Raw genomic sequence first — 229,998 nt, 5'->3', positions numbered from 1 at the left:
GCGGTACGTCCACTTCGTCGGCGACCTGCTCCACGGCGACCTCGGCACCAGCGCCCTCACCCGCGCGCCCGTGGTCGACCAGGTCACCACCGCGCTGCCGCTCACCCTCCAGCTGACCTTCCTCGGTCTCGCGCTCGCGGTCGTGCTGGCGCTGGCGGGCGGGGTGACGGCGGCGGTGTACCGGGACCGGCTGCCGGACCAGGTCATCCGGGTGGTCTCACTGGTCGGGGTGGCCGCGCCCGGCTTCTGGCTGGCGCTGCTGATGATCCAGTACCTGGCCGTGGACCGGGGCTGGTTCCCGACCGGCGGCTACGTCAACCCCGCCGACTCCCTCACCGGCTGGCTGAGGACCATGGCCCTGCCCGCGTTCGCGCTGTCCCTGCCGGTCGCCGCCCAGCTCACCCGGATCGTGCGGACCTCCGTGGTGGAGGAGCTGGACAAGGACTACGTCCGGACGGCGATCGGGAGCGGGCTGCCGCCCCGGGTCGTCGTCGGCCGGAACGTGCTGCGCAACGCGCTCGTCAATCCCCTCACCGTGCTCGGGCTGCGGGTCGGCTACCTCCTCGGCGGTGCCGTCGTCATCGAGACGATCTTCTCGCTGCCCGGCATGGGGAAGCTGATGATCGACGCCGTGCAGAACGGTGATCCGGCCGTCGTGCAGGGGGTCGTGCTGACCACCGCCACCGGGTTCGTCGTCGTCAACCTCGTCATCGACATCCTGTATCTGCTGGTCAACCCACGCTTGAGGGCGGCCTGATGGTCACGCGCGCGAACCTCGGCAAGCGGCTCTCCCGGCCCGGGGGCGTCCGGCTGCGCGGCTGGCGCCGGCTGCCGCCGCTGTCCAGGACGGCCGTCTGCTTCCTGGCCGTCGTCATCGTCGTCGCCGTCCTCGCCCCCGTCCTCGCCCCGCACGACCCGCTCGACCAGCAGGACCCGGTCGGCGGGACCGGGGCGCCGTCGGCCGCGCACTGGCTGGGGCAGGACAGCCTCGGCCGGGACGTCCTCAGCCGGCTGATGTACGGCGCCCGCTGGTCCCTCGCCATCGGGCTGGGCGCCACCGCGCTCGCGCTCGCCGTCGGTGCCCTCGTCGGGGCGCTGGCCGCCACCTCCCGCAAGGCGGTGGACGAGACGCTGATGCGCTGCCTGGACGTGGTGATGGCGTTCCCGGGCATCGCGCTCGCGGCCGTGCTGGTGGCCGTGTTCGGCGGCGGGATCGGCGTGCTGATCTGTGCCATCGCGTTCCTGTTCACCCCGCCCGTGGCGCGGGTCGTACGGGCCAACGTGCTGGACCAGTACGGCGAGGACTACGTCACCGCGGAGCGGGTCATCGGCGCCCGCACCCCGCACATCGTGCTGCGGCACGTGGCCGTCAACTGCGCCGCGCCGGTGCTGGTGTTCTGCACGGTCCAGGTCGCCGAGGCCATCGTCTTCGAGGCGTCGCTGTCCTTCATCGGCGCGGGCGTGCGGCCCCCGGACCCGTCCTGGGGCAGTGTCATCGCCGACGGCAAGAACATGGTGCTGACCGGCGGCTGGTGGGCGACCGTCTTCCCCGGGCTGCTGATCCTGCTCACCGTGCTGGCGCTGAACATCCTCTCCGAGGGCGTCTCGGACGCGTGGGCGGCGCCCGCGCCCCGCGAGGTGGAGGCTCCCGCGCAGGGGGCGCGCCCGGCGGACCGGCCGGAGACCCCGGAGCCCGGCACCGGCGAGGTGCTGCCGCTGCCCGGTCTCACCCAGGCCGCCCGGCGGCTGCGTTCCCGGGCCCGGCCGCTGCCGGACCGGAGCGGGCAGCCGGTGCTCGCCGTGGAGCGCCTCGCCATCGGCTTCCCGGACCGGCACCGGGGCGTGGACATCGTGGCCGGGGTCGGCTTCGCGGTGTACCCCGGCGAAGTGCTGGGGCTGGTGGGCGAGTCGGGCTGCGGGAAGTCGCTGACCGCGCTGACCGTCATGGGGCTCCAGCCCAAGGGCGCCCGGGTCGGTGGCCGGGTCCGGTTCGGGCAGCGGGACCTGCTGGCCGAGCCGACGCGGGTGCGGCGGCGGCTCCTCGGCCACGAGATGGCCATGGTGTACCAGGACGCCCTGTCCTCCCTGAACCCGGCCATGACCGTCCGGGCCCAGCTCAAGCAGCTCGTCCGGCGCGGGGGCAGGCGCGGTCCGCGCGAGCTCATGGAGCTGGTCGGCCTGGACCCCGACCGCACCCTGCGCAGCTATCCGCATGAGCTGTCCGGCGGGCAGCGCCAGCGCGTGCTCATCGCCATGGCCCTCTCCCGCGACCCGCGGCTGATCGTCGCCGACGAGCCGACCACCGCCCTGGACGTCACCGTGCAGGCCCAGGTCATGGAGCTGCTGCTCCGGCTGCGGGCCGAGCTGGGCTTCGCGCTGATCCTGGTCTCGCACGATCTGGCGCTGGTCGCCGACATCACCGACCGGGTGGCGGTGATGTACGGCGGGCAGATCGTGGAGACCGGGGTGACCGCCGACGTGGTGGCGGCACCGGCCCACCACTACACGCGCGGGCTGCTCGGCAGCGTCCTCTCGCTGGAGTCGGCCGAGGAGCGGATGACCCAGATCAAGGGGGTCGTACCCGCCCCGGCCGACTTCCCGGCGGGCTGCCGGTTCGCCGACCGGTGCCCGCTCGCCACCGAGGTGTGCCACACCACCGTCCCGGTCCTCGCGGGCACCCCCGCCCACACGGCCGCCTGCCACCACCCGGCGGTGGAACTGGCGTCGGCACAGAGCGAGGAGGCCCTTCAGTGACCGCGGTCGTGGAGGTGCGGGACGCGCACGTCGTCCACCGGGCGCGCAGCGGCGGCTTGTTCCGGCGCGACCGGGTGTACGCCCTGACCGGCGCCGGTCTCTCGGTCGCGCCCGGTGAGACGGTCGGGGTGGTCGGCGAGTCGGGGTGCGGGAAGTCGACGCTGGCGAAGGTGCTGGTGGGCATCGAGCGGCCGGTGTCCGGGACGGTGGCGTTCCGGGGCCGGGACCTGTGGGCGATGCCGGCCGCCGAGCGCAGGACCCTGGTCGGCGCGGGCACCGGCATGGTCTTCCAGGACCCGTCGACCGCGCTGAACCGCCGGCTGACGGTCCGCCGGATCCTGCGCGACCCGCTGGACGTCCACCGGCGCGGCACGCGGGCCGAACGGGAGGACAGGGTGCGCGAGCTGATGGCCCTCGTCGGCCTCCCCCGGCCGCTCGCCGACGCCCTGCCCGGGCAGCTCTCCGGCGGGCAGCGGCAGCGCGTCGCCATCGCCCGCGCGCTCGCCCTGGACCCGGACCTGGTCGTCGCCGACGAGCCGACCAGCGCCCTGGACGTCTCGATCCGCGCGCAGATCCTCAACCTGCTGCTCGACCTGAAGGAGCGCCTCGGTCTCGCCCTGGTGTTCGTCTCGCACGACATCCAGACGGTACGGCGCATGAGCGACCGGGTGATCACCATGTACCTCGGCCGGATCGTGGAGGAGACCCCGGCGGGCCGGGTCACCGACGCGGCCCGGCACCCGTACACCCGCGCCCTGTTCTCGGCCACGCCGGGGCTGCTGGACCCCGTCGACCCGATCCCGCTCGGCGGGCCGGTCCCCTCGGCGACCCGCCCGCCGAGCGGCTGCCCGTTCCGCACCCGCTGCTGGAAGGCCGACGAGGTCTGCGCCGCGTCGATGCCGGACTTCTCGGCCGCGTCACGGCCCGGACACCGCTACCGGTGCCACCATCCTGTCCAGGAGGACCAACCGACCCGTGACCCAGCACGCCAGGAGCCGTGAATGACCCTTCCGACCCCGCTCACCGGTGTCGTCCCGCCCGTCTGCACGCCCCTGACGCCGGAACGCGAGGTGGACGTGCCCTCACTGCTGCGCCTGGTGGACTTCCTGGTGGAGGCCGGGGTGCACGGACTGTTCCTGCTGGGCTCGACCTCGGAGGCGGCCTTCCTGACGGACGCGCAGCGCGCGCGGGTGGTGGCGGCCGTGACCGCGCACCTGGGCGGTCAGCTGCCCGTGCTCGCCGGGGCCATCGACATGACCACCCCGCGCGTCCTGGAGCACGTCGCGGCGGTCGCCTCGGCGGGCGCGCGGGCCGTCGTCGTCACCGCGCCCTTCTACGCCCGCACCCACCCGTCCGAGATCGTCCACCACTACCGCCGGATCGCCGCCGCCAGTCCGGTCCCGGTGATCGCCTACGACATCCCCGTCGCCGTGCACACCAAGCTCCCCGCCGACCTGCTGCTGGGGCTCGCCGGGGACGGCGTCCTGGCCGGGGTCAAGGACTCCAGCGGGGACCTGGCGGCCTTCCGGGAGGTGGTCGCCGGCGCCCGCGCCCACCCCGGGTTCAGCGTGCTGACCGGCTCGGAGCTGATCGCGGACGCCGCGCTGGCGCTGGGCGCCGACGGGGCCGTGCCGGGCCTGGCCAATGTCGACCCGCACGGCTATGTGCGCCTCTACCGCCAGTGCCGGGCGGGCGACGCGGAGGGGGCGCGCACCGAACAGGAGCGGCTGTGCGCGCTGTTCGGGATCACCGCGGTCGGGGACCCCGCGCGGATGGGCGGCAGCTCGGCGGCGCTGGGCGCGTTCAAGGCGGCGCTGCACCTGCGCGGGATCATCGACTGTCCGGCGACCGCGGAGCCGCAGGTGCCGCTGTCCGGCGCGGAGGTCGAACAGATCGGCAAGCTGCTGGCGGCGGCGGGCTTGCTCGGCCTCGACCGCTAGACCCTGCTAGGTCCTCTCTCGGACCCCGCCGCCCGGCCCCGGAGCGTCCAGGCGGAGTCTGCGGAACTCCAGGGACTCGTACGGGCCCCGGACGCCGGTCTCGTACAGGACGCCGATCGTGCCGGGGGCGAGCTGGACCAGGTCGGAGTAGGCGGCCGGCTGGTCGGAGAGGGTGAGCAGCCTGCGGAAGGTGCGGCCGGCGTCCGTGCTCGCCCAGAGGGCCGGGGCGCGCCGTGCGGTCGGCACGGAGGGCGCGGAGAACAGCAGGGGCGCGCCCGGGCCGCGCGGCTGGAGGACGCTGCCCTGGACCACCGGGACGGCGTTCAGGGCGGGCTGGACGGCGTAGGGGCGGTCCAGGGTCCGGCCGCCGTCGCCGGAGTAGGTGTCGAGGCGGTTTCCGGGGGCGGTGCCGTTCTGGTCGCGTGAGCTGAAGTAGACGCGCCCGTCGGGCAGTTGGGCGGCACTGGTCTCGTTGGCGTTGGTCACGCCGTCGTGGTCCGCGTCCACGAACCCCAGGTGCCAGGTGCGGCCGGAGTCGTCGCTGTAGAGGGCGTGTCCGCCGTAGTACCTGGCCTCCTGGCCGGTGTCCGGGGAGCCGGCGGGCGGGGCCGCGGAGTGGTCGGCGGGGATCAGCAGGCGGCCGGCGTGGGGGCCGCGGGTGAGGGCCACGGCGTGACCGGGGCCGGTGGCGTACCAGCGCCAGCCGGGCCGGGTCACCCGGGCCGTGATGTCCCGGGGGGCGGTGAAACTGCGGCCGTCGTCCCGGCTGCGCTGCACGAAGACGCGGCGGCCCTGTTCCGGGGCGACCTCGCCGCGCATGATCCGCGCCTCCGTCACGGTCCCCGCGTTGGCGCAGGTGACCAGGACCACCGCGCCGGTGCGCGGGTCGACCACGGGCGCCGGGTTGCCCCGGGTGTGGCCCCGCCCGGCGGCCACCACGGTCAGCGGGCCCCAGGTGCAGCCGCCGTCGGCGGAGCGACGCAGGACGACGTCGATGTCACCGGTGTCTCCCGCGCCGTCGCGCCGGCCCTCGGCGAAGGCCAGGACGGTACCGTGCCGGGTCCCCACCACGGCCGGGATGCGGTAGACGGCGTACCCGCCCCGCCCGGACACGTACGGCACCGAGGAGGCGCAGTCGGCGGACGCCGCGTGGGCGGGCAGCCCGGCGGTGAGCGGGGCGAGGAGCGCCAGGCTGGTGAGGAGGGAACGGCTGCGCGGGGTCACGCCCTGATGCTCCCCACAATCACCGGGACGGCCTTACTCCGTCCGGGTGATCAGGACGGGTGGCCGGGACCGGTGGCCGGGACCGGGGGTCGTCGGGACGCGTGGCCGGGACGGGTGGTCAGGACGGGGTCCGGGCCGCGGCCAGCAGCCGGGTCACGTCGTCGGAGCAGATGGTGAGGGCCGCTCCGACGGTGGCGAGGGCGTCGCGTTCGGCGGGCGTGTAGGGGCCGTCGGCGAGGGCGATGCGGGCGGCCTGGAGCAGCAGGGACTCGCGTCCGGCCGGGGCCAGGTGCGGGGCGAGCGGGTCCAGGGACTCGTGCAGCTCTATGGTCAGCCCGGCCCCGCAGGGCTGCTCGAAGTACCGGCCGGTGTCGGCGGCGAGGGCGTCGACCAGGGCGGCCAGCTGGTCCTCGGTGCACTCGGCGAAGCCGGCCGCGCGGACCGTCGCGGCGGCCGTCTCCAGGGCCGTACGGGAAGAGGTGCCGCCCGCGGCGAGCACGGCGAGGGCGACGGTGTGCACGGCGTCACGGAGCATCACGGAGAACCGGCGGGTGGTGGGGTGGTCCAGCACCTCGGTGCCGAAGTGGTGCCCGCAGGCCGCGCACTCCACGACCGGTCCGGCCGTCCCGCGCGGCAGCACGGGCACGCCGAGCAGGGTGAGCCGGCGTCGTCCGGTGAGCCGCTGGTAGTTGCGGTCGCCGCCGCAGCCCGGGCAGAAGAACTCGCCGTCCCCCACGGGTGTCCATGCGGTGCGGGTGCCCAGGATGCGCGCAGCCCTGGCGGCACGGCCGTCTCGTCCCCGTACTGGCAGCACGTCGCACCTCCGTAACCGCACGGCAACATCGCCGCGCTGGCGTGATGTTAGCCACATCACCGAGGCGGAGTCAGTACCCCGTAAGAGACCTTTCTGTGACCTGGGGGGCGCGTTGGCCGGAAACAGGCGGTCCCCGCCCACCGGTGCACGGTGGGCGGGGACCTGTGGACGCCGGGCGGGGCAGCGTCCCGAAGGGGCGCGGGGAACGGCGCGACCAGCCACGACGGCGCCGCACCCGCCCGCCGGCCGACGCCCCCGGTCCGCTGCCGGCGAAGGGCTAGCGCGTAGCGCGGTTCACCGCGGAGACGACCGCCTTCAGCGACGCACGCGTCGTGTTGGCGTCGATGCCGATGCCCCACAGGACCTTGTCGCCGATCGCGCACTCGATGTACGAGGCGGCCTGCGCGGAGGCGCCCTCGCTCATCGTGTGCTCCTGGTAGTCCAGCAGGCGTACGTCGATGCCGATGGACTGGAGGGCGTCGAAGAAGGCCGAGATCGGACCGTTGCCGGAGCCGGTCAGGACCCGGTCCTCGCCGTCGACGGTGGCCTCGACGGTGAGGGTGTCCACACCGTCGGTGTCGGTGGTCGACTGGCCGGTCCTGACCTGGATGCGGCCCCACGGGTTCTCGGGGTTCGGCAGGTACTCGTCCTGGAAGACCGCCCAGATCTCCTTCGGCGTGATCTCTCCGCCCTCGGCGTCGGTCTTCGCCTGGATGATCTTCGAGAACTCGATCTGCATCCGGCGCGGCAGGTCGAGCTTGTGGTCGTTCTTCAGGACGTAGGAGATACCGCCCTTGCCGGACTGCGAGTTGACGCGGATGACGGCCTCGTAGGAGCGGCCGACGTCCTTCGGGTCGATCGGCAGGTACGGCACCGCCCATTCGAGGTCGTCCACGGTGACCCCGCGAGCCGCCGCGTCGGCCTCCATGGCGTCGAAGCCCTTCTTGATGGCGTCCTGGTGGGAGCCGGAGAAGGACGTGTAGACCAGGTCGCCCACGTACGGGTGGCGCGGGTGGACCTCCATCTGGTTGCAGTACTCCCACGTACGACGGATCTCGTCGATGTCGGAGAAGTCGATCTGCGGGTCGACGCCCTGGGAGAACAGGTTCATGCCCAGGGTGACCAGGTCGACGTTGCCGGTGCGCTCGCCCTGGCCGAACAGGCAGCCCTCGACGCGGTCGGCGCCGGCCATCAGGGCCAGCTCGGCGGCGGCCACGGCGGTGCCGCGGTCGTTGTGCGGGTGGACGGACAGGCAGACGTACTCGCGGCGGGAGAGGTTGCGGTGCATCCACTCGAAGCGGTCCGCGTGCGTGGACGGCGTCGAACGCTCAACGGTGGCGGGCAGGTTGAGGATGATCTCGCGGCCCGGACCCGGCTGGTAGACGTCCATCACCGCCTCGCAGACCTCCAGCGCGAAGTCCAGCTCGGTGTCGGTGAAGATCTCCGGGGAGTACTGGTAGCCGAACTCGGTCTCCGGGCCCAGCAGCTTCTCCGCGTACTCCATCACCAGGCGGGTGCCGTCGACGGCGATCTGCTTGATGTCGTCCTTGGAGCCGCGGAAGACGACCCGGCGGAAGACCGGGGCGGTGGCGTTGTACAGGTGGACGGTGGCCCGGCGCGCGCCCTTCAGGGACTCCACGGTCCGCTCGATCAGGTCCTCGCGGGCCTGGGTGAGGACGGAGATCGTCACGTCCTCGGGGATCGCGCCCTCCTCCTCGATGATCGAGCGCACGAAGTCGAAGTCGGTCTGGCCGGAGGCGGGGAAGCCGACCTCGATCTCCTTGTAGCCCATCGCGACCAGCTGGTCGAACATGCGCCGCTTGCGCTCGGGCGACATGGGGTCGATCAGGGCCTGGTTGCCGTCGCGCAGGTCGGTGGAGAGCCAGCGGGGGGCGGCGGTGATCCGCTTGTTCGGCCAGGTGCGGTCCGGGATGTCGACCTGCTCGTAGCGGCCGTACTTGTGGATCGGCATGGGGCTGGGCTGCTGGCGGTTGGCCATGATGGCGTGGGCTCCTCAGGATGTCCGGATATCCGAGTGGACGGCCGACGACGCAACGCCAAGCTCCGCGGGGAGGGAGTCGGCCTCGACTACAGGCCCTCGCCGCGGCAGCTAAGAAGAAGCAGCCAGAAACGCATGATGCTCCGCAGCCTAGCCGAGCCGTTCCGGGTGCGCGGGCCTGTCCCAGTATGCGGGACCGCGCGGCAAAAGGGGACAAAAGGTGCGCCGTACCACATCGCTCTACCACACCGTCACGATCTGTTGCGTGCAGTGTCCTGGTATTTCACCAATCATGGTGGCAGGTAGTGACAGTAACGTCACACAGTGCAATGGTGCGGACATGACGACCAACGGGGGCTTCCAGCCCGTCTTCTGCACGATCGTGCCGCCGCACGTCCTCGACCGGCTCGCCCGCAACGAGGACCCCGCGCTCTCCGGCCCGGCCCGCCGGTCCCTGGAGCACGACGCCTACCAGCGCACCAAGCGCCGCCTGACCACGGTGATCGGTGCCGCCATCGCCGCCCCGCCCGCGGGCGCCGCCGCCGACAAGCCGCACCGCACCGTCTACGACGCCGACCACACCCAGGACCTGCCCGGCGCCAAGGTCCGCGAGGAGGGCTCCGAGCCCGGCTCCGACGCCACGGTCAACCGCGCCTACGCGGGCCTCGGCGCCACCTTCGAGCTCTACCTCAAGGTCTACGGCCGGCACTCCATCGACGACGGCGGGATGCCGCTCGACGCCACCGTGCACTTCGGCGAGAACTACGACAACGCCTTCTGGAACGGCGAGCAGATGGTGTTCGGCGACGGCGACAACGAGATCTTCCTCGACTTCACCATCCCGGTCGACGTCATCGGGCACGAACTGACCCACGGCGTCACCCAGCACACCGCGAACCTGGAGTACTACGGCCAGTCGGGCGCCCTGAACGAGTCGGTCTCGGACGTCTTCGGCTCGCTGATCAAGCAGTACACCCTCGGCCAGACCGCCGCCGAGGCCGACTGGCTGATCGGCGCGGGGCTCCTCGCGCCGCGCGTCACCGGCACCGCCCTGCGCTCGATGAAGGCCCCGGGCACCGCGTACGACGACGACGTCCTCGGCAAGGACCCGCAGCCGGCGAAGATGGAGGACTACGTCCGCACCGGCCGCGACAACGGCGGCGTGCACATCAACTCCGGCATCCCCAACCACGCCTTCTACCTGGCCGCCACCGCCCTCGGCGGCTACGCCTGGGAGAAGGCCGGGCAGATCTGGTACGACGTGCTGACCGGCGGCGAGCTGAAGGACGACGCCCTCTTCGCCGACTTCGCCACGCTGACGGTGAAGGCGGCCCGGGAGCGGTACGGCGCCGGGGACGAACTCCAGGCCGTGCAGAAGGCGTGGGAACAGGTCGGGGTGCGGACGCTGTAGTTCCGTACTACACAGAGACCCATGCGTATTCGAGTGCGGCGCACGGGCGGTTTCGCGGGCATCGAGCGCCGGGCCGAGGTGGACACCTCGGGCCGGCCCGACGCCGACGAGTGGCGGTCCCTGGCCGAACGCGCCCTCGCGTCCGGCCGGGACACCCCTCCGGCGGGCGTCCCGGACGGCTTCAGGTACGAGATCACGGTGGACGGCCGCACGGTGTACGCGGCGGACCCCCGGCTGACCGAGGCACAGCGGGAGCTGGTCTCCCGGGTGCTGAAGGAGGGCGCGTAACGGCCGCTCTGCGCACGGGCGTTGACTTCCGTTACCGCCGGTACGGATGATCCGGCCATGGCGACTGACGCAGGCACGGCGATGCCCCGGTTCCCGCCCGGCTTCCTGTGGGGCGTGTCGACCTCCGCCCACCAGATCGAGGGCGCGGCCGAGGAGCGGGAGCCGTCCGTCTGGGACGTGTTCACGGCCGGGCCGGGGCGGGTGAAGGACGGCTCGACGGCGGCGGTGGCCTGCGACCACTACCACCGCTACCGCCAGGACGTGGCCCTCCTCGCCGGTCTCGGCGTGAACGCCTACCGCTTCTCGGTCTCCTGGCCCCGGGTGAACTCCCCCGGCGGCGCGGACTTCTACGACCGCCTGGTGGACGAGCTGTGCGCGGCCGGCGTGCGGCCGGTCCCGACCCTCTTCCACTGGGACCTGCCGGCGGACCTGGACTGGCTGGACCGGGACACGGCGGCCCGGTTCGCCGACCACGTGTCGGTGGTGGCGGACCGGCTCGGCGACCGGGTGCGGACGTGGATCACCCTCAACGAGCCCGCCGAACACACCCTCCTGGGGCACGCGATCGGCGCCCATGCCCCCGGCCGGCGACTGCTCTTCGACGCCCTCCCGGTCGCCCACCACCAACTCCTCGCCCACGGCCTCGCGGTACGGGCCCTGCGCGCGGCCGGCGCCGCGGACATCGGCATCGCCAACTCCCACGGCCCGACCTGGCCCGCCTCCCGGGAACCGGCGGACCTGGAGGCGGCCGGCTTCTACGACCTGCTGCTCAACCGGCTGTTCGCCGAGCCGGTCATCCTGGGCGCCTACCCCGAGGGCATGGGCGAGCTGATGCCGGGGGACGTCGAGGCCGACCTCAAGGTGATCGCCGAGCCGGTCGACTGGTACGGCGTCAACTACTACGCCCCGACGCGGGTGGGCGCCCCGCAGGGCACCGACACCGAGTTCGGCGGGCTGACGGTGCCGGCCGGACTCCCCTTCTCCGTGCGGGAGATCGAGGGCCGGCCGGTGACCGACTTCGGCTGGCCGGTCGTACCGGAAGGGCTGACGGAACTGCTCACCGGGTTCCGTGAGCGCTACGGCGACCGGCTCCCGCCCGTCGTCATCACCGAGAACGGCTGCTCCTACGAGGGCGTCGACGACCAGGACCGCATCGCCTACCTGGACGCCCACGTCCGGGCCCTGCACCGGGCGATCGAGGCCGGCGTCGACGTGCGCGGCTATTTCGTGTGGTCCCTCATGGACAACTTCGAGTGGGCCGAGGGCTACGCCCGCCGGTTCGGCCTGGTGCACGTGGACTTCGAGACGCTGGAGCGCACGCCCAAGGCCTCCTACCACTGGTTCCGGGAGCTGCTGCGGGCCCAGCGCCCGTCCTCATAGGGCTCCGGCGTCCCGCGCGGCCCACAGGGTCGGGAAGTAGGGCCGGTAGCCCAGCTCGCGACGGATGCGGTCGGTGGAGGCGATGCCGTACCAGGGGTCGGGGTCGGGTCCGTCCGCCGGCGGTTCCGCGCCGAGGAGCTGGTGGATCTCCAGCACGGTGACCGGGGCGTCGTCGGCGATGTTGTAGACGCGGCCGTCGGCGCCGGGGGCGTGCAGCAGGCGCAGCAGGCCCTGGGCGGTGTCGGCGACGTGCACCAGGTGCTGCCGCTTGGTGGCCGGCTGGGTCGCGGTCCAGCGGGTGATGCCCGGCAGGTGCGGGTCGCCCTCGCCGTAGACGAAGCCGAGGCGGCCGATCCGGACGTCCAGCCCGTCCAGCGCCAGCAGCCCCCGCTCGGCCTCCAGCTTGGACTCCGGGTACGTCATCCACATCGGGCCGCCGGGCACGGTGGGGTCGTCCTCGACGTGCGGCCGGCCGCGGCCGGTGCCGTACACCAGGATGGTGCTGGCCTGGACGAACCGCCGTACCCCACAGGCGACGGCCGCCCGGCCCAGCTCGATCGCGGCGTCCCGGTTGACGGCCCGTATCTCCTCGTCCGGCACGCCCCGGAAGGAGGCCGCGATGTTCACGACGGCGTCCGCTCCGGTGAGCGCCTTGCCGAGGACGTCGGTGTCGCGCAGGTCGCCGACGACGACCTCGGCGCCGCGCTCGGCGAGGGCGGCGGCGCGGGTCTCGTCGCGGACGATCACCCGCACCCGTTCGCCGGGCCGGGCCTGGGCGAGCAGGCGGGGGACGAAGCCGCGGCCCACCTGTCCGGTGGCGCCGGTGACCAGGGTCAGCATGGCGGTACTCCTTCTCGATCGTGTCTCGTTCGGTGCGCCCAGCCTCGGCGGCGGGCGGCGCCGACGAAAGAGACCTCCTGATCGGGGGATCGACAGTCCCTGGATAAGCCGGCCGGTCTGCCGCAGCCTGGAGGGGTGAACCGAGCCGAACTCGCCGACTTCCTGCGCCGTGGCCGCGCCCGACTGGAACCGTCCGACGTGGGCCTGGCGCCCGGCGCCCGCCGCCGCACGCCCGGGCTGCGCCGGGAGGAGGTGGCGGCGCTGGCCGGGATGTCGGTCGACTACTACACGCGTCTGGAGCAGTCCCGGGGCCCGCGTCCGTCCCGGCAGATGCTCACGGCGCTGGCGCGGGCGCTGCGGCTGACCGACGACGCACGCGACCACCTCTTCCACCTGGTGGGCGAGGAGCCGCCGCGCCGGGACGTGGCCTCGGCCCATGTCCGGCCGGGGCTGCTGCTGGTCCTGGACCGGCTGTACGACTCACCGGCGCAGGTGGTCACGGACCTCGGCACGGTGCTGGCGCAGAACGCGCTGGCCAAGGCGCTGGTCGGGGACATGCTCGCCGGCCCGCCGCCCGAGCGGAATCTCACCCGCCGCTTCTTCCTCGACCCCACGGCTCGCGCGCTCTTCCCGCCGGAGGACCTCCCGGCACACGCCCGGGACCACGTGGCCGCCCTCCGGGCGGTGGCCGCGGCCCGCCCCGACGACCCGGAAGCGACGGCCCTGGTGGCCGAACTGCGCGCGCGGAGCGAGGAGTTCGCCCAACTCTGGGAGGAGCACGAGGTGTCCCTGCGCCGCCCGGGCACGAAGCGCTTCCTGCACCCGGTGGTGGGCCTGCTGGAACTGGACTGCGAGGTCCTGCTGAGCCACCACAGCCACCATCACCTCATCATCCACACGGCCCGCCCCGGCACCGAGTCCCGCGAGAGGCTGGAGCTGCTGCGGGTGGTGGGCACGCAGGACATGACCCCGACGGAGGCCGTCGGCTAGAAACCCAGCCTGCGCAGCTGCTTGGGGTCCCGCTGCCAGTCCTTGGCCACCTTGACGTGCAGGTCCAGGAAGACGGGCGTTCCCAGCAGCGCCTCGATGTGCTTGCGGGACTTGATGCCGACCTCCTTCAGGCGCTTGCCCTTGGGGCCGATGATGATGCCCTTCTGACTGGGGCGCTCGATGTAGACGTTGGCGTGGATGTCCAGCAGCGGACGGTCGGCGGGCCGGTCCTCGCGCGGCAGCATCTCCTCGACGACGACCGCGATGGAGTGCGGCAGCTCGTCCCGGACGCCCTCCAGCGCGGCCTCCCGGATCAGCTCGGCCACCATCACCTGCTCGGGCTCGTCCGTCAGGTCGCCCTCGGGGTACAGGGCGGGCCCCTCCGGCAGCAGCGGGACCAGGAGGTCGGCCAGGAGGTCCACCTGCTTGGACCCGACCGCCGACACCGGCACGATCTCCGCCCACTCGATGCCGAGCTCCTTGCCGAGCTGGTCGATGGCGATGAGCTGCTCGGCGAGGGCCTTGGAGTCGACGAGGTCGGTCTTCGTCACGATGGCGACCTTCGGGGTCTTCCTGATCCCCGCCAGTTCCTTCGCGATGAACCGGTCGCCCGGACCGATCTTCTGGTCGGCCGGCAGGCAGAAGCCGATCACGTCGACCTCGGCCCAGGTGGTGCGGACCACGTCGTTGAGGCGTTCGCCGAGCAGCGTGCGCGGCTTGTGCAGGCCGGGGGTGTCGACCAGGATGAGCTGGGCGTCGGGCCGGTGCACGATGCCGCGGACCGTGTGCCGGGTGGTCTGGGGCCGGTTGGAGGTGATCGCCACCTTCTGCCCGACCAGAGCGTTCGTGAGGGTGGACTTGCCCGCGTTGGGGCGGCCCACGAAGCAGGCGAAGCCGGCGCGGTGGACGGTCTCGGCCGGCTGCTCGGAAGTCTGGGTACGCACGCTCATGCCGCCCATTCTCCCTGATCCACAGAGCGGCGCCGCACCACGGCCGCCGCGCACCCCGGACGGTGAGCTCCCGGAAACCCGCACGCAACGAAACGTCACGGAAACACACCCGTACGCGACCGGAAACGCACACCGGTGACCCTCTGACGCAGCCCCCACCCGTTGGAGACGCCCGTGACCTTCGCCGCAGCCCGTGTGAGCACCGGGGACACCGCCTGGCTGCTCGCCGCGACCGCCCTCGTCCTGCTCATGACGCCCGGCCTGGCCCTGTTCTACGGCGGCATGGTCCGCACGAAGAGCGTCCTCAACATGCTGATGATGAGCTTCGTGTCGATCGCCCTGGTCACGGTGGTGTGGCTGGCGGCCGGCTACTCCCTCGCCTTCGGGGACGACGTCGGCGGCGGACTGATCGGCGGTCTGCACCAGGCCGGGATGCGCGGGCTCGGTCCGGACAGCGTGCACGGCACGGTCCCGGCCGTCCTGTTCGCCACCTTCCAGCTCACCTTCGCGATCGTCACGGCCGCCCTGATCAGCGGCGCGGTCGCCGACCGCACGAAGTTCTCGGCGTGGCTGGTCTTCGTACCGCTGTGGACGCTGCTGGTATACGTTCCGGTCACCCACTGGGTGTGGGGCCCCGGTGGCTGGATCCTCGACAAGCTGGGCGCCCTGGACTTCGCGGGCGGTCTGCCCGTCGAGATCACCTCCGGCGCCTCCGGACTGGCGCTGTGCCTCGTCCTCGGCCCCCGGCTGGGCTTCAAGAAGGACGCCATGCGCCCGCACAACCTGCCCATGGTCGTCCTCGGCGCCGGTCTGCTCTGGTTCGGCTGGTTCGGCTTCAACGCCGGCTCCGCGCTCGGCGCGAACGGCCTGGCCGCCGCCGCGTTCCTCAACACACTCTCCGCAGGCTGCACCGGCCTGCTCGGCTGGCTCTTCGTCGAGCAGCGGCGCGACGGCCACCCGACCACCCTGGGCGCCGCCTCCGGCGCGGTGGCCGGCCTAGTCGCCATCACCCCGTCCTGCGGCACGGTGTCCCTGCTCGGCGCCCTGGTCGTGGGCCTCGCCGCCGGTGTGGTCTGCTCCTACGCGGTGAGCTGGAAGTTCAGGCTGAACTACGACGACTCCCTGGACGTCGTCGGCGTCCACCTGGTCGGCGGCGTCATCGGCACCCTGATGATCGGCCTGTTCGCCGAGAAGGCGATGACCGGCGGGGCGGAGGGCCTGTTCCACGGCGGGGGGCTCGCCCCGCTCGGCAAGCAGTTCCTCGCCGTGGTCGTCGTCGCGGTGTACGCCTTCTCGGTGACGTACGGCCTGGGCAAGCTGCTCGACAAGACGCTGGGCCTGCGGGCGAGCGAGGAGCAGGAGCACACCGGCCTCGACCTCACGGTGCACGCCGAGACCGCATACGATCACGGCGTCCTGGGCCACGGCGCCCCGGTCAGCTCGTCCGTCCTCTCCTCCTCCTCCCAGAAGGTCAAGCCCCAGGCATGAAGCTCATCACCGCGATCGTCAAGCCGTACCGGCTGGACGAGGTCAAGACCGCCTTGCAGGAGCTGGGGGTGCACGGGCTGACCGTGACCGAGGCGAGCGGCTACGGCCGCCAGCGCGGCCACACCGAGGTGTACCGGGGGGCCGAGTACCGCGTCGACCTGGTACCGAAGGTGCGCATCGAGGTCGTGGTGGAGGACGCCGCCGCCGACGACGTCATCGACGCGATCGTCAGGGCCGCGCGGACGGGGAAGATCGGGGACGGGAAGGTGTGGGCCGTTCCCGTGGAGACGGTCGTCCGGGTGCGGACCGGCGAGCGCGGGCCCGACGCGCTCTGACCAGCAGCGCCCCGGTCAGCACACCCGGCAGCAGCTCGGCGGGCACCCGGGCCGACCGCCGGTCGAGCAGCGTACGGCCGAACATCCCGCGCGCCTTCAGCTCCACCCTGGGGCCGAGGGTGACGTTCCCGAGAGGCCTCGGCAGGCGGGTGCGGGCACGCTGCGCGGGGGTGCGGATCTGACGGCCCGTCGGATGGTACGGGCCCGGAGGGGGTCAGCCGGCGGAGACGGTGACCCGCACGGTGCCGTCGGGGGAGGCCAGCAGCACCGGCGTCCCGGCCCCGCCCAGGTCGGCGACCGCGGCCAGGTCCTCCGCCGGCACGGCCTCCGCCTCGCTCACCACGGCCGCCGCCTCCAGGGACGCGGCCCCCGACGCCACGGCCATGGCGACCGCCGTCCGCAGGGCGCTCAGCTTCAGCGAGGGCAGCCCCACCGACCCGGCGACGTACGTCCGCCCGGTGTCGTCCCGCACGGCCGCCCCCTCGGGCACACCGTTGCGGGCCCGCGCGGAACGGGCCAGGGTGACGATCTTGCGGTCCTCGGGATCAAGCGCGTTGCTCTCGGTCATGCCCCGAGCATACGAAGCCCGGACGGCCCGCCCGGCACGGGTGCGCTCACGGGCGGTCGAGCCGCAGCCGCTCGGCCCGGGGCAGACCGGCCACCACCAGGTCGTACGAGTCCTCGACCAGCTCCCGGACCAGCCGGTCCGGGAGCCCCGCGTCGACCGTCACGGTGTTCCAGTGCCGTTTGTTCATGTGCCAGCCGGGGACGATCAGCCCCTCGTGCTCGCCGCGCAGCCGGATCGCGTCCTCCGGGTCGCACTTGAGGTTGACCGTGAGGGGCCGCGCGTCCAGGTGGGTCAGGGCGAACATCCGGCCCAGCACCTTGAAGACCGAGATCTCCGGGCTGAACGGGAAGTCCTCCACCGCCGCGTTGAAGGACAGGCAGAAGGCGCGCAGCTCCCCGGGCGTCACTCGGCCGCCTCCTCCTCGACGACGGGCACGGGCACGGGCTCCACCAGCACCGTCACGATCTTGTTCCGGCGGCCGGCCGCGGCCTCCGCCGTCAGCCGCAGGCTGCGCCCGTCGGGCAGTTCGACCCCGGCGGAGGCCCCGGCGATGGGCACCCGGCCGAGCGCCTTGGCGAGCAGCCCGCCGACGGTCTCCACGTCCTCGTCGTCGTACTCCTCCAGGCCGTACAGCTCGCCGAGGTCGGTGATGTCCAGGCGGGCGGTGACCCGGAAGCGGTCGTCGCCGAGGTCCTCCACGGGCGGGATTTCCCGGTCGTACTCGTCGGTGATCTCGCCGACGATCTCCTCCAGGATGTCCTCGATGGTGACGATCCCGGCGGTGCCGCCGTACTCGTCGATGACGACGGCGACGTGGTTGCGTTCCTTCTGCATCTCGCGCAGCAGGTCGCCGGCGTTCTTGGTGTCGGGCACGAACACGGCCGGGCGCATCGCCGTGGACACCAGGTCGCCCTCCGCGTCCCGGCTGATGTGCGTCTTGCGGACCAGGTCCTTCAGGTACACGATCCCGACGATGTCGTCCTCGCTCTCGCCGGTGACCGGGATGCGGGAGAAACCGGAGCGCAGCGCGAGGGTGAGGGCCTGCCGGATGGTCTTGAAGCGCTCGATGGTGACCAGGTCGGTCCGCGGCACCATGACCTCGCGCACCAGCGTGTCGCCCAGTTCGAAGACCGAGTGCACCATCCGGCGCTCGTCGTCCTCGATCAGCGACTCCTTCTCGGCGAGGTCGACCAGCGCGCGCAGCTCCGCCTCGGAGGCGAAGGGCCCGCGCCGAAAGCCCTTGCCGGGCGTGAGCGCGTTGCCGATGAGGATCAGCAGGGAGGGGATGGGGCCCATGATCCGGGCCAGCGGCAGCAGCACGTAGGCCGCCGCGGTCGCCGTGTTGACCGGGTGCTGGCGGCCGATCGTGCGCGGGGACACCCCCACGGCGACGTACGACACGAGGACCATCACCCCGATGGCGACCAGCAGCGCCTGCCAGGTGGCGGCGAACTCCTGGAGGCAGGCGTACGTCACCAGGGCTGCGGCGGCCATCTCGCAGGCCACGCGGACCAGCAGGGCCACGTTCAGATAGCGGGTGGGGTCGGCGGCGACCTGGGCGAGCCGGGCGCTGCCCCGCCGGCCGGACTTCACGGCCTCCTCGGCGCGGAAGCTGGAGACGCGGGCGAGGCCCGCCTCCGCGCAGGCGGCGAGCCAGGCGACGACGACCAGCGCGACCGCGCCGATCACGATCTGCGGAGACATACGGCCCGCTTACGAGACGGTCGGCGCCGGGGACGGCCCGGTCAGACCGCGCTCGGCCCGCCATCCGTCCACGATGGCGGCCTGGAGCCCGAACATCTCCGCCTTCTCGTCGGGCTCCTCGTGGTCGTACCCGAGCAGGTGCAGCACACCATGGACGGTGAGCAACTGGAGCTCCTCGTCCATGGAGTGCCGCGTCGGGGCTTCCGCCCCCTGCTTCGCGGCGACCTCCGGGCACAGCACGATGTCGCCGAGCAGCCCCTGCGGCGGCTCGTCGTCGTCCTTGGACGGCGGGCGCAGCTCGTCCATCGGGAACGACATGACATCGGTGGGGCCCGGCAGGTCCATCCACTGGATGTGCAGCTGCTCCATGGCGTCGGCGTCCACGACGATCACCGAGAGCTCGGAGAGCGGGTGGATGCGCATCCGCGCGAGCGCGTAGCGGGCGACGTCGAGGATCGCCTGCTCGTCTACCTCGGTGCCGGACTCGTTGTTGACGTCGATCGACATGGTCGTGCTGGTCTACTTCCCCTTGGTGCCCTTGGCGCCGGACTTGCCACGGACGCCCTTGGGGGCGCCGTTCTCGGTGCCGTACTTGCTGTCGTACTTCTCGTACGCGTCGACGATACGGCCCACCAGCTTGTGCCGTACGACATCGTGCGAGGACAGCCGGGAGAAGTGGACGTCCTCGACGCCCTCCAGGATCTCCTGCACCTGCCTGAGGCCCGACTTCTGCCCGTTCGGCAGGTCGACCTGCGTCACGTCACCCGTGATCACGATCTTCGAGTCGAAGCCGAGGCGGGTGAGGAACATCTTCATCTGCTCGGGGCTCGTGTTCTGGGCCTCGTCCAGGATGATGAAGGCGTCGTTGAGCGTGCGACCGCGCATGTAGGCGAGCGGCGCGACCTCGATCGTCCCGGCCGCCATCAGCCGCGGGATCGAGTCCGGGTCGATCATGTCGTGCAGCGCGTCGTACAGCGGGCGCAGGTACGGGTCGATCTTCTCGTAGAGCGTGCCGGGCAGGAAGCCGAGCCGCTCGCCCGCCTCCACCGCCGGACGGGTCAGGATGATCCGGTTGACCTGCTTGGACTGGAGGGCCTGCACGGCCTTGGCCATGGCCAGGTAGGTCTTGCCGGTACCGGCGGGGCCGATGCCGAAGACGATCGTGTGCTTGTCGATCGCGTCGACGTACCGCTTCTGGTTGAGGGTCTTCGGGCGGATCGTACGGCCGCGCGAGGACAGGATGTTCTGCGTCAGTACCTCGGCCGGGGTCTCCAGGCCGTCGCTCGTCCCTGCCTCGCTCGCCTTCAGCATGGCGATCGAGCGTTCCACTGCGTCCTCCGTCATCGGCTGCCCGGTGCGGAGCACCAGCATCATCTCTTCGAACACGCGCGAGATGAGGGCGACGTCGACCGGGTCGCCGACCGCGCTGATCTCATTGCCCCGGACGTGGATGTCGGCCGCCGGGAAGGCCTTCTCGATCACGCGCAGGAGGGAGTCGCCGGAACCCAGCACGGTCACCATGGGGTGCTGGGCGGGGACGGTGAACTGCGCTCTCGCCTGCTCCTGCGCGGGGGTGTGAGCTGTGGGTGTCTGTGTCATGGGCCGGCTCTTAAGGCCTGCGCTTCCTCCTCGTCACGGCCGCGTAGCTGAGGGCGGCCTCGCACTGTCCAGGGTACGACGGGGGGCTGACAACACCGTAGGGCTTTTCATACGACCGTTCCCGACGGGGTCCGGAAGGCGGAGCCCCTGGTGCGTCAGCCGGACCGGCGGAACCCGATGGTCGGCACGGCCCGCCGCAGCGGCCACGGCCGGTCCAGTTCCTCCGGCACCAGGCCCTCAAGGAACTCGTAGCGCCGAAGCGCCGCGGGCGACTGCCCCGGCAGGGACTGCACGCGCCGCCACCACGCCCCGATCTCCGACCATCCCGGCGCCGACAGCGACCCCCCGAACTCCTGCACCGACAGCGCGGCCGTGAGCCCGGCGAAGGCCAGCCGGTCGGCCAGCGGCCACCCCGCCAGGGACCCGGTCACGAACCCGGCGACGAACACGTCCCCCGCCCCGGTCGGATCCAGCGCCTCCACCTCGATCGCCGGCACCTCCGCCGTCTCCCCGGTCCGCCGGTCCACCGCGTAGGCGCCGTCGGAGCCCAGCGTGACCACGGCGACCGGCACGTACTCGGTCAGGGCGTGCGCGGCGAGCCGCGGACAGTCGGTGCCGGTGTACCGCTTGGCCTCCTCCGCGTTGGGCAGGAAGGCCTCGCAGTGCTCCAGGTCGGCCAGCCCGGACAGGTCCCACGCGCCCGTCTCGTCCCAGCCGACGTCGGCGAAGATGCGGGTGCCCGCGCGGGCGGCCTGCGCGATCCAGGGCGCGCTGCGGCCGGGCGTGAGGGAGGCGACGGCGGCCCGCGCCCGGGGCGGCGGGGCGGTGGCGCCCTCCTGGAGGAGCAGGGCCTGCGCCGGCGGCTCGTGCCCGTGCGAGACCATGGTCCGCTCGCCCTCGTAGGCCATGGAGACGGTCACCGGCGAGTGCCAGCCGGGCACGGTCCGCGAGGCGGACAGGTCGATGCCCTCGCCCCGCTCCAGCGCGTCCCAGCAGTACTCGCCGTAGTGGTCGTCGCCGAAGGCCGCCGCGAGGGAGGTCCGCAGGCCGAGCCGGGCCAGGGCGGCGGCCATGTTGGCGACCCCGCCGGGGCTGGAGCCCATGCCCCGGGCCCAGGACTCGGTGCCGCGCACCGGCGCCGACTCCAGGCCGGTGAAGACGATGTCGAGGAAGACCGTGCCGGTGAGGTGGACGTCCCAGGGCGGGTCACCGGGGGCGCGCAGCGCGGCCAGCGGATCGACCTGGATCTGGCAGCGCGCTGCCTGGGTGAGGTGTTCCGGTTCCTCTCCGGTGAAGGTGTGCGACGGCGTCACGGTGCGCTCCCTGGCGTGGTGCGGTTCTGGCCAGTGTGCACCACGTCACGCACCGGGATGCCGTGCGGCACCGGGTCACCAGCGGGGCATCGCCGGTGTCCGCCAGTCCGGTTCGGCCGTGCGCATCGCCGCCGCGTCGTCGCGGTCGCGCAGCGAGCCGTCGTCCTCGGCCCACCGCCGGTGCAGCCGGGCCAGTTCGTCCCGGTCCAGTTCGACACCGAGGCCCGGCGCGTCGGACACCGCGACCCGGCCGCCGTCGAAGGCGATCCGTTCGGTGAGGACGTCCTCGGACTGCCACGGGTAGTGGGAGTCGCAGGCGTGGTGCAGGTTGGGGACCGTGGCCGCCACCTGGGTCATCGCGGCGAGGCTGATGCCGAGATGGGTGTTGGAGTGCATGGACACCCCGACCCCGAAGGCCGCGCAGATCGCGGCGAGGTGCTGGGTGTTGCGCAGCCCGCCCCAGTAGTGGTGGTCGGAGAGGACGACCTGCACGGCACCCTTCGTGAACGCCTCCTCGATCTCGCCGAAGGTGGTGACGCACATGTTGGTGGCGAGCGGAACCTCCGTGCCGGCGGCCACCCGCGCCATGGCGGGTGTGCCGAGCGTCGGGTCCTCCAGGTACTCCAGCACGTCGCCGAGTTCCTGCGCGACCTTCAGCGAAGTCTCCACCGACCAGGCGCCGTTGGGGTCGAGCCGCAGCGGGTGTCCGGGGAAGGCCGCGGCCAGGGCGCGGACGGCGGCGATCTCCTCGTCGGGCGGGAACACCCCGCCCTTGAGCTTGAACGAGCCGAAGCCGTACCGCTCCCGGAGCCGGCGCGCCTGTTCCACCACACCGGCCGGGTCGAGCGCGGCACCCCACGCGTCCGGCTCGGCGGGGACCCCCGCGGGGTGCCGGTCCCACTTGTAGAAGAGGTAGGCGCTGTACTCGACCGCGTCCCGCACCTTGCCGCCGAGCAGCGCGTGCACGGGCAGGCCGAGCGCCTTGCCCTGGGCGTCGAGGCAGGCGACCTCGAAGGCGGACAGCACGGACAGCCGCAGTTTGTCGGCGGTCTGCACCCCGCGCAGCCCGCCCGCGTCCGCCTGGCCCTCGATCCGGGAGGCGTCCACGGCGAGATCGATCCCGAACAGGCCGTTCACGTCCATGACCGACCGTCCGGGGAGCCGGTCGGCCAGCGGCCGGGCCAGCTCCAGGTACTTGGTGTCGCCGTAGGTCTCGCCGAGCCCGGTGGTCCCGTCGGCGGTGACGATCTCCACGATCAGCCGGGGGGTGTACGGCTGGTGCACGCCCTGGGTGTTGAGCAGCGGCGGGTCGGCGACCAGGATCGGCGTCAGCCGCACCTCGGCGATGGTCAGGTCACGGGTCACGGGCGGGCTCCTACGGGGTCGGATCCGGCGGCGAGGGGGTCTTCAGGCCGGCGAGGCCGGTGGGCGAGTAGTCGACCATCTCCTCTTGTGAATGACATCCACATATGAGAACAGAGGCTAGATTCTCCTACCCTCGTGCACCACCCCCAAACGCAACCGTGGTCCGGATCACACCCACCGGGCTTCTTCCGGAAACCGCGTGCTTGATACAACTTGCTCGCGCGTTCCTGTCCGTCGACGGCCGCAGCCCATCCCCCTTCTTCCGAGCCGCACTTCTCGCCTGCCCTGGGAACGCCCGTGTCCGCCCCCCGCACCCTGCCCTGGCCCCTCGTCGCCCTGTTCGCGGCCGGGTACCTCGCCCCCTACCTGCTGCCCACCACCGTCGGCAGACTCGACAGCGGACTCCCGCTCACCGCGACCCAGGCGGGGGCCATCGGCAGTGCCCTGCTGCTGAGTTCGGCGACCGCCGGCTTCCTGCTGGCCTCCCGGGTCGACCGGACCGGCCCCCGCGTCCTCGCCCGCGCCGGCCTCGCGCTCGCCGCCCTCGGCTACGGCGGCGCCGCCCTCACCGGCGCCGTACCGGCCGTCGTCGCGGGCGCGGTCGTCGGCGGCCTCGGCTCCGGCACGGTCACGGCGGTGGCCGCGAGCGGCATCGCCGGGCAGCGCGACCCGCACCGGGTCAGCACCCTCGGCCTGCTCGGCGTCTCCGCCCTCGCGGGCGCCCTGTACCTGACGATCCCTCACCTCGGCCCCGGCCACGGCCTCCCGCTCGCCGCCCTCGCGCTGACCGCGCTCGCCGTCTGGCCGCTCACCGGCCGCCTGTCCGGTCGTACCGCCCCGGCCCGCACGGCCGTCGGGTACGACCGCCTCCCCCACCCGCGCGCCGGCCTGCTGCTGGCCGCCGCGATGCCCTGCTGGTCCCTCGCCCAGAACGCCCTGTGGGGCGTCAGCGGCCGGATCGGACTCGACCAGGCCCACCTCACCGAGGTCACCGTCGGCGCGGTCTTCGCGGTCGCGCTCGGCGCCGGGCTCCTCGGCGTGGTGGGCGCGGGCGCGCTCGGCCCACGGCTGGGCCGGGCCCTGCCCATCGGCGCCGGCAGCGCCCTCATCGCGGGGTGCGTCGCGCTCAGCGCGGCGGCCACGGACCTGCCCGCGTTCGCGGCGGGCGAGATCGCCTGGAACCTGCTCTACCCGGTCGTGCTGTCCTACGTCATCGCCCTGGCCGCGTCCCTGGACCCGCGGGGCCGCTGGACGGTCCTGGTCGGCTCGGCGTCCTCGCTGGGCACGGCGGCGGGGCCGCTCGTGGGCAGTGTGCTGGCGGCCGGGGCGGGCTTCCCGGCGATGGGGCGGGTGCTCGGTGCCGGACTGCTGCTGATCGCCGTGCCGATGACGGCGGTGGCGCTGCGGACGGGCAGGCGCCCCCTGCCGGTCACCGAAATCCCGGTCGTCGAAGTCCCGGTCACCGGAGTCCCGGTCACCGAGATCCCGGTCGTCGAAGTCCCGGTGGAGACGCCCGCTGTGCCCGCTCAGGGTGCCTACGAGACGGCGTCCCCGAACTCGTACGCGTCGACCTCGGCCAGATAGCGGGCCCTGCGCTCCTCGTCGTCCTCCAGGAAGGAGGCGAGGAACGAGTTGCGGGCCAGCTCGCGCAGCCGGTCCCGCGACAGCCCCAGGGCCTCGTGCACGGCCGCGACGTTGTCGCCCGCGTACCCGCCGAAGTACGCGGGGTCGTCGGAGTTGACCGTGCACAGCAGGCCCGCGTCGAGCATGGCGGGCAGGGGATGGTCGGCGAGGGTGTCGACGGTCCGGAGCCGGACGTTGGACAGCGGGCACAGCGTGAGCGGGATCCGCTCCCGCACCAGCCGCTCGACCAGCGCGGGGTCCTCCATGCAGCGCAGGCCGTGGTCGACGCGCTCCACGCCGAGCACGTCCAGCGCCTCGGTGATGTACTCCGGCGGCCCCTCCTCGCCGGCGTGCGCGACCCGGCGCAGCCCGAGCACGGCGGCGGCCTCGTACACCTCCCGGAACTTCACCGGAGGGTGCCCGACCTCGGCGGAGTCCAGGCCGACCCCGGTGATCCGGTCCAGGTACGGCTTCGCGGCCTCCAAGGTGGCCAGCGCCGACTCGGCGGACTCGTCCCGCAGGAAGCACATGATCAGCTTGGTGGAGACGCCGTGGTCCGCCTCGCTGCTGCCGAGCGCCCGCCACAGCCCCTCCACGACCGTGCCCATGGCCACGCCCCGGGCCAGGTGGGCCTGCGGGTCGAAGAAGATCTCCGCGTGCCGGACGCCCTGCGCGGCGGCCCGCGCGAGGTAGGCGTTCGCCAGGTCGGCGAAGTCCTGCTCGGTGCGCAGGACGGCCATCAGCTCGTAGTAGAGGTCCAGGAACGACTGGAGGTCCTCGAACCGGTAGGCCTCGCGGAGGGCGTCGGTGTCCGTGTACGGGAGGGTCACGCCGTTGCGGGCGGCCAGCTCGAAGGCCAGCTCGGGCTCCAGCGTGCCTTCGATGTGGAGGTGCAGTTCTGCTTTCGGGAGGGGCATCAAAGCATCGTACGGGTGTTTTACCGCCGTTTCGGAACCGGCACCCGCAGCAGGTCGTAGGCCACGGTCAGCTCCCCCGCGAACCCGGCCGCCCGCGCCTGCCGCTCGAACTCCCCCGGGTCGGTGTAGCGCTGGCTGAAGTGGGTGAGCACGAGGTGGCGCACCCCGGCGTCCCGGGCCACGGCGGCGGCCTGCCCGGCCGTCAGGTGCCCGTGCTCGACGGCGAGTTCGACGTCCTCGTCGAGGAAGGTGGACTCGATGACGAGCAGGTCGCAGCCCTCCGCGAGCGCGTGCACACCGTCGCAGAGCCGGGTGTCCATGACGAACGCGAACCGCTGCCCGCGCCGCACCTCGCTGACGTCCTCCAGCGTCACGTCCCCGAGCCGCCCCTCGCGCTGGAGACGGCCCACGTCGGGCCCCCTGAGGCCGTGCGCGGCGAGCCGGTCGGGCAGCATGCGGCGGCCGTCGGGCTCGATCAGGCGGTAGCCGTAGGACTCGACCGGGTGCGAGAGCCTGCGGGCCTCCAGGGTGTACGACCGGGTCACCGCGAGGATGCCGTCGGCGGCGACCGGGGCCTCGGTGATGCCGACGGTCTCGCGGTAGGCGGTCGCGTAGCGCAGCCGGTCGAAGAAGCGCTGCCCCGAGCGCGGGTAGTGCGCGGTGACCTCGTGCGGCACCTGGTCGAGGTTGATCCGCTGGATGACCCCGGCGAGGCCGAGGGAGTGGTCGCCGTGGAAGTGCGTGACGCAGATCCGGTTCAGGTCGTGGGCGGCGACCCCGGCGCGCAGCATCTGCCGCTGCGTGCCCTCGCCGGGGTCGAACAGCAGGCCCTCGCCGTCCCACCGCAGCAGGTAGCCGTTGTGGTTGCGGTGCCGGGTCGGGACCTGGCTGGCGGTGCCGAGGACCACCAGTTCACGGACGGACACGGCTGCCTATCCGGGCGGCCACTGGAGGCCACGGCCGCCGAGGACGTGGGCGTGGGCGTGCCAGACGGTCTGGCCGGCGCCGCTGCCCGTGTTGAAGACGAGGCGGTAGCTGTCGAGCTTCTCCTCGTCGGCGACGGCCTTGGTCTCGGCGAGCACGTCGGCCGCGATGCGCGGGGCGCCCGCGGCGAGCTCGGCCGCGTTCTCGTAGTGGGCCTTGGGGATCACCAGGATGTGGGTCGGAGCCTGGGGGTTTATGTCCCGGAAGGCTACGGTCGTCTCGGTCTCGCGGACGATCGTCGCCGGGATCTCGCCCGCGACGATCTTGCAGAACAGGCAGTCGTTCTGCGGCTCTCCGGCCATGGGTGTGCCTCCTGTGATCAATACGGTGGGCATCGTAGTCGGTCAGGTGGGCATGCCCGGCGGTGTTTTCGCGGGACTGCTCTCCAGCGCCTCCAGCGCCAGCCTGATCGCCTCGTCCAGTTGGGCATCGCGGCCCGCCGCCCAGTCCTGGGGCCTCTGGACGACCTCCACGTCGGGGTCCACCCCGTGGTTCTCCACGTCCCAGCCCACGCCCTCCAGCCACATCGCGTACTTCGGCTGGGTGACCAGGGTGCCGTCGAGCAGGTGGTAGCGGCTGTCGATGCCGATGACGCCGCCCCAGGTGCGGGTGCCGACGACCGGCCCGATGCCCAGGGCCCTGATCGCCGCGTTGACGATGTCGCCGTCGGAGCCGGAGAACTCGTTGGCGACGGCGACGACCGGGCCGCGCGGGGCGTCCAGCGGATAGCTGGTGGGGCGCATGCCGCGCGGGAGGTCCCAGCCGATGATCCGGCGGGCCAGCTTCTCGACCACGAGCTGGGAGGTGTGGCCGCCCCGGTTCTCGCGGACGTCGACCACGAGGCCTTCGCGGGCCACCTCGACGCGCAGGTCGCGGTGGATCTGGGCCCAGCCGGGGGCCTGCATGTCCGGGACGTGGAGGTAGCCGAGCCGGCCGGCGGAGGCCGCGTGGACATGGGCGCGGCGATCGGCGACCCAGGCGTGGTAGCGCAGGGGCTCCTCGTCGGCGATGGGGACGACGACCGTGTGCCGGGGCTCCCCGCCGCCGGCCGGGGAGACGGTCAGCTCCACCGGGTGACCGGCCGTGCCGACGAGCAGCGGGCCCGGGCCCGTCACCGGGTCGACCTGGTGGCCGGCGACCGCGATGATCGCGTCGCCCGGACGGACCGCGGCGCCGGGCGCGGCGAGCGGGGAGCGGGCCTCCGGGTCGGAGGTCTCCGACGGCAGGATGCGGTCGATGCGCCAGCTGCCGTCCTCGTGGCGGGAGATGTCGGCGCCCAGCAGGCCGTGCCGGGCGCGGCGGCCGGAACCGCCGCGCGGGATGACGTAGGCGTGCGAGGTGCCCAGTTCGCCGTGCACCTCCCAGAGCAGGTCGACCAGGTCGCTGTGGGTGGCGAGGCGGGCCAGGAGCGGGCGGTAGCGGGCGAGGACGCCGTTCCAGTCGGTGCCGCCGAGGTCGGGGCGCCAGAAGTGGTCGCGCATGAGGCGGCCGGTCTCGTCGTACATCTGCCGCCACTCGGCGGCCGGGTCGACAGTCTGCCGGACCCGGGCGAGGTCGACGGTGACGCTGGTGTCGCCGTCGTCGTCGGTGCCGGTACGGCGGTCGCTCGGTACGACCCGGAGCCGGCCGTCGGCCCACAGCAGGACGCGTTTGCCGTCGCCGCTGACCTCGAAGTGGTCGGCGTCGGAGGCGAGGTGCTCCAGGCGGCGCTGGGCGAGGTCGTAGCGCTCCAGCTCGGTGTGCGGGTCGGGGTCCTCGGGGTGGGCGCGGGAGGCGCCGAGGACGCCCTGCACGGGGTGGCGCAGCCAGAGGACGCCGTCCTTGGCGGCCCGGAGCGTGGAGTAGCGGCCGGCCTCGACCGGGAAGGGGACGATGCGGTCGGCCAGGCCCTCCAGGTCGATGCGGGTGGTCGGTGTGCCCTCGCCGTCGGGGGTCTCGTCCTTGTCCGAGGTCTCGAAGGGGCGGCCGTGGCGCTGCGGACCGAACGGCGAGGGGGTGGTGGCGGCCAGCGTGATCAGGTGCGGGCGGGCGCCGACCACGAACGCGAGGTCGAAGACGTGCTCGTCGTAGACCGGGTCGAAGGCGCGGTTGGAGAGGAACGCGAGGTGTTTGCCGTCCAGGGTGAAGGCGGGCGCGTAGTCCTGGAAGCGCAGCGGGGTCGCCTCGGTCACCGACAGGTCGGTGGTGTGGGCGACGCGCAGCTGGGACAGCGGCCGGGGGCCGGGGTGGGACCAGGCGAGCCAGGCGGAGTCGGGGGAGAAGGCGAGGCCGGAGACCTCGCCGTCGTCGCTGCGGTCGACCTCGCGGACCTCTCCGGTCTCCCGTTCGACCATCAGCAGCCTGCCGTCGTGCGCGGCCACGGCGGCCCGGCTGCCGTCGGGTGCCATGGCCAGCTCCAGGACCCGGCCGAGCTGTCCGGCGGCGAGCCGGCGCGGCGGGGCGCCGGGCACGGTGCCGGTCGCGGGCGCGAACTCCAGGGCGTCGTCGCCCTCGGCGTCCGTCACCCACACCACCCACTCCTCGCCCTCGGCGCGGAAGACGCGCGGCGTCCGGGCGCGCACGCCGGGGGTGGCGGCCAGGGCGCGGGCGGGGCCGGAGCGGTGGGTGACCCAGTGGATGCCGCCGCGCACGCAGACGGCGCTGCCGCGCGCGGTGTGGTCGGGGGCCGCCTCGCCGAACCAGCGGGAGGCGTTGACGGGGTACGGCCGCAGGTCGACGCGGGGTCCGCCGAGCCGTACGTCCAGCCGGCGCGGCTCGGCGCCCTCCAGGTCGTCCAGCAGCCAGAGTTCGCCGGCCGAGCTGTAGACGACGCGGGTGCCGTCACCGGCCGCGTGGCGGGCGTAGAAGCCCCCGAGCGGTGTGTGCCGGCGCAGGTCGGAGCCGTCGGCGAGGGAGGAGTAGAGCGCGCCGGTGCCCTCGTGGTCGGAGAGGAAGGCGATGCGGTCCCCGGCCCACACCGGGCACTCGATGTTCCCGTCGAGGTCCTCGTGCAGCCGGACGAACTCGCCGGCGCCTTCTCCGTCTCCGGCGGCACGGTCGATCCACAACTTGCCCGCCGTGCCGCCCCGGTAGCGCTTCCAGTGCGCGGCCTCACGGCCCATCGGCGCGGACAGCAGCACGGTGGCCGGGCCGAGGGCCACATCGCCGACCGGGCCGTACGGCAGGGTCTCGGCGGGTCCGCCGTCCAGCGGGACGGCGTGCGCCCAGGTGTGCCGGAAGCTGTGCCGGCCCTGCGCGCCGAGCGCGAGCACCCGCCCGTCCGGTGTCCAGCCGCGCACCTCGGTACGGCCGTTGCCCCAGTACGTCAGCCGCTCGGCGGGACCCCCGTCGACCGGGGCGACATGCACCTCGGGGGCGCCGTCCCGGGTGGAGGTCCAGGCGAGGTGCCGGCCGTCCGGCGATATCCGGGGCCGGGTCACCGGCACGTTGTCGGCGCTGACCCGCCAGGCCCGGCCGCCGTCGACCGGCGCGAGCCAGACGTCGTCCTCGGCGACGAAGGTCACCAAGTCGCCGTGCGGATGGGGGAATCGGAGATAGGCGGAGTCTGCCGTGGTTCCCGTCGAAGCACCCTGAGTCACGCCGTCACTCTACGCAGCGACGGCTGCGCCCGCTCCCGGTTTCGGATCACTTGCCCGGCACGGGCCAGACGGTACGGGTGACGGTGACGGTCACGGTCGGCCGTCCGCCGGTCGGCGGCCGGTACGTCGGCATGGGCGGGGCGGAGCAGTTGCCGAGACCGTTGACGCGGAACACCTGTCTGCCGTCGACCTTGGCGGTCAGGTCCCCGCGCACACAGGCACCGTCGACGGCCCTGGTCACCAGGCCGGTGACGACGATCTTCCGCCGGTCGTCCGTCTCGCCCTGGCAGTCGACGGAGACGACGGTGGTCTCGCTCGGCGCGGGCGAGCCGCCGCGCGCGCCGCCGCCGTCGCGGTAACCGCCGGTGCACGTGAGCCAGCTGACGTTCACGTGCCGGTGCTCCAGCGCGGCGGTCGCGGTCTGGTCGGTGGTGTAGGCGACGGTCGCCGACCCGAGCCCTCCACCGGGCTGACAGGCCACGACAGCCCCGCCGCCCACCACGACGAGTCCCGCCACGGCCACCACTCGCGCCCGACGCCGTATCCGCCTCGAATCCCCCATACAGGGCAGCGTGCCACCGGCCCCCACCGTGGGGAAGCCCGGATACGGCCACTCACCCGTTCGGGGGGAAGGGCCCGAAGGGGCGCGGGGAACCCCGGCCACAAGCGAGCGGCGGACGGCAGCGCGGCGCCCCGGCGGAGCGGACGTCAGCCGCGCAGCAGCAGCCACTCCTGGAGTTCGACCAGGTTGCCCTCCGGGTCCTTGAGGTGGGCCACGCGCATCCGGTCGGTCAGGGGGGCCGGCCCGTGCAGCAGGGCCGCGCCCCGGGCGGTGATCTGCGCGCAGTAGGCATCGAGGTCGTCGACGCGCAGGACGACCAGGGACCGGTGGCCGGTGGCGGTGTCGCCCAGCTCGGCCAGGAGCTCGGCCATCATCGCGCGGTCCTGGAGCGCGATCCCGGCGGAACCGGCGTGCGGGCTGAACTTCTCGTACGGCCCCTGCGCCGCGCCGGACTGCGGCTTGAGGCCGAGCACCTCGGCGTAGAAGCGGTAACAGGCGGCGAAGTCGGTGACCAGGAGCCGGACTTGGGCGAGTTCCACGGTGTCCCCAGGGGTCAGGACCAGCGGCCGGTGCGGCCCAGCAGCAGGGCCGCGGCGGCGGTGCCGGCGGTGGAGGTGCGCAGGACGGTGGGGCCGAGGACACAGGTCTTCGCGCCCGCCTCCTCGAAGAGCGCCAACTCGTCCCGTGACACACCGCCTTCGGGACCCACGACTAGGACGATCTCGCCCTCGGTGGGGAGTTCGGCGGTGGCCAGGGGTTCGCTGACGTGGTCGAAGTCGGAGTGGAGCACGGCGGCGAAGTCCGCCGCGCCGAGCAGCGCGGCGACCTGCTTGGTGGCCGCCAGGTCCGCGACCTCCGGGAAGCGCAGCCGGCGGGACTGCTTGCCGGCCTCCCGCGCGGTGGCACGCCACTTGGCGAGCGCCTTCGCCCCCCGCTCGCCCTTCCACTGGGTGATGCAGCGCGCGGCCTGCCAGGGCACGATCGCGTCGACGCCGGTCTCCGTCATCGTCTCCACGGCCAGCTCGCCGCGGTCGCCCTTGGGCAGGGCCTGGACGACGGTGATACGGGGGCTGGGCTCGGGCTCCACCGGGAACTCGAACGGCTCGACCACCAGGTGGTCCTTGCCCGACACGCTGACGACGACCCCGGCCGCGCCCCGGCCCCTGCCGTCGGTGAGCACCACGTTCTCGCCCGGCTGCAACCGCCGCACGGAGACCGCGTGCCGTCCCTCCGGGCCCTGGACGTCGACGACCGAGCCGGGGCCCACGCCCTCCAGCGAGTCGACGACGAACACCGGCGCGGTCATCGGGGACCACCCCCGGCCGACAACGCTGTCCGGGCCTCGGCGAGTTCGGCCGCCAGCACCTCCACCAGCCGGCCCGCGGGCAGTTCCCGGGCCATCCGGTGGCCCTGCCCGGCCCACATCGCCATGCCCTGCGCGTCCTCGGCCTTGGCGGCGGCCTTGCGCAGCGGCGCGGTGAGGTGGTTGACCTCGGGGTAGGCGGCGGGGGCGTACCGGCCGTGCTCGCGCAGGAAGCGGTTGACCAGCGCGCGGGCCGGGCGGCCGGTGAAGGCGCGGGTCAGCTCGGTGCGCGGGAACAGCGGGTCGGTCAGCGCCCGCTTGTGCAGGGGGTGCGCGCCGGACTCGTGGGCGGCGACGAACGCGGTGCCCAGCTGGGCCGCGCAAGCGCCCGCCGCGAGGGCCGCGGCGATCTGGCCGCCGCGCATGATGCCGCCGGCGGCGACGACCGGGATGCGCACGGTCTCCCGGATCTGCGCGACCAGCGACAGCAGGCCGATGCCGGCGCCGTCGTTCTCCGGGAGGTCCCGGTGGGTGCCCTGGTGTCCGCCGGCCTCCACGCCCTGCGCGATCACCGCGTCGGCCCCGGCCCGCTCGACCGCGCGGGCCTCCTCGGCGGTGGTGGCGGTGACCAGGGTGAAGGTGCCGACGCGGTGGAGCTTGTCGAACACCTCGCGGGGCGGCACGCCGAAGTGGAAGGAGACCACCGGCACCGGGTCGTCGAGCAGGACGGCGAGCTTGGCGTCGTAGCCGTCGTCCCGGCCGCTGTCCGGGTCGCCCAGCTCGGTCTCGTACCAGGCGGCCTCGCCGGCCAGCTGGTGCGCGTAGAGGTCGACGGCCCCGGACTCCGCGTGCTCGGGCTGCGGCATGAAGAGGTTCACGCCGAAGGGGCGGCCCGTCAGCCCGCGCAGCTGCTTGATCTCCTGGTACATGCCGTCGGCGGTCTTGTACCCGGCGGCGAGGAACCCGAGGCCGCCGGCCTCGCAGACGGCGGCGGCGAGCTGCGGGACGGAGACACCGCCCGCCATGGGGGCCTGCACGATCGGGTGGGGGAAGAGATCGGTCAGCGCGGAGGACATGACCGCATGTTGTCACGTCCTTCGGACAAGTCCGAATCCGGGCATCCCCCGGCACACGCCCACGGCGTACGGGGTGCCGGAGCACCCCGTACGTCACCGATCAGCGCCCGTTGAACGCGTCCTTCAGGCGCGAGAACAGCCCTTGCTGCCCCGGCTGACCGTGCCTGCCCGGGGGGCAACCCCCGGACCCCCGGCCACCCCCGCAGCCCACGTCAGCGACCGTTGAACGCGTCCTTCAACCGCGAGAACAGTCCCTGCTGCCCCGGCTGGAACTGGCCCTGCGGCCGTTCCTCGCCGCGCAGCTTGGCCAGCTCGCGCAGCAGCCGCTCCTGCTCCGGGTCCAGCTTGGTCGGCGTGGTCACCTCGACGTGCACGACCAGGTCGCCCCGGCCGCCGCCGCGCAGGTGCGTGACGCCCCGGCCGTGCAGCGGGATCGACTGGCCGGACTGGGTGCCGGGCCGGATGTCGACCTCCTCCAGGCCGTCCAGCGTCTCCAGCGGCACCTTCGTGCCGAGGGACGCCGCCGTCATCGGGATCGTGACCGTGCAGTGCAGGTCGTCGCCGCGCCGCTGGAACGTCGGGTGCGGCAGCTCGTGGATCTCGACGTACAGGTCGCCGGCCGGGCCGCCGCCGGGGCCGACCTCGCCCTCACCGGCGAGCTGGATCCGCGTGCCGTTGTCGACGCCGGCCGGGATCTTCACGGTCAGCGTCCGGCGCGAGCGCACCCGGCCGTCGCCGGCGCACTCCGGGCACGGGGTGGGGACGACCGTGCCGAAGCCCTGGCACTGCGGGCACGGCCGCGAGGTCATGACCTGGCCCAGGAAGGACCGGGTGACCTGGGAGACCTCGCCCCGGCCGCGGCACATGTCACACGTCTGGGCGGACGTGCCGGGCGCCGCGCCCTCGCCGTTGCAGGTGTTGCAGACGACGGCCGTGTCGACCTGGATGTCCTTGGTCGTCCCGAAGGCCGCCTCGTCCAGCTCGACCTCGATCCGGATCATCGCGTCCTGGCCGCGCCGGGTGCGCGAGCGCGGCCCGCGCTGCGACGCCGTACCGAAGAACGCGTCCATGATGTCGGAGAAGTTGCCGAAGCCGCCGGCCCCGAAGCCGCCCGCGCCCGCGCCGCCCGACTGGGAGAGCGGGTCGCCGCCGAGGTCGTAGACCTGCTTCTTCTGCGGGTCCGACAGCACCTCGTAAGCGGCGTTGATCTCCTTGAACCGCTCCTGGGTCTTCGGATCCGGGTTGACGTCCGGGTGCAGCTCGCGCGCGAGCCGGCGGAACGCCTTCTTGATCTCATCCTGCGACGCGTCGCGGCGCACGCCGAGAACGGCGTAGTAGTCCGTGGCCACTTACGACTCCGCCAGGATCTGTCCGACGTACCGTGCCACTGCGCGTACCGCTCCCATCGTTCCCGGGTAGTCCATGCGGGTCGGTCCGACCACGCCGAGCTTGGCAACCGCCTCGCCGCCCGAACCGTAGCCGACCGACACGACGGAGGTGGAGTTGAGTCCCTCGTGGGCGTTCTCGTGGCCGATGCGCACGGTCACGCCCGGATCCTTCGCCTCGCCGAGGAGCTTGAGGAGCACGACCTGCTCCTCCAGGGCCTCCAGGACGGGCCGGATCGTGAGGGGGAAGTCATGTCCGAAGCGGGTCAGATTGGCGGTACCGCCGATCATCAGCCGCTCCTCGTTCTCCTCCACGAGTGTCTCCAGAAGAGTGGAGAGCACCGTGGAGACCGTACCGCGGTCCTCCGGATCGAAGGCGTCCGGGAGGTCCTCGACCAGCTTCGGCACGTCCGTGAACCGGCGGCCGGCGACCCGGCTGTTGAGCCGCGCCCGCAGATCCGCCAGCGACGCCTCGCCGAACGGCGCCGGGCAGTCGACCATCCGCTGCTCGACCCGGCCGGTGTCCGTGATCAGCACGAGCATCACGCGCGCGGGAGCCAGCGACAGCAGCTCCACGTGCCGGACCGTGGACCGGGTCAGGGACGGGTACTGCACGACGGCGACCTGCCGGGTGAGCTGCGCGAGCAGCCGCACGGTCCGCGCCACGACGTCGTCGAGGTCGACGGCGCCCTCCAGGAAGTTCTGGATCGCCCGCCGCTCCGGCGCGGTCATCGGCTTCACGCCCGCGAGCTTGTCCACGAACAGCCGGTAGCCCTTGTCGGTGGGGATCCGCCCCGCGCTGGTGTGCGGCTGGGCGATGTACCCCTCGTCCTCCAGGGCCGCCATGTCGTTGCGGACGGTCGCCGGGGAGACGCCGAGGTTGTGCCGCTCGGTGAGCGCCTTGGAACCGACCGGCTCCTCGGTGCCCACGTAGTCCTGGACGATGGCGCGCAGTACCTGAAGCCTGCGTTCACTCAGCATTCGCGCGCACCTCCAGCACGTCGTCCCCTCGTCCGTTCGGGTTCGCCCCTTTGGCACTCTTCCCGTGCGAGTGCCAGCGTTCCCGGGCCCAGTGTACGGCTGCCGGGTACACCCCGGGCAAGGTCGGGCCGCCGTACCGGCTCGTACCGCTAGCGTCGCGGGTATGACCGTGACTTGGGAAGAGCTGGGGTGGGAGCGGCTGGCCGCGGGGGTGGGCCGGTGCCGGCTGCCGGGCTGGGACTGCACGGCGGGGCTGGTCCTCGGGGAGGGTACGGCACTGCTCGTGGACGCCGGTTCGAGCCTCGCGGAGGGGGTCAGGCTGCGCGGCCAGGCCGAGGAGCTCGCGGGCGGCCGTGTGACCCATCTCGCGCTCACCCATCCCCACTTCGACCACGTCTTCGGCGCCGCCGTGTTCGCCGGGGCGGAGGTGTACGGGGCGGTGGGCCTGGACGCGGTGTTCGCGTACGAGCGCGCGGACCTGCGGCTGGACGCGGTCCGCAACGGGCTGCCGGTGGCCGACGCCGACGAGGCGGTGGACGCGCTGGCCCCGCCCCGCCACGCGGTCTCCGGCGAGTGGACGCTGGACCTCGGCGACGGCCGGCAGGCGCTGCTGGCCAACGTGGGCCCCGGCCACACGGCGCACGACCTGGCCGTGCTGGTGCCGGGCGACCCCGAGGTGGTGTTCTGCGGCGACCTGGTGGAGGAGTCCGGCGAACCCCAGGCGGGCCCCGACGCGGTCCCGTCCCGCTGGCCGGACGCGCTGGACCGGCTGCTGGCGCTCGGCGGCGAGGACGCGCTGTACGTGCCCGGTCACGGCGCGGTGGTGGACGCGGGCTTCGTCCGCCGCCAACGGGACGCCCTGGCAACACGGTTCGGCGTGATCTGAGCGGCTCTTCCCGCCCGGCCCCGGCGTGTCGTACGCCTCACCGCACGGCTTCTCCTATCGTCATCCGAATGCGCCCACCCGTCTCCCGCCACCGCCCTTCCCATGAGGGCCCTTCGGGCCCGCGCCCTCGTGTCTACTCCTCCGACCTGACCCCACCGTGGAAGAAGCCCAAGCCCGTGCCGGAGGTCCCGGCCGAGCCCGGTCTGGTGGTGGAGGAGCCCGGCACCGGGTTCTGCGGGGCGGTGATCCGCTGCGAGGCGGGCACGGTGACCCTGGAGGACCGCTTCGGCAAGCACCGGGTGTTCCCGCTGGAGCCGCGCGGCTTCCTGCTGGAGGGCCGCGTGGTGACGCTCGTCCGCCCCGCCCCCTCGGCCCCGCTACGTCCCGCCCGTACGGCGTCCGGCTCGGTCGCCGTCCCCCAGGCACGCGCGCGCGTGGCCCGCGCCGGGCGCATCTACGTGGAGGGCCGGCACGACGCCGAGCTCGTCGAGAAGGTGTGGGGCGACGACCTGCGGATCGAGGGCGTGGTCGTGGAGTACCTGGAGGGTGTGGACGACCTCCCGTCGATCGTGGAGTCCTTCGCCCCGGGCCCGGACGCGCGGCTGGGCGTCCTGGTGGACCATCTGGTGCCGGGGACGAAGGAGTGGCGCATCGCGCAGTCGGTGACCAGCGAGCACGCGCTGGTCGTCGGCCACCCGTTCATCGACGTCTGGCAGGCGGTGAAGCCGTCGTCGCTGGGCATCGAGGCGTGGCCGGCGGTGCCGAAGGGGCAGGACTGGAAGACGGGTGTGTGCCGGGCGCTGGGCTGGCCGGCGGAGAACACCGGCGCGGTGTGGCAGGCGATCCTGAAGCGGGTGGGGTCCTACAAGGATCTGGAGCCGGAGCTGCTGGGGCGCGTGGAGGAGCTGATCGACTTCGTCACGGGTAGCGGTGGGGCCTGACGTCGGGCAACGTTCCGAACTCGCTGGTGTCGAGTTCGAGCCCGAGAGCGTCCAATGGGACCGGGTCCCCGAACTTGATGATCTCCTGGCTGAGATAGTCGGCGTCCTCTCCCTGACCCGCCGGCTTCGTCAGCAGAACGCAGTGGGCCATGATCGGGTCGACGATGAGGTACGCCGGGATCCTCCCCGCCGCATAGATCGAGCGCTTGACCACGTAATCCTGGTGGACGCTGTACTTGGTGACGACCTCCAGCACCATGGTGACCAGTTGGCTGGGCAACAGCCGCCCGGAGCTGGGCAGCACTTCGGGCGAGAGAACCACCAGGTCCGGCACCGGCTCGCTGGATTCGCCGGCGATGTCGACGTCCTGTGTCTGGAGGGGATACCACCGCTCAAGGGGCATCTGCCGCTGCGTGTGCAGCACGATCAGGTTGTGCACCAGATCAGGGCCGGCCATCATCACGATGACTCCTCGGAGAAGCTCAGCCTTGACACCCTCGGGAGGCTCGAACTCGTCGAGGTACTTGGCCATTCCACGCTCGTCCACAGCGGTCATCTCCGTGGCCTCCACATCCGCCGCGTCCTGTCGACGGCAGCCCAGGAACCAGGTTAAGGACCGAACCGGCGTTCCGGGGGGATTCACCCGCCGGGGTGATCAGTCCACCAGGTCCCGCACCACCGCGTCCGCCAGCAGCCGCCCCCGCAGGGTCAGCGCGGCCCGCCCCTCCTGGTACGGGCCCTCCTGGAGGAGCCCGTCCGCCAGGGCGCGCCGGGACGCGGCGAGCCCCTCCTCCTTCAGCAGGGACAGCGGCACCCCGTCCCGCAGCCGCAGCTCCAGGAGGACGCGCTCCACGCGCCGGTCCTCGTCGGACAGCAGTTCCCGGCCCGCGCCCGGCGACTTCCCCGACGCCAGCGCCGCCGCATAGGCACCCGGGTGCTTGACGTTCCACCAGCGGACCCCGCCCACGTGCGAGTGCGCGCCCGGCCCGGCGCCCCACCAGTCCGCACCCCGCCAGTACAGCTCGTTGTGCAGGCAGCGGCCCGCCTCGGAGGTAGCCCAGTTGGAGACCTCGTACCAGTCGAAGCCCGCCGCGCTCAGCGTCTCCTCGGCGATCAGGTACCGGTCGGCGTGGACGTCGTCGTCGGTCATCGGGATCTCGCCCCGGCGGATGCGGCGGGCGAGCTGGGTGCCCTCCTCCACGATGAGCGCGTAGGCGCTGATGTGGTCGGGTCCGGCGCCCAGGGCGGCCTCCAGGGACGCCCGCCAGTCCTCGTCGCTCTCCCCCGGCGTGCCGTAGATCAGGTCGAGGTTCACGTGCTCGAAGCCCGCCGCCCTGGCCTCCGCCACGCAACGCTCGGGGCGGCCGGGGGTGTGGGTGCGGTCGAGGACCTTCAGCACGTGCTGCTTGGCGCTCTGCATGCCGAAGGAGATCCGGTTGAAGCCGCCCTCGCGGAGGGTGGCGAGGTACGCGGGGTCGACGGACTCCGGGTTCGCCTCCGTCGTGATCTCCGCGTCCGGTGCCAGCCCGAACTCGTCCCGGATCGCCCCCAGCATCCGTACGAGATCGTCGGCGGCCAGCAGCGTCGGCGTGCCGCCGCCGACGAAGACCGTGCGGACCTCGCGCGGGTCGTCGCCCAGCACCTTCCGGGCCAGCCGGATCTCGTCGGTCAGCGTGTCCGCGTAGTTGTCGCGGGAGGCCAGCACCCCGCCCGTGCCGCGCAGCTCGGTCGCGGTGTAGGTGTTGAAGTCGCAGTAGCCGCAGCGGGTCGCGCAGTACGGGACGTGCAGGTAGAAACCGAGCGGGCGGCCGGCGGCCCCGGCGAGCGCGTGCGCGGGCAGCGCGCCGTCTGCGGGGACGGGCTCGCCGTCGGGGAGTGCGGAAGGCATGCCTTCCATTGTCCAGCACCGTGGGCGTTACTCCGCCTGGAGCACCAGCAGGGCCAGGTCGTCCTCGGGCAGGCCGCCGCCGAAGTCGTGGACCAGGCGGCGGATCCTTTCAGCGATCAGCTCGGCGCCGAGCCCGGCGCAGCCGGACAGGGCGCGGGCGAGGCCGTCGCCGTCGTCGAACTGGCGGGTGCCGGAGCGCCGCTCGGTCACGCCGTCGGTGACGCAGAGCAGGCTGTCGCCGGGGCGCAGGTCCAGGGTCTCGCTGGTGTAGGTCTCGTCCTCGACCACGCCGAGCAGGGTCTGCGGGCGGGCGGCGGTGCGCACGGTGCCGTCGGGGCTGAGGACGAGCGGCAGCGGGTGGCCGGCGGAGGCGAGGGTGCAGCGGACCCCGCCGTCGTACGGCGTCAGCTCGCCGTAGAGGAGGGAGAGGAAGCGGGTCTGCGGGCCCTCCCCGGTGGCCAGCGGGCGTCCGCCGACGGCGACCAGGGCGCGGGCGGCGGCGTCGGCGGCCTCGGTGGCGTCGTCCAGGAGGAGCTGGTTGAGGCGGTCCAGGACGTCCGCGACCCGGTAGCCCTCACGCGCCAGCAGGCGCAGCCAGGGGCGGGCGAGGCCGATCACCACGGCGGCCTCCGGGCCCTTGCCCTGGACGTCGCCGACCGCGAAGCACCAGCGGCCGTCGCCCGCCGGGAACAGGTCGTAGAAGTCGCCGCTGGGGCCGCCCTTGTCGCAGGGCTCGTAGACCAGCGCGCTGCGCACGCCGGGGATCTCGGCGACGGCGCCGGGCAGCAGGCCGCGCTGGAGGACGGCGCTGATGGTGGCCTGGCGGGCGTACTGGCGGGCCGCGCCGATGGCCAGGGCCACCCTGCGGCTGAGGTCCTCCGCCAGCCCGGTGATCTCGTCCGGGAAGCCCGCCGGCCCGCACCGGCCGATGACCAGCGTGCCGAGCGGCCGGCCGCCCGCGATGAGCCGGTACGACAGCGCCGTCCCGTCGGCGCCCTGCGGGCCGAGCGCGTGGCCCGGCCAGGGGTAGGGGTCGGGGCCGGAGCGCAGCCCGCCCGGCGGACACGGCGGCTCCTTCTCCAGGGCGCACCGCAGCTCCTCGATGCGGGCCTCGCTGGCGTGCCAGACCCGGGCGGGTCCGCCGCCGGCGCCGCCGCGGACGGTCGCCTCGTCCTCCAGCCAGACCGCGCACCAGTCGGCGAGCCGGGGCACGATCAGCTGGCCGGTGAGCGCGGCGACCAGGTTCTCGTCCAGTTGTCCGGCGAGCAGGTCGGAGGCCTCGGCGAGGAAGGACAGGGCGCCCCGGCCGAGCCAGTCCCGGTCGCCGTCGGCGCGGTGCGGCTGCGGGGCGAGGTCCTCGGCGACCTCCAGGGCGGGGTCGGGGACGGGTCCGTCCAGGGCCTCGCTGCCGCCCGGTGGCAGGCGCGCCCAGACGGTCTTGGCGCCGGTGCGGTAGGTGACGCCCCAGGACTCGGCGAGCGTCGCGACGAGGCGCAGGCCGCGCCCGTACTCGGGGGTGTCGTACGGCGCCTCGCCGCTCGTGGCGTCCCGCGGGGCGCGGGACGGGTGCTGGTCGCGCACCTCGACGACGAGCGCGCCGGTGTCCTCCAGCTGCCACTCGACCTGCACCTCGGTGCCGGCGTGCACGACGGCGTTGGTGACCAGCTCGCTGACGACGGCCATGGCGTCGTCGGCGAGCCGTGCGCAGACCCCGGGCATCCCGTCCAGCGCGGCCCGCACGAGCGCGCGGGCCGAGCCCGGAGCGAGGGGGCTCCCGGGCAGCGTGGCCCGCCCCCGCGTCTCACCGGGCTGGACGCCGCTCTCCCGTTGCGTGGGTATGGCCGCCATATCCATGCGGTCAGGGTGACAGACGGGGGGCGCCCATAAGCGCTGAGTCACGGAAGTGACCAGAAGACGGAACGTTTCGGGCGCGGGTGAGCATGAAAAGCAGCGCGGGACCGCGTCACCGTGCGGCTCCGCCGCGTGGGCACGAACCACCGCGCCCCACGCCAGCCGCCGGCGGTCCCGAGCCGCCCCCTCCCAGAGCGCGCTACGCCTCCTTGGCCCCCGCGTACATCTCCTCGATGAGGTGCTTGTACTCCCGCTCCACCACCGGCCGCTTCAGCTTCAGGCTCGGCGTGATCTCGCCGTGCTCCACGTCGAGGTCCCGCGGCAGCAGGCGGAACTTCTTGATGGTCTGCCAGCGCTGGAGCCCGGCGTTGAGCTCCCGCACGTACCCGTCGACCATCTCCACCGTCTGCGGCGCGGCGACGATCTCGGCGTACGACTTCCCCTCCAGCCCGTTCTCCTTCGCCCACTCCTCGATCGCGATCTCGTCCAGGGCGATGAGGGCGGTGCAGTAGTTCCGGTCGGCGCCGTGCACGAGGATGTTGGAGACGTACGGGCACACCGCCTTGAACTGCCCCTCCACCTCGGCCGGGGCGACGTACTTGCCGCCGGACGTCTTGATGAGGTCCTTCTTGCGGTCGGTGATGCGCAGGTAGCCGTCGGGCGACAGCTCGCCGATGTCGCCGGTGTGGAACCAGCCGTCGGACTCCAGCACCTCGGCGGTCTTCTCGGGCAGCTTGTGGTAGCCCTCCATGACGCCGGGGCCGCGCAGCAGGATCTCGCCGTCGTCGGCGATGCGGACCTCGGTGCCGGGCAGCGGCTTGCCGACCGTGCCGGTGCGGTAGGCCTCGCCGGGGTTGACGAAGGAGGCCGCGGAGGTCTCGGTGAGGCCGTAGCCCTCCAGGATGTGGATGCCGGCGCCGGCGAAGAAGTAGCCGATCTCCGGGGAGAGCGCGGAGGCGCCGGAGACGCAGGCCCGCAGCCGGCCGCCGAAGGCCTCGCGGAGCTTGCCGTAGACCAGGCCGTCGGCGACCTTGTGCTTGGCGGCGAGCCCGAACGGCACGGAGGCGGTGCCGGTGCGCCGGAAGTTGTCCTGGCTGGCCTTGGCGTACTCGCGGGCGACCTCGGCCGCCCACTGGAAGATCTTGTACTTGGCCGCGCCGCCCTCGCGGGCCTTGGCCGCGACGCCGTTGTAGACCTTCTCGAAGATGCGCGGCACGGCCGCCATGTACGTCGGCCGCACCACCGGCAGGTTCTCGATGATCTTGTCGACCCGGCCGTCCACGGCGGTGACGTGCCCGACCTCGATCTGTCCGGAGGTGAGCACCTTGCCGAAGACGTGCGCGAGCGGCAGCCACAGGTACTGCACGTCGTCCATGGTCACCAGGCCGGTCGCGGCGATGGCCTTCGCCATGTAGGCCCAGTTGTCGTGCGGCAGCCGCACGCCCTTGGGGCGGCCGGTGGTGCCCGAGGTGTAGATGAGGGTGGCGAGCTGGTCCTTGGTGATCGCGCCGACCCGCTCCTTGATCAACTGCGGGTGCTGCTCCAGATAGGCGGCGCCGCGCTGCTCCAGATCGGCGAGGGTGATCACCCAGTCGTCCGTCTCCACGCCGGCCGGGTCGATGACGACGACCTTCGTCAGGTCCGGCAGCTCGGCGCGCTTCTCGGCGGCCTTGGCGAGCTGGGCCGCGTCCTCGGCGATCAGCACCCGGCTCTCGGAGTCGGAGAGGATGAACGCGGACTCGTCGGCGTTGGTCTGCGGGTAGACGGTGGTGGTGGCACCGCCGGCGCACATGATGCCGAGGTCGGCGAGGATCCACTCGACGCGGGTGGAGGAGGCGAGCGCCACCCGCTGCTCGGGCTCGACGCCCAAGTCGATGAGCCCGGCCGCGATCGCGTACACCCGGTCGGCCGCCTGCGCCCAGCTGAGCGACCGCCAGTCGTCCGGGCCCTGCCCGGCGGACGGCGGGACGGGGTAGCGGTAGGCCTCGGCGTCGGGTGTCGCCGCCACGCGCTCCAGGAAGAGGGCCGCCACGGACGGCGGACGGTTCTCGATCAGGGTCTGTGTGTCGCTCACGACATCCTCCGGGGGCCCGCGACGGTGCGGCTGGCTCGGTGCGGCTGGGTTAACTCACGTGACTCGGTGCGTGCTGGGTCAACTCACGGCGGGGGTTTCGGGCTGTTGTTTAACTCACCAGTAACTATCGAGCAGGGATCAGGGTAAGGGGCGACCGCCCGCTGCGTAAGGGGCCTCGGCCTGTCACTTTCCACTCAGAGCGACGTTACGCACGCGTAGGGGCCCGCCGCACTTTCGCACGACGGGCCCCACATGCCCGGTTTGCGGGCGTCACCGGTTGTTCCCTCCGGTTACTTCTTGCCCTTGGCCGACCCCGCGCTGTCATCGCTGGACAGCACGGCGATGAAGGCTTCCTGCGGAACTTCCACGGAACCCACCATCTTCATCCGCTTCTTGCCTTCCTTCTGCTTCTCCAGCAGCTTCCGCTTACGGGAGATGTCACCGCCGTAGCACTTGGCGAGGACGTCCTTGCGGATGGCGCGGATGGTCTCGCGGGCGATCACCCGGGAGCCGATGGCGGCCTGCACCGGCACCTCGAAGTTCTGCCGCGGGATCAGCTCCTTGAGCTTGGCGACGAGCCGCACGCCGTACGCGTACGCCTGGTCCTTGTGGGTGATCGCCGAGAACGCGTCCACCTTGTCGCCGTGCAGCAGGATGTCGACCTTGACGAGGCTGCTCGACTGCTCGCCCGTGGGCTCGTAGTCCAGCGAGGCGTACCCGCGCGTCTTGGACTTCAGCTGGTCGAAGAAGTCGAAGACGATCTCCGCGAGCGGGAGCGTGTAGCGGATCTCGACCCGGTCCTCGGAGAGGTAGTCCATGCCGAGCAGCGTGCCGCGCCGGGTCTGGCACAGCTCCATGATCGCGCCGATGAACTCGGTGGGCGCCAGGATCGTCGCCCGCACGACCGGCTCGTACACCTCGGCGATCTTCCCCTCGGGGAACTCGCTCGGGTTGGTGACGGTGGCCTCGGTGCCGTCCTCCATGATCACGCGGTAGACCACGTTGGGGGCGGTGGCGATCAGGTCGAGGCCGAACTCCCGCTCCAGCCGCTCCCGGATCACGTCCAGGTGCAGCAGGCCGAGGAAGCCGACGCGGAAACCGAAGCCGAGGGCGGCGGAGGTCTCCGGCTCGTAGACCAGCGCCGCGTCGTTGAGCTGGAGCTTGTCCAGCGCCTCGCGCAGCTCCGGGTAGTCGGAGCCGTCCAGCGGGTACAGACCCGAGAAGACCATCGGCTTCGGGTCCTTGTAACCGCCGAGGGCCTCCGTCGCGCCCTTGTTCTGGCTGGTGACGGTGTCACCGACCTTCGACTGCCGGACGTCCTTCACACCGGTGATGAGGTAACCCACCTCACCCACGCCCAGGCCGTCGGCCGGCAGCATCTCCGGCGAGTTGACGCCGATCTCCAGCAGCTCGTGCGTGGCGCCGGTCGACATCATCCTGATGCGCTCGCGCTTGTTGAGCTGGCCGTCGATGACACGGACGTAGGTCACGACACCCCGGTAGGAGTCGTAGACCGAGTCGAAGATCATCGCGCGGGCGGGGGCGTCGGCGACCCCGACCGGCGCCGGGATCTCCTTGACGACCTTGTTCAGCAGCGCGTCCACGCCGAGCCCGGTCTTCGCGGAGACCTTGAGCACGTCCTCCGGGTCACAGCCGACCAGGTTCGCCAGCTCCTCGGCGAACTTCTCCGGCTGGGCGGCCGGCAGGTCGATCTTGTTCAGCACCGGGATGATCGTGAGGTCGTTCTCCATCGCCAGGTAGAGGTTGGCGAGGGTCTGCGCCTCGATGCCCTGGGCGGCGTCGACGAGGAGGATGGTCCCCTCGCAGGCGGCGAGCGACCGCGAGACCTCGTAGGTGAAGTCGACGTGCCCGGGGGTGTCGATCATGTTGAGGATGTGGGTCGTTCCCTGGTCGGGGCCCTCGGTCGGGGCCCAGGGCAGACGCACCGCCTGGGACTTGATCGTGATGCCGCGCTCGCGCTCGATGTCCATCCGGTCGAGGTACTGAGCACGCATCTGCCGCTGCTCGACCACACCGGTCAGCTGGAGCATCCGGTCGGCGAGGGTGGACTTGCCGTGGTCGATGTGCGCGATGATGCAGAAATTGCGGATCAGAGCCGGGGCGGTACGGCTCGGCTCGGGCACATGGTTAGGGGTCGCGGGCACGCAGGGTCCTGTCTCTTGAGGCGCCTTATGCCTCGGGTCGGATCGTTACGTAGTCTCCATGGTCCCACGCGCAGGGACCGGGGGCCGTTTTGGGCCGTCCGGAGGGCCACTGGTACTGTAGATGGCTGTGCCTCATGCCCTCTCAGCGCGAGGCACGACAGGTAATTTTGGATCACCGGTACGGGACCCCCGCGGCCCCGCGCCTGAACCTGAAAAGGCTCCTTCGTGGCGAACATCAAGTCCCAGATCAAGCGGATCAAGACCAACGAGAAGGCTCGGCTGCGCAACAAGGCCGTCAAGTCCTCCCTGAAGACCGCGATCCGCAAGGCCCGTGAGGCCGCTGCCGCGGGTGACGTCGAGAAGGCCACCGAGCTGCAGCGCGCTGCCGCGCGTGCGCTCGACAAGGCCGTCTCGAAGGGCGTCATCCACAAGAACCAGGCTGCCAACAAGAAGTCGGCGCTTGCTTCCAAGGTCGCGTCCCTCAAGGGCTGAACCCCTTTCTGATCTGACCGCCGGAAGGACCCAGAGCGGGCCCTCTCTCATCCGCTCCCGCCCGGCACCCCGAGCCTGTTCGCGGCCTGCGTTCGCCACGCGGGAACGGGCTCACCAGCTTGAACCGAGGACCCCGGTCCCTCGCCCTTCCCCAGGGCGGGGGCCGGGGTTTTTCGGTTGCCTGGGAGTCGGCTTCTTGTGCGGGGGGAGGTCGGCTCGGGAGGGGCGGGGCGGGGCGGTCGGGTGTTCAGGGCGTTCGGGGCTCCTGGGGCGTTCGGGGCGCCTGGGGCTCCTGGGGATTCAGGGTGCAGCCCAAGGGTTGGCTGCCCCGCCCCGGGCCCCTCTTCCCGTGCCCCTCTTCGCTCGCCCCTCTTCGCTCGCCCCTCTTCCCTCGCCCCTCTTCCCGGGCTCGGTCCCGGCGGTGTCTATCCGCGTCCGCGGGAGCGGGCGGCGCGGGCGATCGTCACGACCGCCTTCTCCAACGCGTACTCGGGATCGTCCCCGCCTCCCTTCACCCCGGCGTCCGCCTCGGCGACCGCCCTGAGCGCCACCGCGACCCCGTCCGGCGTCCAGCCCCGCATCTGCTGCCGTACCCGGTCGATCTTCCACGGCGGCATGCCCAGCTCACGCGCCAGATCGGCCGGCCGGCCGCCCCGGGCCGAGGACAGCTTCCCGATCGCCCGCACGCCCTGCGCCAGCGCACTGGTGATCATCACCGGCGCCACGCCCGTCGCCAGCGACCATCTGAGCGCCTCCAGCGCCTCCGCCGTCCGGCCCTCCACGGCCCGGTCGGCGACCGTGAAGCTGGAGGCCTCGGCACGCCCGGTGTAGTACCGCCTGACGACCGCCTCGTCGATCGTCCCTTCCACGTCGGCGACCAACTGCGAGACCGCCGAGGCCAGCTCCCGCAGATCGCTCCCGATGGCGTCGCAGAGCGTCTGGCACGCCTCGGGCGTGGCCGACCGCCCGGAGGAACGGAACTCCCCCCGCACGAAGGCCAGCCGGTCCGCGGGCTTGGTCATCTTCGGGCAGGCCACCTCCCGCGCCCCCGCCTTGCGCGCGGCGTCCAGCAGCCCTTTGCCCTTGGCGCCGCCGGCGTGCAGCAGCACCAGCGTGATCTCCTCGGCGGGCGAACCGAGGTACGCCTTCACGTCCTTGACCGTGTCGGCGGACAGGTCCTGCGCGTTGCGTACGACCACGACCTTGCGCTCGGCGAAGAGCGACGGGCTGGTCAGCTCGGCGAGTGTACCGGGCTGTAGCTGGTCCGGGGTCAGGTCACGTACGTCCGTGTCGGCGTCGGCGGCCTTGGCGGCGGCCACCACCTCCTGCACGGCACGGTCGAGCAGGAGGTCCTCCTGGCCCACGGCGAGGGTCACCGGGGCGAGAGGGTCGTCATTCGCAGTCTTCCTGGCCATCGCTTACAGCATCCCACGCGGCACTGACACCGAAGCGCTCCCGGCACCCCGACCGGTCCCGGAGCGGACCCCGAGTGCGGCTCGGGGACCGGCCCCGACGCGAGGGCCGCGCCGGGCCCGGGGTCACGGCTCCTCGCGCCAGCCGTCCCACTCCCCCGCGAACGCGTCCAGCTCGGCGGGGTCGAGCCGGTCGTCCGCGTCCCGCAGCACCACCAGCCACTGGGCGTCCTCGGCGTCGTCCTCGCCGGCCAGGGCGTCCCGGACCAGCCGGGGCTCCTCGTCGATCCCGAACCGCTCCCCGAGCGCCTCGGCCGCCTCCTCGGCGGCGTCGCGATCGGGCAGCACCAGCACATGTCTCACATCACTCACGGGGCCATTCTCCGGCACCGGGGACGACGCGAAGGGGCAGGTCAGTCCCGGGGGAGCGAGACGTACGACGAGGCTTCGGCAGCACGTTCCACGCCTCGGCCACTCGGCCCGCTCCGAGCCTCGGCCCGGTCCGCATCTCAGCCACTCGGCCCGCTCCGCGCCTCAGCCCTTCGGGACGATCTGCACGTCGAGGTCGACCCGGATGCTCGGTCCGACCACCGCGATGCCCCTGGCCAGCATGGACTGCCAGCTGACCGTGAAGTCGTCCCGGTGCAGCTCGGTGGTGGCCCGGCAGGCGGCCCGCACCTCGCCCTCCATGCCGTTGCCGACCCCGAGGTACTCGGTGTCGAGCGTGACCGTGCGGGTCACACCGTGCAGCGACAGCGCCCCCGTGACCGCCCACCGGTTGCCGCCCTTGTGCACGAACCGGTCACCGTAGAACTCCAGCGTGGGGAACCGCCGCACGTCCAGGAAGTCCCCCGACCGCAGATGGTCGTCGCGCATCCGGACCCCCGTGTCGATGGACGCCGCGTCGATCACGACGTGCATCGCCGACCGCTCCACCCGCTCGGCGATCCGCACCACCCCGGCGAACGAGTCGAACCGCCCGTGGATCCGGGCCAGCCCGATGTGCCGGGCGGTGAAGCCGATCGAGGAGTGCATGGGCTCGATCTCCCAGTCACCCGGCGCCGGCGGCTCCGGCGGATGGGCCACCTGCAAGGTCACATCGCCCAGCGAGGCGAGGGAGTTCTCGCCGACCAGCGCGATGGCCCGGTACGGCGCGTAGCCCTCCGCCGACACCGCCAGCCGGTACTCCCCCGCCGGCACCGTGGCCAGGAACGAGCCGTAGGGGTCCGTACCACCGGTCACCACCCTGCGGCCCATGGGATCGCTGACCACCAACTCGGCGCCTCCGACCGGCTCGTTGACCGGGTCGACCACCCGGCAGCTGAGCACTCCGGCGTCCGGCGGTGTCCGGACCGCCGCCAGGGGACTCATCCGTTGTATCCGGTTCGTCCGGTTACCCAGCCAGCGGCCGAACATCTACGACACCCCTGTACGCCTCGACATCATCTGTTGCCGAAGATCCATTCGATCACCGATGCGGCTTTCGAGGCAACACGGGCATACATCAAGGGAATCCAGCGCATGCGCCGGAACTGAGCGGAATCAGCCCTTCAGGCCGAAGTCGCGCACCGTCGGCACACAGCTCAACTCGATGCCGAAGCGCTCCCGGTAGACCGTCAACGCCTCCTCGTCCGTCTCCAGCTCCCGCGTCTCCTGCCTGCCGTCCACGGTGGTCGTCCTCAGCCTGCGCCCGCTGAGCGTGATCCTCCCTCCGTCCTCCGTGAGCCGCGAACAGACCAGCGACCGCGTGAAGTGCGACCGCGGCGACGTGTTGTGCCACCAGGCGCCGGCCGCGAAGTCCCCGAGCACCCTGGGGCGGGTCTCCAGCCGGTACTGCGGCCTGCCGTCCCGCACGACGTCCAGGTCCCCGGTGTCCGGCGCGGCACCACCGCGCACCCCGGCCGGGTCCCGCCCCGCCTCCACCACCCGGAACCTGCCACCGGGGTCGTCCTGCTCCCCGCGTTCCGCATAGGCGAGCGGACAGTGGCTGTGCGCCCCGAACCCGACGTCGGCGAGCCAGGTGTCCCCGTCCGCCGTCCGCACCCGCAGTGCCAGGTGGTCGTACGGGATCCCGAGCCGCCCCTCGTCGTCGTACACGCGTCCCGCGAGCAGTTCGACCTCGTAACCGAGGGAGGTGAGCAACGTCCCGAACGCGCCGTTCAGTTCGTAGCAGAAGCCGCCCCGCCGGGCCGTGGTCACCTTGTCCAGCAGCCGCTTCTCCTCCAGGGTGATCTCCTCTCCGAGGTGGACCGACAGGTTCTCGAAGGGAACGGTCCGCAGATGGCGCAGGTGCAACTCGCGCAGCGCCTCGCTGGTGGGCCGCGGTGGGCGCGCGAGGCCGAGCCGGCGGAGATAGGCGTCGATCTGTACCGGGGTCATGAGCCCAGTCTGCTCCAGCATTTGCCCACCCTCGCCGGGCCGGGCTTCAGTCCTCTCTCACCACCCCCATCCGTCCGCCCCTGCCTCCGGTCCCCGTGACGGCGAGCGCCCCGTCCCGGTCGGTGCGCAGGACCACCGCGCCGCCGGCCCGCAGCGCGGCCGTGGTCGCCGGGGCCGGATGACCATAGGGGTTGCCGGCACCGGCGGATACCAGCGCCACCCTGGGTGCCGCGAGACGCAACAGCTCCGGCTCCTGATAGGCCGAGCCGTGATGGGCCACCTTCAGGATGTCCACTCCCGCCAGGTCCGCCGCCGCCGGGGACCGCACCAGCGCCTGCTGGGCCGGGGGTTCGAGATCCCCGAGCAACAGCAGCCGCAGTCCGCCCGTGCGCACGAGCAGTGCGACGCTGGCGTCGTTCGGCCCCTCCGGCTCCCAGCCGGCACCCGCGCCCTGCCATGGCGGGGGTACGCGCGGGCTCTGCGATGGCGAGGGCGGTGGCGAGGGCTGTGCCGGTGGCGAGGGCGGTGGCCACAGCACCCGCCAGGTGAGCGGTCCGGTGCGCCGCTCCTCTCCCGCGACGGCGGTCGTGACCGGGATGTGCCGCTCGGCCGCCTCTCTTCGGACGAACTCCGCCTGGTCCGCGGGCTCCGCGAACGCCGTGGTCTCGATCGCGGCCACCGCGCGGCCCCGCAGGACTCCGGGCAGGCCCGCCACATGGTCGGCGTGGAAGTGGGTGAGGACGAGAAGGGGAACACGAGTGACGCCCAGCCGTCGCAAGCAGTCGTCGACCAGTGCCGGATCGGGTCCGGCGTCCACCACCACGCCGGCGCCCTCGCCCGCCGCCAGCACGGTGGCGTCGCCCTGGCCGACATCGCACATCGCGAACCGCCAGCCCGGTGGCGGCCAGCCCGTGATCACCCGGGTCAGCGGCGCCGGCCGCGTGACCAGCAGCACGAGCAGCACCGCGAGCAGCCCGCACCACGCCGGGTGCCGCAGCAGTCTCCGGCCGGCCAGGACGACGGCCACGGTGACCGCCGCCAGCGCCAGCGCGCCCGGCCAGCTCCCGGGCCAGTCCACTCCCGCGCCCGGCAGCGCCGCCCCGGTCCGGGCGACGCCGGCGATCCACCGCGCCGGCCAACTCGCGCACCAGGCCAACAGCTTGGCCACCGGCATCGCCACCGGCGCCGCCGCGAGCGCCGCGAACCCCAGGACCGTCGCCGGTGCCACCGCCACCTCGGCCAGCAGATTGCACGGCACCGCCACCAGACTCACCCGGGCCGACAGCACCGCCACGACGGGCGCGCACACGGCCTGCGCGGCGGCGGCGGCCGCCAGTGCCTCGGCGAGCCGCGGGCACACCCCGCGCCGTCGCAACGCCTCGCTCCAGCCCGGCGCCAGCACCAGCAGGGCACCGGTGGCCAGCACGGACAGCAGGAACCCGTAACTGCGGGCCAGCCACGGGTCGTACAGCACCAGCAGCAGGACGGCCGTGGCCAATGCCGGCACCAGTGATCTACGGCGCCCGGTGGCCAGGGCGAGCAGCGCGACCGCGCCGCAGGCGGCGGCCCGCAGCACACTGGGGTCGGGCCGGCAGACGACCACGAAGCCCAGTGTCAGCGCCCCCGCGAGCAGGGCCGTCGCCCGCAGGGAGAGCCCCAGGCGTGGCGCCAGGCCGCGACGCTCGGCCCGTTGGGCCAGGCCGGGCGGTCCGATGAGCAACGCGAGCAGGACGGTGAGGTTGCTGCCGGAGACGGCGAGCGTGTGCGCCAGGTCCGTCTCCTCGAAGGCGTGGTCCAGCTCGGGCGTGATCCGCGAGGTGTCCCCGACGACCAGCCCCGGCAGCAGCGCCCGCGCGTCTCCCGGCAGGTCTTCGGTCGCGTCCCGCAGGCCGGCTCGGAGCCGTCCCGCCCAGCGTTGCGGCCCGCTCGGCCCGGCCACGATCCGCGGCTCCGGACGGCCGCGCACCCGCAGCACGGCCGCGATCCGGTCACCGCCCGTCAGCCCGGGCGCCAGCCGCCCGGCCACCCGCAGCCGCGTGGACGGCAGCAGCCCGAGCCAGGCGGCCCGCCCGGCCGGCACGCTCTGTCCGGCGCGGTCCGGCGGCGGCCCGGAACTCCCGCCGCCCGCGGCACTCTCCTCCGGTGCCGGGACATCCGGGTCGACGACCAACAGCACGGGCGTCCGCGTCCGCACACGTCTTCCGTCGGCCTCCTCGACGCCGCGCACCTCGGCCCGGGCCAGCACCGCCGCGGGTGCCGCGTGATCACCGCGCACACGTGGCCTGCTCAGCCGGGGATCGCCGCTCACCTCGACCTCGGCGGTCACGGTCGCGTACCGCCGGGCCAGCTCCGGCACCGGCCCACGACGCACGTCGGCCCCGTGCAGCCCGGCGGAGGCGGCTGCCGCGGCGGCACAGAGCAACACCGCGGCGACGGCGGCACGCGCCCATCCGAACCGAGCGCGCACCCACCGGACCCGCTCCGCCCACCCGGCCCTCTCCGCCCAGCGGACCCGCTCTGCCCACCGAGCCCTCTCGGCCCAGCGTCCCTGCCCCGTCACCGCCGTCCCTGTCACCGCCGTCCCTGTCGACGCCGTCCCTGTCGATGTCCCTGTCACCGCCCTCTCTGTCGACGCCCTCCGCCGAGCAGCGACCGGGTCATCGGCCGGCGGGTCCGTCTCAGCCCGTCCGGCCCCGCCCGCCCCTCCCGGCCGCCGCACCGACAGCAGGAGTGCCCCGCCGACCAGGCCGACGGCGGAGGTCACCGCGGCCCAGGCCCCCGGCGCGTCCACGGTCAGGGCCGCCGTGGCCCAGGCCGCGAGTGCGGGCGGTACCAGGCGCAGGTCCATGGGGCCGCTCCGGTCGGTGCGCGGGGTGCCATCCCGCTCGGGCTCGGCGCGCGGGCCGGTCTCGTCGAGCACGCGGCTCATGGCCGTACCAGGTCGCGCAGATCGGTGAATCGGCGGTCGCCGATGCCGTTGACCTCGCGCAGTTCGTCCACCGAGCGGAAACCGCCGTGCTGGGTGCGGTAGTCGATGATGTGCTGGGCCAGCACCGGGCCGACCCCGGGCAGGGTGTCGAGCTGGTCCACCGTGGCCGTGCTCAGGGAGACCGGCGCCGGTGGGCCCGTGCCGGCGGATCCGGTGAGCGACCCTCCTGCCGGGGCGGGCGGGGCGGCGGCGCCGGCGGGGGTGCCGACGACGACCTGTTCGCCGTCGACCAGGAAGCGGGCTCGGTTCAGTCCTTCCGTGCTCACGCCCGGCCGGACCCCGCCCGCCGCCCGCAGCGCGTCGGCCACCCGGGCGCCGGCCGGCAGCCGCCGGATCCCGGGCTTCCGGACCTTGCCGCTGATGTCCACGACGATCTCCGGGCCCGGTGTCGCGGACGTGCCCACGGCCGGTCCGGCGGTTGCTCCCCCACCCTTCTTGGTGAAGGGCGCCTGGGCACGCACCACCTGAGGGGCGCTCACCTGCTGGGGTCGGCCCGCCCAGAAATGCTGCACGGCGAACACAGCGGCGACCACGAGCACCACGGCGAGCGCCACGGCTCCCCGCCGCTCCACTCCGTAGCGGGTCTGGAGCCACACCGGCATCCGCTCGCGCAGCGCCAGCCCGGCCCGCTCCCGCCGGCCCGGCGCGGGCCCGGACACCCCCGGCACCGGCTCCGATTCCGGCGTCGGCTCCGGCTCCGGCTCCGGCTCCGGCTCCGGCTCCGGCTCCGGCAACCGCACCCCGCCGCCCGGTTCAGACGCGGCGGCAGCCGCTGCCCGCTCCCGGATCCCGCCCGACACCGACGTGGTCACGGTCGCCGTCCGCCTGGAACCCGAACGCGGACTCAGGGCGGGTGCCAGGCCCGTCGCCGTTGCCGTCGGTGTGTCCCCGAAGCTGTCCCGGACCGGCGGCGCGTTCCCCGACTCCCGCCACCGCGCGGCCCGTTCCCCGAAGAGGAGTTCCGCTCGGCGGCGCAGTTCCTCCGCCGGTGCGGACGGGCGACGGCGGGCATGGCGGCGGCCGGTGGAGCGGCGCTGCCGGACGCGGCCGTCGGAGGCCGGGGCGCGGCCGGGGCCGCTGGTCGCGATTGCTGTGCGTGAGCGAGATCGAAGTGCCATGCGACGAGGATGGGGGATTTCCCCCGACCGCGATGATCTTGGTGAATTCCCGTGGACGACCGCCCGGTTGTGGACAACTCCGCCACTCACACGGGTGAAGCCGGACGGTCCTTGGCCTCACCGGTACCAGGCCGTACCCGGAACCACCGTTGTCAGCGTGGCGAGACGACCGCGCCCAGCAGTCCGGGCCCGGTGTGCGCTCCGATCACCGCTCCGACCTCGCTGACATGCAGGTCGGCCAAGCCCGGCAGGCGCGCCCGCAGCCGGTCGGCGAGGGCGGCGGCGCGGTCGGGGGCGGCGAGATGGTGGACGGCGATGTCGACCTCGGCGTTGCCCGCCCGCTCGGCGGCCAGTTCCTCCAGGCGCGCGATCGCCCTGGACGCCGTACGGACCTTTTCGAGCAGGTCGATGCGGCCGGCGTCCAGCTGGAGCAGGGGTTTGACCGCGAGCGCGGAGCCCAGCAGTGCCTGCGCGGCACCGATTCGTCCGCCGCGGCGCAGATAGTCGAGGGTGTCGACGTAGAAGAAGGCGGAGGTGCCGTCGGCGCGCTTCTCGGCGGCCGTGACGGCTTCGTCCACCGTGCCGCCCGCTTCCGCGGCCTGGGCCGCGGCGAGCGCGCAGAAGCCGAGCGCCATCGCGACCATTCCGGTGTCCACCACCCGCACGGGCACCGGTGCCTCGCGCGCCGCGAGGACCGCCGCGTCGTAGGTGCCGGACAGTTCGGCGGACAGGTGCAGGGAGACGATGCCGCACGCGCCGGACTCGGCGACCTCGCGGTAGGTCTCCGCGAACACCTGGGGGCTGGGGCGCGAGGTGGTGACGGGGCGTCGCTTCTGAAGTGCCTGGGCCAGGGAGCGGGTCGAGATCTCGGTGCCCTCTTCCAGGGCCTGGTCGCCGAGGACCACGGTCAGCGGGACCGCGGTGATGCCGTGACGCTCCATCGCCCGGGGCGGCAGGTAGGCCGTTGAATCGGTGACGATCGCGACATGGCGGGACATGAGCTGGAGGTTACCTGGCGTAGTACGCACTCGGCAGCCCGGCCCCTGTCCTGCCGTGCGGGCGCGGCTCGCTCAGGTGGTGCTCTCGGGGCGGGGCTTCTTCTGCCATGGTGCGGTGGGGCGCCATGACGGCGGGGCGATCGCCTCGGGGGCGGGCTCCTCGGCGGCGCGGGCCCCGGACGCCTTCGGCCAGGTCTGTTCGGCGGCCTGGCCGTCGGCGGTGGCGGGTGCGTCGGGCCACGGCGGGGGTGCCTGGCCGGGCTCGGCCCGCGTCCAGTGGCGCAGGGCGTCCGCCTCGATGTCGATCTGTGCGCTGAGGGTGCCCAGGTCGTCGTCGGCGAAGCGGCGGGCCCGGTCGCGGACGGCCCAGCGCAGGGAGTCCGCGGACTTGGTGATCCGCTCGGTCCGGCCGCGCAGCTCGGGCAGGCGCGCGGTGAGCGTGGCCCGGTCCGGCTCGGACTCCAGACGCTTGAGGTCGGCGTCCAGTTCGTGTCCGTGTGCGCTGAGCCGTTCGAAGAGGCCGAGGGACTCCTTCAGCGACTCGTCCTCCGCCGCGCCCGCGTGCAGCGCGTCCTGGGTGGCGCGCATGGAGGTGCGCAGCGCGAGCCTCAGCTGGGCGATCTCGCCGGCGGGTCCGAGCTGCGCGAAGGACTTGGCGCGCAGGGTGTGGTCCTCGACGGTGCGGCGGGCCTGCGCGAGGGTCCGGTCCACACCGCGCTTGGCGGCGCCGACCGCCTTGACCGTGGCGTACGCGCCCAGGGCGACGAACAGCAGGAAGAGCAGGGCGAACACGGTCAGCACGACTTCCATGACGCTCCTCCTCCGGTCGGCACGGCACGAGCCGCTGTGCTCTCCACGGTAAACGCAACGGGCAGGTTCGGAGTTCCGCAAGAACCCCGAACCTGCCCGTAGGGGACTACCCCGAGCCGGTGAACATCCTCCGGTTGTTACGCGGGGACGATGTTGACCAGCTTCGGTGCCCGCACGATCACCTTGCGGATGCCCGCGCCGTCCAGCGCCGCGACGACCTTCTCGTCGGCCAGCGCCACCTTCTCCAGCTCCTCCTCGGAGATGGTGGGCGGCACCTCCAGCCGGGCCTTGACCTTGCCCTTGACCTGCACCACACAGGTCACGGTCTCGTCCACGACGTAGGCCGGGTCGGCGACCGGGAAGTCCTGGTGGACGACCGAGTCGGTGTGCCCCAGCTTGCGCCACAGCTCCTCGGCGATGTGCGGGGCCAGCGGGGCGACCATCAGCACCAGCGGCTCGGCCACCGACCGCGGCACGGCGGCGCCGGCCTTGGTCAGGTGGTTGTTCAGCTCGGTGACCTTGGCGATGGCGGTGTTGAAGCGCAGGCCCTCCAGGTCCTGGCGGACGCCGTCGATCGCCTTGTGCAGGGCGCGCAGGGTCTCCTCGTCGGCCTCGGCGTCGGTGACGGTGACCTCGCCGGTGTTCTCGTCGACGATGTTGCGCCACAGCCGCTGCAACAGCCGGAACTGGCCGACCACCGCGCGCGTGTCCCACGGGCGGGAGACGTCCAGCGGGCCCATGGCCATCTCGTACAGGCGCAGTGTGTCGGCGCCGTACTCGGCCGCGATCTCGTCCGGAGTCACCGCGTTCTTCAGGGACTTGCCCATCTTGCCCAGCAGCCGGCTGACCTGCTGGCCCTGGTAGTAGTAGGCGCCGTCGCGCTCCTCCACCTCGGCGGCCGGCACCGCGATGCCACGGCTGTCGCGGTAGACGTAGGCCTGGATCATGCCCTGGTTGAACAGCTTGTGGAACGGCTCCGCGGAGGAGACGTGCCCCAGGTCGTACAGGACCTTGGACCAGAAGCGGGCGTACAGCAGGTGCAGCACCGCGTGCTCGGCGCCGCCGACGTACAGGTCGACGCCGCCGTGCGGCCGGCCCTCGCGCGGCCCCATCCAGTACCGCTCGATCTCCGGGTCGACCAGCTTCTGGTCGTTGTGCGGGTCCAGGTAGCGGAATTCGTACCAGCAGGAACCGGCCCAGTTGGGCATGGTGTTGGTCTCGCGGCGGTACTTCTTGGGGCCGTCGCCCAGGTCCAGCGTGACGTTGACCCATTCCTCGTTGCGCGACAGCGGCGTCTCGGGCTTGGTGTCGGCGTCGTCCGGGTCGAAGGTGCGCGGGCTGTAGTCCTCGATCTCGGGCAGCTCCAGCGGCAGCATCGACTCGGGCAGCGCGTGGGCGATGCCGTCCTCGTCGTACACGATCGGGAAGGGCTCGCCCCAGTAGCGCTGGCGGCTGAACAGCCAGTCGCGCAGCCGGAAGTTGACGGTGCCCTCGCCGATGCCCTCGCGCTCCAGCCATTCGGTGATGCGCGCCTTGGCCTCGACCACGCCCAGGCCGTTCAGCCGTACGTCGTCGCTGTCGGAGTTGACGATCTTCGCGTCGTAGGAGACGAAGGCGTCGTCCCAGGTGGACGGGTCGGTGCCGCGGCCGTCGGTCGGCTCGACCACGCAGCGGATCGGCAGCTCGAAGGCGCGCGCGAAGGCGAAGTCGCGGCTGTCGTGCGCGGGGACGGCCATGATCGCGCCGGTGCCGTAGCCCATCAGGACGTAGTCGGCGATGAAGACGGGGACCCGCTCGCCGTTGACCGGGTTGGTGGCGAACGCGCCGGTGAAGACGCCGGTCTTGTCCTTGGCCTCGGCCTGCCGCTCGACGTCGGACTTCGAGGCGGCCTGCGCGCGGTAGGCGGCGACGGCCTCGGCCGGGGTGGCGTGGCCGCCGGTCCACACCTCGTGCGTGCCCTCGGGCCACGCCTCGGGGGTGAACTTCTCGACCAGCGGGTGCTCGGGGGCCAGCACCATGTAGGTCGCGCCGAACAGGGTGTCCGGGCGGGTGGTGAAGACCGTGATGCGCTCGCCGTCGATCGGGAAGTCGACGCGGGCGCCCTCGCTGCGGCCGATCCAGTTGCGCTGCTGCAGCTTGATGGCCTCGGGCCAGTCCAGCTCCTCCAGGTCCTCCAGCAGCCGGTCGGCGTAGGCGGTGATGCGCATGTTCCACTGGCGCAGCTTGGCCTTGAAGACCGGGAAGTTGCCGCGCTCGGAGCGGCCGTCGGCGGTGACCTCCTCGTTGGCCAGCACGGTGCCCAGGCCCGGGCACCAGTTGACCGGCGCGTCGGAGGCGTAGGCCAGGCGGTACTCGCCCAGGATGTCGGCGCGCTCGGCGGCGGTCAGCTCGTTCCACGCGCGCGTGGAGCCCGGAATCGCCCGCTCACCGGACTCGAACTGGGCGATCAGCTCGGAGATCGGGCGGGCCTTGCGCGCCTCCTCGTCGTACCAGGAGTTGAAGATCCGCAGGAAGATCCACTGGGTCCACTTGTAGTACTCCGGGTCGATCGTGGCGAACGACCGGCGCTTGTCGTGGCCCAGGCCCAGCCGGCGCAGCTGGGACTTCATGTTGTTGATGGCGGCCTCGGTGGTGATCCGCGGGTGCTCGCCGGTCGCGACGGCGTGCTGCTCGGCGGGCAGGCCGAAGGCGTCGAAGCCCAGGGTGTGCAGGACGTTGTGGCCGGTCATGCGCTGGAACCGGGCGTAGACGTCGGTGGCGATGTAGCCCAGCGGGTGGCCGACGTGCAGGCCCGCACCGGAGGGGTACGGGAACATGTCCATGATGAACTTCTTGGGCTTGGCGACCAGCTCCGGGTCGCCCGCCAGGTCGCCCGTGGGGTTCGCCGCCGCGTAGGTGCCGTCGGCGTCCCAGAAGTCCTGCCAGCGTGCCTCGATCTCGGCAGCCATGGCGGCCGTGTAGCGGTGCGGCGCGGCCTCCGCCGACGCGGCGGTGGCAGCGGGGTTCGTCTCGCTCATGATCCTCAAAGCTCCATCGATCGTCTCTGCCTGCGGCTGTGACATCCAAAGAAACGAAAAAACCCCTCGCACAGGAGGGGACGCCGCGCCGATGCCGACCTCACGGGTGGACCGGGGTCGGTACTGATCAGCGCGGCCCGCTAAGCAGAAGGCGTACGGCACGCATGGCGTTAGGGTACCGCAGCCCTTGAGCAAGCCGCGAGGCGCTTCCGTATCCCTGGTGGACATGTCACGCAGCCCGCCGGAACCGAACGAAGCTCAATGATCACTTCTCGTCACGTCCCCTACGGGACACCTCCCCCAGTCGCATGGTCCGTTGATAACAACGCAATAACTCAAACCCCGTACTGATCGGTATGGCGCCACTTAGAGTGCGGCAGCGGGACCGCTTTCCCGAAACTGCTCGGAGTTGCCCCCATGAACCCTCGTCGTAGTACCAGCTCGCTCCCCAAACCGGGCCGCTCGGCCTATGGGGTGGCGTCCGCTGTCGTCCTGCTGCTCATACCCGTGGCCGTGCTGGTCGGAGGCAGCCAGTTCCGCGAGTTCCTGAACTTCGGCGCGGGCGTGCTGTCCCTCGTCTCGCTGAGCTGCTCGGTGATCTGGGGCCTGTTCGCCCAGGACCGGATCTTCCTCAACACACGGCAGCGGATCATCGGCCAGGCGGTGCACCGGACGACCGCGGTCGCCTCGATCGCGTTCCTGCTGCTGCACATCACCACGAAGATCGCGCTCGGCCACACGCAGCTGATCGCCGCGATCATTCCGTTCTCGCTCGGCGTCACCGGAATCGCCGGTCTGATCGGACTGGGCTCGCTCGCGGGCCTGCTGATGATCTTCGTGGGCATCACCGGCGCCCTGCGCAGCAATTTCGCCACCCCGGCCCCGGTCGCCGCCCGCTGGCGGGCCATGCACATGCTGGCCTACCCGGCCTGGTGCGCGGCGCTGGTCCACGGCCTCTACGCGGGTCGCTCGGCCAAGCCGGTCTTCGTGATCCTCTACGCCCTGTCCCTGCTCGGCGTGATGGGCGCCCTCGCGCTGCGCGCCGCGCCGCGCCCGGTCAAGCGGAAGGTCGCCGACCGGCTGGTGGCCCTGTTCGGCAGCTCGGAGCGGCCCGGACTCGACGAGCTGGACGCGAGCCGCTCGCGGGTGGCCGAGTCGGCGCTGCCCGGCTTCGACGGCCGGCGCGATCCGCGCACGGCGTCCGCCGAGACGGTGGCATCCCCGCTCTACCAGACCCCGGCCGCCCCCGCCGCCGGGCCCGACGCCGGCTTCGCGGCGGCCTACCGCGCGGTCTCCACGCCGGGCCGCCCCCAGCAGCCCTACCCGGCCGACCGGACCGCCCGCATGGACGTGCCGATGGATCTGCGGCCCACGGAGGCCGTCCCGCGCGTGGACGGCCCCTCCAGCACCTCGGGAAGCTGGCCGATCCCGTCCCCGCCACCGGTCGGCGAGGCCCCGCCGTCCGCGTACGACCCGCTCCAGGACACCGGATACACCATCCCGGTCTACGGCGATCCGGGCCCACCCGGATACGGCGGAAGTGACGTGTACGACACCGGTGAGACAAACGGCCTCTACGGCACGTACAACCCGACCGACACGTTCGCCAGCGGTCCCGCCACCGAAACGCTGCCCGGCCCGTCCTACGAGACACCGGGCTCGGGCGAACCCTGGAACACGCCTTCCGGAGGCTTTAAGTGAACGAGGCCCTGCCCGACGTCCCCGAAGTCCGCGTGGTCGGACTTCCCCAGCTCACGTCGGGCTTCGACCTTGTGGAGCGGCTCGATCTGCCCATGCACCTGAAGGTGCACGGGCCGCTCGACCCGCTGGGCGGCGAGCAGCTCGCCCAGCTCGCCGAAAGCATCAACCTCAGGGGCCGCGGCGGCGCCGGCTTCCCCTTCCACAAGAAGCTGCGCTCGGTCGCCGAGTCGGCGATCAAGCGCGGGGTGCGGCCGGTCGTCGTGGTCAACGGCAGCGAGGACGAACCGGCCTGCCGCAAGGACACGGTGCTGATCAACCGCGCCCCGCACCTCATCCTCGACGGCGCGCTGCTGTGCGCCGAGGCGCTCGGCGCCCGCACGCTCGTCATCGGCGTCACCCGGGAGTCCACGCAGCGCTCCATGGAGGCCGCGCTCGCCGAACGCGGCCTGAGCAACAGCCGTAGATCGGCGCTGCGCGCGTGGGTGCAGCGCAACCCGGTGCGCATGGTCACCGGCGCCGCCGCCTCGCTGATCCGCTCCGTCGACGGCGGCCCGGCGATCCCGCCCGGCCGCAAGATCAGCGCCTCGCAGAGCGGTGTCGGCGGCGCGCCCACGCTGCTGTCGAACGCGGAGACGTTCGCGCAGCTGGCCATCGCCGCCCGCATCGGCCCGGAGCGCTACGGCAACACCGGTCTGTACGACGAACCGGGCACCGTGATGCTGACGGTGTCCGGCGCGGTCGCCCGTCCCATGGTGATCGAGGTCCCCACGGGCGTGCCGCTGCGCTACGTGCTGCAACTGGCCGGCGCCCCGCCGGTGCCGCAGGGCGTGCTGACCGGCGGCTACCACGGCAAGTGGATCGACGCGGCGACCGTCAACGAGGCGATCGTCTCCCGCAACTCGCTGGACGCGGTGGGCGGTTCGCTGGGCGCGGGCGCGATCCTGCCGATCAGCCAGGAGACGTGCCCGCTGGGCGAGTCGCTGCGGGTCGCGCAGTGGCTGGCCGAGGAGAGCGCGGGCCAGTGCGGGCCCTGCTACCTGGGGCTGCCCGCCGCCGCGCGCGGGATGGAGGACATCCTGAACGGCGGCGGACCGGCCGCCCTGGAGGCGCTGAAGCAGGTCGCGAAGAACGTGAAGCGGCGCGGGGCGTGTTCGCACCCGGACGGCTCGGCGATGTTCCTGGAGTCGACCATCAAGGCGTTCACCGACGACCTGGCCGCGCACGTCCTCGGGAACGGCTGCGGACGGCCCGTGGAGGGCGTCCTGCCGCTCTTCGAGGGGGGCAGGGCTCCCACGGGTGTGCCGGGCGGCGCAGAACCCGCGGAGAACGGCGCCAGCCGCCAGAAGATCTACGTCGACTGGACGCTCTGCCGGGGTCACGGGCTGTGCGCGGACATCCTCCCGGAGGTGTTCGAGCTCGGCGCCGACGGCTTCCCGACGGTGGCCCAGGCGCAGGTGCCGCGCTACGCGGAGGCCAAGGCGCTGCGCGCGGTGCGCCGCTGCCCGGCGCTGGCCCTGCGCATCGAGGAGGACACGCGCGGGCAGGCGCCGTCGCGCAACCTGCCGGTCCTCTCCCAGGGCCGCGGCCGGCGCGCGCTCGGCCGCTGAGCACACGCGAGGGGGGGCGGGCCACCCGGTGCGGGTGGCCCGCCCCCTCGCTCGGCCACGCCGTGCCGCAACACGCCGAAGGCGGACCATCCGTCGGGATGGTCCGCCTTCGACTTCTGTGGAGCTAAGGAGAATTGAACTCCTGACCTCCTGCATGCCATGCAGGCGCTCTACCAACTGAGCTATAGCCCCTTGTTCTGTTGTTTCGCCCGGTTCCCCCGGCGACGACGTAAACATTACAGGGCGGAGGGCGCAGCACAAAATCGGTTTCGGCCTCGCACCGATACGCCCGCTAATGTCGGTTTTCATGGCCATGATCGCGTCGCCTTCAGCCCACCGCGGGGTCCCGGTCGCGCTGGGCGTGTGCCTGGTGTCCTTCGCCGCCTTCTGGGCAGCTCAGCGGGCCGCGCACGTGTCCATGATCGATCTGATGGTCTACCGCGCCGAGGGCGCCACCGTGCGCGCCGGCGGCGACCTGTACGCGCTGCGCGCGACGGCCGCGCACCTGCCCACCACCTACCCGCCGTTCGCGGCCCTGCTGTTCACCCCGCTGCCCCTGCTGGACACCGCGCTCCTGCGGGCGCTGGCGACGGCCGGGAACCTCGCGCTGCTGGTGGTGTTCGTCCGGCTGTCGCTGAAACTCGTCGGCCACGCGCGCGGGGAGACCGTGTGGTGGGTGGCGGCGCCGGCCGTGTGGTGCGAGCCGGTGTGGACGACCGTGCGCTACGGCCAGATCAACCTGCTGCTGGCGGTCCTGGTGCTGTGGGACCTGACCCGCCGCCCCGAAGGCGGGTCCGACCGCTGGACGGGGGTGGGCCTCGGGCTGGCCGCGGCCGTCAAGCTGACGCCCGCGCTGTTCCCGGTGTTCCTGCTGGCCACGGGCGTGGTGGCCCGACTGAGGGGCGGTCGCGGGGAGCCGTGGCTGCGGCACGCGCGCGGGGCGGCCGTCGCATTCGCCGGGGCGACGCTGCTGGCGGCGGCCGTCCTGCCGTACGACTCCTGGCGGTTCTGGACGCGGACGCTGTTCCGCGCGAGCCGGGTCGGGCATGCCGAGGACACCGCCAACCAAGCCCTGCGCGGGGTGCTGGCCCGCCTTCTGCACACACCCGAGCCGGGAGCGCTCTGGATCGCCTGCGTGGCCGTGGTGGCCGTCCTGGGCCTCGCCGTGGCCGTCCGGGCGGAGTTGCGGGGGCAGCGGGCCTGGGCGGTATGCGTCTGCGCGGTCACCGCGCTGCTGATCAGCCCGGTCTCCTGGACCCACCACTGGGTGTGGTGCGTGCCGCTGGTGCTGCTGCTGTGGACACGCGGGCGCCGGGCGGCGGCCGTGGGCACCCTGCTGGTGTTCTGCTCGTACGCCCCGTGGTGGGTGCCGCACGGGACCGGGCGGCCGGAACTGCACCAGTCGGGAGCGGAGTTGACGCTGTCGGCCGTCTACGGAGGTGTCGGCGCGGTCTTCCTCGCGCTGGCCCGGACATCGTTGCCGAAGGCCGGGCCGGGCGGGGTCCGCGTCAAGCCGTGACGAACTGGTAGAACCTCTTGAGCGTGCAGTGCTCCTCCAGGAGGCGGCCGTAGATCGGCTCGCCCTCCAGTTCCCGGTATGTCTCGATCGGGTCGCCTTTTATGATCAGCGCCCGCGCGCATTCCTCGCACCAGTACTGGTAATCGGGATTGATCGGCTCCATGTCGCGCACGATCGGGGTACCGCTCCCGCACCAGTCGCACTTTCGCCTGTGTGCACCCATCGATCAGCTCCAGCTGTGGCCGCAGGCCGTGCACACGTAGGAGATTCCGCCGTTGTCGCCGAGGACCTGCGCCACATGCGCGGAACCGCAGGAAGGGCAGCTCAGCCGGGTGGTCGTATCCCGTATCAACGCCGCACCGAGGAGGTGGCCGACCTCCTCAAGGATGCTCGCAGGCATCGCTACTCCCTCCCGTCGGGCCGCGCCCCCTTCCGGCCGTTTGATTCTGCCACGACCGGACCGATACGGTCAGCGACGCCTCAGTACCAGTCCGGACACGGCCCCCGCAGAGACCGCCCCGGCCGGCGCCCGGGCGCACACCGGGAACGCCTCCGCGGAGGGATACGGGCGCGGCGCCCCGAACGACTCAATCCGGTGCAGGAACAGTGTGCCGAGATCCGCGACGCCGATCCGCCGGCCGTCCGCGGTCGGCGAACGTGCTGTGGACGCGCGGCCGGACGCAGAAGATCCCGCCCCCTGCGGGGACGGGATCCTCATCACCGATCTTTGACGACTCAACGGAGTGTCGATCAGTGGAGCTAAGGAGAATTGAACTCCTGACCTCCTGCATGCCATGCAGGCGCTCTACCAACTGAGCTATAGCCCCTCGCGCTCTCCCCGCTCGGCGGGGCGAACAAGAAGAACTCTAGCCTGTGACCTGCCGGAAAGTGAAATCCGGGGCCCGGGGGGGGGCGGGAGGGTCAGACGTCGTCGCCGAGGACGGGCTCCGGGAGGGTGCCCGCGTTGTGCTCCAGCAGGCGCCAGCCGCGGGCGCCCTCGCCGAGCACGGACCAGCAGCAGTTGGAGAGCCCGCCGAGGCTCTCCCAGTGCCGGGCCTCCAGGCCGAGGAGCCGGCCGATGGTGGTGCGGATGGTGCCGCCGTGGCTGACGACGACGAGCGTGCCGTCCTCGGGCAGCTTCTCGGCGTGCCGCAGCACGACGGGGGCGGCGCGGTCGGCGACCTCGGTCTCCAGTTCGCCGCCGCCGCGGCGGACCGCCTCGCCGCGCTTCCAGGCGGCGTACTCCTCGCCGTGCCGGGCGATGATCTCCTCGTGCGTGAGCCCCTGCCAGACGCCCGCGTAGGTCTCGCGCAGCCCCTCGTCGCGGGTGACGTCGAGGCCGGTGAGGGCGGCCAGCTCGGCGGCCGTGTGCGCGGCCCGTCGCAGGTCGGAGGAGACGATCGCGTCGGGCCGCAGGGAGGCGAGCAGCCGGGCGGCGCGGCGGGCCTGGCCGATGCCCGTCTCGGTCAGCTCGACGTCCGTGGTGCCCTGGAAGCGGCGCTCCACGTTCCAGGAGGTCTGGCCGTGCCGCCACAGGATGATGCGGCGGCCCCGGCCCTTGCGGTCGGTCACCTCTCCGGTGGCGCTCATCACCACGCCCCGCCCGGCTCCTGGTCGGCCTCGGCGGCCTGCGCCCTGGCGTGCTCCTCCGCCTTGCCGCGGGTGGCCTTGGCGTCGGCGGGCAGCTCCAGCTCGGGGCAGTCCTTCCACAGCCGCTCCAGGGCGTAGAAGACCCGCTCCTCGCTGTGCTGGACGTGGACGACGATGTCGACGTAGTCGAGCAGGATCCAGCGGGACTCCCGGTCGCCCTCGCGGCGGACCGGCTTGGCCCCGAGGTCCTTCAGGAGGCGCTCCTCGATCTCGTCGACGATGGCCTTGACCTGGCGGTCGTTCGGCGCGGATGCCAGCAGGAAGGCGTCCGTGATCGACAGCACGTCGCTCACGTCGTAGGCGATGACGTCGTGGGCGAGCTTGTCGGCCGCCGCCTGGGCGGCGGTGTTGATGAGCTCAAGGGAACGGTCGGTGGCGGTCACTACATGGCTTTCCGTCGGCGGTCTTTTGTCATCAAGGGTCTCACGGACCGCCCGGCGCACCCCACGTGATTACGGCATCACGTGGGGTGCCCCCGGCCGCGCGCCGGTTCGCGGGCGGCCCGGGGTCAGGAGGAGGACGGCTTGTAGTCGCCGCCGAGGATCACCGAGACGTCGGCGCCGGAGGAGACGCTGCCCTTGGCCACGGAGCCGGCGGGCAGCCCGAGGGTCTTGGCGACCTCGGTGGCGTTCGCCTTGTCGGCGGCGTCCGCGTAGAGCACCTTCGAGGCGGCCTGGGTGCCGGGGGCGGTGCCGCCCTCCAGGAAGGTGAAGCCGCCGTTGAGGAGCACCACGCGGGCCTTCTCCGTGTCGTCCTTCACACCGGTGGCGTTCTGGACGGAGACCCGGACCGAGGAGCCGGCGTCGGGGCTCTTGGCGGTGCCGCCGAGGATGTCCTTCACCACGCTGTCGCTGGTCTGCGCGGTGAGGGTGCCGTCGGACTGCACGGGCAGCAGGGCGGTCCTGTAGTCGCCGCTCTTGGCGAGGTCGGCGAGGTTGGCGAGGAAGCCGCCGAGGTCCTTGTCGGTGAGCGGCGGGTCCAGGATCTGCGCGAGGGTCTGCACGGTGGTGGTGGCGGAGGACGGGTCGGAGGACATCTTGCGCAGCACGCCCTGCATGACCTGGCCGAACCGCTCAAGCTGGGCGTTCTGGGACTCGCCGGCGGCGCGGTAGGTGGCGTAGGCGACGGCCATCTTGCCGCTGAGGGTCTGGCCCTGGCCCTTGTGGACGAGCGGGGCGGTGCCCTTCTTCTTGGTGTCCGGGTCGGGCACGTCGGTGTTGGTGTCGATCTCGATGTTGCCGACGAGTTCGACGAGGTTCTGCAGATACGGGGTGTCGAGGCGCCAGGTGCCCTGGATGCTGGTGCCGAGGACCGTGTCGAGCTGGCCGCGGGTGCCGGAGGCGCCGTCGTCGTCCACGGACTTGGCGAGGGTCGTGGTGGAGCCGTCGTCGTCGGTCAGCGCGAGGGAGTTGGGCAGCAGGACCGTGGTGCCCTGCTTGGTGGTGGTGTTGTCGACCAGCAGCGCCGTGGAGGTGCCGCCCTTGCCCGTGTTGTGCAGGTGGACGACGATCACGTCGCGTTTCTGGGCGGTGACCGGCGTGGCGGTGCCGGTCTTGCCGTCGGACGAGGACAGGCCGGGCAGTTTCCCGGCGAACCAGAGGTAGCCGACACCGCCGACCGCGACGAGGGCCAGGACGACGACGAGGGCGATGATCCGGCTGCGGGCGCGGCGGCGGGCCTCCTCGCGGCGCTCGGTGCGGTTCTCGGTGAACTTCAGCCAGTCGATGACGTCCTCGGAGTCGCCGTCGGGCTCCTCGACGAAGGCGAACTGCTCGGTGTGGTAGTCCTCTTCCCCCGTGGGGCGCTCGGTGTCCCCCGGCGTGAGGGTGTCCTGCGGGATCCGGGTGTCGTCGGGGACGCGGGTGTCCTCCGCGGGGCCGGCCTGGTGCGGGATGTAGGCGCCCTGCCCGGCGATCCGGGGCTGCTGTCCGCTGCTCGCCGCCTGCCCGTAGGGGTCGTAGCCCGTGGCCTCCTGGGTGCCGGTGGCGTACGGGTCGTACGGGGTCTGGGTGCCGTAGGGGTCGTAGGCGTGCGGCTGTTGGACCGCGCCGTAGGAGGGCGTCTGCTGCTGCGGGCCGGTGGCGTAGGGGTCGTAGCCGTAGCCCTGCTGCTGGGCGTACGGGTCGTAGGTCGCCTGCTGGGACTGCGGAGCCTGCTGTGCCGGGACCTGCCCGTACACGGGCCGGCCGTACTCGTCGTAGCCGACGACTTCGTACGGGCCGCCGCCGTAGCCTGCGTCACCCGTGTCGTATCGGTCGTTCACCGGTGCCCCTCTCGGCTCACTCGCCGCGGTACAGCTCGCGCTTGTCGATGTAGCGCACGACTCCGTCCGGCACCATGTACCAGATGGGGTCCCCCTTGGCGACTCTCGCACGGCAGTCTGTGGACGAGATGGCGAGCGCGGGCACCTCGACGAGGGAGACTCCGCCTTCCGGCAGGCCCGGGTCGGTGAGGTTGTGGCCGGGGCGGGTGACGCCGATGAAGTGCGCGAGGGAGAACAGTTCCGCCGAGTCGCGCCAGGTCAGCAGTTGGGCGAGGGCGTCGGCGCCGGTGATGAAGAAGAGGTCGGTGTCGGGGTTGAGGGCGCGCAGGTCGCGCAGGGTGTCGACGGTGTAGGTGGGGCCGCCGCGGTCGATGTCGATGCGGCTGACGGAGAACTGGGGGTTCTCGGCGGTCGCGATGACCGTCATCAGGTAGCGGTCCTCGGCCGGGGAGACGTTGCGGTGGGACTTCTGCCACGGCTGGCCGGTGGGGACGAACACCACCTCGTCCAGGTGGAACTGCGCGGCGACCTCGCTGGCCGCCACGAGGTGCCCGTGGTGGATCGGGTCGAACGTTCCGCCCATGACGCCGAGGCGCCGCTTGCCCGTGTGGGCGGGGCCGTTGCCCGGTCCGTGCTGCGGGTGCTTCACCGTGTCGTCGGCGCTCTCGTGCGCCGGACCGGTAGGCATGTCCTGCTGTCCCATGCGTGCAGACCCTACCGGCCCGGCCTCAAGCGTCCGGCCGGGGACGGGTTCCCCGCTCAGCGGTCGCGGTTGAAACGCGTGGTGATCCACAGCAGGAGAAGCAGGATGAACAGGGCGCCGCCGCCGGTGAGGGCCGGGTTCAGGCTGTTGTGGTTTCCGCCGTGCTGCTCGCCCTCGGCGGCAAGGGTGACCAACTGGGCTGCTGCGCTGTGGAAGCTCATCTTCGGCAGGACCTATCGCGTGTGGGCGGAATAAAGATGTCGGCCCATCGTAAGCGGGCGGCCGTGCGGCGATCACGCCGACTCCGCCGTTGGGACCGGAGGGCGCCGACGGCCCAGGCGCGGCCAGGAGCGGTCGGTGCCCGGCGGCGGGGAACTTTCGCCGCTCGTCAGTCGTCCTTCCGCTTGTAGCCGCGCAGCAGGAACCAGGCGGTCAGTACACAGCCGAGGACCATCACGATCAGCACGACGCGGAGCAGGTTTCCTGACCCGTGCTGGACGGCGCTCGCGGCGGCCTCGGTCAGCCAGGCGGCTGCGGGGTGGTGCTCCATGACGTGGACTCCTTCAGGGGTGTACTGCCCGTCCAAGGTATCTCCGCCTAGGCTGGGCCCCGCCTCGGGGGCACAGTGGGCACTCACACGCACATGGGGGAAGACATGTCCGACGACGGCCACCAGCACACGGGGCACGAGCGGGTGCCGAGCAGGCAGCGCAGGCGCTTCCCGGAGATCTCCACGCGCGCGTACGAGCACCCGGCCGACCGCTCGGCCCTGGTCGCGCTGCGCAAGCTGAGCGGGTTCGACACCGTCTTCAAGGCGCTCAGCGGGCTGCTGCCGGAGCGGAGCCTGAGGCTGCTGTTCCTGTCCGACTCGGTGCGGGTCTCCGAGCGGCAGTTCTCGCACCTGCACGACATGCTGCTGGACGCCTGTTACATCCTGGACCTGGACAAGGTCCCGCCGATGTACGTCACGCAGGACCCGCAGCCGAACGCGATGTGCATCGGCCTGGACGAGCCGATCATCGTGGTCAGCACGGGACTGGTGGAGCTGCTCGACGAGGAGGAGATGCGGGCGGTCGTCGGGCACGAGGTGGGGCACGCGCTGTCCGGGCACTCGGTGTACCGCACCATCCTGCTGTTCCTGACGAGCCTCGCGCTGAAGGTCGCCTGGATCCCGCTGGGCAATCTGGCGATCATGGCGATCGTCACGGCGCTGCGGGAGTGGTTCCGCAAGTCGGAGCTGTCCGCCGACCGGGCGGGTCTGCTGGTGGGCCAGGACGTCCGGGCCTCGATGCGGGGGCTGATGAAGATCGCGGGCGGCAACCACCTGCACGAGATGAACGTGGACGCGTTCCTGGAGCAGGCCGAGGAGTACGACTCCGGGGGCGATCTGCGCGACTCGGTGCTGAAGATCCTGAACGTGCTGCCCCGCTCGCACCCGTTCACCACCGTGCGGGCCGCCGAGCTGAAGAAGTGGGCCGAGTCCCGGGACTACCAGCGGATCATGGACGGGCACTACCCGCGGCGCGGCGAGGACGGGGACGCCTCCGTCAGCGACTCCTTCCGCGAGTCGGCGGCCAGCTACGCAAGCGATGTGAAGGCCTCCAAGGACCCGCTGATGAAGCTGGTCACGGACCTGGCGGGCGGCGCGGGCGACCTGGGCGGCCGGGTCCGGCGGGGCTTCGACGGCTTCCGGAGCCCGCCGCCGGCCAAGGGGGACGCCCCGGGTGGCGGCGAGGAGTAGGCGCCGGGCCCGGCAGGGGGGGCACCGCCTCCGGCGCCGTCCCACTCCAGCGCCGTCCCACTCCAGCGCCGTCCCCCTCCGCGCCGCGCCTCTCCGCGCCCCTCACACCTTCGGCTGGGCCCCCGTGGCCAGGGTCCCGCACAGGGCCGTGGCGCTGTCGGTCTCGTAGGGATTGGTGCCCGCGGGGCCGCCCGACCGGGCCGTCTGGCCGGCCAGGAGGGGACGGAGGTAGGCCGAGGCGTCCTCGGCGCAGGCGAGGGGGCCCGCCTGGACGTAGGACGTGACCAGCTGCACCTGGTGGGTGCGCAGGTCGTCCCGGTCGAGGCGGAAGGTCACCTCGCGGCGGACCGTGAAGAGGGAGGCGGGGGCGCCGGCGGCGGCGCCGGTGGGGCGCAGCGCGTAGACGAAGGTGTGGTCGGCGGTGACCTCCAGGGTCGCCGAGTCGGCTTCGGCGGCGTGCAGGCTGCCGAACACGCGGATCCTGCCGTCGGCCAGCTGGGCGCGGGCGGGGTCGATGCGGACCACCCAGCCCGTGGCCGCGTGCCGGCCGTCCGCCGCCGGGTGGTCGAAGCTCTGGTCGAACTGGTCGAGCTGGTCGGAGTCGATCAGCGCCCGGGCGGGGCTGACCTCACGGCCGCTGAGCACCTCGGGGTAGAGCGAGGAGCGGACGACGTAGTCCTTGGCGGTGGTGAGGGCGGTCACCACCTGGCTGTCGGAGAAGTGGGCGGTGCCGCGTGAGGCGGGCAGGGGTATGCCCTCGGCGCCGGTCTCGTACGGGGCGGCGGGGCTGCGCGCGTAGAGCCTCTCGGGGTCCGTGGTGCCGGGCACCTTGCCCTGGGGGGCGAGCGGGATGACGGTCATCCGGAGGGATTCCACGGCCCGCCGGGTCTGCGGGGAGCCGTAGGGGTGGCGCACGCCCATGTAGATCGCGGTGGCGAAGGCGACGGCGATCAGCAGGACGAGGACGAGGGCCTGCCGGGTGAGGCCCCGGTGCAGGGGCGGGCGGCGGCGGACGGCGGGGGCGTGCTCGGCCATCCGCTCCTCGGCGGAGAACTCCTGGAGGCGGGCAGCGCGGACGAACGATTCGTCGAAGACGACGGATCGGTATTCGTCCTCCGCACCGCCGGGGCCGCCCTCGGGTGTCCCCTCCGGTGGGTCTCCAGGCCCGCCCATACTTTCAGGGTAGGTCTCGTGAGCCCTGGGTAAACGCCTCGCTCCGCGACAACTTCTGACAGGTTCTCATCCAGCGCGGGCGAGGTGCTCAGGGAGAGGGCGGGACGGCCGAGACGGCCGGCCGGGAGCGGTCGGCGGCGGGGCCGGGGGCGGACGCGCTGCCCTGTTCGAGGCCGGTGGAGGCGGGGGCGGGAACGCGGTCGCGGGTGCCCGAGGAGCCTCCCCGGTAGACGGCGGCGAAGGCCAGGGCGACCATGCCGATGCCCATCACGACGGCGAGGACCCAGGCCACGGGCCGGTGCCAGCGGACCTGCTTGCCGTAGGCACCGAAGGGGCCGTGGTGATCGCCGAGGACGTAGGTGTCGTCCAGCTCGTCATCGTCGTGGTCCCGGCCGAATGCGCCGCCCTCGGGGCCGTAGCCGTCGTCGTAGCGCTCGCCCCGGGCGCGGGCGCGGCGGGCCTCGGCCTCGGAGGCCTCGGCTCTGGCCTGGGCCGCGGCCAGAAGGCGCTCCACGGCGGTCGGCTCGTGGAAGACGGCCGCCTGTACGAAGGCCTCGTCGAAGACCACGGAGGCGAACTCTTCGTCCGACACCCCGTGGTCGTGGTCGTCGTCGGGCTCCCAGCCGTCAGGGAACGGCGTGCCCCCCACGTCCTCCGGCACGTGTCCAGAGTAGACCTGGGGGGTCAATTTGGGCAGACGGTACGGACATTCGTCTGCCTGGTGAGACGCCTTGGGGTCCGCGCGGCAGGACGGTTCGCCGGACGGGGCCCGGGACAGCGGGCCCGCGGCCGGACGGGGGAACCTCAGCGGCGGACGTGTCCGTCGCCGGTGACGATGTACTTGGTGCTGGTCAGCTCCGGCAGGCCCATCGGGCCGCGGGCGTGCAGCTTCTGGGTGGAGATGCCGATCTCGGCGCCGAAGCCGAACTGGCCGCCGTCGGTGAAGCGGGTGGAGGCGTTCACGGCGACGGTGGTGGAGTCGACCAGCTGGGTGAAGCGGCGGGCGGCCTGCTGGGAGGTGGTGACGATGGCCTCGGTGTGGCCGGAGGTCCACAGCCGGATGTGCTCGACGGCCTTGTCCAGCGAGTCCACCACCGCGGCGGCGATGTCGTACGACAGGTACTCCGTCTCCCAGTCCTCGGTGGTCGCCTCGACCACGGTGGCCTTGGAGTCCTTGGCGTAGGCCATGACCCGCTCGTCGGCGTGGACGGTGACGCCGGCCTCGGCGAGGGCGTCCAGGGCGCGCGGCAGGAACTCGGCGGCGATGTCCTGGTGGACCAGGAGGGTCTCGGCGGCGTTGCAGACGCTGACCCGCTGGGCCTTGGAGTTGATCAGGATCTCGACGGCCATGTCGATGTCGGCCTGGGCGTCGACGTAGACGTGGCAGTTGCCGGTGCCGGTCTCGATCACGGGGACCGTGGACTCGTTGACCACGGTCCGGATCAGGGAGGCGCCGCCGCGCGGGATGAGGACGTCGACCAGGCCGCGGGCGCGCATCAGCTCGCGGACGGAGTCGCGGCTCTCCCCGGGCACGAGCTGGACGGCGTCGGCGGGCAGCCCGGCGCCGCCGACGGCGTCGCGGAGCACCCGGACGAGGGCGGAGTTGGACTCGTAGGCGGAGGCCGAGCCACGCAGCAGGACGGCGTTGCCGGACTTCAGGCAGAGGGCGGCGGCGTCCACGGTGACGTTCGGGCGGGCCTCGTAGACGATGCCGACGACGCCGAGCGGGACGCGGACCTGGCGCAGGTCGATGCCGTTGGGGAGGGTGGAGCCCCGGACGACCTCGCCGACCGGGTCGGGCAGCTTCGCGACGTCGCGGACGTCGGAGGCGATGGCGCGGACCCGCTCCGGGGTGAGGGTGAGCCGGTCGACGATGGCCTCGCTGGTGCCGTTCTCCCGGGCCTTGGCCACGTCCTTGGCGTTGGCCTCGACGATCTCGGCGGTCCGGACCTCCAGGGCGTCGGCGATGGCGAGCAGCGCGTCGTCCTTCACGGCGCGCGGGAGCGGCGCGAGGTCGGCGGCGGCGGCCTTGGCCCGGTAGGCGGCCTGGGTGACCGGGGACATCGAGTCGTACGGCGAGAGCGTGGTCATGAGGGCAGGGTAGTGCGCGGGGCGCGGCGGTTCAGCGGTCGTCCCACACCCCGAGACATCCCAAAAGGGGTGAACCTTCCTGGGCGGGGGAACGGCCGGCCCGCTCGCTCCGGCGCGGCGCACCCGGCCGGCACCCGCTCACCCGACCCCGGCTCGCCGCCCCGGCCCGCCCCGGCCCCGCTCAGAACGGGTGCACCCCCACCGGTGTCGCCGGGGCGGGGCCGTAGCCCTCGGCGATGCGGTGGTGGTAGGTCTCCCGGTCGATGACCTCCAGGCCGACGATCTCCCAGGGCGGCAGGCCCGCGCTCTGCCGGTGCTCGCCCCACAGGCGCAGCGCCACGGCGGCGGCGTCGTGCAGGTCGCGGGCCTCTTCCCAGTACCGGATCTCGGCGTGGTCGGTCGCGTATCTGCTGGTCAGCAGGAAGGGGTGGTCGTGGGCGAGCTGTTCCAGGGCCCGCCGCAGCTCGGGCAGGGGGACTCTCTCCCCGGAGACGCTGAGGGTGACGTGCCACAGCCTGGGCAGGTCCTTGGGCTCCTCATAGGTGTCCCCGGCCGCGACGCTCGTCAGAGCACCGCGGGACGCCGCCCCCGGGCGCACTCGTCTCACGACGGCCTCCTTCACGCATGGCACGCACGGCTCGCATGGCTCATACGGCTCACACGGCTCGCATGCTCGTATGGCTCGCTCGGCCCCTTGACGGAACCCGTCCCTTCAACATGTCCCCCAGACAAAGTTGAGCAGGCCGCAGGGCTCCGCGTGGTGGTTTTACGGAACGTCCCCCACCGGGGGCGCTCCGCACGCCCCGTTTCACGAGCCGTTCCGCGGGCTTCAGGTGTGCAGGAGGACCAGGTCGTCCCTGTGTACGACCTCGCGTTCGTACGCCGGGCCGAGCTCGCGTGCCAGCTCGCGGGTCGAACGCCCGATCAGCCGGGGGATCTCCTTGGCGTCGAAGTTGACGAGTCCCCGGGCCACCGCGTGGCCCGTGGTGTCCCGCAGCTCGACGGGGTCGCCCGCGCTGAACTCGCCCTCGACGGCGGCGATCCCGGCGGGCAGCAGCGATGTGCGCCGCTTGACGACCGCGTCCACCGCGCCGTCGTCCAGGATCAGGGCGCCCTGCGGGGTGGAGGCGTGCTGGAGCCAGAGGAGCCGCTCGGCGGAGCGCTTGCCGGTGGCGTGGAAGTAGGTGCCGGTGTCACCGCCGGCCAGGGCCTCGGCCGCGTGGACGGCGCTGGTCAGCACCACCGGGATGCCGGCGGCGGCGGCGATCCGGGCGGCCTCCACCTTGGTGACCATCCCGCCGGTGCCGACGCCGGCCTTGCCCGCGCTGCCGATCTCGACGCCGGCGAGGTCCTGCGGGCCCTTCACCTCCGCGATCCGGGAGGTGCCGGGCCTGCTGGGGTCGCCGTCGTAGACGCCGTCGATGTCGGAGAGGAGGACCAGCAGGTCGGCGTGGACGAGGTGGGCGACGAGGGCGGCGAGGCGGTCGTTGTCGCCGAAGCGGATCTCGTCGGTGGCGACGGTGTCGTTCTCGTTGACGATCGGGAAGGCGCCCATCGCGAGGAGCTGGTCGAGGGTGCGGGAGGCGTTGCGGTGGTGGGCGCGGCGGCTCATGTCGTCGCTGGTGAGCAGGACTTGGCCGACGCGGACGCCGTAGCGGGCGAAGGAGGCGGTGTAGCGGGCGACGAGCAGGCCCTGGCCGACGCTGGCGGCGGCCTGCTGGCGCGCGAGGTCCTTGGGGCGGCGGCGCAGACCGAGCGGGGCGAGGCCGGCGGCGATGGCGCCGGAGGAGACCAGCACGATCTCCTTCTCGCCACCGCTGCGGATCTTGGCGAGGACGTCGACCAGCGCGTCGACGCGGTCGGCGTCGAGGCCGCCCGCGGCGGTGGTCAGCGAGGAGGAGCCCACCTTGACGACGATCCTGCGGGCCTCGCCCACGGCCTGCCTTGCCCTTGCCACCTGCGGTCCGTCTCCTTCACGTGCGCGTTCCGGCACCGTGCTTCCCGGCGTCCTCAATCTACGGGAAGCCGAGCGCGGCGCGCCCGCGGTGCTCAGCCGCCGGACAGTCCCGGTCCGGGCCCGCCGGCGCCACCCCGGCGACAGGAGCTCTCCCCCGACGGCCGCCGGGCCCTCCCCGCCGACGCCACCCCGGCGGCAGGACCTCCCCCTCGACGGCCACCGGACCCCGGCCCGCCGACGCCACCCCGGCGACAAAACCTCCCCATCGACAGCCACCGGGCCGGGACCACCCTCGCCGATGGCGCCCATCTCCGGCCGGACGGCACCACCTTCGTCCAGGTCCCCGGACCCCACCCCCAACTGGTGTGCCCCCGCACCGGTTTCGGCCGGTGCCGGGCGGGGCGGTACGGCCGCGTTCGCGGCGGTCTGCGACCATGGACCCCATGCGCAGAAGAGGTTCGGCACGGGCAGGGTTGGGCGGGGTCCTCGGTGGGCTGCTGGTGATGTCGGTCGCGGCGTGCGGCAGTTCGGACCACGGGAGTGCCGCCTCACGGGACCGGTCCGACGACACGCAGCCGCACAAGACGGTCCTCAAGCGCGTACCCGGCGTCGGGGACCGGCTGTGGCGGCAGGTACCGGCCGACTCCCGCCAGGTGGTCGCGGTGTACGGCGCGGGGAAGGACTCCCCCGACTCCACCGTCGCCCTGTTCACCAAGCACGGCGCCGTCTGGAAGCAGGAACGCTCCTGGCCGGCGCACAACGGGCGGAAGGGCTGGACGGCGGACCATCACGAGGGTGATCTGCGCAGCCCGGTGGGGGTGTTCACGCTCAGCGACGCGGGCGGCGTCCTCGCCGACCCGGGGGCCAGGCTGCCGTACACCCGGTCCTCGGCCTTCCAGGCGCCCCACTACTGGAAGAAGGCGTACTGGCACGACTTCGACTACGTCATAGCCATCGACTACAACCGCGTCAGGGGCACCGCGCCCAATGACCCGACGAGGCCGCAGGGCCAGTCGAAGGGCGGCAGCATCTGGCTGCACATGGACCACGGCAGCGGCACGTCGGCGTGCGTGAGCCAGTCCGAGTCGGCGATGCGGTACCTGCTGCGCACCCTCGATCCCCGGCTGCACCCCGTCGTGGTGATGGGCGACAAGGCCGAGCTGAAGGCCTGACGGGACCTCAGGGCGCGGCCGGTCCGCGCCCCGGGCGGGTCGGGGGGGGCCGGTGAGAGCCGGGACGCGGACTGCGCCCGGCTCCGCGGCCGGACGCTCAGGCGTGCCGGTGACGCCACCCCAGCCACGCGGACTCGATCATGTCGTCCAGGCCGAGACGGGCCGTCCAGCCCAGTTCCGCGTGGATGCGGTCCGCCGAGGCGACCACCCTCGCCGGGTCTCCGGGGCGGCGGTCGGTCACCTCGGGCGTCAGCCGCTCGTTGCCGGTCACCTTCAGGATGCGGTCCACCATCTCCCGGACCGAGCTGCCCTCGCCCCGGCCGATGTTGAGGACGAGCGAGGTCCCCTCCGGGGCGTCCCGCAGACGTGCCGCGGCGGCCTGGTGGGCGGAGGCGATGTCCTGGACGTGAATGTAGTCACGCACGCAGGTGCCGTCCGGCGTGTCGTAGTCGTCGCCGAAGATCCGCGGCGCCTCGCCGGCCTCCAGCCGCTCGAACACCATGGGGATGAGGTTGAAGACACCCGCGTCGGACAGCTCGGGGGCGGCGGCTCCGGCCACGTTGAAATACCGCAGGGACACGGCCCGGATCCCGTGGGCCCTGGCCGCGGCGGCGATCAGCCACTCGCCGACCAGCTTGGTCTCGCCGTAGGGGCTCATGGGGAGGCAGGGGGTGTCCTCGGTCACGAGGTCGACGTCCGGCATGCCGTAGACGGCGGCGGACGAGGAGAAGACGATCCGGCCGACACCGGTGGCCGCCATCGCCTCCAGCAGGGTCTGCAGACCGGTGACGTTCTCGCGGTAGTAGTGGAGGGGCCGCTCCACCGACTCCCCCACCTGCTTCTTGGCGGCGATGTGCACCACACCCGTCACGGCGTGGTCACGCATCGTCCGCTCCAGGAGGGCCTGGTCCAGCACGCTGCCCTCGACCAGCGGGACATCGCCGGGCACCCGGTCGGCACTGCCGGTCGACAGGTCGTCGTAGACGACCACGTGCTCGCCGTTCTCCGTCATGGCGCGCACCACATGCGCACCGATGTACCCGGCGCCGCCCGTGACCAGCCAGCTCATTCCCGTGCCTCCTCGGTCTGTGTCGGTAGGAGAGCAGACTCGTTCATGGACTACGGAAAATCGAGTCGGGTAATTTCGGACAACTGCGGCAAAAACCCGGCGTGGTGAGGCGGGGTGAAGTTCCCCGCCGATCCGGGTGGGAGAATGTTCCGAGCGAGTAAAGGTCCGGCCTCCGCGGCTGTTCCGCGCCGCGACCGCCCCGCTACCTTGCTCACGGAAACATCAAGTGAATCCTTTACTCTGATGCGACGGCGCGCTGCGCCGCCGGCGGGCGGAGCGTGCTCTGGCCTCGGCCCCACGCTCTCGTGATCAGTCTCGGAACAGGTTGTAAGGATGCCCAGACTCTCTCTCGTCATCCCTGTCTACAAGGTGCAGGGCTACCTCGCCGAGTGCCTGGACTCGGTGCTCGGGCAGGACTACACGGACTTCGAGGTCATCGCGGTCGACGACTGCTCACCGGACGGTTCGGGCGCCATTCTCGACGAATACGCGGAGCGGGACGCACGCGTTCACGTGATTCACCTCACGGAGAACGTGGGGCTGGGGCGTGCGCGCAATGCGGGCATGGAGAAGGTTCAGGGCGATTACGTCCTCTTCCTGGACAGCGACGACACTCTGACCGCCGGGGCGCTGCGGGCGATAGCCGAGCGGCTGGAAGCCGCCGGGGACCCCGAGATCCTCGTCTACGACTACGCCCGCAGCTACTGGGACGGCCGGGTCCGCCCCAACCAGCGCGCCGAGCTGCTCCAGCCCGACGGGCCGGAGACCTTCCCGCTCTCCGAGCGGCCGAAGCTGCTGGACCTGCTCCAGATCGTCTGGAACAAGGCCTACCGCCGGGACTTCGTCCTCCGTCACGAGCTGACCTTCCCGCCCGGCTACTACGAGGACGCCCCCTGGACGTTCTGCTCCATGATCAGCGCCGAGCGCATCGCGGTGCTGAACCGGGTCTGCGTGATGTACCGCCAGCGCCGCGAGGGCGGCAACATCCTGAAGACGGTCAGCCGCAAGCACTTCGACGTCTTCGACCAGTACCGCCGCGTCTTCGACTACCTGGACGCCCATCCCGAGTTCGCGCAGTGGCGCGGACCGCTGTTCCGCAAGATGGTCGACCACTTCCTCACCATCCTGGACCGGCCCGACCGGCTGCCGGCCGACGCGCGGGCGGAGTTCTTCCACCGCGCCTCCGCCGACTACCGCGCCCGGCTCCCCGAGGGCTTCCAGCGGCCGGGCGGCGGCCGTGGCCACAAGTACGCGCTGCTGGAGAAGGACGCGTACGCGGCGATGGCCGGTGCCACCGCCGCCGTGAAGCTCCGCAAGGCGGTCAGGACCCGCACCCGTACGGCCGTCAACCGGTCCAAGCGCAGCGCGATGGGCGTCTACTACCAGTCGCAGCTCCGGCTGCCGCTGGACGAGAACCTGGCGCTCTTCTCCGCCTACTGGAGCCGCAGCGTCTCCTGCAACCCGGCCGCCATCGACGCCGAACTGGCCCGGCTCGCCCCGCACGTCCGCCGGGTGTGGGCGGTCCGGCCGGACGCGGTGGACCGGGTGCCCGAGGGCGTGCGGTACGTCCGGGTCGGCTCCAAGGAGTACTGGGCCGCGCTCGCACGCGCCAAGTACCTGGTCAACAACGTGAACTTCGCCGACAGCGTGGTCAAGCGCGAGGGCCAGATCCATCTCCAGACCCACCACGGCACCCCGCTGAAGACCATGGGCCTGGACCAGCGCAAGTACCCCGCCTCGACGGACATGGACTTCGACAAGCTCCTGGAGCGCTGCGACCGCTGGGACTTCAGCGTCAGCTCCAACCGCTTCTCCACGGCCGTCTGGGAGCGGGTCTACCCGTGCTCCTACGTCTCGCTGGAGACCGGCTACCCCCGCAACGACGTCCTCGTCAACGGCACGTCGGACGACGTCCGCCGGGCCCGCGCGGCCCTCGGGCTCGCCGACGGCACCCGGGCGTTCCTGTACATGCCCACGCACCGCGAGTACCAGCCCGGCTTCGTGCCGAGCCTCGACCTCGCCCGCCTCGCCGACGAGCTGGGGCCGGACGTGACCCTGCTGGTGCGCGGCCACTACTTCTACGGCGGCTCGGCCCACGTGGCCGAGCTGCGCCGCAGCGGGCGGATCGTCGACGTGTCGGGGCACCCCCGGGTGGAGGAGCTGTACCTCGCGGCCGACGCGCTGATCACGGACTACTCCTCCGCGATGTTCGACTACGCCGTCCTGGACCGGCCGATCATCATCTACGCACCCGACTGGGACATCTACTCCGCCGTGCGCGGCACCTACTTCAACCTGCTCCAGGAGGCGCCGGGCGCGGTGGCCACCTCGCAGGCCGAGCTGATCCACCTGCTCGGCTCGGACGAGTACCGCGGGCCGGACGCGACCGCGCGCCGCGACGCCTTCCGCCGCCGGTTCTGCGAGTTCGACGACGGACGTGCCGCCGAGCGCGTGGTGCGCCGCGTCTTCCTCGGCGAGACGGAGCCGCTGCCCTTCGTGCCGTTCGCCGAGCGTTCCCACGCACCGGCCCCCGCCCAGGCGCTCGCAGCCGTCGAGCGGGCCTGACCCCCGAGAAGGAGATCGACAAGCATGGCCCCTCGGCTCAGTGTCATCGTCCCCATGTACGACGTCGAGCACTATCTGCCGGCCTGTCTCGACTCGCTGGCGGCGCAGACGTTCGAGGACTTCGAGGTCCTCATGGTGGACGACGGCTCACCCGACAGTTCGGCGGCGATAGCCGAGTCCTACGCGGAGCGTGACCCGCGGTTCCGGCTGATACGCAAGGAGAACGGAGGGCTCGGGGCCGCCCGCAACACCGGTATCGCCCACCTCTCCCCCGAGTCGGAGTTCCTGACGTTCGTCGACAGCGACGACCTCGTCCCGCCGGACGCCTACCGCCTGATGGTGGGCAGCCTCGACGAGACCGGCTCCGACTTCGCCACCGGCAACGTCTTCCACCTCAAGGGCGAGAAGACCTGGCAGGTGCCGCTGATGCGGATGCTCGCGGGCGAGGCACGCCAGCGCACCCACATCTCCGAGTACGCCAAGCTCGTCGCCGACCGCATCGCCTGCAACAAGGTGTTCCGCCGGACGTTCTGGGAGAAGCACGGCTTCGCCTTCCCCGAGGGCCGCCTGTACGAGGACACGCCCGTCACCATGCGGGCGCACTACCTCGCCGAGGCCGTCGACGTCATCTCCGAGCCCTGCTACTACTGGCGGCTGCGCGAGGGCGAGTCCGCCCCCTCCATCACGCAGCGCCGTACCGACCCGGCCGGTGTGCGCGACCGGGTGACCTCCGTCCTGGAGATCAGCGACTTCCTGGGCCGCCAGTCCGGCGAGACCTTCGCCCGCCTCAAGCAGGAGTACGACACCCGCGTCCTCGTGGACGACCTGCGGCTGTTCCTCAACGTGGTGCCCGACGGCGACGAGGAGTACCGCGCCGAGTTCCTGCGCTCGGCCAACCGCTTCCTGGACCACATCGACCCCAAGGTCGTCATGGCCCTGCCGACGCACCTGCGGGTGCAGTGGCTGCTGGTCCGCAAGCACCAGCTCGACGAGCTGATCACCCTGCTGGCCTCGCAGCGGCGCAAGGAGGCCATCGAGGTCACCGGCCTGGTCCGCAAGTACGCCTCCTTCCCGGCCCTGGCCGACGCCGACCTGGACGTCCCGCGCAAGGCGCTGCGCATCGACCGGGACCTGCGCATGCGCGCCCCGCTCCAGGACGTCCGCTGGTCCGAGGGCAAGCTGGTGCTGGGCGGGCACGCCTGGATCGACAAGATCGACCTGCCCTCGAAGCGCTCCTCCGTCAAGGTCCTGCAACTGCGCAAGGACAAGTCCCGCCGCCGCATCGTGCTGCCCACCCGGAACACCGAGTCCCCGGAGCGCACCACGGACTCCGGCCAGGACCGGTACAACTACGACTGGGCCGGCTGGGAGGTCACCATCGACCCGGCCAAGCTGCGCAAGGGCGGTGAGTGGCAGGAGGGCCTGTGGCACGTGGGCCTCGGCCTGTACGCCTCCGGCCTGGTGCGCCGCGCCGCCGTGCAGTCCAGCGGCGGCGCCGCCTGCAACTTCCCGCCGTACCGCTGGCTGGACACCGACTTCCGGATGCTGCCGTCGGTCGAGCGCGGTGCGCTCAAGCTGCGCATCGAGAAGGTCCGGGCGCTGATCACCGGCTGGACCATGGAGGGCGACCGGCTGCGGGTGACCGGCGACATCCGGGTCCCGCTGCACGCCGGCGAGCGGGTGGCGCTGCGGGTGAAGAACCAGAAGGGCGCCGAGGTCCACGAGTACCCGGTCGACGTGACCGAGGAAGGCGGCGCGCACCGGTTCTCGGTCGAGATCCCGGTGGCCGACGTGGCGCTCGTCTTCCACGAGGGTGTCGACGCCCTGACCCGGCCCGAGAAGCGCGTCTGGTCCACCGTGCTGGTGGCCACGGACCCCAAGGGCACCCAGCGCCAGTTCAGCACGGTCCTGAAGGAGGGTCTGGCCGACGGGCGGTACGACCTGCCCGCCTCGCTGGGTGAACACGCCGACCAGGGCGAACTCGCCGTGATCGGCGGCCACAACGGGTACCTCAAGCTGGCCGGCCGTACCCGGCGGGCCGTGATCGACCGGGTCGGTCTGGAGGACGGCCGGATCACCATCACCGCGCGCACCGACGCCCGGCTCACCGGCTCCCGGCTGCTGCTCAAGCCCCGGGCGCGGTTCGAGGAGCGCTTCGTGGAGCCGCGCTGGTTCGAGGACGGCCGTTTCGAGGTCGCCTTCGACCCGTCCACGCTCGGCGGCAACGGCGACGTGCCGCTGCGCGCGGGCCGCTGGAACCTCTTCCTGCGCCCGGCCGACGGCGAGGGCCCCGACGTACCGTTCGTCACCGACCGGCTCGCGGCGGCGCAGTTCCCGCTCCGCGCCGAACTCGGTGGCCGCCGCTACTGGCTGGAGAACCGCTGGGCCGACTTCCCCCAGCTGAACTGCCGTTCGGAGCTGGACGACCTGGAGCGCGGCCCGTACCGCCAGCGGCAGCTGCGCGAGGAGGTGTACGCGCCCCTGCGGCAGCAGCCCCTGAAGGACCAGGTCTTCTACCTCAGCTACAACGGCAAGCAGTTCTCCGACAGCCCGAAGGCGATGTACGAGGAGCTGGTCGCCCGTGGCTCGCAGCTCAAGCACCTGTGGGCCGTGCGCGACGGCCAGGTCCTGCTGCCGGAGGGCGTGGAGCGCGTCCGCATGTGGGGCCGCGAGTGGTACGAGGCGCTGGCCTCCAGCCGCTACATCGTCACCAACGGCCACCTGCCGGACTGGATCGAGCGGCGCCCCGGCCAGGTCATCGTCCAGACCTGGCACGGCACGATGCTGAAGAAGATCGGCCACGACATCGACACGCTGCACTTCGACCGCCGCTACCAGGAGAAGCTGGCGCTGGAGGCGAAGCAGTGGAGCCTGGTGGTGTCCTCCAACCGGTTCAGCACGCCGATCCTGAAGCGCGCCTTCTCCTACGACGGGGAGATCCTGGAGGCGGGCTACCCGCGCAACGACTACCTGTACTCGCCGGAGAAGGACGCCATCGCGGAGCGGGTGAAGAAGCAGCTCGGTCTGCCGAAGGGCAAGAAGGTCGTGCTGTACGCGCCGACCTGGCGGGACGACCAGGCGCACAGCCAGGGCCAGTACCTGTTCGACCTGCGGATCGACATCGAGGACGCGCAGCGGCGGCTGGGTGACGACCACGTCCTACTCATCCGCCGCCACTCCAACGTGGTGGACGCGGTGCCGGGTGCCGGCAACGGCTTCGTGTGGGACGTGTCGGAGTACCCGGACATCGCCGAGCTGTACCTGGCGGCCGACATCATGATCACGGACTACTCGTCGGTCATGTTCGACTACGCCCACCTGAAGCGGCCGATGCTCTTCTTCACCTACGACCTGGAGCACTACCGGGACACCCTGCGCGGCTTCTACTTCGACTTCGAGCAGGACTCGCCCGGTCCGCTGGTCTTCACCTCGAAGGAGCTGATCGACGCGCTCCTGGACATCGACGAGGTGTCCGCCGAGTACCAGGACCGCTTCGACCGCTTCCACCACCTGTTCTGCGACCTGGACGACGGCCACGCCTCGGCGCGGGTCGTGGACCGGATGCTGGAGCAGGCCAAGGAGCTCTGAGCGAGCACGCGACAAGGGGCGGGGCCCGGAGGTTCGACCTCCGGGCCCCGCCCCTTGTCCCGTCCGGGAGGACGGCGGCCGGTCAACGCCCCCGGCGCAGACGCCGCTTGAGCGCCCTGAGCACACGGGCGGGGGTGTACCGGCCGCTTCCCCCGCTCCGTGCGGGCGCCGGTCCGGAGGCGGTCGCGGGCCGCTGCTGCGGCTCTGGCTTCGGCTTCGACTCGGGCTTCGGCTTCGGCTTCGGCCTGGGGACCAGCGTGGTGAGGGCGGTGAGTTCCTCGACGAGCCCCTGGGAGATCAGCAGGCAGCGCAGCCGGGAGAGCGGCGGAAGCTGGTCCACGAGCGTCTGCGGCATGTACGCGCGCACCAGGTCCCCCGCCAGCTTCACGTGCAGGGCGCGGACCTCCTCGGGCAGGTCGGCGAAGCGCCCGTCGAAGCGGCCGAGGATCTCCAGGGTGAGCCAGCGGTACAGCAGCTTGTTCCGCTGGGCGCCGGGCGGGACGTGTGCCGCCACGATGGTCAGCACCTCACGCACGTTCGCGTAGAAGGGGACGGGGTCCGGGACCTCCTGGGTCAGGTGCGGGAAGTCGTCCCGGCGGACCAGGTAGTAGCAGTCGTAGTCGGACACGACGGAGATCGACCGCGCGTGCAGGTAGGCGGGCACGACGAAGACCTGCTCCTCGGCCAGCCGCAGGCCCTCCGCGAACCGCAGTCCGTGCTCCTCGACCAGCGAGCGGCGGAACAGCTTGTGCGCGGTGAGGGACCAGACGCCCTTGGAGGTGAAGATGTCACCCCCGTCGACGTTCTCCCGGAACGGGGTGACCGGGGCCTTGCGCCCCACACCCTTGATCTTCCCCAGCACCACGTCGGAGTCGTTGCGCTCGGCGGCGGCGACCAGGCGTTCCAGCGCCTCGGTGCCCAGGTAGTCGTCGGGGTCGGCGAAGAACAGGAACTCGCCCCGGGCCATCCCGATGGCCCGGTTGCGGGGGCCGCCCGGTGCGCCGGAGTTCTCCTGGTGCACCACCCGGACCCGGCCGGGGTGGCGTTCGGCCCAGGTGTCGAGCAGATCACCGCTGCCGTCGGTGGAGCCGTCGTCCACCGCGACGATCTCGATCCGCTCGAACCCGATCGACTGACCGGCGATGGACTGCAAGCACTCCGGCAGATGATCGGCGGCGTTGTAGACAGGAATGATCACGGACACGACAGGACGGTCGGCGGGCGCGGAGCCCATATGTCTTCCCCCCACGGGACACGACGTACAAGCGGCGGGGAGCGCCGGTCAACGCTCCCCTCCGCAACGGTCATGTCACCGTAGCGCCCGCCACACGTCGGCTCGATGTCACCCGTACGACGATCGGCGCGAAGTTGTGTAAAGGTGCTGTAACAGCCGAAGCACCCCTCCCGCGCGCCCGGGACCGCGCCCGGGACGGCCCGCCTAGAAGGGCTCGAAGTCGTCGAACTCCCGCTGCGGGTCGTCCCGTTCGGCCTGCCGGTCCCTGCGGCGCTGTGCCGCGGGCCGGGGCGCGTCGAAGCGGTGGTCCTCGCCGCGGCGGCCGAGCATCTCGGCGCCGGCCATGGCCGTCGGCTCCCAGTCGAAGACGACCGCGTTCTCCTCCGGACCGATGGCGACGCCGTCACCCGCGCGGGCGCCCGCCTTCATCAACTGCTCCTCCACACCGAGGCGGTTGAGCCGGTCGGCGAGGTAGCCGACGGCCTCGTCGTTGTTGAAGTCGGTCTGCCGGACCCAGCGTTCGGGCTTCTCGCCGCGCACCCGGAACAGCGGCTCGCCGCCGGCCTCCTCGCGGGTGACGGTGAAGCCCGCGTCGTCCACGGCCTTGGGGCGGATGACGATCCGGGTCGCCTCCTCCTTCGGCTTGGCGGCACGCGCGCCCGCGACCAGCTCACCGAGGGCGAAGGTCAGCTCGCGCAGCCCGATGTGCGCCACCGCCGACACCTCGAAGACGCGGTAGCCGCGGGCCTCCAGGTCGGGGCGGACCATCTCGGCGAGGTCCTTGCCGTCCGGCACGTCCACCTTGTTCAGGACGACGATGCGGGGCCGGTCGCCCAGCCCGCCGTACTGTCGCAGTTCCTCCTCGATGACGTCGAGGTCGGAGGCGGGGTCGCGGTCGGACTCCAGGGTCGCGGTGTCCAGTACGTGCACCAGCACGCTGCACCGCTCCACGTGCCGCAGGAACTCCAGGCCGAGGCCGCGGCCCTGGCTGGCGCCGGGGATGAGGCCGGGCACGTCCGCGATGGTGTAGACGGTGGAGCCGGCGGTCACCACGCCCAGGTTCGGGACCAGCGTGGTGAACGGATAGTCGGCGATCTTCGGCTTGGCCGCGCTCAGCACGGAGATCAGCGAGGACTTGCCGGCGCTCGGATAGCCGACGAGGGCCACGTCCGCGACGGTCTTCAGCTCCAGGACGATGTCCTGGAGGTCGCCGGGCTCGCCGAGCAGCGCGAAGCCGGGCGCCTTGCGGCGGGCGGAGGCCAGCGCCGCGTTGCCGAGGCCGCCCCGGCCGCCCTGCGCGGCGATGTACGAGGTGCCGTGGCCGACCAGGTCGGCGAGCACGTTGCCCGCCTTGTCCAGGACGACCGTGCCGTCCGGCACCGGCAGGACCAGGTCCTGGCCGTCCTTGCCGGAGCGGTTGCCGCCCTCGCCGGGCTTGCCGTTGGTGGCCTTGCGGTGCGGGGAGTGGTGGTAGTCGAGCAGCGTCGTGACCGACTGGTCGACCGTCAGGATGACGTCGCCGCCCCGGCCGCCGTTGCCGCCGTCGGGGCCGCCGAGCGGCTTGAACTTCTCACGGTGGACGGAGGCACAGCCGTGGCCCCCGTTACCCGCGGCGACGTGCAGTTCGACGCGGTCCACGAAGGTGGTCATGGTTCAGTGCCTCCAGAAGGAACGTCCGGGTATGTCTTTGGGGTAACACGCGAAAGGCGGACCCGCCTTCCCGACCGGGAAGTGAGGTCCGCCTCGCGAAAAGCTTCCGATCAGCCGTCTCAGGCGACCGGAACGATGTTCACGACCTTGCGGCCACGGTGGGTGCCGAACTGCACCGAACCGGCCTGGAGGGCGAACAGCGTGTCGTCGCCGCCGCGGCCGACACCGGCGCCCGGGTGGAAGTGGGTGCCACGCTGGCGGACCAGGATCTCACCCGCGCTCACGACCTGACCGCCGAAGCGCTTCACGCCGAGCCGCTGGGCATTGGAGTCGCGACCGTTCCGGGTGGACGATGCGCCCTTCTTGTGTGCCATTTCTCCTCAGTCCCTTACTTCGCAGCCGCGGGGATCTCAGTGACCTTGATCGCCGTGTACTGCTGGCGGTGGCCCTGACGACGGCGGTAGCCGGTCTTGTTCTTGTAGCGCAGAATGTCGATCTTCTGGCCCTTGTGGTGGTCCACGACCTCGGCCTGGACCTTGATGCCGGCCAGCACCCACGGGTCGCTGGTCACGGAGTCGCCGTCGACAACGAGCAGGGTCGAGAGCTCGACCGTGTCGCCAACCTTGGCAGTGGAAATCTTGTCAACCTCAACGATGTCGCCGACAGCAACCTTGTGCTGGCGACCACCGCTGCGCACGATGGCGTACACGCGGATCTCACTTTCGCTCGAAGAAACGGCACCCCCGCAGGCCAGTCGCCCGGGAAACCCACGGACAACCTCTCCCGGCCAACCGTGTGCCCGGGAGGAAGAGGTTTACGGGGATGTGGCGTGTTCAGTGGACACGCCGACGGTCAAGGTTACGGGCCCGGACCGTAGGGGTCAAACCGGGCCCGGGCTCAGCCGGACACCGCGGCCACGTAGCCGGCGTACGCCTTCCTGATGCCCTCCGGGGACAGCTCCAGGTGCTCCAGGATCGTGTAGCGGCCGGGCCGGGTCCGCGGCGCGTACTCCACGGCGCGGACGAACTCGTCGTCGCCGAACCCGATCTCCTCGGCCACCACCGGCAGCCCGTGCCGGCGCAGCACCTCGGCCATCAGCAGGGCGTGCTCGGTGTCGCCGCGCAGGTGCATGGCGAAGGCGGCGCCCAGTCCCACCTGCTCGCCGTGGCTCGCCGCCCGCTTGGGGTAGAGCAGGTCGAGCGCGTGGCTGATCTCGTGGCAGGCGCCGGAGGACGGGCGGGTGTGCCCGGCGATCGACATGGCGATGCCCGACAGCACCAGCCCCTCGGACAGCACGGTCAGGAACTCGTCCTCGCCGCAGCCGCCCGGGTGCCGCAGCACGGCCTCGCCCGCCTGGCGGGCCATGGCCGCGGCCAGGCCGTCGACCTTCTCGCCGTTGACGCGGTTGGCCAGCTCCCAGTCCGCCACCGCGGAGATGTTGGACAGGGCGTCACCGATGCCGGAGCGCACGAACCGCATCGGCGCCTCACGGATCACGTCCAGATCGATCAGGAGGGCGATGGGGGTCGGTACCCCGTAGGAGCCACGGCCCGCGTCGTTGTCCAGGATGGAGACGGGCGAGCAGATCCCGTCGTGGGAGAGGTTGGTGGCGACGGCGACCATGGGCAGGCCGACGCGCGCCGCCGAGTACTTCGCGCAGTCGATGACCTTGCCGCCGCCGAGACCGACCACCGCGTCGTAGTGACCCGACTTCATCTCGTCGGCCAGCCGGACGGCGTCGTCCAGGGTGCCGCCGCCCACCTCGTACCAGACCGCCCCGGGCAGCGAGGGCGCGAGGCGCTCGCGCAGCCGCGCCCCGGAGCCGCCGCTGACGGCGACGGCGAGCCGCCCGGAGTGCGAGATCCGCTGGTCGGCGAGAACACTCGCCAGGTCGTCCAGGGCACCCGCGCGGATGTCCACCACGACCGGCGAGGGAATCAGCCGGGTCAGTACTGGCACGCGATCACCCGTCCGCGGGCGAGGTCGTCGTGGTTGTCGATCTCGACCCAGCTGACCTCGCCGATCGGCGCCACGTCGACCTTGAAGCCGCGGTCGACCAGCTCCTGGTACCCGTCCTCGTAGTACAGCTGCGGGTCCCGCTCGAACGTCGCCCGCAGCGCGTCGGCCAGCTCCTCGGCCGCGTCACCCTCGATCAGGGTGACGCCGATGTACTCGCCGGTCGCCTCCGCCGGGTCCATCAGCTTGGTGATCCTGCGGACCCCCTTCTCGGGGTCCACGACGACCTTCATCTCCTCGTCGGCCAGGCTCTTCACCGTGTCCAGGGCAAGGATGATCTTCTTGCCGTCGCCGCGTGCGGCGAGCAGGGTCTTCTCGACGGAGACCGGGTGCACGGTGTCGCCGTTGGCGAGGATCACGCCGTCCTTCAGCGCGTCACGGCCGCACCACAGGGAGTAGGCGTTGTTCCACTCCTCGGCCTTGTCGTTGTCGATGAGGGTGAGCTTCAGGCCGTACTTCTGCTCCAGGGCCGCCTTGCGCTCGTACACGGCCTCCTTGCGGTAGCCGACGATGATCGCGACCTCGGTCAGCCCCACCTCGGCGAAGTTGCCCAGCGTCAGGTCCAGGACCGTCAGCGACTCCTCCGCGCCCTCGGGGCCCACCGGCACCAGGGCCTTGGGCAGGGTGTCGGTGTAGGGGCGCAGACGGCGCCCGGCGCCGGCCGCCAGAACGAGGCCTATCATCGCGGTTTCTCTCCTTTGTTTCAGCTGTGCCGAGGCACTGTACGTCTTGACTCGGCTCCGGCGCCCCGAGGAGAACTCGCTCCAAGGCCCCGACAAGGGGTGTGGTCCTGCCCTGAGGGACAGGACCACACCCCGGTGGGACGAGACTCAGTCCTCGTCCGCGGCGGTGGAGACCGTGGTGGTCTTCTTCGCCGTCGACTTCGCGGCGGTCGTCTTCTTCGCCGTGGCCTTCTTGGCCGTCGTCTTCTTCGCGGCCGTCTTCTTGGCCGCGGTCTTCTTGGCGGCCGTCTTCTTCGCCGTGGCCTTCTTGGCCGCCGTCTTGCGGGCGGTCTTCTTGGCCGGCGCGGCCTCCTCGGCCGCCGGCTCCGCGGCAGCCGTCTCCTCCGTCACCGGAGCCTCGGCGACCGGGGCTTCCGCCGCCGGGGCCTCCTCCGCCGCGGCCGACGGAACGACCACGACGGCCGACTCCTCGGGCGCGGTCGGCGCGGTGGCCTTGCGCACCGCACGGCGGCGCGGGCGGGCCGGGGCGGCGGCGCTCACGGCCTCCGCCGGCTCCTCGACCGAGGCCGCGTCGACCGGAGCGGGCTGCTCCGCCGGTGCCTCGGCCGCGGGCGCCGTCTCCGGCACCGTCACGACGGCCGCCTCGGCACCCTCGGGCGAGCCGGCCGGGGCCGACACCTTCCGGGTCGCCCGACGGCGCGTACGGCCCTTGGGCGCGGCCTCCTCGGCGGCCGGGGCCTCGGCCTGCGGCGCCGGGACCACCTGGTCCTCGACGGCCACCGGCTCGGCCAGCGCCTCGGCGGCCGGCTCCGGCTGCACCGGGCGCGCCGCCGCCTGCTCGGCGGTGACCTCCTGGGCGGTCGGAACCGCGGCCTCCGCGGTCTCCGCGGCGGCCTTCCCGGCCTTGGACGCCCGCTCGGCCCTGGGCGCCTTCTCCGCCTTCGGCGCGCCCGCCGGAGCCGACACCCGGCGGCTCGCCCGGCGCCGCGTACGGCCACGGGTGGCCGCCGCCTCCGCCTCGGCGACGCTGCTGTAGAGCTCCTCGTCCGGCGCGAACTCGGGCGCCGGCAGGGCCACCGGCTCGGCGACCTCGGCGGCCACCTCCACGGCGGTCTCCACCTCGGGCTCGACGGCCTCGCCGGTCTCCACGGCCACGGCGGCGGTCTCGTGCACATGCTCGTGCACGGGCTCCGGCGCCTCGGCGCCCCGGCCGCGCTTCTTGCGCTTGCCGCCGCCACCGTTCGCGGTCGCCTGGTCCAGGTGGACGATGACACCGCGCCCGTTGCAGTGGACACAGGTCTCGGAGAACGACTCCAGCAGGCCCTGGCCCACCCGCTTGCGGGTCATCTGGACGAGACCCAGCGAGGTCACCTCCGCGACCTGGTGCTTCGTACGGTCGCGGCCCAGGCACTCCAGCAGGCGGCGCAGCACCAGGTCCCGGTTGGACTCCAGGACCATGTCGATGAAGTCGATCACGATGATGCCGCCGAGGTCGCGCAGCCGCAGCTGGCGCACGATCTCCTCGGCCGCCTCCAGGTTGTTCCTGGTGACCGTCTCCTCCAGGTTGCCGCCCTGGCCGGTGAACTTGCCGGTGTTGACGTCGATGACGACCATCGCCTCGGTCCGGTCGATCACCAGCGAACCGCCGCTGGGCAGCCAGACCTTGCGGTCCAGCGCCTTGGCGAGCTGCTCGTCGATCCGGTAGGTGGCGAAGACGTCGACCTCGGAGGTCCACCTCGACAGCCGGCCGGCCAGGTCCGGGGCGACGTGCGAGACGTACCCGTGGATCGTCTGCCAGGCCTCGTCACCGCTGACGATGACCTTGGAGAAGTCCTCGTTGAAGATGTCGCGCACGACCCGGACGGTCATGTCCGGCTCGCCGTACAGCAGCGTCGGAGCGTTGCCGCCGTTCTTGGCCTTCTTCTGGATGTCCTCCCACTGCGCCTGGAGCCGCTCGACGTCCCGGCGCAGCTCGTCCTCGCTCGCGCCCTCGGCGGCGGTGCGCACGATGACGCCCGCGTCCTCGGGGACGATCTTCTTGAGGATGGTCTTCAGCCGGGCCCGCTCGGTGTCGGGCAGCTTGCGGCTGATGCCGGTCATCGAGCCCTCGGGGACGTACACGAGGTAGCGCCCGGGCAGGGAGACCTGGCTGGTGAGCCGCGCGCCCTTGTGCCCGATCGGGTCCTTCGTGACCTGCACGAGGACGGACTGGCCGGACTTGAGCGCGGACTCGATCCGGCGCGGCCCGCCCGCCATGCCGAGCGCCTCGAAGTTGACCTCACCGGCGTACAGGACCGCGTTGCGGCCCTTGCCGATGTCGATGAAGGCGGCCTCCATCGACGGCAGCACGTTCTGGACCTTGCCCAGGTAGACGTTGCCGACGTACGAGGTCGACTGCTCCTTGTTGACGTAGTGCTCGACGAGCACGCCGTCCTCCAGGACGCCGATCTGCGTACGGTCGCCGTGCTGACGGACGACCATCACGCGCTCGACGGCCTCGCGACGGGCCAGGAACTCGGCCTCGGTGATGATCGGAACGCGGCGGCGCCCCTGCTCACGGCCTTCCCGGCGGCGCTGCTTCTTGGCCTCCAGACGGGTCGAGCCCTTGATGGACTGCACCTCGTCGGACGGCTCGCTGGGCTTGCGCGGCTCGCGGACCTTGACGACCGTGCGCTCCGGGTCGTCCTCGGACGGCTCGGCGTCCACGGAGGTGTCACCGGCCCGGCGGCGCCGGCGACGGCGCCGGCGGCTGCTGGAGCTGGAGCCGCCGGACTCCTCGCCGCGCGCCTCCTCGGCGTCCTCTTCCTCCTGCTCGGCGGTGTCCTCGGCGTCCTGCGCCGCCTGCTCGGCGGCCAGTTCCTCGGCGTCGCCGTCCAGGCCCTCGGACTCGCCCTCGGCCGCGTCACCGCGCCGGCGACGGCGTCCGCCCCGGCGGCGGCGACGGCGGGAGCCGGACTCCTCGAAGCCCTCGGCGCCCTCGGTCTCGTCGCCCTCCTCGCCCTCGGCGAGGTCCTCGGCGGCCTCCGGGGCCTCCTCGGCCTCCTCCGGCTCCTCGTCCTCGACGGCGGTGTCGGCCGGCCTGCTCTCCTCGGCGGCGGCACCGCGGCGGCGCCGGCGCCGGCGGCCACCGGCCTCGGCGCGCTCCTCCGCGTACTCCTCGGTCTCCTCCGCCTCCACGGCCTCGTCGACCTCGGCGGCCTCGGCAGCCGCCTCGGCTGCGGCCCGCTGCGGCGTCTGGAACTGGGGCTCGGTGAACACCGGCGCCTGGAAGACGGCGACGGCGGGGCGGGCGGGCCGGCGCGGGGCCTCGGCCTCCTCCGCCTCGGCGGCCGGCGGGGCGGTGGTCCGGCCGGGCTCGGCGAACCCGGACGCGGCGCGGACGACCCTGCGCCGGGCCCGGCGGGGCGCCCCGGCCTCGGCCTCGGCGGCCGGTGCGGGAGCCTGCGGCGCCTGGACGGGCTGGGTGGCCGCGGCCGGCTCGGTGGTGTGCGTGGTCGCGGGGACCTCCGGGGTGTGGGCGGTCACCGCGGCCTCGGCCTGAGCGGCTTCCTCGGTGGCGGGGGCGGTGTCGGGCGTGGACACCCGGCGCGTGGCACGACGACGCGTACGGCGCGGAGCGGCCTCCTCGGCGGGGGCGACGGCCTCCGGCGCCTCCTCGACGGCCTCAGCGCTCTCGGCGGCCTCAGCGGCCTCGGCGGCCGGAGCGGCCTCCACGGCCTCCCCGGTTTCCACGGCGTCCTCGGGGCCGGGCGTGGACACTCGGCGCGTGGCACGACGACGCGTACGGCGCGGAGCGGCCTCCTCGGCGGGGGCGACGGCCTCCGGCGCCTCCTCGACGGCCTCAGCGGCCTCAGCGGCCTCCGGCTGCGCCACCGGGGCGGCGACCGGAGTCTCCTCGGCGCCCTTCGGAGCACCGGTGGGCGCGGAGGCCCGGCGGGTGGCCCGGCGACGCGGACGCGCGGGAGCGGCTTCCTCGGCGGCGGGCTCCTGCGGGGTCTCGGCCTCGGCGGCAGCCGCCGTGGCGGACGCGGCGGCCGGGACCACGGTCTCGGCGGCCTCGGCGGACGACGGCGAACCGGCGGGCGCGGACGCCCGGCGGGCAACACGCCGACGCGGACGCGCGGGAGCGGTCTCCTCGGCGGGCGCGGCCTCGCCGGCAGCGGCCTCCGTCACCTGAGCCTCGGCGGCCACGGCGGACTCGCCGGCCTCGGCGGCCGGCGTCGACACGCTGCGCGTGGCCCGGCGCCGGGTGCGGCGCGGGGCGGCCTCCTCACCGACGACGACCGCGCCGGCCTCGGGGACGGCGGCGGTCTTCTCCGGCTCGGCCGGTACGACGGTCTCCGCGGCCTCGGCGGACGACGGCGAACCGGCGGGCGCGGACGCCCGGCGGGCCACACGCCGGCGCGGACGCGCGGGAGCGGCTTCCTCGGCGGGCGCGGCCTCGCCGGCAGCGGCCTCCGTCACCTGAGCCTCGCCGACGTCCTCGGTCACCTCGGTGACCTCGTCGGCCTCCGCGGCCGGTATGGCCGGCACGGTGACCTCCGCGGGCGCCTCCGCCGCGGCGGGCGGGCCCGCCGGGCGAGAAGCGGCACGGCGACGCCTGCGCGGCGGCAGGGTGTCGCTCGGAGTGTTCAGTTCGGAACCCTCTTGGGGTTCGGTCGGTTCGAGCATGCGGGCGTTTCTCCCGTCAGGCTCCCGGGCGCCGCACCTGGTCCGGCGCCGGTCTCAGGGGACCGTCCGCCGTTGACGTCCGCGGCCCGCGCGATGCGCGATGGCCGCCGTCCGGGGCGCGGGCGCCGCACGGGAGCACTCTGTGTCCTGTCTCGCCGGTTCCGTACGCCTTGTCGGTACGGCCTGGCGAAAGTCTTCTGGTCGGTGCGCTGCCCGACCCAGGTGGCTCCCGAGTACGAGGGCGGCGCTACGACGTCCGTCCCTACGCGGGACCTTCCGGCGCCGTCGCGGCGGCGGCCGGCTGGGCCGTCAGGGCCCCGGCAGCCTCGCGGTCGGGCGCGAGCGGGTCGGTCACCGTGCCGGTCTCTTCATCGAACAGCCCCTGCGCCAGCCTGGTCACCGCTGCGGGGACCGGCGGCGCCAGGTCGGCCACGGCGCGGAGACCGGACAGGACGTCGTCGGGTCGTACGGCAGGCGTCACGTGCCGAACAACCAGCCGCAGTATCGCACAGGGCTGGTCGCTCGGCCTATCAGCCGGCGCACCGTGCGTCTCCAGGCTCACCACGGCCGGGCGGGCGTCGAAGGTGCGGACGCCGTTCTTGGTCAACCGCTGCACCTCGACGGTGCCGGCCTTGGTGAAGGCCTCGACCGCGCGTTCGGCGTCGGCCGGGTCGACGCCGTCCAGCCGCAGCTCCCACACGGAGGCCGTCAGCCGGTCGGCGAGGCCCGAGGTCCGCGCCTCTACCGCCTCGACGACGTCGAGCCCGGCGGGCAGCGACTCGTCGAGGAGGACGCGCAGGGTCTCGGGATCGCGCGCTTCGGTGAGCGCGATCTCCAGGTACTCCGCCTCGCTGCCCGTGCCGGTGGGTGCGGCATTGGCGTACGACACCTTCGGGTGCGGCGTGAACCCGGCCGAGTACGCCATGGGCACCTCGGCGCGGCGCAGCGCACGCTCGAAGGCGCGCTGGAAGTCTCGGTGGCTGGTGAACCTCAGGCGGCCGCGCTTGGTGTAGCGCAGACGGATGCGCTGCACCGCGGGTGCGGGCGGCGGGCCTTCGGGCTGTCGCTTGCCCAGTGTCCTAGTCCTTCGTGAGAGCGGTCGTACTCCTACCAAGAGTACGTGTGTCGCGGGCGATGGGTTCCCGCCGGTCCACCGCCTGTCGCCGCCGGGGCTCTCCGAACAGCATCCGGCGGACGTCCGCGCGGGCCTGCCGCACGGTCTCCCGGGCCGTGGCCAGCGCCTCCCGCGAGACCCGGCCCACCGCGCGCAGGCCCTGCGCGAGGGGCCGCAGGACCGCGTCCCGCACGACGTGTCCGACCGGGGTGAGGACGGTCCGGTACACCCAGCGCACCGGCTCCACGAAGATCCACCGGAAGAGGGTGCCCAGCGCGCGCCCGACGACCAGGGAGATCCGCCCGGCGACCCGCCAGGCGTGCCCGAGGGCCTCCCCCGCCTCGCGCCCGACGACCGCGAGGAACCGGCCGACGGGTGCGAGCACCCAGCGCCACAGCGCGAGCGCGGGCAGCACGAACAGGACGCGGCCCGTCCAGTACAGGGCCAGGCCGGCACCGGTGACGACCAGTCCCAGCAGCCACCCCACTCCCCGCGCGCACCAGGCGACGGCCCGGCCGACGGGCGCGAGCACCCAGGTGTACAGCCACCGCGCGGGTACGACGAGCAGGTACCGCAGCAGCCGGGCGACGGCCGTGTACGCCCCGGCGCCGAGGGCGGCCAGTACCGCGCCGGTTCCCTTCAGCAGCCAGGTCAGTGCGTGCCCGACCGGGGTGAGCACGCGCGCGTACACCCACGCGAGCCCGGCTGCGGCCCCGCGCGCCAGCCAGGCGAGGGCGTGGCCGACGGGCGTGAGGAGGTACCGGTGGCACCACACGGCCGGCACCACCAGCAGGACGGTGCCGAGCCAGGCGAGGGCGTGGCCGACGGGCACCAGGACGTACCGCCACACGCCCGCGAACGGCCACACGAACACGGCCCGGCCGGCCCACAGCAGGGCCCGCCCGAGCGGCCGGAGCACGGTGTCCCGCAGGAACCGCCCGGTGACGACGAGCGCGTCCCACACCATCCGCACCGGCAGGACCAGCACCAGGACGACGATCCGCACCGGGAGGCGGACGGCGACGACGAGGCACCCTTCGGGCCGGTGGGAGGCGGGCGGCGGCTTCTGGAGGTCCATACAGGGGTAGACGCGCGGACCGCCCGTTCGGATCCGGTCAGGTCACGCGCGCTGTGCGGGACTCCGGCCCGGCGGGCTCCCCGAACGCCGACAGAGCCCCCTCTCCGTCGGAAGAGGGGGCTCTCGGGGCCGCAGAGTGGCGGTGCCGCGCTCGCGTCAGTGCGTGTGGCCGCTCGCGGCCGGCGTCGGACCCGCGTTCTTCACCGTCAGGGGGAGCAGCTTCTTGCCGGTCGGGCCGATCTGGATGTGGGTGTCCATCTGCGGGCAGACGCCGCAGTCGAAGCACGGGGTCCAGCGGCAGTCCTCGACCTCCGTCTCGTCGAGGGCGTCCTGCCAGTCCTCCCAGAGCCAGTCCTTGTCCAGGCCGGAGTCGAGGTGGTCCCAGGGCAGGACCTCCTCGTAGCCGCGCTCACGGGTGGTGTACCAGTCGACGTCCACGCCGAAGGGGGCGAGGGCCTTGTCGGCGCACCGCATCCAGCGGTCGTAGGAGAAGTGCTCGCGCCAGCCGTCGAAGCGCCCGCCGTCGTCGTACACCGCGCGGATGACGGCGCCGATGCGGCGGTCGCCGCGGGAGAGCAGGCCCTCCACGATGCCGGGCTTGCCGTCGTGGTAGCGGAAGCCGATGGAGCGGCCGTACTTCTTGTCGCCGCGGATCTTGTCGCGGAGCTTCGCGAGGCGCTCGTCCGTCTCCTCGGCGGAGAGCTGCGGGGCCCACTGGAAGGGGGTGTGCGGCTTGGGGACGAAACCGCCGATCGAGACCGTGCAGTGGATGTCGTTCGAGCCCGAGACCTCACGGCCCTTCTGGATGACGCGGGTCGCCATGTCGGCGATCTGGAGGACGTCGTCGTCGGTCTCCGTCGGCAGGCCGCACATGAAGTACAGCTTCACCTGGCGCCAGCCGTTGCCGTAGGCCGTGGCGACCGTACGGATCAGGTCCTCCTCCGAGACCATCTTGTTGATGACCTTGCGGATGCGCTCCGAGCCGCCCTCCGGGGCGAAGGTCAGACCCGAGCGGCGGCCGTTGCGGGTCAGCTCGTTCGCCAGGTCGATGTTGAAGGCGTCGACGCGGGTGGAGGGCAGGGACAGGCCGATCTTGTCGTCCTCGTAGCGGTCGGCGAGGCCCTTGGCGACGTCGCCGATCTCCGAGTGGTCGGCCGACGACAGCGACAGCAGGCCGACCTCCTCGAAGCCGGTCGCCTTCAGGCCCTTGTCCACCATCTCGCCGATGCCCGTGATGGAGCGCTCGCGCACCGGACGGGTGATCATGCCCGCCTGGCAGAAGCGGCAGCCGCGCGTGCAGCCGCGGAAGATCTCGACCGACATGCGCTCGTGGACCGTCTCGGCCAGGGGGACCAGCGGCTGCTTGGGGTACGGCCACTCGTCCAGGTCCATGACCGTGTGCTTGGACACACGCCACGGGACGCCCGACTTGTTGGGGACCACACGGGCGATACGGCCGTCGGGGAGGTACTCGACGTCGTAGAACGCCGGTACGTAGACCCCGCCGGTCCTCGCGAGACGGAAGAGGACCTCCTCGCGGCCACCGGGGCGGCCCTCGGCCTTCCACTCGCGGATGATCCGGGTCATGTCCAGCACGGCCTGCTCGCCGTCGCCGATGACCGCCGCGTCGATGAAGTCGGCGATCGGCTCCGGGTTGAAGGCGGCGTGGCCGCCGGCCAGGACGATCGGGTCGTCGATCGTGCGGTCCCTGGACTCCAGCGGGATGCCGGCCAGGTCCAGCGCGGCGAGCATGTTCGTGTAGCCCAGCTCCGTGGAGAAGCTGAGGCCGAACACGTCGAAGGCCTTCACCGGGCGGTGGCTGTCCACCGTGAACTGCGGGACGCCGTGCTTCCGCATCAGCTCCTCCAGGTCCGGCCACACGCTGTAGGTGCGCTCGGCGAGGACGCCCTCCTGCTCGTTGAGGACCTCGTAGAGGATCATGACGCCCTGGTTGGGCAGGCCGACCTCGTACGCGTCCGGGTACATGAGCGCCCAGCGGACGTCGCACTCGTCCCACGGCTTGACCGTGGAATTGAGCTCTCCACCGACGTACTGGATCGGCTTCTGCACGTGCGGGAGCAGAGCTTCGAGCTGCGGGAAAACCGACTCGACAGGCATCTCGCGAACCTTCATGAGCTGACAGGGGGGACCATCAAGCCTAACCCGCCCGGCGGCCTCCCCCGAACGCTCAGCGAACCGCCCCGGACCTGATCTCCTCCCAGAGCCGGGGCAGCTCCGCCTCCTCCGCCGCCGCCCGTGCCTCCTCCCTGCCGTACAGCACCCCGTAGGTGAACGCGCTCTCCCCCGCCGCGTGCGCCACCGCCGCGAGCTCGCGCAGGGTGCGGCGGGCCATGACGCTGTCCTGGTGGTCGCCCAGGACGGTGGTCAGGGATTTCATGGCCTTGGTCAGGGCGCGGGCGGGGGCGCCCAGCGCCTCGGTGGCGGCCTCGGCGGCGTAGCGGGTGCGCTTGGCCTTCTTGCGGGCCTCGTGCAGGGCGAGGTCGCGGTCCTGCCCCGGCGGCAGCGCCAGCGCGTGCTCCAGGACGTCCGTCAGCTTCTTCTCGTCCTTGTGCACGGCCTTGGCAAGGGCCTTCCCCGGCTTCTTGCCGGCCGCCCCGCGCAGCGGCGGGTCCGCGAGGAGGGCGTCCAGGGCGTCCAGCAGGGCCAGATAACGGCGGGAGTCCAGCACCCCGGTGAGGTGGGCGTGGGCGCCGCCGCGCCGGGCCCGGGACCACGCGCTCAGCCGCTCGGGGACGGGGCCGGTGACCAGGGTGGCCGGGAGCGCGTCGAGGGCGGTGGTCAGGCGGTCGGCCAGCACCTCCTGGTCGCGGTCGACGCCCAGCTCGCCGGCGAGCCACTTCAGCTCGGCGCCGACGGGGTCGGTGACGGTGCGGTCCAGGAGGGCGCCGAAGGTGCGCAGGGTGCTGCGGGCGCGGCGGGTGGCGACCCGCATGCGGTGCACGGCGTCGGGCAGGTCGCGGCGGACGGCGGGGTCCAGTTCGACCAGCGCGTCCCGCTGGGCGCGGAGGTAGGCGAGGACGTGGTCGCCGGCGGTCACCGGCGGCGGGGGCCCGGCCTGCTTCCGGCGCCGGCCGCCGGCCGTCTCCTCCAGGGCACGCGCCAGCTTCGACGGCGACCGGGACGGCCGTACGCCCGCCTTGCCCAGGCGTTTCTCCAGCTGGTCGAGGAGGGCCGGGTCGCCGCCGTCGGCCAGTTCCACCTCGATCTCGGTCCACTGGGCGGCCCCGCTCCCGCCGCTCAACCGCTCGGCGGTCACGGCGTCGACGCTGGCCTCGGCCAGCAGCGCGCCGTCGGCGTCGACCAGGTGCCGGACGTCGCGGGCGGAGCGCAGCCGGACCAGCGGGACGAGCGCCGCGTCCCGGACGCGGGAGCGGACGAGGGCCGCGATCTCCTCGGGGACGGTGTCGGAGAGCGGGGCCTGGATCTCGTCGCGGACTCCGGGGGCGACCGGGAACTTCAGGTGCCAGCCGGCGTCCGCGCCGCCGGTGCGGCGGCGCAGGGTGAGGGCGGCGGCGGCCAGACGTTCGTCGACGGTGTCGTAGTACGTGGCGTCGAGTTCCATCAGGCCCTTGTCCAGGACGGCCGCCACCGCCCCGACACCGGTCAGGTCCGGCAGCCCGCTGTCGTCGGACTCGTACTTGCGCTCGATCTCGCGTTTCGCATCCGCCATGCACCGAATCTAGTAGTCCGGGGCGCCGGTACGGCAGAGGGCGCCGGGTCTACGCCGACATGGGCCGTTGCACCTTGATCGACTGCAACAGTCCGACCGCGACCCAGACCGCGAACATGGACGAGCCGCCGTACGACACGAACGGCAGGGGCAGACCGGTGACCGGCATGATGCCGAGGGTCATGCCGATGTTCTCGAAGGACTGGAAGGCGAACCAGGCGACGATCCCGGCGGCGACGATCGTCCCGTACAGCTCGGTCGAGTCACGCGCTATCCGGCAGGCGCGCCACAGGAGGACACCGAGCAGGAAGATGATGAAGCCGGCGCCGAGGAAGCCCAGCTCCTCCCCCGCGACCGTGAAGACGAAGTCGGTCTGCTGCTCGGGCACGAACTGGCCGGTGGTCTGCGAACCGTGGAACAGCCCGGCCCCGGTGAGTCCGCCGGAGCCGATGGCGATGCGGGCCTGGTTGGTGTTGTAGCCGACACCGGCCGGGTCCAGGTCGGGGTTGGCGAAGGCCGCGAACCGGTTGATCTGGTACTCGTCCAGGATGTGCAGCTGCCAGATCGCGACGCAGCCGATGACACCGGCGGTGAGCAGACCGAAGACCCAGCGGTTGGAGGCGCCGGAGGCGAGCAGCACGCCGAGGATGATCGCCACCATGGCCAGTACCGAGCCGAGGTCGGGCATGAGCAGCAGGATCAGGATCGGGACGGTGGCCAGGCACAGGGACTGGAAGACGGTCCGGTGGTCGGGGTACGGCTTGTCGCCCGCGTCCACCCGTGCGGCCAGCATCATGGCCATGCCGAGGATGATCGACACCTTGAGGAACTCGGCGGGCTGGAGCGAGAAGCCGCCGATCACCAGCCAGTTGCGCTGGCCGTTGATCGTGGCGCCGAGCGGGGTGAGGACCACCAGGGCGAGGAGCACCGACAGGCCGTAGAGGATCGGCACGGCGTTGCGCAGGGCGCGGTGGCCGAGCCAGACGGTGCCGATCATCAGGGCGATCCCGATGCCGAGGTTCATCAGGTGCCGGAGCAGGAAGAAGTACGGGTCGCCCTGGTTCAGCTCGGTGCGGTTGCGGGTCGCCGAGTACACCAGCAGGGAGCCCAGCAGGGACAGGGCGGTGGCCGCGAGCAGTATCGGCCAGTCCAGCCGGCGGGTGAGCGAGTCGCGGGCGAAGATCCTGGTCCAGCCGGCCCGCTCGGGGCCGTACCCGGAGACGGAGAAGCTGTTCGCGCCGGTCATGAGGGCATCCTCCGGCTTCCCCTCCTGCGAGGCCGTCTGCGGGTGTCGCGGTTGCCCGTGCCGGGCGAGGGCGTGGTGCCCGCGGGCTGCTGGCCGTCGCCGTTGGTCGGGTTGTTCTTCTGGGCGGTCTCGGCGTCCTTCGCCGGGTCGCCGGCGACCTTCGGGGCGGCGATGGTGCCGTCCGTGCGGACCTTGGGCAGGCCCTTCTGCGGCTCGGGCAGCAGCGCCTTCTTGCTGTCGATGGAGCCGTCGCCCTGGACGCCGTAGAGCGCGCTGTAGATGTTGCGCACGGCCTCACCGGAGGCGCCGGAACCCGTACCGGCCTGGGCGATCGTCATGATCACCGTGTAGTCCTTGGAGTAGGTGGCCAGCCAGGACGTGGTCTGCTTGCCGTAGACCTCGGCCGTACCGGTCTTGGCGTGCAGCGGGATCTTGTCCTGCGGCCAGCCGCCGAACTTCCAGGCCGCCGTACCGCGGGTGATGACGCCCGCGAAGGCGTCGTCCATGCCCTTGAGGGTGGCCTGGCTGACGGGCAGCCTGCCGCGCTTCGTCGGCTTGATCTCCCGCACCGTCTTGCCGTCGGCGCTGATGATCGCCTTGCCGATGGTCGGCTGGTACATCGTGCCGCCGTTGGCGACGGCGCCGTAGATCACGGCCTCCTGGATCGGGGTGACGAGGGTGTCACCCTGGCCGATGGAGTAGTTGATCGAGTCGCCCTCGCGCATCTTGTTGCCTTCGAGGCAGTTCTCGTAGGCGATCTTCTCGACGTAGGAGCCGTCCTTCTTGCCGGTCTTGCACCAGGCGTCCTTGTTGGCCTTCCAGTACGCCTGCTTCCACTGGCGGTCGGGGACGCGGCCGGTGACCTCGTTGGGCAGGTCGACGCCGGTCTCCTTGCCGAGGCCGAACTGGTGGGCGGCCTTGTAGAAGTAGTCCTTCGGCTGGCCCTTCTTGGGGTTGATGCCGCCGTCCTTCTTCCACTCCTTGTCGGCCAGGTAGTAGAAGACGGTGTCGCAGGAGACCTCCAGGGCGCGGCCCAGGGGGATCGGGCCGAAGTTCTCGCCCTCGAAGTTCTTGAAGACCTGGCCGCCGACCGAGTAGGAGCTGGTGCAGGGGTAGCGGCCGTCGAAGTCGTAGCCGGCCTCGACCGCGGCGGCCGTGGAGACCACCTTGAACGTCGAGCCGGGAGCGGCCTGGCCCTGTATGGCCCGGTTGAGCAAGGGGTAGTCCGAGTCCTTGCCGGTGAGGGCCTTGTAGTCCTTGGCGGAGATGCCGCCGACCCAGACGTTCGGGTCGTACGTCGGCGCCGAGGCCATGGCGACGATGCGGCCGGTCTTGGCCTCCATCACCACGACGGCACCGGAGTCCGCCTTGTAGTTGGTGCCGGTGATCTTGTCGAACTGCTGGCGGGCGGCCTTCATCGCCTTGTCCAGCTCGTACTCGGCGACCCGCTGGACGCGGGAGTCGATGCTGGTGACCAGGTTCGAACCGGACTCGGCCGCGTCCGACTTGGCCTTGCCGATGACCCGGCCGAGGTTGTCGACCTCGTAGCGGGTGACGCCGGCCTTGCCGCGCAGCACCTTGTCGTACGTCCGCTCCAGGCCGGAGCGGCCCACCATGTCGGAGCGCAGGTAGGGCGAGTCGGAGTCCTTGGCCTGCTGGATCTCGGCGTCGGTGACGGGCGAGAGATAGCCGAGCACCTGCGCGGTGTTGGACTTGCCGGGGCCCGGGTAGCGGCGGACGGCCTCGGGCTCGGCGGTGATGCCGGGGAAGTCCTCGGAGCGCTCGCGGATCTGCAGGGCCTGCTTGGCGGTGGCCTCGTCGGTGATCGGGATCGGCTGGTAGGGCGAGCCGTTCCAGCAGGGCTGGGGGGTCTTGGCGTCGCACAGCCGGACCTTCTGCATGACCTCCGCGGGGCTCATGCCGAGGACGCCGGCCAGCTTGGTGAGGACGGCCTTGCCGTCGTCCTTCTGCTTCAGCAGGTCGGTGCGGGAGGCGGAGACCACCAGGCGGGTCTCGTTGTCCGCGAGGGGGACGCCCCGGGCGTCCAGGATGTCGCCGCGCACGGCCGGGTCGACGACCTGCTGGACGTGGTTGCCGGACGCCTCCTTCTGGTACTCGGCGCCCTCCCGGATCTGGAGGTACCACAACCGGCCGCCGAGCGTGCCGAGGAGGGAGAGAACGAGGATCTGGATGACGACGAGCCGGATCTGGACCCGTGGGGTCCGACCGGTCTCGGGGATGTTGGTCACTGCGGCTGTCTCCCCCTCTCAGTGCGCCTGTGCGAGAACGCGTACGAATGATGAACGACCGGCCTGTGAACCCGCGTTCCGGGAACGCTTACCCGTTCGAGTGAACTCATCGGAGGCCGGCCCACCGGTGTGGAACTGCCCGTCCCTCACAGCCGCTTGACCCCCTTGATGCGGCCGACCCGGGCGGAGCGCGTGCGCGCCTTGGCCTTCAGGGCGCCCAGACCGCTGCGCTGGCTGCCGATGCGCAGACCCGTGCCGGAGGAGAGCCAGCCCGAGGAGATGTCCCCGGCCTTGGCCGCAGGCCCGGTCTCGGTGAGCGGGTCGTTGTCGGCGCGGCGGGCCAGCCACATCACGCCGGGCACGACGAACGGGGCGAGCAGCAGGTCGTACAGGGCGGCGGAGAACAGCAGCCCCGGCAGGCCGACATGGCGGGCGGCGGTGTCGCCGACCAGGGCGCCCACCCCGGCGTAGAGCAGGGTGGAGCCGATGGCGGCGGCGACCACGACGGCCATCGGGCCGCTCGCCGACTTCAGCCGGCCGTTCTCCGGCTTGACGAGCCCGGCCAAGTAGCCGATGACGCACAGCACGAGCGCGTACCGGCCGGCCGCGTGGTCGGCCGGCGGGGCCAGGTCGGCGAGGAGACCGGCGCCGAAACCGACGAGGGCGCCGCCCACGTGGCCGTAGACCATCGCCAGGCCGAGGACGGTGAGCAGCAGCAGGTCGGGGACGGCGCCCGGCAGGTGCAGCCGGGCGAGGACGCTCACCTGGATCACCAGGGCCACGACGACCAGCGGGGTGGCGAGCAGGATCCGGTTGACACGCATGGGGATACAGCTCCTACTGCTGCTCGTCGGTGGCGGGGGCGTCGGCCGACGGGGTGACCGTCACGGTCACCGTCGGCGTCGGGACCGGCTTCGGCTTGGCCGGGAGCACGGTGTCCCGCGGGTCCTGCTTCGGTGGCGCCACGACCACGCCGACGATGTCGAGCTTGGTGAAGCTGACGTACGGGGTGACGTACAGCGTGCGGGTCAGGCCGCCGCCGGAGGGGTCGACGCGGGAGACCACGCCGACCGGGACACCGGGCACGAACGGCTTGTCGGCCTGCGAGCCGAACGTGACGAGCCGGTCGCCCTTCTTCACCTCCGCCTTGCCGTTGAGCAGTTCCACGCGCAGCGGGCGGTCGCCCTGCCCGGAGGCGAAGCCGAGTTCGTCGCCGGCCTCCATGCGGGTGCCGACGGTGAAGTCCGGGTCGTTGGCGAGCAGCACGGTGGAGGTGCTGGGGCCGACGGTGGTGACCCGGCCGACCAGGCCGTCGCCGTTCAGGACGGTCATGTCCCGCTTGATGCCGTCGTCGGCGCCGGCGTCGATGGTGATGGTCCAGGAGAAGCCCTGGGCCGAGCCTATGGCGATGACCTGGGCGCCCTTGATGCCGTACTGCCCCTCGCCGGCCACCTTGAGCAGCTTGTCGAGCTGCTTCAGGCGGCTGCGGTTGCGGTCGTCGCTGCCGAGCTTGGCCTTGAGCGCCGCGTTCTCCTTCTCCAGCGCGGCGAGCCGGTCGTGCCGACTGCCGGAGGCGCGGACCGCGGAGACGGCGTCGCCGACCGGGTTCACCGCGGAGGACAGCCCGTTCTCGACCGGGCCGAACACCGCCGCGGCGGCGTGCCGGGCACCGTCGACCGGGGAGTTCCGGCCTCCGCGGATGTCCACCGTGATCAGCGCGAACGCGATGGCGACCAACAGGACCAGGAGCAGCCGGCTCTCTTTCGTGTCCCTCACGTGCGGCGGCCGTGCCCTTCCTCAAGTAGGAATTCGTCGGACCCCTAGGGAACGCGCGTGCTGTGCCGCGGCCCAAGAGGCCCATTCGTGGGAGCTTATGCCTCTATGTCAACGATCCGCCGCACGAGAGGAGAACGTCTCGTACGGCGGAATCGAAGAGTCGCGTCATCTGCGCGGCTGGGCGTCCAGGACCTGCTGGAGCGCCTCGAACTCCTCGACGCACTTGCCGGAGCCGAGCGCGACGCTGTCCAGGGGGTCCTCGGCGATGTGGATCGGCATGCCGGTCTCCCGCCGCAGCCGCTCGTCGAGCCCGCGCAGCAGGGCTCCTCCGCCGGTCAGAACGATTCCCCGGTCCATGATGTCGCCGGACAGCTCCGGCGGGCACTTGTCGAGGGTGGTCTTCACCGCGTCCACGATCGCGTTGACCGGCTCCTCGATCGCCTTGCGGACCTCGGCCGCCGAGATGACGACGGTCTTCGGCAGCCCGGACACCAGGTCCCGGCCGCGGACTTCGGTGTGCTCGTCGGTGTCGAGGTCGTACGCCGAACCGATGGTGATCTTGATCTGTTCCGCCGTGCGCTCACCCAGGAGGAGGCTGTACTCCTTCTTGATGTACTGGATGATCGCGTTGTCCAGTTCGTCGCCGGCGACGCGGATGGACTGGGCGGTGACGATCCCGCCGAGCGAGATGACCGCGACCTCCGTGGTGCCGCCGCCGATGTCCACCACCATGTTGCCGGTGGCCTCGTGGACCGGCAGACCGGAGCCGATGGCGGCGGCCATGGGCTCCTCGATGATGTGCACCTGACGGGCGCCGGCCTGGGAGGACGCCTCGATGACCGCCCGGCGCTCGACGCCCGTGATGCCCGAGGGCACACAGACGACGACCCGCGGCCGGGCCAGATACCGCCGCTTGTGGATCTTCAGGATGAAGTAGCGGAGCATCCGCTCGGTGATTTCGAAGTCGGCGATCACGCCGTCCTTCAGCGGACGAACCGCCACGATGTTGCCCGGCGTCCGGCCGATCATCTTCTTCGCTTCGGCACCGACCGCGAGGATCCCACCCGTGTTGGTGTTGATCGCCACGACGGACGGCTCGTTCAGTACGATCCCGCGACCCCTGACGTACACCAGCGTGTTGGCGGTCCCGAGGTCGACAGCCATGTCACGGCCGATGAACGACATTGAGTTCCCCATCCGGATTCATCTGGCCGTCCTGAGCGTTTGAGGGCATGTCAGGTCGGCGAGGCGGGTGCTGTGACGTGAAGGCTTCCATCGTAAACGCGCCTGCACGAACACTGCGCGAGGGTCTCCGCCATTGTCACCAGATGGCGTGCCGCCCCGCTTGTGGAGACGGGCGTTCGGGGGCGCTCGTTCCCTCAAATGCCAGGACTGTGCCAGAAAGGTCCGGGCGTGGTCCCGGACCCTCTCCGCGGCGGACGGACGTTACGCGCGGCCGGGGAAGAAGATCTTCACCTCGCGCTCGGCGGACTCCTCGGAGTCGGAGGCGTGGATCAGGTTCTCGCGGACGATCACGCCGTAGTCACCGCGGATCGAGCCGGGCGCGGCGGCGATCGGGTCGGTCGGGCCGGCGAGCTGGCGCACGCCCTCGATGACCCGCTCGCCCTCCACGATCAGCGCGACGACCGGACCGGAGGACATGAACTCCACCAGCGGCTCGTAGAAGGGCTTGCCCTTGTGCTCGCCGTAGTGCTGCTCCAGCGTGTCCTGGTCCAGTGTGCGCAGTTCCAGCGCGGTGATCTGCCAGCCGGCCTTGCGTTCGATGCGGCTGATGATCTCGCCGGTCAGGCCACGACGGACGGCGTCGGGCTTGAGGAGGACGAGGGTGCGCTGGCTCACGGAAGGCTCCTTACACGGCTTGCGGGTGCGGTGGGACGAGGTTACAGGGCGTGTCGGGGCCGTTGTTACGCAGCGTCAGGCGTGGAGGAGGAGGACTGGGCCTGGGCCGCGAAGCGGGCCTTCGCCTCGTCCACCTTTCTCCCGAAGTGCACCGACGCCCACCACAGGGCCGCGAACACCGCGCCCAGGAAGTACATGGTGGGGACGACGACACCGGAGGCGATCAGCGCGATCTGCAGGGCCCAGCCGAGGGCCACCCCGCCGGGCCGGGTCACCATGCCGCACAGCAGCACGCACAGCAGCATGGCGATGCCGCTGACCAGCCACACCGTCGACGTGGACAGGTCCGGGTCCTTCATGGCGACGAGCCCGGCGAAGCCGATGACGAAGAACTCGCCGATCAGGGTCGATGCACAGAGCGTACGCATGGTCGACTCAGCCCTTCCCCAGCAGCAGCCGGGCCTCGCCGACCGTGATGACGGAACCGGTCACCAGCACACCGCCGCCCGCGAACTCGCCTTCCTCCTCGGCCAGCGTGATCGCGGCCTCCAGGGCGTCCGGCAGCCGCGGCTCGACCTGCACGCGCTCGTCGCCGAACACCTCGACGGCGATCGCAGCCAGCTCGTCCGCGTCCATGGCGCGAGGGCTGGAGTTCTGCGTGACGACGACCTCCGCGAAGATCGGCTCGAAGGCCTCCAGCAGCCCGCGCACGTTCTTGTCGCCGCTCGCGCCGACGACCCCGATCAGCCGGGTGAAGTCGAACGCCTCCCGCACGGCCTCGGCGGTGGCCTCGGCACCCGCGGGGTTGTGCGCGGCGTCCAGCACGACGGTGGGAGAGCGCCGTACGACCTCCAGCCGGCCCGGGGACGACACGGCCGCGAACGCCTTGCGCACGGTGTCGATGTCCAGCGGCTCGGCGCGCTGCGCGCCCACGCCGAAGAACGCCTCCACGGCGGCGAGCGCGACGGCCGCGTTGTGCGCCTGGTGGGCGCCGTGCAGCGGCAGGTAGACCTCGTGGTACTCGCCGCCGAGGCCGCGCAGCGTGAGGAGCTGCCCGCCCACGGCGACCTGCCGGTCGACGACGCCGAACTCCAGCCCCTCACGGGCCACGGTGGCGTCGACCTCCACGGCCTTCTTCAGCAGCACCTGCGCCGCGTCCACCGGCTGCTGGGCCAGGATGACGGTCGCGTCCTGCTTGATGATGCCGCTCTTCTCGCCGGCGATCTGCGCGTGCGTCTCGCCGAGCCGGTCGGTGTGGTCGAGGTCGATGGGGGTGACGACGGCGACGTCGCCGTCGATCACGTTGGTGGCGTCCCAGGAGCCGCCCATGCCGACCTCGACGACGGCGACGTCCACGGGAGCGTCCGCGAAGGCCGCGTACGCCATGCCCGTGAGCACCTCGAAGAAGGACAGCCGGTACTCCTGCTGCCCGTCGACCATCTCGACGTACGGCTTGATGTCCTGGTACGTCTCGATGAACCGCTCGGCGGTGATCGGGGCGCCGTCCAGGCTGATCCGCTCGGTGATCGACTGCACGTGCGGGCTGGTGTAGCGGCCGGTGCGCAGCTCGAAGGCGCCGAGCAGGGCCTCGATCATGCGGGCGGTGGAGGTCTTGCCGTTCGTGCCCGTGATGTGGATCGAGGGGTACGACCGCTGGGGCTCGCCCAGCACGTCCATCAGCGCGGCGATGCGGCTGACCGAGGGCTCCAGCTTCGTCTCGCCCCAGCGGGTGGCCAGCTCGGCCTCGACCTCGCGCAGGGCCTTGTCGACCTCGGGGTCCTCGGGGCGGGCGGGCACGTCCGCCTGCGCAGGGCCGCCCTGGGTGCGCAGGGTGCGGCTGCCGGCCTCGATGACCGCGAGGTCGGGGTCGCGGGTGGTCTCGGCCTCGATGATCTCGTCGAAGGAGTCGAGGGGGTCGGGGGTGTCGCTGGTGCCGGGCGCTTCGCTCACGGGGCCAGTCTACGGAGCGGACGCCTGCGGCGGGGCGCCGGTATGGGGTGGCTTGTCTCGCGGACCGGGCGGCGCGGGTGGGGCTTGCCTCGCCGACCGGCTGCGGGGCACTCGGGGGCGGGGCGGCTTGTCTCGCCGTGCCGCTGCGGGGCGCTCGGACGCGGGGCGGGGCGCATGCCTCGCCAACCCGCTGCGAGGCGCCGGTAGGGGGTGGCATGTCCCGCCGGCCGGCCGCGGGTGCGTGGTGGGCTGGTCGCGCAGTTCCCCGCGCCCCTGAGTCGGCGAAGGCCCCGGCGCCTCATCGGCACCGGGGCCCTCCCCAGGGCGAGTGGCTCACACCTCCGGCAGGTTCTCCAGCTGGGCGGTGATGCGGGCGATGTCCTCGTCCGCCTTGGCCAGGCGCGTGCGGATCTTGTCCACCACGTTCTCCGGGGCCTTCGCCAGGAACGCCTCGTTGCCGAGCTTGGCCGTGGCCTGGGCCTTCTCCTTCTCCGCGGCGGCCAGGTCCTTGGCCAGGCGCTTGCGCTCCGCGGCGACGTCGATCGTGCCGGAGAGGTCGAGGGCCACCTCCGCGCCCGCCACCGGCAGGGTCGCCGTGGCCGTGAAGGCGTCGCCCTCCGGCTGGAGGCGCAGGAGCTGGCGGATCGCGGCCTCGTGCGGGGCGAGCTGCGTGCCGTCCAGCGTCAGGCGGGCCGGGACCCGCTGGCCGGGCTGGAGACCCTGGTCGGCGCGGAAGCGGCGGACCTCGGTGATGACCGACTGGAGGGTGGAGATCTCCTGCTCGGCCGCCGCGTCACGGAAGCCGCTGTCGGTCGGCCAGTCGGCGATGACGATCGACTCGCCGCCCGTCAGCGTGGTCCACAGGGTCTCCGTGACGAACGGGACGACCGGGTGGAGGAGCTTCAGGGTGACGTCCAGGACCTCGCCGAGGACCCGCTTCGAGACCTCGGCCGGCTCGCCGCCCGCCTGGAAGACCGTCTTGGACAGCTCGACGTACCAGTCGAAGACCTCGTCCCACGCGAAGTGGAAGAGGGCGTCGGAGAGCTTGGCGAACTGGAAGTCCTCGTAGTACGCGTCGACCTCGGCGACCACCGAGTTGAGGCGGGAGAGGATCCAGCGGTCGGTCGCCGACATCCGCGAGGCGTCCGGCAGCGGGCCCTCGACCGTCGCGCCGTTCATCAGCGCGAAGCGTGTCGCGTTCCAGATCTTGTTGGCGAAGTTGCGGGAACCCTGGACCCAGGCCTCGCCGATCGGCACGTCGACACCCGGGTTGGCGCCGCGGGCCAGGGTGAAGCGCAGGGCGTCGGAGCCGTACTCGTCCATCCAGTCCAGCGGGTTGACCGCGTTACCGAAGGACTTCGACATCTTCTTGCCGAACTGGTCGCGGACCATGCCGTGCAGGGCGATGGTGTGGAACGGCGGGGTGCCGTCCATCGCGTACAGGCCGAACATCATCATCCGGGCGACCCAGAAGAAGAGGATGTCGTAGCCGGTGACCAGGACGGAGTTCGGGTAGAACTTCGCGAGCGACTCGGTCTGTTCGGGCCAGCCGAGGGTGGAGAAGGGCCACAGGCCGGAGGAGAACCAGGTGTCGAGGACGTCGGTTTCCTGGTGCCAGCCCTCGCCGGTCGGCGGCTCCTCGTCCGGGCCGACGCAGACGACCTCCCCGTCGGGGCCGTACCAGACCGGGATCCGGTGCCCCCACCACAGCTGGCGCGAGATGCACCAGTCGTGGAGGTTGTCGACCCAGTCGAAGTACCGCTTCTCCATCTCCTGCGGATGGATCTTGACCTTGCCCTCGCGGACGGCGTCGCCGGCGGCCTTGGCCAGCGGGCCGACCTTGACCCACCACTGCATGGACAGGCGCGGCTCGATGGTGGTCTTGCAGCGCGAGCAGTGGCCGACGGAGTGGACGTACGGCCGCTTCTCGGCGACGATCCGGCCCTCGGCGCGCAGCGCGGCGACGATCGCCGAGCGGGCCTCCAGGCGGTCCATGCCCTGGAAGGGACCGTGGACGGTGATGACGGCGTGCTCGTCCATCACGGTGATGGTCGGCAGGTCGTGGCGCTGGCCGATCTCGAAGTCGTTCGGGTCGTGCGCCGGGGTGACCTTGACGGCGCCGGTGCCGAACTCGGGGTCGACGTGCGTGTCCGCGACGACCGGGATGGAGCGGTCGGTCAGCGGCAGCCTGATGAGCTTGCCGACGAGGTGCTTGTACCGCTCGTCGTCCGGGTGGACGGCGACGGCCGTGTCGCCGAGCATCGTCTCGGCGCGGGTGGTGGCGACGACGATCGAGTCGTCCCCGTCGCCGTAGCGCATCGAGACCAGCTCGCCGTCGTCGTCCTGGTACTCGACCTCGATGTCCGAGATCGCGGTCAGACAGCGAGGGCACCAGTTGATGATGCGCTCGGCGCGGTAGATCAGCTCGTCGTCGTAGAGCTTCTTGAAGATGGTCTGGACGGCCTGGGACAGGCCCTCGTCCATGGTGAAGCGCTCGCGCGACCAGGCGACGCCGTCACCGAGGCGCCGCATCTGCCCGGAGATCTGCCCGCCGGACTCGGCCTTCCACTGCCAGACCCGCTCGACGAAGGCCTCGCGGCCCAGGTCTTGCCGGGACTTGCCCTCCTTGCCGAGCTCGCGCTCGACCACGTTCTGCGTGGCGATACCGGCGTGGTCCATGCCGGGCTGCCACAGCGTCTCGTAGCCCTGCATCCGCTTGCGGCGGGTGAGGGCGTCGATGAGCGTGTGCTCGAAGGCGTGCCCGAGGTGCAGGCTGCCCGTGACGTTCGGCGGCGGGATGACGACGGTGTACGGCGGCTTGTCGCTCTTCGCGTCCGCCTCGAAGTAGCCCCGCTCTACCCAGCGCTCGTACAGCGGCCCCTCTACATCGGCCGGCGCGTACTGGGTCGGCAGTTCGGTGTCGGGCGCGGGTGGCTGCTGCTGAGCGTTCTCGGTCACGGGGGTCAGTTTAGAGGTGTCACGGGGTGGTCCCGAAACGCCTTTGTTCTGTAACGGTGCGGCCCCCGGTGCCGTGCCGTTCCCGTGCCTGGGTCAGGATGTCAGGAACACATAAGCTCTGGAGGGGAACCCAGGAATGAGCAACAACCAGCCGGGCCCGTACGGCCAGCCGCCCCAGCAGCCGGGTCCGTACGGCCAGCCGGGGCAGCCTGGACCGTACGGCCAGCCGGGGCAGCCTGGACCGTACGGCCAGCCGGGCCCCTACGGCCAGCCGCCGCAGGCTCCCCAGCCCGGCTACGGCTACCCCCAGCAGGCCCCGCCGGCGCAGCAGCCGGGCTACGGCTACCCGCAGCAGGGCGCACCGCAGCAGCCCGGCCCGTACGGCCAGCAGCCGAACCCCTACGGGCAGCAGCAGCCGTACGGCATGCCGCAGGCACCGCAGCCCGGCGGGGGCAAGAAGAAGACGGGCCTGATCATCGGCGCGGTGGCCGTGGTGGCCGCCGTGGCGGTGGGCGCCTACTTCCTGCTGAGCGGGAGCGGCAGCGGCGGCGCCGCGGACGACGGACCGCACAAGCTGACGACCCCGGCGACGGTGCTGTCCGAGTACAAGAAGTCCAAGGGCGACAGCGGCAGCATGACGCCAAGCGACCTGAAGGACGCCGAGAAGTGGGGCGTGCACGACCCCAAGGACGTCAGCGCCGCCTACGACGCCGGGGACCCGGACAACCCGCTGAGCAAGAAGCAGATCAACTTCGGGGGTGTCTACGGCACCATCGACGACCCCGAGAAGACCGTCGACGCGATGTTCGCCTACTTCAAGTCCGAGTCGCAGAAGAGCAGTGGCGGCAAGGACGTCGTCCTGAAGGGCGAGCCGACGGCGTACGAGCCGGCCGGGCTCGACGGCGCGGTCCTCAAGTGCCAGCAGGCCACGGCCCCCACGGGTGCGGGCAGCGGCGGGCCGAAGGACGTGACGCTCACGATCTGCGTCTGGGGCGATCACAGCACCATCGGCATGGTCATGCCCATGGACTACGCCAACCTCGCCGCGGGCCGCGGCAGCGACCCGGCGAAGGACGCCGAGCTGACCGCCAAGTTCCGCGCGGAGGTGCGGGTCAAGGCCTGACGCGTTCGGCGCCGACAGCGAAGGGGCCCCGGTCGGTCGACCGGGGCCCCTTCGTGTGCGTGACGGGTGCGGCTACGCCGTCTTCTGCTCCCCCGAGCCCCGCCCGCGGGCGTCCCTCGGGATCAGCGTCGGGTTGACGTTGGAGAGGACCACGTCGGCGGTGATGACGACCCGGGCGACGTCCTTGCGGGACGGGACCTCGTACATCACGCCCTGGAGGACCTCCTCCATGATGGCGCGCAGGCCGCGGGCGCCGGTCTGGCGCAGGATGGCCTGGTCGGCGATGGCCTCCAGCGCCTCGCGCTCGAAGTCCAGCTCCACGCCGTCGAGTTCGAACAGGCGCTGGTACTGCTTGACGAGCGCGTTGCGGGGCTCGACCAGGATCTTCAGGAGCGCTTCGCGGTCCAGGTTGTGGACCGAGGTGATCACCGGCAGGCGGCCGATGAACTCGGGGATCATGCCGAACTTGACCAGGTCCTCCGGCATGACGTCCTCGAAGACGTCCTTGGCCTCCAGCTCGCGCTTGGAGAGGATCGTGGCGCCGAAGCCGATGCCCTTCGCGCCGGCACGCGCCTCGATGATCTTCTCCAGGCCCGCGAAGGCGCCGCCCACGATGAACAGCACGTTCGTCGTGTCGATCTGGATGAACTCCTGGTGGGGGTGCTTGCGACCGCCCTGCGGCGGGACGGAGGCCGTGGTGCCCTCCAGGATCTTCAGCAGGGCCTGCTGGACGCCCTCGCCCGACACGTCACGCGTGATCGACGGGTTCTCGCTCTTCCGCGCGACCTTGTCGATCTCGTCGATGTAGATGATCCCGGTCTCGGCCTTCTTGACGTCGTAGTCGGCCGCCTGGATGAGCTTGAGGAGGATGTTCTCGACGTCCTCGCCCACGTAGCCCGCCTCGGTCAGCGCCGTGGCGTCGGCGATCGCGAACGGGACGTTCAGCATGCGCGCGAGCGTCTGCGCGAGGAGCGTCTTGCCGGAGCCCGTGGGGCCCAGCAGGAGGATGTTGGACTTCGCCAGCTCGATGGCGTCGTCCCGGCCGCTCGCGCCGCCGTTCTCGCCCGCCTGGACCCGCTTGTAGTGGTTGTACACCGCGACGGAGAGGGCCTTCTTCGCCGCCTCCTGGCCGACCACATAGCCTTCGAGGAACTCGTAGATCTCGCGGGGCTTGGGCAGCTCCTCCCAGCGCACCTCGCTGGTCTCCGCGAGCTCTTCCTCGATGATCTCGTTGCAGAGATCGATGCACTCGTCGCAGATGTACACACCGGGCCCTGCGATGAGCTTCTTGACCTGCTTCTGGCTCTTGCCGCAGAACGAGCACTTGAGCAGATCGCCGCCGTCACCGATGCGTGCCACGGTGTGCTTCCCCTTCGCCTGGGAGACGCCTGGACGCTATGAGTCCAGCGGCTCCTGGTGCTGCCTTATGTCCGACGGTACCTTGCCGGGCCCGGTGTTCGGGCCCCCCTTGGCAGGGTTCACTTTGACGTGCACCGTGCCAAGAGGGGCCGGACGTGCGCGGTTGCGCTGTCAGCGGACCGTGCTGTTGTTCAGCTTGCGGGTGGAGATGATCTGGTCGACGAGGCCGTACTCCAGCGCCTCCTCGGCCGTGAGGATCTTGTCCCGCTCGATGTCCTCGCGGACCTTCTCGATCGGCCGGTTCGAGTGCTTGGCCAGCATGTTCTCCAGCTGCTCACGCATCCGGGTGAACTCGTTGGCGATGATCTCCAGGTCGGAGAGCTGACCGCGGCCGGTGGAGCCGGCCGGCTGGTGGATCAGCACCCGGGAGTTCGGCAGCGCCATGCGCTTGCCGGGGGTGCCCGCGGCGAGCAGGATGGCCGCGGCGGAGGCCGCCTGGCCCATGCAGACCGTCTGGATGTCGGGCTTCACGAACTGCATGGTGTCGTAGATCGCCGTGAGGGCGGTCATGTCGCCACCGGGGCTGTTGATGTAGATCGAGATGTCCCGGTCCGGGTCCATCGACTCCAGGCACAGCAGCTGCGCCATGACGTCGTTGGCGGAGGCGTCGTCGATCTGGACGCCCAGGAAGATCACGCGCTCCTCGAAGAGCTTCGCGTACGGGTCGTACTCGCGGATGCCCTGGGAGGTGCGCTCGACGAAGCGCGGGATGACGTAGCGGCTGTCGGGGCGGGGCCCTTCGTACATGCCGCTGGCGGCGCCGGGGAAGTTGCTCATGGGGTTCACCGTCCTGGTGGCGTTCGGGGGGCTGGTGTCTCGGCGGTGCGTGGCGTGGCCGGACCGGTCAGGCACCGGTGCCGCCGCCTCCCGGAACACCCGAGGCGTGCGTGATGATCTCGTCAATGAGACCGTACTCCTTGGCCTCCTCCGGGGTGAACCAGCGGTCGCGGTCGCCGTCGCGGATGATCGCCTCGACCGTCTGGCCCGAGTGGAGGGCGGTCAGCTCGGACATGCGCTTCTTGGTGCGCATCAGGTACTCGGCCTGGATCTTGATGTCCGAGACCGTACCGCCGAGGCCCGCGGAGCCCTGGTGCATCATGATGTCCGCGTGCGGCAGGGCGAAACGCTTGCCGGCCGCGCCGCCGGTCAGCAGGAACTGGCCCATCGAGGCGGCCATGCCCATGGCGATCGTCACCACGTCGTTCGGGATGTACTGCATGGTGTCGTAGATCGCCATGCCGGCCGTCACCGAGCCGCCCGGGCTGTTGATGTAGAGGTAGATGTCCTTGTCCGGGTCGGCGGCAAGGAGCAGCAGCTGCGCGGTGATCTTGTTGGCGATGTCGTCGTCAACCTGCTGGCCGAGGAAGATGATCCGCTCGTTGAGCAGCCGGTTGTAGACCTGGTCGCCGAGGCCACCACCGATGGAAGGCTCGCCGGCGGCGGAGGGCATCAGATTCGTCACGTATCCACCTGCTCGTCTTACGACGGCGCCGGGCCGTCTCATTGTTCTGCCTTTCATGGACCCTAACGCGACGTTCCCTCCGGGGAATCCCGGTAAGTGAGCTGTTCGCTGTCAGCGCAGGTCGCTCCGCCAGGGCGCCGGGGAACGCCCGGGAATGCGCGCCGGCGGGCCGCTCCCGGCCCGCTACGGCACCGGGTCCCGGGGAAGCCGACGGGCCCCGGGGGGAAGCCCCCAGGGCCCGTCGTACGTGCCTCACAGGCGCCGCAGGGCCGCTCAGCCCTCGGTCTTCTCCTCGGCGGAGTCGGACGCCTCGGTGGCCTCGGCCTCGGCCGGCGCCTCCTCGGTCTCCTCCTCGTCGTCCAGGTCGACGACCTCGCCGTTGGTGTCCTTCACCGTGGCGGACTCGACCACGACGGCCAGGGCCTTGCCGCGGGCGACCTCGCCGACCAGCAGCGGCACCTGGCCGCCCTCGACGACGGCCTGGGCGAACTGGTCGGGGGACATGCCGGAGGAGGCCGCACGCCGCATGAGGTGCTCGGTGAGCTCCTCCTGGTTGACGTTGAGGTTCTCCTTCTTGACCAGCTCGTCGAGGACGAACTGGGTCTTGATGCCCTTGACCGCGGCCTCGCGGGTCTCGGTCTCGAACTCCTCGGCGGTCTTGCCCTGGATCTCCAGGTACTTGTCGAGGGTGAGGCCCATCTGGGCGAGCTGGTGGTGCTCCAGGTTGTGCTTGCGGGTGTTGATCTCGTCCTCAAGGAGCTTCTCGGGGACCGGGACCTCCACCAGCTCCAGCAGCTTCTCCAGGACGCGCTCCTGGGCCTGCGTGGCCTGGTCGAACTGCTTCATGTTGGCGAGGCGCTTGCGGCTGTCGGCCTTCAGCTCCTCCAGGGTGTCGAACTCGGAGGCGAGCTGCGCGAACTCGTCGTCCAGCTCGGGCAGTTCGCGGGCGGCGACCTGGGTGACCTTGACGGTGACCTCGGCCTCCTTGCCCGCGGCGGAGCCGCCCTTCAGCTCGGAGGTGAAGGTGGCCTCCTCACCGGCGGACAGGCCCTTGACGGCGTCGTCGATGCCGTCCAGCAGCTCGCCGGAGCCGATGGTGTAGGAGACGCCGTTGGCGATGCCGTCCTCCAGCACCTCGCCGTCGACCTTGGCCTCCAGGTCGATGGTGACGACGTCGCCGTCCTCGGCGGCGCGCTCGACGGGAGAGGTCGACGCGAAGCGCTCACGGAGCTGCTCCACGGACTTCTCGACGTCCTCGTCCGTCACCTCGACGGCGTCGACCTCGACCTCGATGCCGGAGTAGTCCGGGATCTCCAGGGCCGGGCGGACGTCGACCTCGGCGGTGAAGTTCAGCGTCTCGCCGTCCTTCAGCTCGGTGATGTCGACCTCGGGCTGGCCCAGCGGGCTCAGCTCGGCCTCGTTGACCGCCTCGGTGTAGAACTTGGGCAGCGCGTCGTTGACGGCCTCCTCCAGCACCGCACCGCGGCCGAACCGCTGGTCGATCACGCGGGCGGGGATCTTGCCCTTGCGGAAGCCCTTCACCGTGACCTGCTGGTTGATCTTCTTGTACGCCGCGTCGAGGCTGTCCTTGAGCTCCTCGAAGGGCACCTCGACAGTGAGCCGAACCCGGGTCGGGTTCAGGGTCTCCACGGCGCTCTTCACGGTTCGGTCTCCTTGTGGCTGACTTCTCGGGTTCTGCCGGAGCCCGATGGGTCCGGCGGATTTCGCCGCCCGGAGGAGTTCGTAGGCCGTGGGGGCCGGGGACACACGGGCGCGCAGCTTGCATAGTAACCGCAGCCGGTCAGCGCCCCAAAAGGCGATCATCACGACGTCACTGAGCCGGACGTCACGAGCCGGTGGTCGGGGTGGCGGGATTTGAACCCACGGCCTTCCGCTCCCAAAGCGGACGCGCTACCAAGCTGCGCCACACCCCGTCTGGTGCGACACGTAGGGTACATGCCCCGGCCCGATCCGTCGGCCGCGTTCTCCGGGTCGGGACGCGCGGTGCGGCGCGACCCGACTCGTTGGCCTCGGTGCCGGGCGACCCGCTAGGATGCCTCCAGTGCCGCGGTCACCGACCTGCGGCGCAGTGTTGCGGGCGTAGCTCAATGGTAGAGCCCTAGTCTTCCAAACTAGCTACGCGGGTTCGATTCCCGTCGCCCGCTCTGGATGCCGAAGGCCCAGGCGAGAGGGTGTTTTCCTCTCCCTGGGCCTTCTGCCGTTCCCGGGTGGCGGTGCGCGGTCGCCCGGGGAGCCGGGATCGGACCGTCCGGGCCGCCGCGCATGCGGAGCGTCGCTGGCCGCGTACTGTCGGTGAGCGGGTAGGGCGCGGTGGACCACGCCCGCACTCAGGGCCCCCGGCTCCCCCGCCGGGTCAGAACCTGATCGAGTCGATGGAGTCCGCTATCGAGTTCAGGAACCGGTTGATCGAGGGCGCCATGCCGGTCGAGGCGAGGAAGAAACCGAAGAGGATGGCGACGATGGCCGGGCCGGCCTTGATGTTCCCCCCTCGGATCAACACCACCAGGATGATCGCCAACAGCAGCACCACAGACAGTGAAATGGCCACAACTGATCACACCCTCGGTCGGTCCGCTCTCCCGGCCCGGAGGTACGGCCCGCGCACCCCCGCCAGAACCATCGTGCCACCAACCCGCCCCCCTTATGCGGGTCCTGACGCAACGCCGGACGGGCACACATGCGCAGGACACCTCGCACAGGAATGCGACCGGCGACGCGGTCACGAAATCCACACGAATTCACGGGGCTTCGTTTCAATAACCACGCAACGCATGGGACAGGGAATCCACGTACGGGACACAGAGGCGATGTATGCCCGAATTAGTCTGTATTAATCGGTACATCCGGGGCGAACGGACGACACCTGTGTGCCCATCATCACGTCGACCAGGATGGCAAGTTCGGCGAATTACGGGGTACCCGCGCGGGATAACCAGGAATGACAGTGCGGGTTTTACGGAATCCCACAGCCGACGCTAGGGTGCCTGAGATGTTCGACGCCGCAACGTCCCCCGGCCACAGCCGCAGGCCTCTCCCCCCGGCACAGCCGCCGGTGCGCGGGGTGCCCGACCGGCCCACCCCGACGCCCGCGCAGGAGCAGTCGCGGACCGCCAGACCGGGCAGACAGCGCGACGCGTTCTTCGACAACGCCAAGTACCTCGCGATCGTGCTGGTGGCCCTGGGACACTCCTGGTCGGCCATCAAGACCGACAACCGGGCCCTGGAGGGCCTGTACAACGTCGTCTACACCTTCCACATGCCGGCGTTCATCGTCATCTCCGGCTACTTCTCCCGCAGTTTCGACATGCGCCCGGACCGGCTGAAGCGGCTGGTCACCGGCATAGCCGTCCCGTACCTGCTGTTCCAGATCGCCTATTCGCTGTTCCGGCGCTACGCGGGCCAGGCCGACGACCCGATCAGTCTCGTCTCCCCGTACTACCTGACCTGGTTCCTGTGCGCGCTGTTCATCTGGCGCCTGACCACCCCCCTGTGGAAGCTGGTCCGCCGGCCGCTGCCCCTCGCCCTGGGCATCGCCATGGTCGGATCGGTCACCCCGGGCCTCGACGACAACCTGGACCTCGGCCGCGTCCTGCAGTTCCTGCCCTGCTTCGTCCTCGGCCTGCTGCTGAAGCCCGAGCACTTCGCGCTGATACGGCGGCCCGCGGTGCGGGTGCTGTCCGTACCGGTGTTCGCCGCGGCCCTGGCCGTCGGCTGGTGGACCGTGCCGCGCGTGGACGGCGGGTGGTTCTACCGGCAGAGTTCGGCGCAGGACATCGGCGCCCCCTGGTGGACCGGACCGCTGATGACGCTGGCCATGTTCGGCTGCGCGCTGCTGCTGACCGCCTGCTTCCTCGCCTGGGTGCCGGGCCGCCGGACGTGGTTCACCGCCCTCGGCGCGGGGACGCTGTACGGCTATCTGCTCCACGGCTTCGTGGTCAAGGGCACGCTCTACGCGGGCGGGTTCGACCTCGCCGAGCAGTACGGCGCCCTGGGGACGGTCGCCGTCACCGTCCTCGCCGCCGCCGCCGTCACGGTGCTGTGCACCAAGCCGGTGCAGCGCGTCTTCCGCTTCGCGATGGAGCCGAAGATGGAGTGGGCGTTCCGGGAGGACGCGGCCGAACTGGCCCGCGAACGGCAGAAGCAGCGGGAGACGGTCGGCGTCTAGCCGGTCCCGCTCCCGGCCAGGGGCCCCTCAGGCTTCGAGACCGAGAAGTGCGCGCGTCCTGGCGTACTTCTCGGCCAGCCGGGTCCGGGTCGGCTCGTCGAGCGCCGCGAGCCGCCGCGGGTCGGCGTTGTGCGCCAGGTCGGCCTCCTTCACCAGCAGCGCGCCCGGGGTGGCGAGGATGCGGCGCGCGTACGCCTCCAGTTCCTCCCCGGGCCGCTTGGTGAGGGCGTCCACGATGGCCTTGGTGCGCGGGGTCAGGTCGGCGGCGGCCAGCCACTGACGGCTGAGCGCGTCGTCCTCGACCGAGTCGTGCAGCCAGGCCGCCGCGATCTGCTCCGGGTCACCGCCGCGGGCCCGCACTCCCTGGGCGACGGCCGCGAGGTGTTCGGCGTACGGCAGCCCCGCCTTGTCGGTCTGCCCCTCGTGGGCGGCCCGCGCGACGGCCTCGACCTCTGCGAGCGTGAGCCGGGTCATGGCTCCAGTGTCCCCCGCCCCGTACCCGGCGGCCACCACGGGGAGGCCGCGGCCCGGCGGGCGGGTCAGCGGCCGTTCGCCGTCGGCTGGCGGCAGATGAGGAGCAGGGCCCGGTCGTCGTTGACGTCCTTGGCGACCGCCTCGATGAGGTGCCAGGCGGCGCCCTGGAAGCCGCCGGCCACATAGCGGTCGGCCTCGCCGGTGAGCCGGTCGATGCCCTCCACGATGTCCCGGTCGGAGGTCTCCACCAGTCCGTCGGTGAACAGCATCAGGACGTCGCCGGGGCGCAGCGAGCCCTTCACGGGGTCGAACTGGGCGCCGTCGTACACCCCGAGCAGCGGCCCCTCGGCGGCCTTCTCCTCCCAGCGCCCGCTGCCCGCGCTGAGCTGGAGCCCCGGCGGGTGCCCGGCGGAGTAGAGCTCGTAGTCCCCGGAGTCCAGGTCCAGGACCAGGTGGATGGAGGTCGCGAAGCCCTCGTCCCAGTCCTGGCGCAGGAGGTAGCCGTTGGCGGCCGGGAGGAAGGCGTGCGGCGGGAGGGAGCCCAGCAGACCGCCGAACGCGCCGGACAGCAGCAGGGCGCGCGAGCCCGCGTCCATGCCCTTGCCGGACACGTCGGTGAGCACGGCCTCCAGCGTCCGGCCGCCGTTCGTGCGGGCGGCGACGACGAAGTCGCCGGAGAAGGACTGGCCGCCCGCCGGGCGCAGCGCCATCTCGTGGTGCCAGCCCTGCGGCAGCTTCGGCAGCTTGCTCTGCACCCGGATCCGCTCGCGCAGGTCGAACAGCATGGTGCCGCCGCGCCGCCAGGGCACGCCGACCCGGCTGCGGAACTGCGCGGTCAGCAGCCCGAAGAACCCGCACGCGGCCACCACCAGGACCACGCCGGGGGTGACCCGGGAGGGGCCCTCGGTGTAGGGGCCGAGCCGTACCGACTCCACGATCAGCGCGGTGGCCGCCGCCGCGTACAGACCGAGCAGGCTCGCCGGGCGCAGCAGCAGGCCGCCGGCGACGATCGGCAGCACCAGGGTGGCCGGGGAACACCACACGGAGTCGAGGAGGGTCATGGTCGCGAGGACCGGGACCATCAGGAGCAGTCCGGCGAAGGCGATCCAGTCGGAGCCGTCGCCGCGGAAGTAGTCCACGGCGCTTCTGCGCAGGCCGACGCGGGCCCGGTGCCACTGCATCTTCCACCGGGCCGTGAACGTCTCGGCCTTCGCGCGCCGCTGTCGTCCTGCTGCCATCAGTTCGCGACCCTATCCAGCGGACCGGCTGCTTGGCACGGGAGGTCCCACTTGTCCCCCTGTGGGATTCCACTTAGCCGCCCGTCGGCCGGGTTCCGGCGGGCCGCTCCGGGGTCGAAAATCACTGGCTCGCCCCCCTTCGCCCTGATAGGCATGGCGCATGGGGACTGAGAGCGGGACCGAGTTGAGGACGCTGCGCCCGGAGGAGTTCGACCGGTGGTGGGACCACTTGGTCCGCGCGTTCGGCGGCGGGGCGGCCTCCGCCGAGGAACGGGAACTGGACAAGTCGCTCACCGAGTTCGACCGTTCCCTGGCCGCCTGGGACGGGGACGCGCTCGTCGGCACGTCCGGGGCCTTCAGCTTCCGGATGACCGTGCCGGGCGGGGCGGTGGTGCCCACCGCGGGCGTGACGATGGTCAGTGTGTCCGCGACGCACCGGCGGCGCGGGGTGCTGACGTCGATGATGCGGCGGCTGCTGGACGACGCGCGCGCCAAGGGCGAGCCGCTGGCTGCGCTGTTCGCCTCCGAGCCCGCGATCTACGGCCGCTTCGGGTACGGCGCGGCGACCCTCCAGCTCATCGCCGAGATCGACACGGGCCGGGTGACCCTGGCGGTGCCCGAGGGCACCGATGAACGGCGCGTGCGCTACGCGGCGCCGGCCGATGTGCTGGCGGGGTGCGAGGCGGTGTACGCGGCCCTGGTGCCCCGGCGCCCGGGCATGCTGGCGCGGCGGCCCGGCTGGGAGCGGGCCGCGCTGCTCGACCCGGAGAGCGAGCGGGAGGGCGCGTCGGCCCTGCAATGCGTGGTCGCCGAACAGGACGGTGAGATCACCGGGTACGCGCGCTTCCGTACGAAGATGGGCTGGGGGCGGAGCGGTCACGACGGCACGGTGACGCTGGAGGACCTGGCCGCGCTCGATCCGGCGAGCGAGGCCGCGCTGTGGCGCTTCCTGTTCGGCATCGACCTGATGACGACGCTGAAGGTGCGGGCGCGGCCGGTCGACGACGCCTGGCAGTACCTGGTCTCCGACATCCGCCGCTGCCTGCCGCAGACACGGGACGCCGGGTACGTCCGGCTGGTGGACGTGGGGGCGGCCCTGTCGGCCCGTACCTATCTGACCCCGGTCGACGTCGTGTTCGAGGTCGAGGACGCCTTCTGTCCCTGGAACGCGGGGCGTTGGCGGCTGACCGGCGACCCGAAGGGCGCGTCCTGCGAGCGGACGGCCGACGCGGCCGATCTCGTCCTGTCGGTGCGGGAGTTGGGCGCGGCGTATCTGGGCGGGGTGACCCTGCTGTCGCTGGCGGCGGCCGGGCGGGTGCGGGAGCTGCGGCCGGGGGCGCTGACGGAGGCGTCGGTGGCGTTCGGCTCACCGGTGGCCCCGTGGCTGCCCCACGGCTTCTAGGTCGGCGTGTGTCGCAGGCCGGTCGGCGTGTGTCGCAGGCCGGTCAGCGTTTCTGGCAGGTCGGGCACCAGAAGAGGTTGCGGGCGGCGAGGTCGGCGGTGCGGATGCCGCCGCCGCAGATGTGGCAGGGCAGGTTCGCCCGGCGGTAGACGTACACCTCGCCGCCGTGGTCGTCGACGCGGGGCGGGCGGCCCATGGCCTCGGGGGTGTGCTCCGGGCGGACGGTGTCGATCCGGTTGTTCCGGACGCCCTCCCGCATCAGCGCGGCCAGGTCGGTCCAGATCGCGTCCCACTCGGCCGGGGTGATGTCCCGGCCCGCGCGGTAGGGGTCGATGCCGTGCCGGAACAGCACCTCGGCGCGGTAGACGTTGCCGACGCCGGCCACGATCTTCTGGTCCATGAGCAGGGCGGCGATCGTCGTACGGCTGCGGGAGATCCTGCGGTAGGCCGTGCCCGGGTCGGCGTCCGCGCGCAGCGGGTCGGGGCCGAGCCGGTCGTGGACCGCCCGCTTCTCGGCGTCCGTGATCAGGGCGCAGGTGGTGGGGCCGCGCAGATCGACGTACGACGTGTCGTCGGCGAGCCGGAGCCGGACGGTGTCGGCCGGCGGGGGCGCCGGGGCGTCCCCGAAGCCGACCTTGCCGAAGAGGCCGAGGTGGATGTGGACCCAGTCGCCGTCCCGGAAGCCCAGGAAGAGGTGCTTGCCGTGGGCTTCCGTGGCGGTCAGCTCGGTACGGTCCAGAAGGGCGGCGGCGTCGGAGAACTTGCCCTGGGGGCTGGTGACGCGGACGGTCCGTCCCGCGAAGCGCTCGGCGTAGTCCTGGGCCAGCCGGTGGATCGTGTGCCCCTCTGGCACGGGTCCCCGTTCCTTCCCGCCCCCTGGGGGGCTCAGTCCTGCTGCGGGTGGTGGGCCGGGATCGGCGGGAGGTCGCCCGTGGTCTCGTACGCCGACAGCATGTCGATGCGGCGGATGTGACGCTCGTCACCGGAGAACGGGGTGTTGAGGAAGACCTCGACGAACTTGGTCGCCTCCTCCGTGCTGTGCATGCGCGCACCCACGGCCACCACGTTGGCGTTGTTGTGCTGCCGGCCGAGCGTCGCCGTCTCCTCGCTCCAGGCCAGCGCCGCGCGCACGCCCTTCACCTTGTTCGCGGCGATCTGCTCGCCGTTGCCGGAGCCGCCGATGACGATGCCGAGGGCGTCCGGGTCCGCGGCCGTCCGCGCCGCGGCACGGAGGCAGAAGGGCGGGTAGTCGTCCTGGGCGTCGTAGATGTGCGGCCCGCAGTCGACGGGCTCGTGGCCGGCGGCCTTCAGCCACTCGACGAGGTGGTTCTTGAGTTCGTAGCCCGCATGGTCGGAGCCGAGATACACGCGCATGCAACGAGTGTGACACGCCCGTATCGGGGCAGCAGCCCCAGGGTGTCGGCGGGCACCCAGGGCGTTGCATGTGAGGCAGGCCATAGATCCTCAAGGGAACCTCAAATAACGATACGGATTCAGAGGTTCCCGAATTCGTTCACCTCGGATTCACTGGACCGACTCGTACACCGCTCGTGCGGGCAGCTCTACCTGGCGCAAAGGAAATCCGTCCATGACCTCTGGTTCGGGCCTCCAAGCAGGACTGAAAAACCGCCATCTTTCGATGATCGCGATCGGCGGCGTCATCGGAGCCGGCCTTTTCGTCGGCTCCAGTTCCGGTATCGCCACCGCGGGACCGGGCATCCTCCTGTCCTACGCCCTCGTCGGCACGCTCGTCGTCCTCGTGATGCGGATGCTCGGCGAGATGTCCGCCGCCAACCCGACCTCCGGCTCGTTCTCGGCGCACGCCGACCGCGCGCTGGGCCGCTGGGCCGGGTTCTCCATCGGCTGGCTCTACTGGTTCTTCTGGGTCGTCGTGCTCGCCGTCGAGGCGACCGCCGGCGCCAAGATCCTCGAAGGGTGGATCCCGGCCGTCCCGCAGTGGGGCTGGGCGCTCATCGTGATGACCGTGCTGACCGCGACCAACCTGGTCTCCGTCGGCTCCTACGGCGAGTTCGAGTTCTGGTTCGCCGGGATCAAGGTCGTGGCCATCGGCGCGTTCATCGTCGTCGGCCTGCTGGCCATCCTCGGTGTCCTGCCGGGCGTGCACGCCGACCAGGCGAGCTTCGGCAACCTGACCTCGCACGGCGGATTCCTGCCGCACGGTCCGGGCTCGATCCTCACCGGTGTGCTGCTGGTCGTCTTCTCCTTCATGGGCAGCGAGATCGCCACCCTGGCGGCCGGCGAGTCCGAGGACCCGCAGCGCGCGGTCACCAAGTCCACCAACAGCATCATCTGGCGGATCGGCGTCTTCTACCTGGGCTCGATCCTGATCGTGGTCTCGCTGCTGCCGTGGGACGACGCGTCCATCGCGAAGGACGGCTCCTACGTCGCGGCGCTGAACTCGCTGGGCATCGCGCACGCCGGTCAGATCATGAACTTCATCGTGCTGACCTCGGTGCTGTCCTGTCTGAACTCCGGCCTGTACACGGCCTCCCGCATGGCCTTCTCGCTCGGCGAGCGGGGCGACGCGCCGAAGGCGTTCGCACGGGTCAACGGCCGGGGTGTGCCGATGGCGGCGATCCTCGCGTCGGTGGTGTTCGGCTTCGTCGCCGTCTTCTTCAACTACCTGTCCCCGGACAAGATCTTCCTCTTCCTCGTCAACTCCTCCGGCGCGGTGGCCCTGTTCGTGTGGCTGGTCATCTGCTTCTCGCAGCTGCGGATGCGGAAGATCATCCAGCGCGAGGCGCCGGAGAAGCTCGTCGTGCGGATGTGGCTGTACCCGTACCTGACCTGGGCGACGGCCGCGCTGATCGTGTTCGTCCTCGGCTACATGCTGACCGACACCAAGCACGACGGCCGCGAGACGGTGCTGCTGTCGCTGCTGGTCGCGGCGATCGTGCTGGTGATCGCCGTCGTGAAGGAGCGGATCCGGGCCGGCCGCCCGGCCCCCGCGACCGAGGCCCCGGCCGACAAGGTGTCCATCGGCTGATCCGGCCCGGCACGGCCGCACGACCTGGCCGCATGACCTGACGCAGGCTGTCAGGTCGTGCGGCCATGCTGTGTTCCGCCTTCCCACTCGGCTCCGTCCAGCGGCCCGAGCCGATCGCGCCCGCCCGTACGGCGAAGGACGCGGTGGCCGCCGTGCGGCAGTGGGGGCGGTTCCGTACCGGGCGGGGCGGTTCCTGGTGCGGGTGCTGGCAGCCGGGGACCGGGAGCGGGCCCGGACCGTGCGGGACCCGGCGCTCGCACTGCCGGCCGACGGCACGCTCGGCTTCGCCTTCGGCGCGGGCGACCGGGGTGCGGGGCTGTACGGCGCCGGAACGCACAAGAGGCTCGCCGGGGTGGAGACCTACGACCCGGCGAACCTCTTCCGCATGGACTACGGCGTCAGCGCTTGTCGACCAGCTTCCAGGCGGTGGGCAGCGCGCCCATCGCCAGGGCGGCCTTGAGGGCGTCACCGATCAGGAACGGGGTGAGGCCGGCCGCGACGGCCTGGGAGGCGGACAGGTGGGCGGCCAGGGCCAGGTAGGGGACGCCGACCGCGTAGACGACGGCCTCGCCGAGGATCATCGTGCCGGCCATGCGCAGCGGGGAGCGGTCGGCGCCGCGCCGGGCCAGGGCGCCGACGAGGGCGGAGGCGAGCAGCATGCCGAGGACGTAGCCGAAGGAGACCATGCCCGCGCCGGAGGCTCCCTGCGCGAACCACGGCACGCCCGCCACACCGGCGACCGCGTACAGCGCGAGGGAGAGGAAGCCGCGGCGGGCGCCGAGCGTGGTGCCGACGAGCAGCGCGGCGAAGGTCTGGCCGGTCACCGGCACCGGGGAGCCGGGCACCGGCACGGAGAGCTGGGCCGCGAGACCGGTGAGCACCGCGCCGCCGACGACGAGGGCGACGTCACGGACGCGGGACGCGGGCAGCAGGTCGGCGAGGACGGCGCCGGGGCGGGCGGTGGCGGTGGCGGTGCTCATGGGGACTCCGCGGGTGACGGGGACATGCTGGGACAGGGTGACGCTATCCGAGCCGCCCGCGGCCGATCACCGTCAGCGCCCGACAAAGGGCGGAACGAGAGCTTCGTGGGCTCCGGACAAAGAGGGCCGGTTACACCGGTCGTTGGGTGACCCTGATCACTGAGGCAGGGACGTTTCGCTCACGGGAAGCGGATGCCGGCGGAACTGTGCGGTCTCACCAAACGAACCCGGGTCACACGGGTCGGGTTCGTTCCCGGGGTCGGCCGCGTACCGTACACCGCGGTGGCGCACTGGGGGTCGAAGTGGCGGTCGGCGGCTGGGTGGACCGGGAGACGGGCACCGTGGTCGAGCACGAGCCGCTGGGCCGACGGGACGTGCCGGCGCGGGGGCCGCTCGGCGTCCGCACCCGCCCGCCGGTCCGGGCCCGAGCCGCTGCCTGCCGGTGGGCGAGTATCGGACGCTCCTGGGCCTCCCACTCGATCGAGGGTGACGCGTCGCACTCCCGCCCGTGGTCGTGTAACCGTGGATTCACGATGCGTACCCCGGGCGTCCGGATGGTGGGCGGGTCTGTCGTGCGCGTGGACGGGCCGCCCAGACTGGCGGGGTTTTTGCCCGCTCATCGCACTGGGAGAGCCGCCCCCCATGCACAGCAGTACGACCGAACAGACGCCGCCGCAGCAGCGGGCGGACGCCTCCCTCTCCCACGGCCTCAAGCAGCGCCACCTGTCGATGATCGCCCTGGGCGGGGTGATCGGCGCGGGCCTCTTCGTCGGCTCCGGCGCGGGCATCGCCGCCGCCGGCCCGTCCATCGTGATCGCCTACACCCTCTCCGGCGTGCTGGTGATGCTGGTGATGCGGATGCTCGGCGAGATGTCGGCCGCCTACCCGTCCTCGGGCTCCTTCTCGGCGCACGCCGAGCGGGCGATCGGCCCCTGGGCGGGGTTCGCCGCGGGCTGGTCCTTCTGGGTCCTGCTCTGCACGGCGGTGGGCCTGGAGGGCATCGGCGCCGCGAAGATCGTCCAGGGCTGGCTGCCGGGCACCCCGCAGTGGATGTGGGTCGCGCTGTTCATGGTCGTCTTCTGCGGGGCGAACCTGGCCGCCGTGAAGAACTTCGGCGAGTTCGAGTTCTGGTTCGCCGCGCTGAAGGTGGGCGCGATCAGCCTGTTCCTGATCCTGGGCGGGCTGGCCATCGCGGGTGTGCTGCCCGGCACCGACTCCCCCGGCGCGTCGAACCTGACGGACTTCCTGCCGCACGGCAGCGAGGGCCTGCTGGTCGGCCTGCTCGCCTCGGTCTTCGCGTACGGCGGCCTGGAGACGGTCACCATCGCGGCGGCCGAGTCGGAGGACCCGGTGCGCGGTGTCGCCTCAGCCGTCCGCACGGCGATGTGGCGGATCGCCCTGTTCTACATCGGCTCGATGGCGGTCGTCGTCACCCTCGTCCCCTGGAGCTCCGCGGAGGTCGTGGCGAAGGGCCCGTACGTCGCCACCCTCGACCACCTGGGCATCCCCGGCGCGGGCCAGCTGATGAACGTGGTCGTCCTGGTCGCCCTGCTGTCCGCGATGAACGCCAACATCTACGGCTCCTCGCGCATCGCCTACTCCCTGGTCGAGCGCGGCCAGGGCCCGAAGGCGCTGGCCAGGCTGTCCGGCGGAGTCCCGCGCGCCGCGGTCCTCACCTCCTGCTTCTTCGGCTTCGTCTGCGTGCTGCTCAGCTACTGGCGCCCGGACGACGTCTTCCCCTGGCTGCTGAACATGATCGGCGCGGTCATCCTGGTCGTCTGGATCTTCATCGCGGTCTCCCAGCTGCTGCTCCGCCGCCGCATCGAGCGCGAGACCCCCGAGAGGCTGGTCGTGCGCATGTGGGGCTTCCCCTGGCTGACCTGGGTCGCCCTGGCCGGTATGGCCGCGATCTTCGTCCTGATGGCCCGCGAGCCGGACACCCGGGTCCAGCTCTACTCGACGGGCGGGATGACGCTGGCCCTGGCGGCGGTCGGGTACGCCTGGCAGCGGGCGCGGGCCGGGCGCTGACCGTCGTACCCCGGCCGAGGCCCCCACGTGCGACACGTGGGGGCCTTTCTGTTGCCCCGAGGTTGTTATTGCTAGCGTGCAGTTGCAAGATACTTGCAATAAGGTTCCGGAGGGGATCACCCATGCCCGTCTACACGCTGCCCGACCTGCCCTACGACTACGCGGCGCTCGCGCCCGTGATCAGTCCCGAGATCATCGAGCTGCACCACGACAAGCACCACGCGGCCTATGTGAAGGGCGCGAACGACACGCTGGAGCAGCTCGCCGAGGCGCGGGACAAGGAGTCGTGGGGCTCGATCAACGGCCTGGAGAAGAACCTGGCCTTCCACCTGTCCGGGCACATCCTGCACTCGATCTACTGGCAGAACATGACGGGCCCGAAGGACGGCGGCGGCGAGCCGCTGGCCGCCGACGGCGTGGGCGGACTGGCCGAGGCGATCAAGGAGTCCTTCGGCTCCTTCGCCGCCTTCAAGACCCAGCTGTCCAAGGCCGCCGCGACCACCCAGGGCTCCGGCTGGGGCGTCCTCGCTTACGAGCCGCTGAGCGGGCGGCTGGTCGTGGAGCAGGTCTACGACCACCAGGGCAACGTCGGCCAGGGCTCCACCCCGATCCTGGTCTTCGACGCCTGGGAGCACGCCTTCTACCTCCAGTACCGCAACCAGAAGGTCGACTTCGTCGAGGCCATGTGGCGGGTCGTCAACTGGCAGGACGTGGCGAAGCGCTACGAGGCGGCGAAGGCCCGCGCGGACGTGCTGCTCCTGGCCCCCTGAGAACGTCCTGCCTCGTGATCGTCTTCTCACCCTTCACGACGGCGGGCGGATGAGAGAAGACCCCCGTGAGGACGTGACTCACGGGGGTCTTCCGTTGCGCGGCGCCGAGGGTTACAGGTTGCTGAAGTCCGGGCCCTTGGTGCGGGTCCGCTTGATCTCGTAGAAGCCCGGTACCGAGGCCACGGCGATCGTGCCGTCCCACAGGCGGGCCGCCTCCTCGCCCTTCGGGGCGGGGGTGACGACCGGGCCGAAGAAGGCGATCTGCTCGCCGTCGGGGCCGGGCACCGCGATGACCGGGGTGCCGACGTCCTGGCCGACCTTCTCGATGCCCTCCTTGTGGGAGGCGCGCAGCTCGGGCTCGTACGGGGTGGAGTCCCAGTGGTCCATGAGGGACTCGGGCAGCCCCACGTCCTTCAGGGCGGCGGCCACGGCCGGCTTCTCCGGGCCCTCGCCCTGGTTGTGGATGCGGGTGCCGAGCGCGGTGTAGAGGTCGCCGAGCACCTCCGCGCCGTGCTCCTGCTGGGCCGCGATGACGACGCGGACCGGACCCCACGCCTTGGTCGCGAGCATCTCGCGGTACTCCTCGGGCAGCTCGTCGAGCCTGTTCTCGTTGAGCACGGCGAGGCTCATCACATGCCAGCGGACCTCGATGTCCCGGACCTTCTCCACCTCCAGCACCCAGCGGGAGGTCATCCAGGCCCAGGGGCACAGCGGGTCGAACCAGAAGTCGACGGGGGTCTTCTCCGACATGTCTCTCCTCATGGGGAACCCTTTCTGAGGGAAACGCCGCCGCCGGCCGCGCCATTCCCCGTCAGGAGCACATGGCAGGATCGGTGCTGTTCAGCCGCCATCCACGCGATCACGAGGGAGTGCCGTCCGTGCCCGGTGAGAATCTGTCCCGCGACGAGGCCCGGGAGCGGGCCGCACTGCTGTCCGTCGACGGCTACGAGGTGTCCCTGGACCTGCGGTCCGCCGTCGGCGACGCGGGAGGCGAGCCGCGCACGTTCCGCTCGGTGACCACCATCCGCTTCCGCTGCAACGAGCCGGGCGCCTCCAGCTTCGCCGATCTGGTCGCGCCGAGCGTAACGTCCGTGTCGCTCAACGGGCGGGACCTGGACCCGGGCGAGGTGTTCGACGGCTCCCGGATCCTGCTGGAGGACCTGGCCGCGGAGAACGAGCTGGTGGTGGACGCCCAGTGCGCCTACTCCCGCACCGGCGAGGGCCTGCACCGCTTCGTCGACCCGGAGGACGGCGAGGTCTACCTGTACACGCAGTACGAGCCGGCCGACGCCCGCCGCGTGTTCGCGAACTTCGAGCAGCCGGACCTGAAGGCGCCGTACCGCTTCGAGGTGCGGGCGCCGGAGGGCTGGACGGTGTGGAGCAACGGCACCGGTGAACTCGCCGACGGGGTCTGGCGGTTCGCGGAGACGAAGCCGATCTCGACGTACATCACGTGCGTGGTGGCGGGCCCGTACCACTATGTGACGGACACCTACACCCGGACCTTCGAGGACGGCACGAAGCTGGAGATCCCGCTCGGCGCGATGTGCCGCAAGGGTCTCGCGCCGCACTTCGACGCGGACGACGTGTTCCTGGTGACCAAGCAGGGCCTGGACTTCTTCCACGACCACTTCGACTACCCGTACCCGTTCGGGAAGTACGACCAGGCGTTCGTGCCGGAGTACAACCTGGGCGCGATGGAGAACCCGGGCCTGGTGACCTTCCGCGAGGAGTACATCTTCCGCGGGAAGGTGACGCAGGCGTCGTACGAGGCGCGGGCCAACGTCATCCTGCACGAGATGGCGCACATGTGGTTCGGCGACCTGGTCACCATGGAGTGGTGGGACGACCTGTGGCTGAAGGAGTCCTTCGCGGACTTCATGGGCACCTTCGCGAACGTGGGCGCGACCCGCTTCAAGGACGCGTGGATCACCTTCGCCAACCGCCGCAAGGCCTGGGCGTACCGCGCGGACCAGCTGCCGTCCACGCACCCGATCACGGCGGACATCCGTGACCTGGAGGACGCCAAGCTGAACTTCGACGGCATCACCTACGCCAAGGGCGCATCGGTGCTGAAGCAGCTGGTGGCCTACGTCGGCCAGGACGCGTTCCTGGAGGGCTCCCGGCGCTACTTCAAGCGGAACGCGTACGGCAACACGCGCCTCGGCGACCTGCTGTCGGTGCTGGCGGAGACCAGCGGCCGGGACATGACGGCGTGGGCGGCGTCATGGCTCCAGACGGCCGGGGTGAACTCGCTGACCCCGCAGGTGCTGCTGGACACCGAGGGCGGCCGGATCGCCGAGCTGGCGATCCTCCAGGAGGCCCCGGAGTCGCACCCGGAGCTGCGCCCGCACCGGATCGCGGTGGGCCTGTACCGGCGTACGCCCGAGGGCGCGGTGGAGCGGTACGCGCGCGTGGAGACGGACGTGCACGAGCCGCGCACGGTCGTGGCGGAGCTGGCGGGTGCCGAGGCGCCGGAGCTGGTGCTGGTCAACGACGACGACCTGACCTACTGCAAGGTCCGGTTCGACGAGACCTCGCTGGTCACGCTGCGGTCGCACCTGGGCGCGCTCACCGATCCGCTGGCCCGCGCGCTGTGCTGGTCGGCGCTGTGGAACATGACGCGGGACGCGCTGCTGCCGGCGCGGGACTTCGTCGACCTCGTGCTGCGCTTCGCGGGCCGCGAGTCGGACATCGGGGTGCTCCAGATGCTGCACGCCTGGGCGAACTCGGCACTGACGCACTACGCGGCGCCGGACTGGCGGGAGACCGGCGGGGAGCTGCTGGCCGAGGGCGCGCTGCGGGAGCTGCGGGAGGCGGAGCCGGGCAGTGAGCACCAGCTCGCGTGGGCGCGGTTCTTCGCGTCCGTGGCGTCCGCCGAGCCGGACCTGAAGCTGCTGGTGGACCTGCTGGACGGCACGGTCGAGATCGACGGGCTTGAGGTGGACCAGGAGCTGCGCTGGGCGTTCCTGGAGCCGCTGGCCGCGCACGGGGCGGCGGACGAGTCGGTGCTGGCGGCGGAGCTGGTCCGGGACGACACGGCGTCCGGCAAGCGGCACCAGGTGCGCTGCCTGGCCGCGCGGCCGTCGGCGCCGGTCAAGGCGCAGGCGTGGGCGCAGGTGGTGGAGTCCGACGCGCTGTCGAACGCGCTGGTGGAGGCGACGATCTCGGGCTTCCAGCAGCCGTCGCAGCGGGAGCTGACCGCGCCGTACGCGCAGCTGTACTTCGCGGCGATCGAGCGGGTGTGGCGCGAGCGGTCGATCCAGATCGGCATGGACGTGGTGCGGGGTCTGTTCCCGGCGTACCAGGACCGGCCGGAGACGCTGGACGCGACGGACGCGTGGCTGGAGGCCCACCGGGACGCGGCGCCGGCGCTGCGCCGGCTGGTGCTGGAGGCGCGGGACGACCTGGCGCGGGCGCTGCGCGCCCAGGAGTGCGACGCGGCGGCCGACCGCTGAGCTTTGGCCTGAGCTCGCCCGGCCGGTGACCGTTACGAAATTCGGGCAAACAGAGCCGTAACCCCTGGTCCGCACCCGATCGGACCAGGGGTTTTGCTTCCCTACTCGGCATCCGAACACCTGACCTTTAGTACCGTCTTGTCCGCATTTATCGACGGGCGTGTAACAGCGGTTACGGTCCGGACCGGGCGCGGGAATCCCGAGGCCATGACCCACAACACCCCGCTCTCCCCCCGCCCCCTCCGCCACCTCGCCGACGCCCACCGCCGCGTCCTGACGGCCGCCCAGCTGCGCGCCCACGGCGTGACGGCGGCCGAACTGGCCGGGCGGTGCCGGCCCGACGGCCCCTGGCAGGAGCTGCTCCCGCACGTGATCCTGCTGCACTCCGGCCCGCCCACCGGCGAGGAGCGGCTGCACGGGGCCCTGCTGTACGCGGCCCGCGCGACGGAGCCGGGCGTCCCGGTCCAGCCGACGGCCGGGAGCCCGCACCGGCCGCTGTACCAGGAGGCGGTGCTCACCGGACTGGCGGCGCTGACCCTGCACGGCTTCTCGTCCACCCCGCCGCCGGCCGCCCTGGACCGCGTGGACGTCCTGGTCCCGCGCCAGCGCCGGCTGCGCTCCACCCGCTACGTCCGGGTCCTGCGCACCGCCGACCTGCCCGCCCCGCAGCCGGTGACCGGGCTGCCGGTGGCGCCGGTGCCCCGGGCGCTGGCGGACGCGGTGGCGGAGCTGAGGGACGGGGAGGCGGTACGGCGGCTGCTGACCGAGGCGGTGCGCGGCGGCCACTGCGAACCGGCGGCGGTCGTCCGGGAGCTGACCCTCGCCAAGCTGCTGACCCGCCCGCACGTGGTGGACGCCGTGGACGCGCTGCTCGCGGAGGGCCGCTCGATCGCCGAGGACCGCCTGTACCGGATGGTCCGCGAGTACGGCCTGCCCGACCCGGTCTGGAACGTCGACCTGCGCCTGCCCGGCGGCCCGCACCTGGGCGGCCTGGACGCCTACTGGCCGGACCAGGCGGTCGCCGTCGAACTGGACACGCGCGCGCCCCGGCAAGGCCACCGGCAGGACCAGGGACAAGGCCAGGGCCAGGACGGCGACGCGCTGTGGTCCGAGTACGCCCGCAAGCGCGAGCACCTGGAACGACTCGGCATCACGGTCGTGTACATCACGCCCAGGAAGCTGCGGGACTCCCTGGAGCAGCAGGCCGCGGTGGTGCGGACCGCGCTGATGGCGTCCGGGGACCGCGACCCGGCGGCGTACGTCGTGGTGCTGCCCCGGTAGCGACGGCCGCCCGCTCCTCCAGTTTTCCTGCGCCGACCGGGTGAGCGGTCACCGGAACGGACGAGCAGGGCGGGCGGGGCGGGGGCGGGCCACGGTAGAGGAGAGTCATGAGACACCCCCGAATAGCGGCAGGCACGTGCTCCCTCCTCCTCGCGGCCGCGTGCGCGTTCGCCGACCCGGCGACGGCGCAAGTGGCGCCCCGCACCGTGGCCGGCGGCTACGTGGCCCTCGGCGACTCCTACTCCTCCGGTGCCGGAGCCGGCGACTACCTGGACTCCGGCAAGGAGTGCAAGCGCAGCAGCCGGGCCTTCCCCGTGCTGTGGGCCGAGGCCCACGCGCCGGCGTCCTTCACCTTCGCCGCGTGCAACGGCGCCGGCGCCGACGACGTCCTGGCCGACCAGCTCGGCCACCTCAGCCCGCGCACCGGACTGGTCACGCTCACCGTCGGCGGCAGCGACTCGGGCTTCGTCTCCGTCATCGCGAACTGCGCGCTGGGCGGCGCCAAGGGGTGCCTGTCCGCCGTCTCCCGGGCCCGCACCACGATCGACGGGTCCCTCTCGGCGAGCCTCGACCGGCTCTACTCGGCCATCCGGGACCGGGCCCCCGCCGCCCGTGTCGTGGTGCTCGGCTACCCGCACCTGTACCACCTCCAGGGCGCCTGCGCGCTGGGCCTCCCGGACAGCGAACGCGCCACGCTGAACGACGCCGTGGACCACCTCAACGCCGTGATCGCCCGGCGCGCCACCGCCCACGGGTTCGTCTTCGCCGACGTCACCGCCGCCTTCGCCGGGCACGAGATCTGCTCGTCCCGGCCCTGGCTGCGCGGTGTCGACGTGCTGGCGATCACCGAGTCGTACCACCCGACGGCACCGGGACAGTCCCTCGGCTACCTCCCGGCGCTCACCCGGGTGTCGTGACCGCTACAGCGGCTCGGGCAGGCGCGGGGCCTGCGCGTGCACGCCGTCGAGCAGGGCGGCGTACGCCGCGATCATGCGCGTACGGCTGAAGCGTTCGCGGCTCGCCGCCAGCGCCGGGGCCAGTACGGCGCGGTCGGCGACCGCCGCCGACCAGGCCAGGGCGATGGCCTCGGGGTCCTGCGGGGTCACGAACCCGTGGCCCCGGACGATCCGCGCGCTGTCGCCCACGTCCGTCGTCACCGGGACCGCGCCGCACATCATGCCCTCGATCAGGCACAGCGGCGCCGCCTCCCCGGAGACGGAGGTGAGGGCGACGACGTCGGCGGCGGCGTACACGGTCTCCATGTCGTGGCGTACGCCGAGCAGGCGCACCCGCTCCGCGAGGTGCCGGTCGGCGCCGAACGCGATCTCGATGTCGGCCCACAGCGCCGGGTTGCCGCCGTTCATGCCCGCGCCGCACATCAGCACGTGCCCCTCGGGCTCGCGGGCGAGCCAGGCGCGGGCGGCGCGCAGGAAGAGCGGGACGTTCTTCATCGCGGCGTAGCGGGCGGCGAAGACGGTCACCGGTGCGGGGGCCGGGATGCCCAGCGAGGCGCGCAACGCCGCCCGGGCCGCCGGGTCCGGACGGAAGCGGAGCAGGTCCACCCCGTTGGGGATGACGTGCAGCAGCTCGCGCGGAACGCCGGCCGCCGCGTAGGCGTCCCGCGTGGACTCGGCGCAGCACACGCAGGCCACCACGGTGCCGTCGGCGATCGCGGCCTTCAGCTCGGCCAGCGCCGGGCCCTGGTTCTCCGGGTCGGAGCGGTGCAGGCAGACCACCACCGGGCGGCGGGGCAGCCCGGCCTGGTCGATCAGCGCCAGCGGCTGCTCCTTCAGCGACAGGATCACGTCCGCCGCGGCCATGGACCGGGCGGTTTCGGCCAGCTCGGGCCCGCTGAAAACGTTCGCCGCGACCGTGCCGTCCACCAGCCCCGCGGTGCGGCCGAGGGAGGTGACGCCGACCCCGCCGGCGGTCAGCGCCCGGTAGCAGGCGTCGTCCTCCATGCGCTGCCGGGTGGCCTCGCGGTGGACCTCGCCGTGGATGCTGAGTACCTGGTGGGACTGGCCGCCCTCGGCCAGTCCCAGAACGACGTCGGAGTGCACGATCCGGGCCCCTCCGGAGAAGAAGCCCTCGTAGACCGACAGCACACGCAGTCCGTGCCTCGCGCGCACACGACCACCCGCCTCGCACAAAAATCGAGCCATCCCCGTGAACAGCGGGTTAGCCGATATGAGGCGGTACGGACATTGCGCCCGAGTGAACGCGAAGCTACGCCGACGAAACGTTGGCTAACAGAATTCCTTCTCCAGCACGTCCCGCGTGTCCCCGGCCCAGTCCCCGTTGAAGTTGACCGCCACGGAGTGCCGGCCGTCCGCCGTCGACGCCGCCTCGGACACCGAGCCGTGGATGCCGCCGTCGTGTCCCCAGACGCGCACGCCGCAGGTCAGCCGGGTGTTCATGAGGCCGAGGCCGTACCGGATGTGAGGGGCGTCGGCCTCGGTGGCCACCGTCGTCTTCATCTCCTTCAGCTGCCGGGCCGGGAGCAGCTCGCCGCCGAGCAGGGCGCCGTAGAAGCGGGACAGGTCGGCCGAGTCCGAGATCATCTCTCCGGCGGAGGAGGCGATGGACGGGTTGAGCTCCGTGACGTCGTACGCCGGGCCGCCGGGGACCGCGAACGTCGAGTACGCCCTGCTGCTCGGCCGCGGCAGGGTGACCCGCGCGCCGGGCACGGAGGTCGCCCCCAGGCGCAGCGGGGCGATGATCCGCCGCTCGATCTCGGTGGCGTACGGCCGCCCCGTCACCTTCTCGATCACCATCCCGGCGACGACGTAGTTGGTGTTGGAGTACCGCCAGGAGGTGCCCGGCGCGAAGTCCGGCGCGTGCCGCATGGCGAGGTCCACCAGGTCCCGCGGGGTGAGGGTGTCGAAGCGGTGCCGGAAGAAGCCGTCCTGGGTGAAGTAGGCGCTGCGGAAGCCGGGGTCGGCGAGGTAGTCGTGGATGCCGCTGGTGTGGTTCAGCAGGCGCCGGAGGGTGATCCGGCGGCCGTCGTGGCCGTGGCCGCGGACCACGCCCGGCAGCCACCGGTCCACCGGGTCGTCGAGCGAGACCCGGCCCTCCGCCTCCAGCTGGAGCAGGACGGTGGCGACGAAGGTCTTGGTGATGCTGGCGACGCGGAAGCGGTCGGCGGCCGAGCGCGGCTCGCCCGTGCGGGTGTCGCCCACGCCGGCGGTGGCGGACCAGACGCCGTGGCCGTCGCGCGCGGTGACGGTTGCGCCGGGGGCACCGGCCTCGACCGCCGCCTCGACGGCCTCGCGGGTGCGCTCGTGGGGTGCGGGACCGGCCGCGACGGCCGGCCCCGCGAGGGCCGCGGTGAGGAGCAGGGCGGTGCCGCCCACCCAAGCTGTGCGTGCGCGCATGTCTTCCCCAACCTGTGGTGTGCCGGTGCGGTCGGGGGGAGGGACCCGGGAGCGTTGTGCGAAGGTTGCCCGGGTGTACTCCGGTTGAGTGAATATCAGCCCTTCTTCAGCACCAGCTCGGTGTTCCGGTCGGCCGCCTTGCCCGCGAAGGTCTTGCTGGCGCCGGGCGCGTTGAAGGACAGCTCGCGGTAGAGGGCGGCGAGGCCGGTCTGCGAGAGGTCCGCGAAGTCGGTGCGGTGCGGGGCCGCGGACTCGATGAGGGTGGTGAAGACGGAGAGCGTGCCGTCCTTGTTGTCGACCAGCTCGACGATGCGGGCGAGCTGGGGGTAGTCGATGTGCGAGGCGGTGGAGACCTCCCAGAAGGAGCGCCCGCCGGAGGCCGCGTGCGGGGTGATGATGTTCTTGTGGACGTGGCCGTTCACCCAGGCGAGCACATTGTGGTGCCGGGAGAGGAGGGCCACGAGTTCCTCGCCGGTGTGCCGGCGCTCGCCGGGGCGGGCCGGGTCGGGGCGGGTGTTGGTCATGGTCTTGCTGGTGTGGTGGCTGAAGACGACGGCGTAGGAGTCCTTGTTGTCCGTCAGGGTCTTGTCCAGCCACTTCAGCTGGGCGGTGCCGAGGGAGCCCTCGAAGTGGCCGCCGGCGTCGTTGGTGTCGAGGCTGATCCCGATGACGTCGTCGGAGACCCGGAAGGAGTAGTACTGGGTCCCGGCGTCGAGGTTCGCGGAGGAGTAGCCGTGCCCGACCGGGCCGACGCCCTGGTGGGCGGGGTCGAGGTGGGCCTTGAGGTAGTCGGCGGGCGTGTACGGCGCCCGCTTCTCGTCGGGGGTGACGGCGCGCATGGCGCGCGCGTGCGCCTTGAGGAAGTCCCGGTAGCCTGCGCCGCGCGGGTCCCGGGCGTTCTTGTTGGTGTCCCGGAACTTCTCCGCCTCGGCGGCGGCCACGGTCATCAGCTTCCTGCCGCCGATGGCGGCCTCGGCCAGGTAGGGGTCGCCGTGGGACCCGTAGACGCCGAGCTGGAGCATGTCGTGGTTGCCGACGGTGGAGTACCAGGGCAGCTTGAGGCCGGGGCTGCGCACCTCGCGGATCGCGGCGGCCAGGAAGCCCTCCAGGTGCGGGAAGCCGAGCGCCTTGTCCTGGTCGCGGAGGGCGGCGTCGGGCTGCCAGTACAGCTTCAGACCGCTGTTCTGCACGCCCTCGTAGTGCGCCGGGTCACCGGAGTTGGGGGTGAAGCGGCCACCGCTCATCACCTTCATGTACCACTCCAGCTCGCACCGCGCGTTGTTGTCGGTGTTGTCGCCGGTGGTCATGACGAAGTGGAGCGGAGCGCCGGTGACGGGCCCGCCGCGCAGCGCGTTGACCCGCTCGACGAAGGCGATGGCACCCTGCACGGTCAGCGCCTCCTGCGGGCGCCAGGCGTGCGGGTCGGCGGCGCGCACGAACTCGGCGCGCAGGGGGTGCTGCACGTCCGTCAGGTGCATGTCAGTGAATTGCACGAACGCGGCGAGGGCCTTGCGGCGGCTCGCGCGGCCGGCCTTGGGCGTGGCCAGCTCGCCGCGCACGACCCGCTTCCAGCCGGGACCGTCGCCGAGGCGGCGGTAGCCGGAGCTGTTGCGGGGGGCGGCGACGGAGGCGAGTGTCGTGCCCTTGGTGTAGGGGGCGAGCGGGGCGGCGGCGGAGGCCCGCCCGCTGTGGGCGACGGGCTCCTCGGCGGCGGTGACGGCCTCCCCGTCGGTCGGGCGCAGGGCGTAGCCGACGCCCGCGGAGAGCGAGACCGCTCCGGCGGCGGCGAGGACGGTACGGCGGTTGACCCCCGGAGCGGAGGTGGCGACAGAGCGTATGCGCGGCATGCGCGGTCTCCCCGAGTGCGAACGCGTCGGCAGTGGTCGCGGGCCGTCACGGACGCGAACGCCCCGCTCACTGTGGATCGTTGGCACCGGGGGTGACCTGCGCGTGAACGCGGCGGCAACGCGCAGCGCCAATCACCGTACGTGGATCACGGGTCACCGGGCGCGGTCATGGAGCGGATCGCCGGTGGACCGGCACCGGTCACTCCTCGTTCAACTGCCGGGGTAGGGGAAGGCCCTCCAGGTGTCCGTGCGGCGGCTGTTCGCGCCACAGCCGCAGCGCGGTGTCGACCAGCCGCACCCGGGTCAGCCCGGGTACGGCGTCGAGGTCCTGCCAGGCGGCGAGGTCGGTGGAACCGCCCACCTCGTAGCGGAGTTCGCCGCCGACGACCTCACCCGTGTAGAGGATGCGCACCCCGTGGTGATCGGTGCGGCGGCGCGGGCGCCCGCTGGTGAAGACATGGCGCGAGGAGTCGATGCCGAGGAGACCGGTCACCTCGATGCGGTAGCCGGTCTCCTCGCCGACCTCGCGGCGGACGGTGTCGTACGGGTCCTCGCCGTGCTCCATGCCGCCGCCGGGCAGCACCCACTCGGGCGTGCCGTCCGGCGCCGGTGAGCGGGCGAGCAGAAGCTGTCCGTCGCGGACGCACACGGCGTAGGCCGCCACCCTCAATTTCCGTCGCATGGACGGACGTTAGCGCGCGGTGTCCGGGTTGGCGGGCGAATACTCCGGCGCGGACCAGCGCAGGGGCAGGGCGGCCGGGGTGCACACGGCCTCGGTGAGCGTGAAGCGGACGGTACGGGCGCCGTCCGGGGCGAACTCGGTGCGGGCCTCGCCGGTGAGCTGGAGGGTGGTGCCCGTCTCCCAGTCCAGGAAGAGCAGACCGGCGCGGGGGTCGGTGCGCAGGTTGCCCAGGCTGAGGAACATGGCGTTGCCGGGGTAGTCCGGCCAGGTCAGCTCGCGCGGGGACGTGACCTCGACGAAGCCGGGGTTGCCGCCGCGGTGGCTGGCGTCGGCGCCGGCCCCGTGCACGGTGGCGAGGAAGAAGGTGTCGGCGGACCGGATGAAGCCGGCTTCCCCGTCGCCGAGTTCGGTGAGGTGGCGGGGGGTGCCGGGGGTGCGGTCGACCGTTTCGTACGACTCCCTTCGCTGGATGTGCCTGGGGCAGTTGGAGAAGACCTGGTCCGCTTCCACGGTGAATCCGGTCGCCGTGGGGTGAAGGCGGCCGTTGAGGCGCATCCGGCGGCGGGTTCTCGGGTCCAGGGCGATGGTGCCGACGCGTGGTGGGCCGTCGTCCGGCTGCGGGTCCGCCATGGTGCTGCGTACCCACCCGGCGGTGTCCGCCTCGACGGCTATCCGCCTCGGGCCCGTCGCCCGTACGAAACCCGGTGCTCCGGTGAGTGCCGAGGCCCACACCCGTCCCGTCCCCGGGTCCGCCGCGCCCACGATCAGCAGGGGCTGCTGCTCCAGGAAGGCCGCTGCGACCGGCTTGATGTCCTGGCCGAGGGAGCGGCCGACGTGGTCGGCCCGGTCGCGGACGCCGGCCTGGTCCTGGATGGCCCTGGAGCCCGCGTGAAACACGCCCATGTCTAGAAGAAACCGCAGGTCGGGGCGGAGGCGTGCGGGGCGGGGGCCTCTTCGGCGCCGTGCGGGACGGAGATCTCCAGGCGGGTGCCGTCCGGGTCGTGGAAGAAGATCCCGCCGGAGGACGCGCCTTCCCGGTGGGCGACCACGCCGTCGTGGGCGAACTCCACCCCGGCGGCCCTGAGCGCCGTCTCGTACCCCCGGACCCGGTCCATCGTGTCGGCGGTGAAGGCCAGGTGGTGCAGTCCGGCCCGGTGGCGGTCGTACGCCCCCCGCGCCTGCTGCCAGAGGGTGAGGAGGAACTGGTCGCCGCCGCCGCCGAGGAACGCGTAGCGCCGGTCGTCCTCCTTGCCCTCGGCCAGCACGGTGAAGCCGAGGACGTCCCGGTAGAAGGCGAGCGAGCGGTCGAGGTCGGTGACGTTCAGGCCCGTATGGCCGGTGCTCAAGCTCATGACTCTTCCCTTCGGCGTGCCCTCACCGGGCATCTATAACCGTCGTTCATTATGTTAGGAGGTTAGACTCCGCTGAGTCAACCACTCACGTAGGCTTGACCGGTTAGCCGAGGAGGAGTGCCCGATGCCCAGCGCCCACGACCCCCGCCCGCTCACCGGAGAGCCGCTCGCGCTCGACCTGCTCAACACCCGGTGGAACAGCGACGGCGTCATCCAGGACCTGCTCGCCGACACCGAGGGTCTCGCGGTCTGGCTCGCGGGCAACGGGCTGGCCGGAACCCACCCGGCCGACGCGGCGGTGCTGCGCCATCTGCGCACGGCGCGCGAGGCGGTCAAGGCGGCCGTGGACGAGTCACCGCAGCGGGCGGCTCCGCTCGTGGACGCCGTACTGGAGCACGGCCGCATCCGGGCCCGGCTCACCGCCGGCGGTCCGGCCGAGGAGCCCGAGTTCGCGGACCCCGCCTGGGGCCCGGCCTGGCTGGCCGCCCGGAACTACCTGGAGTTGCTCACCAGGGCTCCCGAGCGGATCCGCACCTGTGCCGGCGGCGGCTGCGTCCTGTACTTCTTCGACACGTCCCGCAACGGCACCCGCCGCTGGTGCTCGATGGCCGCGTGCGGCAACCGGGCCAAGGCCTCCCGGCATTACGCCCGTTCGAGGGAGGGTTGAGCGAAATCCGGACGATACCGGCCGACTTCACTCATATCTCATCGCGGGTTTTCCCCATACCTTGATTTCGATTCGGTCAACGGTCCCCAAAATCACAACCCTTCGGTCAGGCTGAGCGCTCCCGTCCGCTCGTTCCTTGACCTGAGGGATGCCGATGACCCACACGCCCGAGCGTGATCCGATATCCGGTCCGAGACGCCTGGCCCGCATAGCCGTGGCCGTGGGCGTCGTGGCCGCCCTCTCTGCGGCGGGGCCGGTGCCCCTGGCCCTCGCCGCGGACCCGGCCCCCGCCCCGGCCGCCGACCCCGCCGTCAAGTCCGCCCACGACAAGCTCGGCTCCGACGACGCCGCCCTGCTCGCCGAGGCCAAGGCAGACGGCGACAAGAGCGTCACGATGATGATCGCGACCTTGCCCGGGAAGACCGAGCAGGTCGCGGCGGAGCTGGACGCGGTCGACGGCGGTCTGGTGGGCCGTACCGACGACAAGCTCGGTTACGTCCGCGCCACCGTCCCGACGGGCCGGGCGGACTCGGCGATCGCCGCCGCCGTGAAGCTCTCCTCCGTCCAGGCCATCGACCTGCGGCAGGAGATCCCGCTGGACGACCCGGCGCCCAGCGGCGCCGCGTCCTCCTCCGGTGCCGCCACGTATCCGGCGCCGGGCAGGAACACCCCCGCCGAGAACCCGTACAACCCCTCCTTCGAGACCGGTGCCGTCGACTTCGTCGAGGACCACCCGAAGGCGGACGGCCGCGGCATCACCATCGGCATCCTGGACTCCGGCGTCGACCTCGGCCACCCGGCGCTGCGGAAGACCACCACCGGCGAGCGGAAGATCGTCGACTGGGTGACGGCGACCGACCCGGTCGTCGACGGCGACGGCACCTGGCGGCGCATGACCATCGGTGTCTCCGGCCCGTCCTTCTCCATCAGCACCGCCTCGCAGGGCACCGAGAAGTTCACGGCGCTCGAGGGCTCGTACAAGTTCAACTACATGTACGAGTCCGCCACCGCGGGCGGCGACGAGAAGGGCGACCTCAACCGGGACGGTGACACCACCGACGCCTGGGGCGTGCTCTACGACCCGGCCGCCGGCACGGTCCGCGTCGACACCAACGACAACCTGGACTTCACCGACGACCCGGCGATGAAGCCGTACAAGGACGGCTACCAGGTCGGGTACTTCGGCACCGACGACCCGGCGACGGACGTCGTGGAGCGCGTCCCCTTCGTGGTCGAGACCCGCAAGGACGTCGTCTACAACTCCTCCGGCGCCAAGGCCGACTACGTCAACATCGGCGTCATCGAGTCCGAGCACGGCACCCACGTCGCCGGCATCACCGCCGCCAACGGCCTGTTCGGCGGCAGGATGAACGGCGCGGCCCCCGGCGCCAAGCTGGTCTCCTCGCGGGCCTGCACCTGGACCGGCGGCTGCACCAACGTCGCCCTCACCGAGGGCATGATCGACCTCGTCACCCAGCGCGGCGTCGACATCGTCAACATGTCGATCGGCGGCCTGCCCGCGCTGAACGACGGCAACAACGCGCGCGCCGAGCTGTACACCCGGCTCATCGACACCTACGGCGTCCAGCTGGTGATCTCCGCCGGCAACTCCGGCCCCGGCGCCAACACCATCGGCGACCCCGGCCTCGCCGACAAGGTGATCTCCGTCGGCGCGACCATCTCCAAGGAGACGTGGGCCGCGAACTACGGCTCGGCGGTGGAGAAGAAGTACGCGATGATGCCCTTCTCCTCGCGCGGCCCGCGTGAGGACGGCGGCTTCACACCGACCCTCAGCGCGCCCGGCGCCGCGATCAACACCACCCAGACCTGGCTGCCGGGCTCCCCGGTCGCCGAGGCGGGCTACGCGCTCCCGGCCGGCTACTCGATGCTCCAGGGCACCTCGATGGCCTCCCCGCAGGCCACCGGCGCCTCCGCGCTGCTGCTGAGCGCCGCGAAGCAGAAGGGCATCGACCTCACGCCCGCCAAGCTGCGCACGGCGCTGACCTCGACCGCCGACCACATCAAGGGTGCGCAGGCGTACGAGGAGGGCGCGGGCCTCATCGACATCGTGGACGCGTGGGAGTCGATCAAGGACGGCGCCACCGCGCACGAGTACACCGTCAAGGCCCCGGTCGACACCGCGATCGACTACGCCCTCAAGACCCCGGGCTACGGCACCGGCCTGTACGACCGCGAAGGCGGCCTGAAGGCGGGCGAGAAGAAGACGTACGACGTGACGATCACCCGTACGTCCGGCCCGGACAAGGCGGTCCGGCACGAACTGCGCCTGGCGAACAACGCCGGCGGCACCTTCCGGATCGTCGGCGACGACGACGTCAGGCTGCCGCTGAACCAGCCGGTCACCGTCAAGATCCAGGCCGCCCCGAAGTCCGAGGGCGTCAAGAGCGCCATCCTGGAGGTCGACGACCCGCGGACCGAGGGCACCGACCAGCAGATCCTGTCCACCGTCGTGGTCGCGGCCCCGGTGAAGTACACGTACTCCGCATCCGGTTCGGTGCAGCGCAACAGCACGCGCTCCTACTTCCTGACCGTGCCCGAGGGCGCGACGTCGCTGGAGGTCGCGATCGGCGGGCTGAAGGACAAGAGCCAGACCCGGTTCATCGCCATCCACCCGTACGGCGTCCCGTCCGACAACACCTCGACCCCGTACTGCTACAACAACTACCTGGACGGCAACGGCTGCAAGCCCGACGTGCGCTCCTACGCCGACCCGCAGCCCGGCGTCTGGGAGGTCGAGGTCGAGTCCCGGCGGACCTCCCCGCTGCTCGACAACCCGTACCGGCTGGACGTCACCGTCCTCGGCGCGGCCTTCGACCCGGAGACCGTGACCGTCCCCGAGGCCAAGGTGGGCACCCCGGCCACCGCCTCCTGGAAGGTGACCAACACGTACGCCGCGCTCGACGGCAAGCTGGTCGGCGGCCCGCTCGGCTCCTCCAAGACGGCCCGCCCGGCCGTCAAGGAGGGCGAGACCCAGACCACCACGGTGGAGGTCCCGGCCGGTGCCACCTCGCTCGACGTCGCCATCGGGGGCGTCTCGGACACGGCGGCCGACCTGGACCTGATGGTGTACGACGCGTCCGGCAAGGAGGTCGGCAAGTCCGCCGACGGCGACTCGGAGGAGGCGGTGTCCGTGCCGTCCCCGGCCGCCGGCACCTACACCATCGAGGTCGTGGGCTACTCCGTCCCGTCCGGCTCGACCGACTACGACTACCGGGACGTGTTCTTCTCCACCGCGCTCGGCTCCGTCACGGTCGACGGCTCGGCCCCGGTGAAGCTCGGCACGGGCGCCTCGGCCACGGTGACCGGCCAGGTCACGGCCACCGCGCAGGCTCCGGCCGGCCGCGAGTTCTTCGGGCGGGTCCAGCTCGTGAACGCGCGCGGCACGGTCGCGGGCAGCGGCAGCGTGAAGATCGAGAAGGTCACTCCGTAACGGGGTGACACCCCCGAGGAGGGGCGGGCGTCCCGACGGACTCCCGCCCCTCCTCGCGTCACTCGGCCGGGTCCGTGGGCTTTGGGACCGAACCGACGGGACGGCTCAGCCGGCACCCTCGGTTTCCGCGCACTTCATCCGCCCGGACTCCGGAACCGCCTTTTCCACCCAGGCTCGCGCCCACTCCAGGGCGTCACCCGTCCCCTCCGGCGGGGCGTCCCCGTCCCGGTAGGCCGACGGCGCCTCGCCCTTTGCGGAGGGCACGAGCACCAGCATCCGGGCGCCCACCCGGTAGTAGCGCTCGGCGTCCGGCTCCGGCGTGCGGAACTCCAGCCGGCGCGTTTCCCCGCCGGCCGGCTTGTACGCGCGCTCCACGCGCAGGACGACCCGGAACCCGGGGCCCGCCCCGGCCGGCCCGGCCTGGGCCACCCGGCCCTCGGCCACGGCCGAGGCGCAGGCCACCAGCCCCTCGGCGCTCAGACTGGCCGCCGCGCCGGGGTCGACGTCCGCGTGCCCCTGCTCGGACAGGGTGTGCACCGTTGCCCCGGCCCCGCCCAGCAGCAGCACCGCGCCCAGGGCGACGAGGAGGTGGCGGCGCCGACGCGGGGCGCCCTGCTGCGGGGGCTCGGTCTGCCACCGTGGCGTCGTCATGGTGTTCCCTCACGGTCGGTCTTCACGGTCGGTCCTGAGACGCGGGGGCAGCGGTGAACGTTCGGCTCAGGAGCCGTCGTCGGAGGAGCAGGCCAGGGTCCGGGAACCGGGCAGGGCCTCGGTGATCCAGGCGCGCTCGGCCGCCACGCGGCGGTCACCGACGGCCCACAGGCTCGCGTACCGCTCGCCCCGGCCGACCCGCACCAGCACGTGCTCTCCCGCGCGGGGCGCCGGCCGCGCGTCCGCGCGGAGCAGGAAGCGGACCTCGGCCGGGCCGTGCGCGGGCCGGTAGGAGCGGACCACGGTCAGCGTGACCCGGCTGCCGGGCGCGTCCTCGTCCGGTTCCACCCGCGCCACGGTGCCCTCCACGACGAGCCGGGAACAGGCCAGCTCCCGCTCCGGGTGTGCCGGCCGCCCGCCGGCCCCGGCCTCCTTGCCCGTCGCGTCGGCATTCCCCTCGGCCGCCGACGAGGCCCCGCTCTTGTCGCCCGCCCCGCCGGCGCCACCGCCCTGGGCCACCAGCCAGCCGAAGCCCAGGACCAGGGAGAACGCGGCGGCACCGGCGAGCGAGCCGAGCGCGATCCGCAGGGTCCGGCGGGGCCCGCCCGCCCGTCCGGGGCGGGGCGGCGGCGCCGGGCGGGCGGGAGCGGAGGGGCGGGTACGGCCGCGGGGGCGTGGGGCGGGGGGCAGGGCGGAGACGGTGTCCGGGGACGCCTGTGCCGCTTCCTCGGCGCTCTCCTCCCCCGTCAGCGCCTCGGCCAGCCGCGCCAGGTGGTCCCGCAGCAGGGCCACGTCGGCCTCGGCCGCCCGGTGTTCGGCGAGGACGGCGGGGTCCCGCCGGGCCTCCTCCGGCAGGGGGTCCCCGGTGATCGCGGCCATGAGGGCGTCCATGCCGTCGTACTCCCCGTGCTCGCGGTACTCGCCGTTCCCCCGCTGTCCGTGCTCCCCGCGTTCCCCGTGCTGTCCGGCGCGTCCGGCGCTCCGCTCGTGCTCGTGTCCGGCGGTCATGTCACGCCACCTCGTCCTCGTGCAGCCGGTCGCGCAGTGCGCGGACCGCCGTGTGCAGCCTGCTCTTGACCGTGCCCTCGGGGATGCCCAGCTCCTCGGCGATGGCCCGCACCGGCAGGTCGGCGAAGAAGCGCAGCACGACCACCTGCCGCTGGGCGGCCGGCAGCTCGTCCAGGCCCCGGGCGACGGCGAGGGACAGCAGGCTGGTCTCCTCGCCGGAGGCGTGCGCGGGCGCGCGCAGCGCGGCCAGCCGCTCCCCCAGCCGTTCCTGGCGCCGCTTGGCCCGGTGCCAGTCCATGGCCAGGTTGGAGGCGACCACCGCCGCCCACGCCGACACGTCCCGCGGTGCCTCGCGCCCGCTCGCGGCCCGCTCCAGCAGCCGCAGCCGGACCTGCTGCACCCCGTCCGGCAGGTCCGACTGCGGTACGCCGCCGAGCGCGAGCACCGCCCGCACCCGGCGTTCCTGGGCCGCGTCCAGCGGATCGCCGCCGGTACCGTCCGCACCGGCGGCGTACGCCGCCCCTCGGTCGCGGCGCGCCTTTCCGCGCAGCACAAGCCACCCCCTCACGCGTTTGCCCCTACGACGTGGCGGCGGGCCGAAACGTTCGGCCGGCGCCCGACGTCTTCAGAGGCGTACGTCACACCCTCGTATGGCCGGGACCCGGACGGGCAGGGGCGGGACAGCACAGCTTCCGGCGCGGGCCCCCGGCGGAGGGAATTCCTCCAGCTCGGCCGGGTGTTCCGTGAAGCTCCGGAACCATCCGCCGGGTGCTCGTGTCCCACTCCTCGGGCACGCGGGACAAAGAATTGGACAGGTGGACCGGGGTCGGCCGCATGATGGAAATGCCCCGGTCAGGCAAGAGACACATAGAGGGAGTCGCCGTGAGGGTCGGAATCGTCGGAGCCACCGGTCAGGTGGGCACGGTCATGCGCAGGATCCTCACGGAGCGGAACTTCCCGGTCACGAAGCTGCGCCTGTTCGCCTCGGCCCGTTCCGCCGGGACCGTGCTGGACGGCGTGACGGTGGAGGACGCGGCGACCGCCGACTACACCGGCCTGGACATCGTGCTCTTCTCCGCCGGCGGCGCGACCTCCAGGGCGCTGGCCGAAAAGGTCGCCTCCCAGGGCGCCGTCGTGATCGACAACTCCTCGGCCTGGCGCAAGGACCCCGAGGTCCCGCTGGTGGTCTCCGAGGTGAACCCGCACGCCATCGCCGACCGCCCCAAGGGCATCATCGCCAACCCGAACTGCACCACGATGGCCGCGATGCCGGTGCTCAAGCCGCTGCACGAGGAGGCCGGCCTGGAGGCGCTGGTCGTCGCCACCTACCAGGCGGTGTCCGGCTCGGGCCTCGCGGGCGTGGCCGAGCTGCACGGCCAGGTGCAGAAGGTGGCCGCCGACGCCGACAAGCTCACCCACGACGGCGCGGCGGTCGACTTCCCCGAGCCGCAGGTCTACCGGCGCCCCATCGCCTTCAACGTGCTGCCCTTCGCCGGCAACCTCGTCGACGACGGTCTCAACGAGACCGACGAGGAGCAGAAGCTGCGCAACGAGTCCCGCAAGATCCTGGAGATCCCCGGCCTGAAGGTCTCCGGCACCTGTGTGCGCGTGCCGGTGTTCACCGGCCACTCCCTCCAGGTCAACGCCCGCTTCGCCCGCCCGCTCTCCCCGGAGCGCGCCACCGAGCTGCTCGCGAAGGCGCCGGGCGTGGCCCTCTCCGACATCCCGACCCCGCTCCAGGCGGCCGGCCAGGACCCGTCGTACGTCGGCCGCGTCCGCCGCGACGAGACGGTGGACAACGGCCTCGCCCTGTTCGTCTCCAACGACAACCTCCGCAAGGGCGCCGCGCTGAACGCGGTCCAGATCGCGGAACTGGTGGCGGCGGAACTCTCGGCGAAGTAACCCCCGTCTCCCGGCAAGGGGCGGCCCCTCCCGGCCGCCCCTTTCCCGTGTCCCGGTGCCGCCCGCGGCCCGGCGTCCGCCGCCACCGCGGGCGCCGTACCCGTGCGGCCTACCCCCGGCGCACCTCGTACAGGAAGCACCCGTACTCCACCGCCCGCACGTGCACCACGGCCACCCGCGGGTCGCTGAAGGCCTCCGTCAGGGCGGGGCCGAAGCCGTCCGCGTGCTCCACCAGACGGCCGCCGAGGATGCGGCCGTCGGCCGAGTAGCGGCGCAGGACGCGGTGGGAGCCGGTGAAGGGCAGGGCGTCGCCGGCCGGGCCGGGGCAGTCCCCGGCGTGGATGAAGACGGGGCCCTGCTCGTCGTAGGCGCCCGGGTCGGCGCCCGTTCCGGCCGCCCAGCGGCGCAGCGGCGCGTACGAGACCAGGGCGATCAGCTCGCCCGGCGTGCTGTGGCGCAGGCAGCAGCGCAGCGGGGCGCCGCCCTCCGCGTCCGGCACGGCGGCCACGGGGCGGCCGGCGTCGTCGGCGGTGCGCAGTTCCTTGAGGACCTCGGCCGGGACGGGCCGTGCGGTGTACGTGGTCATGCGCCCAGCGTCCCGCCGCGACGCCGCGCCGACCGGCGGGATACGGACATCGCGTTCCCCCTCGATCCCATGGAAGGATGACGCAACCGACACATAACGAGGAGATGACCGCGTGCCTGGCACAAACCTGACTCGCGAAGAGGCGCAGCAGCGGGCCGAGCTGCTCACCGTTGACTCGTACGAGATCGATCTCGACCTCTCCGGCGCGCAGGAGGGCGGTACCTACCGGTCCGTGACCACGGTGCGCTTCGACGTCGCCCGCGGCGGCACCGAGTCCTTCATCGACCTGGTGGCCCCGGCCGTCCACGAGGTGGTCCTCAACGGTGACCACCTGGACGCCGCCGAGGTCTTCAAGGACTCGCGGATCGCCCTGCCCGGCCTGCTGGAGGGGCCCAACGTCCTGCGGGTCGTCGCGGACTGCGCCTACACCAACACCGGCGAGGGCCTGCACAGGTTCGTCGACCCGGTCGACGACCAGGCGTACCTGTACACCCAGTTCGAGGTCCCGGACGCCCGCCGCGTCTTCGCCTCCTTCGAGCAGCCGGACCTGAAGGCCACCTTCCAGTTCACCGTGAAGGCGCCCGAGGGCTGGACGGTCATTTCCAACTCGCCGACCCCGGAGCCGAAGGACAACGTCTGGGTCTTCGAGCCGACCCCGCGGATCTCGACGTACATCACCGCGCTGATCGTCGGCCCGTACCACTCCGTGCACAGCGTGTACGAGAAGGACGGGCAGTCCGTGCCGCTCGGCATCTACTGCCGGCCCTCGCTCGCCGAGTTCCTGGACTCCGACGCGATCTTCGAGGTCACGCGGCAGGGCTTCGACTGGTTCCAGGAGAAGTTCGACTACGCGTACCCGTTCGAGAAGTACGACCAGCTCTTCGTGCCCGAGTTCAACGCGGGCGCCATGGAGAACGCGGGCGCGGTGACCATCCGCGACCAGTACGTCTTCCGGTCCAAGGTGACCGACGCGGCGTACGAGGTCCGCGCGGAGACCATCCTGCACGAGCTGGCCCACATGTGGTTCGGCGACCTGGTCACCATGGAGTGGTGGAACGACCTGTGGCTGAACGAGTCGTTCGCCACCTACACCTCCATCGCCTGCCAGGCCGCGGCCCCCGGCTCGCGCTGGCCGCACTCGTGGACCACGTTCGCGAACTCGATGAAGACCTGGGCGTACCGGCAGGACCAGCTGCCGTCCACGCACCCGATCATGGCGGACATCCGCGACCTGGACGACGTCCTCGTCAACTTCGACGGCATCACGTACGCCAAGGGCGCCTCCGTCCTGAAGCAGCTCGTCGCCTACGTCGGCGAGGACGAGTTCTTCAAGGGCGTGCAGGCGTACTTCAAGGCGCACGCGTTCGGCAACACGCGCCTGTCCGACCTGCTGGGCGCCCTGGAGGAGACCTCCGGCCGCGACCTGAAGACCTGGTCGAAGAAGTGGCTGGAGACGGCCGGGATCAACATCCTGCGCCCGGAGGTGGAGACCGACGCCGAGGGCGTGATCACCTCCTTCGCCGTCCGCCAGGAGGCCCCGGCGCTCCCGGCCGGCGCCAAGGGCGAGCCCACCCTGCGCCCGCACCGCATCGCGATCGGCCTCTACGACCTCTCCGACGCCGGCAAGCTGGTGCGCACCGAGCGGATCGAGCTGGACGTCGACGGGGAGCGGACGGCCGTGCCGCAGCTGACGGGCAAGCGCCGCCCGACGGTGATCCTGCTCAACGACGACGACCTGTCGTACGCGAAGGTCCGCCTGGACGAGGAGTCCCTGAAGGCCGTCACCGAGCACCTCGGCGACTTCGAGGCGTCCCTGCCGCGCGCGCTGTGCTGGGCGTCGGCCTGGGACATGACGCGGGACGCCGAGCTGGCCACCCGCGACTACCTCTCCCTGGTGCTGTCGGGCATCGGCAAGGAGTCCGACATCGGCGTGGTGCAGTCCCTGCACCGCCAGGTCAAGCTGGCCATCGACCTGTACGCCGCCCCGACCGCCCGCGAGGCCCTGCTGACCCGCTGGACCGACGCCACGCTGGCCCATCTGCGCGCGGCCGAGCCGGGCAGCGACCACCAGCTGGCCTGGGCACGTGCCTTCGCGGCGACCGCGCGCACCCCGGAGCAGCTCGACCTGCTGGAGGCCCTGCTCGACGGCACGCAGACCGTCGAGGGCCTGGCCGTGGACACCGAGCTGCGCTGGGCGTTCGTCCAGCGGCTCGCGGCCGTCGGCCGGTACGACGAGGCGGAGATCGCGGGCGAGTACGAGCGGGACAAGACGGCGGCCGGCGAGCGGCACGCGGCCACCGCCCGCGCGGCCCGCCCGACGCCGGAGGCGAAGGCGGAGGCCTGGTCCTCGGTCATCGACTCCGACAAGCTGCCGAACGCGGTGCAGGAGGCCGTGATCGGCGGCTTCGTGCAGACCGACCAGCGGGAGCTGCTCGCGCCGTACACGGACAAGTACTTCGAGGTCGTCAAGGGCATCTGGGACTCCCGTTCGCACGAGATCGCCCAGCAGATCGCGATCGGCCTCTACCCGTCCGTCCAGGTCTCCGAGGAGACCCTGGCCAAGACGGACGCCTGGCTGGCCTCGGCCGAGCCGACCGCGGCCCTGCGCCGCCTCGTCTCGGAGTCCCGCGCGGGCATCGAGCGGGCGTTGAAGGCCCAGGCGGCGGACGCGGCGGGCTCCGCCGGGTAACCGCCGGTACGACGACGGGGGCGCCCGGTGCCACACCGGGCGCCTCTGCGCGCTCCGGACGGAGGAGGACACCGTGAGCGACGGCGCGTGGGTCAGCACCTCGATGCCGTATCTGACACCACCGAAGCAGGGGCAGTCCGACGCCTGGAGAGCCGAGGCCGCGGCGCGCGGCGGCAAGGGCACCCAGCGCATCGTGCGGGCCGGTGAAGTGCCCGCGCCGGAAGAGGTCGCCGCCCTCCTCGGGCTGCCCGCGGGAGAGACGGTCGTGGTGCGCCGCCGCATCATTCAGCTCGACGACGAGCCCTGCGAGCTGACGGACACGTACTACCCCGCCGACATCGCCCGGGGAACCCGTCTCGCCGAGAGAGGCAGGATCCCTGGCGGAGCGGTGACCCTGCTCGCGGAACTCGGCCACGTCGGCAGGCGCGTGCGTGAGGACGTGACCGCTCGGCTGCCGAGTGCGCAGGAGCGCGACGCCTTGCGCCTGGAACCGGACGAGCCGGTCCTCAAGCTCAGCAGGGTCACGCTGGACGGCGGCGACCGGCCCATACAAGTCGACCTGATGGTCATGCCGGCGCACAGACAGCGGTTGCGTTACGAGATGCGGATCGGGTGACCGTGGCCGCCACGAGGCGGTTGCGGCTGCCCGGCTCCCGCCGGAGTGACCTGTCCGCGGAGCGCGGCATGCCGATGCCGGGCGGGATGGGGTCCCGCCCGGCAACGGGGTGGGTTCAGCGGTTCGGGGGTGGGATCGGCTGTCAGTTGACGACGACCACCACGACGCCACCGCCGCCGAAGCCGGGGACGAAGCCCGAGCCGTAGAAGCCGTTGCGGAAGCCGTTGTAGAAGCCGTTGCCGTAGCAGTTGTTGAACCCGAAGCCGCGGTCGAAGCAGCCGCGGTTGGTCGTGACCTGGTGCGGGGTGGCCGCCGAGGCCGTACCCGCCGTACCGATCGCGGCACCACCCGCCAGGAGGACGCCGGCGGCGGATACCGCGAAGAGACGCCTCACGCTACGTGCTGTCATGGGCTACCTTCCTTCCACGCCCTCACGGGGTTTCCGGTCCGGGGGCGATGGCCGCGGCCGCGGTGCGAACGTGGCACGGCGCGGTCATAGGCGATGCCGCGGGGGACGAGCAGCAGCCCTGGCCACAACGGCTGCCGGCCCCGTTGATCCAGGGCACTCGCCGCCTGCGGCGGGCACACCCCTGATCGCGGCCCTTTTACTTCACGCTAACCGGGCCTCGGTGAGTCAGCATCTCGGACAGCGACGGACCGTGACCGCCCGGCCGCGGCCTCCGTCCGGTGGACGGCCCTCGCCCGCCTCCGAACTGCCCCGCCACCGTCGCCCCGAACGCCAGCGCCATGCCCGCGAGCTGTACCGGGGTGAGCGTCTGGCCGAGGGCCGCCCAGCCGACGACCGCCGCGGCCAGCGGGGAGAGGGGGCCGAGGAAGGCGGCCTGGGTGGCGGGGAGCCGGCCGATGCCGCGGAACCAGAGCCAGTAGGCGACGGCCGTGTTGGCCAGGGCGAGGTAGAGGTAGCCGCCGGTGGCACGGGCGTCGAGGGCGGGCGGAGCGCCCTCGGCCAGGAGGGCGACCGGGGCGATGAGCAGGCCGCCCGCGGTGAGCTGCCAGCCGGTGAGCGCGAGCGGACCGACGCCGTCCGGGCGGCCCCAGCGCTTGGTCAGCACGGTGCCGGCGGCCATGGCGGCGGTGGACGCGAGGGCCGCGAGGACGCCGACGGGGTGGAGCGCGCCGGCCCCCTTCAGCACGACGAGGCTGACGCCGAACGCGGCCACCAGCCCGGTGAGCAGCGTGCGCGGGGCCGGCCGCCGACCGAGGAGCAGGGCGGAGAGCCCGACGACGAACAGTGGTCCGGCCGAGCCGACGACCGCGGCCATCCCGCCGGGCAGCCGGTACGCCGCGACGAACAGCAGGGGGAAGAACGCGCCGATGTTCAGCGCGCCGAGCACGGCCGCCTTGGCCCACCAGGCACCGCGCGGCAGCACCCGGGTGAGCGCGAGCAGCAGCAGCCCGGCGGGCAAGGCCCGCGCCAGGGCCGTGAACAGGGGGCGGTCCGGCGGCAGAAACTCGGTGGTGACCGCGTAGGTGGTGCCCCAGGAGACGGGGGCGAGGGCGGTGACGGCGATGACCGGGGTGAGGGGACGGGTCGGCATGGGAGGGCCCCTTCCGAGGGCGTGGGTGCCTATGGCGGCTCGGCTCACTGCTAAGTAGCTTAGCTCTAAGCTACTTAGCGTCAAGTGGCTTTCTTGCGGGCGAGCGGATTGCCGTCGATACTCTCCGCATGCAGCCACAGCCCGCGGACCCCGTCGACGCGATCATCGAGCAGTGGGCGCGTGTGCGGCCCGACCTGGACACCCGGGCCATGGAGGTCTTCGGCCGGATCTTCCGGCTCTCCCGCACCATGGGCGACCGGATGGAGAGGGCGTACAAGCCCTACGGCATCTCCCGCGGCGAGTTCGACGTCCTGGCCACCCTGCGCCGGTCCGGCGAGCCGTACACCCTCTCGCCCCGCGAGCTGTCGGCCACGCTCATGCTCACCACCGGCGGGATGACCGGCCGGCTCGACAAGCTGGAGGGCGCGGGACTGCTGCGCCGCTCCCCCGACCCGCACGACCGGCGCGGCCTGCGGGTCACCCTCACCGAGGAGGGGCTGCGGCTGATCGACGAGGCGGTGGGCGCCGGACTGGCCCAAGAGAGCGCCGCCCTGTCCGCCCTGGACGCCGAAGAGGCCGGCCACCTGGCCGGCCTGCTGCGGAAGCTACTGGACGCGACGGCCGACTAGGGCCGCGGCGGGACGCTCACGAAAACGCCGGGGGCGCCGGTCCCGGGCGGGTACGGCGTGCGCGCGTACCGGCGGGAGGAGCGGCGCCCCCGGCGAACGGACCGACGGTCGCTCAGGCCTTGGCCCGGGCGTCGGACTGGACGTCGATGTTGGACGAGGTGGTGTCCTTCTTGGCCCGGGACTTGTCGAGCGCCATCACCAGACCGGCGATGACCAGGAACAGCACCACCGGGGCGAAGACGTAGAGGCCCAGCGTCTGGATGACGCTCAGGCCCTTGCCGGGGTCGTCGCCGTCGTCGCGGGTCAGCGCGAGCGCGGGGGACGACATGAGCAGCATCATCAGCGTCGTACCGGCGGCCAGGGCGCCGGCGCGCAGGGCGTTCTTCTTGTCCACGGAAATCAAGTTAGCGAACGGCCGTCGGGGCCGCGCGGCCGGGGTGCCCGTACGGGGGCGGGGGGCGTTCAGCGCAGCACCTCCAGCAGGGCCCTGAGCCGGGGCGAGGCGACCAGTTCCTCCAGCGGCACCGGGCGGCCGTCGGCGTCGGCGACCGGCAGCCGCCAGTTCGGGTACTGGTCCCAGGTGCCCGGCAGGTTCTGCGGGCGGCGGTCGCCGACGCCGTCCGGGAGCCAGACCCCGACCAGCCGGGCGGGGGTGCGCAGCAGGAAGCGGTGGACGGCGCGGATCTCCTCCTCCTCGTCGGAGCCGGGTGGTCCGGCCGCCGGGCTGTCCAGCAGACCGAGGCTGCCGAGCAGGGCGAGCCACTCCGCGGCGTCGGCGGCGGCCTCCGCGCGTTCCTCGGCGGCCGAACGGGTCAGCAGGCCGAGGCGGTCGCGCAGTTCGACGTGGTCGCCGGTGAGCCGGGCGGCGGTGGGCGGCAGGTCGTGGGTGGTGGCGGTGGCCAGGCAGTCGGCGCGCCAGCGCTCGGGCGGCAGCGGGCGGCCGTCGCCCTCCCAGTCCCGTTCGAACCAGAGCACGGAGGTGCCGAGCACCCCGCGCCGCTGGAGCGTCTCGCGCACGCCGGGTTCGACGGTGCCGAGGTCCTCGCCGATCACGACGGCACCCGCGCGGGTCGCCTCCAGGGCCAGGATCGCGAGCATGGCGTCGGCGTCGTAGTGGACGTAGGTGCCGTCGGTGGGCGGGCTGCCCTGGGGGACCCACCAGAGCCGGAACAGGCCCATGACGTGGTCGATGCGCAGCGCGCCGGCGTAGCGGAACAGGGCGCGCAGGAGATCGCGGTAGGGGGCGTGGCCGGTCGCGGCGAGCCGGTCGGGGCGCCAGGGCGGCAATCCCCAGTCCTGGCCGCGCGCGTTGAAGGCGTCCGGCGGGGCGCCGACGGACATCCCGGCGGCGAACACGTCCTGCTGGGCCCAGGCGTCGGCGCCCGCCGGGTGCACGCCGACGGCCAGGTCGTGCACGATCCCGACCGGCATGCCGGCCTCGCGGGCGGCACGCTGGGCGGCGCGGAGCTGGCCGTCGGTGAGCCAGGCGAGACGGGTGTGGAACTCCACCCGGTCGGCGAGCTCCTCCCGCGCCCGGGCGGTGGCGGCCGAGCGGGGGTCGCGCAGCCCGTCCGGCCAGCGGTGCCAGTCGGAGCCGTGGACCTCGGCGAGGGCGCACCAGGTGGCATGGTCGTCCAGGGCCCGGCCGTGGGCGGCGCGGAAGGCGTCGTAGGCGGCCTGGCGGCCGGGCCCGAGGGGGACCCGCGCGACCAGCTCCAGCGCCTGACGCTTCAGCTCCCACACCGCGTCCCGGTCGATGAGGGCGCCCTTGTCCAGGACGGCGGCGCGCAGCCGCCCGGCCCGCTCCAGCAGCCCGCCCAGCCGCTCGCGGTCCTCGACGTAGGCGTACTCGGGGACGTCCTCGACCCGCAGGTGGACGGGGTCGGGGAAGCGGCGGGAGGAGGGGCGGTACGGGGAAGGGTCGGTGGGGGCGCCCGGTACGGCCGCGTGCAGCGGGTTCACCTGGACGAACCCGGCACCGGCGGTGCGTCCGGCCCAGCCGGCCAGCTCGGCGAGGTCGGCGAGGTCGCCCATGCCCCAGGAGCGGCGGGAGAGCAGGGAGTAGAGCTGGACGAGCAGGCCGTAGGAGCGGCCGGGCGGGGCGGGCAGCCGGTCCGGGGCGACGACGAGGCACGCCTCACCGGTCCGCCCGTCGGGCGCGGTGGCGGTCAGCCGGTGGACGCCGAGCGGCAGATCCCCGGCGCCGTCCCGTTCCGCCCCGTCCTCGGTCTCGACGCGCAGCCGGGTGCCGGCGGGCAGCGCGGTGAGGGCGGCGGGCGGTTCCGCGCCGGCCCACTGGACCACCGTCGGCGGCAGCAGGCGCTCGCGCAGCTCGCGTTCCCGGGCCGCGAGGGCGGCGCGCACGGCGTCCGGGCCGGCCGCGTCGACGCCGAGGGCGGCGAGGGCGGCGGTCACGGCGGAGGCGGGGACCTGGACGGTACGGTCCGGGGCGGGGCGGTAGGACGTGGCGACCCCGTGCAGCCCGGCCAGCCGGGCGAGGTCCTCGGTGGGGTGCTCGTCGGGCGCCGCGGCCATCTACAGCCCCGGCGCGAAGGAGTCCGGAACCGGGTCGGACTCGCTGGTCAGCGGGGCGGCCTCGGCGAGCGGGGGCTCACTGGTCAGGGGCTCGGCGTCGGGGAGCGGCGGCTCGCTGGTCAGCGGTGCCTGCGCGCAGGCGCTCTCCGCGCTGAAGACGCACAGCGGCGTCGTACCGGTCTCGGCGGACGGCTCCGCCACGGGTTTGAGCTGGGCCGGGATCGTGAGTCGGGCCGGTGCGGCCACGGGGGCCTCCTTGTCGGTGCGCGGATGCTGCGGCGTGGGACGGGTCACGGCAGGCCTACCCCGTGAGCCCGCCGCCACGCGCGGCAGAATCCGGTGCCGGGGGTGATCCGGGTGATCCGGCGCCGCCCCGGTGATCGATAGAGGGGGTGTGAGACTGTTCCGCCCCATGGGGGGCCAGCGGGAGAAGGACGACGGGAGCGGCGGGGACGCGGCCCTGTTGCGGGCCGTCGCGCAGGGGGACGCCTCGGCGATGGCCGCCCTGTACGACCGGCACGCCGGGTGGCTGCACGCGCGGCTGACGCGCCGGTGCGCCGACCCCGAGCTGGTGCGGGAGGTGCTCCAGGACACGTTCGTCACGGTGTGGCGGTCGGCGGCCGGGCACCGCGGGCAGGAGGCGGGCGGCTGGCTGTGGACGATCGCCGCGCGCCGGCTGGTGGACGCGCGGCGGGCGCAGGAGCGGGCCGCGCGGGTCGCGGGACCGCTGCCGGAGCCGGAGTCCTCCGGGCGGTACGGGTCCGCCGCCGCGCCGTCCGCCGAGGACCGGGTGCTGGCGGGTCTGGAGTACGGCGACGTGGGCACCGCGCTCGACCGGATCTCCCCCGAGCTGCGGGAGGTGCTGCGGGCGACGGTCGTCGACGGGCTGAGCACCCGTGAGGCGGCCCGGCTCCTCGGCATCCCGGAGGGCACGGTCAAGTCCCGGGCCCGCCGCGCCCGCGCGGAACTGCGCGAGGCCCTGGCCCAGCTGAACCCGTCCCCGTTGGGAGGCACGGCATGACCCACCGCGACAGCCACCCGTGGCACGTCGGCGACGACCAGGCGACCCGCTACGCCGAGGGCACCCTGCCGGAGCCGGACGCCTGGTCCCTGGAGAAACACGTGGAGGACTGCGCGCGGTGCGCGTCCCGGGTGTCGGCCGCGGTCGGCGGCACGGCGGCGGGGACGGTGCTGGCGGCGGTACGGGCGGCGGTGCTGGAGTCGGCGCCGGGGGCCGCCGTATCGGAGGAAGCGGTGCCCGGCCGGGCGGCGATGACGCCTTCGGCGGGGGCGGCCGGACCGACGCAAGCGGTGCTCGGCGGACGGCCCGTGGTGTCGCGGCTCGCCCGGCTGCTGTGGGCCGCCGGGCCCGCCGTGCGCGGGGCCTGGCTGCCGGCCGTGCTGGGCGTGGCCGTGGCCGCGCTGGCCCTGTCGTACGGGGCCGGGTTCCCGGGGGCACGCGCGCTGCTGCTGGCCATCGCCCCCGTGGTGCCCGTCGCCGGGGTCGCCCTGTCCTACGGACCGCACGCGGACCCCTTGCACGAGGTCACCGCGGCCACACCGGGCGGCGGGCTGCGGCTCGCGCTCACCCGGACGGTCGCCGTGCTCGCGGTGAGCCTGCCGCTGCTGACCCTCACCGGACTGCTGCTGCCCGCCTCCGGCGCCCCGGCCGCGGCGGCCTGGCTGCTGCCCGGGCTGGCACTGGCGCTGGCCTCGCTGGCGCTGGCCTCCTTCGTCGGGTGCCGGGCGGCGGCCGGGGTGACGGGCGGCGGCTGGCTGTGCGCCGTCCTGGCACCGATGGCCGGCGCGCCGGGCGGTGCGGCGACCCTGCGGCTGGCCGAGCAGCTCTCCCGCTGCCTGGACGGCGTCGCCGCGCAGGGCGCGTGGGCGGCGGCGGCCGTCCTGAGCGCGGCCCTGCTGACGGCGCGGCGTCCGGCGTACGACCGCCCGCTGCGCCCGTGACGGCACCCCCACCGCTTCCCCCGGCGAACCCCGCACCGCAGCCACGCTGACCAGGGGCTGCCACCCCGGTCGCTTCCGGCCACACCGCATGACCACCGGTCGACCCACCCCTGACACCCCTGGCCGGCGCCGCGCCCACGCGCGCCCCCGACCGCACCCCGGGACCCGCCGACGGGTCCCCGTGCCCTCCCCTGGAGAGACGATGAGTTCCATACGTGTGACCGGCCTGCGGGTCCGGCACCGCAAGACGCTCGCCCTCGATTCGCTCGACCTGGTGCTCGGCACGGGTGTGCACGGGCTGCTGGGGCCGAACGGGGCCGGGAAGACCTCGCTGATCCGGGTGCTGGCCACGGTGGCGCGGCCGGACGCCGGCCGGGTGGAGCTGCTCGGTGCGGACACCGCCGGGCACCGCGGGCTGGCCGGGGTGCGGCGCCGGCTGGGCTATCTGCCGCAGGAGTTCGGCTACTACCCGGGCTTCACCGTGCGGGAGTTCGTGGCGTACGTGGCCTGGCTGAAGGAGATGCCGGCGGCGGACGTGCCGGCGGCCGTGGAGCGGGCGGTGGCCCGGGTCGGCCTCGCGGACCGCATCGACGCCAAGGTCCGGACGCTGTCCGGCGGCATGGTCCGCCGGGTCGGCATCGCGCAGGCCATCGTCAACGACCCCGCCGTGCTGCTGCTGGACGAACCGACCGCGGGTCTGGACCCGGAGCAGCGGGTGGAGTTCCGCGAACTGCTGCGCGCGCTGGGCGCCTCGGCGACGGTGGTGGTCTCCACCCACCTGGTGGAGGACGTGGCCGCCGCCTGCACCGAGGTCACCCTGCTGGACGCGGGCCGGATCGCGTACCGGGGCACGCCCGAGGCGCTCACCCGGCTCGGTGAGGCGTCGGACGGGCCGGGCGACCATCCGATCGAGCGCGGGTACACGGCGGCGCTGCGGGCGCACCGCGCGCCGGGTGCGCGGGAGGCGGTGCGATGACCCTCGTCACCGAACACGTCACCGGGCCTGAGGCGGCCCCGCGTGCGCCGCACCCGCTGCGCGCCGAGTGGGTGCGGGGTTTCGCGCCCTGGGCCGGGGCCGCCGTACTGCTGACGCTCGGCGTGACGCTGTGGGCGAAGGCGGACCAGTGGCAGGGCGGGTGGTCGGAGACCGCCGGCCAGGTGCACTCGGCGATGCTGATCACCCTTCCGCTGGCCGTGGCGGCGGGCTGCTGGCAGGGCGGCCGGGAGCGCCGGCGCCGTACCGAGGAGCTGTGGGGGACGACCGTACGGCCGCCGCTGGTCCGTCTGCTGGCCGCGGCGCTGCCCGTGACGGTCTGGGTGGCCGCGGGCTACCTGCTGGCCGTGGCCCTGGCCCACCTCGCCACCTGGCCCTACGCCCAGGGCGACCGTCCCCACCTGGCGCTGCTGCCCGGGGACACGGTCGCCATGGCGGCGGGCGCGCTGACCGGGCACGTGGTGGGCCGGGCGGTGCCGACGCGGCTCGCGGCGCCGCTGCTCGCGATGGCCGGCTATGTGGGCCTCGGGATGGTGACGGTCGACGACTCGACCCCCGGCCGGGTCCTGAGTCCGACCGTCCCGCCCTTCGCCGGCGGGCTGCCCGTGTGGTGGCAGCCGTGGGCCATGGCGGTGTGGACGGGCGGGCTGGCGGTCGCCGCGGCGCTGGCGTACGCGGCCCGGCGCCGGGTGACGGCCCTGCTGCCGCTGGCCGCCGCGCTGGCCGCGGGCACGCTGCTCGGGCAGACCGGGAACGGCCTGTGGCACGCCGATCCGATCGCCCGCCGTCAGGTGTGCGACACCTCCACCACGCCGGCGGTGTGCGTCAACGCCCGGTACGCCGGGATGCTCCCGCAGGTCAGCGACGCGCTGTCGGGGGTCACGGAGAAGCTGCACGGCGTGCGGAACCTGCCGGTGCGGTGGGCGGACCACGGCGGCGCCCCGCGCGCCGACGAGGCCCGGCTGCCGGGCATCACCCCGCTGGGCTGGTCGGCCGTACGGGGGCGGCTGACCGATCCGGAGCAGTTCGCGTGGGAGGCCGTCGCCGCGCTGGAGGGCTACGACTGTCCCGGGCAGACCCGGACGGCCCGGGGGGCGCTCAGGGCGGACGACGCGGTGGAGTACTACCTCGCGCCGACCGCGGCGCGGAAGGCGATCGACGAGAACGACGCCCGGGGCGACGCGACCCGGCGCGCCGACCTGCGCGAGCGCCGCGCCGCCCGGGCGAGGCTGGCCGGCATGGACGAGCGGACCCGCCGGGAGTGGCTGTCGGCCTACTTCGCGGCCCGCGCCGACTGTGACGCCGAGGGGGTGCCGGCCCTGTGACCGGACTCGACTCGAAGGAGGTGCCGGCCCTGTGACCGGACCCCTGCTGTACGCCCGCTCCCGGGCGCTGCCCGCCACGCTGGCCGCGCTCCTCGGCACCGCCGCCTTCGCCCTGTGGGCGGCCGGCCGGCTGGACGCCTACCTCGATCCCGACCGCCGGGTGCCGATCGTCGCGCTGGCGCCGCTGCTGGCGTCGGCGGTGATCGGCGCGAGCCTGTACAGCGCCTCGGACGAACTGGACCGCACGGCCGTACGCCCCTGGTGGCCGCGCCGGCTGGCCCAGCTGACGGCCCTGACCGCACTGGCGGCCCTGCTGGTCGTCCCGGCCGTGCTCGGCCACGCGGACACCTTCGGCCCGCCCGCCGTCATCCGCAACACCCTGGGCTGCACGGGCGTCACCGCGACGGCGGCCGTCCTCCTGGGCGCCCGCCTGAGCTGGCTCCCCGCGTTCGCCTACGTGTCCGCCGTCTACCTGGGCTCCTCCGCCGCCCGTGGCCGCGCGGGCACGGTGTGGGCCTGGCCGATGCAGCCGGGCGCCCAGCCGGGCGCCTGGGCGGTGGCCCTGGCCGCGTTCGCGGTGGGCGCGGCCCTGTACGCGGCGCGCGGCGCCCGCCCGGACGGGCCCCGGGGCTGAGCTCCGGGGCGCGGAGCCGGCCTGAAGGGGCGCGGGGAGCCGCGCGCAGGCGCCCCACGCGCCCACGGCCACCGACGCAGGCGCGGACACACCGGCCCGGACCGACTAGGCGGAGATGCCGTCGATCCGGGCCAGGGCGTCGTCCGCGCCGTACGGCTGCAAGTACGGCAACCAGCGCGGGTCACGATGCCCCGTGCCGATGATCCGCCAGGCCAGCCCCGTCGGCGGAGCCGGTTTGTGCCGCAGCCGCCAGCCCAGTTCCACGAGGTGACGGTCGGCCTTGACGTGGTTGCAGCGGCGGCAGGACGCCACCACGTTGTCCCAGACGTGCTTGCCCCCGCGACTGCGCGGGATGACGTGGTCGACGCTGGTTGCGACGCCACCGCAGTACATGCACCGGCCCCCGTCGCGCGCGAACAGCGCACGGCGGGTCAGAGGAACAGGCCCCCGATAGGGGACCCGGACGAATCGCTTGAGCCGGACCACGCTGGGTGCGGGGAGGGTGACGGTTGCGCTGTGCATATAGGCGCCGGATTCCTCCAGGGAGACTGCCTTGTTCTCCAGGACGAGGACGAGCGCGCGGCGGAGCGGTACGACGCCGAGCGGCTCGTACGACGCGTTGAGGACCAGGACATGCGGCACGGGTGCCTCCTTGGGCGTCGGCGGCGCGTGGCTCGCGCCGGGACGATCTGAGGTCAGTCTCTCCTCATGCCTGGTGAACGCGCCACCATGTCCCGGTAACGGGCTGGGAGTGTTTTCGACCACACCCTCATTCATCCCCCGGATCATGGCCTGTTCAAGCCCGCGTGAGCCGCGTCTCTCCTGCACGCCTCCTGTGCGGATCGGCACGGGGCATACACAATGCCCCGTTAGTGTGGTGGTCCTGTCCGTCCGGTGACCTTTTCGTGACCTTGACCGCCCGCCGGTACGGACCGCGCAGCACCTGGGAGGTACCTGCCGTGTCGTCCCTGCCCGCCGCCGTCCTGGCCGCCGGCGCATCGCCGTCTCCTTCGCCGTCGCCGTCGGGATCGTCGGCCCCGGCCGTGCCGACGCTCCAGGACGCCCAGGAGAGCGCGACGAACGCGGCGAGCTGGGTCGAGCAGAACTGGTCGACGTGGCTCGCGATGGGTCTTCAGATCCTGCTGATCCTGGTCGTGGCGGTGGCACTGCGGGCGGTGGTGCGGCGGGCGATCACCAAGCTGATCGAGCGGATGAACCGCACCGTGCAGGCGGTGGACGGCAGTGCGCTGGGCGGGCTGCTGGTGAACGCCGAGCGGCGGCGGCAGCGGGCGGCGGCGATCGGTTCGGTGCTGCGGTCGGTGGCGAGCTTCCTGATCCTCGGCACGGCCGCGCTGATGGTGCTGGGCACCTTCAAGATCAACCTGGCGCCGCTGCTGGCGTCGGCCGGTGTCGCGGGCGTGGCGATCGGTTTCGGCGCGCGCAACCTGGTCACGGACTTCCTGTCCGGCGTGTTCATGATCCTGGAGGACCAGTACGGCGTCGGGGACGTGATCGACGCGGGTGTGGCGACCGGCGAGGTGATCGAGGTCGGGCTGCGCGTGACCAAGCTGCGCGGCGACAACGGGGAGATCTGGTACGTCCGCAACGGCGAGGTCAAGCGGATCGGCAACCTGTCCCAGGGCTGGGCGACGGCCGGGGTCGACGTGACCGTGCGGGCGAACGAGGACCTGGACCGGGTGAAGGCCACGCTGGTCGAGGTCGCCGAGAAGATGGGCAAGGAAGAGCCCTGGAACGAGCTGCTGTGGAGCCCGATCGAGGTGCTCGGACTGGACTCCGTGCTGATCGACTCCATGGTGGTCCGGGTCTCGGCCAGGACGATGCCGGGCAAGTCGGTCACGGTGGAGCGGGAGCTGCGCTGGCGGATCAAGCGGGCGTTCGACGCGGCGAGCATCCGCATCGTGGGCGGTGCGACGGCCGTCGAGGACCAGCAGGACGCCCCCGACCCGACGGCCGCGGTCGCGGCCCCGGTGGTGTACTCCGACGCGGAATCCCCGCAGTCGGCGGCGGCCACCCCGATAGTCCCGCAGCGCTCGGCGCCCCCGGGGAAGTAACGGAACGGTTCGGCACACACGTTCGAGTGAACGGGCGGGGCATTCCGGCGCGGGGAGCGCGCGGGGTGCCCCATCGTTCCGGCCATGAATACCGACCACCCTGGGGAGCCGGACCCCATGGCCCGGATGGACCCCGTCCAGCTCCTGGCGGCGTACGAGACGGTCTCCCCCATGCCCGTACGCCCCGAGTTCATCGAAGGCCGGGCTTACGTACCGCTGGCGCCGCCCGGTGACGGGCACAGCGACATGGCTCTGTCGCCGTGCTTCCAGCTCCGGTCGGCAGCGGTCCCTCATGCCGGCATCGGCAACGGCTTCCGGTTCGCCGACCCGGCCCACGACACGACAGCGTTGGTCATCCCCGACTTCTACGTCATGCGCCGCGAGCCGACGAGTACGGACGAGGCGCACTTCGCCGCGCATCCCGGCTGGTACCCCATCGACATGCTCGCCCTGGTCGGCGAAGTCACCTCCACGAACCACGAGACCGACACCGGCCCCAAGTTCCGTACCTATGAGGGCGCCGCCCCAAGCTGACGCGGCTGCCGTGCCGTGCACGCCACCGCTCCCAGCGGCAGCGCGACCGCCACCGCCGTCCGGCCGCCTCTCACCCGGTCTCCCCCAGCCTCGTCACCTGGCACAGCGCCACGAACGCGCTCGCCCTGCGCTGCCCCGGCATGTCCGTCAGTCCCTGGTCCGCGCGCAGCAGGACCCGGGCCTCACCCGACGACCGGTCCACCGTCAGGGAGCCGGTGACGGCGTGCCGGCCGCGGAACGGGCGCCACTGGAAGTCCCACGCCCCTGCCCCGCCCGTCACGTCGTACGCCCGCTCGGACGCGGCGATCCTCGCCCGCAGCCGCTCCGCCTGACCCGCCGGGAACGCCCGCTCCTGCGTGGCCCGGAGGGCGTCCACGGTGACCGGGACACCGGTGCCCCGCGCCCGGCGGACCAGGGCCGCGTACACGTAGAGGGCGGCGAGCAGACTGAAGACGGCCCACACGAGCAGGGTGACGACGAGGTCTTCGGCGAGCGACCGGGACAGATCCGCGTCCACGACGTCGCTCAGGCCCACCGTCGCCGGCAAGGGCGCGAAGCCGGACATCGTGACCAGCCACAGCCTCCAGAGCAGCCTCCCGTCGACCATCCCCACTTGCCCCATCCCCCCACGTCCGTTCGCCGCCCGAATGCAGGGCCCCGTGACCAGCGAAAACCACCTCCATGACGCACTCGTGACGCGCCCTTGACCCTCGCCCGAACACAGATCGACTTCACAGGAACCCCACGTTCCCTCCGCATCCGGTGATCGTCTAGGGTCGCCCCCACAACGGGTCCTTGTTCTGGAGCGCGACGCCGCCCGGGGGCCCGTGTCGAATGTGGGGAAACATGCGCAAGCTCGCCATCGGCACCGCCCTGTCCGGCGCCCTGGCCCTCGCCGGCCTGGCCGCGCCCGCCGCGTCGGCGGCCGGCACGCCGGACCTGACGTTCACCGGTGTGACCGTGAACAAGGGCAAGCCGATCGTGGTCGGCACCACCAAGGCGGTGAACGTGCCGGTGTCGTACACCCTGACCCGGCCGAAGGACCTGGTCATCGACCAGGAGAAGACGGCGCAGGGCGTGCTGCTGTACCGCGGCACGCTCAAGTCGCCCGACAACGAGCTGGGCCCGCGCAAGGCGCCCGTCTGCGCCCCCACCGCCACGACGGAGACGACCGTCACCGAGGACTGCACCGAGACGATCACCGCCGTTCCGGACCAGGAGCTGTACGAGGCCGCCGACGCCGGCACCTGGAAGGCCGCCGGCGTCTACGCGCACAGCGACGGCAGCGCCTCCGACGACTACCTGCACAGCGAGTACGACCTCACCATGTGGGGCAACCTCGCGTCGGTGCAGATCAAGCGCGCCGCCCGGCTGACCGTGAACGCCGCCCCGGAGCCCGTCGTCAAGGGCCGGACGCTGACCGTCAAGGGCAAGCTGACCCGCGCCACCTGGGCGACCGGCACGTACACCGGGTACAAGGGCCAGAAGGTCGTCCTCCAGTTCAAGGCGGACGGCGGCGCGTACGCGAACGTCAGGACGATCACGTCCGGCACCGGCGGCGCCCTGTCCACCACGGTGAAGGCGGGCAAGAGCGGCACCTACCGCTTCGTCTTCGCCGGTACGGCCACCACGGGCGCGAAGACGTCCGCCGGTGACCACGTGACCGTGAAGTGACTCCGGGCGCTCCCCGTACCGCGACGCCCCCGAGGTAACGACTCTGTTGCCTCGGGGGCGTTGTCTATTGACGCCCCCTTCGTCCTCGGCTTACGTTCCTCCCACCCCAATAGGAAAGTTTCCTAACAGTGATCTCCCGGGCGGCCGTTGATCAAGACTGGACGTCATGCCCAGGTCACTGAAAAGCTGGGCGGCTGGAAAGGCAGGTGTCGCACCCCATGGCAGGAACCGCCGGTACGCCGGGCACCCCGCGCGTCCTGCGCGCCATGAACGACCGCGCCGCCCTGGACCTGCTGCTGGAGCACGGGCCGCTGTCGCGCACCCGGATCGGCAAGCTCACCGGCCTGTCCAAGCCCACCGCCTCCCAGCTGCTGGCCCGTCTGGAGGCGGCCGGACTGGTCCGGGCCACCGGCACCAGCGAGGGCCGGCCGGGTCCCAACGCCCAGCTCTACGCGGTCAACCCCACGGCCGCGTACGCCGCCGGGCTCGACGTCACCCCGCACCGCATCCGGGCCGCCGTCGCCGACATCACCGGCCGCACGGTCGGCGAGTACGAGCTGCCCACCCCCGGCCGGCGCCCGGCGCACCCCGTCGTCCGGCAGGTCACCGACGCCCTCGACGGCGCCGTCAAGGCCGCCGGGCTCGCCCGGTCCGACGTGCACCGGCTGGTCATCGGCACGCCCGGCGCCTTCGACCCCAACACCGGACGACTGCGCTACGCCTCCCACCTGCCGGGCTGGCACTCCCCCGCGCTGCTCGACGACCTCGCGGCGGCCCTGCCGATGCCGGTCGAGTACGAGAACGACGTCAACCTCGTCGCCATCGCCGAGCAGCGGCTCGGCGCGGCCCGCGGCCACGCGGACTTCGTGCTGCTGTGGAACCAGGAGGGCCTCGGCGCCGCCCTGGTCCTCGGCGGCCGGCTGCACCGCGGCTGGACCGGCGGCGCCGGCGAGGTCGGCTTCCTGCCGGTACCGGGCACCCCGCTGGTCCGGCAGGTCACCAAGGCCAACAGCGGCGGCTACCAGGAGCTGGCCGGCTCCCAGGCCCTGCCGAAGCTGGCCCGGGAACTCGGTGTCGAGGACGTGCCCCCGGGGCCGTACACCGAAGCCGCCACCCTGCTCGTCGCCCGCGCCGCCGACCACGCGGGCGGTCCGCACCGGGAACTGCTGCGGACCTACGCCACCCGGCTGGCCACCGGTCTCGCCTCGCTCGTCTCCGTCCTCGATCCCGAACTCGTCGTCCTGAGCGGCTCCGCCCTGACGGCCGGCGGCGAGGTGCTGCGCGCCCTCGTCCAGGCCGAGCTGGAGGAGCTGGCCGCGGCCCGGCCCCGGCTGGTCGTCGGCGACGTCCACGAACACCCCGTGCTGCGCGGCGCGCTGGAGTCCGCGCTCGCCGCCACCCGCGACGAGGTCTTCGACACCTCGCGCTGAGCGCCCCCTCTTTCCCGACCCGTCCCCCTGGGAGACCTCGCCATGCCCACAGCCATACCCGGAGTCGCCCGAAAAGCGGTGTTTGCCCTGACCGCCTCCGCCGTGCTCCTCACCGCCGCGTGTACCGGCCAGTCCGACTCCGGTGCCACGGACGATCCCTCGAAGGACACGACGATCAACTTCTGGCACGCCTGGAGCGCGCCGAACGAGGTGAAGGCCGTCAAGTCGCTGGTCGCCGGCTTCGAGCACGCGCATCCCAACATCCACGTGAACGTCGTCGGCAACATGACCGACGACAAGATCAACCAGGCGCTGCGGGCCGGTGGCGAGAAGGCCCCGGACGTGATCTCGTCGTTCACCACCAACAACGTGGGCAAGTTCTGCTCCTCGGGCGCGCTGGTGGATCTGAACCCGTTCTTCAAGAAGTCCGGGATCGACCCGGAGAAGACGTTCCCGAAGCCGATGAACGAGTACACCCGGTTCGACGGCAACCGCTGCACGGTGCCGCTGCTCGGTGACGCGTACGGGCTCTACTACAACAAGACGGCGTTCGAGAAGGCGGGCATCGCGCGTCCGCCGAAGACCTGGTCCGAATTCGAGGCCGACGCCAAGAAGCTGACGATCCCCCAGGGCAGCGGGTACAAGCAGCTCGGGTTCATGCCGAACTACCACGGCTGGGAGTCCACCACCGAGCACTACCTCGGCCAGTTCTCGCCGACGTACTTCGACAAGGACGGCAAGTCGAACCTCGCCAAGGACCCGGCCTTCGCGAAGGGCTTCACGCTCCAGAAGAAGCTCGTGGACGAACTCGGCGGATTTGAGAAGCTGGAGAGGTTCCGCGCCACGCTGGGCGACGAGTGGGGCCCCAAGCACCCCTTCCACACCGGCCAGGTCGCCATGCAGCTCGACGGCGAGTGGCGGCTCGGCATGGCCGAGGAGGCGAAGCCGGACTTCGAGATCGGGACCGCTCCACTGCCGGTCCCGGACGACCAGGCCGACCAGTACGGCAAGGGCTACATCACCGGCACCATCGCGGGCATCGCCGCCACCAGCCACAAGCAGAACGCGGCCTGGGAACTGGTGAAGTACATGACCACGGACACGGACGCGGTGGTCGGCTTCGCCAACGACATCCACAACGTGCCCTCCACGCTGGCCGCGCTGAAGTCGCCGAAGCTGAAGTACGACCCGCGGTTCAAGACCTTCCTGGACATCGCCGCCGACCCGGACTCCACCACGACCCCCGCCTCGGTCAACGGCGGTGTGTACCTGGTGACGATCCAGCAGTTCGGCTACGACTACGAGAGCGGCAAGGTCACCGATCTCAGGGCCGGGCTGAAGAAGACGGCCGCGCAGATCGACACGGACATCGCGCAGGCCCAGTGATGACCGCCGTGACCCTCGCGTCGAAACGCCGGCGCTCGGCCCTGCGCACGCTCGCCTTCATGTCCCCGTGGCTCATCGGCTTCGCGGTCTTCTTCGCCTACCCGCTGATCTCCACGGTCTACTTCTCCTTCATGCACTACGACGGCTTCCGGCCGCCGACGTGGAGCGGCGGGAAGAACTGGACGTACGTCTTCGAGCACTACCCGCTGTTCTGGCCCGCCCTGCGCAACACGCTCTGGCTGGTCGTGATCATGGTGAGCCTGCGGGTGCTCTTCGGGCTGGGCGTCGGACTGCTCATCACCAAGATCAAGACCGGTACGGGCGTCTTCCGCACCCTGTTCTACCTGCCGTACCTCGCCCCGCCGGTCGCGGCCACCATGGCCTTCGCGTTCCTGCTCAACCCCGGCACCGGCCCGGTGAACTCACTCCTGGAGAAGGCCGGGCTGCCGGCGCCGGGCTGGTTCAACGACCCCACCTGGTCCAAGCCGGCGCTGACCCTGCTGGCCCTGTGGGGCGTCGGCGACCTGATGGTCATCTTCATGGCCGCGCTGCTCGACGTACCGACGGAGCAGTACGAGGCGGCGGAGCTGGACGGCACCTCGGCCTGGCAGCGGTTCCGGTACGTGACCCTGCCGAACATCTCCCCGATCGTGATGTTCGCCGTCGTCACCGGCGTGATCCAGACCATGCAGTACTACACCCAGCCGCTGGTGGCCGGGAAGGTCGCCTCCGGCGTGATCCAGGGCGCCGGCACCCAGTTCGAGCCCGGCTACCCCGACAAGTCCACGCTCACCCTCCCCCAGCTCGTCTACAACCTCGGCTTCCAGCGCTTCGACTACGGCTCGGCGTGTGTGGTGGCGCTGGTGCTGTTCGCCCTGTCGATGGCGTTCACCGCGCTGCTGATGCGGCGCCGGGGCGGCCTGATCCAGGCAGGTGACTGACCATGACGCAAGTTCTGGAGCAGCCGGTGAAGCCGGCGCCGCTCGTCACCGGCGCCGAGCGCGCCGCCCGGCGCCGGGCGGCGCTGGAGTGGATCGCGGTCCACGCGCTCGGCGTGGCCGCCGCGCTGTTCTTCACGCTGCCGTTCGTGTTCGTGTTCCTGACCTCGCTGATGAGCGACAGCCAGGCCCTCAGCCGGGACCTGGTCCCGCACACCTGGGAGTGGGGCAACTACCGCAAGGTCTTCGACACGCCCGGCTTCCTCACCTGGTGGAAGAACACGCTGCTGTACGCCGGTCTCGGCACCGTGCTGACCGTGGTGTCCTCGATCCCGGTGGCGTACGCGCTCGCCAAGTTCCGCTTCCGGGGCCGCAACCTGTCGCTCATGCTGGTGATCTCGATGATGATGCTGCCCCCGCAGGTGGTCGTCATCCCGATGTACCTCTTCTGGGCGAAACAGCTGGACCTGTCGGGCACGCTGTGGCCGCTGATCGTCCCCATGGCGTTCGGCGACGCGTTCTCCATCTTCCTGCTGCGCCAGTTCCTGATGACGATCCCGAACGAGTACCTGGACGCGGCGAAGGTGGACGGCTGCGGCGACCTGCGCACCCTGCTGCGGGTCGTGCTGCCCATGGCGAAGCCGGGCATCGCCGCCGTCGCCCTCTTCCAGTTCTTCTACGCCTGGAACGACTACTTCGGGCCGCAGATCTACGCCTCGGAGAACCCCGGCGCCTGGACGCTGTCCTACGGCCTGGAGTCCTTCAAGGGCGCCCACCACACCGACTGGAACCTCACCATGGCCGCCACCGTGCTGGTCATGGCCCCCGTGATCCTCGTGTTCTTCTTCGCCCAGAAGGCGTTCGTCGAGGGCGTCACCCTCACCGGAGTAAAGGGTTGAACTGGCTATGAAACTCACCGTGGTCGGCGGCGGCTCGACCTACACACCGGAACTCGTCGACGGCTTCGCGCGGCTCAGGGACACCCTGCCCGTCGAGGAACTGGTCCTGGTCGACCCGGCCGAGGACCGGCTGGAGCTGGTCGGCGGGCTGGCCCGGCGGATCTTCGCCAAGCAGGGCCACGGCGGCCGGATCGTCACGACGTCCGACCTGGACGCGGGAATCGACGGCGCCGACGCCGTCCTGCTCCAGTTGCGCGTCGGCGGCCAGGCGGCCCGGCAGCAGGACGAGACCTGGCCGCTGGAGTGCGGCTGCATCGGCCAGGAGACCACCGGCGCGGGCGGCCTGGCGAAGGCCCTGCGCACGGTCCCGGTGGTCCTGGACATCGCCGAACGGGTCCGCCGGAGCAACCCGCGCGCGTGGATCATCGACTTCACCAACCCGGTCGGCATCGTCACCCGCGCCCTGCTCCAGGCCGGGCACCGGGCGGTCGGCCTGTGCAACGTGGCGATCGGCTTCCAGCGGAAGTTCGCTGCCCTGCTCGGCGCGGCCCCGGCGGATGTGCACCTGGCCCATGTGGGCCTGAACCACCTCACCTGGGAAACCGGTGTGCGTCTGGGCGGACCGGAGGGCGAGAACGTCCTGCCGAAGCTCCTGGCCGAGCACGGCGGGGCCATCGCGGACGACGTCCGCCTCCCCCGCCCCCTGCTGGACCGCCTCGGCGTCGTCCCCTCCTACTACCTGCGCTACTACTACGCGCACGACGAGGTCGTCCGGGAACTGCGCACGAAGCCCTCGCGGGCGGCCGAGGTGGCGGCGATGGAGCGCGAACTCCTGGCGATGTACGGCGACCCGGCCCTGGACGAGAAGCCGGCCCTGCTGGCCAAGCGCGGCGGAGCCTTCTACTCGGAGGCGGCCGTGGACCTGGCGGCGGCCCTGCTGGGCGGCGGGGGCAGCCCGTACCAGGTGGTGAACACGCTCAACAGGGGAACGCTGCCCTTCCTCCCGGACGACGCGGTGATCGAGGTGCAGGCGGCGGTCGGCCCGGCCGGCCCGGTCCCGCTCCCGGTCCCCGCCCTGGACCCGCTCTTCTCGGGCCTGATCGCGAACGTGACGGCCTATGAGGACCTGGCCCTGGAGGCCGCCCTGCGCGGCGGCCGGGACCGCGTCTTCCGCGCGCTGCTGGCACACCCCCTGATCGGCCAGTACGCGTACGCAGACGCCCTCACCGACCAGCTGATCGCACACAACCGGGAGCACCTCGCGTGGGCCTGACCGCACCTGACCCCCTGACGGTCCTCGCCATCGACGCGGGCAACAGCAAGACCGACGTGGCCGTGGTCAACGCCGCCGGCGAGGTGCTGGCCACGGCTCGCGGCGGCGGTTTCCGGCCGCCCGTGGTGGGCGTGGCCGCGGCGCTGGACGCGCTGGCGGAACCGGTGGCCCGGGCGTTCGCGGACGCCGGGGTCACCTCCGTCGGCCATGTCGCGGCCTGTCTGGCCAACGCCGATCTGCCGGTGGAGGAGGAGCAGTTGGCGGCGGCGCTGCACGCGCGCGCGTGGGGCGCGTCGGTGGAGGTCCGCAACGACACCTTCGCGATCCTGCGCGCGGGCGTCGCCGAGCCGCGCGGGGTGGCGGTGGTGTGCGGCGCGGGCATCAACTGCGTGGGCATGCGGCCCGACGGCCGTACCGCACGCTTCCCGGCCATCGGCCGTATCTCCGGTGACTGGGGCGGCGGCTGGGGCCTGGCGGAGGAGGCCCTGTGGCACGCGGCGCGCGCGGAGGACGGGCGCGGCGGACCGACCTCCCTGGCCCGCACCCTGCCCGCGCACTTCGGCCTGCCGACCATGTACGCCCTCATCGAGGCGCTGCACCTGGAGCACCTGGACCACGACCGCCGGCACGAGCTGACCCCGGTCCTGTTCGCGACGGCGGCGGACGGCGACCCGGTGGCCCGCGCGATCGTCACCCGGCTCGCGGAGGAGGTCACGGTGATGGCCACGGTCGCGCTGAGGCGCCTGGACCTGCTGGACGAGGAGGCCCCGGTCCTCCTCGGCGGCAGCGTCCTCACCGCCGGCCACCCGCTGCTGAACGACACCGTCCGCACCCTCCTGGCGGCCCGCGCCCCCAAGGCCGACGTCCGCGTGGTGACGGCGAGCCCGGTGCTGGGGGCGGTCCTGCTGGGCCTGGACCGGCTGGGGGCGGATGCGGGGGCGCAGGAGCGGGCGCGGGGCCACTGGGAGGGGGGCCGATCCTGAGTCGTCCGGGGGGCGGAGCGGGGCAACAATGTGACCAGAGGTGCGGACCCGACCTCGGGAGGCATCATGAGCACATCAGCCGAGCCACGAGTGTCCGGTCTCGAAGTCCGGTCCATCGACTACGTCCCGCTGGACGAGCGGCACGGCAAGCTCTGGCACCTGGGCCCGCTGTGGTTCATGTCCAACGCGCAGATCGCCACCCTGGCGGTCGGGCTGGTCAGCATCACCCAGGGCGGCAACCTCGTCTGGTCGCTGCTGGCCATCGTCTCCGGCACCGTCATCGGCACCTTCTTCATGGCCTTCCACTCCGCCCAGGGCCCCCAGCTCGGGCTGCCGCAGATGATCCAGTCCCGGCCCCAGTTCGGCTACGTCGGCGCGCTGCTGGTGTGGCTGTTCGCCTATGTGCAGTACGCCGGGTTCAACGTCTTCAACAGCATCCTCGCCGCCGGCTCCCTGCACGCCACGCTGCACGGCGGCGTCAAGCTGTGGGTCGTCGTGGTGACCGCCGTCGCGCTCGTCATCGCGCTGGTGGGCTACGACATCATCCACAAGGCCGAGCGGATCCTGACGTACACCTTCCTGGTGATCTTCGGGATCTTCACCGTGGGCGTCCTGGTCACCCTGCACTACCCGGCGGGCTCCTTCGACCTCGGCGGCTTCCGGTGGACGCCGTTCCTCGCGCAGTTCGGCGTGGTCGCGGGCTACCAGATCAGCTGGGCCATCTACGTCTCCGACTACTCCCGCTACCTGCCTCCGGACGTGACCGTCCGCAAGACCTTCTACTGGACCTACTTCGGCTCCGCGCTGGGCGGCATCTGGCTGATGGTGCTCGGGGCGCTGCTGGCGGCCTGGGCGGGCCCGGGGACCTTCCAGACGATCCCGGCGATCGACGCCGCGGGGGACAAGGTGTTCACCGGGTTCGGCGCCGTCGTGCTGCTGTTCTCGGCCCTCGGCCTGGTCTCGGTGACCGCGCTGAACATGTACGGCGGGTCCCTCACGCTCATCAGCGCCATCGACTCCTTCCAGCGGGTCCGGCCGACGCTCGCCGTACGGCTGGTCACCCTCGGCCTCACCGCGGCGCTCTCCCTGGCCGGCGCGCTGGCCGCGACGTCGAACTTCCTGGCGAACTTCGAGAACTTCCTGCTGCTGGTGCTCTACCTGTTCATCCCGTGGACCGCGGTGAACCTCATGGACTACTACGTGGTGCGCCGCGGGCACTACGCCATCGCCGAGATCTTCAACCCGCACGGCATCTACGGCCGCTGGGGCCGGCACGGCATCATCGCCTACCTCGTCGGCTTCGCCGCCATGGTCCCGTTCTTCTCCGTCGGCACCCTGTTCCTCGGCCCCGCCGCGAGGGCGCTGGGCGGCGCCGACATCTCCCTCTTCGTCGGCCTCCCCGTCAGCGCGCTCCTGTACTGGTGGCTGACCCGCTCGATCGACGTGGCGGCGGAGACCCGGCTGGCGGCGGCGGAGGCGGCGGCCCTGGAACAGGCCGCACACGAGCACCGCGAGCCGTGAGGCCGTCCCCGGCCGGCCCGTCGCCCGGGGAACCGATCCCCCGTCACCGGCGTGTTCCAGCACGGGGGGTGGTGCGTGAGCCGGTACGCGCCCCCGGGCACGCGGCGATCCGATCAAGATCCAGTGAAGGCCGGTGCGCAATGTCGGTGCGGCCGGTGATACTGGGCGGCGTACGGATGACCATGGGGGAGGTCGAGTGACACACCCGCCGAAGAGCAGCGCGGCGCCACCGCCGGCCGGGTCCGCCGGTGCGGCCGGTCTCCCCGGCATCCCCGCCCAGCCCGGGCCGCCCGGGTTCCCCCCGGCCGTCGCTCCGGGGGTGCCGCCCGCGCGCCGGACCGCCTTCGCCGAGGGTGCCGAGCGGCTGCGGGCCGCCGCGACGACCGAGCCGGGGCGGCTGCGGATCATCGGTGCCGTCCTGGCGCTGCTGGTCGTCGCGTTCGGGGCGGTCACCGCCTGGCAGACCAGCGCCCGCTCGGCCGCCGCCGACGACGTGCTGCGCCGCAGCCAGCCGCTCAGTTACGGCGCGGCCGGCATCTACCGGTCGCTGGCCGACGCCAACACCGCGGCCTCCAGCGGGTTCCTGGCGGGCGGGCAGGAGAACGCCCCCTCCAGGGAACGGTACGAGAAGGACATCCGCTCCGCCGCCGCCGGGCTCGTCACCGCCGCCGCCAACGCCGAGCCGGGCTCGGCGTCCGAGGAGACCATCGCCGGGCTGAACCGGCTGCTGCCCGAGTACAAGGGCCTCATCGAGCGGGCCCGGATGTACAACCGGCAGGGCTACCCGGTCGGCGGCGCCTATCTGCGGTACGCCAACGAGAAGATGCAGAAGGAGATGCTCCCGGCGGCGGAGGACCTCTACACCACCCAGAACCGGCGGCTCGACGCGGACTACGCGGACGCGACGCCGTACCCGTGGGCCGCCATCGGGCTCGGGCTGCTCGCGCTGGCCGCGCTCGGCTGGGCCCAGCACCGCACCTACCGGCGCACCCACCGCGTCCTCAACCACGGCCTGGTCGCCGCCAGCGCCGCGACGGCCGTCGCCCTGCTGTGGCTGGTCGTGGGCCACATGGTCGCCCGGTCGGGGCTCGACGGCTCGTACGAGCACGGCATCCGCTCGCTCAACGTGCTCCACGACGCCCGGATCGCCTCCCTCAAGGCGCGCGGCAACGAGAACCTGAGCCTGGTGGCGCGCGGCGCCGAGACCGTCACGGTCGACGGCACGACGTACGACGCCTACTACCGCGACTTCGACCAGGACATCGCCGTGCTCGGCAAGGGGCTGACCGAGGCGGCGCGGCTCGCCGACGACCAGGGGGGCACCGCCCCGGTCAAGGCGGCCGAGGACGACATGGCGGTGTGGAAGCAGCGCCACGCCGCGGCCCGCGCCGAGGACGAGAACGGCAACTACCAGCAGGCGCTGGACAAGGTGATCGGCGCCAAGGACGCGACCGCCGAGTGCTTCGACGGCGTCGACCGCAGCCTGGCCCGGGCCATCGCCCATGAGCGGGCCGAGTTCCAGCGGGCGGCCGGGGACGGGCGGGACGCCATGACCGGGCTGCCGGCGGGCGCCGCCGTCCTCGCGGTGCTGGGCGCGGCCGGCGCGGTCGCCGGCATCGGCCGCAGGCTTTCGGAGTACCGGTGAAAGGGGGCGAGTCGATGGACGTGAGCCGTGCGCGGTCCGCCCTGCGAGGCTGGGGCGGGGTCGCCGTGATGGCGGTGCTGTGCGCGCTGGCGCTGGCGTTCGTCCTGCTGCTGCCGTGCACCCAGCAGGCGCCGGACGACGCGCGGCCGGCCGGGCAGAAGGCCGTCACCGGCACCCAGGCCCGCGCCGACGGGTGCGTGGACGCCGAGGCGCACGAGCGGACACCGGCGCCGTCCGGCGCGGACGGTCCGACGATCGACGCGATCAAGGCACGCACGGGCGCCAAGCGGAAGCTGATCGTCGGCGTCGACCAGAACAGCTACCGCTGGGGCTACCGCAACCCCAACACCGAGGGCGCCCGGCTGGAGGGCTTCGACATCGACCTCGTCCACCGGATCGCCGAGGACATCCTCGGCGACCCGGACGCGGTCCAGTTCAAGGCCATACCGACCAACCAGCGCATCCCGGCGATCGAGGACGGACGCGTGGACATGGTGGTCCGCACCATGACGATCACCTGCGACCGGCTGGAGCACGTCGCGTTCTCCGCGCCCTACTTCAAGACCGGCCAGCAGGTCCTCGCCCCCAAGTCCTCCCCGATCAAGGGCTACGACGCCTCGCTGGCGCACAAGAAGGTGTGCACCGCGGCCGGTTCGACCGCGCTCGCCAAGCTGGAAGCCGACCGGAAGGGCGGCCGGCTGCCCGCCACCACCGACCTGTCCACCACCGTGCCGAACCAGCTGGACTGCCTGGTCCGGCTGCAACTCGGCGAAGTGGATGCGGTGGTGACCGACGGCGCGCTCGCCGCGAGCCAGGCCGCGCAGGACCCGACCGTCGAACTGAAGGGCGCGCCGTTCACGACCGAGTACTACGGCGTGGCGATGAAGAAGGACGCCGGCGATCTGGTACGCCGGGTCAACCGCGTTCTGGTGGACTACCGCGCACACGGCTGGCAGACGTCGTACGACGACTGGCTGTCGGCGACACTGGGCAAGGACTCGGCCGCGTCGAAGCCGCCCGCGCCGCAGTACCGGCGCAGCAGTTGAGCCGTACCCGACCGGAACAGACAGCAAGCGAGAGGTGATCGATGGGCGTCACGGACCCCGCCGGGCCGGTGATGGACCGGGACGAGGTGGACCGTGCGCTGGCGCGGCTCGGCCAGGAGCACGAGGCGATCGAGACCTCGCTGCTGGCCCTCCAGGACCACGCGGGCCGCAGACTCCTCGAAGGCGCGCGGCTGACCGGCGTCACCAAGGAGCGCTGGCAGGCCACGGAGGCGCGGATCACCCGGCTGTGGACGTACTTCGACGCCTACACGGCCGCGCTGCGCGGCGCCCGTGAGATCCGCGCCCGGCGCCGCTGGTCCAGCCGGGAGGACCTGGCGGAGCTGACCGAGGTGCTGCGCGGCGAGTCCGTGACCGTCCCCGGCGGCGGGAACGGCAGGCTGAGCGAGTCGTTCTCGCTGTCCGCGCTGGTGGACCGGATGAACGAGCTGTACGCGACGAGCCTGGACATGATCGTCGCCGCCGACGCGGTCTGGTCGGCGCTGCCCGCGCGGATCGATTTACTCGCCGCGGAACTCCAGCGCACCCGGCAGCTCGCGCACTCGGTGGGGGTGCGCCCCGGCGAGCACCCGGCCGGTGACGACCTGGAGCGGATCACCCGCACGCTGACCGGGCTGCGCGAGGACGTCGTCTCCGACCCGCTCGCCTTCTGGGTGCCGGCCGAGGGCAGTTCGGCGCCCGGCGGCGGACGCCCGGACACCACGGTGTACGACCGCGAGGCCCGCGCCCTGGAGGACGTGCGCCGGGAGATCGACGCGGTGTTGACGGTCCGTCAGGACGCGGAGGCGCGGCTGATCCGGCTGCGGGACGTGCTCTCGCGCGCGGACCGCACCCTGGCCGAGGCGCGTACCGCGCGCGGTGAGGTGCTGGCGAAGATCGCCGCGACCGAGGTGCCGGTGGTGAGCGGGCCGCCGACCGCGCTCCAGGAGCAGCTGGCGACCGCGGCCGAGTACCGCAGGCAGGCCCAGTGGTACCGGCTCTCCCCGCTGCTGGAGTCGCTGGAGGAGAAGGCGGAGGACGAACTGCTGCGCGCCCGCGAGTCGTTGACCGCGGTCACCGCGCCGCTCGCGGTCCGCGCCGAGCTGCGCGGCCGGCTCGACGCGTACAAGGCGAAGGTCGCCCGGCACGGTCTCGCGGAGGACCCGCTGCTGGTCGAGCGGTACGACGCGGCCCGCCGCATGCTGTGGAGCGCGCCCTGCGACCTGCGCGTGGCGGAACAGGCCGTACTGCGCTACCAGCAGGCGGCGGCGGAACTGCTCGGCAGCGCGAGCGCGCCGGAGGACCGTAAGGGGGGCGAGTCATGAGTCAGCCGGGGCAGAGCTGCCAGCGGCCGGGCTGCGAGGGGACGTACGAGGACGTCGGCGGCGGCGAGCTGTACTGCGACACGTGCGGTCTCGCACCGGTCGTCTCGGCGACCGGCATGGTGGGCTCGCCGCCCACCGGGGTCGCCCGGGGAGCGTCCGACAGCGGCAGTTCCCGCAGCTCGCGCACGACCTCGCAGTCGTCGAGGTCGCGCCGCTCGGTGTCCGGGCGGCTGTCCCGGTCGCTGTCGGGGAAGCCCACGGGCCGCTCGGTGTCGGTGCGCAGCTCGGGCTCTTCCTCCGGGGCCTCCTCGCGGGGGCGGCTGGGCGCCGGGCTGGTCGCGGTGCCGCAGGTGCCGCGGCCCGACCCGCGCGCGATGGTGCTGGAGAACCCGGAGGTGCCGGAGCGGAAGCGGTTCTGCTCGCGGTCGGACTGCGGGGCGCCGGTCGGCCGGGCGCGGGGTGACCGGCCGGGCCGCACGGAAGGTTTCTGCACCAAGTGCGGTCACCCGTACTCCTTCGTGCCCAAGCTGCGGGCCGGGGACATCGTGCGCGGCCAGTACGAGGTCGCGGGCTGCCTGGCGCACGGGGGGCTGGGCTGGGTCTACCTGGCCGTGGACCGGGCCGTCTCCGACCGGTGGGTGGTGCTCAAGGGCCTGCTGGACACCGGTGACCAGGACGCGATGGCCGCGGCGATCTCCGAGCGGCGGTTCCTCGCGGAGATCGAGCACGCCAACATCGTGCGCATCTACAACTTCGTGGAGCACCTGGACCAGCGCACCGGCTCCCTCGACGGCTACATCGTCATGGAGTACGTCGGCGGCAAGTCCCTGAAGGAGATCGCCAACGCCCGCCGGACGCCCGAGGGCCGCCGCGACCCGCTGCCGGTGGAGCAGGCGTGCGCGTACGGCATCGAGGCGCTGGAGGCGCTCGGCCACCTGCACAGCCGGAACCTGCTGTACTGCGACTTCAAGGTCGACAACGCCATCCAGACCGAGGACCAGCTCAAGCTGATCGACATGGGCGCGGTCCGCCGGATGGACGACGACGAGTCGGCGATCTACGGCACGGTGGGCTACCAGGCACCGGAGGTCGCCGAGTCCGGCCCGTCCGTGGCCAGCGACCTCTACACGGTGGCCCGCACGCTCGCCGTGCTGGCCTTCGACTTCCAGGGCTACACCAACGTCTACGCCGACTCCCTGCCCGACCCCGACACCATCGAGGTCTTCCGCCGCTACGAGTCCTTCTACCGGTTCCTGGTACGCGCCACCGACCCCGACCCGGGCCGCCGGTTCGCCTCCGCGCAGGAGATGGCCGAGCAGCTGACGGGGGTGCTGCGCGAGGTCGTCTCGCTCCAGACCGGGCGGGCGCGGCCCGCGCTGTCGACGCTGTTCGGGCCCGAGACCAAGGTCACGGACACGGAGTTGTTCCCCCGGCTGCACGGAGACGTGTCCCGGCTGGGCGCCCGGCCGGTGCGGAAGGCTCCCGCCACTCCCGCCCCGCCCCCGCCGGCCCTGGTCAGGCCCGTCGACACGCCGGCCGCCGCGCTCGCCCTGCCGGTCCCGCTGGTCGACCCGAACGACCCCGGCGCCGGTTTCCTCGCGGGCCTGACGGCCTCGGCGCCGGCCGAGCTGATGAGCGCGCTGGCGGCGGCGCCCGCACGGACCGTGGAGACCCGGCTCCGGGAGATCCGCGCCCGGCTGGAGAGCGGCGACCACCAGGGCGCGCTGACGAGCCTGGCCGAGCTGGACGAGGAGCAGGGCGACGACTGGCGGGTGGTGTGGTACCGGGGCGTGGCCGCGCTGGTCACCGGGGACTTCGAGCACGCCGCGCTCGCCTTCGACGCGATCTACGACGCCTTCCCCGGCGAGGCCGCGCCCAAGCTGGCGCTCGGCCTGTGCGCCGAGGTGCTGGGCCAGCTGGACAACGCGGCCGAGTACTACCGCCTGGTGTGGACGACCGACCCGGGCTTCGTGAGCGCCGCGTTCGGGCTGGCCCGGGTGCGGCTCGCGGCCGGGGACCGGCGGGGCGCCGTGACGACGCTGGAGTCGGTGCCGGAGTCCTCCATCCACTACACGGCCGCCCGGGTCGCCGCCGTCCGGGCCCGGCTGAGACAGCGCACCGCGAGCGCGGGTGACGTACCGTTCCTGGACGACCTGACGGCCGCCGCCGGTCAGGTCGAGGCACTCCAGGCGTACGGCCTGGACCCGGCGCGGCGCGAGCTGTTGTCGGCGGAAGTGCTCGGCTGCGCGCTGGACTGGATACTCTCCGGGGGCCAGGGCACCGGGCCCGCCGCCGGAGGCCGGGTGCTGCTGGGCAGCGGTCTGGACGAGCGGGGCCTCCGCTTCGGCCTGGAGCGCGCCTACCGCACGCTGGCACGGCTGGCGCCCGGCGGTGATGAGAGGATCGAGCTGGTGGAACGGGCCAACCGTTACCGTCCCCGGACGTGGGTGTAGTCGATGTCGCAGATGCCCCAGCAGGCCGCACTGGCGAAGTGCCCGAGCTGCGCGGAGCCCGTGGAGTCGGGTGACCTGTTCTGCGGAGCGTGCGGATACGACCTTTCGGTGGTGTCCGCGCCGCCGCAGGACCATCCGACGCTGACCATGACGGGCCCCGCCGGCCCCGGGGACGGCACGCCGTGGCCCACCCCCGGACCACCCGGCCCCGTGCCCTCCCCCGAGCCGCACCTGTCGGCAGACCTGCCGGGCGCAGACGCGGGCGGCACGCCCCTGTCCGGCGGGGGACCGGACAGCGCTCCGGGGACCACACCCCCGGCGGGGCCGGGCGGGCACGAGGGCGGCGGGGGGCATTCCCCCGGTTCCGGAGTGCGGTTCGACCGGCCGGACGAGCCCGACGAGTACCCGTTGCAGGCGCCGGACCCCCGGCCGGCCTCCGCACCGGCCGACCCGGCGCAGCTCTGCGTGGCCTGCCGGGCGGGCCGGGTGGACAGCGACGGCTACTGCGAGAACTGCGGACACGCCCAGCCGCGCGAACGCGACCACGTGGAGCGGGAGTCGGGGCCGGTCGCCGCCGTCAGCGACCGCGGCCTGCGCCACCACCGCAACGAGGACGCCTTCGCCGTCGGCCACACTGCGCTGCCCGACGGCACGCCGGCCGCGCTGGCGATCGTCTGCGACGGCGTGTCGTCCGCGACCCGCCCCGACGACGCCTCCCTGGCCGCCTCCCGGGCCGCCGGCGACACCCTGCTGACCGCGCTGCCGCGCGGCACCCACCCGCAGGCGGCGATGCACGAGGCGATCGTCGCCGCCGCGCAGGCCGTCAACGCGCTCGCCGAGGAGCCCGCCACCGCCCGCGAGCACGCCCCGCACCAGAACGCGCCGGCCTGCACGATCGTCGGCGCGGTCGTCACCCCCGGGCTGCTGGTCGTCGGCTGGGTCGGCGACAGCCGCGTCTACTGGGTGCCCACCGACCGCACCGCACCGCCCGCCCGGCTGACCGAGGACGACTCCTGGGCCGCGCAGATGGTCGCCGCCGGCCTGATGAGCGAGGCCGAGGCGTACGCCGACGCGCGCGCCCACGCGATCACCGGCTGGCTCGGCGCGGACGCCTACGAACTGGAGCCCCACACCGCGTCGTTCAAGCCGGACCGGCCCGGTTCCGTGGTGGTGTGCACCGACGGGCTGTGGAACTACGCCGAGACGGCGGAGGAGATGTCCGAGGTCCTCCCGCCCGACGCGGCGGACCGCCCGCTGCACAGCGCACGGGTGCTGGTCGGCCACGCCCTGGACGGCGGGGGCCACGACAACGTAACAGTGGCGGTCCTGCCGTTCCCGGTGCCGCCGCAGGGGGCAGGATCGGCCTGAGGGCCGTATCCGACGGGGGAACGGCACGGGGAAGCCGCGGCGGACCGGAGGGGACCGGTCCGCTCACAGCGTCGCCTCGCGTCGGCGAGGTGTCCGAGGGGGATGTGAGCAAGCATGGCCAATTTCGCGAAGCCGAACGTGCCGCGGTTCTCGGTGGACGTCTACCAGAACGAGTACCTGCCCGAGGGCGGCAGCGAGGTCAACGCCATCGTCACGGTGACCGCGACCGGCGGCGGCACCCTCGGCAGCGCGCTCACCGCGCCGGTGCACCCGCCGGGCGGGGGGCCGTCCGCCGCCGTGGCGATCATGGTGGACTGCTCGGGTTCCATGGACTACCCGCCGACCAAGATGCAGGGCGCCCGGAACGCCACGGCCGCCGCGATCGACACCCTGCGCGACGGCACCCGCTTCGCGGTGATCGGCGGCACGCACGTGGCCAAAGAGGTCTATCCCGGCGGCGGGCGGCTCGCGGTCGCCGACGCCACCACCCGCGAGCAGGCCAAGCAGGCGCTGCGCCGGCTGAGCGCGGGCGGCGGTACGGCCATCGGCACCTGGCTGCGGCTCGCCGACCGGCTGCTGTCCGCGGCGGACGTCACCATCCGGCACGGCATCCTGCTCACCGACGGCCGCAACGAACACGAGTCGGCGCAGGACCTGCGGGCCACGCTGGACGCCTGCGCCGGCCGGTTCACCTGTGACGCGCGGGGCGTGGGCACCGACTGGGAAGTGAAAGACGTCACAGGGATCGCCTCGGCGCTGCTCGGCACCGCCGACATCGTCGCCGACCCGGCCGGTCTGGCCGCCGACTTCACGCGGATGATGGAGACGGCGATGGGCAAGGAGGTCGCCGACGTCTCCCTGCGGGTGTGGACGCCGGTCGGCACGACCATCCGGTTCGTCAAGCAAGTCGCCCCCACCGTAGAGGACTTGACCGGCCGCCGCACCGAGGCCGGGCCGCGCGCCGGGGACTACCCGACCGGCTCCTGGGGCGACGAGTCCCGTGACTACCACCTGTGCGTGACGGTCCCGCCGGCCGGGCTCGGCCAGGAGATGCTCGCCGCGCGGGTCTCCCTCGTCGTCCCGGAACCGGACGGAGGCGCACGGAACCTCGGCGCGCAGGGGCTGGTACGGGCCGTCTGGACCGACGACATGACCGCCTCCACCGCGATCAGCCCCCAAGTCGCCCACTACACCGGGCAGGCCGAACTGGCGCAAGTCATCCAGAAGGGCCTGGACCTTCGCAAAGCGGGGGATTTCGATGGAGCAACCGCCAAACTGGGGCGCGCGGTTCAGCTCGCGAACGCCTCGGGGAACGCGGATACTGCGAAACTGCTTGCGAAGGTGGTGGACGTGGTCGACGCCGTGACAGGTACTGTGCGGTTGAAGACGAGGGTCGCGGAGGCGGACGAGATGACTCTGGAGACCCGGTCCACCAAGACTGTTCGTGTGAAGAAGTGACCCTCCAAAGCGTAGGAGAAGGGGAAGCACCGACATGCCGACCTGCCCGAACGGACACCAGTCGGGTTCCGACGACTGGTGCGAGGTCTGCGGTCACCGCATGGCCGGTGCCGTACCTCCGCCCCCTCCGCCGCCCCCGGGCGGCTACGGCTTCCCGCCCCCGCAGGGCGGCCAGGCCGGTGCCCGGCCGCACCCGGCCGGCGGCTCCGACCCGGAGCCGGAGCTGTGCCCGCAGTGCCGTACGCCCCGCGAGGGCGGCGCGCCGTTCTGCGAGGAGTGCCGGTGGAACTTCCTGACCAACACGGCGACCTCCTACACCCCGGCCGCCCCGCGCTCGCCGCAGCCGCGGTTCCAGCCGCCGAGCTCGACGTACGGCGGGGGTGACGGGTACGAGTACCAGGGTTCGCGGCCCTCGCGGGTGAACCGGCCCGCCGAGCCGCTCCCGTCCTTCCCCAGCGAGCCGTCGGGCCCGACGCCGTTCGGCGGCGACCGGGCCCCGTCCGGCCCGCCGACCTCCCCCGGCCCCTCGGGTCCGCCGCCCTTCGGCGCGGGCAACCAGCGCCCGCCCGGGGCACCGCAGGGCTTCGGCCAGGGCCCGGGTCAGGGCGGTCCGGGGCAGGGCGGTCCGGGGCAGGGCGGTCCGGGGCAGGGCGGTCCGGGGCAAGGCGGTCAGGGTGGTCCGGGGCAGGGCCCGGGTGCCGGCAACCCGTCCGGTCCCGGCGGTCCCGGCGGCCCCGGCGGGTTCGGTGGCCGGGGCACGGTGCCGGGCCAGGGTCCCGGTGGCCCGGGTGGCCCGGGTTCCGGTGGCCCGTCCGGCTTCGGCGGCGGTCCGGGGCAGGGTCCCGGCGGTCCGGGCGGACCGTCCGGGTTCGGTGGCGGCCAGGGTCCCGGCGGTCCGGGTTCCGGCGGCCCGTCCGGCTTCGGCGGCAACCCGGAGCAGGGTCAAGGCCAGGGCCCGGGGTCCCCAGGCCCCTCCCCCTTCGGGCGTGAGTCCTCCCGTCCCGGTGGCCCGGCCGCGCCCGGCCCGTCCGGCTTCGGCGGCGACCCCTCGCGTCCGGTGCCGCCGCCCGGCGGTCCCGGCGGTGCCCCGCAGGCGTTCCAGTCCTCGGGTGCACCGGCCCCGCCCGCGTTCCCGGGCGTGACCCGCCGGCCCCCGGCCGCCGACGACGACTGGGTGATCTCCCCGCCGTCGTCCACCGGCCCCGGCGGTCAGGGCGGCGGCTACGGCTACCCGCAGCCCGGCGGCACCCAGACCCCGCCCGGACCGGGCGGACCGGGCGGCTTCCCCCAGGCACCGCAGGCACCGCAGGCACCGCAGGCACCGCAGGCACCGCAGGCACCGCAGGCTCCGCACGCGCCGCAGGCCCCCCGGCCGGCCACCTGGACCGCGACCATCGGCCCGGACCGCGAGTACTTCATGGCGATGATGCAGCGCTCCGGCCCCGAGGCCGCGGGCCTGAACCTGCCCGCGTACTCGCCCGAGCAGCAGCGCACGCTGACCGGCAACCAGGTCACCATCGGCCGCCGCCGGCACTCCACCGGCGACACCCCCGACATCGACCTGTCGGTGCCGCCGGAGGACCCGGGTGTCTCGCACCAGCACGCGGTGCTGGTGCAGCAGCCGGACGGTAGCTGGGCGGTCGTCGACCAGAACTCGACGAACGGCACCACGGTCAACATGTCGGAGGAGCCGATCCAGCCGTTCGTGCCGGTCCCGCTCCAGGACGGCGACCGGGTGCACGTGGGCGCCTGGACGACGATCACCGTCCGCCGGGGCTGACCGCGCTCAGGGCAGGGGCCAGGCGTACGGCCCCTGCGGGTCGTCCAGCCACGCCCAGGCGTGCTCGCCGGCGACCGTGACGCCGTACCGGCCGCGCTCCGGTTCGCCCTCGCGCTCCCACAGGGCGTACGCCTCCTGCGGGTCGAGGGTGCCGCGGGTCAGTGCGAACAGGAAGCGGAACGGCTCCTGCTCATGGGCCCGGCGTGACAGCCCGGCCGGTGAGACGGCCTCGGGCTGCGCCCGGCGCCCGCCGCGCAGCGGCACGAAGAAGGCGGCGCCGGGCAGGAACGGGCCCTCGGCGTGCTCCGCGTCCCGCACGGTGAGCGTGAGCAGGCCGGTGGCGAGCGGGGTGAGGACGCGCGCGCCGGGGCGGCACTGGGCGAGCCAGGCGCGCGGCACCGTGGGCAGCTCGCAGGTGGCGATGATCCGGTCGAAGGGGGCGCGTTCGGGCACCCCGCGCGCGCCGTCACCGGTGACGACGACGGGGTGGTGGCCGGCCGCCGCGAGGTGCTGCCGGGCCGACTCGGTGATCTCCGGTTCCAGGTCGATCGTGGTGACGAGGTCGTCGGCGCCGAGCCGGTGGGCGAGCAGGGCCGCGTTGTAACCGGTGCCGGCGCCCACCTCCAGCACCCGGTCGCCGTCCTCGACGCGCAGGGCGACCAGCATCCGGGCCATCAGGGAGGGCTGGCTGCTGGAGGAGAGCTGCTCGCCGTCGCGCAGCCGGGTGGCCAGCGGTACGTCGGCGTAGGCGCCGCGCACCCAGCGTTCCCGGGCCTCGCGGTCGGGGCTCTCGCACCAGCGGCGCTCGTAGCCGCGCGCCCCGGTGACGTAGTAGTACGGCACGAACAGGTGCCGGGGCACCGCCGCGAACGCCTCCCGCCACACCGGGTCGTCCGCCCAGGCCCCGTCGGCGTCGATCTCCCGCACCAGCTCGGCCCGCGCCGCGTCGGCGAGAGCCTCGATCCCGGTGTCATGGGCGTCCATGGGTCCACAGTAGGGGCGGGCGGCCTGCGGACGGGGCCGGTCCTAAGCCTTGAGTCCTCGGTCACCCGGTCTGAGACGATGGACGGGTGAATGAGATTCGGCGCGGCACGCTTCAGGAGCAGACCTTCTACGAGCAGGTCGGCGGGGAGGAGACCTTCCGCCGGCTCGTCCACCGTTTCTACGAGGGGGTCGCGGAGGACCCGCTGCTGCGGCCGATGTACCCGGAGGAGGACCTGGGCCCGGCCGAGGAGCGGCTGGTGCTGTTCCTGATGCAGTACTGGGGCGGTCCGACGACGTACAGCGAGAACCGCGGCCACCCCCGGCTGCGCATGCGGCACGCCCCGTTCACCGTGGACCGGGCGGCGCACGACGCGTGGCTGCGGCACATGCGGGTGGCCGTCGACGAGCTGGGGCTGTCGGAGGAGCACGAGCGGACGCTGTGGAACTACCTGACGTACGCCGCCGCGTCGATGGTGAACACCCCCGACTGAGCACCCGGGACTGACGGGTCATCACTGAAGGTCGGATTCCGGTCACCCGTCGCCGCATTCCGATCACAATCCGGTATAGACCGGCGCACAACCGCTTACCCGCCGCCCGGCCCTCTGCCAGCATCGCCCGAAGGTCTGGAAGCACCGGACACACGGGGGCCGGGTGACGGGGTTCGTCTTCTCACGCGCGCGTGCGCACCGCCTGCTGCTCGGCGCCGCGCTGCTGACGGTGGTGCTGACCACCGCCGTGCTCGCGACGCTCACGGCGTACTCGGGGGCGATCGGCGACGCGGCACTGCGCCATGTGCTCGGCGACCCGCGCAACGCCGCCGACACCGCGCTGATCGTCAAGGCGGACGTGCCCCCGGCCGAGCGGACCGCCGCCGACACCGCCGTACGCCAGGGCGCGCGCCGAACCTTCGCCGGGTCACCGGTGACCGTACGGACCCTGCGCCGCTCGGGGCCGTACGCCCTGCCCCGCTCCCTCCAGCCGCCCGCGAGCAGGTCGGGCGACCCGGACCTGACCTACTTCGCGGCACTGGACCGTACGCAGGTGCGGGTGGCCGCCGGCCGCCTCCCGCGCCGTACCGACGGCGAGACCGAGGTGGCGCTCCCAAAGACGGCGGCCCGCGCGCTGCGGCTGGAGCCCGGCGCCCGGCTCACCCTGGCGGACCGGCTGGAGGGGCCCGCGGTCCGGGTCCGGGTCGTCGGCGTGTACCGCCCCGCCTCGGTGACGGCACCGTACTGGCGGCTGGACGACCTGCTCGGGCGCGGGGTGAAGAAGTCCGGCTTCACGACGTACGGCCCGCTGCTCGCCGACCCCGCCGTCCTCACCGGAGGCCGGGTCAGTGCCGGAGCGACGGGCTGGCTGGCGTCGGCGGACTTCGCCTCGGTGACGACCGGCCGGATCGGGGAGCTGCGGGCGGCGGCCCGATCCGGCAGCGCGGCCCTGCGCGAGCCGGCCGCGCTGAGCGGTACGACGGTGTCGCAGACCGCGCTGCCGGACGTGCTGGACCGGGTGGACCGTTCGCTGCTCGTGGCCCGCTCCACCCTGCTGATCGTCGCGCTCCAGCTGGTGCTGCTCGCCGGCTACGCGCTGCTGCTCGTCGCCCGGCTGCTCAGCACCGAACGCGCCGACGAGACCCGGCTGCTGCGGGCCCGGGGCGCCTCCCGCACCCGGATCGCCGCGCTCGCCGGGGCCGAGGCGCTGCTGCTCGCGCTGCCCGCGGCCGTGTGCGCGCCGCTGCTCGCCGGCCCGCTCACCGCCCTGCTGGCCGGGCACGGCCCGCTGGCCCGGCTCGGCCTGCGCCTGGACCTGCCGGCCGCCGGCCGGCCCGCCGTCTGGCTGGTCGCGGCCGGGGTCGCCGTCGGCTGCGCGCTGGCGGTGACCGTACCGGCGGTCACGGGCACGGGGGCCGAGGCACGCCCGGCCGGCCCCCGGCGCTCCCGGGCCCCGAGGCTGCGCCGGAAGGCGGCCCGGCCGGTCGGCGCGCGGGCCGTGCCGGCCCCGCTGCGCACCGGCGCCGACCTCGGGCTGCTCGCCATCGCCGCGGTCGCCTACTGGCAGCTCGGCCGGCAGGACTCCGGCGCCGTGGCCGCCGACCGGTCGGGCGCGCTCGGCGTCGATCCGCTGCTGGTGGCCGCGCCCGCACTGGCCCTGCTCGCCGGGACCGTGCTCACGCTGCGGCTGCTGCCGCCCGTGGCGCGGTTCGCCGAACGCTGGGCGGCCGGCGGGCGGGGGCTGCCGGCGGCGCTGGCCGGCTGGCAGTTCAGCCGGCGCACCGCGCGCGGCGCGGGCCCGGTGCTGCTGCTCGTCCTCGCCGTCGCCCTCGGCATGCTCGCGATCGGGCAGGCCGCCTCCTGGGACCGCTCACAGGACGACCAGGCCGACTTCCGGGCCGGGGTGCCGGTGCGGGTCCTGGCCTCCGGGGAGGACGGGTTCGGCCGCACCGACCTGTACGCCGGCCTGCCCCGGGTGCGCGAGGCCGCCCCGGCCGTGCGCGCCGCCCAGCCGCTGTCCGGCGACCGCACGGCGACCGTGCTGGCCCTCGACACCGCCCACGCGACGGACGCGGTCCTCATGCGCCCCGACCTCGCGGACGAACCGGTACGGCCACTGCTGGGCCGGCTCACCCCCAAGGGCACCCCCGCCGGGGCCGGGATCCCGGCGGGCACCGCCCGGCTGAAGCTGACGGCCCGGCTGCGCAGCTCGACCGGGCCGGGCACCACGACCGCGGTGACGGCCACCCTGACCGACCGGTACGGGGTGCCGTACCAGCTGCCGGCCGGGCAGCTCCCCGCCGACGGGCGCCCGCACACCCTGGCCCTCGCCCTCGGCACCGCCACCGGACCGGCGACCCTCACCGGTCTGCGCCTGGACCTGACCCAGCCCGCCGAACGCGCCGAGCACCACCGCCTCACCCTCGACGGGCTGACCGCGTCGGGCACGGACGGCACGGACCACCCCCTCACCCTGCCCGCCCGGTGGACCACCACCGCGGAGGCCGGCGGCGCCGCCGTACCGAGCGCCGCGACCAGCCCCACCCGTCCCGAGGTCACCGGCACCCACCCTCTGACCTTCGCCTACAGCACCGGCTACCTCCCGGACGCCGGCATCTGGACCGTCGCCTCCGTCACCCTCCGGCTCCAGGCCGCCCAGGCCGCGCCCGCCGAGGTGCCGGCCGTCGCGACCGACCGCTACCTGGACGCGGCGGGCGCCCGCACCGGGCAGCGGGTCGACCTCACCCTCGGCGACCGGCGGGTGCCGGTGCGGATCGTACGGGCGGTACGGGCGCTGCCGGCCACCGCCGACCCGGCCGCCACCGGCACCCACGACGGCGGTGCCGTCCTGCTCGACCTGCGCGCCCTGAACCAGCTGCTCCAGGCCCGGTACGGCGAGAACGCCACCCCCACCGAGTGGTGGCTCGCCACCGCGCCCGGCGCCTCCGCCCGCGTGGCCGCCGCCGTCCGGGCGCTGCCGGACGTCGATCCCGGGCAGGTCGTGGTCCGCGACGAGATCGCCGCCGAACTGCGCGACGACCCGTTCGGCGCCGGACCGGAGGCCGCGTTCACGGCGGCGGCCGTGGTCGCGGCGGCGCTCGCCGCCGTCGGCTTCGCGGTCGGCGCCGCCGGCGCGCAGCGGGCGCGCGGCGCCGAGTTCGCCGTTCTGCGCGCGCTCGGCGCACCGCGCCGCCAACTGGCCCGGACGGTCGCCGCCGAACAGGCCGTCCTGGTGGGCCTGGCGCTGGCGGTGGGCCTGGGCCTGGGCACCGTACTGGCCCGCACCGTCCTGCCCCTGGTCGTCCTGACCGGCGAGGCGACCCGCCCGGTACCCGACCTGCTGGTCCGACTGCCGCCCGGACAGGTCGCCCTGCTGCTCACCGCGGTCGCCGTGGCACCACTGGCCATCGCGGCGACAGCCGCCGTGCGCTGGGCGGACCCGGCACGGGCGCTGCGCGGGCAGGGGGGTGAGTGACATGGGGATCGCTCCGGGTCCCGTCGCCGCACAGGCGACCACCCCGTGCCTGCTGGCTCCATGCCGCCGGACCCGCCCACGGGACGCACTCGGACCGGTGCCCGCCACGCACCGGCCGACACCCCGCGCCGTCTCAGCCGAGGCGCCCCGCGCGGGCGCTGCGACGGTACGGGCCGGGCTGCTGGGGGCGCTCGCGGTGGGGGCCGCCGTGAGTCGGACGGGGCGCGCGCAGGCGGCGCACGCCCAGGGAGGTGAGTGACATGGGCCGGCCGTCGCCGCGCGTGGTCGCTCCGTGGGTGCGGACCCGGCTGCGGGCCGCGCCCGGTGCCGCCGTCGCGCTCGCGGTGCTGGTCGGGCTGGCCGCGTGTCTGGCGGGCGCCTTCCCGCGGGCGGTGGACCGGTACGAGGACGCGGGACTGCAACGGACGCTCCGGCAGGCCCGCCCGGAGCACACCACCGTACGGGTGTCGGCGCCCCAGCCCGACCTCGGCCTGCCGCCCGAGCGGCGCGCCGCGGCACTGCGCCCCGACGCACTGGAGCGGCAGTACGAGAAGGTGCTCGGCACGGTCGGCAGCCCGTTGAGCGTGCGGCGCGCCCAGTCCGCGTACGGCGTCGCCGGCACCGTCAGCCCGGCGGTGCCCGACCCGTGGCTGCCCCGGCCGACCGGACTGCCCGCCCACATCTCGCTGGCCGCGCAGAACGGCCTCGCCGACCACGCGCGCGTGCGCACCGGCCGGCTGCCGCGCGCCCCGCACCCGGTCGACGCCTCGACCCCCGAGGTGGAGGCCGCCGTCACCGCCGCCACCGCCGAGGCCCTGCGCATCAAGGTGGGTTCGGTCGTCCACATGCCGGCGCCCGGCCGCGCCCCGCTCGCCGTCCGGGTCACCGGCATCCTCGTCCCGCGCGACCCCGACGGCGCCTACTGGTCCACCGTCCCGCTGCTGCGCACCCCGACCCTGGTGACCCTGCCCACCCCCGGCCCGGACCCGGACAAGTACTGGCTCGGCGCGCTGCTGCTCGCCCCCGAGGCGGCCCCCGCCCTGCTGGGCACCAGCACCAACCCGGCCCGCTACTGGCACCTCGCCCCCGCCCTGCGCGGTCTGCACGCCCACGACCTGGACCGCCTGCGGCCGGCCGTCGCCGCCCTGGAGTCCGGTCCCGGCCTGCAACGCGCCCGCGCCGTCACCGACGACGGCACCGACATCGACACCGGCCTGGACGACGCCCTCGCCTCCTTCTCCCGGCTGCGCTCCGGCATCGCCCCGCTGGTCTCCGTGGCCGCCGCGGGCGCCGCGACGGTCGTCGCCGTCGTCCTGCTCATGACCGGCGGCCTGGCCGCCGACCGGCGCCGCGCCGAACTCGCCCTGCTGCGCGCCCGCGGCGCCTCCCTGCCCGGCCTCGCCGGGCGGCTGCTCGCCGAGACCGCCGTGATCGCCGTACCGGCGGGCGCCGTCGGCCTGGCGGGGTCCCTGCTCGTGGTCCCCGCCGGCCGGGTCGTCCCGGCCGTCCTCTCCGCCCTGGCCGTCACCCTGGCCGCCTGCGCCGCCCTCCCCCTGCGCGCGGCCCTCGCCCACCGCGCGGTCCGGCTGACGGCCCCGCGCGAGGACATCGCCTCGGTACGGCCGTCCCGGCGCCGTACGGTCGCCGAGCTGACCCTGCTGGTGCTGGCCGCCGGTGCGGTGGCCACCCTGCGCCGGCGCGGCACGACGGGCGACCAGCTCACGGCCGTGGCCCCCGTCCTGGTCGGTGTCATCGCCGCGCTGGTGCTGCTCCGCGTGTACCCGCTGCTGCTGCGGCGCCTGTCCGGTCCCGCCGGGCGGCTGCGCGGCGCGGTGGGCCACCTCTCCCTGGCCCGCGCGGGCCGCACCCAGGGCTCCGCGGTGCTCCCGCTCCTCGCCCTGCTGACCGCGCTGACCACGGCGGCGTTCGGCGGTTCGGTACTGGCGGGTGTGGCCGAGGCCCGCGACCGGGCGGCCCTGCTCACGGTCGGCGCGGACGCCCGCGCCGACGCGGGCGCCCCCCTGCCGGCCGACGCGCCCGCCCGGGCCCGCTCGGTCCCCGGGGTCCGCGCGGTGACGCCCGTCAGCATCGCGTACGGGGCGAAACCGGAGGACGGCGAGAACGCGGTCCCCCTGCTGGGCGTCGACCCACAGGGCTACGGCGCCCTGACGGCCTACACCGGCCTGGGCACGCTCCCGGCCGCCCGGCTGACGGCGGGGGGCCAGACCGGTACGGGACGGCTGACGGCGGGGGGCCACTCCAGTAGCGGCCACCTGGCTGGCGGGGGCCACTCCCGCACCGCCCGCGTGACCGCCAAGGCCCACCCCGGTACCGCCTCCCTGACGACCGAGGGCCGGCCCGGTACCGGCCACCTCGCGGGCGACGACCGCTCCGGTCCGCTCCCCGCCGTCGCGTCCCCCTCCGTCGCCTCCTCGTACGGCACCCGACGGCCGTTCCTGGTGCGGCTGGAGGACGGCAGCGCGGTCACCGTGCGGATCGTCCTGGTCCGCGACCGCACGCCGGCCGTGTCCGGTCCCGACTTCCTCGTCGTGGACCGGGCGGGCCTGCCCGCCCCGGCAAGCCGTCCCACGACCCTGCTGCTCACCGGCGACCACATGGACGCGCACGCCCTCCGGAAGGCCGTGGGAGGCTCCGCCGCCGTACGGCTCCGGGCCGAGGAACGCGCCCGGTACGCCGACTCGCCCCTCCAGTCCGGCGCCGAGCACGTCTACACGGCGGCCGTCGCCGCCGGGGCCGGCTTCGCCGTGCTGGCCCTGCTGCTGTCGCTGCTGCGAGCCGCCCCCGAACGGTCCGCGCTGCTGGCCCGCCTGCGCACGATGGGCCTCACCCGCGCCGAGTCCCGCCGCCTGCTGATCCTCGAATCCCTGCCCCAGGCCCTCCTGGCAGCCCTGGGCGGCACCCTGACCGGCTGGACGGCGATCCGCCTCCTCGCGCCCGGCATCGACCTGACGACCGTCGCCTTCCCGACGGCCCAGACCCCCTTGACCGAGACCCGCCTCCACCCGGACACCTGGTCGCTCCTGCTCCCGGCACTCGCGGTGGTGACGGTGGCGGTGGGAGTAGCGGCGCTGCAAGCCTGGTGGACGGGACGACGGGGCTCGGTGACAGAACTACGGGCGGGAGACGGCCGATGACGCCCCACACGACACCCGGCCGGCACGGGCAGGCGACCCCACCCCCGCCCGGCACGGGCACGCCGCACCCGCAGGAGACCCCATGACGACCGACCCGAGCCTGACCGAGCTGGCCCACCGCGTCACCGAGGCCGGAGCGAACCCCGCCTACGGCCACGACGCACTGATCACCTGCGACCGCCTCGTCCGCGTCTTCACCACCGCCGGCACAGAGGTCCAGGCGCTCCAGGGCCTGGACCTCCTCGTCCGCGAGGGCGAACTGATGGCGCTGGTCGGCGCGTCCGGGAGCGGCAAGTCCACCCTGATGAACATCCTCGCCGGCCTGGACACCCCCACCGCCGGCGCGGCCCGCGTCGCCGGCCGCGACCTGCTCACCATGACCGCCGCCGACCGCCTCGCCTACCGCCGCGAGGTCGTCGGCTTCGTCTGGCAGCAGACCGCCCGCAACCTCCTCCCCTACCTCACCGCGGCCCAGAACGTCGCGCTGCCCCTCCAGCTCTCCGGCACCCGCAAGGGCCGCCGCGCCCGCACCGCACGCGCCCTGGAACTCCTGGAACTGCTCCAGGTGGCCGACTGCCGCGACCGCCGCCCGCAGCAGATGTCCGGCGGTCAGCAGCAGCGCGTGGCGATCGCCGTGGCCCTCGCCAACGACCCGGCCGTCCTGCTCGCCGACGAACCCACCGGCGAACTCGACTCCCACACGGCCGCGCAGATCTTCGACGCGTTCCGCACGGCCAACGAGACCCTGGGCACCACCGTCGTCATCGTCACGCACGACCAGGCGGTGGCGAGCGAGGTCCGCCGTACGGTGGCGATCCGGGACGGCCGTACGTCCACCGAGGTGCTGCGCCGCAGCGAGATCGACGCGGCGACGGGCCACGAGACGGTCGTGGCCCGCGAGTACGCCATGCTCGACCGCGCGGGCCGCCTCCAGCTGCCCGCCGACTACCTCCGCGCCCTGGACATGCGCGACCGGGTGGCCCTGGAACTGGAGTCCGACCACATCGGCGTATGGCCCGACGACACACAGTGAGCCGAACCGCCCGGTTCAACGCACACCGACCCGCCCGGCCGAGCGCACGCCGGGCCCGCTTGAGCCGAGCGCACACCGGGCCCGCTTGAGCCAAGCGCACACCGGGCCCGCTTGGGCCGAGCGCACGCCGGTCCGCCTGCTCAGCGCACGCTGACCCCGAAGGCCCCGAGCAGCCCCGCCTGCCGCACGGCCACCGAGCCGTACGGCGTGCGCAGCCGCAGCCACGCGCCCGAGGAGAACAGCCCGATGTCGCCCGGCTCGCCGCCGGGCCGCAGGAAGCCCAGTGACCGGGCCGCGTGCACGGCCCGCACCGGCAGCCGGGTGCCCGCGATCTGCCGGGACCAGATGTCCTGCCCGATCCGGTCCAGCTCCGCGCGGGTACGGCCCTGCGGCCCCAGCTCCTCGGTGCGCGAGCGGAACTCGGCCACCGAGGCGGCGACCGTGGCACTCAGCGCGTCGGGCCCCGGCAGCCCCGGCTCGGGCTGCCACCCGGCGCGCGGCGGCAGCACCCCGGCCCACGGCGGCCCGGTGACCGCGCCGGGGACGGCGGCGGTGGCCGCGCGCTCGTCCACGGACTCCAGGAACTCACCGGCGGAGACGGTCACGTCGAGGGCGACGTCGAGCCCGTCCTCGTACGGCTTCGCCAGCCGCACCGCGCGGACGGCCAGCACCTCGAAGGACGGCGGCCGGCCGAAGACGGCGAGTGCGGTGCCGGCCGCCTGCAACCGCACCGCTGCTCCACGGTCGAAGTGGAGCAGCCGGGAGAGGAAGGCGGCGAGGTCCGCCGCCTCCGTCTCGTCGGCGAGGTGCAGCACGGTCATGCCGCGACGGCCTCCCCCTCGGGATCGGGCTCGGCGTCCGCGGGGCCCTCGGCGGTGTCCGTGTACTCCTGGAGGAACTCACGCTCCTCCGCGGTGATCCGCCGCGGGCGCTGGGCGTCGAAGTCGAACGGGACGATGACCGTCGACGCCCGCACGTACACGAGATCGCCGTCCTTCACCTCGTAGGCGAGGGTGAAGGACGCGGCCTTGATCTCGGTGACCCACAGCTCGATGTCCACCGGCTCGTGCCGGTGGACGAGCTGCCGCTTGTAGTCGATCTCGTGGCGCGCCACCACGGACCCCTGCTTGAAGTCCTTGTCCGGGCGGAACAGGAAGTCGATCCGGGCTTCCTCCAGGTAGCGCAGGAACACCACGTTGTTGACGTGGCCGTACGCGTCCATGTCCGCCCAGCGCAACGGGCAGCGGTAGATGTGGCGCAAGACCGATCAGCCCCGGGTCAGCTTCTTGTAGGTGGCGCGGTGCGGACGCGCGGCGTCCGGGCCGAGCCGCTCGATCTTGTTCTTCTCGTACGACTCGAAGTTGCCCTCGAACCAGAACCACTTCGACTCACCCTCGTAGGCGAGGATGTGCGTCGCGACGCGGTCGAGGAACCACCGGTCGTGGGAGACGACGACGGCGCAGCCGGGGAAGTCCAGCAGGGCGTTCTCCAGGCTGGAGAGCGTCTCGACGTCGAGGTCGTTGGTGGGCTCGTCGAGGAGCAGCAGGTTGCCGCCCTGCTTCAGGGTCAGCGCCAGGTTGAGCCGGTTGCGCTCACCGCCGGAGAGGACACCGGCCGGCTTCTGCTGGTCCGGGCCCTTGAACCCGAACGCCGACACGTACGCCCGGCTCGGCATCTCGACCTGGCCGACGTTGATGTAGTCGAGCCCGTCGGACACGACCTCCCACAGCGTCTTCTTCGGGTCGATGTTCTCGCGGCTCTGGTCGACGTAGGAGATCTTGACGGTCTCGCCGACCTTGATCTCACCGGAGTCCGGCGTCTCCAGACCCTGGATCATCTTGAAGAGGGTGGTCTTGCCGGCGCCGTTCGGGCCGATGACACCCACGATGCCGTTGCGCGGCAGCGTGAAGGACAGCCCGTCCACGAGGACCTTGTCACCGAAGCCCTTGTGCAGGTCGTTGACCTCGACGACGACGTTGCCCAGGCGCGGGCCCGGCGGGATCTGGATCTCCTCGAAGTCCAGCTTCCGCATCTTGTCGGCCTCGGCGGCCATCTCCTCGTACCGCGCGAGACGGGCCTTGGACTTGGCCTGCCGCCCCTTGGCGTTCGACCGCACCCACTCCAGCTCTTCCTTGAGCCGCTTCTGGCGCTTGGCGTCCTTCTGGCCCTCGACCTTGAGGCGGGCGGCCTTGGTCTCCAGGTACTTGGAGTAGTTGCCCTCGTAGCCGTGCAGGCGGCCACGGTCGACCTCGCAGATCCACCCGGCGACGTTGTCCAGGAAGTACCGGTCGTGGGTGACGGCCACGACGGTGCCCGGGTACTTGGCCAGGTGCTGCTCCAGCCAGTTCACCGACTCGGCGTCGAGGTGGTTGGTGGGCTCGTCCAGGAGCAGCAGGTCGGGCTGCTCCAGCAGCAGCTTGCAGAGCGCGACGCGGCGCTTCTCGCCACCGGAGAGGTTGGTCACCGGCCAGTCGCCGGGCGGGCAGCCCAGCGCGTCCATGGCCTGCTCAAGCTGGGCGTCGAGGTCCCACGCGTTCGCGTGGTCCAGCTCCTCCTGGAGCTTGCCCATCTCGTCGAGCAGCGCGTCGGAGTAGTCGGTCGCCATCAGCTCGGCGATCTCGTTGAACCGGTCGAGCTTGCCCTTGATCTCGGCGACACCCTCCTGGACGTTCTCCAGGACGGTCTTCTCCTCGTTGAGCGGGGGCTCCTGGAGCAGGATGCCGACGCTGTAGCCGGGCGAGAGGAAGGCGTCACCGTTGGACGGCTGCTCCAGCCCCGCCATGATCTTCAGCACGGTCGACTTACCGGCACCGTTCGGGCCGACGACGCCGATCTTCGCCCCGGGGAGGAAGTTCAGGGTGACGTCGTCGAGGATCACCTTGTCGCCGTGCGCCTTGCGCGCCTTGCGCATGGTGTAAATGAACTCAGCCAAGAGAAACCGTCCGGCAGCTTGAAATCTGGCAGTGGGCAGATACACCCCATCTTGCCTGACCGCCAGCCCTGGATGGAAACCCGTCCGGTGAGGGTGCGCTGACCTGCGCCTTCTCGGTGGCGGCTGCTGCCTGTCCGGCACCGCCGGCCACTGCCGACCACTGCCGACCGACCTCGGCGCCCTCGTACGGCTGAGAGGGACGGCCCGAGCCGATCACCATGGTCCCGCCGGCCCCTCGACGGCGGCCTGGGCGTCGGCGAGGACGGCGCACGGCCCTCAGCCGGGCCGGCCGACGTCGGCAGCGGTGGCGGTTCCCCCCGAAGGCGCCGACAATGGTGAGGGTCGGCCCGACGCCATATCGAGCGATCCAGCGCGGGCGCAGGAGCGCTGACGTGCGCGCCGGCGGCGGCATCAGGCGGTGACATTCGCGGCATTTTGCGGCCGCCCTTTGTTTCTCTTGTTTCTCGCCCCCGAAATCCCTTCCGAATACCTCTGGGCGAGATACCTCTGGGCGAGCCGCCGTGTTTCCGAGTCGAGGTCGCGTCGGGGCACGGGTGACGTTTCGTAACGACTGCCGGGAGGACGCATCGTGGCACTCACCGAGACGGATCTGCTCACCATGGGCGACAGGGGCTTGGTGGCACTTTTCCGTGCCAGTCCGCCCGGTGACATTCCGCACGGCCCGCTGGAGGGCACGGGCATCGTCCGGTGGGGAGGCAAGTGCGTGGCCAAGCCGCTCGCCCGGCTGGTACGCCTGGCCGTGTGGCGGGGCAAGGTCTTCGACCACGAGGGCTATCTGAGCAATCGGATGACCGCGTTCGACGTGCTCGCCATTGTGGCTCAGGTGTACACCGGGCCGAGCCTGCTGGACGACCAGGAGTGCATCGTCATCGACTATTCCAGGATTTCACTGGTGGCTCGGGGCGTTCGGGACGAAATGCGAGAAGTCGGCCCGGGACTTTATCTGGGCGTGGTCTGGCTGCTGGGGGTCCGGGTCGGCTGGTTCGCACTGAGAGTGCCGGAAACCGGGTCCAAAGGCTTCGGAGCCGAGCAAGCCGCCGGCGGGCAGTCTGCTTTCTGATCGATCTGCTCCGCGCGCTTTCGCTGCACGGCGCGAAGGGACGATTCATGAGAATTCCTGGCATGCACGTTCACCCGCTGCCGGCCCGTAAAGGCAGCCGCAGCAAGGTGCGGGCCGGGGCCCTGCGGCTGGCGTCGGCCGCTGTCGCAGCCGCCTGTGCCGCCCTCACCCTGCCGGCATCCGCGCTCGGCGCCGCACCGGCCTCCCTGCAGGGGACCGTCACCGGGGCGGGCAAGCCGCTCCAGGGTTCCCAGGTCACGCTCATGGCGGGGTCACGCTCCGGAGCCACCAGGCTGGGCCAGGCCACCACCGACGCGCACGGTTCCTTCCGGATCACGTACACCAAGCCTGCCGACGGTGTCCTCTACGTCGAGGCCGCGTCCCAGCAGGCGCACCGACTCCGACTGCGCTCGGTCGTCGGGTTCGGCGCGGGCGGCGCGGTACCCGAGCGGACCGAGACCAAGGTGAAGGTCAACGAACTGACCACCGTCGCCGCGACGTACGCCCTCGCCCAGTTCAGCGACCGACTCGGCATCGCCGGACCCGCTCCGGGGCTTCAGAACGCCGCCGCGACCTCGTACACCCTCGCCGACCCGACGACCGGCAAACCGGGGAAGGCCCTCACCGGCGACAGCGCCAACAGTGAGACGCTCGCCACGCAGAACACGCTGGCCAACCTCGTCTCGCTCTGTGCGACGGACAGCACCGGATGCGGCAAGCTGATCCGACTGGCGACCCCGGCCGGCGGCAGCCCGCCGACCGACACCGTGCAGGCGGTCCTCAGCCTGGTGCGCAACCCGACGCAGGCCCCGGGCCGCCTGGAGGCCCTGGCCCGTACCGCGACCGTGTTCACTCCGGCCCTCACAGCGGCCCCCCCGTCCTGGATCCTGGCCGTCCGCCACCCCGCCTCCCAGGTCTACGCACCGGGCCGCATCGCGTTCGACGCGAAGGGCAACGTGTGGGCGAGCAACAACTGGAAGCCGGGTACGAGGGATCCCAGCGCCTACGTCACCGTGCAGGATCCCACCGGCCGGCCGACCCTCGGCAGCCCCATCAGCGGAGGCGGCATGAAGGGCGGAGCCTGGGGCCTGGCGATCGATCACGACGGATCCGTGTGGGTGCCCAGCTACGGCGGCAACGCGATGTCGAAGTACTCGCCCTCCGGCAAGCCCCTCTCCCCCTCCGCCGGGTGGAAGAACGGTGATCTCGTCAAACCCCAGGGCGTCGCCGTCGACCAGCGGGGCAACGTCTGGATCGCCAACTCCCACGGCCTCAAGGGCAAGCCCGGGGTGGGCAGCGTCGTGGTGTACCCCCATGGCGATCCGAGCAAGGCCATCACCATCACCGACAAGAGCTTCAACCACCCGTTCGCCGTGCAGATCGACGACCGGGGCCGGGCCTGGGTCACCAACAGCCACCTCTCCTTCGACCAGATCAGGGAAGCGGGCCGGCCCAGCGACATCGGGGGGAGCGTCACGGTCATCGGCCCCGACTTCAAACCGGTCGCCTCAACCACTGACCAGTCGCTGCAAGGGCCCCTCGGGTTCGCCCTGGACAGCAAGGGCAACGCCTGGGTGGCCAACTTCTTCACCAGCTCCGTCACCGAGATCCGGCCGAACGGAACCGTCGCGGGCGTGCACCGGCTGCCCAAGAAGGTCTTCCCCTGGTCGGTCGCCATCGACGGCCAGGACCGCGTGTGGGTCGCCGGCTTCGGCAACTCCTCCGTGACACTCCTGTGCGGGGCGAACCACGCAGCCTGCCCGTCCGGTGCGTCCACCGGCACCGTCCTGTCCCCCGCGCAAGGTTTCCGGAACAAGGCGATCCAACACCTCACCGCGGTACAGATCGACTCCTCCGGCAACGCCTGGGTGGCCAACAACTGGTCGAAGCTCGTCCCGCCCACCGGCGGTGTGGGCCTGGTCGAACTCATCGGCGTCGCCACCCCGGTCTGCACACCCTTGACCCCACTGCCGGCGCGCCCCTCGTCGGCGAACACCACCGCCTGCCCGAAGTAGACCGCGCCAGCCGACTGCGCCCCGGCCCAGGATCCGGGGCGCTGTGCTGACGGGGTGGATTCCGCTCCGGTCGTGGCGTCCGCCGACTCGGCGACTCGGCGACTCCCAGGTTTGGCGACTCCCAGGTTTGGCGGAAACGAACCGTTGCCGCCGCGGGGCGCACCGCGCAGCCTAGAGGGCGCGGGAGCGCTCCCATAGCGCCTTCCGCCGCGACCCCACAGTGAACTCGCGATGCACCCGCGTGTGCGCCGTGAACCCATCCCCCACAGAGGAAGAGCCCCGTCATGCATTGTCATGAGCATGTACATCGCGCCGAGCGCGCAGACCGTGACCTCGTACGTGGTGATCTCGCACGTGATCCCGCACGTCAGGTCGCACGTGATCCCGCACGTCGTGACCGCGCACATCGTCACCCCGCACGTCGTACGGTCGGCCGTCTGACGCTCGTCCTGAGCACCCTCGTCGCGGTACTCGTCAGCCTGATCACCTGGGGCGGCACGGCCTCCGCCCACGGCTCGGTGATCGACCCGGCCTCGCGCAACTACGGCTGCTGGCAGCGCTGGGGCAACGACTTCCAGAACCCGGCGATGGCGGAACAGGACCCCATGTGCTGGCAGGCATGGCAGGCCAACCCCAACGCCATGTGGAACTGGAACGGCCTCTACCGCAACGGTTCCGCCGGCAACTTCCAGGCCGTCATCCCCAACGGACAGCTGTGCAGCGGCGGCCAGACCGAGAGCGGACGCTACAACTCCCTCGACACCGTCGGCCCCTGGAAGACCACGGACATCGGCGCCAACTTCACCGTCAAGCTGTACGACCAGGCCAGCCACGGCGCGGACTACTTCCTCGTCTACGTCACCCGGCAGGGCTTCGACCCCACCAAGCAGCCGCTGACCTGGAACGACCTGCAACTGGTCGCCCGGACCGGCAAGTACGCGCCCAGCCAGAACTACGCGATCCCCGTCAGCACCTCCGGCTACAGCGGTCGCCACGTCGTCTACACCATCTGGCAGGCCTCGCACATGGACCAGACGTACTTCCTGTGCAGTGACGTGAACTTCCGCTGACCCACTGCCAACCCCCGCACCCCGCCCCACAACTCACTGTCGTCACCCCCGTCCCCACCCGATGGACGCGACCCGGGCGCGCTGAGACCGGGTCGCGTCCACCTCGGTTGGGAGCGCTCCCGGAACTGCGGGGGGGCCTCCCCCCCTCCCCCTCCCCTCCCCTCCCCGCCCTCCCCTCCCGCTTGGAGCCGCACATGCCCGCCCTGCTCGCGCGATGCACGCGATGGCTGCGCCGGCCCTGGACCGCCGCCACGACCGCTGTCGCAGCCACGGCCGCTCTCGCCTCGGCGGTGTCGCTCCTGGTCGCGGTGCCCGCCAGCGGCGCCGGCACAACGCCCGGGTGCCGCGTCGACTACACCGTCAACCAGTGGACCGGCGGCTACACCGCCCAGATCCGTGTCACCAACCTCGGCCCCGCGCTGAACGGCTGGCGTCTGACCTGGACCTACGGCGGCGACCAGCACATCACCTCGGCCTGGAACGCCACCGTCACCCAGACCGGCCACTCCGTGACCGCCGTCGGCACGGACTGGAACGCCGCCCTGGCCAGCGGCGCCGGCACCGACTTCGGGATACAGGGGACCTGGCAGTCCGCCGCCCCCGCGCCCACCGACTTCAGCCTCAACGGCGCGCCCTGCGCCGGTGACGGCTCCGTCCCGCCGACCACGCCGACCACACCACCCACCACGCCGGGAACCCCTCCTCCCACAGACCCGCCCGCCGACTGCGGTGGCGCGGTCCTCTGCACCGGCTTCGAGGACCAGGCCGGCCCCTCGCCGTCCGGCGACTGGCGCTTCACCGCGCCCGACTGCCAGGGCACGGGCGCGGCCACCGTCGACACGGCCGTCGCGCACAGCGGCACCAGGTCAGTGCGGGTGGACGGGCGGGCCGGCTACTGCAACCACGCCTTCGTCGCCGCCACCGCCGACCTGTCGTCGGTCGGCCCGGTGCTGTACGTCCGCCTCTGGATCCGGCACACCACCCCGCTCCCCTCCTCCCACGTCACCTTCGTGTCCCTGCCGGACTCCTCCCAAGGCGGCCGGGCGCTGCGGGTCGGTGGCCAGAACGGCGCCCTCCAGTGGAACCGGGAGAGCGACGACGCCACGCTGCCCGCGCAGAGTCCGGCCGGGGTGGCGCTGAGCAGGCCGCTCCCAACGGGCAGTTGGCAGTGCCTGCGGTTCGCGGTCGACACCTCCGCGCCCAAGCTGGACACCTGGCTCGGCAACGAGCAGGTGCCCGGACTGCACGCCGACGGAGTGCCGACCCAGGACGTCGACCAGCAGTGGCTCTCCCGCACCACCCCGCCCCGGCCGACGGCTCTGCGGCTCGGCTGGGAGAGCTACGGCACCGGTGACGACACCCTGTGGTTCGACGACGTGGCCGTCGGCTCGTCCCCGATCGGCTGCTGACGAGCCCCGCCGAGGGGGTCACCCGCCGTGGGCCGACTCCTTCTTGCGCAGCACGATCAGGACCACGCCGCCGATCACCACCAGCCCGATGGCCACGCCCGCGATCATGGGAGTGATCATCGAACCGCCGGTCGCGGCCAGGTTGGTGGTGTCGGCGGTGTTGCCGCCTACCGTGACCGGGCTGGGCTCGGTGTGGAGCTGGGCTGTCTCCGTCGTGATCGTGCCCTGGGTCTTGCAGTCCAGGACGCCGGTGAAGCGGTGGCTGAAGCCATGGGGGCCGGTGATCGTGAAGTCGTAGGCCTGGTCCTCCTGGAGCGGCACGGTCACCGTGCGGGACGCGCCCGCGGGGATCGTGTGCTCGGTGCCCATCAGGCGGAAGGTGAACGGCTCGTCGCCCTTGTTGGCCGTGGTGATGTCCACGCCGCCCTTGGCGCAGTTCTTGTGGGCGGAGACCGCCGGTATGGCGCCCTTCTGCGCCCAGCCGGCCGTCGCGGTCGCGGAGACCGTGGACTCGCTGGAGCCGGCCAGGATCTGGGTCTGGCTGCGGTTCTCGGAGGCGAAGGCCCGGCCCACCGGCACGGTCGTGGACGCCTGCACGTTCAGCTGGGCCGTTCCGTCCGCCGCGTCCTCGGGGACGTCGAAGAACAGCTGGCTGCCGTTCTTGGCCGAGGTGATCACCTTGCCGGTCTTGTCGATGATCCGCACTCCGCTGGTGGCCGCGTCCGCCGGCAGGTTCACCGTCACCGCGCTCGCGTTGGTGTGTACGGTCACCGGCCCGAGCAGGTCGCCCGGCCGGCCGGAGACCGCGGGCGGGTCCAGGGTGAGCGAGGCCTGCGGCTCGGCGACGTTCCGGGCGCTCTTCTCCAGGTAGTCGGCGAGCTTCTCGGCCTGTGGGTCCACGGCGTCGACCTTCGCGCCGTCGGAGTAGCGCCAGATGGCCACCTGGGTGCCGGCCGCCGCGTCCTGCTCGGTCAGCCCGCTCGCTCCCGCGTGCCGCGCGAGTGCGGCGAGGTCGTTGACCTGGGGGTAGGAGTTCTGAAGGATCCAGCGGATCCGGCCCGCGTCCTTGTTGGCGCCCAGCGAGGTGCCGCTCCAGGACGTTTCCTGGTATCTGGCGTCCCGCTGGGTGGGGTTGTGGAGGTCGACGCAGTACGTCTGAAGGGTGCCGCCGCCGTCCACGGACATCTCGAACAGGCCCGCGGAAACCCGCTGGTCGCCGCCGTCCTCGTGGATCACGGCCTCGCCGTAGGTCTTCAGCCCGTTGATCGTGGCCGTCGCGCCGCCCTGGGTCTGCGGTGTGTCCTCGGCCACGGCCGTACCGGCGCCGGACAGCACGCCGGCCGCCATGAGGCCGGTCACCGTGGTGGCGGCGGCCATGCGGGCCGTTCCCGTGGACCGGCAGAACCCAGAGAGCGCAGCAAGCACAGAATTCCCCTTCGAGCAGGACCCGTTGGACGTGGGGGACGGTCCCACCAGCAGAATCGGCAGCCCCAAGGGGCACGCCCGGCATCCTATGGATCAGCCGGAGCCTCACCCGCCGGTCGGATCATCCGATGGCCGATCCGATCCGTAATCGTTATCGCCGGGACTGCCCACGAGCTGGCGGTATCGACAAATCCACCGGTTCGTACAGTGCGTTCAGGCGGCACGCACGGCACGGGAGGGGCGGATCAGCACCAAGGCGCTTGCGTCGCCGCATTGCTGACGTCATGTCACCGCCACCGCCTCCTGCTCCTGTGACGCAAGTCCCCTTTCCCCCACGCCCTGTTCCTGCATGTCCTGCTGCTCCTGGCCGCGCTGTTCCGGCTGCCCGTCCTGCGGTTCCGTCGGCCGCGGTGTCTCCCAGTTCGGCTCCGGGCGGGCCGCCGTCGGTGGCGCCTCCGGTTTGACCGCGCGCTGGAAGAAGGCCATACCGCGCGACAGGTCGTGGCCGATCGCCACGGCGTCGATGTCGGCGGACGCCCACTGCTGCTGTCCCTGCACCTCCGTGCGCACCTTGAGCCGGCCCTGGACGACGACCGGCTGGCCCACCTCCACGCACGCGGCCACGTTGACCGCGAGCTGCCGGTTGGCCCACACCGTGAAGAAGTTGGTGTGCCCGTCCGTCCAGACGTTCTTCTCCCGGTCCCAGTAGCGGGCGGTCACCGCGAGCCGGAACCGGGCCGACGGTCCCGTCGCCAGCTCGCGGTAGGCCGGCCGGGTCGCCACGTTCCCCACCACACAGACGTTGGTCTCGTTCACTTCGATCGCTCCCCTCCCTCGCCCGGCCCCTTCCGGCCGGGCGGGCACACGTACGGGCCCGTCCCGTACGGCTGCGTCTGCCGTGCCGGCGCGTACCTCTGCCGTACGCGCCGGCACCTCGCGACAACCGCCCGCACCGCCCGCCGCTTCTCCTGGCCGGACCCGGCGTGCGATCGCCGTGACCTCAGACTGCCTCCGCCGGGCCGAGCCCGCTGAGCGCTGTGGACGACCGTCCCCCTGTGGAAAACCCCGCCACTCGCACGGGGGACAGCCGACAAGGGTGACGAACGGCACGGGTGGCGAACGGCACGGGTGGCGAACGGCGCGGCTCACGACCGGCACGAGTGAGGATCGGCATCAGTGACGATCGGCACGGCTCACAACCGGCACGGATGACGACCGCCGGCCGCCCCCGTCACCCACCCCCCACCGGGGCTCACCCCACCCGCCTCACCTCACCCCGCTCCCGGTCCGCACGACCCTCCCGTACTGTTCGCGGACCTCCCGGTACCGCAGCAGTTCCGCCGCCACCGGATCGAGCACCCGGGCCCGGCCGCAGCTCGCCGCCGCCTCTCGTAGCCGACGTTCCGCTTCCTGGCCGTAGCGTCGTGCGGGCCCCCGGGCCGCCATCCGGCAGGCCCACTCCACCAGCGGCCCGCCGATGATGCCGCACACCATCAGCAGCACCGGAACACCAAGGTTGGGTGCCATCACCCCGGCGATCTGCCCCACGAGCCACGCGCCGCCCGCGATCTGGAGCAGGGTCATCGCCGCCTGGACCAGTACGGCCACCGGCCACCAGCCCGGCCGGGGCGGGCGGCCCGGCGGCAGTCCGGCTCGGGCCGCCAGGTCGTCCAGCGCCTCGGACAGCCCGTGGGAGCCGCGGACGGCCGCTTCGCGCACCGCCTGGGCCCAGGGGGCGGGCAGCCCGGCCGAGGCCCGGTCGGACACCGTACGCACCGCCTGTTCGACGCTCTGCCGGGCCGTGGCCTCCTCGTCGGCCTGGGCGCGCACCGCGTGCCGGCCCGTCGTGGAATCGCCACGGCCTTGGTACCAGCGCCACAGCCGCAGCCAGGGCGTGCCGCAGGCGCGGTTGGCGTTGCGCAGCCAGGCGCGCTCGGCGGCCTCGCCCGCCGCGGTGGCGCCCACCGCGTCCGCGAGGCGTGCGGCGAACTCCTCGCGCGCCTCCTCGCTGAGGCCGACCCGCCGTCCGGTGGCGTAGACGGGTCGCAGTTCGGCCGCGGCGCTGTCGACGTCGGCCGCCACCCGGCGGGCCGCGGCGCCGCGCTCCGCCACGAACTGGCCGAGCGCCTCGCGCAGGTCGCCGACGCCCTCGCCGGTGAGCGCGGACAGCGCGAGCACGGTGGCTCCCGGTTCGCCGTGCTCGCCGAGCGCGATGCCGTCCTCGTCCAGCAGCCGTCGCAGGTCGTCCAGCACCTGGTCGGCGGCGTCCCCGGGGAGCCGGTCCACCTGGTTGAGGACGATGAACATGATCTCGGCGTGGCCGGCCATCGGCCGCAGGTACCGCTCGTGCAGGACGGCGTCGGCGTACTTCTCCGGGTCCACCACCCAAATGACCGCGTCGACCAGTTTCAGGATCCGGTCCACCTGTTCGCGGTGCTGTACGGCGGCCGAGTCGTGGTCGGGCAGGTCGACCAGGACCAGCCCGCGCAGTTGCCCCTCGGTGTCGGGGCCGTGCAGCGGGCGGCGGCGCAGCCGGCCCGGGATGCCGAGGCGGTCGATGAGGCCGGCCGCGCCGTCGCTCCAGCTGCACGCGATGGGTGCGGCCGTGGTCGGACGTCGTACGCCGGTCTCCGAGATGGGTACTCCGGCGAGCGCGTTGAACAGCTGGGACTTGCCGCTGCCGGTCGCTCCGGCGAGGGCGACGACGGTGTGCCGCCCGGAGAGTTTGCGGCGCGCGGCGGCCTCGTCCAGGACGCGGCCGGCCTCGGCGAGGGTGCGGTTGTCCAGTCGGGTGCGGGAGAGCCCGACGAGTTCGCGCAGGGCGTCCAGGCGGGAGCGCAGCGGGCCGTCGTACGCCAGCGGGGCGGGGGTGTGGCTGGCTGGCCCGCGGTGCGCGGGTTCGGCGGCGGAGGCGCGCTCGGTGGCGAGGGCGGCGGCGTTGGCGTCGGTGACGCGCCGCGCGATGAGACCGTCGTCCCAGGCGCCGGAGGAGTCGGGCTTGGCGTCGGTACCGGTGCCGGCGGCCGTGCCGGTGCCGGAGTCGGCCGTGGCGGTGGTCTTGGGGGCCGTGGTCTCGGATGCGGGGCGGGCCTTCGGCGAGTGGGGCTGTGGCCGGGGTACGGAGACGCCTGAGACGCCCCCGTCCTCGGCGCTGTGCCCGCGCGCGGGGCGCTCACGATCGGGTGCGCGGTCGCGCGCGCCGTTTCGTTCGCGGTCGCCGCCCCCGTCCCGCTCGGCGTCACCGTCCCGCTCGGAGTCGCGGACCCGCTCGGTGACGCCGTCCCGTTCGGCGTCGCGGTCGGCGTTCTCGTCCGTCACGCGCGCGGGGCGCCCGCCGCCGGCGTCCCGGCCCGTACCGTCGCCCCCGTCCGAGCGGTCGTCGTTGCTCCCGGCGCTCTTCTCGCCCTTCCCCTCGCTCCCGTCCCCGTCTCCCTCCCCCGAGCGGCCGATGCTGGCAGGCCGCGGCGCGTCCGCGGGGCGATCGGTGCCGGGGCCGTCGTCCCCGCGCTTGCCCTTGACGAGGCTCGGGCGTGCTTCCGGGAGGCCGCCCGCGCGCTCGACACCGTCCATGGGGCCCGAGCCGGAGTGACCGCCGTGTTCGCTGGACCCCGTGTCGCCGCTGTCGCTGCCGAGGTGGTCCATGCGCCTGATGTGCTCGGTGTGATCGGTGTGGTCGTGGTCAGTGACGGCGGTCACCGGTCACCTCTCCTTCTGCAGTACGGACAGCGCGGCGATGAGTTCGGCCTGGGGCTCGGGGTGGACGTCCAGGGCGTCGAGCGGGGCGAGGCGCCGCTCGCGTTCGCGGTGCATGACGCGGTCCACGTGTTCGATGAGCAGTCGTCCGGCCCGGTCGCGCAGCCGCAGCACGCCGTGGGCGCCGAGCCGCTCGGCGAGCCCCTCGCCCGCGGTACGTGCCCGGCGCCCGCCGAGCACGGCCGTGGCGACGAGGGCGGCGACGACCTCCGGGTCGGGTGCGCCGGTGCGCTCCAGCACGCGTACCTCGTCCTCGGCGTACTCCTCCAGCTCGCGCCGCCAGCGCCGGGCCGCGAGCCCGATGCGGTGCTCGGCGCTCTCCAGGGAGGCGTCCCGGGCGGCGAGCCCCGGGGCGTCGGCGGCGGGTTCGCGCCGCCAGGCATCGTCGACGCGCTCGTCGGCGGCGGTCACGGCGCACAGCAGCAGGGCGGCCAGGCTGTCCACGAGGGCGTCCAGGAGTTCCCCGGCGGTGCAGTCCAGGGGGAAGGCGCGCCAGCGTTTGAGGGCGTCCCCGGCGAGTACGGCGCCGGACTGCAGACGGGCCCGCACGCGCGCGTGCTCCTTGTCATAGGCGGTCTCGACGGCGGAGGTGAGTCGGTGGGCCGCCGCGTACTGGGAGGCGGCGGCTCCGGCCAGCTCGGGCAGGCGGGACTTGAGCGAGTCGAGGAGGCCGTAGGCCGTACGGGCCATGACGTGGTGGCGGGCGGCGGGGTCCTGGGCGTGGTGGACGAGCCAGCTCTTCAGGGGCGCGACGGCGGTGGCGGGCAGCAGCCCGGCGCCCCAGGCGGATTCGGGCAGCTCGGGCACGGTGAAGCGGGGTACGTCGCCGAGCCCGGCCTTGGTGAGCAGGGCCGCGTACTGCCGGGAGACCTCGGAGACGACCTGGTGGGGTACCCGGTCCAGGACGGTGACGAGGGTCGCGTCGTACTCCTTGGCGGTGCGCAGCAGGTGCCAGGGGACGGCGTCGGCGTAGCGGGCGGCGGTCGTAACCATGATCCAGATGTCGGCGGCGCAGATCAGCTCGGCGGCGAGGACGCGGTTCTCGGCGATCAGCGAGTCGACGTCGGGGGCGTCGAGGAGGGCGAGCCCGCGCGGCAGGGTGTCGGCGGTCTCGACGCGCAGCACGCGCGCGGGGGCCTCGTCGGTGAGCAGGAGCTCGTCGGCGGGGTCCTGGGCGGGCACCCACACGCGGGTGAGCTGGGGGAGCACGCGCATGCCGCTGAACCAGTGATGATCCTCCGGATGGCAGACAAGGACCGGTGTCCGGGTGGTCGGCCGCAGCACACCGGCCTCGCTCACCCGTCGGCCGACCAGGGAGTTCACGAGCGTGGACTTGCCCGCGCCGGTGGAGCCGCCGATGACGGCCAGCAGCGGCGCCTCGGGCTCCCGTAGGCGGGGTACCAGATAGTCGTCGAGTTGCGCGAGGAGTTCGTCGCGGTTGGCACGCGCGCGTGGCGCCCCCGCGAGGGGCAGCGGAAAGCGTGCGGCGGCGACACGGTCGCGCAGTGCGGAGAGTGTGTCGAGCAGCTGAGGCCGTACGTCCAAGGTCACCACATGCGAAGAATGCCCAATTTTAGGGGAATTCTGAAGCATATGGACATGTCTGCGCGCCGACGGAACGGAACGGACGGAAGGGATGACCGGGACATGGGCACAGTCCAGGCATAACGAGTGCACAACACCCGGGGCGTCGGGCGCCAAAAACGGTGCACGATTCGTACCTGCCTGCGATTATCAGGACCGCTTCACCGAACCTCCACATCGAGCCACGGAGGCGAGGCGACAGGGTCAAGGAACCGGGAGCCCTATCCTTGACCCCGGCAACGTCACGGGTCAGCCCCCACCAGGGCCCCAGGCACGAAGCCACCCCACCGGCCCCCGTAGCTCAGTGGATAGAGCAGGCGCCTTCTAAGCGCTTGGCCGCAGGTTCGAGTCCTGCCGGGGGCGCCATTCTCCGCCCTCCCGCTCGGGAGGGCTTTTCGCTGGTCAGAATATGTGACAGCTGGAACGACGACCCCGGACCCCCTCTTGGTGATCAAGGGCCGGGTCCGGGGCTGTCCGGCTGTCACCAAGTTCTCGCGGTGGCCGCGCCGGTGCGTGTCGAAGTTCTCGACTCGACGAAAATCAGCCAGCCCCGGTCCACTCGGCCGCCTGGGCGGGTGGGGTGGCGTCGTTGCGTCACTTCGTCAGGCATGGATCTCTCCGCGCCGGTCCGCAGCAGCTCGCACCGCTGGTCGGTGGGGTCGCGCTCGGGCGGGGTCACGGCCTCCACGCGCATGGCTACGGCTTCCTTCCGGCCCCTGGCCGGGTTCTCACGCGTTGCCTCGGAAAATGGCGTTGGCGTCAGCCGTGAGTTTGCCGCTGACGCGAGCGGCAAGGCGGAGTGCATGAGTCAGTCGAACAGCGGCACGAATCAGAGTTCCGTATCCAAGCGGGGTGCGTCTGCCAAGGCCCGGCAGGCCACGGCGAAGGCGACTGCTCCCGCGTCGCAGGCGGCGGACAAGGCGGCCGACAAGGCCGGTGACGTGACGTCAGCGGCCTCAGATGGTGCCGAGCGTGTGGCCGGGGCAAGCACCGCGGTCGTGCACAGCGCGTCCGAGCGTGTCCAAGCCGGCCGTCAGGCGGTCATCGCCGCCTCGGGACAGGCCGTGGCCTTCGCCAAGACGGCGTGGACGGTGATCGCCCACCGAAAGCTCCTCGCCGCCGGTGTAGGTGCGGGCTTGTCGGCATTGGGCGCCACGTCATACCTGGCGGGTCACCGCGCGGGGCGCCGCACGCACGGTCCGATCACTCGTCTGACCGGTGGGCGTATCTGAGCGGTAATCAGGGGGCTGCGGTCGGCATCAGCGCTGACGGCGACGCCGCCGGGCGGCGATGGCACTCGGCGATCCACCGCGGCACCGGCAAGGTGCCGGCGGCCCACGCCAACGACGTCCGCTCGCGTCCTCCCAGCGCTTGACCGCAGCTTCGGGTCCCGCCGGGGGCGCCGGTCTCGCCCTCCGCCTGGTCGCCAACGCCTGGGGTGAACTCGACACCTCGCGCCCCGTCGGCATGGTGGCCCGGAACGTTTTTGCTGGTCACCCCGGCGTTGCCAAGTTCCCTCACTTTGCTGAAGCCGACCGCCGCCCCGCAACGGGTCACGGTGGGTCCCGGTTGCCCCGGATGTTCATCGGGCGATCATCAGAAGGGGACCGACCTTGACCGTGCAGTACCTCAGGCGTGTTGTCACGACGCTGGCCACCGCGGCATCCCTCGCCCTCGCCGCGCCGACGAGCGCGCACGCCGGCGCCATGGGCTCGACGCCCGTGCGTACCTTCGAGTACAGCGTGGGCGGTATGACCGTGAAGGTGCCGACCGGTTGCATGTTCACGCACATCATCCGCGGCAGCGGCAGGAAGATCACGTACCAGAACGCCGGCGTCGACTGCGCCTTCGTCGCGGCCCTCAGCAGCGGCTTCTGCAACTGGCGCATCGACTTCACCTACGCCGACACCAACAACCGCACCTACCGCACCTCACGGGGCAAGACGCACAGTGAGTGCAAGATCGACCCCATGCGGAACAACGCTCCCCAGACGCTCCCTCGTTATGGCAGGGCGTGTGCTCGCCTCTACGTCAACGGCGTGCGACGCGTCAGCCAGTGTCACCACATCACCAAGTGAGTCGGTCATGAGTGAGCAGGAGCGGGGCCCCGGGCGGGGGCGAGCGGAGGATGTGCGTCGGCGGTGGGTCGGTGGGGGTGCGTTCGTGGTGGGGCTCGTGGGAGCCCTGGCGTTCTTCGCGTTCTTTCCCGGCCTTCCCCATGTCATCGACTGGGGAGCCGTTCTCGTGGCCCTCGGTGTGGGCGGTCTCATGCGGTGGGGGTGTGTGGCGTGGCTGGGCAGACGGGGGAGGTGAGAATGGGCGCGAGGTGCGGCGGGATCGACTGGGAGGGGTGTTCAGACGCGCGCTAGAGTCGCCGGGCGGGAGGGAGATCGCGTGCGACTTCGCTGTGTGGTGCTGGACGACTTCCAGGGTGTGGCGACCCGGTTCGCCGACTGGTCGGTGATCGAGGAGCAGGTGGAGGTCGTCGCGCTGCGCGAGCACCTCGACGGAGAGGACGCCGTCGCCGCGGCGCTCGCCGAGTACGACATCGTCGTGACGTTGCGCGAACGCGTCCCCTTCCCCGGCTCGCTCATCGCCCGCCTCCCCCGGCTGAAGCTGCTCATCGCCTCCGGGATGCGCAACAGCGTCATCGACTACGCCGCCGCCGAGGCGCACGGGGTCACCGTGTGCGGTACGGCGAGTTCCAGCACCCCGCCGGTCGAGCTGACCTGGGCGCTGCTGCTCGGTCTGGCCCGTGGGATCGTCCAGGAGAACGACGCGCTGCGCGGCGACGGGCCCTGGCAGTCGACCGTCGGCGCCGATCTGCACGGCCGCCGGCTCGGCCTGCTCGGGCTGGGGAAGATCGGCAGCCGCGTCGCCCAGGTCGGCCTCGCCTTCGGCATGCGCGTCAGCGCGTGGAGCCAGAACCTCACCAAGGAGCGCGCCGCGGAGGTGGGCGTCGAACTCGCCGGGTCGAAGGAGGAGTTGCTCCGCGACAGCGACTTCGTGTCCGTGCACCTCGCCCTCGGCGACCGTACCCGCGGTCTCGTCGGCGCCGCCGAACTCGCCCTGCTGAAGCCGACCGCCTACCTCGTCAACACCTCCCGCGCCGCGATCGTCGACCAGGACGCGCTGCTGGCCGCACTGCACGAAGGCCGCATCGCCGGCGCCGGAGTCGACGTCTTCGACATCGAGCCGCTGCCGGCCGGTCATCCGATGCGTACCGCGCCGCGCCTCCTCGCCACGCCCCACCTCGGCTACGTCTCCCACGCCAACTACACGACGTACTACGGCCAGGCCGTGGAGGACATCCAGGCCTATCTGGCGGGCTCGCCCGTACGACGCCTGCCCTGAGGGCCGAAGCGGTCAGGCGGGCTGGGGTCGCACGCGTTCGTAGACGCCCTCGCTCCGGCGCAGTTCGTGCAGGTCCACGAGGTACCGCCGGAGCGTCACATGGTCGATCTCGTCGGTGCCCTCGCACCAGGCCCGCAGGCGCTCGTTCACGACCCGCTCCGGGTAGGCGACCCCCGGCTCGAAGGTCCGTTCCGCGATGTGCCGCAGCACCTGCTGCTTACGGGTCCACTGGGCCGGCAGCCGGAGCAGACGGCCGTCCCGGACGAAGGTGCTCACCGCATCGCCCGCGGCCGGGCGTGCGGAACCCTCCGTTCGCCGGGGGCGGGCCAGTTCGCGCAGGAGGTCGTGGGCGACGGCCAGGCCGTCCTCCGGTCCGTCCGTCACGGCTCCCTGCTCGCGCAGTCTGAGCAGGGCGAGGGCCGTGTCCTTGGGCGTGAGGCCCGCCGTCTCGGCGACCTGCCGGGTGCTCCGCGCGCCCAGCGCCACCGCCGCGAAGGCCCTCAACCTGTTCTCCTCTGCGAGCAGACCGATCAACTGCCGCGACCGCTCACCGGCGTCCGGACCGTCGCCGGGACCGCTGCCGCGACCGCTGTCGGGAGCCTTGTCCGTGTCCATACCCGGAGGGTAGGGGCGGACCCCCGCCGACGCCCGCGAATAAACCCCGGCCCCGCGCGACAGCCCCCCGCCGTCGAAGCAGCGGCACCCTGCCGTCCAAGCGACAGCCCCCTGCCGTTGAAAGGGTGATCCGCCGCTGATCACCGTGACCAGCCCCGTGCGGCGCCGTTGAACGGGAAGTGCGGCGGCGGGCCTGCCGCTGCGCTTTCCGAGCTACAAAAGGAGAACGTGATGTCTCGCATCGCGAAGGCAGCCGCTGTCGCCCTCGGCACCGGTGCCGTGGTGGTCAGCGGGGCCGGACTGGCCCTGGCCGACGCGGGCGCTCAGGGCGGCGCCGCCGGTTCGCCCGGCGTGGTGTCCGGCAACGTGGTCCAGGTTCCGGTGCACATCCCGGTCAACGTGTGCGGCAACACCGTCGACGTCGTCGGAGTGCTGAACCCGGTCTTCGGCAACGCCTGCGTCAACTACAGCGACAAGGGCAAGCCCGCCAAGCCCGGCAACCCCGGCCCGGGTCACGACGGCTACGGCAACGGCTACGGCAACTGAGCCGACCGGCACGCAGGCACGACAGGCACCACACGCAGCACACCAGGCACCACCGCAGGGAAGGGGCCCCGGCACTCCGAGCGCCGGGGCCCCTTCCCGCGTGCGGACACGTGCCCGCTCACGCGTACCGGTAGATCCGGCTCACGTCCTCCAACTGGTCCGGTGTCTCGTCCCACGGCGGCAGCTTCTCGTGCCGGGCGACGACCCGCCGGTGCTGGTCGTCGGCGACGCCGGGCGGCTCGGCCGGGAGGTAGCGGTGGCTGCGGTGGGCCCGCTGCCAGCGGTACCACTGCAAGTCGAGGAAGGCGTGGTGCAGCCAGAACACCGGGTCGTTGACGGACGCGCCGCCGAGCATGGCGCCGCCCACCCAGCGGTGCACCCGGTTGTGGTTCTTCCAGGAGCCGCTGCCGCTGCCGGCCCCCCAGCCCTCCAGCTTGTTGCGGAAGCCCTTGCGGACGGTGGAGTCCCAGGGCCGGGCGTCGTAGACGGGGTCGTCCAGCGCCCAGTTCAGCTCGCTGCGGGTGGGAAGCTGGAGGGGGGCGGCCGAGCGACCGAGGTCCCGGGTGAGGAACTTGCCGTCGGTGACGCCCTCCCTGAGGGTCCAGTGGCCCGCTGCATAGGCGAACGGACCGGTCGTGACCTGCCGGTCGGAGCGCCGCCCGTTCCCGCCGAGCAGGTCGTTCGTCCACGGCACGGAGGTCGTCGTACGGTCCCGGGTCCAGTCCCAGTACGGCACCGTCACCGACGAGTCGATCCGGCGCAGCGCCCGTTCCAGATCCAGCAGGAACCTGCGGTGCCAGGGCAGGAAGGACGGCGCCATGTGGGCCGTGCGCAGGCCGTTCTCGCCGTCGGTGGTGTAGAAGTCGATGTGCAGGCGCACGAACTCGTCGTACTGCCCCCGCCGTTTGAGCGTGAGCAGCGCGTTCACGAACCGTCGTCGCTCGCCCGCGGTGAGCGTGCTGACGTTCTTACGCACGTACGCCATGCTGTCCCCCCGTGTGCGCGTGCCCTCCCGGGTGCCCGCCGGCGAGCCGGCCCGGCGCGAGGTCGCGCAGCTCCCGTCCCGGGCCGATCTCGTCCACGGCCGCCCGGGTCGCCTCCAGCGGTGTCCGGTACGACGTGTAGTGGTCGACCATGCTGAGCCAGGTGCCGTCGGCCCGGCGCATCAGGTGCAGCGGGCGGCCGTCGACGGTGATCCGCCACTCGCCCCCGTCCGTCTCGGGCGCCGCGGCCGGGACCAGGACGCCCTGGATACGGCGGCCCCGGTAGGTCTCGTCGAAGGAGCCGCCGCCGGACCCACCGGTCGACGGCGCGGGCCGGGAGGCGGCGACGACCGGGGCCAGTCCCAGCGCCGCCGTGGAGGCCAGCAGCCTCCGCGCCACCTCCCTGCGGGACGGTCTCGCCGCTCCCGTTCCGGCCTGCTGCTCCGCACCGACCGCCACCGCGCCGACACCGACGACCATGCTCACTCCTCGTCCGGGATCAGATTCCGTACCGGCTAACCGGCCGAGGGTGCGCGGGGTCACTGAAGCAGAGCCGTACGGCGGGTACGGCCGTGCCCGGCTACAGTCCCGGGCCCGTGCCCAGGTTGCCGCCGGCGACGGTCTGGAGGACCGGGGCGAGGACGCCGGCCTGGGGCAGCTTGGCGCCGGGGAGGCCGAAGTTGCTCCCGTCGGGCGCGGTCAAGGGGGCGTCGAGGGACAGGCCGGGGGCGAGGGCCCGCAGGTCGCCGGCGGGCGCGTCGACGTCGAGGTGGTCGAAGCCGTCGCCCAGGGGGTGCGGGAGCGGAGCCCTGGCGTCCAGGCCGGGCAGTCCACTGGTCACCGGCAGCTGGGGCAGGGTCCGGTCGGGGAGGAGCCGGCCCGTGACGTACCGGGGTCCGTCGGGGGCGCCCGGCTTCGGCAGCGGCAGCTCGGCGCCGAGCCTCGGCACCTCCATGCCGAGCGCCGTGGAGACGCCGCCCAGGGGCACGGGGACGGGGACCGTACCGGCCGCCGCGGCCGGGGCGGCGGCCCCCACGGTGGCCGCGACGCCCGTGACGACGGCGGCAAGGGTTCCTCGGGTGGTCGGCTTCATGTCAGGTACGGTCCCTTTCAGGAGGCGGGGGTTCGACGTCCGTACCGCGTAACGAGCGGAAAGCGCCTTCATTTCACAATTCGCCCGAGTGCCGTAATAGTCAGCTCGTCGGCCACAGCGGGTCGGGGAAGCCGAAGACCGACGTTTGCGCGCTCCTCATCACGCTGCCGCAGGAGAGCACCTGCCGCAGGAGAGCACCGGGTGGTGATCCACGAGGCCGGCAGCCTCCCGGGGCATCAGACGCGCAGGCTGCGGGCCGGCAGATAGGCGTGCGCGGCGGCGTTCGTCGTTTCCGGGGCTCCCGCGAACGCGGCCAGCTCCGCGCCCTCGGCCGGCCGGCGCGGGGCGGTCGTGGGGCAGACGCGCGTGGTGAACATGAAGTAGGTGTAACCGAGTTTCCCGACCGCCCTCAGCCACTCCGCCGGCGGGGTGACCTGGGTGGTGACGTGCGGCATTTGCAGCACGATCTGGCCCGCGACGACCAGCATGCCGACCTTCAGGCTCGGCCGGGTGGTGCCGTCGACCGGGTCGCCGCCCACGGGCAGGCCCATCTCGTCGAGGAGCCGCGCCACGGCGGCGGACGCGGCCTCCGGGCCGTCCGGGCCGTCGCCCAGCGAGCAGGCGAGGAGACACGGCGTCCGGCCGTCGCCCTCCTCGTTCCTGGCCATCCAGGCCAGCAGGGCGAGCGTGCCGAGGTCGGCGGCGCGGAAGGGGCGGATTTCGCTGGATACTGAGGTCACCGCGCGACCATATCGACGCGCCGTGGCGTCACCCGGCGGCTTCTCACCCTTCCGGAGCAGCGCCCGGGGCCGCTCCACACGATCGGGGGACGGGTCCCGGCACGCGTCAGGGCCGGTCCGCACGGGTGCGGTACCGGCCCTGGCGGGCGCGGGCGTCAGCGTTGCAGGGGCAGGCCGCCGAGCAGCCCCCGCTGGTTGAGGGCGGTGGTGGCGCCCTTCACGCTGCTGAGCACCGAGTCCTTGTTCTCCGTGTTCAGCGCGTCCGACTGGTGCTGCAACGGCATCAGGTCCCGCACGGCGGGTGGCTTCTCGGCCAGTTCGGCGAGCGCGCCGTTGAGGCTCATCGGCGGCAGGTGCCGGGCGTCGTAGGCGAACGCGGGTGCGGCGACGCCGGCAAGGGCCACGGAACCGGCGACAACGGCGGCGGCCTTCAGGGACTTCATCGTGTTCCTTTCTTCGGCAACTCACGTCACCCGGGGAAAACTGACGCCCTGCCTAACGATGTCCGGCCGGGGCGGAAACCCCGCGCCGAGAAGACATATGAAATTGCCGTACGGTCCAACGGTCCAGGTAATTCCCCACGTCAGCTGTCGTCAGCTGGTCGTCGGCTGGCTCGACTCCGCGGGGAGGCTGGGCAGCGCGGGCAGGGAGGGCAGGGATTCCACGCTGGGGGCGGGCGCGTCCTTGCCGAGGAGGGTCGTCCCCAGCAGGTCGACCAGGCCGGACACCACGTCGCCGGCGGACGACAGGATCTGGTCGAGCTGCTCGGTGACCGCCTTCACCAGGTTGTCGATCGCGGTCTGGAGGGAGGAGAGCGCGTCACTGGTGAGGTCGCGGGACGAGGGCAGCTTGGCGATGCCGCCGTGCCGCGTGGCCGCCCGCGCGACCAGGGCCACCGGCACGGCGGAGGCCGCGTGAGCGACCGGCGACGCGGGGGTGGCGGGAGCGGTGGAGGCCGCGGGCTTGGCCGGGGTGCTCGGTACGGCGGCGGCGGTGGGGGCGGCGGGCTTGGCCGAGGTCGTCGCAGAGGCAGGGGCGGCGGAAGCGGTGGGCGCGGTGGGCTTGGCGGAGGTCGCCGGAGACGCCGACCCCGTGGGCTTCGCGGAACTCGCCGGAGCCGCAGACGCCGTGGGCTTCGCGGAACTCGCCGGAGACGCAGACCCCGTGGGCGTAGCCGCCGCAGGCTTCGCCGGTGCCGTGGACGCCGGGGGAGCCGTAGGTGCCGCCGGCTTCGCCGCGTTCGTGGGCGTGGCCGCCGTCGGCTTCGCAGCCGTCGTAGGCGTGGCCGTCGGTTCGGTGGCCGGCTTCGCCGCTGTCGCGGGCGTCGTCTGAGCCGCAGGCTTCGCGGGTGTCGTTGGCGTCGCCGCCGCAGGCTTCGCGGGCGTCGCAGATGTCGCCGCCGCGGGCTTCGCGGGCGTTGTAGATGTCGCCGCCGCAGGCTTCGCGGGCGTCGTAGGCGTCGCCGCCGCAGGCTGGAGGGGTGCCGGGTGGGCCGCCGCCGCCGGCTGGACGGGTGCCGGGTGGGCCGCCGCTGTCATCGGGGTGGCCGGTTTCGGGTCGGTGGCGGCCTTGGCGACGGCCGCCTTCGCCGCCTCGCCCAGTCGCCTGGCCTCGTCGGCGGGGAGCTTGCCCCGCTCCAGCGACCGGTTGAGCAGATCGACGACCGGACCGAGTGCGGGGTCCGCGTTGCCCAGGGCTCTGACCTGGGCGAGCAGTGTGTCCTTCGCCGCTGCCGAGACGGGTGCCCGGGAGGCGGCACGGTCGTGTTCCCGGGCCGCGTCGGCGGCGACCGCCATCGGGCCGGTGATCCCGACCAGGACGGACGCGCAGAGGACGGTGGACGCGAGGCGCCGGGCAGGCAGATCACGCATGGGTGTTCCTTTCGGTGAACAGGGGGACCTGACCCCACCGTCGATTCACCGATCGCTCACCGCAACCGCTCACCTACGTGCTGTGACCCGTCTGAGGGAGCACAAAACCGGCCGTCCACCCCGCGACGGAAGAGCGGGACGGGCGGCCGGCCGAAGGGTTGCGCCCCGACGTCAGTCGCTGACGCAGGTGTTGCCGAACGCCGGGTTCAGCAGGGCGATGACGTCCACCGTGTTACCGCACACGTTGACCGGCACGTGGATCGGGACCTGAATGGCGTTGCCCGACAGCACGCCGGGCGAGCCGGCGGCGAGTGCGCCCGCACCGGCATCGGCGGAGGCCACGCCGGCACCGCCGGCGACGGCCGCGACGGCGGCGGAGGTCAGGACCAGGCCCTTCGCGATACGCGACATGGAGAGGTGCTCCTTGGGATCGACACAAACATCCGGGCGGGATGCCCGGCGTTGTGTCAACGCGTGGCGCTCCCCGGAGTTGTGCCGCCAATGGGGTGACGTGCGGACGACACACCTTCACAACTCCGACACACTTGAGCGGTTTCTGAGGATTAGTCCGGTTAGCCGCTAGAGTTGCGGCCCTCTCCAGCACGTGTGAAAGGGCTCCGCCGTCATGCGCAAGTTCCCGGGTCCGCTGCTGCGTACGACGGCGGGCGACTCCGCCGCCCTCCCCTCCCGCGAGAGGCTCACGCTCTCCCCCGGCCTCCGGCGTACGCCCGTCGCACGGCACGACCCCGCCGCTCCTGCGGACGACGTACCTGACTCCATGATCATCGCACCGGGTGACGTACCCGCCCGGCGGATTCCGGGCTACGCCGACACGCTCGGCTACGACGGCGACGTGTGCGATCTCGGCCGGGCTCCGCGACGGGGTGGTGACCAGCCGGGCTTCCGGCTCGTTTCCCACGCGGACGCGGCACGGGCCGGCGTGCTCTTCGCCGCTGCGAACGCCCTGAGGTAACAGGCGCGTTCACGACCGCAGTCCCCAGAGCGCCCCCGTGAGCGAGGTAACCCGCGAATGCACCATCCAGCACCCGGCCCGCGAGCCCGGGTCCTGCACCTCACGCAACCCGTCGACGGCGGTGTCGCCCGGGTCGTGCTCGACCTGGCCCGCGCCCAGCTCGCGGCGGGTCTGCGGGTCACGGTGGCCTGCCCGGGCGGCGCACTCGCCGCCGACCTGCGGGAACTGGGCGCCGACGTCCGGGACTGGCCGGCGAGCCGGTCCCCGGGTCCCGCTCTGCGGGGCGAGGTACGGCGGCTTGTACGCCTGATCGACGAGGTACGGCCCGAACTGGTGCACGCGCACAGCGCGAAGGCCGGCCTGGCCGCGCGGCTCGCCGTCCGCGGGCGTGTCCCGACCGTGTTCCAGCCGCACGCCTGGTCCTTCGAGGCGGTCGGCGGCCTCACCGCGGCGCTCGCCCTGCACTGGGAGCGGTGGGGGGCGCGCTGGGCGGACCGGGTGGTGTGCGTCAGCGAGGCGGAGCGTGCGACAGGTCTGCGCGCCGGGGTACGCGCGGCGTACGCGGTCATCCCGAACGGCATCGACACGACCCGCTTCGCACCGGCTCCGGCCTGCGGCGCTCCCCCCACTCCCGTTTCGGACGGCCAAGGCCGCCCCGTCGACGCCGAAGACCGCCCCCTCGTCGTCTGCGTGGGCCGCCTCTGCCGGCAGAAGGGTCAGGACGTCCTGCTGCGCGCCTGGCAGGACGTCCTCGGCGTGCTGCCCCGGGCGAGGCTGGTGCTGCTCGGCGATGGCCCGGACCGGGAGGGCTTACGCCGACAGGCGCCCCCCTCGGTGCAGTTCACCGGCGCCGTGGCCGACCCCGTGCCCTGGTACCGGGCCGCCGACCTGGTGGTGCTCCCCTCGCGCTGGGAAGGCATGGCGCTCGCCCCGCTGGAGGCGCTGGGCTGCGGCACCCCCGTCGTCGTCACCGATGTCGACGGCGCCCGCGAGAGCCTGCCGCCGGCACTCGCCGCGCACTGCCTGGTACCGCCGGAGGACCCCGTGGCGCTGGCCGGCGCGATCACCGCGCTGCTGTCCGACCCACCGCTGCGCGCGGGGCTCGGCGACCAGGGCCGCCGGCACATCCTCTCCGCGCACGACGTACGGCACACCGCCGAACGGATCGCCTCCCTCTACGGCGAACTCCTCGGCATCACCGACACGGACCCCGGCACCACCGACGCGGACCCCGAACCCACCCACACGGACCCCGGCACCACCGACGCGGACTCCGACACCACCCACACGGACCCCGGCACTCCCGACACCGGCCCCCACACCGCCGACGCAGGCCGCGACCCCGCCGCCCCACCTCCCGGCACCGCCACCCCGACACCCGGCACCGCCGACACCGCCCCCGGTCACGCCGCCCCCGGCCCCGCCGACCCGTCCGGGGCCGGTGACGCAGCCCAGCCCGTGTCCTCCGAGTGCAGGGAGTCCATCCACTCGTGACTGCGGAAAGCACCGTCCCCTCCCCCGGCTCGCAGCCATGGGACCACGGATTCTCGCCCGTCTCGGTGTTGCCGGCCCGCACCGCCGGCGGCTTCCGGTTCCCGGTGCGGCGCCCACCCGCGCGGCCCGCCTCCTCGCTGCCGCTGCTCGCCGCCGACCTGCTCGCCGCGCTGGTGGGCGCGGTCGCGCTGGACGAGGCCGCCCGCCGGCCGGTGCTCGTCGCCGCGCTGGTGTCCGGCGCGCTGCTGCTGCGCCCGCACTCCGCACGGCCGGTGCCCGGTGTGCTCGACGAACTCCCCTTGGTGTGCGGGCGCATCGCGGTGGCCTGGCTGGGCCTCGCCGCGCTGCTCGCCGCGTACGACCCCGAGCGCGCCCTCACCGTCCGGACCCTGCTGCTGGGCTGCGCGCTGCACACGGCGGCGGCCGGTGCGGGCCGGGGCGCGGTGTACTGGCGGCGCCGGGTCGTACTGCGCCGCCACCCGCGTCCCGCCCTGGTGATCGGGCCCGCGGCGACCGCGCAGCGGGTGGCCGCCGCACTGCTGCGCCGACCGGGCTGCGGGGTGCGGCCGGTGGGTGTGGTCGCACAGCACCCGGACGGCGTCGGCGGGCTGCCGGTGCTCACCACCGGTGAGGAGGTGGAGCGGGCGCTCATCCAGAACGGGGTCCGGGTCGTCCTCACCGTCCACCCGGCCGTGCGCACGGAGAAGGGGCCGCTGCTGCGGGCGCTCACCGAGTCCGGCTGCACGCTGTGGGAGGTGGACGCGGACAGTCCGGCGTACGAGATGCGCGACCAGCTCGCCGGATTCGCCGTGCGCCGCCTGGACCTGGGCGCGCGGCGGCGGACGAGCGTGGCCAAGCGGCTGCTGGACATCGCGGTGTCCGGGGCGCTGCTGGTGCTGGTCAGCCCGCTGCTGCTGGTGTGCGCGGTGGTGCTGCGGCTCACCGACGGGCCCGGGGTGGTGTTCCGGCAGGAACGCATCGGCGAGAACGGGCGTCCCTTCACGCTGCTGAAGTTCCGCACCCACCGCCCGGTCGACGAGCACGAGGCGGCCACCCGGTGGAGCGTGGCCGGCGAGCGGAGGATGAACCCGTTCTGCCGGTTCCTGCGGCAGGCGTCGCTGGACGAGCTGCTCCAGCTGTGGAACGTCTTCCTCGGCGACATGAGCCTGGTCGGCCCGCGGCCCGAACGGCCGTACTTCGTCGCCCGGTTCAGCCAGACCTACCCGGGGTACGCGGCCCGCCACCGCATGCGGACCGGCATCACCGGGCTGGCCCAGATCAACGGACTGCGCGGTGACACCTCGATCGAGGACCGGGCCCGGTTCGACAACGCCTACATCGACAACTGGTCGCTGTGGCTGGACGTCTGCATCCTGCTGCGCACCGCCGCCGCGCTGGTGCGGTCCACGGGGAGCTGACCGATGGCCCTGCTCCTGCCGCTCCGGCGCCCCGCGCGGCTGTCCCCGGCGCTGCCGGTGGTGGCCGTCGTCGCGCTGCTCGCGCTGCCGGCCGCCCCCGGTGAGGAGGGCGGCGCGGGTCCCGCCGACGCGGTGTCCGCGCTGGTCGTCGTCTTCTGCGGGGTACGGCTGCTGCGCGCGCGCCGCCGCCCGCTCACCCGGACCGCGGCGGTGCTCCTCGGTCTGCCGGTGCCCGGTCTGGCGCTGGCCGCGCTGCACGCGGTCTCGCCGGGCGCCGGGCTCACCGGCCTCGGCCGTTACCTCCAGGTCTTCGTCCTGGTCCCGGCCGCCGTCGTGCTCCTCGTCCGTGACCGGGCCGACCTCCGGCTGATGGCCTGGTCGTTCGTGGCGCTCGGGGGCTGGCAGGGGGCGGTCGGCACGCACCAGTACGTCACCGGCACCGGCGCCTCCTACCAGGGCCAGGACATCCGCGCGGTCGGCACCTTCGGGGTGTCGGACGTGATGGGCATGGCCACGGTGGTGTCGTTCGGGCTGGTGTGCGCGGTGGGTCTGGCGCTCGGCCGGACCTCGGCGCGGGAGCGGACGCTCGCCGTGTGCTGCGCGCTGGCCCTGTCGGTGCCGCTGGCCCTGTCCTTCAGCCGGGGCGCCTGGATCGCGACCGCGGTCACGCTGACCGTGCAACTGGTGCTGTCCGGGCCGCGCCGGGCGCTGAAGGCGGGCGCGGCGGCGGTGGCCGCGTGCGTGGTGCTGGTGGGCGGGCTGGGGGTGGGTACGGCGATGCTCCAGGAGCGGATCGACAGCATCACGCGGGTCACCGACGCGCCCGACCAGTCGGTCACCGACCGGTACACGATGTGGGCCGCGGCCACCGACATGTGGCGCGACCGCCCGCTGGCCGGCGTCGGCCTGAAGGGCTTCCCCGAGTACCGCGACGGGCACGCCTCGCTCGCGCTGTCCTCGGGCAGCGACACGGAGGGCGCGGGAGCCGCGTTCCGCCGGCAGCCGCTGCTGTCGCCGCACAACATGTACCTGCTGGTCCTCAGCGAACAGGGCCTGATCGGGCTGCTGTGCCTCGCGGGCGGCTGGCTGGCCCTGCTGGTGTGCGCGCTGCGCGGCCTGTGGCGGACCCGCGCGGCCGGCGGCCGGGGCCTGGACTGCGCGCTGGTCGCCTGCGGGCTGCTGGTGTGGCAGCTCGTGGACTTCGCGTACGCCGACATCGGCGGCCCGTCGACCGTGCTGACGGCGGTGTGCTTCGGCCTGATCGCCTGGTGGGCGCTGGTCGGCGGTGACCAGGTGGGCTCCGCGGAGCGCACCGCCGTACCGGCCGGACGGGGCAGCCGGCCCGGGGAGGCGGTACTGCGATGACGGCGCCCGCGCCCTGTACGCCCCCCGCGCCCTGTACGCCCCCCGCGTCCGCCGCGTTCCGCGCTCGGCCGCGCTTCCGGAGGCCGCCGAGATGACACCGCCCAGAACCGACGGAACGCCGGCCCCGGAACCCGGCGCGCCCTTCCGCGCGGCGCTCGACACGGAACCGGAGGCCACCGCGCCCCGGCCGGCGCTCGACCCGGAACCGGAGGCCCACGCGCCCCGGCGACCGGCGCCCCAGGCGGGCCCTGAACCCAGCGCGCCCCGGCGACCGGTGCTCGGCCTCGGACCGCAGGCGCACGCACCCGGCCGGCCGGCACCCGACGCACCACCGGAACCCGGCCCGGTCTGGCCGACGATCGACACGGAACCAGAACCCGGTGCAGCCCGGCCAACACCCGGCACCAACCCGCGGCCCGGCCCACCCCAGCCAGCACCCGGCACCAACCCGGAACCCGGCCCACCCCGGCCAACCCCCGGCACCAACCCGGAACCCGGGCCGTCCCGGTCGGCGTTCGGCGTGGGACCGGGAGTCGGTGGCCGGGGACTGGGCCTGCCCACCGCCCGGCCGGCCGAGGCGGCCACGGTGGCGGGGCCGTTCCGCCCGCCGGTGTCCCTTCCTGCCGGTCCTGCCGAACACGCGCCGCCGACGCGGCGTTTCCTCGCTCAGGCCACTCTCGTCACCGCCTCGCTCTCCATGGCGGCGGCGCTGCTCGGGCTGGTGCGGGACCAGTCGCTGGCCCGGCTGTTCGGGGCCGGGCGGGACACGGACGCCTTCCTGGTCGCCTGGACGGTGCCGGAGTTCGCGGCCACGCTGCTGATCGAGGACGGGCTGGCCTTCGCGCTGATCCCGGCGTTCAGCAGGGCGCTGGCCCGCCGTGCGCAGGGCGCCCCGGGGGATCCGGTGCGGTCGCTGGTGGCCGGCACCCTGCCCCGGCTGGCCCTGGGATTCACGGCGGTCGGGGCGCTGCTCGCGGTGGCCGCGCCGCAGTTCGTCGCCGTGCTCGCGCCGGGTCTGCCCGACCCCGCCCTCGCCGTGGACTGCACCCGGCTCACCGCGACCTGCGTGCTGAGCTTCGGCCTCGCCGGGTACTCCAGCGCCGCCCTCAGGGCCCACCGCCGCTTCCTGGCGCCGGCCGCGATCTACCTCGCGTACAACGTCGGCATCATCACGGCGATGTACGCGCTCGGTGGCCGGTGGGGCGTGCGGTCGGCGGCGTTCGGGGTGGCGGCGGGCGGCTGTCTGATGGTGCTGGTCCAGCTCCCGGCGCTGGTGCGGCAGTTGGGTCGTCGCCGGACCGGCGGGACGGCCGCCGGGGCCGCCGCCGTCGCGCGGCCGCTGGCGGTGCCGCTGCTGGCCACCGTGCTGCTGTTCGCGCTGTGCCGGCAGTCGCAGGTGCTGATCGAACGGTTCCTCGCCTCCGAGCTGCCCGCCGGGGCCATCTCGCACCTGAACTACGCGCAGAAGGTCGCGCAGATCCCGATGACGCTGTCGATGATGCTGTGCACGGTCACCTTCCCGGTGGTGGCGCGGGCGCTGGCCGACGGCGACACGGAGCGGGCCCGGGACCGGGTGGAGCGGGATCTGGCGCTGGCCGGCTCTCTGGTGCTGCTCGGCACGGCCGCCGTCGTGGCCTGTGCCCCGCAACTGATCGGACTGCTGTTCCAGCGCGGCGCGTTCACGGCCCAGGACACCGCGGCGACCGCCGGTGTGATGCGGGTCTACGCGCTCGGCCTGCTCGGCCAGACGCTGACCGGCGTCCTGGTCCGCTCCTACTTCTCGGCGGGCCGCGCCGCCTGGTACCCGGTGGCCGCCATGGCCGCGGGCATCGTCGCCACCTCCTGGACCGGTGCCTGGACGCTGGGGCCCTGGGGGGTCACCGGGATCGCCGCCGCGAACGCCACGGGCATCACCCTCACCGCCGTCCTGCTCCTCGCCGGGATGCGGCGCCGCAGCGTGCCCATCCGGACCGGGCCGGTGCTGCGCGAGCTGAGCCGGCCGCTGCGGGCGGCGGCGGTGGCCACCGTGGCCGGCGGATTCGTGGGGAGCATACCGGCGGGCCCGCTCGCCGGGCTGGCCGCCGGCGGCGCCACGGTGACCGTCGTGTTCGTCCTGCTCGGCTGGGCGCTCGGCGCCCAGGGCTTCGCCCCCGCACTCCGTTCCGTACGCACCCTCACCCGAAAGCTCGCCCATGCCGTCCTTCGTTGAGTCCCCGGCCCCCACCCGGCACCTCACCCCCGGCCCGGTCCCGTGGATCGCCATGTACCACTCGGTCGGCGACTGCTCCGACGACCCGTACCGCCTCACGGTCAGCCCGGACCGGCTGGAGCGGCAGCTGCGCTGGCTGCGCCGGCGGGGGCTGCGCGGGGTGTCGGTCACCGAACTGCTCGCCGCCCGGGCCCGGGGCGAGGGGCGGGACCTGGTGGCGCTCACCTTCGACGACGGGTACGCCGACTTCCTCGGCAACGCCCTGCCGCTGCTGACCCGTTGGGGGTGCACGGCGACCCTGTTCGTGCTGCCCGGCCGGCTCGGCGGCGACAACGCCTGGGATCCCCTCGGGCCGCGCAAGCCGCTGCTGACCGCCGACGGCATCCGGCGGGCCGCCGCCGCGGGGATGGAGATCGGCTCGCACGGCCTCACCCACGTCGACCTCACCCAGGCCGACGACGGCCTGCTGAAGGCCGAGACCGCCGAGAGCCGGGCGGTGCTGGAGGAGCTGACCAACGCCCCGGTCACCGGCTTCTGCTACCCGTACGGCACGGTCGACGGGCGTGCCGTGGAGGCCGTACGGGAGGCCGGTTACGCCTACGCCTGCGCCATCGACCCCGGCGAGCTCACCGGCCCGCACGTCCTGCCGCGCGTGTACATCGGGCAGAACGACACCGCCGTACGCCTGTTCCTGAAGTACCGGCTGCACCGGCTGCGCCGGCGGCCCGTCGAGGGGCTGCGGTGAGAGCCCTGCACATCATCACGGGGCTCGGCGTGGGCGGCGCCGAGCAGCAACTGCGGCTGCTGCTGCGGCACCTGCCGGTCGCGTGCGAGGTGGTGACCCTCACCAACCCCGGGCCGGTGGCCGACGGGCTGGCGGCCGACGGGGTCCGGGTGACCCACCTGGGCATGGCCGGGAACCGCGACCTGGCCGCGCTGCCCCGGCTGGCCCTGCACATCCGGCGCGGCCGGTACGACCTCGTGCACACCCATCTCTACCGGGCCTGCCTGTACGGCCGGATCGCCGCCCGGCTGGCCGGGGTCCGCGCGGTCGTCGCCACCGAACACTCCCTCGGCGACACGCGGATGGAGGGCCGTCCGCTCACCGCGGGGGTCCGCGCGCTGTACCTGCTGGGCGAGCGGCTCGGCCGGTCCACCGTCGCCGTCTCCCCCACGGTCGCCGCCCGGCTCGCCCGCTGGGGGGTGCCCGAGCCGCGCATCGCGGTCGTGCCCAACGGCATCGACCTGGCGCGGTTCGCCTTCGACCCGGACGCCCGCCGGCGCACCCGCGACCGGCTCGGGCTGCCCGCCGACGCGTTCGTCATCGGCGGCGTCGGCCGGCTCATCCCCGGCAAACGCTTCGACGTGCTGATCGGCGCCCTCGCCCGGCTGCCCGCCGGCTGCCGGCTGCTGCTGGTCGGCGGCGGCCCGGAGGAGCCCGCGCTGCGGCGGACCGCACGGGAGGCGGGGGTCTCCGGGCGGGTGCTGTTCGCCGGGGAGCGGCCGTACCTGCCCGACGGCTCGTCCGGGCCCGGTCTGCCCGCGCTGGCGTCGGCGATGGACGTGCTCGCCGCGCCCTCCCCCGAGGAGGCGTTCGGCCTCGCGGTCGTGGAGGCGCTGGCGGCCGGCCTGCCGGTGCGCTACACCTCCTGCCCCGCCCTGGAGGACCTGCCGCCCGGGGCCGCCCCGGACGCGGTGCGGGTCCCGTGCGACGCCGGCGCCTACGCCCGCGCGCTCGCCGAGGTCCGCGCCGCCGGGCCCGGCCCGCGCACCGCCCCCGAGGCGGCCCGCCACTACTGCATCACCCGCAGCGCCGCCCGGCTGATGGACGTCTACACGGCGGTGCTCGCCCGCACCGTCCCCCCGCCCCGATCCCCCGAGGGAGTCATCCCGTCATGACCGACAACCGCGTCCACCGCCGCCCCTGGCGTCCCTCCCGTCTCCGTGCGCTGCCGCCCTGGTCGCTGGTGGCGGCCGGTGCCCTCGCGGGCGGGCTGCTGGGCGGCGGGTACGGCGTGCTCAGGGCCCCGGAGTACACGGCGACCAGCTATGTCGTCGCCGTCCCCACGGAGCGGTCCGACACCGCCACCGCGCTCGGCTTCGCGCAGGCCTACGGCCGGGTCGCCACCCAGGTGGCGGTGCTCGGCGACGCCCAGGTGTGGGCCGGGGTGCCTGCGGCCACCCTGCGCGACAGCGTGCGCGCCGCGACCTCACCGGACGCGCCCATGGTCGCGGTGTCCGCCACCTCCGACCGCCCGGCGCGGGCCGCCGACATGGCCAACGCGGTGGCCCGCGCGCTCACCCGGCACGCCGACGCCGCCGAGGCCGACACGCACGTCGAACTCGTGCAGTTCTCCCGCGCGGTGACGCCCAGCGCGCCCGCCTCGGCGTCCGCCGGGGTGAGCGGACTCGTCGGGGCGAGCGCGGGCGGGCTGCTCGGCGCCCTCGCACTGCTGGTCCGCCCGAGGCGGCGGCAGGAGGAGACGCTCCG

194 protein-coding genes and 5 tRNA genes (2 of these 199 running past the window's edge) are annotated in these 229,998 nt (G+C 72.8%); 82 read left to right on the top strand and 117 right to left on the bottom strand.

Annotation, left to right across the window (positions count from 1 at the left end):
- The 4 genes in view from AQJ11_RS02365 to AQJ11_RS02350 are tightly spaced (each overlapping or abutting the next) and all read left to right on the top strand, a layout consistent with a single transcriptional unit that may run on beyond the window.
- Positions 1–757, top strand: partial view of an ABC transporter permease gene (locus tag AQJ11_RS02365; RefSeq protein WP_059261634.1) — the 3' portion only. It extends 200 nt beyond the left edge of the window; 757 of the gene's 957 nt are visible here — the last part of the coding sequence; the start codon falls outside the window, past its left edge; its stop codon occupies positions 755–757.
- Positions 757–2,754, top strand: a complete 1,998-nt coding sequence (locus tag AQJ11_RS02360; RefSeq protein WP_059261633.1) for a dipeptide/oligopeptide/nickel ABC transporter permease/ATP-binding protein — start codon at positions 757–759, stop codon at positions 2,752–2,754. The genes AQJ11_RS02365 and AQJ11_RS02360 overlap by 1 nt, the downstream gene beginning before the upstream one ends.
- Entirely contained in the window at positions 2,751–3,755 is a 1,005-nt protein-coding gene (locus tag AQJ11_RS02355; protein ID WP_059261632.1) for an oligopeptide/dipeptide ABC transporter ATP-binding protein, read from the top strand. The genes AQJ11_RS02360 and AQJ11_RS02355 overlap by 4 nt, the downstream gene beginning before the upstream one ends.
- Positions 3,756–4,694: a dihydrodipicolinate synthase family protein gene (locus tag AQJ11_RS02350; RefSeq protein ID WP_059261631.1), complete on the top strand. Its 939-nt coding sequence runs from the start codon at positions 3,756–3,758 to the stop codon at positions 4,692–4,694.
- Positions 4,695–4,700: 6 nt separating this feature from the next.
- Here the strand turns inward: AQJ11_RS02350 and AQJ11_RS02345 are convergent, their stop codons facing one another.
- From AQJ11_RS02345 to leuA, 3 genes are all read right to left on the bottom strand, one after another.
- The gene (locus tag AQJ11_RS02345) at positions 4,701–5,918 is read right to left on the bottom strand and encodes a sialidase family protein (protein WP_059261630.1); all 1,218 of its coding nucleotides are present in this window, start codon (positions 5,916–5,918) and stop codon (positions 4,701–4,703) included.
- A gap of 118 nt (positions 5,919–6,036) precedes the next feature.
- Positions 6,037–6,732: a tellurite resistance TerB family protein gene (locus AQJ11_RS02340; RefSeq protein ID WP_041665159.1), complete on the bottom strand. Its 696-nt coding sequence runs from the start codon at positions 6,730–6,732 to the stop codon at positions 6,037–6,039.
- A gap of 277 nt (positions 6,733–7,009) precedes the next feature.
- Positions 7,010–8,731, bottom strand: coding sequence for a 2-isopropylmalate synthase (gene leuA, locus AQJ11_RS02335; protein ID WP_014672620.1), 1,722 nt, complete (start codon positions 8,729–8,731; stop codon positions 7,010–7,012).
- A 340-nt stretch (positions 8,732–9,071) separates the two neighbouring features.
- Here leuA and AQJ11_RS02330 point away from each other — a divergent pair, with 340 nt between their 5' ends.
- The 3 genes from AQJ11_RS02330 to AQJ11_RS02320 are packed head-to-tail and all read left to right on the top strand — an operon-like array spanning position 9,072 to position 11,810.
- Entirely contained in the window at positions 9,072–10,142 is a 1,071-nt protein-coding gene (locus AQJ11_RS02330; protein WP_059261629.1) for a M4 family metallopeptidase, read from the top strand.
- Positions 10,143–10,163: 21 nt separating this feature from the next.
- Complete coding sequence (locus AQJ11_RS02325; protein WP_041665160.1) at positions 10,164–10,430, top strand: protealysin inhibitor emfourin; 267 nt, start codon at positions 10,164–10,166, stop codon at positions 10,428–10,430.
- A gap of 57 nt (positions 10,431–10,487) precedes the next feature.
- Positions 10,488–11,810: a GH1 family beta-glucosidase gene (locus tag AQJ11_RS02320; RefSeq protein ID WP_079082192.1), complete on the top strand. Its 1,323-nt coding sequence runs from the start codon at positions 10,488–10,490 to the stop codon at positions 11,808–11,810.
- Here the strand turns inward: AQJ11_RS02320 and AQJ11_RS02315 are convergent.
- On the bottom strand, positions 11,805–12,650 hold the full coding sequence (locus tag AQJ11_RS02315) for an NAD-dependent epimerase/dehydratase family protein (protein WP_014672625.1): 846 nt from the start codon (positions 12,648–12,650) through the stop codon (positions 11,805–11,807). The two genes, AQJ11_RS02320 and AQJ11_RS02315, sit on opposite strands and share 6 nt — an antisense overlap.
- A 135-nt stretch (positions 12,651–12,785) precedes the next feature.
- On the opposite strand from AQJ11_RS02315, the gene AQJ11_RS02310 reads away from it, so the two are divergent.
- Positions 12,786–13,640, top strand: a complete 855-nt coding sequence (locus AQJ11_RS02310; protein WP_059261628.1) for a helix-turn-helix transcriptional regulator — start codon at positions 12,786–12,788, stop codon at positions 13,638–13,640.
- On the opposite strand, the gene era is transcribed toward AQJ11_RS02310, so the two are convergent.
- Positions 13,637–14,590 carry a GTPase Era gene (gene era, locus AQJ11_RS02305; protein ID WP_014672627.1) on the bottom strand — a complete coding sequence of 318 codons (954 nt, stop codon included), beginning with the start codon at positions 14,588–14,590 and terminating at the stop codon, positions 13,637–13,639. The genes AQJ11_RS02310 and era overlap by 4 nt on opposite strands.
- Before the next feature lie 174 nt (positions 14,591–14,764).
- Here era and AQJ11_RS02300 point away from each other — a divergent pair, with 174 nt between their 5' ends.
- Both AQJ11_RS02300 and AQJ11_RS02295 read left to right on the top strand, forming a co-directional pair.
- Positions 14,765–16,078: an ammonium transporter gene (locus AQJ11_RS02300; protein ID WP_059261627.1), complete on the top strand. Its 1,314-nt coding sequence runs from the start codon at positions 14,765–14,767 to the stop codon at positions 16,076–16,078.
- Positions 16,075–16,413 carry a P-II family nitrogen regulator gene (locus tag AQJ11_RS02295; protein ID WP_014672629.1) on the top strand — a complete coding sequence of 113 codons (339 nt, stop codon included), beginning with the start codon at positions 16,075–16,077 and terminating at the stop codon, positions 16,411–16,413. Before AQJ11_RS02300 ends, AQJ11_RS02295 begins: the two co-directional genes overlap by 4 nt.
- A gap of 214 nt (positions 16,414–16,627) precedes the next feature.
- On the opposite strand, the gene AQJ11_RS02290 is transcribed toward AQJ11_RS02295, so the two are convergent.
- The 7 genes from AQJ11_RS02290 to AQJ11_RS02260 form a co-directional block, all read right to left on the bottom strand.
- Positions 16,628–16,981: a cytidine deaminase gene (locus AQJ11_RS02290; RefSeq protein WP_014672630.1), complete on the bottom strand. Its 354-nt coding sequence runs from the start codon at positions 16,979–16,981 to the stop codon at positions 16,628–16,630.
- Positions 16,982–17,027: 46 nt separating this feature from the next.
- Complete coding sequence (locus tag AQJ11_RS02285; protein ID WP_014672631.1) at positions 17,028–17,387, bottom strand: MmcQ/YjbR family DNA-binding protein; 360 nt, start codon at positions 17,385–17,387, stop codon at positions 17,028–17,030.
- Positions 17,384–18,685, bottom strand: a complete 1,302-nt coding sequence (locus AQJ11_RS02280; RefSeq protein ID WP_059261626.1) for a hemolysin family protein — start codon at positions 18,683–18,685, stop codon at positions 17,384–17,386. The genes AQJ11_RS02285 and AQJ11_RS02280 overlap by 4 nt, the downstream gene beginning before the upstream one ends.
- A gap of 9 nt (positions 18,686–18,694) precedes the next feature.
- Entirely contained in the window at positions 18,695–19,192 is a 498-nt protein-coding gene (gene ybeY / locus AQJ11_RS02275; protein WP_014672633.1) for an rRNA maturation RNase YbeY, read from the bottom strand.
- A 12-nt stretch (positions 19,193–19,204) separates the two neighbouring features.
- On the bottom strand, positions 19,205–20,284 hold the full coding sequence (locus AQJ11_RS02270) for a PhoH family protein (RefSeq protein ID WP_051009688.1): 1,080 nt from the start codon (positions 20,282–20,284) through the stop codon (positions 19,205–19,207).
- Positions 20,285–20,439: 155 nt separating this feature from the next.
- Positions 20,440–21,597: a carbohydrate kinase family protein gene (locus tag AQJ11_RS02265; RefSeq protein ID WP_014672636.1), complete on the bottom strand. Its 1,158-nt coding sequence runs from the start codon at positions 21,595–21,597 to the stop codon at positions 20,440–20,442.
- Positions 21,598–21,672: 75 nt separating this feature from the next.
- Positions 21,673–22,962, bottom strand: coding sequence for a glucarate dehydratase family protein (locus AQJ11_RS02260; RefSeq protein WP_014672637.1), 1,290 nt, complete (start codon positions 22,960–22,962; stop codon positions 21,673–21,675).
- A 297-nt stretch (positions 22,963–23,259) separates the two neighbouring features.
- On the opposite strand from AQJ11_RS02260, the gene AQJ11_RS02255 reads away from it, so the two are divergent.
- Complete coding sequence (locus AQJ11_RS02255) at positions 23,260–24,546, top strand: MFS transporter (protein ID WP_059261625.1); 1,287 nt, start codon at positions 23,260–23,262, stop codon at positions 24,544–24,546.
- On the opposite strand, the gene AQJ11_RS02250 is transcribed toward AQJ11_RS02255, so the two are convergent.
- The 10 genes from AQJ11_RS02250 to hrcA form a co-directional block, all read right to left on the bottom strand.
- A complete protein-coding gene (locus AQJ11_RS02250) occupies positions 24,498–25,502 on the bottom strand; it encodes an adenosine deaminase (protein WP_059261624.1) in 1,005 nt (334 codons plus the stop codon). The genes AQJ11_RS02255 and AQJ11_RS02250 overlap by 49 nt on opposite strands.
- A 20-nt stretch (positions 25,503–25,522) precedes the next feature.
- A complete protein-coding gene (locus tag AQJ11_RS02245) occupies positions 25,523–26,428 on the bottom strand; it encodes a ribonuclease Z (protein WP_014672640.1) in 906 nt (301 codons plus the stop codon).
- A gap of 6 nt (positions 26,429–26,434) precedes the next feature.
- On the bottom strand, positions 26,435–26,788 hold the full coding sequence (locus AQJ11_RS02240) for a histidine triad nucleotide-binding protein (protein WP_014672641.1): 354 nt from the start codon (positions 26,786–26,788) through the stop codon (positions 26,435–26,437).
- A 42-nt stretch (positions 26,789–26,830) separates the two neighbouring features.
- Positions 26,831–30,064 carry a S41 family peptidase gene (locus tag AQJ11_RS02235; protein ID WP_208616424.1) on the bottom strand — a complete coding sequence of 1,078 codons (3,234 nt, stop codon included), beginning with the start codon at positions 30,062–30,064 and terminating at the stop codon, positions 26,831–26,833.
- A 46-nt stretch (positions 30,065–30,110) separates the two neighbouring features.
- On the bottom strand, positions 30,111–30,626 hold the full coding sequence (locus tag AQJ11_RS02230) for a hypothetical protein (protein WP_244218072.1): 516 nt from the start codon (positions 30,624–30,626) through the stop codon (positions 30,111–30,113).
- A gap of 146 nt (positions 30,627–30,772) precedes the next feature.
- Complete coding sequence (locus AQJ11_RS02225) at positions 30,773–31,165, bottom strand: VOC family protein (RefSeq protein ID WP_014672645.1); 393 nt, start codon at positions 31,163–31,165, stop codon at positions 30,773–30,775.
- Positions 31,166–31,179: 14 nt separating this feature from the next.
- Positions 31,180–31,932, bottom strand: a complete 753-nt coding sequence (locus tag AQJ11_RS02220; protein WP_059261621.1) for a 16S rRNA (uracil(1498)-N(3))-methyltransferase — start codon at positions 31,930–31,932, stop codon at positions 31,180–31,182.
- Positions 31,929–33,005, bottom strand: coding sequence for a nitronate monooxygenase (locus AQJ11_RS02215; RefSeq protein WP_059261620.1), 1,077 nt, complete (start codon positions 33,003–33,005; stop codon positions 31,929–31,931). The genes AQJ11_RS02220 and AQJ11_RS02215 overlap by 4 nt, the downstream gene beginning before the upstream one ends.
- A 212-nt stretch (positions 33,006–33,217) precedes the next feature.
- Positions 33,218–34,354, bottom strand: coding sequence for a molecular chaperone DnaJ (gene dnaJ, locus AQJ11_RS02210; RefSeq protein WP_014672648.1), 1,137 nt, complete (start codon positions 34,352–34,354; stop codon positions 33,218–33,220).
- Positions 34,355–35,371 carry a heat-inducible transcriptional repressor HrcA gene (hrcA, locus tag AQJ11_RS02205; RefSeq protein ID WP_014672649.1) on the bottom strand — a complete coding sequence of 339 codons (1,017 nt, stop codon included), beginning with the start codon at positions 35,369–35,371 and terminating at the stop codon, positions 34,355–34,357.
- A 163-nt stretch (positions 35,372–35,534) separates the two neighbouring features.
- On the opposite strand from hrcA, the gene AQJ11_RS02200 reads away from it, so the two are divergent.
- Together AQJ11_RS02200 and AQJ11_RS02195 are read left to right on the top strand one after the other, a co-directional pair.
- Positions 35,535–36,257 carry an MBL fold metallo-hydrolase gene (locus AQJ11_RS02200; protein WP_014672650.1) on the top strand — a complete coding sequence of 241 codons (723 nt, stop codon included), beginning with the start codon at positions 35,535–35,537 and terminating at the stop codon, positions 36,255–36,257.
- 68 nt (positions 36,258–36,325) lie between these two features.
- On the top strand, positions 36,326–37,198 hold the full coding sequence (locus tag AQJ11_RS02195; RefSeq protein ID WP_059261619.1) for a DUF3097 domain-containing protein: 873 nt from the start codon (positions 36,326–36,328) through the stop codon (positions 37,196–37,198).
- Here AQJ11_RS02195 and AQJ11_RS02190 read toward each other — a convergent pair.
- From AQJ11_RS02190 to lepA, 5 genes are all read right to left on the bottom strand, one after another.
- Complete coding sequence (locus tag AQJ11_RS02190; RefSeq protein WP_041665930.1) at positions 37,176–37,754, bottom strand: Uma2 family endonuclease; 579 nt, start codon at positions 37,752–37,754, stop codon at positions 37,176–37,178. The two genes, AQJ11_RS02195 and AQJ11_RS02190, sit on opposite strands and share 23 nt — an antisense overlap.
- Before the next feature lie 99 nt (positions 37,755–37,853).
- Positions 37,854–39,086 carry a radical SAM family heme chaperone HemW gene (hemW, locus tag AQJ11_RS02185; protein WP_059261618.1) on the bottom strand — a complete coding sequence of 411 codons (1,233 nt, stop codon included), beginning with the start codon at positions 39,084–39,086 and terminating at the stop codon, positions 37,854–37,856.
- Positions 39,087–39,113: 27 nt separating this feature from the next.
- Positions 39,114–40,934, bottom strand: coding sequence for a SpoIIE family protein phosphatase (locus AQJ11_RS02180; RefSeq protein WP_244218094.1), 1,821 nt, complete (start codon positions 40,932–40,934; stop codon positions 39,114–39,116).
- 202 nt (positions 40,935–41,136) lie between these two features.
- Positions 41,137–43,011, bottom strand: a complete 1,875-nt coding sequence (locus tag AQJ11_RS02175; RefSeq protein ID WP_014672655.1) for an AMP-dependent synthetase/ligase — start codon at positions 43,009–43,011, stop codon at positions 41,137–41,139.
- 290 nt (positions 43,012–43,301) lie between these two features.
- Positions 43,302–45,176, bottom strand: coding sequence for a translation elongation factor 4 (gene lepA, locus AQJ11_RS02170; RefSeq protein ID WP_041665162.1), 1,875 nt, complete (start codon positions 45,174–45,176; stop codon positions 43,302–43,304).
- A gap of 225 nt (positions 45,177–45,401) precedes the next feature.
- Here lepA and rpsT point away from each other — a divergent pair, with 225 nt between their 5' ends.
- Entirely contained in the window at positions 45,402–45,668 is a 267-nt protein-coding gene (gene rpsT / locus AQJ11_RS02165; RefSeq protein ID WP_004001350.1) for a 30S ribosomal protein S20, read from the top strand.
- A gap of 425 nt (positions 45,669–46,093) precedes the next feature.
- Here rpsT and holA read toward each other — a convergent pair whose 3' ends face one another.
- From holA to leuS, 9 genes are all read right to left on the bottom strand, one after another.
- Positions 46,094–47,083, bottom strand: coding sequence for a DNA polymerase III subunit delta (gene holA / locus AQJ11_RS02160; RefSeq protein WP_059261617.1), 990 nt, complete (start codon positions 47,081–47,083; stop codon positions 46,094–46,096).
- Positions 47,084–47,206: 123 nt separating this feature from the next.
- Positions 47,207–47,452 carry a hypothetical protein gene (locus tag AQJ11_RS02155; RefSeq protein ID WP_059261616.1) on the bottom strand — a complete coding sequence of 82 codons (246 nt, stop codon included), beginning with the start codon at positions 47,450–47,452 and terminating at the stop codon, positions 47,207–47,209.
- Positions 47,453–47,614: 162 nt separating this feature from the next.
- Positions 47,615–48,496 (bottom strand): YceI family protein, encoded by an 882-nt coding sequence (locus AQJ11_RS02150; RefSeq protein WP_107120767.1) that lies wholly within the window; start codon positions 48,494–48,496, stop codon positions 47,615–47,617.
- Between the two features lie 126 nt (positions 48,497–48,622).
- Entirely contained in the window at positions 48,623–49,459 is an 837-nt protein-coding gene (locus tag AQJ11_RS02145; protein ID WP_059261615.1) for an arylamine N-acetyltransferase family protein, read from the bottom strand.
- Between the two features lie 46 nt (positions 49,460–49,505).
- Complete coding sequence (locus tag AQJ11_RS02140) at positions 49,506–52,388, bottom strand: ComEC/Rec2 family competence protein (RefSeq protein WP_398780020.1); 2,883 nt, start codon at positions 52,386–52,388, stop codon at positions 49,506–49,508.
- Positions 52,385–53,566 (bottom strand): ComEA family DNA-binding protein, encoded by a 1,182-nt coding sequence (locus AQJ11_RS50265; protein ID WP_208616423.1) that lies wholly within the window; start codon positions 53,564–53,566, stop codon positions 52,385–52,387. The genes AQJ11_RS02140 and AQJ11_RS50265 overlap by 4 nt, the downstream gene beginning before the upstream one ends.
- Before the next feature lie 152 nt (positions 53,567–53,718).
- Positions 53,719–54,564 (bottom strand): DegV family protein, encoded by an 846-nt coding sequence (locus AQJ11_RS02130; protein WP_058080498.1) that lies wholly within the window; start codon positions 54,562–54,564, stop codon positions 53,719–53,721.
- 72 nt (positions 54,565–54,636) lie between these two features.
- Positions 54,637–55,374, bottom strand: coding sequence for a hypothetical protein (locus tag AQJ11_RS02125; protein ID WP_059261613.1), 738 nt, complete (start codon positions 55,372–55,374; stop codon positions 54,637–54,639).
- Positions 55,375–55,511: 137 nt separating this feature from the next.
- Positions 55,512–58,391: a leucine--tRNA ligase gene (leuS, locus tag AQJ11_RS02120; RefSeq protein WP_014672668.1), complete on the bottom strand. Its 2,880-nt coding sequence runs from the start codon at positions 58,389–58,391 to the stop codon at positions 55,512–55,514.
- A 417-nt stretch (positions 58,392–58,808) separates the two neighbouring features.
- Here leuS and AQJ11_RS02115 point away from each other — a divergent pair, with 417 nt between their 5' ends.
- Both AQJ11_RS02115 and AQJ11_RS02110 read left to right on the top strand, forming a co-directional pair.
- Entirely contained in the window at positions 58,809–60,092 is a 1,284-nt protein-coding gene (locus tag AQJ11_RS02115; RefSeq protein WP_175252147.1) for a ferric reductase-like transmembrane domain-containing protein, read from the top strand.
- Complete coding sequence (locus AQJ11_RS02110) at positions 60,089–61,699, top strand: NADH-quinone oxidoreductase subunit NuoF family protein (protein WP_014672670.1); 1,611 nt, start codon at positions 60,089–60,091, stop codon at positions 61,697–61,699. The genes AQJ11_RS02115 and AQJ11_RS02110 overlap by 4 nt, the downstream gene beginning before the upstream one ends.
- A 119-nt stretch (positions 61,700–61,818) precedes the next feature.
- Here AQJ11_RS02110 and AQJ11_RS02105 read toward each other — a convergent pair.
- Positions 61,819–61,891: transfer RNA gene (locus AQJ11_RS02105), tRNA-Ala, on the bottom strand.
- A gap of 115 nt (positions 61,892–62,006) precedes the next feature.
- Here AQJ11_RS02105 and AQJ11_RS02100 point away from each other — a divergent pair.
- The gene (locus tag AQJ11_RS02100) at positions 62,007–63,218 is read left to right on the top strand and encodes a glycosyltransferase 87 family protein (RefSeq protein ID WP_059261612.1); all 1,212 of its coding nucleotides are present in this window, start codon (positions 62,007–62,009) and stop codon (positions 63,216–63,218) included.
- Here AQJ11_RS02100 and AQJ11_RS02095 read toward each other — a convergent pair.
- The 9 genes from AQJ11_RS02095 to AQJ11_RS48025 all read right to left on the bottom strand — a co-directional run bounded on the left by AQJ11_RS02095 (position 63,208) and on the right by AQJ11_RS48025 (position 68,384).
- Entirely contained in the window at positions 63,208–63,441 is a 234-nt protein-coding gene (locus tag AQJ11_RS02095; RefSeq protein WP_030653820.1) for a hypothetical protein, read from the bottom strand. The genes AQJ11_RS02100 and AQJ11_RS02095 overlap by 11 nt on opposite strands.
- A gap of 3 nt (positions 63,442–63,444) precedes the next feature.
- Positions 63,445–63,618, bottom strand: a complete 174-nt coding sequence (locus tag AQJ11_RS48030; RefSeq protein ID WP_014672673.1) for a hypothetical protein — start codon at positions 63,616–63,618, stop codon at positions 63,445–63,447.
- Between the two features lie 354 nt (positions 63,619–63,972).
- Positions 63,973–64,045, bottom strand: a tRNA-Ala gene (locus tag AQJ11_RS02090).
- Positions 64,046–64,139: 94 nt separating this feature from the next.
- Complete coding sequence (locus AQJ11_RS02085) at positions 64,140–64,808, bottom strand: histidine phosphatase family protein (RefSeq protein ID WP_059261899.1); 669 nt, start codon at positions 64,806–64,808, stop codon at positions 64,140–64,142.
- Positions 64,808–65,251 carry a ribosome silencing factor gene (gene rsfS, locus AQJ11_RS02080; protein ID WP_014672675.1) on the bottom strand — a complete coding sequence of 148 codons (444 nt, stop codon included), beginning with the start codon at positions 65,249–65,251 and terminating at the stop codon, positions 64,808–64,810. The genes AQJ11_RS02085 and rsfS overlap by 1 nt, the downstream gene beginning before the upstream one ends.
- A 125-nt stretch (positions 65,252–65,376) precedes the next feature.
- A complete protein-coding gene (locus AQJ11_RS02075) occupies positions 65,377–67,131 on the bottom strand; it encodes an LCP family protein (RefSeq protein ID WP_059261611.1) in 1,755 nt (584 codons plus the stop codon).
- Between the two features lie 16 nt (positions 67,132–67,147).
- Positions 67,148–67,834 carry a nicotinate-nucleotide adenylyltransferase gene (gene nadD, locus AQJ11_RS02070; protein ID WP_059261610.1) on the bottom strand — a complete coding sequence of 229 codons (687 nt, stop codon included), beginning with the start codon at positions 67,832–67,834 and terminating at the stop codon, positions 67,148–67,150.
- Between the two features lie 56 nt (positions 67,835–67,890).
- Entirely contained in the window at positions 67,891–68,055 is a 165-nt protein-coding gene (locus tag AQJ11_RS49675; RefSeq protein WP_014672678.1) for a hypothetical protein, read from the bottom strand.
- A gap of 167 nt (positions 68,056–68,222) precedes the next feature.
- Positions 68,223–68,384, bottom strand: coding sequence for a hypothetical protein (locus tag AQJ11_RS48025; RefSeq protein WP_014672679.1), 162 nt, complete (start codon positions 68,382–68,384; stop codon positions 68,223–68,225).
- 105 nt (positions 68,385–68,489) lie between these two features.
- Here AQJ11_RS48025 and AQJ11_RS02065 point away from each other — a divergent pair, with 105 nt between their 5' ends.
- Positions 68,490–69,575 (top strand): M48 family metallopeptidase, encoded by a 1,086-nt coding sequence (locus AQJ11_RS02065; protein ID WP_059261609.1) that lies wholly within the window; start codon positions 68,490–68,492, stop codon positions 69,573–69,575.
- A 102-nt stretch (positions 69,576–69,677) separates the two neighbouring features.
- On the opposite strand, the gene AQJ11_RS02060 is transcribed toward AQJ11_RS02065, so the two are convergent.
- From AQJ11_RS02060 to proB, 5 genes are all read right to left on the bottom strand, one after another.
- The gene (locus AQJ11_RS02060) at positions 69,678–70,748 is read right to left on the bottom strand and encodes an SCO2583 family membrane protein (protein ID WP_059261608.1); all 1,071 of its coding nucleotides are present in this window, start codon (positions 70,746–70,748) and stop codon (positions 69,678–69,680) included.
- 88 nt (positions 70,749–70,836) lie between these two features.
- A complete protein-coding gene (locus AQJ11_RS02055; protein ID WP_014672682.1) occupies positions 70,837–71,409 on the bottom strand; it encodes an SCO2584 family spore wall biosynthesis protein in 573 nt (190 codons plus the stop codon).
- A gap of 143 nt (positions 71,410–71,552) precedes the next feature.
- Positions 71,553–72,839 carry a glutamate-5-semialdehyde dehydrogenase gene (locus tag AQJ11_RS02050; RefSeq protein WP_014672683.1) on the bottom strand — a complete coding sequence of 429 codons (1,287 nt, stop codon included), beginning with the start codon at positions 72,837–72,839 and terminating at the stop codon, positions 71,553–71,555.
- 181 nt (positions 72,840–73,020) lie between these two features.
- Complete coding sequence (locus tag AQJ11_RS02045) at positions 73,021–73,446, bottom strand: hypothetical protein (protein WP_014672684.1); 426 nt, start codon at positions 73,444–73,446, stop codon at positions 73,021–73,023.
- 222 nt (positions 73,447–73,668) lie between these two features.
- Positions 73,669–74,775 carry a glutamate 5-kinase gene (gene proB / locus AQJ11_RS02040; protein WP_059261607.1) on the bottom strand — a complete coding sequence of 369 codons (1,107 nt, stop codon included), beginning with the start codon at positions 74,773–74,775 and terminating at the stop codon, positions 73,669–73,671.
- A 464-nt stretch (positions 74,776–75,239) separates the two neighbouring features.
- Between proB and AQJ11_RS02035 the strand changes: the two genes are divergently transcribed.
- Complete coding sequence (locus tag AQJ11_RS02035; RefSeq protein WP_244218071.1) at positions 75,240–75,968, top strand: hypothetical protein; 729 nt, start codon at positions 75,240–75,242, stop codon at positions 75,966–75,968.
- A gap of 97 nt (positions 75,969–76,065) precedes the next feature.
- On the opposite strand, the gene galE is transcribed toward AQJ11_RS02035, so the two are convergent.
- Entirely contained in the window at positions 76,066–77,037 is a 972-nt protein-coding gene (galE, locus tag AQJ11_RS02030) for a UDP-glucose 4-epimerase GalE (RefSeq protein ID WP_014672687.1), read from the bottom strand.
- 333 nt (positions 77,038–77,370) lie between these two features.
- Here galE and AQJ11_RS02025 point away from each other — a divergent pair, with 333 nt between their 5' ends.
- Together AQJ11_RS02025 and AQJ11_RS02020 are read left to right on the top strand one after the other, a co-directional pair.
- Complete coding sequence (locus tag AQJ11_RS02025; protein WP_014672688.1) at positions 77,371–79,602, top strand: bifunctional glycosyltransferase/CDP-glycerol:glycerophosphate glycerophosphotransferase; 2,232 nt, start codon at positions 77,371–77,373, stop codon at positions 79,600–79,602.
- A gap of 24 nt (positions 79,603–79,626) precedes the next feature.
- A complete protein-coding gene (locus AQJ11_RS02020) occupies positions 79,627–83,190 on the top strand; it encodes a bifunctional glycosyltransferase/CDP-glycerol:glycerophosphate glycerophosphotransferase (RefSeq protein ID WP_059261606.1) in 3,564 nt (1,187 codons plus the stop codon).
- A gap of 82 nt (positions 83,191–83,272) precedes the next feature.
- On the opposite strand, the gene AQJ11_RS02015 is transcribed toward AQJ11_RS02020, so the two are convergent.
- From AQJ11_RS02015 to AQJ11_RS01920, 20 genes are all read right to left on the bottom strand, one after another.
- On the bottom strand, positions 83,273–84,394 hold the full coding sequence (locus AQJ11_RS02015) for a glycosyltransferase family 2 protein (protein WP_244218070.1): 1,122 nt from the start codon (positions 84,392–84,394) through the stop codon (positions 83,273–83,275).
- Between the two features lie 234 nt (positions 84,395–84,628).
- Positions 84,629–86,074: a GTPase ObgE gene (gene obgE, locus AQJ11_RS02010; protein ID WP_014672691.1), complete on the bottom strand. Its 1,446-nt coding sequence runs from the start codon at positions 86,072–86,074 to the stop codon at positions 84,629–84,631.
- 119 nt (positions 86,075–86,193) lie between these two features.
- Complete coding sequence (gene rpmA / locus AQJ11_RS02005) at positions 86,194–86,448, bottom strand: 50S ribosomal protein L27 (protein WP_014672692.1); 255 nt, start codon at positions 86,446–86,448, stop codon at positions 86,194–86,196.
- 14 nt (positions 86,449–86,462) lie between these two features.
- On the bottom strand, positions 86,463–86,783 hold the full coding sequence (rplU, locus tag AQJ11_RS02000) for a 50S ribosomal protein L21 (protein ID WP_006132815.1): 321 nt from the start codon (positions 86,781–86,783) through the stop codon (positions 86,463–86,465).
- Positions 86,784–86,971: 188 nt separating this feature from the next.
- The gene (locus AQJ11_RS01995) at positions 86,972–88,033 is read right to left on the bottom strand and encodes an iron-containing alcohol dehydrogenase family protein (RefSeq protein ID WP_059261604.1); all 1,062 of its coding nucleotides are present in this window, start codon (positions 88,031–88,033) and stop codon (positions 86,972–86,974) included.
- The gene (locus tag AQJ11_RS01990) at positions 88,021–88,773 is read right to left on the bottom strand and encodes a phosphocholine cytidylyltransferase family protein (protein WP_059261603.1); all 753 of its coding nucleotides are present in this window, start codon (positions 88,771–88,773) and stop codon (positions 88,021–88,023) included. The genes AQJ11_RS01995 and AQJ11_RS01990 overlap by 13 nt, the downstream gene beginning before the upstream one ends.
- Positions 88,774–88,920: 147 nt before the next feature.
- Entirely contained in the window at positions 88,921–93,444 is a 4,524-nt protein-coding gene (locus AQJ11_RS01985; RefSeq protein WP_208616422.1) for an Rne/Rng family ribonuclease, read from the bottom strand.
- A gap of 262 nt (positions 93,445–93,706) precedes the next feature.
- Entirely contained in the window at positions 93,707–94,477 is a 771-nt protein-coding gene (locus AQJ11_RS01980; protein ID WP_014672696.1) for a TIGR03936 family radical SAM-associated protein, read from the bottom strand.
- A gap of 46 nt (positions 94,478–94,523) precedes the next feature.
- Positions 94,524–95,636 (bottom strand): hypothetical protein, encoded by a 1,113-nt coding sequence (locus AQJ11_RS01975; protein ID WP_059261602.1) that lies wholly within the window; start codon positions 95,634–95,636, stop codon positions 94,524–94,526.
- A gap of 156 nt (positions 95,637–95,792) precedes the next feature.
- Positions 95,793–97,754, bottom strand: a complete 1,962-nt coding sequence (locus AQJ11_RS01970; RefSeq protein ID WP_059261601.1) for a TIGR03960 family B12-binding radical SAM protein — start codon at positions 97,752–97,754, stop codon at positions 95,793–95,795.
- Positions 97,755–97,824: 70 nt separating this feature from the next.
- Complete coding sequence (locus AQJ11_RS01965; RefSeq protein ID WP_059261600.1) at positions 97,825–99,327, bottom strand: CYTH and CHAD domain-containing protein; 1,503 nt, start codon at positions 99,325–99,327, stop codon at positions 97,825–97,827.
- A gap of 49 nt (positions 99,328–99,376) precedes the next feature.
- Entirely contained in the window at positions 99,377–100,573 is a 1,197-nt protein-coding gene (gene rodA / locus AQJ11_RS01960; protein ID WP_058080517.1) for a rod shape-determining protein RodA, read from the bottom strand.
- The gene (gene mrdA / locus AQJ11_RS01955; RefSeq protein WP_059261599.1) at positions 100,570–102,822 is read right to left on the bottom strand and encodes a penicillin-binding protein 2; all 2,253 of its coding nucleotides are present in this window, start codon (positions 102,820–102,822) and stop codon (positions 100,570–100,572) included. The genes rodA and mrdA overlap by 4 nt, the downstream gene beginning before the upstream one ends.
- Before the next feature lie 146 nt (positions 102,823–102,968).
- Positions 102,969–103,646: a rod shape-determining protein MreD gene (gene mreD, locus AQJ11_RS01950; protein WP_058080519.1), complete on the bottom strand. Its 678-nt coding sequence runs from the start codon at positions 103,644–103,646 to the stop codon at positions 102,969–102,971.
- 13 nt (positions 103,647–103,659) lie between these two features.
- Positions 103,660–104,598, bottom strand: coding sequence for a rod shape-determining protein MreC (gene mreC / locus AQJ11_RS01945; RefSeq protein WP_014672704.1), 939 nt, complete (start codon positions 104,596–104,598; stop codon positions 103,660–103,662).
- Between the two features lie 165 nt (positions 104,599–104,763).
- A complete protein-coding gene (locus AQJ11_RS01940) occupies positions 104,764–105,783 on the bottom strand; it encodes a rod shape-determining protein (RefSeq protein WP_014672705.1) in 1,020 nt (339 codons plus the stop codon).
- A 261-nt stretch (positions 105,784–106,044) separates the two neighbouring features.
- A complete protein-coding gene (gene ndk, locus AQJ11_RS01935; RefSeq protein ID WP_014672706.1) occupies positions 106,045–106,458 on the bottom strand; it encodes a nucleoside-diphosphate kinase in 414 nt (137 codons plus the stop codon).
- A gap of 65 nt (positions 106,459–106,523) precedes the next feature.
- The gene (locus AQJ11_RS01930; protein WP_014672707.1) at positions 106,524–106,886 is read right to left on the bottom strand and encodes a DUF4233 domain-containing protein; all 363 of its coding nucleotides are present in this window, start codon (positions 106,884–106,886) and stop codon (positions 106,524–106,526) included.
- Between the two features lie 7 nt (positions 106,887–106,893).
- Positions 106,894–108,408, bottom strand: a complete 1,515-nt coding sequence (folC, locus tag AQJ11_RS01925) for a bifunctional tetrahydrofolate synthase/dihydrofolate synthase (RefSeq protein WP_014672708.1) — start codon at positions 108,406–108,408, stop codon at positions 106,894–106,896.
- Between the two features lie 333 nt (positions 108,409–108,741).
- Positions 108,742–111,366: a valine--tRNA ligase gene (locus AQJ11_RS01920; RefSeq protein ID WP_059261598.1), complete on the bottom strand. Its 2,625-nt coding sequence runs from the start codon at positions 111,364–111,366 to the stop codon at positions 108,742–108,744.
- Positions 111,367–111,502: 136 nt separating this feature from the next.
- Between AQJ11_RS01920 and AQJ11_RS01915 the strand changes: the two genes are divergently transcribed.
- Positions 111,503–112,489, top strand: coding sequence for a hypothetical protein (locus tag AQJ11_RS01915; protein ID WP_059261597.1), 987 nt, complete (start codon positions 111,503–111,505; stop codon positions 112,487–112,489).
- 72 nt (positions 112,490–112,561) lie between these two features.
- Here the strand turns inward: AQJ11_RS01915 and clpX are convergent, their stop codons facing one another.
- The 5 genes from clpX to AQJ11_RS01890 form a co-directional block, all read right to left on the bottom strand.
- Positions 112,562–113,848 (bottom strand): ATP-dependent Clp protease ATP-binding subunit ClpX, encoded by a 1,287-nt coding sequence (gene clpX / locus AQJ11_RS01910; protein ID WP_014672712.1) that lies wholly within the window; start codon positions 113,846–113,848, stop codon positions 112,562–112,564.
- A gap of 171 nt (positions 113,849–114,019) precedes the next feature.
- The gene (locus tag AQJ11_RS01905) at positions 114,020–114,685 is read right to left on the bottom strand and encodes an ATP-dependent Clp protease proteolytic subunit (protein WP_014672713.1); all 666 of its coding nucleotides are present in this window, start codon (positions 114,683–114,685) and stop codon (positions 114,020–114,022) included.
- Between the two features lie 67 nt (positions 114,686–114,752).
- On the bottom strand, positions 114,753–115,358 hold the full coding sequence (locus AQJ11_RS01900; protein ID WP_051009690.1) for an ATP-dependent Clp protease proteolytic subunit: 606 nt from the start codon (positions 115,356–115,358) through the stop codon (positions 114,753–114,755).
- A gap of 285 nt (positions 115,359–115,643) precedes the next feature.
- On the bottom strand, positions 115,644–117,032 hold the full coding sequence (gene tig / locus AQJ11_RS01895) for a trigger factor (protein WP_014672715.1): 1,389 nt from the start codon (positions 117,030–117,032) through the stop codon (positions 115,644–115,646).
- A gap of 195 nt (positions 117,033–117,227) precedes the next feature.
- Positions 117,228–117,304, bottom strand: a tRNA-Pro gene (locus AQJ11_RS01890).
- 160 nt (positions 117,305–117,464) lie between these two features.
- On the opposite strand from AQJ11_RS01890, the gene AQJ11_RS01885 reads away from it, so the two are divergent.
- Positions 117,465–117,535: transfer RNA gene (locus AQJ11_RS01885), tRNA-Gly, on the top strand.
- A gap of 209 nt (positions 117,536–117,744) precedes the next feature.
- On the opposite strand, the gene AQJ11_RS01880 is transcribed toward AQJ11_RS01885, so the two are convergent.
- Positions 117,745–117,939 carry a hypothetical protein gene (locus tag AQJ11_RS01880; RefSeq protein ID WP_041665168.1) on the bottom strand — a complete coding sequence of 65 codons (195 nt, stop codon included), beginning with the start codon at positions 117,937–117,939 and terminating at the stop codon, positions 117,745–117,747.
- Between the two features lie 441 nt (positions 117,940–118,380).
- On the opposite strand from AQJ11_RS01880, the gene AQJ11_RS01875 reads away from it, so the two are divergent.
- Positions 118,381–119,556, top strand: a complete 1,176-nt coding sequence (locus tag AQJ11_RS01875) for an acyltransferase family protein (RefSeq protein ID WP_244218069.1) — start codon at positions 118,381–118,383, stop codon at positions 119,554–119,556.
- Between the two features lie 27 nt (positions 119,557–119,583).
- On the opposite strand, the gene AQJ11_RS01870 is transcribed toward AQJ11_RS01875, so the two are convergent.
- Together AQJ11_RS01870 and AQJ11_RS01865 are read right to left on the bottom strand one after the other, a co-directional pair.
- Positions 119,584–120,030, bottom strand: coding sequence for an HD domain-containing protein (locus AQJ11_RS01870; RefSeq protein ID WP_058080523.1), 447 nt, complete (start codon positions 120,028–120,030; stop codon positions 119,584–119,586).
- Positions 120,031–120,095: 65 nt separating this feature from the next.
- Positions 120,096–121,268 (bottom strand): PP2C family protein-serine/threonine phosphatase, encoded by a 1,173-nt coding sequence (locus tag AQJ11_RS01865; protein WP_041665170.1) that lies wholly within the window; start codon positions 121,266–121,268, stop codon positions 120,096–120,098.
- 160 nt (positions 121,269–121,428) lie between these two features.
- Between AQJ11_RS01865 and AQJ11_RS01860 the strand changes: the two genes are divergently transcribed.
- Positions 121,429–122,670, top strand: a complete 1,242-nt coding sequence (locus tag AQJ11_RS01860; RefSeq protein ID WP_059261595.1) for a GNAT family N-acetyltransferase — start codon at positions 121,429–121,431, stop codon at positions 122,668–122,670.
- Positions 122,671–122,713: 43 nt separating this feature from the next.
- Here AQJ11_RS01860 and AQJ11_RS01855 read toward each other — a convergent pair whose 3' ends face one another.
- Positions 122,714–123,523 carry an Fpg/Nei family DNA glycosylase gene (locus AQJ11_RS01855; RefSeq protein WP_014672722.1) on the bottom strand — a complete coding sequence of 270 codons (810 nt, stop codon included), beginning with the start codon at positions 123,521–123,523 and terminating at the stop codon, positions 122,714–122,716.
- Between the two features lie 32 nt (positions 123,524–123,555).
- Positions 123,556–124,044, bottom strand: coding sequence for a ribose-5-phosphate isomerase (locus AQJ11_RS01850; RefSeq protein ID WP_014672723.1), 489 nt, complete (start codon positions 124,042–124,044; stop codon positions 123,556–123,558).
- A 214-nt stretch (positions 124,045–124,258) separates the two neighbouring features.
- Between AQJ11_RS01850 and AQJ11_RS01845 the strand changes: the two genes are divergently transcribed.
- A complete protein-coding gene (locus AQJ11_RS01845; RefSeq protein WP_014672725.1) occupies positions 124,259–125,677 on the top strand; it encodes an amino acid permease in 1,419 nt (472 codons plus the stop codon).
- 398 nt (positions 125,678–126,075) lie between these two features.
- Here AQJ11_RS01845 and AQJ11_RS01840 read toward each other — a convergent pair whose 3' ends face one another.
- A complete protein-coding gene (locus tag AQJ11_RS01840; protein ID WP_014672726.1) occupies positions 126,076–126,657 on the bottom strand; it encodes a biotin transporter BioY in 582 nt (193 codons plus the stop codon).
- Positions 126,658–127,299: 642 nt separating this feature from the next.
- On the opposite strand from AQJ11_RS01840, the gene AQJ11_RS01835 reads away from it, so the two are divergent.
- Together AQJ11_RS01835 and AQJ11_RS01830 are read left to right on the top strand one after the other, a co-directional pair.
- On the top strand, positions 127,300–128,685 hold the full coding sequence (locus AQJ11_RS01835; protein ID WP_059261594.1) for an amino acid permease: 1,386 nt from the start codon (positions 127,300–127,302) through the stop codon (positions 128,683–128,685).
- A 122-nt stretch (positions 128,686–128,807) separates the two neighbouring features.
- Positions 128,808–129,455, top strand: coding sequence for a superoxide dismutase (locus AQJ11_RS01830; protein ID WP_059261593.1), 648 nt, complete (start codon positions 128,808–128,810; stop codon positions 129,453–129,455).
- Positions 129,456–129,566: 111 nt separating this feature from the next.
- Here the strand turns inward: AQJ11_RS01830 and AQJ11_RS01825 are convergent, their stop codons facing one another.
- On the bottom strand, positions 129,567–130,205 hold the full coding sequence (locus tag AQJ11_RS01825) for a mycothiol-dependent nitroreductase Rv2466c family protein (RefSeq protein WP_014672729.1): 639 nt from the start codon (positions 130,203–130,205) through the stop codon (positions 129,567–129,569).
- Between the two features lie 128 nt (positions 130,206–130,333).
- Here AQJ11_RS01825 and pepN (AQJ11_RS01820) point away from each other — a divergent pair, with 128 nt between their 5' ends.
- From pepN (AQJ11_RS01820) to AQJ11_RS01810, 3 genes are all read left to right on the top strand, one after another.
- On the top strand, positions 130,334–132,913 hold the full coding sequence (pepN, locus tag AQJ11_RS01820; RefSeq protein ID WP_059261897.1) for an aminopeptidase N: 2,580 nt from the start codon (positions 130,334–130,336) through the stop codon (positions 132,911–132,913).
- A gap of 207 nt (positions 132,914–133,120) precedes the next feature.
- Entirely contained in the window at positions 133,121–134,194 is a 1,074-nt protein-coding gene (locus AQJ11_RS01815) for a hypothetical protein (RefSeq protein ID WP_059261592.1), read from the top strand.
- A gap of 107 nt (positions 134,195–134,301) precedes the next feature.
- Positions 134,302–135,111 carry an SGNH/GDSL hydrolase family protein gene (locus AQJ11_RS01810; protein WP_041665174.1) on the top strand — a complete coding sequence of 270 codons (810 nt, stop codon included), beginning with the start codon at positions 134,302–134,304 and terminating at the stop codon, positions 135,109–135,111.
- Between the two features lie 3 nt (positions 135,112–135,114).
- Here AQJ11_RS01810 and AQJ11_RS01805 read toward each other — a convergent pair whose 3' ends face one another.
- From AQJ11_RS01805 to AQJ11_RS01780, 6 genes are all read right to left on the bottom strand, one after another.
- Positions 135,115–136,299 carry a glycosyltransferase gene (locus tag AQJ11_RS01805; protein WP_059261591.1) on the bottom strand — a complete coding sequence of 395 codons (1,185 nt, stop codon included), beginning with the start codon at positions 136,297–136,299 and terminating at the stop codon, positions 135,115–135,117.
- Positions 136,300–136,440: 141 nt separating this feature from the next.
- Complete coding sequence (locus tag AQJ11_RS01800; RefSeq protein WP_244218068.1) at positions 136,441–137,568, bottom strand: serine hydrolase domain-containing protein; 1,128 nt, start codon at positions 137,566–137,568, stop codon at positions 136,441–136,443.
- A gap of 95 nt (positions 137,569–137,663) precedes the next feature.
- Positions 137,664–139,415, bottom strand: a complete 1,752-nt coding sequence (locus AQJ11_RS01795; protein WP_059261589.1) for a TIGR03767 family metallophosphoesterase — start codon at positions 139,413–139,415, stop codon at positions 137,664–137,666.
- A gap of 199 nt (positions 139,416–139,614) precedes the next feature.
- Entirely contained in the window at positions 139,615–140,079 is a 465-nt protein-coding gene (locus AQJ11_RS01790) for an NUDIX hydrolase (RefSeq protein WP_059261588.1), read from the bottom strand.
- 27 nt (positions 140,080–140,106) lie between these two features.
- Complete coding sequence (locus AQJ11_RS01785; RefSeq protein WP_059261587.1) at positions 140,107–141,000, bottom strand: pyridoxamine 5'-phosphate oxidase family protein; 894 nt, start codon at positions 140,998–141,000, stop codon at positions 140,107–140,109.
- A 2-nt stretch (positions 141,001–141,002) separates the two neighbouring features.
- Positions 141,003–141,449, bottom strand: coding sequence for a VOC family protein (locus tag AQJ11_RS01780; protein ID WP_059261586.1), 447 nt, complete (start codon positions 141,447–141,449; stop codon positions 141,003–141,005).
- Between the two features lie 124 nt (positions 141,450–141,573).
- Between AQJ11_RS01780 and AQJ11_RS01775 the strand changes: the two genes are divergently transcribed.
- Together AQJ11_RS01775 and AQJ11_RS01770 are read left to right on the top strand one after the other, a co-directional pair.
- Positions 141,574–142,116, top strand: coding sequence for a CGNR zinc finger domain-containing protein (locus AQJ11_RS01775; protein WP_014672739.1), 543 nt, complete (start codon positions 141,574–141,576; stop codon positions 142,114–142,116).
- Positions 142,117–142,270: 154 nt separating this feature from the next.
- Entirely contained in the window at positions 142,271–145,567 is a 3,297-nt protein-coding gene (locus AQJ11_RS01770; protein ID WP_059261585.1) for a S8 family serine peptidase, read from the top strand.
- Positions 145,568–145,672: 105 nt separating this feature from the next.
- On the opposite strand, the gene AQJ11_RS01765 is transcribed toward AQJ11_RS01770, so the two are convergent.
- From AQJ11_RS01765 to AQJ11_RS01755, 3 genes are all read right to left on the bottom strand, one after another.
- On the bottom strand, positions 145,673–146,218 hold the full coding sequence (locus AQJ11_RS01765; RefSeq protein ID WP_059261584.1) for a hypothetical protein: 546 nt from the start codon (positions 146,216–146,218) through the stop codon (positions 145,673–145,675).
- Positions 146,219–146,284: 66 nt separating this feature from the next.
- Positions 146,285–147,226: a hypothetical protein gene (locus tag AQJ11_RS01760; RefSeq protein ID WP_059261583.1), complete on the bottom strand. Its 942-nt coding sequence runs from the start codon at positions 147,224–147,226 to the stop codon at positions 146,285–146,287.
- 1 nt (position 147,227) lies between these two features.
- A complete protein-coding gene (locus tag AQJ11_RS01755) occupies positions 147,228–147,779 on the bottom strand; it encodes an RNA polymerase sigma factor (protein WP_014672743.1) in 552 nt (183 codons plus the stop codon).
- Positions 147,780–148,108: 329 nt separating this feature from the next.
- Between AQJ11_RS01755 and AQJ11_RS01750 the strand changes: the two genes are divergently transcribed.
- Positions 148,109–149,128, top strand: a complete 1,020-nt coding sequence (locus tag AQJ11_RS01750; RefSeq protein WP_014672744.1) for an aspartate-semialdehyde dehydrogenase — start codon at positions 148,109–148,111, stop codon at positions 149,126–149,128.
- Between the two features lie 109 nt (positions 149,129–149,237).
- Here the strand turns inward: AQJ11_RS01750 and AQJ11_RS01745 are convergent, their stop codons facing one another.
- Positions 149,238–149,714 carry a DUF1203 domain-containing protein gene (locus tag AQJ11_RS01745; RefSeq protein ID WP_059261582.1) on the bottom strand — a complete coding sequence of 159 codons (477 nt, stop codon included), beginning with the start codon at positions 149,712–149,714 and terminating at the stop codon, positions 149,238–149,240.
- Between the two features lie 112 nt (positions 149,715–149,826).
- On the opposite strand from AQJ11_RS01745, the gene pepN (AQJ11_RS01740) reads away from it, so the two are divergent.
- On the top strand, positions 149,827–152,403 hold the full coding sequence (gene pepN / locus AQJ11_RS01740) for an aminopeptidase N (protein WP_059261581.1): 2,577 nt from the start codon (positions 149,827–149,829) through the stop codon (positions 152,401–152,403).
- A gap of 73 nt (positions 152,404–152,476) precedes the next feature.
- Positions 152,477–153,019, top strand: a complete 543-nt coding sequence (locus AQJ11_RS01735; RefSeq protein ID WP_059261580.1) for a GntR family transcriptional regulator — start codon at positions 152,477–152,479, stop codon at positions 153,017–153,019.
- 142 nt (positions 153,020–153,161) lie between these two features.
- On the opposite strand, the gene AQJ11_RS01730 is transcribed toward AQJ11_RS01735, so the two are convergent.
- A complete protein-coding gene (locus AQJ11_RS01730; protein ID WP_237280837.1) occupies positions 153,162–153,428 on the bottom strand; it encodes a hypothetical protein in 267 nt (88 codons plus the stop codon).
- Between the two features lie 196 nt (positions 153,429–153,624).
- Positions 153,625–154,578 carry an EamA family transporter gene (locus AQJ11_RS01725; RefSeq protein WP_059261579.1) on the bottom strand — a complete coding sequence of 318 codons (954 nt, stop codon included), beginning with the start codon at positions 154,576–154,578 and terminating at the stop codon, positions 153,625–153,627.
- Positions 154,579–154,706: 128 nt separating this feature from the next.
- On the opposite strand from AQJ11_RS01725, the gene AQJ11_RS01720 reads away from it, so the two are divergent.
- The gene (locus AQJ11_RS01720; RefSeq protein ID WP_058080547.1) at positions 154,707–155,207 is read left to right on the top strand and encodes a MarR family winged helix-turn-helix transcriptional regulator; all 501 of its coding nucleotides are present in this window, start codon (positions 154,707–154,709) and stop codon (positions 155,205–155,207) included.
- 112 nt (positions 155,208–155,319) lie between these two features.
- On the opposite strand, the gene AQJ11_RS01715 is transcribed toward AQJ11_RS01720, so the two are convergent.
- The 3 genes from AQJ11_RS01715 to AQJ11_RS01705 form a co-directional block, all read right to left on the bottom strand.
- A complete protein-coding gene (locus AQJ11_RS01715; protein WP_014672751.1) occupies positions 155,320–155,601 on the bottom strand; it encodes a hypothetical protein in 282 nt (93 codons plus the stop codon).
- A 68-nt stretch (positions 155,602–155,669) separates the two neighbouring features.
- Positions 155,670–157,742 carry a 4-alpha-glucanotransferase gene (gene malQ, locus AQJ11_RS01710; protein WP_059261578.1) on the bottom strand — a complete coding sequence of 691 codons (2,073 nt, stop codon included), beginning with the start codon at positions 157,740–157,742 and terminating at the stop codon, positions 155,670–155,672.
- A complete protein-coding gene (locus AQJ11_RS01705; protein WP_014672753.1) occupies positions 157,743–157,988 on the bottom strand; it encodes a hypothetical protein in 246 nt (81 codons plus the stop codon).
- Positions 157,989–158,154: 166 nt separating this feature from the next.
- Between AQJ11_RS01705 and AQJ11_RS01700 the strand changes: the two genes are divergently transcribed.
- The 5 genes from AQJ11_RS01700 (at position 158,155) to AQJ11_RS01680 (ending at position 162,657) form a co-directional block, all read left to right on the top strand.
- Positions 158,155–158,763 (top strand): RNA polymerase sigma factor, encoded by a 609-nt coding sequence (locus AQJ11_RS01700; protein ID WP_059261577.1) that lies wholly within the window; start codon positions 158,155–158,157, stop codon positions 158,761–158,763.
- Positions 158,760–159,704, top strand: coding sequence for a zf-HC2 domain-containing protein (locus AQJ11_RS01695; protein ID WP_059261576.1), 945 nt, complete (start codon positions 158,760–158,762; stop codon positions 159,702–159,704). The genes AQJ11_RS01700 and AQJ11_RS01695 overlap by 4 nt, the downstream gene beginning before the upstream one ends.
- 202 nt (positions 159,705–159,906) lie before the next feature.
- Entirely contained in the window at positions 159,907–160,680 is a 774-nt protein-coding gene (locus tag AQJ11_RS01690) for an ABC transporter ATP-binding protein (RefSeq protein WP_203348920.1), read from the top strand.
- On the top strand, positions 160,677–162,023 hold the full coding sequence (locus AQJ11_RS01685) for a hypothetical protein (protein WP_059261575.1): 1,347 nt from the start codon (positions 160,677–160,679) through the stop codon (positions 162,021–162,023). The genes AQJ11_RS01690 and AQJ11_RS01685 overlap by 4 nt, the downstream gene beginning before the upstream one ends.
- 31 nt (positions 162,024–162,054) lie before the next feature.
- The gene (locus AQJ11_RS01680; protein WP_058080553.1) at positions 162,055–162,657 is read left to right on the top strand and encodes a hypothetical protein; all 603 of its coding nucleotides are present in this window, start codon (positions 162,055–162,057) and stop codon (positions 162,655–162,657) included.
- A 105-nt stretch (positions 162,658–162,762) separates the two neighbouring features.
- Here AQJ11_RS01680 and AQJ11_RS01675 read toward each other — a convergent pair whose 3' ends face one another.
- Complete coding sequence (locus AQJ11_RS01675) at positions 162,763–163,299, bottom strand: HNH endonuclease (RefSeq protein ID WP_014672759.1); 537 nt, start codon at positions 163,297–163,299, stop codon at positions 162,763–162,765.
- A gap of 317 nt (positions 163,300–163,616) precedes the next feature.
- Here AQJ11_RS01675 and AQJ11_RS01670 point away from each other — a divergent pair, with 317 nt between their 5' ends.
- Positions 163,617–164,729 carry a mechanosensitive ion channel family protein gene (locus tag AQJ11_RS01670; RefSeq protein ID WP_059261896.1) on the top strand — a complete coding sequence of 371 codons (1,113 nt, stop codon included), beginning with the start codon at positions 163,617–163,619 and terminating at the stop codon, positions 164,727–164,729.
- Between the two features lie 84 nt (positions 164,730–164,813).
- Entirely contained in the window at positions 164,814–165,263 is a 450-nt protein-coding gene (locus AQJ11_RS01665; RefSeq protein ID WP_107120764.1) for a PDDEXK family nuclease, read from the top strand.
- A gap of 70 nt (positions 165,264–165,333) precedes the next feature.
- On the opposite strand, the gene AQJ11_RS01660 is transcribed toward AQJ11_RS01665, so the two are convergent.
- Positions 165,334–165,885, bottom strand: coding sequence for a hypothetical protein (locus tag AQJ11_RS01660; protein ID WP_244218067.1), 552 nt, complete (start codon positions 165,883–165,885; stop codon positions 165,334–165,336).
- A gap of 224 nt (positions 165,886–166,109) precedes the next feature.
- On the opposite strand from AQJ11_RS01660, the gene AQJ11_RS01655 reads away from it, so the two are divergent.
- The 15 genes from AQJ11_RS01655 (at position 166,110) to AQJ11_RS01580 (ending at position 186,439) form a co-directional block, all read left to right on the top strand.
- Positions 166,110–166,937, top strand: coding sequence for a hypothetical protein (locus AQJ11_RS01655; protein WP_059261573.1), 828 nt, complete (start codon positions 166,110–166,112; stop codon positions 166,935–166,937).
- A 218-nt stretch (positions 166,938–167,155) separates the two neighbouring features.
- Positions 167,156–168,367: an ROK family transcriptional regulator gene (locus AQJ11_RS01650; protein ID WP_041665176.1), complete on the top strand. Its 1,212-nt coding sequence runs from the start codon at positions 167,156–167,158 to the stop codon at positions 168,365–168,367.
- Positions 168,368–168,409: 42 nt separating this feature from the next.
- Positions 168,410–169,753 carry an ABC transporter substrate-binding protein gene (locus tag AQJ11_RS01645; RefSeq protein WP_059261572.1) on the top strand — a complete coding sequence of 448 codons (1,344 nt, stop codon included), beginning with the start codon at positions 168,410–168,412 and terminating at the stop codon, positions 169,751–169,753.
- A complete protein-coding gene (locus tag AQJ11_RS01640; protein ID WP_041665177.1) occupies positions 169,753–170,694 on the top strand; it encodes a carbohydrate ABC transporter permease in 942 nt (313 codons plus the stop codon). The genes AQJ11_RS01645 and AQJ11_RS01640 overlap by 1 nt, the downstream gene beginning before the upstream one ends.
- Before the next feature lie 2 nt (positions 170,695–170,696).
- Entirely contained in the window at positions 170,697–171,590 is an 894-nt protein-coding gene (locus AQJ11_RS01635; protein WP_059261571.1) for a carbohydrate ABC transporter permease, read from the top strand.
- A gap of 7 nt (positions 171,591–171,597) precedes the next feature.
- Entirely contained in the window at positions 171,598–172,863 is a 1,266-nt protein-coding gene (locus AQJ11_RS01630; protein WP_059261570.1) for a 6-phospho-beta-glucosidase, read from the top strand.
- Positions 172,854–173,846, top strand: coding sequence for an N-acetylglucosamine kinase (locus tag AQJ11_RS01625; protein WP_014672768.1), 993 nt, complete (start codon positions 172,854–172,856; stop codon positions 173,844–173,846). Before AQJ11_RS01630 ends, AQJ11_RS01625 begins: the two co-directional genes overlap by 10 nt.
- A 66-nt stretch (positions 173,847–173,912) precedes the next feature.
- Entirely contained in the window at positions 173,913–175,367 is a 1,455-nt protein-coding gene (locus AQJ11_RS01620; protein ID WP_175252151.1) for a purine-cytosine permease family protein, read from the top strand.
- 196 nt (positions 175,368–175,563) lie between these two features.
- Entirely contained in the window at positions 175,564–177,012 is a 1,449-nt protein-coding gene (locus tag AQJ11_RS01615; protein WP_398780013.1) for a hypothetical protein, read from the top strand.
- Between the two features lie 14 nt (positions 177,013–177,026).
- Positions 177,027–178,058, top strand: coding sequence for a glutamate ABC transporter substrate-binding protein (locus tag AQJ11_RS01610; protein WP_059261569.1), 1,032 nt, complete (start codon positions 177,027–177,029; stop codon positions 178,056–178,058).
- A gap of 41 nt (positions 178,059–178,099) precedes the next feature.
- Positions 178,100–179,380, top strand: a complete 1,281-nt coding sequence (locus tag AQJ11_RS01605) for a coiled-coil domain-containing protein (RefSeq protein WP_059261568.1) — start codon at positions 178,100–178,102, stop codon at positions 179,378–179,380.
- Positions 179,377–181,833, top strand: coding sequence for a serine/threonine-protein kinase (locus AQJ11_RS01595; protein WP_079082189.1), 2,457 nt, complete (start codon positions 179,377–179,379; stop codon positions 181,831–181,833). The genes AQJ11_RS01605 and AQJ11_RS01595 overlap by 4 nt, the downstream gene beginning before the upstream one ends.
- A gap of 3 nt (positions 181,834–181,836) precedes the next feature.
- On the top strand, positions 181,837–183,201 hold the full coding sequence (locus AQJ11_RS01590; RefSeq protein WP_059261567.1) for a PP2C family protein-serine/threonine phosphatase: 1,365 nt from the start codon (positions 181,837–181,839) through the stop codon (positions 183,199–183,201).
- 114 nt (positions 183,202–183,315) lie between these two features.
- Positions 183,316–184,659, top strand: coding sequence for a VWA domain-containing protein (locus tag AQJ11_RS01585; RefSeq protein ID WP_014672777.1), 1,344 nt, complete (start codon positions 183,316–183,318; stop codon positions 184,657–184,659).
- 34 nt (positions 184,660–184,693) lie between these two features.
- Positions 184,694–186,439, top strand: a complete 1,746-nt coding sequence (locus tag AQJ11_RS01580; RefSeq protein ID WP_059261566.1) for an FHA domain-containing protein — start codon at positions 184,694–184,696, stop codon at positions 186,437–186,439.
- A 6-nt stretch (positions 186,440–186,445) separates the two neighbouring features.
- Here the strand turns inward: AQJ11_RS01580 and AQJ11_RS01575 are convergent, their stop codons facing one another.
- Positions 186,446–187,423 (bottom strand): methyltransferase domain-containing protein, encoded by a 978-nt coding sequence (locus tag AQJ11_RS01575; protein WP_059261565.1) that lies wholly within the window; start codon positions 187,421–187,423, stop codon positions 186,446–186,448.
- Positions 187,424–187,509: 86 nt separating this feature from the next.
- Between AQJ11_RS01575 and AQJ11_RS01570 the strand changes: the two genes are divergently transcribed.
- The 4 genes from AQJ11_RS01570 (at position 187,510) to AQJ11_RS01555 (ending at position 195,577) form a co-directional block, all read left to right on the top strand.
- Positions 187,510–187,914, top strand: a complete 405-nt coding sequence (locus AQJ11_RS01570; RefSeq protein WP_014672780.1) for a globin — start codon at positions 187,510–187,512, stop codon at positions 187,912–187,914.
- Between the two features lie 163 nt (positions 187,915–188,077).
- A complete protein-coding gene (locus tag AQJ11_RS01565; protein ID WP_059261564.1) occupies positions 188,078–191,389 on the top strand; it encodes an ABC transporter permease in 3,312 nt (1,103 codons plus the stop codon).
- A 260-nt stretch (positions 191,390–191,649) separates the two neighbouring features.
- The gene (locus AQJ11_RS01560) at positions 191,650–194,544 is read left to right on the top strand and encodes an FtsX-like permease family protein (RefSeq protein WP_059261563.1); all 2,895 of its coding nucleotides are present in this window, start codon (positions 191,650–191,652) and stop codon (positions 194,542–194,544) included.
- Between the two features lie 82 nt (positions 194,545–194,626).
- The gene (locus tag AQJ11_RS01555) at positions 194,627–195,577 is read left to right on the top strand and encodes an ABC transporter ATP-binding protein (RefSeq protein WP_014672783.1); all 951 of its coding nucleotides are present in this window, start codon (positions 194,627–194,629) and stop codon (positions 195,575–195,577) included.
- A 140-nt stretch (positions 195,578–195,717) separates the two neighbouring features.
- Here AQJ11_RS01555 and AQJ11_RS01550 read toward each other — a convergent pair whose 3' ends face one another.
- The 3 genes from AQJ11_RS01550 to ettA are packed head-to-tail and all read right to left on the bottom strand — an operon-like array spanning position 195,718 to position 198,509.
- Complete coding sequence (locus tag AQJ11_RS01550; protein WP_059261562.1) at positions 195,718–196,398, bottom strand: DUF8185 domain-containing protein; 681 nt, start codon at positions 196,396–196,398, stop codon at positions 195,718–195,720.
- Positions 196,395–196,838: an acyl-CoA thioesterase gene (locus AQJ11_RS01545; RefSeq protein ID WP_041665179.1), complete on the bottom strand. Its 444-nt coding sequence runs from the start codon at positions 196,836–196,838 to the stop codon at positions 196,395–196,397. The genes AQJ11_RS01550 and AQJ11_RS01545 overlap by 4 nt, the downstream gene beginning before the upstream one ends.
- Before the next feature lie 6 nt (positions 196,839–196,844).
- On the bottom strand, positions 196,845–198,509 hold the full coding sequence (gene ettA, locus AQJ11_RS01540; RefSeq protein WP_041665181.1) for an energy-dependent translational throttle protein EttA: 1,665 nt from the start codon (positions 198,507–198,509) through the stop codon (positions 196,845–196,847).
- A gap of 589 nt (positions 198,510–199,098) precedes the next feature.
- On the opposite strand from ettA, the gene AQJ11_RS01535 reads away from it, so the two are divergent.
- The 5 genes from AQJ11_RS01535 (at position 199,099) to AQJ11_RS01520 (ending at position 204,084) form a co-directional block, all read left to right on the top strand.
- Positions 199,099–199,590: a hypothetical protein gene (locus AQJ11_RS01535; RefSeq protein ID WP_014672788.1), complete on the top strand. Its 492-nt coding sequence runs from the start codon at positions 199,099–199,101 to the stop codon at positions 199,588–199,590.
- A 62-nt stretch (positions 199,591–199,652) separates the two neighbouring features.
- Positions 199,653–201,605: an NHL repeat-containing protein gene (locus tag AQJ11_RS01530; protein WP_244218066.1), complete on the top strand. Its 1,953-nt coding sequence runs from the start codon at positions 199,653–199,655 to the stop codon at positions 201,603–201,605.
- A 294-nt stretch (positions 201,606–201,899) separates the two neighbouring features.
- A complete protein-coding gene (locus AQJ11_RS48015) occupies positions 201,900–202,046 on the top strand; it encodes a hypothetical protein (protein WP_167360842.1) in 147 nt (48 codons plus the stop codon).
- Positions 202,043–202,675, top strand: coding sequence for a lytic polysaccharide monooxygenase auxiliary activity family 9 protein (locus AQJ11_RS01525; protein ID WP_107112984.1), 633 nt, complete (start codon positions 202,043–202,045; stop codon positions 202,673–202,675). Before AQJ11_RS48015 ends, AQJ11_RS01525 begins: the two co-directional genes overlap by 4 nt.
- A 194-nt stretch (positions 202,676–202,869) precedes the next feature.
- Entirely contained in the window at positions 202,870–204,084 is a 1,215-nt protein-coding gene (locus AQJ11_RS01520) for a cellulose-binding domain-containing protein (RefSeq protein WP_059261561.1), read from the top strand.
- Positions 204,085–204,102: 18 nt separating this feature from the next.
- Here the strand turns inward: AQJ11_RS01520 and AQJ11_RS01515 are convergent, their stop codons facing one another.
- From AQJ11_RS01515 to AQJ11_RS01500, 4 genes are all read right to left on the bottom strand, one after another.
- Positions 204,103–205,461, bottom strand: coding sequence for a Cys-Gln thioester bond-forming surface protein (locus AQJ11_RS01515; RefSeq protein ID WP_059261560.1), 1,359 nt, complete (start codon positions 205,459–205,461; stop codon positions 204,103–204,105).
- A 330-nt stretch (positions 205,462–205,791) separates the two neighbouring features.
- A complete protein-coding gene (locus AQJ11_RS01510) occupies positions 205,792–206,325 on the bottom strand; it encodes a single-stranded DNA-binding protein (protein ID WP_079082188.1) in 534 nt (177 codons plus the stop codon).
- A 450-nt stretch (positions 206,326–206,775) separates the two neighbouring features.
- The gene (locus tag AQJ11_RS01505; protein WP_059261559.1) at positions 206,776–209,205 is read right to left on the bottom strand and encodes a YfjP family GTPase; all 2,430 of its coding nucleotides are present in this window, start codon (positions 209,203–209,205) and stop codon (positions 206,776–206,778) included.
- Positions 209,206–209,208: 3 nt separating this feature from the next.
- Complete coding sequence (locus AQJ11_RS01500; RefSeq protein ID WP_059261558.1) at positions 209,209–210,816, bottom strand: dynamin family protein; 1,608 nt, start codon at positions 210,814–210,816, stop codon at positions 209,209–209,211.
- A 320-nt stretch (positions 210,817–211,136) separates the two neighbouring features.
- On the opposite strand from AQJ11_RS01500, the gene AQJ11_RS01495 reads away from it, so the two are divergent.
- From AQJ11_RS01495 to AQJ11_RS01475, 4 genes are all read left to right on the top strand, one after another.
- Positions 211,137–211,212, top strand: a tRNA-Arg gene (locus AQJ11_RS01495).
- A gap of 242 nt (positions 211,213–211,454) precedes the next feature.
- On the top strand, positions 211,455–212,078 hold the full coding sequence (locus tag AQJ11_RS01490) for a hypothetical protein (RefSeq protein ID WP_341846270.1): 624 nt from the start codon (positions 211,455–211,457) through the stop codon (positions 212,076–212,078).
- Positions 212,079–212,459: 381 nt separating this feature from the next.
- Complete coding sequence (locus AQJ11_RS01485) at positions 212,460–212,924, top strand: hypothetical protein (RefSeq protein WP_398780007.1); 465 nt, start codon at positions 212,460–212,462, stop codon at positions 212,922–212,924.
- A 316-nt stretch (positions 212,925–213,240) separates the two neighbouring features.
- Entirely contained in the window at positions 213,241–214,200 is a 960-nt protein-coding gene (locus AQJ11_RS01475) for a D-2-hydroxyacid dehydrogenase family protein (protein ID WP_059261557.1), read from the top strand.
- A gap of 12 nt (positions 214,201–214,212) precedes the next feature.
- Here AQJ11_RS01475 and AQJ11_RS01470 read toward each other — a convergent pair whose 3' ends face one another.
- The gene (locus AQJ11_RS01470; RefSeq protein ID WP_059261556.1) at positions 214,213–214,815 is read right to left on the bottom strand and encodes a DUF2087 domain-containing protein; all 603 of its coding nucleotides are present in this window, start codon (positions 214,813–214,815) and stop codon (positions 214,213–214,215) included.
- A 231-nt stretch (positions 214,816–215,046) separates the two neighbouring features.
- On the opposite strand from AQJ11_RS01470, the gene AQJ11_RS01465 reads away from it, so the two are divergent.
- Entirely contained in the window at positions 215,047–215,361 is a 315-nt protein-coding gene (locus AQJ11_RS01465) for a chaplin (protein ID WP_059261555.1), read from the top strand.
- A gap of 118 nt (positions 215,362–215,479) precedes the next feature.
- Here AQJ11_RS01465 and AQJ11_RS01460 read toward each other — a convergent pair whose 3' ends face one another.
- The 6 genes from AQJ11_RS01460 to AQJ11_RS01435 form a co-directional block, all read right to left on the bottom strand.
- Positions 215,480–216,346 (bottom strand): tyrosinase family protein, encoded by an 867-nt coding sequence (locus tag AQJ11_RS01460; protein WP_041665184.1) that lies wholly within the window; start codon positions 216,344–216,346, stop codon positions 215,480–215,482.
- Positions 216,330–216,824 (bottom strand): tyrosinase family oxidase copper chaperone, encoded by a 495-nt coding sequence (locus tag AQJ11_RS01455; RefSeq protein ID WP_059261554.1) that lies wholly within the window; start codon positions 216,822–216,824, stop codon positions 216,330–216,332. Before AQJ11_RS01455 ends, AQJ11_RS01460 begins: the two co-directional genes overlap by 17 nt.
- 100 nt (positions 216,825–216,924) lie before the next feature.
- Positions 216,925–217,437: a hypothetical protein gene (locus AQJ11_RS01450; protein WP_059261553.1), complete on the bottom strand. Its 513-nt coding sequence runs from the start codon at positions 217,435–217,437 to the stop codon at positions 216,925–216,927.
- A gap of 236 nt (positions 217,438–217,673) precedes the next feature.
- Positions 217,674–218,177, bottom strand: a complete 504-nt coding sequence (locus AQJ11_RS01445) for a DUF5949 family protein (protein WP_059261552.1) — start codon at positions 218,175–218,177, stop codon at positions 217,674–217,676.
- 155 nt (positions 218,178–218,332) lie between these two features.
- The gene (locus AQJ11_RS01440) at positions 218,333–218,620 is read right to left on the bottom strand and encodes a hypothetical protein (protein WP_014672804.1); all 288 of its coding nucleotides are present in this window, start codon (positions 218,618–218,620) and stop codon (positions 218,333–218,335) included.
- 150 nt (positions 218,621–218,770) lie between these two features.
- On the bottom strand, positions 218,771–219,073 hold the full coding sequence (locus AQJ11_RS01435; protein WP_237280840.1) for a hypothetical protein: 303 nt from the start codon (positions 219,071–219,073) through the stop codon (positions 218,771–218,773).
- Between the two features lie 67 nt (positions 219,074–219,140).
- On the opposite strand from AQJ11_RS01435, the gene AQJ11_RS49670 reads away from it, so the two are divergent.
- Positions 219,141–219,509, top strand: coding sequence for a hypothetical protein (locus tag AQJ11_RS49670; protein WP_167360841.1), 369 nt, complete (start codon positions 219,141–219,143; stop codon positions 219,507–219,509).
- 710 nt (positions 219,510–220,219) lie between these two features.
- Here the strand turns inward: AQJ11_RS49670 and AQJ11_RS01425 are convergent.
- Positions 220,220–220,459 (bottom strand): chaplin, encoded by a 240-nt coding sequence (locus AQJ11_RS01425; RefSeq protein ID WP_014672807.1) that lies wholly within the window; start codon positions 220,457–220,459, stop codon positions 220,220–220,222.
- Positions 220,460–220,673: 214 nt separating this feature from the next.
- Here AQJ11_RS01425 and AQJ11_RS01420 point away from each other — a divergent pair, with 214 nt between their 5' ends.
- From AQJ11_RS01420 to AQJ11_RS01385, 8 genes are all read left to right on the top strand, one after another.
- Positions 220,674–221,021, top strand: a complete 348-nt coding sequence (locus tag AQJ11_RS01420; RefSeq protein ID WP_059261550.1) for a hypothetical protein — start codon at positions 220,674–220,676, stop codon at positions 221,019–221,021.
- Positions 221,022–221,078: 57 nt separating this feature from the next.
- Complete coding sequence (locus AQJ11_RS01415) at positions 221,079–222,515, top strand: glycosyltransferase (RefSeq protein ID WP_244218065.1); 1,437 nt, start codon at positions 221,079–221,081, stop codon at positions 222,513–222,515.
- Positions 222,512–223,933 (top strand): exopolysaccharide biosynthesis polyprenyl glycosylphosphotransferase, encoded by a 1,422-nt coding sequence (locus AQJ11_RS01410; RefSeq protein WP_208616421.1) that lies wholly within the window; start codon positions 222,512–222,514, stop codon positions 223,931–223,933. The genes AQJ11_RS01415 and AQJ11_RS01410 overlap by 4 nt, the downstream gene beginning before the upstream one ends.
- A 3-nt stretch (positions 223,934–223,936) precedes the next feature.
- Positions 223,937–225,298 carry an O-antigen ligase family protein gene (locus AQJ11_RS01405; protein ID WP_059261548.1) on the top strand — a complete coding sequence of 454 codons (1,362 nt, stop codon included), beginning with the start codon at positions 223,937–223,939 and terminating at the stop codon, positions 225,296–225,298.
- 520 nt (positions 225,299–225,818) lie between these two features.
- Positions 225,819–227,507, top strand: coding sequence for a murein biosynthesis integral membrane protein MurJ (murJ, locus tag AQJ11_RS01400; RefSeq protein WP_398780003.1), 1,689 nt, complete (start codon positions 225,819–225,821; stop codon positions 227,505–227,507).
- A 52-nt stretch (positions 227,508–227,559) separates the two neighbouring features.
- Entirely contained in the window at positions 227,560–228,252 is a 693-nt protein-coding gene (locus tag AQJ11_RS01395; protein ID WP_059261888.1) for a polysaccharide deacetylase family protein, read from the top strand.
- On the top strand, positions 228,249–229,406 hold the full coding sequence (locus tag AQJ11_RS01390; protein WP_059261547.1) for a glycosyltransferase: 1,158 nt from the start codon (positions 228,249–228,251) through the stop codon (positions 229,404–229,406). The genes AQJ11_RS01395 and AQJ11_RS01390 overlap by 4 nt, the downstream gene beginning before the upstream one ends.
- Positions 229,403–229,998 carry the 5' portion of a YveK family protein gene (locus tag AQJ11_RS01385; RefSeq protein WP_059261546.1) on the top strand. The gene runs 55 nt beyond the window's last position, so only the first 596 of its 651 coding nucleotides appear in the window; it begins with the start codon at positions 229,403–229,405; its stop codon lies off the right edge, out of view. The genes AQJ11_RS01390 and AQJ11_RS01385 overlap by 4 nt, the downstream gene beginning before the upstream one ends.

This window comes from Streptomyces corchorusii (assembly GCF_001514055.1).
Classification (GTDB): Bacteria; Actinomycetota; Actinomycetes; order Streptomycetales; family Streptomycetaceae; genus Streptomyces; species Streptomyces olivaceoviridis.
This window is presented reverse-complemented; position numbering and strand designations above follow the sequence as displayed.

Bases quoted from the DNA above. Each gene is read 5' to 3' on its own strand.
- hemW (WP_059261618.1), bottom strand. From the start codon at position 39,086: ATGCCTTCCGCACTCCCCGACGGCGAGCCCGTCCCCGCAGACGGCGCG.
- AQJ11_RS01810 (WP_041665174.1), top strand. From the start codon at position 134,302: ATGAGACACCCCCGAATAGCGGCAGGCACGTGCTCCCTCCTCCTCGCG.
- AQJ11_RS02025 (WP_014672688.1), top strand. From the start codon at position 77,371: ATGCCCAGACTCTCTCTCGTCATCCCTGTCTACAAGGTGCAGGGCTAC.
- rpmA (WP_014672692.1), bottom strand. From the start codon at position 86,448: ATGGCACACAAGAAGGGCGCATCGTCCACCCGGAACGGTCGCGACTCC.
- AQJ11_RS01405 (WP_059261548.1), top strand. From the start codon at position 223,937: ATGGCCCTGCTCCTGCCGCTCCGGCGCCCCGCGCGGCTGTCCCCGGCG.
- AQJ11_RS01915 (WP_059261597.1), top strand. From the start codon at position 111,503: ATGAGCAACAACCAGCCGGGCCCGTACGGCCAGCCGCCCCAGCAGCCG.
- AQJ11_RS02130 (WP_058080498.1), bottom strand. From the start codon at position 54,564: ATGTCCCGCCATGTCGCGATCGTCACCGATTCAACGGCCTACCTGCCG.
- AQJ11_RS02035 (WP_244218071.1), top strand. From the start codon at position 75,240: ATGCGCAGAAGAGGTTCGGCACGGGCAGGGTTGGGCGGGGTCCTCGGT.
- AQJ11_RS01450 (WP_059261553.1), bottom strand. From the start codon at position 217,437: ATGAAGCCGACCACCCGAGGAACCCTTGCCGCCGTCGTCACGGGCGTC.
- AQJ11_RS48030 (WP_014672673.1), bottom strand. From the start codon at position 63,618: ATGCCTGCGAGCATCCTTGAGGAGGTCGGCCACCTCCTCGGTGCGGCG.
- AQJ11_RS01415 (WP_244218065.1), top strand. From the start codon at position 221,079: ATGCACCATCCAGCACCCGGCCCGCGAGCCCGGGTCCTGCACCTCACG.
- AQJ11_RS01605 (WP_059261568.1), top strand. From the start codon at position 178,100: ATGGGCGTCACGGACCCCGCCGGGCCGGTGATGGACCGGGACGAGGTG.
- AQJ11_RS01905 (WP_014672713.1), bottom strand. From the start codon at position 114,685: ATGAGCAACTTCCCCGGCGCCGCCAGCGGCATGTACGAAGGGCCCCGC.
- AQJ11_RS01785 (WP_059261587.1), bottom strand. From the start codon at position 141,000: ATGGGCGTGTTTCACGCGGGCTCCAGGGCCATCCAGGACCAGGCCGGC.
- AQJ11_RS01760 (WP_059261583.1), bottom strand. From the start codon at position 147,226: ATGACCGCCGGACACGAGCACGAGCGGAGCGCCGGACGCGCCGGACAG.
- AQJ11_RS48015 (WP_167360842.1), top strand. From the start codon at position 201,900: ATGAGCATGTACATCGCGCCGAGCGCGCAGACCGTGACCTCGTACGTG.
- AQJ11_RS01575 (WP_059261565.1), bottom strand. From the start codon at position 187,423: ATGGACGCCCATGACACCGGGATCGAGGCTCTCGCCGACGCGGCGCGG.
- AQJ11_RS01780 (WP_059261586.1), bottom strand. From the start codon at position 141,449: ATGAGCTTGAGCACCGGCCATACGGGCCTGAACGTCACCGACCTCGAC.
- era (WP_014672627.1), bottom strand. From the start codon at position 14,590: ATGAGCGTGCGTACCCAGACTTCCGAGCAGCCGGCCGAGACCGTCCAC.
- AQJ11_RS49675 (WP_014672678.1), bottom strand. From the start codon at position 68,055: ATGAGCTTCCACAGCGCAGCAGCCCAGTTGGTCACCCTTGCCGCCGAG.
- AQJ11_RS01795 (WP_059261589.1), bottom strand. From the start codon at position 139,415: ATGCCGCGCATACGCTCTGTCGCCACCTCCGCTCCGGGGGTCAACCGC.
- AQJ11_RS01520 (WP_059261561.1), top strand. From the start codon at position 202,870: ATGCCCGCCCTGCTCGCGCGATGCACGCGATGGCTGCGCCGGCCCTGG.
- AQJ11_RS01585 (WP_014672777.1), top strand. From the start codon at position 183,316: ATGGCCAATTTCGCGAAGCCGAACGTGCCGCGGTTCTCGGTGGACGTC.
- AQJ11_RS01940 (WP_014672705.1), bottom strand. From the start codon at position 105,783: ATGTCGTTCATCGGCCGTGACATGGCTGTCGACCTCGGGACCGCCAAC.
- AQJ11_RS01990 (WP_059261603.1), bottom strand. From the start codon at position 88,773: ATGATAGGCCTCGTTCTGGCGGCCGGCGCCGGGCGCCGTCTGCGCCCC.
- AQJ11_RS01455 (WP_059261554.1), bottom strand. From the start codon at position 216,824: ATGGTCGTCGGTGTCGGCGCGGTGGCGGTCGGTGCGGAGCAGCAGGCC.
- AQJ11_RS01825 (WP_014672729.1), bottom strand. From the start codon at position 130,205: ATGTCGGAGAAGACCCCCGTCGACTTCTGGTTCGACCCGCTGTGCCCC.
- AQJ11_RS01515 (WP_059261560.1), bottom strand. From the start codon at position 205,461: ATGGCCGCCGCCACCACGGTGACCGGCCTCATGGCGGCCGGCGTGCTG.
- nadD (WP_059261610.1), bottom strand. From the start codon at position 67,834: ATGGGACAGCAGGACATGCCTACCGGTCCGGCGCACGAGAGCGCCGAC.
- AQJ11_RS01650 (WP_041665176.1), top strand. From the start codon at position 167,156: ATGGCAGGAACCGCCGGTACGCCGGGCACCCCGCGCGTCCTGCGCGCC.
- AQJ11_RS01395 (WP_059261888.1), top strand. From the start codon at position 227,560: ATGTACCACTCGGTCGGCGACTGCTCCGACGACCCGTACCGCCTCACG.
- AQJ11_RS02140 (WP_398780020.1), bottom strand. From the start codon at position 52,388: ATGAGCCGCGTGCTCGACGAGACCGGCCCGCGCGCCGAGCCCGAGCGG.
- AQJ11_RS01700 (WP_059261577.1), top strand. From the start codon at position 158,155: ATGGGGGGCCAGCGGGAGAAGGACGACGGGAGCGGCGGGGACGCGGCC.
- AQJ11_RS01425 (WP_014672807.1), bottom strand. From the start codon at position 220,459: ATGTCGCGTATCGCGAAGGGCCTGGTCCTGACCTCCGCCGCCGTCGCG.
- AQJ11_RS01550 (WP_059261562.1), bottom strand. From the start codon at position 196,398: ATGACCGTGCTGCACCTCGCCGACGAGACGGAGGCGGCGGACCTCGCC.
- AQJ11_RS02060 (WP_059261608.1), bottom strand. From the start codon at position 70,748: ATGGGCGGGCCTGGAGACCCACCGGAGGGGACACCCGAGGGCGGCCCC.
- AQJ11_RS01655 (WP_059261573.1), top strand. From the start codon at position 166,110: ATGCGCAAGCTCGCCATCGGCACCGCCCTGTCCGGCGCCCTGGCCCTC.
- AQJ11_RS01530 (WP_244218066.1), top strand. From the start codon at position 199,653: ATGCACGTTCACCCGCTGCCGGCCCGTAAAGGCAGCCGCAGCAAGGTG.
- AQJ11_RS01765 (WP_059261584.1), bottom strand. From the start codon at position 146,218: ATGACGACGCCACGGTGGCAGACCGAGCCCCCGCAGCAGGGCGCCCCG.
- AQJ11_RS01635 (WP_059261571.1), top strand. From the start codon at position 170,697: ATGACGCAAGTTCTGGAGCAGCCGGTGAAGCCGGCGCCGCTCGTCACC.
- AQJ11_RS01865 (WP_041665170.1), bottom strand. From the start codon at position 121,268: ATGGCAGCAGGACGACAGCGGCGCGCGAAGGCCGAGACGTTCACGGCC.
- AQJ11_RS01830 (WP_059261593.1), top strand. From the start codon at position 128,808: ATGCCCGTCTACACGCTGCCCGACCTGCCCTACGACTACGCGGCGCTC.
- AQJ11_RS01610 (WP_059261569.1), top strand. From the start codon at position 177,027: ATGGACGTGAGCCGTGCGCGGTCCGCCCTGCGAGGCTGGGGCGGGGTC.
- leuS (WP_014672668.1), bottom strand. From the start codon at position 58,391: ATGAGCGAGACGAACCCCGCTGCCACCGCCGCGTCGGCGGAGGCCGCG.
- AQJ11_RS02240 (WP_014672641.1), bottom strand. From the start codon at position 26,788: ATGGCCGGAGAGCCGCAGAACGACTGCCTGTTCTGCAAGATCGTCGCG.
- AQJ11_RS02145 (WP_059261615.1), bottom strand. From the start codon at position 49,459: ATGACCCCGGTACAGATCGACGCCTATCTCCGCCGGCTCGGCCTCGCG.
- malQ (WP_059261578.1), bottom strand. From the start codon at position 157,742: ATGGCCGCGGCGCCCGACGAGCACCCCACCGAGGACCTCGCCCGGCTG.
- leuA (WP_014672620.1), bottom strand. From the start codon at position 8,731: ATGGCCAACCGCCAGCAGCCCAGCCCCATGCCGATCCACAAGTACGGC.
- AQJ11_RS01930 (WP_014672707.1), bottom strand. From the start codon at position 106,886: ATGCGTACGCTCTGTGCATCGACCCTGATCGGCGAGTTCTTCGTCATC.
- AQJ11_RS02050 (WP_014672683.1), bottom strand. From the start codon at position 72,839: ATGACCACGCTCTCGCCGTACGACTCGATGTCCCCGGTCACCCAGGCC.
- AQJ11_RS01620 (WP_175252151.1), top strand. From the start codon at position 173,913: ATGAGCACATCAGCCGAGCCACGAGTGTCCGGTCTCGAAGTCCGGTCC.
- AQJ11_RS02330 (WP_059261629.1), top strand. From the start codon at position 9,072: ATGACGACCAACGGGGGCTTCCAGCCCGTCTTCTGCACGATCGTGCCG.
- AQJ11_RS01965 (WP_059261600.1), bottom strand. From the start codon at position 99,327: ATGGCGGATGCGAAACGCGAGATCGAGCGCAAGTACGAGTCCGACGAC.
- AQJ11_RS01800 (WP_244218068.1), bottom strand. From the start codon at position 137,568: ATGCGCGCACGCACAGCTTGGGTGGGCGGCACCGCCCTGCTCCTCACC.
- AQJ11_RS01850 (WP_014672723.1), bottom strand. From the start codon at position 124,044: ATGCGCGTGTATCTCGGCTCCGACCATGCGGGCTACGAACTCAAGAAC.
- galE (WP_014672687.1), bottom strand. From the start codon at position 77,037: ATGAGCTGGCTGGTCACGGGCGGCGCCGGGTACATCGGTGCGCATGTG.
- AQJ11_RS02020 (WP_059261606.1), top strand. From the start codon at position 79,627: ATGGCCCCTCGGCTCAGTGTCATCGTCCCCATGTACGACGTCGAGCAC.
- AQJ11_RS50265 (WP_208616423.1), bottom strand. From the start codon at position 53,566: ATGGCACTTCGATCTCGCTCACGCACAGCAATCGCGACCAGCGGCCCC.
- AQJ11_RS01470 (WP_059261556.1), bottom strand. From the start codon at position 214,815: ATGGACACGGACAAGGCTCCCGACAGCGGTCGCGGCAGCGGTCCCGGC.
- AQJ11_RS01875 (WP_244218069.1), top strand. From the start codon at position 118,381: ATGTTCGACGCCGCAACGTCCCCCGGCCACAGCCGCAGGCCTCTCCCC.
- AQJ11_RS01690 (WP_203348920.1), top strand. From the start codon at position 159,907: ATGAGTTCCATACGTGTGACCGGCCTGCGGGTCCGGCACCGCAAGACG.
- AQJ11_RS01560 (WP_059261563.1), top strand. From the start codon at position 191,650: ATGGGCCGGCCGTCGCCGCGCGTGGTCGCTCCGTGGGTGCGGACCCGG.
- AQJ11_RS01775 (WP_014672739.1), top strand. From the start codon at position 141,574: ATGCCCAGCGCCCACGACCCCCGCCCGCTCACCGGAGAGCCGCTCGCG.
- AQJ11_RS01460 (WP_041665184.1), bottom strand. From the start codon at position 216,346: ATGGCGTACGTGCGTAAGAACGTCAGCACGCTCACCGCGGGCGAGCGA.
- AQJ11_RS02325 (WP_041665160.1), top strand. From the start codon at position 10,164: ATGCGTATTCGAGTGCGGCGCACGGGCGGTTTCGCGGGCATCGAGCGC.
- AQJ11_RS01835 (WP_059261594.1), top strand. From the start codon at position 127,300: ATGCACAGCAGTACGACCGAACAGACGCCGCCGCAGCAGCGGGCGGAC.
- AQJ11_RS01685 (WP_059261575.1), top strand. From the start codon at position 160,677: ATGACCCTCGTCACCGAACACGTCACCGGGCCTGAGGCGGCCCCGCGT.
- AQJ11_RS01900 (WP_051009690.1), bottom strand. From the start codon at position 115,358: ATGCCCTCCGCCGCCGGCGAGCCTTCCATCGGTGGTGGCCTCGGCGAC.
- AQJ11_RS02230 (WP_244218072.1), bottom strand. From the start codon at position 30,626: ATGGGGGATTCGAGGCGGATACGGCGTCGGGCGCGAGTGGTGGCCGTG.
- AQJ11_RS01630 (WP_059261570.1), top strand. From the start codon at position 171,598: ATGAAACTCACCGTGGTCGGCGGCGGCTCGACCTACACACCGGAACTC.
- AQJ11_RS01730 (WP_237280837.1), bottom strand. From the start codon at position 153,428: ATGACAGCACGTAGCGTGAGGCGTCTCTTCGCGGTATCCGCCGCCGGC.
- rodA (WP_058080517.1), bottom strand. From the start codon at position 100,573: ATGACCGGCGCGAACAGCTTCTCCGTCTCCGGGTACGGCCCCGAGCGG.
- AQJ11_RS02250 (WP_059261624.1), bottom strand. From the start codon at position 25,502: ATGCCCCTCCCGAAAGCAGAACTGCACCTCCACATCGAAGGCACGCTG.
- AQJ11_RS01770 (WP_059261585.1), top strand. From the start codon at position 142,271: ATGACCCACACGCCCGAGCGTGATCCGATATCCGGTCCGAGACGCCTG.
- AQJ11_RS01860 (WP_059261595.1), top strand. From the start codon at position 121,429: ATGGGGACTGAGAGCGGGACCGAGTTGAGGACGCTGCGCCCGGAGGAG.
- AQJ11_RS02195 (WP_059261619.1), top strand. From the start codon at position 36,326: ATGCGCCCACCCGTCTCCCGCCACCGCCCTTCCCATGAGGGCCCTTCG.
- AQJ11_RS01465 (WP_059261555.1), top strand. From the start codon at position 215,047: ATGTCTCGCATCGCGAAGGCAGCCGCTGTCGCCCTCGGCACCGGTGCC.
- AQJ11_RS02085 (WP_059261899.1), bottom strand. From the start codon at position 64,808: ATGAGCGCCACCGGAGAGGTGACCGACCGCAAGGGCCGGGGCCGCCGC.
- AQJ11_RS02180 (WP_244218094.1), bottom strand. From the start codon at position 40,934: ATGGCGGCCATACCCACGCAACGGGAGAGCGGCGTCCAGCCCGGTGAG.
- AQJ11_RS02150 (WP_107120767.1), bottom strand. From the start codon at position 48,496: ATGTTCGGCCGCTGGCTGGGTAACCGGACGAACCGGATACAACGGATG.
- AQJ11_RS02100 (WP_059261612.1), top strand. From the start codon at position 62,007: ATGGCCATGATCGCGTCGCCTTCAGCCCACCGCGGGGTCCCGGTCGCG.
- AQJ11_RS01440 (WP_014672804.1), bottom strand. From the start codon at position 218,620: ATGAAGTCCCTGAAGGCCGCCGCCGTTGTCGCCGGTTCCGTGGCCCTT.
- AQJ11_RS02095 (WP_030653820.1), bottom strand. From the start codon at position 63,441: ATGGGTGCACACAGGCGAAAGTGCGACTGGTGCGGGAGCGGTACCCCG.
- AQJ11_RS01640 (WP_041665177.1), top strand. From the start codon at position 169,753: ATGACCGCCGTGACCCTCGCGTCGAAACGCCGGCGCTCGGCCCTGCGC.
- AQJ11_RS01720 (WP_058080547.1), top strand. From the start codon at position 154,707: ATGCAGCCACAGCCCGCGGACCCCGTCGACGCGATCATCGAGCAGTGG.
- mreD (WP_058080519.1), bottom strand. From the start codon at position 103,646: ATGCGTGTCAACCGGATCCTGCTCGCCACCCCGCTGGTCGTCGTGGCC.
- AQJ11_RS02190 (WP_041665930.1), bottom strand. From the start codon at position 37,754: ATGACCGCTGTGGACGAGCGTGGAATGGCCAAGTACCTCGACGAGTTC.
- hrcA (WP_014672649.1), bottom strand. From the start codon at position 35,371: ATGCTGAGTGAACGCAGGCTTCAGGTACTGCGCGCCATCGTCCAGGAC.
- AQJ11_RS01870 (WP_058080523.1), bottom strand. From the start codon at position 120,030: ATGACCCGGCTCACGCTCGCAGAGGTCGAGGCCGTCGCGCGGGCCGCC.
- AQJ11_RS01845 (WP_014672725.1), top strand. From the start codon at position 124,259: ATGACCTCTGGTTCGGGCCTCCAAGCAGGACTGAAAAACCGCCATCTT.
- AQJ11_RS01815 (WP_059261592.1), top strand. From the start codon at position 133,121: ATGACCCACAACACCCCGCTCTCCCCCCGCCCCCTCCGCCACCTCGCC.
- ybeY (WP_014672633.1), bottom strand. From the start codon at position 19,192: ATGTCGATCGACGTCAACAACGAGTCCGGCACCGAGGTAGACGAGCAG.
- AQJ11_RS02125 (WP_059261613.1), bottom strand. From the start codon at position 55,374: ATGGAAGTCGTGCTGACCGTGTTCGCCCTGCTCTTCCTGCTGTTCGTC.
- AQJ11_RS02320 (WP_079082192.1), top strand. From the start codon at position 10,488: ATGGCGACTGACGCAGGCACGGCGATGCCCCGGTTCCCGCCCGGCTTC.
- AQJ11_RS02315 (WP_014672625.1), bottom strand. From the start codon at position 12,650: ATGCTGACCCTGGTCACCGGCGCCACCGGACAGGTGGGCCGCGGCTTC.
- AQJ11_RS01580 (WP_059261566.1), top strand. From the start codon at position 184,694: ATGCCGACCTGCCCGAACGGACACCAGTCGGGTTCCGACGACTGGTGC.
- AQJ11_RS01595 (WP_079082189.1), top strand. From the start codon at position 179,377: ATGAGTCAGCCGGGGCAGAGCTGCCAGCGGCCGGGCTGCGAGGGGACG.
- AQJ11_RS01970 (WP_059261601.1), bottom strand. From the start codon at position 97,754: ATGCCTGTCGAGTCGGTTTTCCCGCAGCTCGAAGCTCTGCTCCCGCAC.
- AQJ11_RS02360 (WP_059261633.1), top strand. From the start codon at position 757: ATGGTCACGCGCGCGAACCTCGGCAAGCGGCTCTCCCGGCCCGGGGGC.
- AQJ11_RS02350 (WP_059261631.1), top strand. From the start codon at position 3,756: ATGACCCTTCCGACCCCGCTCACCGGTGTCGTCCCGCCCGTCTGCACG.
- obgE (WP_014672691.1), bottom strand. From the start codon at position 86,074: ATGACCACCTTCGTGGACCGCGTCGAACTGCACGTCGCCGCGGGTAAC.
- AQJ11_RS01645 (WP_059261572.1), top strand. From the start codon at position 168,410: ATGCCCACAGCCATACCCGGAGTCGCCCGAAAAGCGGTGTTTGCCCTG.
- AQJ11_RS01695 (WP_059261576.1), top strand. From the start codon at position 158,760: ATGACCCACCGCGACAGCCACCCGTGGCACGTCGGCGACGACCAGGCG.
- AQJ11_RS01660 (WP_244218067.1), bottom strand. From the start codon at position 165,885: ATGGGGCAAGTGGGGATGGTCGACGGGAGGCTGCTCTGGAGGCTGTGG.
- AQJ11_RS48025 (WP_014672679.1), bottom strand. From the start codon at position 68,384: ATGGAGCACCACCCCGCAGCCGCCTGGCTGACCGAGGCCGCCGCGAGC.
- AQJ11_RS01840 (WP_014672726.1), bottom strand. From the start codon at position 126,657: ATGAGCACCGCCACCGCCACCGCCCGCCCCGGCGCCGTCCTCGCCGAC.
- AQJ11_RS01975 (WP_059261602.1), bottom strand. From the start codon at position 95,636: ATGGACCTCCAGAAGCCGCCGCCCGCCTCCCACCGGCCCGAAGGGTGC.
- AQJ11_RS02220 (WP_059261621.1), bottom strand. From the start codon at position 31,932: ATGACCGCGCCGGTGTTCGTCGTCGACTCGCTGGAGGGCGTGGGCCCC.
- holA (WP_059261617.1), bottom strand. From the start codon at position 47,083: ATGGCCAGGAAGACTGCGAATGACGACCCTCTCGCCCCGGTGACCCTC.
- AQJ11_RS01555 (WP_014672783.1), top strand. From the start codon at position 194,627: ATGACGACCGACCCGAGCCTGACCGAGCTGGCCCACCGCGTCACCGAG.
- AQJ11_RS01665 (WP_107120764.1), top strand. From the start codon at position 164,814: ATGAATACCGACCACCCTGGGGAGCCGGACCCCATGGCCCGGATGGAC.
- AQJ11_RS01985 (WP_208616422.1), bottom strand. From the start codon at position 93,444: ATGCTCGAACCGACCGAACCCCAAGAGGGTTCCGAACTGAACACTCCG.
- AQJ11_RS02115 (WP_175252147.1), top strand. From the start codon at position 58,809: ATGAACCCTCGTCGTAGTACCAGCTCGCTCCCCAAACCGGGCCGCTCG.
- AQJ11_RS02200 (WP_014672650.1), top strand. From the start codon at position 35,535: ATGACCGTGACTTGGGAAGAGCTGGGGTGGGAGCGGCTGGCCGCGGGG.
- AQJ11_RS01725 (WP_059261579.1), bottom strand. From the start codon at position 154,578: ATGCCGACCCGTCCCCTCACCCCGGTCATCGCCGTCACCGCCCTCGCC.
- AQJ11_RS02290 (WP_014672630.1), bottom strand. From the start codon at position 16,981: ATGACCGAGAGCAACGCGCTTGATCCCGAGGACCGCAAGATCGTCACC.
- AQJ11_RS01420 (WP_059261550.1), top strand. From the start codon at position 220,674: ATGCGCAAGTTCCCGGGTCCGCTGCTGCGTACGACGGCGGGCGACTCC.
- AQJ11_RS02065 (WP_059261609.1), top strand. From the start codon at position 68,490: ATGTCCGACGACGGCCACCAGCACACGGGGCACGAGCGGGTGCCGAGC.
- AQJ11_RS02295 (WP_014672629.1), top strand. From the start codon at position 16,075: ATGAAGCTCATCACCGCGATCGTCAAGCCGTACCGGCTGGACGAGGTC.
- AQJ11_RS02280 (WP_059261626.1), bottom strand. From the start codon at position 18,685: ATGTCTCCGCAGATCGTGATCGGCGCGGTCGCGCTGGTCGTCGTCGCC.
- AQJ11_RS01490 (WP_341846270.1), top strand. From the start codon at position 211,455: ATGGATCTCTCCGCGCCGGTCCGCAGCAGCTCGCACCGCTGGTCGGTG.
- AQJ11_RS02215 (WP_059261620.1), bottom strand. From the start codon at position 33,005: ATGTCCTCCGCGCTGACCGATCTCTTCCCCCACCCGATCGTGCAGGCC.
- AQJ11_RS01745 (WP_059261582.1), bottom strand. From the start codon at position 149,714: ATGACCACGTACACCGCACGGCCCGTCCCGGCCGAGGTCCTCAAGGAA.
- AQJ11_RS01590 (WP_059261567.1), top strand. From the start codon at position 181,837: ATGTCGCAGATGCCCCAGCAGGCCGCACTGGCGAAGTGCCCGAGCTGC.
- AQJ11_RS02270 (WP_051009688.1), bottom strand. From the start codon at position 20,284: ATGACACAGACACCCACAGCTCACACCCCCGCGCAGGAGCAGGCGAGA.